212 protein-coding genes, 1 pseudogene and 1 riboswitch (2 of these 214 cut by a window edge) are annotated in these 230,686 nt (G+C 60.3%); of the genes and pseudogenes, 110 read left to right on the forward strand and 103 right to left on the reverse strand.

Annotated features, from left to right (window positions below; translation table 11 throughout):
• Both AX768_RS20955 and AX768_RS20960 read right to left on the reverse strand, forming a co-directional pair.
• A protein-coding gene (locus AX768_RS20955; protein ID WP_062001939.1) for a sensor domain-containing diguanylate cyclase crosses the window boundary here: on the reverse strand, positions 1-1,085 show its 5' portion. Its footprint begins 196 nt before the window's first position; only the first 1,085 of its 1,281 coding nucleotides appear in the window; it begins with the start codon at positions 1,083-1,085; the stop codon falls past the left edge of the window.
• Positions 1,082-1,474 (reverse strand): hypothetical protein, encoded by a 393-nt coding sequence (locus AX768_RS20960; protein WP_062001940.1) that lies wholly within the window; start codon positions 1,472-1,474, stop codon positions 1,082-1,084. Before AX768_RS20960 ends, AX768_RS20955 begins: the two co-directional genes overlap by 4 nt.
• 175 nt (positions 1,475-1,649) lie before the next feature.
• Between AX768_RS20960 and AX768_RS20965 the strand changes: the two genes are divergently transcribed.
• Complete coding sequence (locus tag AX768_RS20965; protein WP_062001941.1) at positions 1,650-3,527, forward strand: feruloyl-CoA synthase; 1,878 nt, start codon at positions 1,650-1,652, stop codon at positions 3,525-3,527.
• A 9-nt stretch (positions 3,528-3,536) separates the two neighbouring features.
• Here the strand turns inward: AX768_RS20965 and AX768_RS20970 are convergent, their stop codons facing one another.
• Positions 3,537-4,328, reverse strand: a complete 792-nt coding sequence (locus AX768_RS20970; protein ID WP_062001942.1) for an EAL domain-containing protein — start codon at positions 4,326-4,328, stop codon at positions 3,537-3,539.
• Between the two features lie 242 nt (positions 4,329-4,570).
• Here AX768_RS20970 and AX768_RS20975 point away from each other — a divergent pair, with 242 nt between their 5' ends.
• The 4 genes from AX768_RS20975 (at position 4,571) to AX768_RS20990 (ending at position 6,794) form a co-directional block, all read left to right on the forward strand.
• Positions 4,571-5,119 (forward strand): hemerythrin domain-containing protein, encoded by a 549-nt coding sequence (locus AX768_RS20975; protein WP_231941444.1) that lies wholly within the window; start codon positions 4,571-4,573, stop codon positions 5,117-5,119.
• Positions 5,116-5,787 (forward strand): HAD family hydrolase, encoded by a 672-nt coding sequence (locus AX768_RS20980; RefSeq protein ID WP_062001944.1) that lies wholly within the window; start codon positions 5,116-5,118, stop codon positions 5,785-5,787. The genes AX768_RS20975 and AX768_RS20980 overlap by 4 nt, the downstream gene beginning before the upstream one ends.
• A gap of 377 nt (positions 5,788-6,164) precedes the next feature.
• On the forward strand, positions 6,165-6,368 hold the full coding sequence (locus tag AX768_RS20985) for a CsbD family protein (RefSeq protein WP_062002382.1): 204 nt from the start codon (positions 6,165-6,167) through the stop codon (positions 6,366-6,368).
• A 69-nt stretch (positions 6,369-6,437) separates the two neighbouring features.
• The gene (locus AX768_RS20990; protein WP_306299730.1) at positions 6,438-6,794 is read left to right on the forward strand and encodes a DUF6723 family protein; all 357 of its coding nucleotides are present in this window, start codon (positions 6,438-6,440) and stop codon (positions 6,792-6,794) included.
• A 47-nt stretch (positions 6,795-6,841) separates the two neighbouring features.
• On the opposite strand, the gene AX768_RS20995 is transcribed toward AX768_RS20990, so the two are convergent.
• The 3 genes from AX768_RS20995 to AX768_RS33830 all read right to left on the reverse strand — a co-directional run bounded on the left by AX768_RS20995 (position 6,842) and on the right by AX768_RS33830 (position 9,158).
• Complete coding sequence (locus AX768_RS20995) at positions 6,842-7,879, reverse strand: GlxA family transcriptional regulator (protein WP_062002384.1); 1,038 nt, start codon at positions 7,877-7,879, stop codon at positions 6,842-6,844.
• Between the two features lie 96 nt (positions 7,880-7,975).
• Positions 7,976-8,539 carry a cysteine hydrolase family protein gene (locus AX768_RS21000; protein ID WP_062001945.1) on the reverse strand — a complete coding sequence of 188 codons (564 nt, stop codon included), beginning with the start codon at positions 8,537-8,539 and terminating at the stop codon, positions 7,976-7,978.
• Positions 8,540-8,765: 226 nt separating this feature from the next.
• On the reverse strand, positions 8,766-9,158 hold the full coding sequence (locus AX768_RS33830) for a hypothetical protein (RefSeq protein WP_062002385.1): 393 nt from the start codon (positions 9,156-9,158) through the stop codon (positions 8,766-8,768).
• 171 nt (positions 9,159-9,329) lie between these two features.
• Between AX768_RS33830 and AX768_RS21010 the strand changes: the two genes are divergently transcribed.
• Positions 9,330-10,394, forward strand: coding sequence for a sensor domain-containing diguanylate cyclase (locus tag AX768_RS21010; RefSeq protein ID WP_082778973.1), 1,065 nt, complete (start codon positions 9,330-9,332; stop codon positions 10,392-10,394).
• 34 nt (positions 10,395-10,428) lie between these two features.
• Here AX768_RS21010 and AX768_RS21015 read toward each other — a convergent pair whose 3' ends face one another.
• The 10 genes from AX768_RS21015 to AX768_RS21060 all read right to left on the reverse strand — a co-directional run bounded on the left by AX768_RS21015 (position 10,429) and on the right by AX768_RS21060 (position 20,191).
• The gene (locus AX768_RS21015) at positions 10,429-11,676 is read right to left on the reverse strand and encodes an MFS transporter (protein WP_062001946.1); all 1,248 of its coding nucleotides are present in this window, start codon (positions 11,674-11,676) and stop codon (positions 10,429-10,431) included.
• 381 nt (positions 11,677-12,057) lie between these two features.
• The gene (locus AX768_RS21020; protein WP_062002387.1) at positions 12,058-12,561 is read right to left on the reverse strand and encodes an Mpo1 family 2-hydroxy fatty acid dioxygenase; all 504 of its coding nucleotides are present in this window, start codon (positions 12,559-12,561) and stop codon (positions 12,058-12,060) included.
• 40 nt (positions 12,562-12,601) lie between these two features.
• On the reverse strand, positions 12,602-13,717 hold the full coding sequence (locus tag AX768_RS21025; protein ID WP_082778974.1) for a GntR family transcriptional regulator: 1,116 nt from the start codon (positions 13,715-13,717) through the stop codon (positions 12,602-12,604).
• A gap of 33 nt (positions 13,718-13,750) precedes the next feature.
• Positions 13,751-14,902, reverse strand: coding sequence for an ABC transporter substrate-binding protein (locus tag AX768_RS21030; RefSeq protein ID WP_082779036.1), 1,152 nt, complete (start codon positions 14,900-14,902; stop codon positions 13,751-13,753).
• A gap of 74 nt (positions 14,903-14,976) precedes the next feature.
• Positions 14,977-16,044, reverse strand: a complete 1,068-nt coding sequence (locus AX768_RS21035) for a CobW family GTP-binding protein (protein ID WP_062001947.1) — start codon at positions 16,042-16,044, stop codon at positions 14,977-14,979.
• Positions 16,041-16,349: a hypothetical protein gene (locus tag AX768_RS21040; protein WP_062001948.1), complete on the reverse strand. Its 309-nt coding sequence runs from the start codon at positions 16,347-16,349 to the stop codon at positions 16,041-16,043. Before AX768_RS21040 ends, AX768_RS21035 begins: the two co-directional genes overlap by 4 nt.
• 29 nt (positions 16,350-16,378) lie before the next feature.
• A complete protein-coding gene (locus AX768_RS21045) occupies positions 16,379-17,137 on the reverse strand; it encodes an SDR family NAD(P)-dependent oxidoreductase (protein ID WP_062001949.1) in 759 nt (252 codons plus the stop codon).
• 11 nt (positions 17,138-17,148) lie between these two features.
• Positions 17,149-17,940 (reverse strand): SDR family NAD(P)-dependent oxidoreductase, encoded by a 792-nt coding sequence (locus AX768_RS21050; RefSeq protein WP_062001950.1) that lies wholly within the window; start codon positions 17,938-17,940, stop codon positions 17,149-17,151.
• On the reverse strand, positions 17,937-19,277 hold the full coding sequence (locus AX768_RS21055; protein WP_062001951.1) for an MFS transporter: 1,341 nt from the start codon (positions 19,275-19,277) through the stop codon (positions 17,937-17,939). Before AX768_RS21055 ends, AX768_RS21050 begins: the two co-directional genes overlap by 4 nt.
• Positions 19,278-19,306: 29 nt before the next feature.
• A complete protein-coding gene (locus AX768_RS21060) occupies positions 19,307-20,191 on the reverse strand; it encodes a polysaccharide deacetylase family protein (RefSeq protein WP_062001952.1) in 885 nt (294 codons plus the stop codon).
• 320 nt (positions 20,192-20,511) lie between these two features.
• Here AX768_RS21060 and AX768_RS21065 point away from each other — a divergent pair, with 320 nt between their 5' ends.
• The 4 genes from AX768_RS21065 to AX768_RS21080 all read left to right on the forward strand — a co-directional run bounded on the left by AX768_RS21065 (position 20,512) and on the right by AX768_RS21080 (position 23,749).
• Positions 20,512-21,552, forward strand: coding sequence for a helix-turn-helix domain-containing protein (locus AX768_RS21065; protein WP_062001953.1), 1,041 nt, complete (start codon positions 20,512-20,514; stop codon positions 21,550-21,552).
• 148 nt (positions 21,553-21,700) lie between these two features.
• Entirely contained in the window at positions 21,701-22,291 is a 591-nt protein-coding gene (locus tag AX768_RS21070; RefSeq protein WP_062001954.1) for a tetratricopeptide repeat protein, read from the forward strand.
• Positions 22,292-22,457: 166 nt separating this feature from the next.
• Positions 22,458-23,204, forward strand: a complete 747-nt coding sequence (locus tag AX768_RS21075; protein WP_372237037.1) for a hypothetical protein — start codon at positions 22,458-22,460, stop codon at positions 23,202-23,204.
• 56 nt (positions 23,205-23,260) lie between these two features.
• The gene (locus tag AX768_RS21080) at positions 23,261-23,749 is read left to right on the forward strand and encodes a hypothetical protein (RefSeq protein ID WP_086382654.1); all 489 of its coding nucleotides are present in this window, start codon (positions 23,261-23,263) and stop codon (positions 23,747-23,749) included.
• Positions 23,750-23,807: 58 nt separating this feature from the next.
• Here the strand turns inward: AX768_RS21080 and AX768_RS21085 are convergent, their stop codons facing one another.
• Positions 23,808-24,125, reverse strand: a complete 318-nt coding sequence (locus AX768_RS21085) for an ArsR/SmtB family transcription factor (RefSeq protein ID WP_062001957.1) — start codon at positions 24,123-24,125, stop codon at positions 23,808-23,810.
• Between the two features lie 87 nt (positions 24,126-24,212).
• Between AX768_RS21085 and AX768_RS21090 the strand changes: the two genes are divergently transcribed.
• Positions 24,213-25,310, forward strand: coding sequence for an NADH:flavin oxidoreductase/NADH oxidase (locus AX768_RS21090; RefSeq protein ID WP_062001958.1), 1,098 nt, complete (start codon positions 24,213-24,215; stop codon positions 25,308-25,310).
• A gap of 46 nt (positions 25,311-25,356) precedes the next feature.
• Here the strand turns inward: AX768_RS21090 and AX768_RS21095 are convergent, their stop codons facing one another.
• From AX768_RS21095 to AX768_RS21105, 3 genes are all read right to left on the reverse strand, one after another.
• Entirely contained in the window at positions 25,357-25,719 is a 363-nt protein-coding gene (locus AX768_RS21095) for a hypothetical protein (protein ID WP_062001959.1), read from the reverse strand.
• 198 nt (positions 25,720-25,917) lie between these two features.
• Positions 25,918-26,253, reverse strand: coding sequence for an FCD domain-containing protein (locus tag AX768_RS21100; protein ID WP_082778975.1), 336 nt, complete (start codon positions 26,251-26,253; stop codon positions 25,918-25,920).
• A 143-nt stretch (positions 26,254-26,396) separates the two neighbouring features.
• Positions 26,397-27,287 carry a LysR family transcriptional regulator gene (locus AX768_RS21105; protein ID WP_062001960.1) on the reverse strand — a complete coding sequence of 297 codons (891 nt, stop codon included), beginning with the start codon at positions 27,285-27,287 and terminating at the stop codon, positions 26,397-26,399.
• A gap of 108 nt (positions 27,288-27,395) precedes the next feature.
• Between AX768_RS21105 and AX768_RS21110 the strand changes: the two genes are divergently transcribed.
• Positions 27,396-27,851 (forward strand): cupin domain-containing protein, encoded by a 456-nt coding sequence (locus AX768_RS21110; protein ID WP_062001961.1) that lies wholly within the window; start codon positions 27,396-27,398, stop codon positions 27,849-27,851.
• Between the two features lie 33 nt (positions 27,852-27,884).
• Here the strand turns inward: AX768_RS21110 and lhpI are convergent, their stop codons facing one another.
• The 3 genes from lhpI to AX768_RS21125 are packed head-to-tail and all read right to left on the reverse strand — an operon-like array spanning position 27,885 to position 30,911.
• A complete protein-coding gene (gene lhpI, locus AX768_RS21115; protein ID WP_231941446.1) occupies positions 27,885-28,787 on the reverse strand; it encodes a bifunctional Delta(1)-pyrroline-2-carboxylate/Delta(1)-piperideine-2-carboxylate reductase in 903 nt (300 codons plus the stop codon).
• 2 nt (positions 28,788-28,789) lie between these two features.
• Complete coding sequence (gene lhpH, locus AX768_RS21120; RefSeq protein WP_062001963.1) at positions 28,790-29,797, reverse strand: trans-3-hydroxy-L-proline dehydratase; 1,008 nt, start codon at positions 29,795-29,797, stop codon at positions 28,790-28,792.
• 16 nt (positions 29,798-29,813) lie between these two features.
• The gene (locus tag AX768_RS21125) at positions 29,814-30,911 is read right to left on the reverse strand and encodes a branched-chain amino acid ABC transporter substrate-binding protein (protein ID WP_372237038.1); all 1,098 of its coding nucleotides are present in this window, start codon (positions 30,909-30,911) and stop codon (positions 29,814-29,816) included.
• A 178-nt stretch (positions 30,912-31,089) separates the two neighbouring features.
• On the opposite strand from AX768_RS21125, the gene AX768_RS21130 reads away from it, so the two are divergent.
• Positions 31,090-31,821: a FadR/GntR family transcriptional regulator gene (locus AX768_RS21130; RefSeq protein WP_062001965.1), complete on the forward strand. Its 732-nt coding sequence runs from the start codon at positions 31,090-31,092 to the stop codon at positions 31,819-31,821.
• Between the two features lie 75 nt (positions 31,822-31,896).
• Here the strand turns inward: AX768_RS21130 and AX768_RS21135 are convergent, their stop codons facing one another.
• Genes AX768_RS21135 through AX768_RS21145 form a run of 3 tightly spaced genes read right to left on the reverse strand, consistent with a single transcriptional unit; the run spans position 31,897 to position 37,724 of the window.
• Positions 31,897-33,366: an efflux transporter outer membrane subunit gene (locus AX768_RS21135; RefSeq protein WP_062001966.1), complete on the reverse strand. Its 1,470-nt coding sequence runs from the start codon at positions 33,364-33,366 to the stop codon at positions 31,897-31,899.
• Positions 33,359-34,543 carry an efflux RND transporter periplasmic adaptor subunit gene (locus AX768_RS21140; RefSeq protein ID WP_062001967.1) on the reverse strand — a complete coding sequence of 395 codons (1,185 nt, stop codon included), beginning with the start codon at positions 34,541-34,543 and terminating at the stop codon, positions 33,359-33,361. The genes AX768_RS21135 and AX768_RS21140 overlap by 8 nt, the downstream gene beginning before the upstream one ends.
• A complete protein-coding gene (locus AX768_RS21145; protein WP_062001968.1) occupies positions 34,533-37,724 on the reverse strand; it encodes an efflux RND transporter permease subunit in 3,192 nt (1,063 codons plus the stop codon). Before AX768_RS21145 ends, AX768_RS21140 begins: the two co-directional genes overlap by 11 nt.
• Positions 37,725-38,914: 1,190 nt before the next feature.
• Here AX768_RS21145 and AX768_RS21150 point away from each other — a divergent pair.
• A complete protein-coding gene (locus tag AX768_RS21150; RefSeq protein WP_062001969.1) occupies positions 38,915-40,183 on the forward strand; it encodes a PQQ-dependent sugar dehydrogenase in 1,269 nt (422 codons plus the stop codon).
• Positions 40,180-40,497 (forward strand): c-type cytochrome, encoded by a 318-nt coding sequence (locus AX768_RS21155; protein WP_062001970.1) that lies wholly within the window; start codon positions 40,180-40,182, stop codon positions 40,495-40,497. The genes AX768_RS21150 and AX768_RS21155 overlap by 4 nt, the downstream gene beginning before the upstream one ends.
• 53 nt (positions 40,498-40,550) lie before the next feature.
• Here the strand turns inward: AX768_RS21155 and AX768_RS21160 are convergent, their stop codons facing one another.
• Together AX768_RS21160 and AX768_RS21165 are read right to left on the reverse strand one after the other, a co-directional pair.
• Complete coding sequence (locus AX768_RS21160) at positions 40,551-41,249, reverse strand: haloacid dehalogenase type II (RefSeq protein ID WP_062001971.1); 699 nt, start codon at positions 41,247-41,249, stop codon at positions 40,551-40,553.
• A 50-nt stretch (positions 41,250-41,299) separates the two neighbouring features.
• Positions 41,300-41,938: a CGNR zinc finger domain-containing protein gene (locus AX768_RS21165; protein WP_062001972.1), complete on the reverse strand. Its 639-nt coding sequence runs from the start codon at positions 41,936-41,938 to the stop codon at positions 41,300-41,302.
• Positions 41,939-42,114: 176 nt separating this feature from the next.
• Between AX768_RS21165 and AX768_RS21170 the strand changes: the two genes are divergently transcribed.
• From AX768_RS21170 to AX768_RS21185, 4 genes are all read left to right on the forward strand, one after another.
• On the forward strand, positions 42,115-42,810 hold the full coding sequence (locus AX768_RS21170) for an alpha/beta fold hydrolase (protein WP_062001973.1): 696 nt from the start codon (positions 42,115-42,117) through the stop codon (positions 42,808-42,810).
• Positions 42,811-42,828: 18 nt separating this feature from the next.
• On the forward strand, positions 42,829-43,689 hold the full coding sequence (locus tag AX768_RS21175; RefSeq protein WP_062001974.1) for an alpha/beta fold hydrolase: 861 nt from the start codon (positions 42,829-42,831) through the stop codon (positions 43,687-43,689).
• An 11-nt stretch (positions 43,690-43,700) separates the two neighbouring features.
• Complete coding sequence (locus AX768_RS21180; protein WP_062001975.1) at positions 43,701-44,471, forward strand: SDR family oxidoreductase; 771 nt, start codon at positions 43,701-43,703, stop codon at positions 44,469-44,471.
• A 95-nt stretch (positions 44,472-44,566) separates the two neighbouring features.
• Positions 44,567-44,797 carry an RBBP9/YdeN family alpha/beta hydrolase gene (locus AX768_RS21185; protein ID WP_062001976.1) on the forward strand — a complete coding sequence of 77 codons (231 nt, stop codon included), beginning with the start codon at positions 44,567-44,569 and terminating at the stop codon, positions 44,795-44,797.
• Between the two features lie 12 nt (positions 44,798-44,809).
• Here AX768_RS21185 and AX768_RS21190 read toward each other — a convergent pair whose 3' ends face one another.
• Positions 44,810-45,430, reverse strand: a complete 621-nt coding sequence (locus tag AX768_RS21190) for a nucleoside/nucleotide kinase family protein (RefSeq protein ID WP_062002390.1) — start codon at positions 45,428-45,430, stop codon at positions 44,810-44,812.
• Positions 45,431-45,480: 50 nt separating this feature from the next.
• A complete protein-coding gene (locus tag AX768_RS21195) occupies positions 45,481-46,356 on the reverse strand; it encodes a sugar phosphate isomerase/epimerase family protein (protein ID WP_062002391.1) in 876 nt (291 codons plus the stop codon).
• A gap of 221 nt (positions 46,357-46,577) precedes the next feature.
• On the opposite strand from AX768_RS21195, the gene AX768_RS21200 reads away from it, so the two are divergent.
• From AX768_RS21200 to AX768_RS21220, 5 genes are all read left to right on the forward strand, one after another.
• Positions 46,578-47,621: a LacI family DNA-binding transcriptional regulator gene (locus tag AX768_RS21200; RefSeq protein ID WP_062001977.1), complete on the forward strand. Its 1,044-nt coding sequence runs from the start codon at positions 46,578-46,580 to the stop codon at positions 47,619-47,621.
• A gap of 151 nt (positions 47,622-47,772) precedes the next feature.
• Positions 47,773-48,300 carry a 2,4'-dihydroxyacetophenone dioxygenase family protein gene (locus tag AX768_RS21205; RefSeq protein ID WP_062001978.1) on the forward strand — a complete coding sequence of 176 codons (528 nt, stop codon included), beginning with the start codon at positions 47,773-47,775 and terminating at the stop codon, positions 48,298-48,300.
• Positions 48,297-49,046 (forward strand): SDR family NAD(P)-dependent oxidoreductase, encoded by a 750-nt coding sequence (locus AX768_RS21210; RefSeq protein ID WP_062001979.1) that lies wholly within the window; start codon positions 48,297-48,299, stop codon positions 49,044-49,046. Before AX768_RS21205 ends, AX768_RS21210 begins: the two co-directional genes overlap by 4 nt.
• Positions 49,047-49,133: 87 nt before the next feature.
• Positions 49,134-50,435, forward strand: coding sequence for an MFS transporter (locus AX768_RS21215; RefSeq protein ID WP_062001980.1), 1,302 nt, complete (start codon positions 49,134-49,136; stop codon positions 50,433-50,435).
• Positions 50,436-50,457: 22 nt separating this feature from the next.
• Positions 50,458-51,186, forward strand: a complete 729-nt coding sequence (locus tag AX768_RS21220) for an SDR family NAD(P)-dependent oxidoreductase (protein WP_062001981.1) — start codon at positions 50,458-50,460, stop codon at positions 51,184-51,186.
• Here the strand turns inward: AX768_RS21220 and AX768_RS21225 are convergent.
• A complete protein-coding gene (locus AX768_RS21225) occupies positions 51,183-51,584 on the reverse strand; it encodes an ester cyclase (protein ID WP_062001982.1) in 402 nt (133 codons plus the stop codon). The genes AX768_RS21220 and AX768_RS21225 overlap by 4 nt on opposite strands.
• Before the next feature lie 254 nt (positions 51,585-51,838).
• Between AX768_RS21225 and AX768_RS21235 the strand changes: the two genes are divergently transcribed.
• On the forward strand, positions 51,839-53,014 hold the full coding sequence (locus AX768_RS21235) for an MFS transporter (protein ID WP_062001984.1): 1,176 nt from the start codon (positions 51,839-51,841) through the stop codon (positions 53,012-53,014).
• Here AX768_RS21235 and AX768_RS21240 read toward each other — a convergent pair whose 3' ends face one another.
• The gene (locus AX768_RS21240) at positions 53,015-53,680 is read right to left on the reverse strand and encodes a TetR/AcrR family transcriptional regulator (protein ID WP_062001985.1); all 666 of its coding nucleotides are present in this window, start codon (positions 53,678-53,680) and stop codon (positions 53,015-53,017) included.
• A gap of 113 nt (positions 53,681-53,793) precedes the next feature.
• Here AX768_RS21240 and AX768_RS21245 point away from each other — a divergent pair, with 113 nt between their 5' ends.
• Positions 53,794-55,026 carry an MFS transporter gene (locus AX768_RS21245; RefSeq protein WP_062002392.1) on the forward strand — a complete coding sequence of 411 codons (1,233 nt, stop codon included), beginning with the start codon at positions 53,794-53,796 and terminating at the stop codon, positions 55,024-55,026.
• A gap of 13 nt (positions 55,027-55,039) precedes the next feature.
• Here the strand turns inward: AX768_RS21245 and AX768_RS21250 are convergent, their stop codons facing one another.
• Complete coding sequence (locus AX768_RS21250; RefSeq protein ID WP_062001986.1) at positions 55,040-55,303, reverse strand: hypothetical protein; 264 nt, start codon at positions 55,301-55,303, stop codon at positions 55,040-55,042.
• A 136-nt stretch (positions 55,304-55,439) separates the two neighbouring features.
• Complete coding sequence (locus tag AX768_RS21255) at positions 55,440-57,455, reverse strand: hypothetical protein (RefSeq protein ID WP_155524295.1); 2,016 nt, start codon at positions 57,453-57,455, stop codon at positions 55,440-55,442.
• On the opposite strand from AX768_RS21255, the gene AX768_RS32890 reads away from it, so the two are divergent.
• The 4 genes from AX768_RS32890 (at position 57,415) to AX768_RS21270 (ending at position 60,269) form a co-directional block, all read left to right on the forward strand.
• The gene (locus AX768_RS32890; protein ID WP_155524296.1) at positions 57,415-58,023 is read left to right on the forward strand and encodes a hypothetical protein; all 609 of its coding nucleotides are present in this window, start codon (positions 57,415-57,417) and stop codon (positions 58,021-58,023) included. The genes AX768_RS21255 and AX768_RS32890 overlap by 41 nt on opposite strands.
• 697 nt (positions 58,024-58,720) lie before the next feature.
• Complete coding sequence (locus tag AX768_RS21260; protein ID WP_144022098.1) at positions 58,721-58,981, forward strand: hypothetical protein; 261 nt, start codon at positions 58,721-58,723, stop codon at positions 58,979-58,981.
• A gap of 135 nt (positions 58,982-59,116) precedes the next feature.
• Complete coding sequence (locus AX768_RS21265) at positions 59,117-59,611, forward strand: DUF2753 family protein (RefSeq protein WP_155524297.1); 495 nt, start codon at positions 59,117-59,119, stop codon at positions 59,609-59,611.
• 34 nt (positions 59,612-59,645) lie between these two features.
• Entirely contained in the window at positions 59,646-60,269 is a 624-nt protein-coding gene (locus tag AX768_RS21270) for a superoxide dismutase (RefSeq protein ID WP_062001990.1), read from the forward strand.
• 101 nt (positions 60,270-60,370) lie between these two features.
• On the opposite strand, the gene AX768_RS21275 is transcribed toward AX768_RS21270, so the two are convergent.
• Entirely contained in the window at positions 60,371-62,977 is a 2,607-nt protein-coding gene (locus AX768_RS21275; RefSeq protein ID WP_062001991.1) for a sulfite reductase flavoprotein subunit alpha, read from the reverse strand.
• A 369-nt stretch (positions 62,978-63,346) separates the two neighbouring features.
• On the opposite strand from AX768_RS21275, the gene AX768_RS21280 reads away from it, so the two are divergent.
• The 5 genes from AX768_RS21280 to AX768_RS21300 all read left to right on the forward strand — a co-directional run bounded on the left by AX768_RS21280 (position 63,347) and on the right by AX768_RS21300 (position 69,287).
• Complete coding sequence (locus AX768_RS21280; RefSeq protein WP_062001992.1) at positions 63,347-64,249, forward strand: YihY/virulence factor BrkB family protein; 903 nt, start codon at positions 63,347-63,349, stop codon at positions 64,247-64,249.
• 68 nt (positions 64,250-64,317) lie between these two features.
• On the forward strand, positions 64,318-65,253 hold the full coding sequence (locus AX768_RS21285) for a LysR family transcriptional regulator (protein WP_062001993.1): 936 nt from the start codon (positions 64,318-64,320) through the stop codon (positions 65,251-65,253).
• A 75-nt stretch (positions 65,254-65,328) separates the two neighbouring features.
• Entirely contained in the window at positions 65,329-66,735 is a 1,407-nt protein-coding gene (tcuA, locus tag AX768_RS21290) for an FAD-dependent tricarballylate dehydrogenase TcuA (RefSeq protein ID WP_062001994.1), read from the forward strand.
• Positions 66,722-67,897, forward strand: a complete 1,176-nt coding sequence (tcuB, locus tag AX768_RS21295) for a tricarballylate utilization 4Fe-4S protein TcuB (RefSeq protein WP_062001995.1) — start codon at positions 66,722-66,724, stop codon at positions 67,895-67,897. The genes tcuA and tcuB overlap by 14 nt, the downstream gene beginning before the upstream one ends.
• A 64-nt stretch (positions 67,898-67,961) precedes the next feature.
• The gene (locus AX768_RS21300; RefSeq protein WP_062001996.1) at positions 67,962-69,287 is read left to right on the forward strand and encodes an MFS transporter; all 1,326 of its coding nucleotides are present in this window, start codon (positions 67,962-67,964) and stop codon (positions 69,285-69,287) included.
• A 121-nt stretch (positions 69,288-69,408) separates the two neighbouring features.
• Here AX768_RS21300 and AX768_RS21305 read toward each other — a convergent pair whose 3' ends face one another.
• Positions 69,409-69,990 (reverse strand): DJ-1/PfpI family protein, encoded by a 582-nt coding sequence (locus AX768_RS21305; protein ID WP_062001997.1) that lies wholly within the window; start codon positions 69,988-69,990, stop codon positions 69,409-69,411.
• 98 nt (positions 69,991-70,088) lie between these two features.
• Positions 70,089-71,279 carry an amidohydrolase family protein gene (locus AX768_RS21310; protein WP_439823416.1) on the reverse strand — a complete coding sequence of 397 codons (1,191 nt, stop codon included), beginning with the start codon at positions 71,277-71,279 and terminating at the stop codon, positions 70,089-70,091.
• A 151-nt stretch (positions 71,280-71,430) separates the two neighbouring features.
• On the opposite strand from AX768_RS21310, the gene AX768_RS21315 reads away from it, so the two are divergent.
• A complete protein-coding gene (locus tag AX768_RS21315) occupies positions 71,431-72,558 on the forward strand; it encodes an aminotransferase (RefSeq protein WP_062001998.1) in 1,128 nt (375 codons plus the stop codon).
• Positions 72,559-72,560: 2 nt separating this feature from the next.
• Here the strand turns inward: AX768_RS21315 and AX768_RS21320 are convergent, their stop codons facing one another.
• Both AX768_RS21320 and AX768_RS21325 read right to left on the reverse strand, forming a co-directional pair.
• The gene (locus tag AX768_RS21320) at positions 72,561-73,451 is read right to left on the reverse strand and encodes an amidohydrolase family protein (RefSeq protein ID WP_082778977.1); all 891 of its coding nucleotides are present in this window, start codon (positions 73,449-73,451) and stop codon (positions 72,561-72,563) included.
• Positions 73,452-73,461: 10 nt separating this feature from the next.
• Positions 73,462-74,703 carry an MFS transporter gene (locus AX768_RS21325; protein ID WP_062002394.1) on the reverse strand — a complete coding sequence of 414 codons (1,242 nt, stop codon included), beginning with the start codon at positions 74,701-74,703 and terminating at the stop codon, positions 73,462-73,464.
• Positions 74,704-74,818: 115 nt separating this feature from the next.
• Between AX768_RS21325 and AX768_RS21330 the strand changes: the two genes are divergently transcribed.
• The 5 genes and pseudogenes from AX768_RS21330 to AX768_RS21350 all read left to right on the forward strand — a co-directional run bounded on the left by AX768_RS21330 (position 74,819) and on the right by AX768_RS21350 (position 80,348).
• Positions 74,819-75,739 carry a LysR family transcriptional regulator gene (locus AX768_RS21330; protein WP_062001999.1) on the forward strand — a complete coding sequence of 307 codons (921 nt, stop codon included), beginning with the start codon at positions 74,819-74,821 and terminating at the stop codon, positions 75,737-75,739.
• Between the two features lie 93 nt (positions 75,740-75,832).
• Positions 75,833-77,230, forward strand: a complete 1,398-nt coding sequence (locus AX768_RS21335; RefSeq protein ID WP_062002000.1) for an LLM class flavin-dependent oxidoreductase — start codon at positions 75,833-75,835, stop codon at positions 77,228-77,230.
• A 272-nt stretch (positions 77,231-77,502) separates the two neighbouring features.
• Positions 77,503-78,909: a sigma-54 dependent transcriptional regulator gene (locus tag AX768_RS21340; RefSeq protein WP_062002001.1), complete on the forward strand. Its 1,407-nt coding sequence runs from the start codon at positions 77,503-77,505 to the stop codon at positions 78,907-78,909.
• A 336-nt stretch (positions 78,910-79,245) separates the two neighbouring features.
• Positions 79,246-79,547: pseudogene (locus AX768_RS32135) on the forward strand (polysaccharide deacetylase family protein); the annotation flags it as partial.
• Positions 79,548-79,622: 75 nt separating this feature from the next.
• The gene (locus tag AX768_RS21350) at positions 79,623-80,348 is read left to right on the forward strand and encodes an SDR family oxidoreductase (RefSeq protein WP_062002003.1); all 726 of its coding nucleotides are present in this window, start codon (positions 79,623-79,625) and stop codon (positions 80,346-80,348) included.
• A gap of 26 nt (positions 80,349-80,374) precedes the next feature.
• Here AX768_RS21350 and AX768_RS21355 read toward each other — a convergent pair whose 3' ends face one another.
• The gene (locus tag AX768_RS21355; protein WP_062002004.1) at positions 80,375-81,505 is read right to left on the reverse strand and encodes a glycosyltransferase; all 1,131 of its coding nucleotides are present in this window, start codon (positions 81,503-81,505) and stop codon (positions 80,375-80,377) included.
• A gap of 444 nt (positions 81,506-81,949) precedes the next feature.
• Here AX768_RS21355 and AX768_RS34500 point away from each other — a divergent pair, with 444 nt between their 5' ends.
• Both AX768_RS34500 and AX768_RS21365 read left to right on the forward strand, forming a co-directional pair.
• Positions 81,950-85,135 (forward strand): autotransporter family protein, encoded by a 3,186-nt coding sequence (locus AX768_RS34500; RefSeq protein ID WP_062002005.1) that lies wholly within the window; start codon positions 81,950-81,952, stop codon positions 85,133-85,135.
• A 227-nt stretch (positions 85,136-85,362) separates the two neighbouring features.
• Positions 85,363-86,130, forward strand: coding sequence for an SDR family oxidoreductase (locus AX768_RS21365; RefSeq protein ID WP_062002006.1), 768 nt, complete (start codon positions 85,363-85,365; stop codon positions 86,128-86,130).
• Between the two features lie 52 nt (positions 86,131-86,182).
• Here AX768_RS21365 and AX768_RS21370 read toward each other — a convergent pair whose 3' ends face one another.
• The 7 genes from AX768_RS21370 to AX768_RS21400 all read right to left on the reverse strand — a co-directional run bounded on the left by AX768_RS21370 (position 86,183) and on the right by AX768_RS21400 (position 96,842).
• Positions 86,183-88,327, reverse strand: a complete 2,145-nt coding sequence (locus tag AX768_RS21370; RefSeq protein ID WP_062002007.1) for a TonB-dependent receptor — start codon at positions 88,325-88,327, stop codon at positions 86,183-86,185.
• A gap of 513 nt (positions 88,328-88,840) precedes the next feature.
• Positions 88,841-89,050, reverse strand: a complete 210-nt coding sequence (locus AX768_RS21375; protein ID WP_062002008.1) for a hypothetical protein — start codon at positions 89,048-89,050, stop codon at positions 88,841-88,843.
• Between the two features lie 199 nt (positions 89,051-89,249).
• Positions 89,250-89,882, reverse strand: a complete 633-nt coding sequence (locus tag AX768_RS21380; RefSeq protein ID WP_062002009.1) for a response regulator — start codon at positions 89,880-89,882, stop codon at positions 89,250-89,252.
• Complete coding sequence (locus AX768_RS21385; RefSeq protein WP_062002010.1) at positions 89,879-91,915, reverse strand: hybrid sensor histidine kinase/response regulator; 2,037 nt, start codon at positions 91,913-91,915, stop codon at positions 89,879-89,881. Before AX768_RS21385 ends, AX768_RS21380 begins: the two co-directional genes overlap by 4 nt.
• Positions 91,912-94,077: a hybrid sensor histidine kinase/response regulator gene (locus AX768_RS21390; RefSeq protein WP_062002011.1), complete on the reverse strand. Its 2,166-nt coding sequence runs from the start codon at positions 94,075-94,077 to the stop codon at positions 91,912-91,914. The genes AX768_RS21385 and AX768_RS21390 overlap by 4 nt, the downstream gene beginning before the upstream one ends.
• Positions 94,078-94,336: 259 nt before the next feature.
• On the reverse strand, positions 94,337-96,028 hold the full coding sequence (locus AX768_RS21395) for a VRR-NUC domain-containing protein (RefSeq protein WP_062002396.1): 1,692 nt from the start codon (positions 96,026-96,028) through the stop codon (positions 94,337-94,339).
• 64 nt (positions 96,029-96,092) lie between these two features.
• Positions 96,093-96,842 carry an SDR family NAD(P)-dependent oxidoreductase gene (locus AX768_RS21400; RefSeq protein WP_062002012.1) on the reverse strand — a complete coding sequence of 250 codons (750 nt, stop codon included), beginning with the start codon at positions 96,840-96,842 and terminating at the stop codon, positions 96,093-96,095.
• A gap of 92 nt (positions 96,843-96,934) precedes the next feature.
• Between AX768_RS21400 and AX768_RS21405 the strand changes: the two genes are divergently transcribed.
• The 4 genes from AX768_RS21405 to AX768_RS21420 all read left to right on the forward strand — a co-directional run bounded on the left by AX768_RS21405 (position 96,935) and on the right by AX768_RS21420 (position 103,099).
• On the forward strand, positions 96,935-97,291 hold the full coding sequence (locus tag AX768_RS21405) for a winged helix-turn-helix transcriptional regulator (protein ID WP_062002013.1): 357 nt from the start codon (positions 96,935-96,937) through the stop codon (positions 97,289-97,291).
• A 147-nt stretch (positions 97,292-97,438) separates the two neighbouring features.
• Entirely contained in the window at positions 97,439-98,740 is a 1,302-nt protein-coding gene (locus AX768_RS21410; RefSeq protein ID WP_062002397.1) for a UDP-N-acetylglucosamine 1-carboxyvinyltransferase, read from the forward strand.
• A gap of 364 nt (positions 98,741-99,104) precedes the next feature.
• Positions 99,105-99,923 (forward strand): substrate-binding periplasmic protein, encoded by an 819-nt coding sequence (locus AX768_RS21415; RefSeq protein WP_062002014.1) that lies wholly within the window; start codon positions 99,105-99,107, stop codon positions 99,921-99,923.
• 44 nt (positions 99,924-99,967) lie between these two features.
• The gene (locus AX768_RS21420) at positions 99,968-103,099 is read left to right on the forward strand and encodes a bifunctional diguanylate cyclase/phosphodiesterase (protein WP_062002398.1); all 3,132 of its coding nucleotides are present in this window, start codon (positions 99,968-99,970) and stop codon (positions 103,097-103,099) included.
• Between the two features lie 33 nt (positions 103,100-103,132).
• On the opposite strand, the gene AX768_RS21425 is transcribed toward AX768_RS21420, so the two are convergent.
• Complete coding sequence (locus tag AX768_RS21425; protein WP_062002015.1) at positions 103,133-104,053, reverse strand: LysR substrate-binding domain-containing protein; 921 nt, start codon at positions 104,051-104,053, stop codon at positions 103,133-103,135.
• Positions 104,054-104,167: 114 nt separating this feature from the next.
• On the opposite strand from AX768_RS21425, the gene AX768_RS21430 reads away from it, so the two are divergent.
• The 3 genes from AX768_RS21430 to AX768_RS21440 all read left to right on the forward strand — a co-directional run bounded on the left by AX768_RS21430 (position 104,168) and on the right by AX768_RS21440 (position 106,098).
• Positions 104,168-105,250, forward strand: coding sequence for a tartrate dehydrogenase (locus AX768_RS21430; protein WP_062002016.1), 1,083 nt, complete (start codon positions 104,168-104,170; stop codon positions 105,248-105,250).
• 84 nt (positions 105,251-105,334) lie between these two features.
• Positions 105,335-105,547 (forward strand): DUF2934 domain-containing protein, encoded by a 213-nt coding sequence (locus tag AX768_RS21435; RefSeq protein WP_062002017.1) that lies wholly within the window; start codon positions 105,335-105,337, stop codon positions 105,545-105,547.
• A gap of 353 nt (positions 105,548-105,900) precedes the next feature.
• Complete coding sequence (locus AX768_RS21440) at positions 105,901-106,098, forward strand: hypothetical protein (protein WP_062002018.1); 198 nt, start codon at positions 105,901-105,903, stop codon at positions 106,096-106,098.
• 8 nt (positions 106,099-106,106) lie between these two features.
• On the opposite strand, the gene argE is transcribed toward AX768_RS21440, so the two are convergent.
• Genes argE through AX768_RS21465 form a run of 5 tightly spaced genes read right to left on the reverse strand, consistent with a single transcriptional unit; the run spans position 106,107 to position 110,477 of the window.
• A complete protein-coding gene (gene argE, locus AX768_RS21445; RefSeq protein WP_062002019.1) occupies positions 106,107-107,294 on the reverse strand; it encodes an acetylornithine deacetylase in 1,188 nt (395 codons plus the stop codon).
• Positions 107,295-107,297: 3 nt separating this feature from the next.
• Positions 107,298-107,969 (reverse strand): DUF1028 domain-containing protein, encoded by a 672-nt coding sequence (locus tag AX768_RS21450; RefSeq protein ID WP_062002020.1) that lies wholly within the window; start codon positions 107,967-107,969, stop codon positions 107,298-107,300.
• 12 nt (positions 107,970-107,981) lie between these two features.
• Entirely contained in the window at positions 107,982-108,395 is a 414-nt protein-coding gene (locus tag AX768_RS21455; protein ID WP_062002399.1) for a RidA family protein, read from the reverse strand.
• A 7-nt stretch (positions 108,396-108,402) separates the two neighbouring features.
• Complete coding sequence (locus AX768_RS21460) at positions 108,403-109,887, reverse strand: 4-hydroxyphenylacetate 3-hydroxylase family protein (RefSeq protein WP_062002021.1); 1,485 nt, start codon at positions 109,885-109,887, stop codon at positions 108,403-108,405.
• Positions 109,888-109,931: 44 nt separating this feature from the next.
• On the reverse strand, positions 109,932-110,477 hold the full coding sequence (locus tag AX768_RS21465) for a flavin reductase family protein (RefSeq protein ID WP_178391847.1): 546 nt from the start codon (positions 110,475-110,477) through the stop codon (positions 109,932-109,934).
• Positions 110,478-110,632: 155 nt separating this feature from the next.
• Between AX768_RS21465 and AX768_RS21470 the strand changes: the two genes are divergently transcribed.
• From AX768_RS21470 to AX768_RS21500, 7 genes are all read left to right on the forward strand, one after another.
• A complete protein-coding gene (locus AX768_RS21470; RefSeq protein WP_062002023.1) occupies positions 110,633-111,556 on the forward strand; it encodes a LysR family transcriptional regulator in 924 nt (307 codons plus the stop codon).
• A 162-nt stretch (positions 111,557-111,718) separates the two neighbouring features.
• A complete protein-coding gene (locus AX768_RS21475; RefSeq protein ID WP_062002024.1) occupies positions 111,719-112,864 on the forward strand; it encodes an SRPBCC family protein in 1,146 nt (381 codons plus the stop codon).
• Positions 112,865-112,890: 26 nt separating this feature from the next.
• The gene (locus AX768_RS21480; protein ID WP_062002025.1) at positions 112,891-114,048 is read left to right on the forward strand and encodes an ABC transporter ATP-binding protein; all 1,158 of its coding nucleotides are present in this window, start codon (positions 112,891-112,893) and stop codon (positions 114,046-114,048) included.
• A gap of 28 nt (positions 114,049-114,076) precedes the next feature.
• The gene (locus AX768_RS21485; protein WP_086381026.1) at positions 114,077-115,114 is read left to right on the forward strand and encodes an ABC transporter substrate-binding protein; all 1,038 of its coding nucleotides are present in this window, start codon (positions 114,077-114,079) and stop codon (positions 115,112-115,114) included.
• A 68-nt stretch (positions 115,115-115,182) separates the two neighbouring features.
• Entirely contained in the window at positions 115,183-116,406 is a 1,224-nt protein-coding gene (locus AX768_RS21490; RefSeq protein ID WP_442857271.1) for an ABC transporter permease, read from the forward strand.
• A gap of 22 nt (positions 116,407-116,428) precedes the next feature.
• Positions 116,429-117,256, forward strand: coding sequence for an ABC transporter permease (locus AX768_RS21495; protein WP_062002027.1), 828 nt, complete (start codon positions 116,429-116,431; stop codon positions 117,254-117,256).
• Positions 117,257-117,305: 49 nt separating this feature from the next.
• Positions 117,306-118,097, forward strand: a complete 792-nt coding sequence (locus AX768_RS21500; protein WP_062002028.1) for a phytanoyl-CoA dioxygenase family protein — start codon at positions 117,306-117,308, stop codon at positions 118,095-118,097.
• 90 nt (positions 118,098-118,187) lie between these two features.
• On the opposite strand, the gene AX768_RS21505 is transcribed toward AX768_RS21500, so the two are convergent.
• The gene (locus AX768_RS21505) at positions 118,188-118,751 is read right to left on the reverse strand and encodes an acyltransferase (RefSeq protein ID WP_062002029.1); all 564 of its coding nucleotides are present in this window, start codon (positions 118,749-118,751) and stop codon (positions 118,188-118,190) included.
• A 600-nt stretch (positions 118,752-119,351) separates the two neighbouring features.
• Here AX768_RS21505 and AX768_RS21510 point away from each other — a divergent pair.
• The 3 genes from AX768_RS21510 to AX768_RS21520 all read left to right on the forward strand — a co-directional run bounded on the left by AX768_RS21510 (position 119,352) and on the right by AX768_RS21520 (position 122,881).
• Positions 119,352-120,647: an MFS transporter gene (locus AX768_RS21510; protein WP_062002030.1), complete on the forward strand. Its 1,296-nt coding sequence runs from the start codon at positions 119,352-119,354 to the stop codon at positions 120,645-120,647.
• A gap of 10 nt (positions 120,648-120,657) precedes the next feature.
• A complete protein-coding gene (locus tag AX768_RS21515; protein WP_062002401.1) occupies positions 120,658-121,560 on the forward strand; it encodes an SMP-30/gluconolactonase/LRE family protein in 903 nt (300 codons plus the stop codon).
• A 112-nt stretch (positions 121,561-121,672) separates the two neighbouring features.
• The gene (locus AX768_RS21520) at positions 121,673-122,881 is read left to right on the forward strand and encodes a porin (RefSeq protein ID WP_062002031.1); all 1,209 of its coding nucleotides are present in this window, start codon (positions 121,673-121,675) and stop codon (positions 122,879-122,881) included.
• A gap of 47 nt (positions 122,882-122,928) precedes the next feature.
• Here AX768_RS21520 and AX768_RS21525 read toward each other — a convergent pair whose 3' ends face one another.
• A complete protein-coding gene (locus tag AX768_RS21525) occupies positions 122,929-123,369 on the reverse strand; it encodes a universal stress protein (protein ID WP_062002032.1) in 441 nt (146 codons plus the stop codon).
• A gap of 170 nt (positions 123,370-123,539) precedes the next feature.
• Entirely contained in the window at positions 123,540-124,319 is a 780-nt protein-coding gene (locus AX768_RS21530) for an alpha/beta fold hydrolase (protein ID WP_062002033.1), read from the reverse strand.
• Positions 124,320-124,463: 144 nt separating this feature from the next.
• Here AX768_RS21530 and AX768_RS21535 point away from each other — a divergent pair, with 144 nt between their 5' ends.
• Positions 124,464-125,951 carry an HD domain-containing phosphohydrolase gene (locus AX768_RS21535; RefSeq protein WP_062002034.1) on the forward strand — a complete coding sequence of 496 codons (1,488 nt, stop codon included), beginning with the start codon at positions 124,464-124,466 and terminating at the stop codon, positions 125,949-125,951.
• On the opposite strand, the gene AX768_RS21540 is transcribed toward AX768_RS21535, so the two are convergent.
• Entirely contained in the window at positions 125,946-126,821 is an 876-nt protein-coding gene (locus AX768_RS21540; RefSeq protein WP_062002035.1) for a LysR family transcriptional regulator, read from the reverse strand. The genes AX768_RS21535 and AX768_RS21540 overlap by 6 nt on opposite strands.
• Before the next feature lie 113 nt (positions 126,822-126,934).
• Between AX768_RS21540 and bla the strand changes: the two genes are divergently transcribed.
• The 5 genes from bla to AX768_RS21565 all read left to right on the forward strand — a co-directional run bounded on the left by bla (position 126,935) and on the right by AX768_RS21565 (position 132,504).
• Positions 126,935-127,840, forward strand: a complete 906-nt coding sequence (bla, locus tag AX768_RS21545) for a class A beta-lactamase (RefSeq protein ID WP_062002402.1) — start codon at positions 126,935-126,937, stop codon at positions 127,838-127,840.
• A 24-nt stretch (positions 127,841-127,864) separates the two neighbouring features.
• Positions 127,865-128,365, forward strand: coding sequence for a lysozyme inhibitor LprI family protein (locus AX768_RS21550; RefSeq protein ID WP_172811997.1), 501 nt, complete (start codon positions 127,865-127,867; stop codon positions 128,363-128,365).
• A gap of 203 nt (positions 128,366-128,568) precedes the next feature.
• Complete coding sequence (locus AX768_RS21555) at positions 128,569-130,476, forward strand: putative bifunctional diguanylate cyclase/phosphodiesterase (protein WP_062002037.1); 1,908 nt, start codon at positions 128,569-128,571, stop codon at positions 130,474-130,476.
• Between the two features lie 100 nt (positions 130,477-130,576).
• Positions 130,577-131,368, forward strand: a complete 792-nt coding sequence (locus tag AX768_RS21560) for a DeoR/GlpR family DNA-binding transcription regulator (protein ID WP_062002038.1) — start codon at positions 130,577-130,579, stop codon at positions 131,366-131,368.
• Positions 131,365-132,504 carry an MFS transporter gene (locus tag AX768_RS21565; protein WP_062002039.1) on the forward strand — a complete coding sequence of 380 codons (1,140 nt, stop codon included), beginning with the start codon at positions 131,365-131,367 and terminating at the stop codon, positions 132,502-132,504. The genes AX768_RS21560 and AX768_RS21565 overlap by 4 nt, the downstream gene beginning before the upstream one ends.
• Before the next feature lie 32 nt (positions 132,505-132,536).
• Here AX768_RS21565 and AX768_RS21570 read toward each other — a convergent pair whose 3' ends face one another.
• Positions 132,537-133,409, reverse strand: coding sequence for a LysR family transcriptional regulator (locus tag AX768_RS21570; protein WP_062002040.1), 873 nt, complete (start codon positions 133,407-133,409; stop codon positions 132,537-132,539).
• A 258-nt stretch (positions 133,410-133,667) separates the two neighbouring features.
• Here AX768_RS21570 and AX768_RS21575 point away from each other — a divergent pair, with 258 nt between their 5' ends.
• The 5 genes from AX768_RS21575 to AX768_RS21595 all read left to right on the forward strand — a co-directional run bounded on the left by AX768_RS21575 (position 133,668) and on the right by AX768_RS21595 (position 139,695).
• On the forward strand, positions 133,668-134,642 hold the full coding sequence (locus AX768_RS21575; protein WP_062002041.1) for a sugar ABC transporter substrate-binding protein: 975 nt from the start codon (positions 133,668-133,670) through the stop codon (positions 134,640-134,642).
• Between the two features lie 138 nt (positions 134,643-134,780).
• Positions 134,781-136,403: a sugar ABC transporter ATP-binding protein gene (locus tag AX768_RS21580; protein WP_062002042.1), complete on the forward strand. Its 1,623-nt coding sequence runs from the start codon at positions 134,781-134,783 to the stop codon at positions 136,401-136,403.
• Between the two features lies 1 nt (position 136,404).
• Positions 136,405-137,406 carry an ABC transporter permease gene (locus AX768_RS21585; protein WP_062002043.1) on the forward strand — a complete coding sequence of 334 codons (1,002 nt, stop codon included), beginning with the start codon at positions 136,405-136,407 and terminating at the stop codon, positions 137,404-137,406.
• Positions 137,407-137,530: 124 nt separating this feature from the next.
• Entirely contained in the window at positions 137,531-138,463 is a 933-nt protein-coding gene (gene rbsK, locus AX768_RS21590; RefSeq protein ID WP_062002403.1) for a ribokinase, read from the forward strand.
• 152 nt (positions 138,464-138,615) lie between these two features.
• Positions 138,616-139,695, forward strand: a complete 1,080-nt coding sequence (locus tag AX768_RS21595) for a nucleoside hydrolase (RefSeq protein WP_231941448.1) — start codon at positions 138,616-138,618, stop codon at positions 139,693-139,695.
• Between the two features lie 31 nt (positions 139,696-139,726).
• On the opposite strand, the gene AX768_RS21600 is transcribed toward AX768_RS21595, so the two are convergent.
• Both AX768_RS21600 and AX768_RS21605 read right to left on the reverse strand, forming a co-directional pair.
• Complete coding sequence (locus AX768_RS21600; protein WP_082778982.1) at positions 139,727-140,860, reverse strand: acyltransferase family protein; 1,134 nt, start codon at positions 140,858-140,860, stop codon at positions 139,727-139,729.
• 126 nt (positions 140,861-140,986) lie between these two features.
• Positions 140,987-141,412: a VOC family protein gene (locus tag AX768_RS21605; RefSeq protein WP_062002046.1), complete on the reverse strand. Its 426-nt coding sequence runs from the start codon at positions 141,410-141,412 to the stop codon at positions 140,987-140,989.
• A 112-nt stretch (positions 141,413-141,524) separates the two neighbouring features.
• On the opposite strand from AX768_RS21605, the gene AX768_RS21610 reads away from it, so the two are divergent.
• Both AX768_RS21610 and AX768_RS21615 read left to right on the forward strand, forming a co-directional pair.
• A complete protein-coding gene (locus AX768_RS21610; RefSeq protein WP_082778983.1) occupies positions 141,525-142,478 on the forward strand; it encodes a LysR family transcriptional regulator in 954 nt (317 codons plus the stop codon).
• 144 nt (positions 142,479-142,622) lie between these two features.
• Positions 142,623-143,822: a cytochrome P450 gene (locus AX768_RS21615; RefSeq protein ID WP_062002047.1), complete on the forward strand. Its 1,200-nt coding sequence runs from the start codon at positions 142,623-142,625 to the stop codon at positions 143,820-143,822.
• Positions 143,823-143,888: 66 nt separating this feature from the next.
• On the opposite strand, the gene AX768_RS21620 is transcribed toward AX768_RS21615, so the two are convergent.
• From AX768_RS21620 to AX768_RS34075, 5 genes are all read right to left on the reverse strand, one after another.
• Positions 143,889-144,353, reverse strand: coding sequence for a hypothetical protein (locus AX768_RS21620; RefSeq protein ID WP_231941449.1), 465 nt, complete (start codon positions 144,351-144,353; stop codon positions 143,889-143,891).
• A 147-nt stretch (positions 144,354-144,500) separates the two neighbouring features.
• A complete protein-coding gene (locus tag AX768_RS21625; RefSeq protein WP_062002049.1) occupies positions 144,501-145,853 on the reverse strand; it encodes a class-II fumarase/aspartase family protein in 1,353 nt (450 codons plus the stop codon).
• 11 nt (positions 145,854-145,864) lie between these two features.
• Positions 145,865-147,040, reverse strand: coding sequence for an enolase C-terminal domain-like protein (locus tag AX768_RS21630; RefSeq protein ID WP_062002050.1), 1,176 nt, complete (start codon positions 147,038-147,040; stop codon positions 145,865-145,867).
• A gap of 21 nt (positions 147,041-147,061) precedes the next feature.
• Positions 147,062-147,967, reverse strand: a complete 906-nt coding sequence (locus AX768_RS21635) for a cation:dicarboxylate symporter family transporter (RefSeq protein WP_197672664.1) — start codon at positions 147,965-147,967, stop codon at positions 147,062-147,064.
• Positions 147,943-148,401, reverse strand: a complete 459-nt coding sequence (locus AX768_RS34075; RefSeq protein WP_197672665.1) for a cation:dicarboxylate symporter family transporter — start codon at positions 148,399-148,401, stop codon at positions 147,943-147,945. Before AX768_RS34075 ends, AX768_RS21635 begins: the two co-directional genes overlap by 25 nt.
• A gap of 259 nt (positions 148,402-148,660) precedes the next feature.
• Between AX768_RS34075 and AX768_RS21640 the strand changes: the two genes are divergently transcribed.
• The 5 genes from AX768_RS21640 (at position 148,661) to AX768_RS21660 (ending at position 154,497) form a co-directional block, all read left to right on the forward strand.
• Positions 148,661-149,386 (forward strand): GntR family transcriptional regulator, encoded by a 726-nt coding sequence (locus AX768_RS21640; protein WP_062002051.1) that lies wholly within the window; start codon positions 148,661-148,663, stop codon positions 149,384-149,386.
• 385 nt (positions 149,387-149,771) lie between these two features.
• On the forward strand, positions 149,772-150,230 hold the full coding sequence (locus tag AX768_RS21645) for a hypothetical protein (protein WP_062002404.1): 459 nt from the start codon (positions 149,772-149,774) through the stop codon (positions 150,228-150,230).
• A gap of 213 nt (positions 150,231-150,443) precedes the next feature.
• Positions 150,444-151,760 carry a chloride channel protein gene (locus AX768_RS21650; protein ID WP_062002052.1) on the forward strand — a complete coding sequence of 439 codons (1,317 nt, stop codon included), beginning with the start codon at positions 150,444-150,446 and terminating at the stop codon, positions 151,758-151,760.
• 297 nt (positions 151,761-152,057) lie between these two features.
• Positions 152,058-153,557: a glycerol kinase GlpK gene (gene glpK, locus AX768_RS21655; protein WP_062002053.1), complete on the forward strand. Its 1,500-nt coding sequence runs from the start codon at positions 152,058-152,060 to the stop codon at positions 153,555-153,557.
• Positions 153,558-153,630: 73 nt separating this feature from the next.
• Entirely contained in the window at positions 153,631-154,497 is an 867-nt protein-coding gene (locus tag AX768_RS21660) for an MIP/aquaporin family protein (RefSeq protein ID WP_197672666.1), read from the forward strand.
• 71 nt (positions 154,498-154,568) lie between these two features.
• Here the strand turns inward: AX768_RS21660 and AX768_RS21665 are convergent, their stop codons facing one another.
• From AX768_RS21665 to AX768_RS21675, 3 genes are all read right to left on the reverse strand, one after another.
• The gene (locus tag AX768_RS21665; protein ID WP_062002054.1) at positions 154,569-154,850 is read right to left on the reverse strand and encodes a DUF4148 domain-containing protein; all 282 of its coding nucleotides are present in this window, start codon (positions 154,848-154,850) and stop codon (positions 154,569-154,571) included.
• 461 nt (positions 154,851-155,311) lie between these two features.
• Positions 155,312-156,016, reverse strand: a complete 705-nt coding sequence (locus tag AX768_RS21670) for an MgtC/SapB family protein (RefSeq protein ID WP_062002055.1) — start codon at positions 156,014-156,016, stop codon at positions 155,312-155,314.
• A gap of 419 nt (positions 156,017-156,435) precedes the next feature.
• Positions 156,436-157,911 carry an aminotransferase-like domain-containing protein gene (locus AX768_RS21675; protein WP_231941451.1) on the reverse strand — a complete coding sequence of 492 codons (1,476 nt, stop codon included), beginning with the start codon at positions 157,909-157,911 and terminating at the stop codon, positions 156,436-156,438.
• Between the two features lie 177 nt (positions 157,912-158,088).
• Here AX768_RS21675 and AX768_RS21680 point away from each other — a divergent pair, with 177 nt between their 5' ends.
• Positions 158,089-158,415, forward strand: a complete 327-nt coding sequence (locus AX768_RS21680) for a hypothetical protein (protein ID WP_062002056.1) — start codon at positions 158,089-158,091, stop codon at positions 158,413-158,415.
• A gap of 248 nt (positions 158,416-158,663) precedes the next feature.
• Here the strand turns inward: AX768_RS21680 and AX768_RS21685 are convergent, their stop codons facing one another.
• The gene (locus AX768_RS21685) at positions 158,664-159,125 is read right to left on the reverse strand and encodes an MEKHLA domain-containing protein (protein WP_062002057.1); all 462 of its coding nucleotides are present in this window, start codon (positions 159,123-159,125) and stop codon (positions 158,664-158,666) included.
• Between the two features lie 222 nt (positions 159,126-159,347).
• On the opposite strand from AX768_RS21685, the gene AX768_RS21690 reads away from it, so the two are divergent.
• Positions 159,348-160,262, forward strand: coding sequence for a glycerophosphodiester phosphodiesterase family protein (locus AX768_RS21690; RefSeq protein ID WP_231941452.1), 915 nt, complete (start codon positions 159,348-159,350; stop codon positions 160,260-160,262).
• A gap of 36 nt (positions 160,263-160,298) precedes the next feature.
• Here AX768_RS21690 and AX768_RS34120 read toward each other — a convergent pair whose 3' ends face one another.
• On the reverse strand, positions 160,299-160,433 hold the full coding sequence (locus AX768_RS34120; RefSeq protein ID WP_256927607.1) for a hypothetical protein: 135 nt from the start codon (positions 160,431-160,433) through the stop codon (positions 160,299-160,301).
• Positions 160,434-161,324 carry an NmrA family NAD(P)-binding protein gene (locus AX768_RS21695; protein WP_062002058.1) on the reverse strand — a complete coding sequence of 297 codons (891 nt, stop codon included), beginning with the start codon at positions 161,322-161,324 and terminating at the stop codon, positions 160,434-160,436.
• A gap of 187 nt (positions 161,325-161,511) precedes the next feature.
• Between AX768_RS21695 and AX768_RS21700 the strand changes: the two genes are divergently transcribed.
• The gene (locus AX768_RS21700) at positions 161,512-162,384 is read left to right on the forward strand and encodes an AraC family transcriptional regulator (RefSeq protein ID WP_062002408.1); all 873 of its coding nucleotides are present in this window, start codon (positions 161,512-161,514) and stop codon (positions 162,382-162,384) included.
• A 10-nt stretch (positions 162,385-162,394) separates the two neighbouring features.
• Positions 162,395-163,666, forward strand: a complete 1,272-nt coding sequence (locus AX768_RS21705) for an MFS transporter (protein ID WP_062002059.1) — start codon at positions 162,395-162,397, stop codon at positions 163,664-163,666.
• On the opposite strand, the gene AX768_RS21710 is transcribed toward AX768_RS21705, so the two are convergent.
• The gene (locus AX768_RS21710) at positions 163,663-164,883 is read right to left on the reverse strand and encodes an MFS transporter (RefSeq protein WP_082778984.1); all 1,221 of its coding nucleotides are present in this window, start codon (positions 164,881-164,883) and stop codon (positions 163,663-163,665) included. The genes AX768_RS21705 and AX768_RS21710 overlap by 4 nt on opposite strands.
• Before the next feature lie 112 nt (positions 164,884-164,995).
• On the opposite strand from AX768_RS21710, the gene AX768_RS21715 reads away from it, so the two are divergent.
• Positions 164,996-165,571 carry a TetR/AcrR family transcriptional regulator gene (locus tag AX768_RS21715; RefSeq protein WP_062002060.1) on the forward strand — a complete coding sequence of 192 codons (576 nt, stop codon included), beginning with the start codon at positions 164,996-164,998 and terminating at the stop codon, positions 165,569-165,571.
• 15 nt (positions 165,572-165,586) lie between these two features.
• On the opposite strand, the gene AX768_RS21720 is transcribed toward AX768_RS21715, so the two are convergent.
• Complete coding sequence (locus AX768_RS21720) at positions 165,587-166,024, reverse strand: carboxymuconolactone decarboxylase family protein (protein WP_062002061.1); 438 nt, start codon at positions 166,022-166,024, stop codon at positions 165,587-165,589.
• Between the two features lie 135 nt (positions 166,025-166,159).
• On the opposite strand from AX768_RS21720, the gene pdxR reads away from it, so the two are divergent.
• Both pdxR and AX768_RS21730 read left to right on the forward strand, forming a co-directional pair.
• Positions 166,160-167,596 carry a MocR-like pyridoxine biosynthesis transcription factor PdxR gene (gene pdxR / locus AX768_RS21725; RefSeq protein ID WP_062002062.1) on the forward strand — a complete coding sequence of 479 codons (1,437 nt, stop codon included), beginning with the start codon at positions 166,160-166,162 and terminating at the stop codon, positions 167,594-167,596.
• Between the two features lie 63 nt (positions 167,597-167,659).
• Entirely contained in the window at positions 167,660-167,953 is a 294-nt protein-coding gene (locus AX768_RS21730) for a hypothetical protein (RefSeq protein WP_062002063.1), read from the forward strand.
• A gap of 63 nt (positions 167,954-168,016) precedes the next feature.
• On the opposite strand, the gene AX768_RS21735 is transcribed toward AX768_RS21730, so the two are convergent.
• Complete coding sequence (locus tag AX768_RS21735; protein WP_062002064.1) at positions 168,017-169,360, reverse strand: TAXI family TRAP transporter solute-binding subunit; 1,344 nt, start codon at positions 169,358-169,360, stop codon at positions 168,017-168,019.
• A 322-nt stretch (positions 169,361-169,682) separates the two neighbouring features.
• Between AX768_RS21735 and AX768_RS21740 the strand changes: the two genes are divergently transcribed.
• The gene (locus tag AX768_RS21740; protein ID WP_062002065.1) at positions 169,683-170,141 is read left to right on the forward strand and encodes a GNAT family N-acetyltransferase; all 459 of its coding nucleotides are present in this window, start codon (positions 169,683-169,685) and stop codon (positions 170,139-170,141) included.
• Positions 170,142-170,144: 3 nt separating this feature from the next.
• On the opposite strand, the gene AX768_RS21745 is transcribed toward AX768_RS21740, so the two are convergent.
• The 3 genes from AX768_RS21745 to AX768_RS21755 are packed head-to-tail and all read right to left on the reverse strand — an operon-like array spanning position 170,145 to position 173,172.
• Complete coding sequence (locus AX768_RS21745) at positions 170,145-171,200, reverse strand: ABC transporter substrate-binding protein (RefSeq protein ID WP_062002066.1); 1,056 nt, start codon at positions 171,198-171,200, stop codon at positions 170,145-170,147.
• 56 nt (positions 171,201-171,256) lie between these two features.
• Positions 171,257-172,090 (reverse strand): ABC transporter ATP-binding protein, encoded by an 834-nt coding sequence (locus AX768_RS21750; protein WP_062002067.1) that lies wholly within the window; start codon positions 172,088-172,090, stop codon positions 171,257-171,259.
• Positions 172,084-173,172 carry an ABC transporter permease gene (locus AX768_RS21755; protein WP_082778985.1) on the reverse strand — a complete coding sequence of 363 codons (1,089 nt, stop codon included), beginning with the start codon at positions 173,170-173,172 and terminating at the stop codon, positions 172,084-172,086. The genes AX768_RS21750 and AX768_RS21755 overlap by 7 nt, the downstream gene beginning before the upstream one ends.
• Before the next feature lie 297 nt (positions 173,173-173,469).
• Between AX768_RS21755 and AX768_RS21760 the strand changes: the two genes are divergently transcribed.
• Positions 173,470-174,660 carry a porin gene (locus AX768_RS21760; protein ID WP_062002068.1) on the forward strand — a complete coding sequence of 397 codons (1,191 nt, stop codon included), beginning with the start codon at positions 173,470-173,472 and terminating at the stop codon, positions 174,658-174,660.
• A gap of 45 nt (positions 174,661-174,705) precedes the next feature.
• On the opposite strand, the gene AX768_RS21765 is transcribed toward AX768_RS21760, so the two are convergent.
• The 5 genes from AX768_RS21765 to AX768_RS21785 are packed head-to-tail and all read right to left on the reverse strand — an operon-like array spanning position 174,706 to position 179,876.
• Positions 174,706-175,527 (reverse strand): transporter substrate-binding domain-containing protein, encoded by an 822-nt coding sequence (locus AX768_RS21765; protein WP_082778986.1) that lies wholly within the window; start codon positions 175,525-175,527, stop codon positions 174,706-174,708.
• Positions 175,524-177,137 (reverse strand): rhodanese-like domain-containing protein, encoded by a 1,614-nt coding sequence (locus tag AX768_RS21770; RefSeq protein WP_062002069.1) that lies wholly within the window; start codon positions 177,135-177,137, stop codon positions 175,524-175,526. Before AX768_RS21770 ends, AX768_RS21765 begins: the two co-directional genes overlap by 4 nt.
• Before the next feature lie 30 nt (positions 177,138-177,167).
• Positions 177,168-178,355 carry a trans-sulfuration enzyme family protein gene (locus AX768_RS21775; protein WP_062002070.1) on the reverse strand — a complete coding sequence of 396 codons (1,188 nt, stop codon included), beginning with the start codon at positions 178,353-178,355 and terminating at the stop codon, positions 177,168-177,170.
• Positions 178,355-178,981 carry a cysteine dioxygenase family protein gene (locus AX768_RS21780; protein WP_062002071.1) on the reverse strand — a complete coding sequence of 209 codons (627 nt, stop codon included), beginning with the start codon at positions 178,979-178,981 and terminating at the stop codon, positions 178,355-178,357. Before AX768_RS21780 ends, AX768_RS21775 begins: the two co-directional genes overlap by 1 nt.
• Before the next feature lie 13 nt (positions 178,982-178,994).
• Positions 178,995-179,876, reverse strand: coding sequence for an amino acid ABC transporter ATP-binding protein (locus AX768_RS21785; RefSeq protein WP_082778987.1), 882 nt, complete (start codon positions 179,874-179,876; stop codon positions 178,995-178,997).
• Between the two features lie 279 nt (positions 179,877-180,155).
• Between AX768_RS21785 and AX768_RS21790 the strand changes: the two genes are divergently transcribed.
• The 7 genes from AX768_RS21790 (at position 180,156) to AX768_RS21820 (ending at position 184,787) form a co-directional block, all read left to right on the forward strand.
• Positions 180,156-180,992: a transporter substrate-binding domain-containing protein gene (locus tag AX768_RS21790; protein ID WP_197672667.1), complete on the forward strand. Its 837-nt coding sequence runs from the start codon at positions 180,156-180,158 to the stop codon at positions 180,990-180,992.
• A gap of 1 nt (position 180,993) precedes the next feature.
• Positions 180,994-181,737 carry an ABC transporter permease subunit gene (locus AX768_RS21795; RefSeq protein ID WP_062002072.1) on the forward strand — a complete coding sequence of 248 codons (744 nt, stop codon included), beginning with the start codon at positions 180,994-180,996 and terminating at the stop codon, positions 181,735-181,737.
• Positions 181,727-182,536, forward strand: coding sequence for an amino acid ABC transporter permease (locus AX768_RS21800; RefSeq protein ID WP_062002073.1), 810 nt, complete (start codon positions 181,727-181,729; stop codon positions 182,534-182,536). The genes AX768_RS21795 and AX768_RS21800 overlap by 11 nt, the downstream gene beginning before the upstream one ends.
• A gap of 73 nt (positions 182,537-182,609) precedes the next feature.
• A riboswitch (FMN riboswitch) is annotated at positions 182,610-182,789 on the forward strand.
• Between the two features lie 89 nt (positions 182,790-182,878).
• Positions 182,879-183,391: a 6,7-dimethyl-8-ribityllumazine synthase gene (locus AX768_RS21805; protein WP_062002074.1), complete on the forward strand. Its 513-nt coding sequence runs from the start codon at positions 182,879-182,881 to the stop codon at positions 183,389-183,391.
• Positions 183,392-183,500: 109 nt separating this feature from the next.
• A complete protein-coding gene (locus AX768_RS21810; protein ID WP_062002075.1) occupies positions 183,501-183,776 on the forward strand; it encodes a YlcI/YnfO family protein in 276 nt (91 codons plus the stop codon).
• A complete protein-coding gene (locus tag AX768_RS21815; protein WP_062002076.1) occupies positions 183,776-184,084 on the forward strand; it encodes a type II toxin-antitoxin system RelE/ParE family toxin in 309 nt (102 codons plus the stop codon). The genes AX768_RS21810 and AX768_RS21815 overlap by 1 nt, the downstream gene beginning before the upstream one ends.
• Before the next feature lie 220 nt (positions 184,085-184,304).
• The gene (locus AX768_RS21820; RefSeq protein ID WP_062002077.1) at positions 184,305-184,787 is read left to right on the forward strand and encodes a low affinity iron permease family protein; all 483 of its coding nucleotides are present in this window, start codon (positions 184,305-184,307) and stop codon (positions 184,785-184,787) included.
• Positions 184,788-184,811: 24 nt separating this feature from the next.
• Here the strand turns inward: AX768_RS21820 and AX768_RS21825 are convergent, their stop codons facing one another.
• Together AX768_RS21825 and AX768_RS21830 are read right to left on the reverse strand one after the other, a co-directional pair.
• The gene (locus AX768_RS21825) at positions 184,812-185,732 is read right to left on the reverse strand and encodes a hypothetical protein (RefSeq protein ID WP_155524298.1); all 921 of its coding nucleotides are present in this window, start codon (positions 185,730-185,732) and stop codon (positions 184,812-184,814) included.
• Between the two features lie 232 nt (positions 185,733-185,964).
• Positions 185,965-189,228, reverse strand: coding sequence for a hybrid sensor histidine kinase/response regulator (locus AX768_RS21830; protein ID WP_062002079.1), 3,264 nt, complete (start codon positions 189,226-189,228; stop codon positions 185,965-185,967).
• Positions 189,229-189,700: 472 nt separating this feature from the next.
• Here AX768_RS21830 and AX768_RS21840 point away from each other — a divergent pair, with 472 nt between their 5' ends.
• A complete protein-coding gene (locus AX768_RS21840) occupies positions 189,701-189,988 on the forward strand; it encodes a DUF6723 family protein (protein WP_082778988.1) in 288 nt (95 codons plus the stop codon).
• A gap of 47 nt (positions 189,989-190,035) precedes the next feature.
• Here the strand turns inward: AX768_RS21840 and AX768_RS21845 are convergent, their stop codons facing one another.
• Positions 190,036-191,421: an aspartate aminotransferase family protein gene (locus AX768_RS21845; protein ID WP_062002081.1), complete on the reverse strand. Its 1,386-nt coding sequence runs from the start codon at positions 191,419-191,421 to the stop codon at positions 190,036-190,038.
• Positions 191,422-191,902: 481 nt separating this feature from the next.
• Between AX768_RS21845 and AX768_RS21850 the strand changes: the two genes are divergently transcribed.
• A complete protein-coding gene (locus AX768_RS21850) occupies positions 191,903-193,417 on the forward strand; it encodes an MFS transporter (RefSeq protein ID WP_062002082.1) in 1,515 nt (504 codons plus the stop codon).
• 9 nt (positions 193,418-193,426) lie between these two features.
• Here the strand turns inward: AX768_RS21850 and AX768_RS21855 are convergent, their stop codons facing one another.
• Positions 193,427-194,200 carry a YkgJ family cysteine cluster protein gene (locus AX768_RS21855; RefSeq protein ID WP_062002083.1) on the reverse strand — a complete coding sequence of 258 codons (774 nt, stop codon included), beginning with the start codon at positions 194,198-194,200 and terminating at the stop codon, positions 193,427-193,429.
• A 299-nt stretch (positions 194,201-194,499) separates the two neighbouring features.
• Here AX768_RS21855 and AX768_RS21860 point away from each other — a divergent pair, with 299 nt between their 5' ends.
• Together AX768_RS21860 and AX768_RS33845 are read left to right on the forward strand one after the other, a co-directional pair.
• On the forward strand, positions 194,500-195,387 hold the full coding sequence (locus AX768_RS21860) for a beta-propeller fold lactonase family protein (protein WP_231941454.1): 888 nt from the start codon (positions 194,500-194,502) through the stop codon (positions 195,385-195,387).
• 27 nt (positions 195,388-195,414) lie between these two features.
• On the forward strand, positions 195,415-195,675 hold the full coding sequence (locus AX768_RS33845; protein ID WP_231941456.1) for a beta-propeller fold lactonase family protein: 261 nt from the start codon (positions 195,415-195,417) through the stop codon (positions 195,673-195,675).
• Between the two features lie 49 nt (positions 195,676-195,724).
• On the opposite strand, the gene AX768_RS21865 is transcribed toward AX768_RS33845, so the two are convergent.
• The 4 genes from AX768_RS21865 to AX768_RS21880 are packed head-to-tail and all read right to left on the reverse strand — an operon-like array spanning position 195,725 to position 202,480.
• Positions 195,725-197,206 carry an efflux transporter outer membrane subunit gene (locus AX768_RS21865; RefSeq protein WP_062002084.1) on the reverse strand — a complete coding sequence of 494 codons (1,482 nt, stop codon included), beginning with the start codon at positions 197,204-197,206 and terminating at the stop codon, positions 195,725-195,727.
• A 3-nt stretch (positions 197,207-197,209) separates the two neighbouring features.
• Entirely contained in the window at positions 197,210-200,404 is a 3,195-nt protein-coding gene (locus AX768_RS21870; protein ID WP_062002085.1) for an efflux RND transporter permease subunit, read from the reverse strand.
• A 32-nt stretch (positions 200,405-200,436) separates the two neighbouring features.
• A complete protein-coding gene (locus AX768_RS21875) occupies positions 200,437-201,621 on the reverse strand; it encodes an efflux RND transporter periplasmic adaptor subunit (protein ID WP_062002415.1) in 1,185 nt (394 codons plus the stop codon).
• Positions 201,622-201,664: 43 nt separating this feature from the next.
• Positions 201,665-202,480, reverse strand: coding sequence for an alpha/beta hydrolase (locus AX768_RS21880; RefSeq protein ID WP_062002086.1), 816 nt, complete (start codon positions 202,478-202,480; stop codon positions 201,665-201,667).
• A 181-nt stretch (positions 202,481-202,661) separates the two neighbouring features.
• Between AX768_RS21880 and AX768_RS21885 the strand changes: the two genes are divergently transcribed.
• A complete protein-coding gene (locus AX768_RS21885; RefSeq protein WP_062002087.1) occupies positions 202,662-203,672 on the forward strand; it encodes a LysR family transcriptional regulator in 1,011 nt (336 codons plus the stop codon).
• A gap of 367 nt (positions 203,673-204,039) precedes the next feature.
• Here AX768_RS21885 and AX768_RS21890 read toward each other — a convergent pair whose 3' ends face one another.
• From AX768_RS21890 to AX768_RS21900, 3 genes are all read right to left on the reverse strand, one after another.
• On the reverse strand, positions 204,040-206,316 hold the full coding sequence (locus tag AX768_RS21890) for a hypothetical protein (RefSeq protein ID WP_062002088.1): 2,277 nt from the start codon (positions 206,314-206,316) through the stop codon (positions 204,040-204,042).
• Positions 206,317-207,303: 987 nt separating this feature from the next.
• Positions 207,304-207,903, reverse strand: coding sequence for a GNAT family N-acetyltransferase (locus AX768_RS21895; protein ID WP_062002089.1), 600 nt, complete (start codon positions 207,901-207,903; stop codon positions 207,304-207,306).
• Positions 207,904-207,983: 80 nt separating this feature from the next.
• A complete protein-coding gene (locus AX768_RS21900; RefSeq protein ID WP_231941458.1) occupies positions 207,984-208,646 on the reverse strand; it encodes an alpha/beta hydrolase in 663 nt (220 codons plus the stop codon).
• Positions 208,647-209,364: 718 nt separating this feature from the next.
• On the opposite strand from AX768_RS21900, the gene AX768_RS21905 reads away from it, so the two are divergent.
• Both AX768_RS21905 and AX768_RS21910 read left to right on the forward strand, forming a co-directional pair.
• The gene (locus AX768_RS21905) at positions 209,365-210,459 is read left to right on the forward strand and encodes a glycosyltransferase family 4 protein (protein ID WP_062002417.1); all 1,095 of its coding nucleotides are present in this window, start codon (positions 209,365-209,367) and stop codon (positions 210,457-210,459) included.
• Positions 210,460-210,488: 29 nt separating this feature from the next.
• Complete coding sequence (locus AX768_RS21910) at positions 210,489-211,283, forward strand: polysaccharide deacetylase family protein (RefSeq protein WP_062002418.1); 795 nt, start codon at positions 210,489-210,491, stop codon at positions 211,281-211,283.
• Positions 211,284-211,320: 37 nt separating this feature from the next.
• Here AX768_RS21910 and AX768_RS21915 read toward each other — a convergent pair whose 3' ends face one another.
• The 3 genes from AX768_RS21915 to AX768_RS21925 form a co-directional block, all read right to left on the reverse strand.
• Complete coding sequence (locus tag AX768_RS21915) at positions 211,321-213,408, reverse strand: DUF6600 domain-containing protein (protein ID WP_155524299.1); 2,088 nt, start codon at positions 213,406-213,408, stop codon at positions 211,321-211,323.
• A 320-nt stretch (positions 213,409-213,728) separates the two neighbouring features.
• Positions 213,729-214,169 carry a TIGR02594 family protein gene (locus AX768_RS21920; RefSeq protein WP_062002091.1) on the reverse strand — a complete coding sequence of 147 codons (441 nt, stop codon included), beginning with the start codon at positions 214,167-214,169 and terminating at the stop codon, positions 213,729-213,731.
• Between the two features lie 13 nt (positions 214,170-214,182).
• Positions 214,183-215,637, reverse strand: a complete 1,455-nt coding sequence (locus AX768_RS21925; RefSeq protein WP_062002419.1) for an MFS transporter — start codon at positions 215,635-215,637, stop codon at positions 214,183-214,185.
• 250 nt (positions 215,638-215,887) lie between these two features.
• Between AX768_RS21925 and AX768_RS21930 the strand changes: the two genes are divergently transcribed.
• A complete protein-coding gene (locus AX768_RS21930) occupies positions 215,888-216,715 on the forward strand; it encodes an IclR family transcriptional regulator (protein WP_062002092.1) in 828 nt (275 codons plus the stop codon).
• A 54-nt stretch (positions 216,716-216,769) separates the two neighbouring features.
• Here AX768_RS21930 and AX768_RS21935 read toward each other — a convergent pair whose 3' ends face one another.
• The gene (locus tag AX768_RS21935; RefSeq protein ID WP_062002093.1) at positions 216,770-217,906 is read right to left on the reverse strand and encodes a porin; all 1,137 of its coding nucleotides are present in this window, start codon (positions 217,904-217,906) and stop codon (positions 216,770-216,772) included.
• A gap of 362 nt (positions 217,907-218,268) precedes the next feature.
• Complete coding sequence (locus tag AX768_RS21940; RefSeq protein ID WP_082778989.1) at positions 218,269-219,129, reverse strand: porin; 861 nt, start codon at positions 219,127-219,129, stop codon at positions 218,269-218,271.
• Here AX768_RS21940 and AX768_RS34295 point away from each other — a divergent pair.
• Both AX768_RS34295 and AX768_RS21945 read left to right on the forward strand, forming a co-directional pair.
• Positions 219,064-219,249 (forward strand): sensor histidine kinase, encoded by a 186-nt coding sequence (locus tag AX768_RS34295; RefSeq protein WP_335340473.1) that lies wholly within the window; start codon positions 219,064-219,066, stop codon positions 219,247-219,249. The genes AX768_RS21940 and AX768_RS34295 overlap by 66 nt on opposite strands.
• A gap of 82 nt (positions 219,250-219,331) precedes the next feature.
• Positions 219,332-220,114 (forward strand): class I SAM-dependent methyltransferase, encoded by a 783-nt coding sequence (locus AX768_RS21945; protein ID WP_062002094.1) that lies wholly within the window; start codon positions 219,332-219,334, stop codon positions 220,112-220,114.
• A gap of 9 nt (positions 220,115-220,123) precedes the next feature.
• Here AX768_RS21945 and AX768_RS21950 read toward each other — a convergent pair whose 3' ends face one another.
• Complete coding sequence (locus AX768_RS21950) at positions 220,124-220,399, reverse strand: DUF3253 domain-containing protein (RefSeq protein ID WP_062002095.1); 276 nt, start codon at positions 220,397-220,399, stop codon at positions 220,124-220,126.
• Between the two features lie 95 nt (positions 220,400-220,494).
• On the opposite strand from AX768_RS21950, the gene AX768_RS21955 reads away from it, so the two are divergent.
• The 3 genes from AX768_RS21955 to AX768_RS21965 are packed head-to-tail and all read left to right on the forward strand — an operon-like array spanning position 220,495 to position 224,877.
• Complete coding sequence (locus AX768_RS21955; RefSeq protein WP_062002096.1) at positions 220,495-221,208, forward strand: ABC transporter ATP-binding protein; 714 nt, start codon at positions 220,495-220,497, stop codon at positions 221,206-221,208.
• On the forward strand, positions 221,201-223,771 hold the full coding sequence (locus tag AX768_RS21960) for an FtsX-like permease family protein (RefSeq protein ID WP_062002097.1): 2,571 nt from the start codon (positions 221,201-221,203) through the stop codon (positions 223,769-223,771). The genes AX768_RS21955 and AX768_RS21960 overlap by 8 nt, the downstream gene beginning before the upstream one ends.
• Entirely contained in the window at positions 223,771-224,877 is a 1,107-nt protein-coding gene (locus AX768_RS21965; protein ID WP_442857259.1) for a lipocalin-like domain-containing protein, read from the forward strand. The genes AX768_RS21960 and AX768_RS21965 overlap by 1 nt, the downstream gene beginning before the upstream one ends.
• A gap of 53 nt (positions 224,878-224,930) precedes the next feature.
• Here AX768_RS21965 and AX768_RS21970 read toward each other — a convergent pair whose 3' ends face one another.
• Complete coding sequence (locus AX768_RS21970; protein ID WP_062002098.1) at positions 224,931-225,326, reverse strand: DUF3597 domain-containing protein; 396 nt, start codon at positions 225,324-225,326, stop codon at positions 224,931-224,933.
• A 380-nt stretch (positions 225,327-225,706) separates the two neighbouring features.
• Here AX768_RS21970 and AX768_RS21975 point away from each other — a divergent pair, with 380 nt between their 5' ends.
• From AX768_RS21975 to maiA, 3 genes are all read left to right on the forward strand, one after another.
• Positions 225,707-227,107: an MATE family efflux transporter gene (locus tag AX768_RS21975; protein ID WP_231941460.1), complete on the forward strand. Its 1,401-nt coding sequence runs from the start codon at positions 225,707-225,709 to the stop codon at positions 227,105-227,107.
• Positions 227,108-227,289: 182 nt separating this feature from the next.
• Entirely contained in the window at positions 227,290-227,565 is a 276-nt protein-coding gene (locus AX768_RS21980) for a hypothetical protein (RefSeq protein ID WP_062002099.1), read from the forward strand.
• 162 nt (positions 227,566-227,727) lie between these two features.
• Positions 227,728-228,390, forward strand: coding sequence for a maleylacetoacetate isomerase (gene maiA / locus AX768_RS21985; protein ID WP_062002100.1), 663 nt, complete (start codon positions 227,728-227,730; stop codon positions 228,388-228,390).
• Between the two features lie 14 nt (positions 228,391-228,404).
• Here the strand turns inward: maiA and AX768_RS21990 are convergent, their stop codons facing one another.
• The 3 genes in view from AX768_RS21990 to AX768_RS22000 are tightly spaced (at most 51 nt apart) and all read right to left on the reverse strand, a layout consistent with a single transcriptional unit that may run on beyond the window.
• Positions 228,405-229,160 (reverse strand): IclR family transcriptional regulator, encoded by a 756-nt coding sequence (locus tag AX768_RS21990; protein WP_062002421.1) that lies wholly within the window; start codon positions 229,158-229,160, stop codon positions 228,405-228,407.
• A gap of 51 nt (positions 229,161-229,211) precedes the next feature.
• A complete protein-coding gene (locus AX768_RS21995; RefSeq protein ID WP_062002101.1) occupies positions 229,212-230,378 on the reverse strand; it encodes an acyl-CoA dehydrogenase family protein in 1,167 nt (388 codons plus the stop codon).
• 15 nt (positions 230,379-230,393) lie between these two features.
• Positions 230,394-230,686, reverse strand: partial view of a CitMHS family transporter gene (locus AX768_RS22000; RefSeq protein WP_062002102.1) — the final stretch only. The gene runs 1,006 nt beyond the window's last position; the window shows 293 of its 1,299 coding nt (coding positions 1,007-1,299); the start codon falls outside the window, past its right edge — the gene reads right to left on this strand; its stop codon occupies positions 230,394-230,396.

Genomic DNA, 230,686 nt, shown 5'->3' on the forward strand with positions numbered 1-230,686 from the left:
ATCAGCGCCGCAGCATCCGCCGGCGTACCGCGCAGCATCAGGCAAAATTCCTCGCCTCCGAGTCGCGCAATCACATCGATAGAGCGAAGCGAACGCCTCGCCTCCGCGACAATCCTTTCCAGCACCTTATCGCCTGCCTGGTGCCCTGCGGTGTCGTTGATTTTCTTGAAGTGATCCGCATCGATCATCACGAACGAAAGCGGTTTGCCCAAGCGCTTCGACCGCGCAACTTCCTTCTCTGCGACCTTGAAAAAATGGGCGCGATTCATCGCTCCGGTCAGATGATCGGTCGTCAAAAGACGCGTGAGTTCGTCGCTGCTTATTTTCCTTTCCGATACGTCGCGCAGGACAACCGAATAACCGGCGAATTCGCCGTCGTCCTCGCGAAGTACCGCAACGAGGATCTGAGCCGCGTAACGCCGGCCATCCTTGCCTTGGCACCAGCACTCCTGCACGTGCCAGCCTTCCTCGCGCGTGAGAGCAATGTGCTCCGGACTACGATAGGCGTCGATGTCGTCAGACGCGTAAAAGCGATCTAGTGAATGGCCGACAACGTCGGTCTCGGCATAGCCCGTCATTTGCTCGATGGACGGGTTCCAGGAGTCCACGTGTCCGTTGGCGTCGAGGGTAAAAAACGCGAAGTCGTTCACGCTCGTAAAGATACCCGCAAGCCACGACTCATTCTGCCTTGCCCGGCGCTCCGCTTCGACCTGACGCGAGATATCGGTCAGCGTCGTCATCAAGGTGCTTTCGTTTATCTTCAGGATGTTGCAGGACAGGACGGTCGATCGCTCGCGATCGGGCGTCACCACGATCCGATGCCCCTCGCACACCGGGCCACGCTCCCCATTGAAGCTCGACACCAGATTACGAAGCTCTGGCGCCACGTGGCTCAGGCTTTCAAATATGTTTGTGACGCCGAGCAGCCCCGCGAGCGGCATCAGCAATTGGACCGATAAGGGGTTGAGCATGTCGACTTCACCAGTCAGCGAGCTGCGAATGATGCCGATTGGCGACAAGTACATGAACGACAGCAACGCTTCGTGTTCTTCCTCGAGCGAGCCGGCCGCTGCAGCCGGCGTCATGTTGCTGCCTTGCGCTCGACCAGCAGGAAGCGAGTCGAGCCGTGAGCGGATTGAAGCAGCCTCAGGCGAACAGGCGTGGGTCTCATGCGCAATGTGAGGACGTAGGGAACGATCACGTCGAGCTCAGGCTCGTCCTGAAACCGCTGGGCGATCATGAAGTTGTTCATACAAGGCGCGACTTCCTCGAAGACATGCTTGCCGATGACCCGCGCCGGGCTCAGGCCCGCGCTCGCGGCTTCCACGGCGTTGTATGAACTGACGACGTAATCCGCGCCAAACCCAATGAGGCCAAAGGAATACCCGTCCAGCTTTTGACTGTCAGCGGTGCTCAAGTCTTCGAATAGAACGGTATCGAATTGCTTGTCTACCTTGTCGTTGTCGCTGATCATTTGTTGCGTTCTCCGTCCATGGCAATCAGAATCTTCAAGGCGTATTTACGGCAGCAGCGGCCGTACCTTTAGCGGGGGAATGCCATGGACCAGTGCAATAATCCCTGTCTGCGGTCGCCAGAACGCATGCGCGGTGAATGCTTCACGGTGTCAGGCGCAAAACCAACGTACGAATATGAAAAACCGAGCGGACAGATCAATGCTGCGTGAGGAGACAGCGGGGTCCGGATTCCGGCCCGTCGCCGTGCATGTCGGCGCGCCAGGCATCGAGCAAATCGGTGATGCCTGGTATTTGGAGCCACTCGACCCGCTGCGTCCGTACCCCGAACGACTGACCGACTGCCTGGTCGGCGGCGCGCTGCGGCATCCTGAGCGATGGCTTGCTGCCAGTCGCAACATCACCGGATCGTGGACGGGCATTTCATATGCGTTGATGCTCGAGCGTGCTCGTTCGATCGGTCAAGGTCTGCTGGACCTGAAACTGCCCTCCGGCCGCCCCATTGTGATCCTGTCGGGCAACAGCCTCGAACATTTGCAACTCATGCTCGGTGCAATGTTCGCGGGCATCCCGGTTGCGCCGCTTTCACCCGCCTGGGCGCTGCCGCTCAATGGGTTCGTCAGATTGCAGAACGCGATCGGCTTCCTCGATCCTGCCATGGTGTTTGCGGACGAATACTCACTGTACGCCGAAGCGATCAAGGCGGTCGTGCATCCGGATGTACTTGTTGTCAGCCGCGAACAGACCGGCCGGTCTTTGTCCTTCGACACGTTGTGCGAGGTGGATCCGACCATAATCGATACGGTTCATGGCAGTATCGGCCCGGACACCATTGCGAAGACCCTCTTTACCTCCGGCTCGACGAACTTGCCGAAGCCCGTGCCGACCACGCATCGCATGCTTTGCAGTAACCAGCAGATGCTGCTGCAGACCTTTCCTCAATTCGCAATCGAGCCGCCCGTGCTGGTGGACTGGCTGCCGTGGCACCATACCTATGGCGGAAGTCACAACGTGGGCATCGCGCTGTATAACGGCGGAACGCTTTACATCGACGAAGGAAAGCCGATAGCGGAGCGTTTCGGGCAGACGCTGCGCAACCTTCGCGACATCGCGCCAACTGCCTATTTCAATGTGCCCAAGGGATGGGAAGACCTGGTCGCGGCGCTCGAGGTGGATGCAGGCTTGGGCCATCACTTTTTCTCGCGGCTCAAGCTGATGTTCTTCGCGGGCGCTGGACTATCCAGGACAGTCCGCGATCGCATGGAAGAGGTGAGCAAGCGGTACTGCGGCGAACGTGTGCGCGTGGTATCGGGACTCGGGATGACCGAAACCTCGCCGGCATGCCTGTTTACCATTGGCGACGTACAGCAGGAGCGGTATATCGGCCTGCCTGCGCCGGGATGCAAGGTAAAGCTCGCACCTGTCCACGGAAGGCTGGAGCTTCGGTATCGCGGCCCGCACGTCATGCATCAGTACATGACGGCCCCCGCGAATTCGCTGACAGGCGCTTTCGATGAAGAAGGCTTCTTCTGCAGCGGCGACGCGGCCGTTTTTTACGACCCGGTTCGTCCCGAACTCGGACTGCTGTTCGACGGACGCTTAGCCGACGATTTCAAGCTGAATACCGGGGTCTTCATCAATGCAACAGCGCTACGTGAGAGGGCGGTGGCTCTCGGTGCGCCCTATGTCCGTGACGCGATACCCGCCGGCATGGGCCATAGCGAGGTGGGTCTGCTCGTTTTTCCGGACGTCGTCGCCTGCGCAACACTTGGGGAAACTTTCGAATCGGGCATTCATTCGTCGTCGCAGGTGCGCGCCTACTTCGCGGACCTGCTGCAAACGCTGAACAAAGGGTCCACCGGCAGCGCCAGCCGCATCGCTTGGCTTCACTTGCTGGAAACCGCTCCCTGCGCGGAAGCAGGAGAGTTGACCGACAAAGGAACCATCAGCATGCGCGCCGTCTTGGCGCATCGTTCTGCTTTGGTGGAGACGCTCTTTGCGGAAGCACTCGACGGCGTGCGCACGCTAAAGGCAGATCAGACGCACATGAAGTGAGCGCACGTGCTAATGCGTGAACGAATTTTCGCTGAGTTCCGGAATCGTTTTGAACGCAGGCTTGGCAAAGAGATATCCCTGCATCAGCGTGACGCCATGCGCTTCGAAAAAATCGCGCTCGCCATGGGACTCGATGCCCTCCGCGATAACCTTGACGCCCAGATCGCGGCAAATGGCCACTACCCCGCGAACAATATGTTGCCGCACAACGTCGACGTCGATGCCGCGAACCAGTTCCATATCCAGCTTGATGAGGTCGGGCTGGAAATCTGCCAGAAGCGTCAGTCCGGAGTATCCGGCGCCGAAGTCATCGATCGCCGTTTGAAAACCGAAGCGCTTGTAGGCTTTGAAGATGTCGACCAGATGAGGCCGGCTGACGATATTCTCGCCTTCCACGGTCTCGAAGATGATCCGGTCTAGGGGAAAGCCGTACTTCTCCGCTGCCGCGAGCGTGCTTTGAATACACGCTTCGGGGCGGTAGACCGCGTTGGGCATGAAATTTATCGATAAAAACGAGTCGAGGCTTAGCGCGGCAGCCTGGGCGATAGCCGTGGTTCGGCATAATTGATCGAATGCGTACCTGTTGCCTTCGTCAATTTTGGAAAGCACGGAGTGCGCGCCCTCACCGTTGGGACCCCGCACGAGCGCCTCACATGCGTAGGTCGTTTCGGACGCGGTATCGACAATCGGTTGAAACGCAAAAGCCAACTCAATGCCTGCACTTGCGTCGGATCGGCATCCGGTACAACTGACCTTTTCACTGTGGATAGGAAACGAACCAGCACCTGGAGTCGGGGGCATGACATGAACCTTTTACTTCGAAATTTCTGAAATCCGAACGAGTGGAAGAAGCTCGAATCATTTCTAACGGCCGCATCGGTGCGAAACTTTAAGGGGTTCCAGCGAAATATGTGTATCGGTGGCTAGCAGACTCATTCGATGGCATAGCGTTTGCAAGAGATGCCGATACACAGAAATCGTGCTCACCGGCGAGAATCACCATGAATTTGCAATCCTTCAGGCTGTCACCCCGTATTACCACAATGATAAAGCTGGACCACACCCACGTCCTGGCGGCTTTTCACCGATACCGCACCGATGCGCCTCACTGGCGCAAAACAGCGATCGTCAACACCATCTGCGCAGCGCTCGAAATTCACGCGCAACTCGAAGAAGAAATCTTCTACCCCGCGCTTCGCGCTGCAAAACCGACCGCTATTGCAATCGATAAAAGCGTTCCCGAGCACAACGCGATGCGCGAACACATCGCCAAGTTGCGCACGATGGACCCAATGACGCCCGAGTACGACGACACGGTCATGGAGTTGATGCGGGAAGTGATTCATCACGTAGCCGACGAGGAAACCATCCTGCTTCCCATGGCAGAGGACATTCTTGCCTCCGAGCTTCGCCGTCTCGGCGCACGAATGAACACGCGCCGGCTGCAACTGGTGGCAGGCCGCCCCGCCGAGATTGCGGTCAACAGCGCGGGCGCTTTCCCAATCCTCGCGCTATCCCTGGCGAGCCTGACTCTGCTCGCGGTGCTGGCAGGTTCCCGTAATATCGCGCAAGCGCCAGGAGGCGTTCGATGAAAACGGCATTTGTTTTCGATCTCGATGGAACGCTGATTGACAGCGTTTATCAACACGTCATCGCATGGAGCGAAGCGTTGACCGGCGAAGGCTTCAATCTGCCAATCTCGCGGATTCATCGGAAGATTGGCATGAGCAGCGAATTGTTTGCAAAGCAAATATTCAAGGAGCTGGGAGGCGACGTCACGGCCGAGAGTATCGCACGCGTGAAAGAACGCCAAGCCGAGGTATTTGGCAAACAGGAGTCGCAAATCCAGCCCTTGCCAGGCGCCCGCGCGCTTTTAGATGCGTTGAGCCAGGCAAACATTCCTTGGGCGATCGCCACTAGTGGCAGCCCCGATGCGACAGCATCCAACCTCAAGAAGCTAGGCATCGACCCCGAAAAAGCGACGGTTCTGACCGGCGACGAAGTCAGCCAGGGAAAGCCTGAGCCGGACGTCTTCTTGGCCGCGGCCGAGCGTTTGGGCGTGCCTATCGAGCGCGTCTATGTAGTCGGCGACAGCACATGGGACCTGCTTGGCGCGCGGCGTTGTCACGCACTGGGCCTTGGCTTGAAATCGGGCGGAGTGGGAGAGGAAGAATTGCAACGAGCAGGCGCGATCCGCGTATATGAAGACCCTGCCGATTTGCTGGACCATCTGGACGAGCTGGCGACGCATCCGGAATAACGTCACGCGATCAACCAGAGAGGTCCCGTTTGAATCGCTAGACATTTCGCGGCAGATCATATTGGGCTTAGGGCGCTCTCAGGGCGGCCTCTTTTTTCCGTTTGCGAGCTTATCGAGTGCGCTGAACGGGAAAAACTTGCCGATCGCGAGATGCGGACCTTCGTGGCACGCCGAATGCAAGGCGGCAGTTGCAGTTATATAAAACGGCAATTTCTCGCCACGATGGCGGCAATGGCCTCGCGACTGTCGGCGAGGATAAGGCCGACGTCGCGGTCTTGCTGGCACTGATTTCGGCTTGGGATAGGCAGCAATTTAACAACGCAACCAGGTATCAAGCGGTTCGATACGCGGTTTGCAATTGACCATCGGAGATGGAAATGGACAAAGATAAGGTCGAGGGTGTAAAGGAGCAGCTCAAAGGGGTTGCTGATTTCACGGTAGGCAAGCTCACTGGCAAAGAAGATCTCGAACTCAAGGGACAAGTCGAGATTACGAACGGCTCGAATAAAAAAGATCTGGCGGACTTCAAAGACAACATAAACAAAGGCGCTGTCGATCCGGACAATCCGTCAAATGACTAAAGCAAAACGCGTTGCGACCTGCAGCGACTTTTTGCGATCGAGTCGGAATGCCCCCGTCAAGCTTGAAGCATGACGGGCATTTCATCACATCAACAACGCTGCACCTTTCAGTTCGATCGCCGGAGGAATCCCATGCGACAAGCTGGAATCAAACCCAAGTTATTGTTTTCCCGCAACGATGCCATCGTTACCGCACGTGAAGCCAGGAGCCATGACGACTTTGCAATCTATGCCACTTATCGATTGATGCATGGCCGCTTCGTGGGTTCGCTCAAGGTTGTCAGGAAGACCGATAGCCGCCTCCTTTTTCCTTTTGAAGGCGCCCCCGCAATTGGTCCCTTCGACGACAAGGAGCAAGCGCTTCGCGCAGCGACGGCGCTCGGCATGCAGATCGTTGAAGCTGACATCGCAAATCCGGAGACGTAAGTTCCGCTGCACCGCGATCTGACTGCCATCTGCCATGTCTCGCCCGATCATGAAACCTCTGCGCTTGCACGACGGCTGTTCGACGGCGTTGCTTCGTCGTACTTGCGCCAGATACGTCGCATGTGCCGTGCAGACCCGAAACCAGCACGCTCGGCCACCGCCTCCATGTCGAGCGAAGATTGGGCGATCAATTCGCGTGCGAGCGCTACACGCAGGCCGTGAATGTAGTCTATCGGGCTCATTCCGGCATATTCATGGAATAGACGCGCCAAGTGCCGCGTGCTACTGCAAGCAATGCTCGCCATCTGCGCTAAATTCCAGTCGCGCGCCGGGTCGACCGCAATTGCATCTTGTACCCGATGCAGCGCAGGATGCAGATGGTTGCGGCCGGTGATCCATGGCGACAACTGAGGATCGGTGCCGGTACGGCGCATGTAGACCACCATGTCACGCGCGACTGCGCACGCTGCGCGCGGGCCTGCGAGTTCAGCGAGCATTTGGAGCATCAGGTCGATTCCGGCCGTGATGCCGGCACTGGTGCTGATCAAACCGTCCGACACATAAAGCCTGTTCTCCAGTACTTTCGCAGTGGGTGCAATGGCTTGCAACGCGTCACACAACGCATGATGAGTGGTGCACCGCCGCCCATTCAGCAGTCCCGCACGCGCCGCAATCAAAGCCCCCGAACACACGCACATCACGCGGTTCTTGATGGGCGCGACTACGTGGGTCAGCCAGTCCGTGACCGCGTTGGACGCCGCATCGAATGTTCGCCGCCTGATGGTATCGATGGACGAACTCACTCCGACGATCACAACGATCGCGTCTGCGGGAAGCGATTCGGGCAACGGCTTGATACCCTCAAGCGTCAAGCCGATCGAAGTCTGCACGCAAGCAACCGGGCCGACGTAGCTCAGTTGGAAGCGGCGGATGGGGCCACCCGCTTCCTCTGCATTGAGTTGCGATGCGAGCCTCAACACTTCCGCAGGACCCGCGAGATCGAGCATCAGCACGTTGGGCAGCAGCACGAACAACACCGGAATCGCACGGTCCTTCGCGTGACCGGTACGAGTTCTCAGCTTCATTGGACCGCTTTCCTTTCGTTGCGACAACTTCTGCATCGGTCGTACCGGTTTCAGTGATTCACATCGTGTATGCAATGAGCGCTCGCGTCTTCGAAACTACGCGACCAAGGGTCGAGGCAACGCCTCGAGTGCTTCTCCAACAGTCGCAATACGAGCGAAGCGTCCCTCGAGCACGAGTTCAGTGCGCTCGCGGATGTCTTGTGGAGTGTACGTCCGCCCGCTACGAGGATGGGTCATTGCGAAGGTCAGCGTCGCTTCGCTAACGAAGTCGACTTCAAAGCCGCTATCGGATGCGTGGCGCGAGGTCGTTTCGCAGCATTGCTCCGTTCTGATCCCGCTGACGATCAATCGTCCGATTCCCTGTGCGATCAGCCAGGACGCGAGCGCAGTGCCCGCAAGCGCGCTGTGGCGATGCTTGTGGAATGTCACAGCCGGTGCGATCGACAGTTCGTCCAGCGTCCTGACATGGCCGGACGCGAGTGAAAACGCCCCCTGCTCTTCAACATGGAATATACGGACCACCGTTACGCCGTGCGCAACGCAGCCGTCAATCAACGCCTGCTGCCGGTCGATATATGAGGACAGGTCTGTTTCGGACCAATAGGAAGTGCGCCGGAATGATTCCTGTGCGTCGATTACGATGAGTGCAGTGTTGGTCATGGGGTTTCGTTGTACGTCTCTTTTCGTTGCAGGATGGCCCTCATGCTAAAGCGAGGGCGACCTTCACGCGAGGCCTGATGCGGACGAGTACAGGACGTTTTCGGACATTCCTGACGCTGTCAGCCGAACCTCGGGTCTGCCACTGCGGAAGGCTCTCGCGAGCGGCGCGAAGCGTGCCGTGGACACTAGCGAATCTTCTGCCGGACAATACCCCGAACTGGACCGCCTAAAGGGGAACGTCCTGAATGAGAGCGGAACGCACCGCACGGATCCGGCGGTCGACAAAATAACCGCCGCCTTCCGTGTATCGAAGATAGAGCCGGGTGCATTGCGTGCACTGCCATACGGTGCAGCGGTTGTATGGAAAGTATCGCGGTGCGATAGGTGCTTCTGATGACCAGTAATCGACGCCTTGGGGCAGGTATTCCTGATAGCTCGGCTCAGGGTCGCTGGCTACGCAAAGCGTGCCCACTTCCTGAAGCCGCTCCTCGTCGAGGGAAACTGGCTGCGAGTTCCAGCCGTCAAGCGGCGTTCGCGTGCAATTGCATGGCGCCGCGGCGTGCGATTGCGCGGCTAATGCGATCGTTAGAAGAGCTGGAGCGTCGAGATAGTCTGACATGTGCGTTTGGCGTGCGTGCATGAAGAAGGTCTCACGATGATACAAGAACGCCTGTGCGCATCGCTTGTGGAACGCTCCAAAACAAAATCTTTACTGACAGGCGTCCGCTGCCGTTAACATCATCAGGCACTCCCGCAACCGCAAAGCCACAAAATCAAAAACCGCCGCCAAATGACCGACCAAGACAGTCCCGACAGCAAGCAAGACAATCCAGGCAACCTGAAGGCCGCCTTCCTGTCGCACGGCGCGTCCCTGGCTGCGCCCACCCGTGTTCTCGGAGACGACGACAGCGCCATTTACCGGACCTTGCTCGAATCCACCAAAGCGATCCCGTGGAAAATCGACTGGGCCACCATGGAATTTGCCTACATCGGCCCGCAGATCGAAGGACTGTTAGGCTGGCCACCGTCGAGCTGGAAAAGCGTCAACGACTGGGCGGAACGCATGCATCCAGACGACCGCGAATCGGTCGTGGACTTCTGCGTCGCGCAATCGAAGGCCGGCTCCGATCATGAAGCTGATTACCGGGCGCTCACACGCGACGGCGGTTATGTCTGGCTGCGCGACGTCGTGCACGTGGTGCGCAATGCGAATGGCGAAGTCGATTCCCTGGTCGGCTTCATGTTCGATATCAGCGAACGCAAACGCAACGAAGAAAAGCTCGCGCAATTGCAAAAAGAACTGGAAAGACTGTCATTCCACGACAGCCTCACCGACGCGGGCAATCGCCGCATGTTCGACGGCGTCATGGAGCGCGAATGGGCTGCGGCGAAGGCTTCGGGCACGCCACTTTCGCTGATCATGGCCGATATCGATTTCTTCAAGTCATACAACGACTACTACGGGCATCTGCAAGGCGACGAGTGCCTCAAGCACGTCGCCCGTGTGCTGGGCGAAGCGGCCGGCCAGGACGCTTTCCTTGCGCGATTCGGCGGCGAGGAATTCATCCTGGTCCTAGCCAATACGCCCGCCGAAAACGCCGTGAGGATCGCCGAACGCTGCCGCGCGCTGATCTCGGACGAGGCGATTGCGCACGTGCGCTCACCCCATAACCAGCGTGTGACAGCGAGCTTTGGTGTGGGCACGATCGTCCCGACTGACCGAATGGATGCAACGGCGTTCATCAATCTCGTCGATGCCCAGTTGTACCAGGCGAAAGACAATGGCCGTAATCGAATTGCGGCGGTGGATCACGCGGGTATCGGCGGCGAAGCGTTCAAGTCGCACTCGCGATAACGCTCGATAACCCGCGACAACGCCAGTCTCTGCTTCACTCCGGCGTCGCGTTGCACGGAACCGGCACCGCCGACGCGGTCTCCTTGCGCGCGCCAATGCTCAACAGCGCCACGAGCCCCAGCAGCGAAAGCGAGCCGCCGAGCAAGAAGTCGGCGGGAATGCCGGCGCGATCGACCACCGTTCCGCCGACCAGCGACCCCGCCGCAATCGCGAGCTGAATGATGCTGACGAAGAGCGCCGAACCTGCTTCCGGTTGATCCGGCGTCGCGCGCTGGATCCAGACGCTGAAGCAAAGCGGAAGCGCGCCGAACGCGATACCCCATGCCAGCACGATCGCGCTTACGCCCAGTTGCCAATGCTGAAACACGGGCATCAGCAACAACGCGGCCGCCAGGATGAAGATCATGGTCGCCGTCGTCATCTTGAGGTTCTTGACCACGGTCGCCGATGCCGCAAAGTTCGACACGAATCCGATCACACCGAAGCCGAGCAATAACCAGGTGATCGTCGATATGTCGAGATGCGCATCGCCAAGCAAAAATGGTGTGACGTATGTAAAGGACGCAAAGTGGCCGGCGAAAACAAGGGCCACCATCAGCAGGCTCTTCCTCGAATGCGATTGCTTAAGCAATCTCGTGAGATCGCTGAAGCGCAGTGCTGTCGATGACGGCAGCGACGGCACCATCAGCAACTGCGCAATGAGGGCCACGGCGACGAGGCCACCGGTTGCCATGAACGATACCCGCCACGACGCAAGCCCCGCAATGAACGTCCCCAGCGGCACGCCAATGACGGTCGCGCAGGTGACGCCGGTGAGTATCGTTGCCATTGCCCTGGCTGCGTCCCGGGGTTCGACGAGCCGCCTTGCAGCGGATGTCGCCAGCGTCCAGAAACCGCCCAGCGCGGCGCCGAGCAACGCGCGCCCTACCAGCATCACGCCAAAGTTGGGAGCGAATGCGGATAACAGGTTCGATGCCAGCAACATCGCCGTCAGCAGTAGAAAAACATGCCGTCGATCCATGCGCCCGGCTCCCAGCATCAGCCCGGGCGCCGATATCGCTGCGATGATGCCGGGCGTCGTCACCATCAGGCCCGCGGTACCGGGCAAGACGCCCAGTTCGCGCGATACATAAGGCAGAAGTCCCACCGGCAGGAACTCGGTCGTGACAAATGCAAATGCGCCGAGCGTCACCGCCGCCACCGATAACCACTGGCGCAGCGAGGAAGGGGTGTCGCTTTCGGGCAGGACGTCGCCGATAGAGGATGTGTTTTCCGTCAACATGATTTGGCTTGAAGAGCGTACAGAAGATGGGTTCGTTAAGCGGTATGCGCATCGCCAACGAAAGCTTGCTGCAACATAACATCGCATTAAACGGCTCGCTGAAACCATCCCCTGCTGACCGTGTGGGTAAGACTTTGCCTGCTTGCGAATGGCGGCGAGACACCTGTTCAAAGGCGTACTTCAGAGCAAAAAGAAAACCGGAGTCGGCCAGTTTGTCTCCCGAGGATCGAGGACAAGGACGGCACAAGCCTGGATGGCGGCACGAGTTTTGGCTCTACGTTCCGGCAAACACGAACGGGTGACGAGATTCGAGAATGACTGCGCAATGCGCGCATTGAAGGGACGTTGTAGTGCTCTTGCGTCTATACGACCCGGTAGCGCTCAATCACGCTCATCCGCCCTGATCGCGCGATGCAAGGCGGGACGCCAGCCAAACCGGAACAGCGCTTCGGCCAGCACGAACAAAGGCCCGATCATCAGGCCGATGACATCGTCCACGAAAGCCGGCTTGCGATGCTCATACGCCATATGTCCCACGAACTGCAGCGCCCATCCAGTCAGGAAGAGCCCTGCCCCCGTGACCAGCCAGACAACCGTGGACTGTGCGGCGAGCCATTGCCCGGCGGCCAGGCACAGCACGGAAACGATCGCCATGATCACGCCAAGCTGGATATCGAGGACAAGATAGTAGAGCGTCGCCGCGAGGAACAAGGCGCACGCCGGCGAAAGCGCAAACGGCAGCACGGCGGTCATCCACACGGGCCGGCTGAGAAGCACCGCGAGCGCAAGGACGATCATGGGAATGCCTACGAAATGCGTGGCGACGTTACGACGGTCGCGATGATAGGCCGCGTATTGAGTGAGTTGCTCCGTCAGCGTTTTCAAGGGCGTCTCCCGGTTGAACGGCATTTCATGGCCACGCGCGCTAAACGATCCGCTGCATATACAAAGGCAGGTCGGGTTCGGGCAGCACCGCTAGCACCTTGAGCCGCTGCAAGGTCCGCTTCTGCGCCGCATGCAGGTGCAGCAGGAGCGCCCGCGCGGCGGTATCGATATCTGCGTCTCGCAGCGCGAATAAAACCGCGCGATGCTCGATCAGCGTAGCAAGTTCCGGATGCAGATTGAACGCGTTGAAAAACGCATGATTCACCGTGAGCGGCATCAGCGCCCGGTCGATAGTGACCAGCAGCTTCTTGTTGGGTGCATGCTGCAAAAAGTCCACGTGCAAGGTGGTTTCGAGTTGCTGAAGGCCATCGGCATCAATCGAATCAGGATCGAGGATCGCCCGTTCAATTTCATCACACGCAGCGTCGATCGTCTCGCGTGAAAGCTTCGCATAGCCGGCGCGCAACGCCGCGGGTTCGAGCAATACACGCAGCTCGTAATCCTGAGCCACCGCCCGCGCGGTCAGCGGGCCGGCAAGCCAGTGAGAGTACGCGGATTTTTCAACGAGACCAAAATCGCGCAGCCGGCTCAGTGCTTCGCGTACGGCGCCACGGCTGACGCCGAACACCTCGGCAGCAAGGCTTTCATCGATCCGATAATGCCCGAATGCAACCGCAATCGAAACGGCCGCTTCCAGCGCGTGATAGATCCGCTCGCTGTTGGACGGCAGTTCGAGCGGCGCCTGTGCCTCCTCGAAACCGAGCGCGGCTTCCGAAAGCGGTGCCCGGACGGGATCGGGGATGCGGCCATCGGGATGGACAACGAGGTAACCGCGCCCTTCGAAGGTATGCAGCAAACCTCCGGCGTGCAGCATCTCGAACGCCTTGCGCACAGGCACGCGGCTCGTGCCGAAAATACGCGCGACAGGTCCTTCGAGGAGCACGAGCCCGGGCGCGATACGGCCAAGCGCAATCGCGCTTTTCAACTGGTCGTGGATCAGCCGGTAGCGCAGCCGCGTGTCGGTGTCGCCCGATGTTTCCTGCGCAGGATCGGACACAGACCCAGACGCAGACCCTGCCATCGAGTGTGGCGCGCGGATGTCGGATTTTTCAGTGCGGCCCGGCTGCTTGAGCGCGCCGCGTGCGCTTCTTGTCATCGTTGGATCATGGTTGCTGCCGGCGTTGTTCCATCAGGCGCGCATGAAATCGTTCCAGCGTCGCACCAGGTAATTATGCTCGTCCATCACGGAATCCCACACGGCGATACGGCCCATGCGCGCCATGTAGTTGCCGCCGTCGCGCTGCTGGCCGGCGGCCACCAGATGCCGGCTGACCGGTCCGGGAAGTTCGGCGGCCGCGGGCTTGCCATCGTACCAGTAAGCCCATTCTGCGTCGTCAAGATGCTCGCGTGAACGTTCGGGGTTCGAGATGTAGAAACCTTGCCGCGCCATGGTCGCGCCGGCCCAGCCGTCGAGCCACCAGTTGAGGTACTCATAAGCGGCGTCCAGCACCCGGCCGCGCGCGAGACGCGAAAGCGCCATGCCGCCGAACCACGCGCGATACCCCTCCTGCGGACTCGCCAGCCGGAAGCGCAGCCCCGCGCGCTCGAGTTCCACGGTCGCCGGCGACCAGATACTCTGGATCGCGACCTTGTTCGCAATCATCAGTTGCGCGGCCTCGGCGAAGGTGGACCAGAAGCCCGCGAAATGCCCGCGCTGCTTGAAACCGATCAGCGTATCGATCAACGCGTCGATCTCCTCGATGCTCAGGTTGCCGATATCGGCGAACTTCATCAGCCCGGCGGCTTCGACGGCAAGGGCGGCATCGATGGCGCCAATCGCCGCGTCCGCCTGCAGCGCGACCCGGCCGCTCAGTTCGGGCGCGAGCAGCCACGCCCAGCTTTCCGGCGTGCCTTGCAGCGCGGGCGGCAATGCGTCTTCCAGATAAACGAAACTGTCGGCGTTATGCGTGAGCGGCAACATGCTGATGCGCTCCGTGGGCGTGCGCGCGAGCGAGTTATCGGGCTGCACGTAAAGCCGGTCGACGGGCACGCTGCCCGCGTTGGTACACGCGTGATTGGCGAGCTGGCCAGTTCGCGGCAGGGAATTGATCTCGTCCCAGCGGCGGATACGCGAGACATCAATGGGCTGCAGCGCACGCGCCGGCCACAGGCAGTCGATGCTGTGAAACCACTGGTCGTAGACTTCGTAGCGATCGGGATGCATGACGCCCGCGCGCTGGACCGCAAAACCATCGTCGACGATAAACCGCAACTTGATGCCAAGCTCCTGCTCGGCCTGCTTGCGGATATGTTCCTGCAACGTGACGGTAGTGCCGAGCACGCGCAATTCGACTTTCGCCGGATGAATCGCGGCCGAGGCGGGAGAACTGGACTTGGGCGACGCTGGCTTCGCTTTCAATGAACGGCTTCTTCCAGATGGTGTTGGAACCGCGCATACGACGCTTCTATTGCGTCGCGGCCGAGACCTTCGGTGATGAACACGAGTCGGGAACAGCGCCGCGGACCCTCGCCCGCCGGCGGCCATGCATCCAGATGCAGCACGGGATGAACGAGATGCTGCACCGCATGCAGCACGGCCGGACGGTCCGAGTCTGCAATGCAGAGCAGCCCCTTCACACGCAAAATCTTATCACCGTGACGGTTGAGAAGCATCGTGAACCAGAGGGTGAAGACCTGCCAGTCGAGAGGTATATCGACCTGCATGCAGAAGGATTGAATGGTCGATGCCTGCTCGCCGCGATGCGCAAGCGCGCCTTTCACAGCAGCGCGACGCTGGGCGCCGCCAATCCGCCCGATCAGATCGATGGAACTCGCCGATGCAAACAGCATGTCGAGGAGCGCCCGCCCGTGATGGCCATCCACGCCCTGTGCGGTCGCTGCATCGCCGCGGATCAGCACGTCCGCAGCCGGGTTGAGCGCCGTGAGCATGCGGGCCAGTTCCGTGAGCCGGAGTTCATCGACGAGATCCGGTTTGCTGATCAGCAAGCGGTCGGCCGCCGTTACTTGCGCGAGCCATTCCGGATACCGTGCGTGCTGCTCGTGCGCGTTCACTGCATCGACCACGGTAATCGTCGCGTTGAGCGCATAGTGGCTGCGGATCACCGGATCGGCGAGCAAGGTTGCGATGATCGGCGCAGGCGTCGCCAGTCCCGTTGTCTCCAGCACCACGCGAGAGAACGGCGGCACGTCGCCACGCGCGCGCTGTGAAAAAAGCGTGGCGAGCGCGTCTTTCAACTCCCCGCGAATGGAGCAGCAGACGCAACCGTTATCGAGCAGGACGGTGCGTGCATCGACTTCACCTATCAGCAGATGGTCCAGGCCGACATCGCCGAACTCGTTGACGAGGACCGCCGTGTCACGCGCGGCGTCGCCTTGCAGGACATCGGCGAGCAAGGTCGATTTTCCGCTGCCGAGAAAGCCCGTCACGAGTGTGAGCGGCAGGATGTCGTAAGCGAGGCTCATGGGGCGGCCTTGTCGTTACCGATGTCGGTGAAGAGCGTCAGTGGATCGAGCGGCCGCCCGAGCATGCGCTCGGCGACTCGCCACACTTGAGAGAAATCACTGACCAGTTCGCTCGCGCCCGTGGGCGACGACAACAGGAACGACTGCCCGTGAAAGTCATCGAGTTTCAGCCGCAACGGCACCAGCACGCGATTGGCGAGCGCGGCCTGGATAAGGCGCTGGCGCCGCGGGTTCGCGCCTGCCACCGGCGCGGTCGTGTTCGACCAATGGTTACCGCCGCCAAGCAGTCCGCACATGCCGCACATGCTTGTTCCTCCTGAAGATCAGTGATGCATCACGGCATGACATCGCCGGAATTCGGTCCAAGCGTCTGGCCCACGAAAATATTGCCGCCGGGATCGGACGCCAGCAGCAAAGCCGTCGGCGCAACCTCATCAGCAAGACCGAAACGGCGCAACGGCAATTCTGCGGACTTGGCTTTTTTCCACGCTTCGCTGATGCCATCCACGAGCGGCGTCTCGATCGGTCCCGGCGCGATTGCGTTGACGAGCACGTTGTCGGGCGCCACTTCCAGCGCGAGCGATTTCGTAAAGCCGATCACGCCCGCCTTCGCCGCCGAGTAATGGCACAGCTCCGCGCCGCCCTTGATGCCGAGCTGCGACGCAATGTTGATCACGCGGCCCCAGCGTTGCGCGGTCATGAACGGCAGCGCGCGCCGCGTACACAAGAATACGCTGCGCAAGTCGACGCGCATCATGTCGTCCCACATCTCGGTCGTGAGGTCCGTGCAGCGCGCCTGGGTGAGCATGCCGGCGTTGTTCACGAGGATATCGATGCCGCCGAACGCTTCAATACATGTATCGATAATGCGGTTCGCCTCCGCTTCAACGCCCACGTCGGCCTGCACCGTTTCCACGGTTGCACCGGCCGCGCGACATAGATCGGCCTGAATCGCAAGGCGCGCCGCGTCGCGATCGGCAAGCAGCAAGCGCGCCCCCGCCGATGCATACAGCTTTGCAATCGCCGCGCCAATGCCGCTCGCCGCGCCCGTGACGACCGCGCGGCGGCTATCGAGTGAAAACAAAGTGGTCATTCGAATTCTCCCTAGCCCGGCCAGCGCACGGTAAGGCCGCCGTCGGCGATGATCGACTGGCCCGTGATGTAGGACGCGTCATCGCTTGTCAGGAAGCGGATCAGCGCCGCGATCTCGGAGGGCCGCCCGACTCGTTTTAACGGAATCGTGCGCGCCGCCTCGCGCAGGCCATCGGGACCGAGCGAGTTGACGGCATCGAGCGATTGGGGTGTTTCAATCAGCCCGGGAATCACGGCGTTGCAGCGCACACCGCGCGGAGCCAGCTCCATTGCGACCGCCCGGCACAGACCCGGCACGCCTGCTTTCGCAGCAGAATAATGCGCATGGTGTTCCCAACCGTACACACCCCCGGCAATGGATGAAACCGCGACCATCGAACCATGATCCTCGATATGACGCGCCGCCGCGCGGAAGGTCCGCATCACGCCGCTCAGGTCGACGTCGAGCATCTCGAACCACTGGTTGTCGCTCATCTCGGTGAGCGCCGCCTGGCGCAGCAAGCCCGCGTTGGCGACCGCGTAGTCAAGCCTGCCGAAACGCTCCACGGCGAGCGTGGCGAAGGCCTCGACTTCGTCAGCCGACGTCACGTTGACCGGCTGCATCACGCACTCGCCGCCCGCCTCGCGCACCGCTTGTTCCGTCTGCGAAGGATCGTGCGGATCGCCGGGAAAATAACCGCCGACCACCGCCACGCCCGCCTTTGCGTAAGCGACGGCAAGCGCCTGGCCAATCCCGCTTGCCGCACCGGTCACGATCGCGACGCGCCGCACTCCTTCTTTCTGTACCCGTTGTTCCGCGCTCATCTGATTTCCTCGGGATTGACGTGTTTTGCAAAGAAGATCAGCACGCCGGACAGGAAGCACGGCACCGCGCCGAACCAGATCGCAGCGTGCATCCAGTCGCCGCCGTGGTTGAGCATCGCGGTGACGCCGACGCCCGCGAGAATCGCGCCGATTGGACCCATCGCGTGGACGATCGAGCTGCCCGTGCCGCGAATGGACGTCGGATAACTTTCTCCGATAAAAAACAGCGCCGCCGAATACGGCCCGATCAGGAAGAAGAGCCCGAGGCTGTACAACGCGACCACCACGCCCGTGCTGCTCGGCCCGAGCAGCATGCCGGCGAATGCGAGCCCGCCGAGCATCCAGCCGATTGCAAGCGTATTGCGGCGGCCGATCTTGTCGCCAATCCAGCCGTGGCTCAGATACCCGCAGTAGCCGATCACGTTCGACAGCACGAGGATCAAGAGCGAGTTCTCGAACGACACGTTGTGCACGCGCGTGAGCACGGTGGTGCCGAGCACGCTGAAGACCTGGATGGCGGACCAATTCAGCAGGATCCCGCCGCCCAGCACGAGCGTCGCGCGCAGCGACGTACCGCGAAACGCTTCACGCAGCCCGGCGCGGCTGTGCTGCTCGTAATCCACGCTATGCTCGCCGGCGAGCGCTCGTGCACCGCGATCATCGCCTGATTCGCGCAAAGTCTTGATGCGCTTGTGCAGCAGGAATTGCGGGCTCTCCTTGAGGCGGCGCGTCATGAAGAAGATCACGATGGCAGGAAACGTCGCGAAGATGAAGCAGCCCTGCCAGCCGATGCGCGGCAACAGCACGGCCGTCAGTCCCGACGCAATCAGTGCACCGATCGGCCAGCCGCCTTGCACGAGGCTATAAATAAAGCCCTTGTTGCGGTTCAGGCGCGGATCGTTGGCGGCCGAATACAGCTCGTTGAGGTAGGTTGCATTCACGGTTTCCTCGGCGTAGCCCAGGCCCGAAAGCGAGCGGATCAGCACGAGCGGCCATTGTCCGAGCGCTCCGCCGACAACCGTCAGGCCAGAACACAGGGCCGCGCCCGCCACCGTCCAGAGCAGTCCCGCCTTGCGCCCGGCACGGTCGAGCACCGGTCCAATCGCAAACGCGATCACTGCCGTGCCGATGGCAACCAGCGTCGCGATCTCGGCTTGCATCGCGGCATCCCAGCCATAGTGCTTGCCGATCTCCGGCAACAGCGTGCCAAACAAGATGAAGTCGTAGACAGCGAACACCCAGGCGAAAAACGCGACGATGGTGGCGCGTTTGACATCGACCGGCAGGATCTTTTCCAGCTTGAATCCGGACGCAGCGAGCGGATTTTCTTTCATCATGGCTCTCTTCGAAGAGTGGGTGCAGCGGATTATTTGCCGCGCGGGAAGCGGGCCAGGAAGTCGTCGGCGATTTCGTCGCAGGTGCAGAACCGCACCCCTTCGTGACCACGGAAGTACTCGATCAGCCGCTCGAGCATCAGGAGCACTTGCGGGCGGCCGGAAACGTCGGGGTGAATGGTGATCGGGAACACGGCGTAGTCGTCATGCTCGCGATACACCCAGTCGAACTGATCACGCCACATCTGCTCGATATCACGCGGGTTCACGAAGCCGTGGCTGTTGGGCGACTTCTTGATGAACATCATTGGCGGCAGGTCATCGAGATACCAGTTCGCCGGAATCTCGACCAGATCGGTTTCCTGACCGCGTACGAGCGGCTTCATCCACGCGCTCGGATGCTTGCTGTAGTCGATCTTGGTCCACGTATCGCCCACGCGCACGTAGTACGGGTGGAAGTCGTTGTGCATCAGGCTGTGGTCGTACTTGATGCCCTTCTTGACCAGCAACTCGTTCGATACCGGGCTGAACTCCCACCACGGCGCCACGTATCCGGTCGGGCGACGGCCGGACAACTGCGTCACCAGTTCAATGCTGCGATCGAGCACGGCCTCTTCCTGTTCCGGTGTCATCGCGATCGGGTTCTCGTGGCTGTAGCCGTGAATGCCGATCTCGTGTCCGGCGTCCGCGACGGCTTTCATCTGCTCCGGGAATGTTTCGATGGAATGACCTGGAATGAACCACGTTGTCCTGATCTTTTCGCGCTCGAAGAGCTTGAGCAGGCGCATCGATCCGACTTCGCCCGCGAACAGGCCCCGGGAAATATCGTCGGGTGAATCCTCGCCGCTGTATGAACCGAGCCATCCGGCAACAGCGTCCACGTCAATACCAAATGCCACCAGGATTTCCTTGGCCATCGTTTTGCTCCTTCGTTTGAATGGGGTGCGGTGTAATGCAAGTGCTATGGCGGTGACGACGGGCGACAGCGCATCGCTCAGGATAAATGTACGTCGTCAACAACATTCATTTTTATTAGATGAGCACAAAAACACGCCGGATAGAGGGGGTTTACCCTTGTCTGTTTTTGATCTCGCCAACGTTCCGCGCTCAACGAAAGCCGCGCGGTCTGCACAAATACTGTAAGAAACGGATAATGCGTTTCGTAATGGCTTATTCAGATTCGTTCACATGGTATTCATCACTTCCCTTCGTGCAGGCATGACTTCGGAGTTCAAATTTGAATCCTTATCTTTTCCATTTCTCGACAGACGCCTATTCCGAGGACCAGCGGTTCGACGTATGGCGGGACGAAGTCAATGCGATATTCGACGTGGGCATCGAAAAACCGGCTTCCCAGCGTTTTAACTACAATTTGTCGACCGGTTACATCGGTTCGCTGTTAATGGGATGCGGCACGTGGGCAGGTGAGGATGATCCGGTTGCCTATAGCGTCAAACGTCCGTCGCAAATGATTCGACGGGATGGACTGGATCACTTCTACCTTTGTCTCGGCATTACACATTCATTGTCGGGATATGCCGCCCGGGCGACGATCAATGCAGAGCCGTCGAAGATTTATATCCTCGATCTCGCGCGGGAACTCGATTCGGAGATCATTGCCGGCGACACGATCATATTGACGATCGCACGTGATCTTCTCGATCCGCGCATCAAGTCGGCGAACCTGCACGGAACCGTACTGGAAGGCGCGCTCAGCACGCTGCTCGGCGATCACATGCATGCGCTGCGCAGGCAGTTGCCCAACCTGGCGCCAGCGGAAATGCCTTATGTGGAACAAGCGACGCTCGCCATGGTTTCGGCCGCCCTCGCGCCATGTATCGCAACATTGGCGGACGCGGAAAACGAGATCAATCAAACTGTCTTTAACCGGGTGCGCCGGATTATCGATGCAAACCTAAAATCGGCCGATCTCACACCCTCATTGATTTGCCGCGATGTCGGCATTTCCCGCGCACAGCTTTACCGGTTGTTTAGTCGTGAATCGGGCGTTGTTTCGTACATTCAACAACGTCGGCTCGACAAAATCCGCCAGATACTCGAAAGCCCGGCTGGTGCGGGTTATCGGATTTCCACCCTTGCTTTCGGATACGGCTTTAAAAGTGATTCGCACTTCAGCCGGACATTTCGCCAGGCATTCGGCTATTCGCCCCGTGAGGCGCGCGACCGGGGATCTTCGTTTGAGAAATCCGCTTCTAGTCCCACCGATACAGCCCAATACGCTGGCTCATTAAAAGAGGTACTCGGAAAGCTTGATTGATTCGCCGCTTTTGAGACGCTCAGGCAGGTTTTGGAGACTGTGAGGCAAATTGGATCGCCGCCTCGCTGTTACCATTTTCTCGCCTTATGCGTCAGGCTTATTCGTCAGGCTAAAGTGTTTCAATAAACAAAGCGCATCGGGGATCAAGATGAAGTCTCGCTGGCTGGCGCTGTGCGCCGCCCTGGCGCTGGAAGCCTGTGCCCAAAATCCGTCACACAGCGATCAAGTCCGGATTTGCGACGACCAGGGTTGCAGCAACCGCTCAAAAAGTCAGGTGTCGTTCGGGGCATCAGGAAACGGCAATGACGCGGACACCGATGGCCGCATCACCGCGCTTGAGTCGGCGGCGCAAAAAGAGCCTCGCGCGGCCTACGACCTGGGGCTCCGGTATTTCCGCGGCGACGGTGTGCGTCAGGATAGTTATCAAGCGCTTGTGTGGATGCGAAAGGCCGCTGAAGGCGGCGATCTCGAAGCGCAGAAAGCGCTGGGAAATTTCTATTTGTTCGGGCCCGAAGAGATGGGATCAGATCCCCGCGAGGCCGAGAAATGGCTGCTGATTGCATCGGGGCGAGGCGATGCTGAGTCGCGCAAACTTCTTGAGCAAGCGAGAGCTGCAAAGAAGTCAGAGGAGACCTACTACAAATGGCAAACCGAATGGCGAGCAGTCTATTACGGCTATTGGTCTTCGGGCTACCCGTACTACGGTCGCTGGCAGCAGCGTAGCTGGTACGGATACTAAGCATTCCTTTTTTTAGACGGCTGGTTGCGGCTTCTCGCGAAGCCGGGCGAGTCGCATGCCGATCACTCACAACGCAGCTAATAACATGACTCTCAGTTCAGAATTTCCCGGCGTGAAAAAAGTACTTGCGGTCCTCCTGACGGTATCGCTAAGCGCTTGCGGCGGCATGGTATCCACGGGCGGTCAGAGCGCGGGTGTCTCGGGCGCAGCGGGTGGCGCGACGAGCGCCGGCGCCGATGAAACGCTTGAACGTTGCACTGCGCCCCTCGGGACGATCGCGGTCGATGACGGCCGCAACGCCGACTGGTTCGGCGCGTTCGGCAGCGCCACGCAAGTGACGTCGATCGACCCGTTGCTGCGGCTCGCGGTACAGCAGTCGAACTGCTTTGTGATCACGTCCATCGGCAACCAGAAATCCGATGCGCGCATTTCGCGCATCACGTCGCTGCAGCGCAATTCGGGGGAATATCGGGCGGGATCGAAACAGCAGAAAGGACAGCGCGTCGCGGCCGATTACTACATGGAACCACAGATCGTCATCAACGACTCGGCCATTGGCGGCGTCACCGGCGTGCTCGGTGGCCTGGTCGGCAATGCTGCGATTGCCAGGCTGGCGGGCGGCATGCAGAGCCGGGCGTCCGTCGTGACCCTGACGCTGTTCGACGTACGCTCGGCGGTCCAGATTTCAGCCGCCGAAGGTAACGCGACGGCGACCAACTATGGCGCGGCGTTGTCGGGACTGGGCGGCGGCGCTGCGGGCGGTCTGGGCGGCTTTTCGAAGACGCCGGAAGGCAAGGCGACGGTGGCGGCGTTTATCGATGCCTACAACAAGATGGTCGTCGCCCTGCGCAGCTACAAGGCGCAGGACGTTCAAGGTGGACTGGGCCGCGGTGGTCAATTGAAGGTCAACTGAAGATCAACTGAATTGCCGGAGACGGCCGTGCCGGCATGCCTGAGAGGAGCGTTGTGATGAAAAGCCGTATCAAACGGTTGTTGAAGCTTGCGAGCGTCATTGTGTTCCCTGCAGTGGCGCTCGCAACCTCCCTTCCCGCCCGCGCACTCACGCCCGCGGATCAGAAAGAGGTTCAAAACTTCACGCTCACTGACGACTTCCTCAAGCGCTTCGAAGCAGCCGCCGCTGAAGGCGGCGCGCGGGCCGAAGAAAATGATCCGAAAAAGGCCGCGGCGATGCTGTCATCGATCGATGCAATGAGCGCGTCGATTGCAAAGACGCCCGCGAGCAAGGCCGCGCTCGACAGACACGGCCTGACTCCGCGTCAGGCCGCGCTCGGCGCGATCGTCCTGATGCGCGTGCAGATGACAGACGAAATGCTCGCCGATCCAAAGCAGGCGAAATACGTCGATAAAGCCAAGATCCCCAGCGCCGAGAACATGGCGTTCTACCACGCGCACAAGGCTGAAATCGTAAAGGCATTCCAGCGTGGTAAGGATGACTGATCATATTTTCCGATACTGCGCTCCCTCGCGCAGCATGATCTGAATCTGCGCGACGCCCTTAGGCCATCTCCTCTACCAGCAAGTGTTCCAGAATGGCCTTCATCAGGCCAGGGAACCGGCTTTCCAGTTCATCGAGCCGCAACGTATTTTGGTGAACCGTGCCGGCCACCCGCGTCTGCACGAGACCCGCGTCGCGCAAGATCCTGAAGTGATGCGACATGCTCGACTTCGGGCGGCCGCCGTCCAGTTCGCCGCACGTGGCCTCGGTGACGCGCGCCAGATGCCGCACGATGTCCAGACGCACCGGGTCACTAAGAGCATTGAAAATCCGCTCGAGGGCGAAGTCCTTGGGGGCAGGATGGTTATAGTTGCGCATAAAGCAAATGGTAAAGGATTCTGCGATACTCCGGTTATTCGATTTTTATCGAACTATCAAAACAGCGCATTTTTTGGAGCCTCGCAGATGCCGACATTGTTTGAGCCGTTCAAGCTGAAAGACGTTTCCCTTCGCAACCGCATCGCCGTTCCGCCAATGTGCCAGTACATGGCCGACGACGGGCTGATCAACGACTGGCATCGCGTGCATCTGGCTGCGCTTGCGCGTGGGGGCGCCGGACTCGTGATCGTGGAAGCGACGGCGGTGTCGCCGGAAGGCCGCATTACGCCGGGCTGCACGGGACTTTGGAACGACGAACAGGCGCAAGCCTTCGTGCCGGTGGTGGCGTCCATCAAGGCGGCAGGCGCCGTGCCCGGCATCCAGATCGGTCACGCGGGCCGCAAGGCGAGCGCCAACCGTCCGTGGGAAGGCGACGACCATATCGCGGAAAGCGATCCACGCGGCTGGACGACCATCGCGCCGTCGGCGGTTGCGTTTGGCGGCGGCTTGTCCAAGGTGCCGAAAGCCATGACGCTCGACGATATCGCGCGCGTGCGCCAGGATTTCGTGGCCGCTGCAAAGCGCGCTCGTGATGCAGGCTTTGAGTGGCTGGAACTGCACTTCGCGCACGGCTATCTGGGCCAGAGTTTCTTCTCGACGCATTCGAACCAGCGCGATGACGCTTACGGCGGCAGCCTTGAAAACCGCAGCCGCTTCCTGCTGGAAACGCTTGCCGCGGTGCGCGAAGTGTGGCCCGAGCATCTGCCGCTGACGGCGCGTTTCGGCGTGATCGAATACGACGGACGTGATGAGGAGACGCTTGCAGAGTCCATCGAACTGGCCCGCAATTTCAAGCGTGGTGGTCTGGATTTGCTCAGCGTCAGCGTCGGGTTCTCGACGCCGACCGCGAACATTCCGTGGGCGCCGGCGTTCCTTGCGCCTGTCGCCGAGCGCGTACGTCGTGAAGCGCAGCTTCCGGTTGCATCGGCGTGGGGAATCGATACCCCCGAACTCGCCGATGGCACCGTTCGCGACAACCAGCTCGACCTCGTGATGGTAGGCCGCGCGCATCTGGCCAATCCGCACTGGCCGTACTACGCGGCGAAGAAGCTGGGGATCGAACGTGCGGCCTGGACGCTGCCGGCGCCCTACGCGCACTGGCTGGAGCGTTACGCGGTCAGCTAATAGTTCGATGCCCTCGCTGGGCCGGCGCATGACGGCCGGTCCGCGTTCAGGCAAACCGATGATCCTCCAGCGCATGGCGGCACACCTGCAACATCCGCTGAACAACGGTACTTGCCGGGTTCAGTTTCATGTCGCCGGTGAAAAGGCCCTGCACATCGGCGCGTTTCAACGCAATGCCGACGCCGATCAGATCGCGTTGTGCAATTTGCAACGCGAGCTGCCCAAGGCGAACACGGTCGAGCCACGGTAAATGGAGGTGGTTGCTCGAAAGCCATGACCGGCATGCGATCACGACATGATCCACGCGCCAGTCACTCGTGAGCGCGTACGTCGCCGCTGCCGTGGCGACGACATAACACAGTAATTCAGCGTGCGCCTCGGGAAGGAGGCTCATATCACCTGTTTCCATACTTGCACTTTTTACAATGAACGCCGGATGGTCGTAGCAACGACCCCGCTATCCTGCCACGACAAATCGCTGCCGGAACAGTTTATCGGCTGGCGTAGGTGTTGAAATTTGGGGCGCGGTCATTGCGCACGCGACATCGCAAGAGCTTACCCATATGAGGCCGAATTTGCAGAAACAACAGCGCGGTCCGTACCAGCTTCACGAAACGATCGCGCTCAGATAAGACGGCAGTTCCGGCTGTTCAAGGCGGCTGACGAGATCGAAACGCAGCATCCAGCGGGTATCGGCTTCGTCCAGATGCTTTTGCAGTTCCTTTGCAGCGCGCGCCGGCTTGTTTCCAAGGAGCGCATCGATTATGCGCAGGTGCTCGGCAAACGCGTTGTCGATAAGCTCGCCCGGTATGCTCAAGTAAGGGTCCGCAAGATAACGCGTCGGCACGAACAGCACATGCGTGCGCGCGAGCGCCTGGACGATCTCGCGATTCGGACAATGCGAAAGCAGATCGATATGCAGATCCGTTTCCGCCGTGTCCATATCCGAGCCGCTCCCGCTCGACGGCCGCGTACATTCGCTCCCATTGCGGCGTGCTGGTCAGTTTGAGTGTGTCGAGCGTGGCGGAGCGGCCATCAGGACAGCTCTCGAAATCTTGAAGCGGGTTTACCCGCTTTCAAGCAGTTTCATGGATTGAACGCGGACACCACCGCATCGATAAACACACGCACTCGCGTCGGCATCATCCGCGCGCCGGGCGTCACGACGTTGACCGCGAGCGGCGCAGGGCGGAATTCGGGCAATAACTCAACAAGCGTGTCCTCCCTGATGTGACGCTCGACCATGTGCTCGGGCACTTGAGCGATCGCCGCACCGTCAAGCAGCGCTTCGACCATGGCGTCGCCGTGACTTAGCGAAAACCTTGAGCGGGGGCGCAGTTGGATGTTCTTCCCATCGACGATGAATTCAAGCGGGCGATCTCGCCCATTGGTAGGCATCCTGAACACTATGACAGGACGCTCGTCTACCTCTGCGACTGACCGCGGTGCGCCATTCGCGGTCACATACGCGGGGCTTGCGCATAGCACCAGATGCTGACGATCGATCGTGCGTGCAACCAGGCCCGAGTCGTCCAGCGTGCCGAGTCGCACCACGGCGTCCAGCCCTTCGTTCACCGGGTTCACACGCTCGTCGGTCAGGCGCATGTCGACGTTGAGCAGCGGATGCGCTGCGAGCAAACGATTGAGAACGGGCACGATCTTGCGGGTTCCATAGCCTATTGGCGCACCAATACGCAGGGTTCCTGAAGGCGCTTCGGGCGATTGCGTGGCCGATAATTCCAGCGATTCGATCTCTTCCAGCACGCGTGCGCAGCGCGCGAACAGCGCATCGCCTTCCTCTGTGAGACGAACCGCTCGCGTTGTCCGGTGGAACAGGCGCACGCGGAGATCGCTTTCCAGACGCGCCACGCTTTTCGCGACCGACGACGGCGCGAGACCCAGTTCACGCGCGGCTGCCGCGAAACTGCCGTTCCTGGCAACCGCTGCAAAACTCATGAATTGTCTGAGGTTTTTCATCGGAAATTCACGGTATGTTGCCGTGAATGTTACGGCAGCGGCGGCTATATTTCTTGAACGACGCGCGGCCTATAGTGAAGGTCGTGTGATCAATTCAAGAGGAACATCATGTTCGTGCTGAACACTCAAGCGCCCGAGTACAACTTTGCCGGCACGCGCGTACGCCTGCTGATTTCCGGAAAAGACACCGCCGGCGTCTTCTGCATGATGGAGATCTTCGGACCTCCTCACCGGGCAACGCCGTTGCATGTCCATGACCGCGAGGAAGAGACCATCACGGTGCTGGAAGGTGTGGTCGATGTCACCATCGACGGACAGCAGGTCAGCGTGCATGCCGGCGAGACTGCGCTCCTGCCGCGAAACGTGCCGCATCGGCTGGCGAACAACACGGACCTGCCCTCGCGATACATGCTGGTCTGTACGCCCGCCGGCTTCGACGATTTCGTCGATTCATGCGCCCATGCGCAAACGGGTCCTGTCACACCTACCCCGCCGCAACCCGAAGACATCAAGCGGATGATCGATGCCGCACCGCGTTTCGGGATTACGTTGCTGCCGGGATGAACAGTCCTGCTAAAGCGCGCCCGATGCGCCTTGTCACTCCTGCGACAGCCGCTCACGCGCCAACCGCGCCGCGGCCAGATCCCAAGCGGCGCATCCGACGCTCTTGAACACCACGGGCCGATCAGCAGACCTGCTCCATGATCCACCAATAACTGCAGCCAGCGCCCCAACCGCGGTCCAGTCGATGCCTGCCTGGATCAGATCTCCCGCTTCGTGTTTCGCCCCGGCGGGATCGTCCACAATCACATCGCTGCCATGCACGATGGACGCCGCAATCTCCGCCCCGTCCGGCGTGAATGCACCGACACCAACGACCAGCCGTGCCACACGCGCGGCATCGTGATAAACCGGCTTCCTGCTTGTCGTGAGCGTGACGACTACATCGATATCATCCGGCACGGCGTCGTTATCGAGCGCCACCATTGCGTTGCGGGCCGCCGCAAAACGCTGGGCCGATTCCAGCGATGAACCTTTCACGTAAAGCGTGGCATCAGGAAACAGCGCGGCAAACGCTTCGGCATGATTGCTTGCCTGCTTGCCGGTGCCGATCAGCAGGATCGCTTTCACGCTGCGTGCAAGACTCCGGATACCAAGCGCCGAGATTGCGGCGGTCCGCCTGCCTGTGACCGTCGGGCCATCGAGCGTGAAAAGCGCCTGTCCGGTGATCGAATCGTATGCCGTAACCTGCCCGTGAATGGTCGGCAATCCCATTGCGCCGTTTCCCGGACATACGTTCACGAGCTTGTGAATGGCGAGATCCGAGGCGCTTGCGGGCATCGACAACATCACGGCCTTCGCCTGCAACGGAACGACTTGTCTTTCCGGGCTCACGATCTTTCCTGCGCCATATTCCGTTACCGCAATGCTCAAGGCAGCCACGAGTTCGGGATAAGGAAGCAGCGCCGCGGTCTCTTGTTCATCGAAAAATCGGATCATGTTCATCGCACCAGGAAGCCGTAGGTGAGCGGATCGCGATCGTCTATGATCCAGTTCGCGAACCCGCAGATATATGCGTTGCCTTCGATTTCGGGAATGACGGCGTCGAAGGGACCGAGCTTCGTTTCGCTCAGCACGCGGCCTTTGAACACGGTGCCGATCACCGACTCGTTGACGAGCGTTTCATCGCGTCCCAGCAAACCGCGCGAGTACAGTTGCGCGACGCGGCCGGCCGTGCCCGATCCCGTAGGCGACCGGTCCACTTCGCGGTCGGCGAACACACAGCAATTCGCCTGCGACGAACCCGCGTGCCGCGCCTCGTTCGCGATGATCGTGCCGTAGATATGGTTCAGCTCGGGAATCTCCGGATGCACGACCTTCACCGCCTTGTTGGCCGCAGCCTTCACCTCAGCGCCGAACTGGATCAGTTTGTCGACCGCAGATTCGCGGATCGGCAAGTCGAAAGGCGCGCCGTCGGTATAGAAATAAAAGGCGCCCCCAAAAGCGATGTCGCCCGTCACGCTGCCAAAGGACGGCGTATGCACCGTCACGTCGCGTTGCCAGATGAAGGACGGCACGTTGACGAACCGCACGTTGCCTGCGTGGTTGCCGTCCCACTGCACGAACGCCTCGATGAACCCGCACGGCGCGTCGATACCCACGCGGGTCTCGGGCTCCTTGCGCTCGATCCACCCAAGCTCGACGGCCGCCGTTGCAAGCCCGATCACGCCATGGCCGCAATGATCGCTGTAGCCTTCGTTGTGAACGAAGATGATGCCGAAATCAGCGCCTTCACTCACGGGCTCAGTGAGATAACCGCCGTACATGTCGGCGTGACCGCGCGGTTCGAACATCAGCGCGCGGCGGATGTGGTCAGCGTGTTCCTTGAGCCATGCGCGACGCGCGACGATCGTCTTGCCTTGCATCTTCGGCAAGCCGCTCGTCACGATGCGAAACGCCTCCCCGCCGGTATGGACTTCGACCGTGCTGATTGCATTCGTGATTTTCATTTCGCGTCCAGTCCGCTCACTGCCCGTAAGCGACCGGCAAGCCGTCCTTGATTGCGTACACGGTGGTGGGCGCGCCTTTCAGGTCGCCCTTGGCGTCAAACGAATAGGTTCCCGCGATGCCCTTGTAGTTCGTCTTCGAGAGCTGTTCGATCAGCTTGGCCTTGTCCGTGGTGGTACCGGCTTTGACCATGGCATCGGCGAGCAGCATCATGCCGTCGTAATAGCTGACGGCGTAGACCTGCGTGTCCGTGTGATACGTGTCCTTGTAGCGCTTCACGAAGTCACGCCCCGCAGCAGTCTTCTCGAGGGACGTGCCGCCTTGCGCGCAATACACGATCGATGCCGCGTCGCCCGCGATCTTGCCCATGTCGGCGGAACAGATGCCGTCGCCGCCGAGCAGCTTCGCGCGCAATCCGCGCTGGCGCATTTGCTTGGCCATCGGCGCGCCTTGCGCTGCATATCCGCCGAAGAAAATGACGTCGGGGTTCTTCGCCTTGATGCTCGTCAGGATGCCGAGGAAATCGGTTGCGCTGGAGTTGGTGTACTGGCTGTCGACAATCTGGATGCCTTGCGCCTTCGCCACGTTCACGAACTGCTCGGCGACGCCCTGGCCGTAAGCGGTGCGATCGTCGATAACCGCTGCCGTCTTTGCCTTCAGCGTCTTCTTCGCAAACACGGCCATGGCGCCGCCGAGTTGTTCGTCGCTTGCGCCAATGCGGAAGATGTTCTTGAAGCCCTGTGTGGTCAGCGCGGGATTCGATGCAACCGGCAGCATGGGGATGCCGGCGGTGTTGAAGACGCGCGACGCGGGAATTGCGACGCCGGAATTGTACGGCCCGAGCACGGCGACCACGCCACCATCGGCAAGTTTTTGGGCTATCTGAACGCCAATCTTCGGGTCAGCCTGGTCATCTTCCGAATCCAGTTTGAACGTTACCTTCTTTCCCGCCACCGTCACGCCCTTCTTGTTCAGATCCTCGAGCGCAAGGCGCGCGCCGTTTTCGTTGTCCTTGCCGTTGACCGCTTGCGGGCCGGTCAGCGGCGCCGAATGACCGATCGTCACCACCTCTTGCGAGTGGGCGCCCATGCTTGCCAGGGTCGCTGCGGCGACCATAAAACCTGCGACAGCCTTATTCATTTATTTCACTCCGTGTGGGACTATACTGGTCTTTATTGCAGACCAGTTAATGTATGCCACAACTGGTCATGCCCGCAACCATTTCAAAATAAGCAGAGCTATTCTGGTTTGGCTTTTGACCACGTAGTTTGATTTGGATAAGCGAGATCGACGAATGTCAGCGGTGCACGCCGAACTGGACGGCTCGTTCCGGCCCAGACAAATCTATGAACAGGTATCGCAGAAAATTCGCGATGAGATCGCGGCCGGCCGCTTCATGCCCGAGTCGCGGCTGCCCTCGGAACGCGACCTCGCCGCGTTGTTCGGTGTAGGGCGTCCCGCCGTGCGCGAGGCGATCGGCGCGTTGCAGAACGAAGGGCTGGTCGTCACCAAACGGAACTCGGGCACGTTCGTGTGCGGTGACGCGTTCGCCCGCCTGTCGAACGGAAGCGCGAACGGCACGGAAACCGCCGACTTCAGCCCGAGCTCCACGCTCGACGTACGGATGGTTCTGGAGCCGGCCATCGCGCGCCGTGCCGCCGTTCGTGGCCAGCGCGACAGCCTCGCCGAACATTATCTCGATCAGATGGAGAGCGTCTACGACATCGACGATCCCGCGCAGCGCGCGTTATGGAACAGCAGCGACCGGTTGTTCCACCGGCAGCTTGCCGTGATGACGGGCGACGCGTTGATGGTCAAGATCGCCGATGAAGTCGCGAGTTCGATGGACCAGCCGTTGTGGAAACGCCTGAAGGACGAAGGCATCTACGACGCAGGCCGCATTCGGCTGTATGTGGCCGAACATCGGCTGATCTATGAGGCGGTGATCCAGGGCGACGCCGATGCCGCCGCGTTCTATGTCGAGCAGCATATCAAGCGTGTGGAGCGTGACATCGCGCCGAAGTGAGTGTGTGGGATCACCCTGGATTCTTCAGCACCAGCCGCGCCTCCAGGCCGCCATCTGGTGCGCCTCGTAGCGTGCTCATCCCTTGGGACCGGCGGCTGCGAGCGCCGGAGCCTGCGCCGTGCTCGCCAGTTCGTCGCTCGACCATCCGCCCCCCAGCGCCTTGACAAGTTGTACGTTCGCGCTCAACTGCCGCGTCTGAATGTCGAGCACCCCGCGCTGGGCGTCGAGCGCGGCGGTCTGCGCCTGCACGACATCGAGATAGCCCACCGCGCCCTGCCGGTACCGGTTCAGCGCCAGATCGACGGAATGCTGCGCCGAGTTGCCGGCATCGCGTTGCTGCTCGAGCGCGGTACCAAGATCCTGAAGCAGCGAGAGATTGTCTTCGATCTGCTGGAACGCCGACAACACCACGCTGCGATAGCGCGCGCCGGCCTCGTCGGTGGCGGCTTTGGCCGTGTCGAGCTGCGCGCGTCGCAGGCCGCCATCGAAGACGTATTGCACGAGTTGCGGACCGATTGCCCAGAACAAGTTAGGCGCACTGATCAAACCGGCATACGCCGTGCTTTGGAAGCCGCCTTGCACGCTCAGCGTGATCGACGGGAAATACGCCGCCCGCGCCACGCCAATCTTTGCATTCGCCTCCGCCACGCGGCGCTCGGCTGCGGCGATATCCGGACGACGCTGCAACAATGTGGACGGCAAACCGGCGGGGATCACCGGCAACGTGATCGATACGGTTTGCTGCGGCAAACTGAACTCGGACGCCGATGCGCCAATCAGTTCCGCAATTGCATGTTCAATCAACGCGCGTTGCGCGAGATTCTGCGACAACTGCGACTTCGCCGAGGACAACTGCGTCTGCGCACGCGACACGTCGAGCCCGGAAACGATCCCGCCGCCATGCAGTGTTTGCGTAAGCTGCAGCGCGCGCGCGTACGCCTTGACGGTGTCGTTCAGCAGTTGCGTCTGCTGGTCGAGACCGCGCAGCCGAATGTAGCTGTCGGCGAGCTGGATCTGCAGGCTCAGTTGCACAGAGGCCAGATCGGCCTTCGATGCCTGCGCTTCATCCTTGCCGGCCTGCACCGAGTCGCGAACGCGGCCCCATAAGTCGAGGTCGTAATCGATCTCTCCGCTCAATGTGGCTGAGTTGTAGTCGTTGGGACCGCCAACGCGCAATGGCCGCCGGTATGACTGGCGGTCGCGGTCCGGGACCGCGCTCGCCGTGACCTTCGGGAACAGACCGGCCGAAACCTGGTCCACGAACGCCTGCGCCTGCCTGTAATGCGCGAGCGCCGCAGCAAGATCCGTATTGTTCGCGAGCAGGCGTTGTTCGAGGTCGTCCAGTCCGGCGTCGTTGTAGCTTTTCCACCAGCCGCTTCGGTCCAGTTGATCGGCCGGTTGCGCGCTGATCCAGGGCCCGGTCGTCTTGTATTGCGCGACGACCGGCGTAGGCGGCACGTGATAGTCGGGCGCCAGCGAGCAAGCGGCAAGGATGCTAGCGGCGGCAGCCAGTGCCGGAACGCGTAACGCAAGCGTCCTAGCCATTTGCGGACACCTTCTTGGCGGTGCTGGCGACTTGCACACGATCGCCATCCACGAGACCGTCAGGCGGTGTATCGATCACGCGATCCGTTGCAACGAGTCCCGAACCGATCTCCACTGAATCGCCGAAATCGCGGTTGATGGTCACCTTCTTGAATACGACCTCCCCGTTCGCGCCGAGCGTGGCGACCATCAGGCCGCGGGCGTCGAAGACGAGCGAACTGGCGGGCACACGTACCGCGTTTTGTTGCACGGGCAGCTTGAATTGCAGGCTTGCGAAGCCGCCGGGCAGGAGCTTGCCGTCGGTGTTATCGACGAGCAGTTGAACCAGCGTCGTGCCGGAAGCCACGTTGACCGAATCCGCCGATGCAATCACGCGGGCCGTGAAATGCTGGCCCGGATACTCCGGCACGGTGAGCGTTGCGGCCGTGCCACTGCGGACGTCGGGCGCGTAGCTCTGCGGCACCTGCACATACACCCGCAGTTTCTTGACGTCGGACACTACGAACAGCTCCTGCCCGATACCGCCGCTGCCCGCGTTGATCAGCGCGCCCACGTCCGTATCGCGGGCGGTGACGACGCCGTCGAACGGCGCGACGATCCGCTCGAAACCCTTGGTCGCGAGCAAGCGGTCCACGTTGGCCTGCGCAGCCGCAACCGTGGCTTTCTTCGCGGTGTAGTCGCCGGTGCGTTCATCGACTTCCTGTTGCGCGACCGAGTCCGAACCAAGCAGCGCCTGCCAGCGTTTCGCGGTCGTTCCGGCAAGCGCCGAATTCGCCTGGGCGCTTGCAAGGTCGGCACGCGCCTGAAGCAACTGCTGATCGAGCTCGGGCGACTCGATGACCGCAAGCAGTTGCCCGGCCTTGACCGGCGCGCCGATATCCACGCTCCAAGACTTCAGATAACCGCTCACGCGCGCAAACAGCGGTGCACGGGAATACGCCTCGAGATGCGAAGGCAGATCGAGCGTCGGCCCGTTCGAGGCACTGACCGGATGAATCACCGTCACGGTCGGGACCGTTTGCGCGGCGGTCCAGGTCTTGAGGTTACGGGCATCGACGGCACGCAGCGTGACGCCGGCGGCGACAACGATCAACGCGATCGCAACCCCCACTACGGCGATCACGACAAGTCGTCGGCGCGGCACGGGCGGAGTATTGATAACAGGTTCAGACGACATGAGCAGGACCTCCCGTGACGGGTGTCGGGGCAATCGCGCGGCCAGGGCGCGAGTGAATGATGCAGAAGATCACCGGGACGAGAAGCAGCGACGCGGTGGTGGCGAAAATCAGGCCGCCGATCACGGCGCGGCCAAGCGGTGCATTCTGTTCGCCGCCCTCGCCCAGCGCAAGCGCCATCGGCGCCATGCCGATGATCATGGAGAGTGCGGTCATCAGCACCGGCCGGAAGCGGGTGAACCCTGCTTCGAGCGCCGCCTTGAACGGGTCGCCGTGCTCGGCAAGACGCTCGCGGCAGAAGCTGATGACAAGAATGGAGTTCGCGGTCGCCACGCCCATGCACATGATCGCGCCGGTCAGCGCCGGCACGGACAGCGTGGTGTGCGTTGCGAACAGCATCCAGACGATGCCCGCGAGCGCGGCAGGCAACGCGGTGACGATCACGAACGGATCGGCCCACGACTGGAAGTTGACCACGACAATCAGATAGATCAGCACGACCGCGCCCAGCAGCCCGAACAGCATGCCGGCAAACGCGCTGTTCATGGTCTGCACCTGGCCGAGCAAGGCCACCGATGAACCCTTAGGCAGCGTACCCGCATTGTCCTGCACGACGCGTTGAATATCCGCTGCAACCGCGCCGAGATCGCGGTCCTGCGTGGTCGCGAAGATCTCGACCATCGGCTGGATGTTGTACTGGCTCACGACCGCGTTGGTGTTCGTGCGCTGCACGGTGGCCAAGCCGCCCAGGATCTGGCCGCTGCTTTGCAGGCTCGATGTGATCGGCAGGTTCTGCAGCGACGCAAGCGAATCAAGACTGTATTGCGGTGTCTGCATCACGATCGGGTACGACACACCGTTCGCGTTATTCAGCCAGAACGTCGGCGCAACCTGGCTCGATCCCGCGAGATTCACCACCAGGCTGTTCGTCACATCGCGTTCGTTGATGCCGAGAAGTTGCGCACGCGTGCGGTCCACGTCAACGTTGAAGGTCGGCGAATTTTGTGCTTGCTGGATGCGCGCATCGACGACGCCTGGAATCCGGCGGATCTCGCGCAGCAGGCGGTTCGCGTAGGCGAAGTTGGCAGGCAGATTGTTGCCGCGAACCTGCAAGTCGACCGGCGCGGGCGAGCCGAAGTTCAGGATCTGGCTGATGATGTCCGCGGGCGGAAACGAGAACGTCACACCGGGATAAAGCCGCGGCAGTTTCTCGCGCATCTGCCTCACGTAGTCATCGGTTGGATGATGGTTTTCGTTCAGCGCGATCTGGATGTCGCCATCTTGCGAGCCGATGGTCCCCGTATTGTTGTACGCGAGGTTGATACCGCTCACCGGCAAGCCGATGTTATCGACGACCGTGCTGAGTTCGTTCGGCGGAATGATCTGCCGGATCGATGCTTCCACATCCGAGAAGATCTGCGCGGTCTTCTCGACACGCACGCCGACTGGCGCACGCACGTGCAACAGGATCTGCCCCGCGTCCACCGCCGGGAAAAAGTTGCGGCCCAGCAAAGGCACGAGCGCGAACGAAACCAGCACGAAGCCGAGAAAGCAACTCACGAACGGCGCGCGATGGTTCAGCGCCAGTTCGAGCAGGCTGTGATACCCCGCGCGCACCTTCTCGAAGCGGCGCTCGAAACCTTGCTGGAAGCGTCCCAAAGGTCCCGGCCGCTTCTTCTCATGCGCGTCTTCGCTGAGATCGTGCGGATGCAGCAAATACTTCGCCATCGTGGGAACGAGCGTGCGCGACAAGATGAACGACGAGATCATCGCGAAGATCACGGCCTCGGCCATGGGCACGAAGAGAAAGCGCGCAACGCCGTTCAGGAAGAACATCGGCACGAACACAATGCAGATGCACAAGAGCGCAACGAATGCCGGCGTGACGATTTGCGCGGCGCCATCGAGAATGGCCTCTTCAACCTGCTTGCCCTGCTCCAGGTGCCAGTTGATATTTTCGATGGTCACCGTCGCGTCGTCGACCAGAATCCCCACCGCGAGCGCAAGTCCGCCGAGCGTCATGATGTTGAGCGTCTCGCCGAGCGCCGACAAGGTCGCGATGGAACCGAGAATCGCAAGCGGGATCGAGGTCGCGATGATCACCGTCGAACGCCAGCTTCCGAGGAACAGCAGGATCATCAGGCTGGTAAGCGCCGCCGCGATCACGCCTTCGCGCGCCACACCGCTGATGGCCGCACGCACGAACAACGACTGGTCGCCGATCGGCGCGATTTGCAGCGCATCGGGCAAGGAAGGTTTTGCATCGATCACATGCTGCTTGATCCCGTCGATGATCCCGAGTGTGGAAACGGAGCCGTTCTTCAGGATCGACATCAGCACCGAGCGCTTGCCGTCCACGTGCACGATGTTCGTCTGCGGCGGGCTGCCGTCCCGGACGTTGGCGACGTCGTGAATATAAACAGTCGTGCCGTTCACCGCCTTGATCGGCAGGTCGCCAAGCGCCTTGATTGCGGACGGTGCATTGTTGAGTTGCAGCGTGTATTCATGATCGCCGATCTTTTCCGTGCCGATAGGCGTCAGCAGGTTCTGGCTTGCAAGCGCATTCGCGACGTCCTGCGCGGACAGACCGCGTGCTTGCAGGGCCGCCGGATTGATGTCGATCTGCACCTGACGGGTCTTGCCGCCGAACGGGTACGGTATCGAAGCGCCCGCAACGGTGACCAGCGCGGGACGCAATTGATTCAGCCCGAGGTCGCCCAGGTTTTGTTCGGAGAGTCCCTTGCCCGACAGCGCAAGCTGGATGATCGGTACCGTCGATGCGTTGTAGTTCAGGATCAAAGGCGGCGTGGTGCCCGGCGGCAGTTGGCGCAACTGCGTCTGCGAAACGGCGGTCACCTGCGCATTCGCATTGCTGATGTTGACACCCGGCTGGAAGAAGATCTTGATGATCCCGAAGCCATTCACCGACTCTGCTTCAATGTGCTGGATGTCGTTCACGGTCGTGGTCAGCGAGCGCTCGAACGGCGACGTGATTCGTCCAACCATTTGATCGGGCGGCAGACCCGTGTATTGCCACACGACGCTGATGACGGGAATGCGGATATCGGGAAAGATATCGGTTGGTGTGCGCAACGCCGAAAGCGGTCCGATGATCAGGATAAGGATCGCCAGGACGACAAACGTATAGGGCCGCCGCAGAGCGATACGTACTAGGGCAAGCATGAGAATTCCAGGACTTGGGGTTGCACCGGGCGCCGTGATGCCGCCTCGCGCGGCAATCGGCGCAGAGCGGCCGCATTCATTCGCGTGGCCCGGAAAGTACGCCGGGTAGGATCGTTTTCATCATGACGGCAGACGGTACGGCTACAAGCGAACCCTATTGATCGGGGTTCCAACTTGCCAAAAGTCTCGAGCACCATAAATGTCAGTCGAGCGGAGATTGTAGTTTTCGTCTGCCTTTCAAAATTCCTCCCCGAAAAGGCAAACTGAAATCAAGGCATCGTTCAAACCATTGGATTCACCAACGCCAGGACGATGCGCGAATGTACACAAACGAAAACAACTCTGCAGCGGCCAAACGCACTCACTAAAAAACTTCGTGTGTGCGCTACTTCGTTTCGGACTGAACCATATGAATCTCTCATCGATAGAAACCTCGACTGGCGGAGTGTACATAGTCAGAACAATGCGAAGCTGGCAGTTTTGCCATTTTCGAATCGGGCCGATCAGGGATCGCCTTTCGCCGGGAACCGCTTCTAATGGCGCTTGGCAGCAATCAACCTTAGACGGAAATTGATGGATATTTCGGTATCCAAATTACATGGATCTGCAGCGAACTCCGAACGTTCGACTCAATACGTTGAAGGCCCGAACAATAACGATGCGCCTACTCGATCGTGTGATTGGGAGTCCACATAACGCAGCGGATGACGTTGTTCGTCGACATCCAAGCCCGAAAAGCGGCGCGCACAAAGAGCATTTAGAATAATTGCCCAATGAATTACATTAACATTACGATAAAAGAGAAAAGCGCTTGACCCGTGAATTGCTTGCCGGAATACCGGATCTTGACCTGCATTCACGGACGGTCTATACCAGACACTCATGCTTTTCCTTTGAAGCTACGCGGCTGCCATTCACACCTTTAGTGATGCCTCAGGGAACGCTGTCAGGAATTGATGCACTGCGAGGAAGCAATGAACAAGACCTCCCGTTCATGCAGCGCTTCTCCCCGGCCACCGCCAAAGCTCGCGGACGCTCCCTCGCACAAAGCACACCGATCATGCTTGCGTCTCTATGACATCGTTTAGCGCGAGCATCGCACGCGGGCACGGCATGTTTCGTATCGCACATCACTTTTTGTCCGTAGTTGCAGTCAGTAAAAACGAAGCAACATCCCAGGAGACAAACAGATGAACGCAGCGCTCAAGCTTATGCCTGTTGCCGTTGGCGCGATGCTCGCCGCCCTGCCATGCGCCCAGGCGGCGCAGGACAACGTCAATACGCTTTCTAACTTCCAGCAAACGGGTAACACCACGCCCGCCGAAACCGTGCCGCAGGCCGGCCAGCGCGCCGACGCGCTGCGTGAAAATCTCAAGTCGATCAAACTGCCGCCGGGCTTCAAGATCGAGTTGTATGCGGTCGTGCCGGACGCGCGCCACATGGCGATCGAACCATCGACGGGCGTTGTCTTCGTCGGCACGCGCAAGGCGCGCGTATGGCAAGTGACCGACCGCACCAAGCGCCGGGTTGCGGACGATGTCGTCGCCTTTGCAAGTTCAGTGACGTTCAAGGTTCCCAACGGCGTATGTTTTTCGCCTGACGGTGTTCTTTACGTCATCGAGCAGAATCGTGTGCTTGCGTTTCCTGCAGCGCAATTCTTCGGAGAAGGCGGCAGCGATGTTGCGGCGGCCGTCGTCGTGCCTCAAGGCAAGCTGATTCCGACGCAGTTCGAAAGCTTCAATCATGGCGCGCGCGTGTGCCGCATCGGACCGGACAAGAAGTTGTATATCGCGCTGGGGCAGCCATGGAACGTGCCGCCAAAGGACAAGCTCGCCGAGCTCGACAAGAACGGTCTCGCGGGCATTATCCGCATGGATCAGGATGGCAAGAACCGCGAGATCTATGCACATGGCATACGCAATTCCGTGGGTCTCGACTTCAATCCGAAGGACAAGACGCTGTGGTTCACCGACAACCAGGTCGATGGCATGGGCGACGACATTCCGCCCGGCGAACTCAATCGCGCGACGAAAGCGGGCGAGAACTTCGGCTTCCCTTGGTATGGCGGCGGCAAGGTCCGCACAGTCGAATACAAGGACGCAACGCCACCTGCCGGCGTGGTGTTCCCGCAAGTCGAAATGGTGGCGCACGCGGCCGACCTCGGCATGTCGTTCTACACCGGCAAGATGTTCCCGGCGAAGTATCAGGGTGGGATATTCGATGCCCAGCACGGCTCGTGGAATCGCACGACGCCGATCGGCGCGCGCATCATGTTCACGCCGGTCAAGGATGACGGCACGGCTGGCGAGGCAGAGGTATTTGCTGAAGGCTGGCTCACGCCAACGGGCGAGTATATGGGCCGTCCGGTTGACGTGCAGCAGTTGCAGGACGGCTCGCTGCTCGTCTCCGATGACTTCGCCGGCGCAATCTATCGCATCTCTTACACGGGCGGAAAATGAAGAAATCATCGACGATGATGACGGCGGCGCTAGTCGCGGCCGCCGTGTGGTCCGCACATGCGGCGCTCGCCGCCGACGTGCAGGCTGGACGCGCCAAAGCCCTGCAATGCCAGGCATGTCACGGCATTGACGGCCTCGCGAAGATTCCGGACGCACCCAATCTCGCCGGACAAACCGAGGAGTATCTGGTCAAGGCGCTGAACGATTTCAAATCCGGCGCGCGCCAGAACGAGATGATGACAATGATGGCCAAGCCGCTATCCGATACCGATATCGCGAATCTTGCCGCGTACTATCACAGTCTTCGGCCGTGATGGAAACGGGCGGCTTATGCTTCTGCATCTAGCCGAAGCCGCCCCGTTTTTTCTCAGGCCAAAGGCGCATTCCGTTCAGCGCCATCGAACAGCCGCGCCACTTCATCGAGCCCGCGCAACTCCCAGTCCGGCGCCTGCCCCATCTCATCAAAGGTCCCGCCGCCGCGATTGATCCAGCACGTCAAGAAACCGAAATATCGCGCACCGGTTGCATCCCACGCGTTCGACGACACAAACAGAATCGATCCGCGCGCAAGTCCAAAAACCCGCTCGGCCAATGCGTACGCTTGATCATGCGGTTTAAATATCCGAACCGGATCGACGCTGATCAGATGATCGAATTCATCGCGAAGACCGCCGTTACCCACCACCGCGCCGATGGAATGCGGCGAACCATTTGACAGCACCGCCAGTTTCAGCCCGCGCGCCCGTAATTCGCGCAGCGCCGCAGGCACTTCCGGAAACGATTGCAATCGCAGATAGGCATCACATAGCGTGCTGCAAGCCGGTTCATCGAGATCGAGCCGTAGATGTTTGCACGTATAGCGCAGTGCATCTTCCGTTGCCTGTTCGAAGGTCACGTAGCGGTTCATCAGGCTGCGCAACCACGTGTATTCGAGTTGTTTTTGCCTCCACACCGTACTGACTTCGCGTCCCCGTCCCGGAAAGCGTTTTTCGCACTGGTCGATGACCGAATGAACATCGAACAGGGTTCCATAAAGATCGAATGCGATCGCCTTGATATGGTTCATCTCACGCTCCTCAATACATGGTCGCAACACGCCGATACAAGCTCAAGACTCTAAAGTCCGCCGCTCTCCTGATCCTTGAGACGCTTGCGGTGTGCGGCAACCTTCGCGCGGTTGCCGCAGGCAGCCATGCTGCACCATCGGCGAGCGTGACCGCGGGTGTGATCTGCGAACATCAGCGTGCACGTCGGACCCTCGCACGCTTTTACGTACGTGAAGTCCTCCTCGCAGACGAGCTTCGCGAGCGCTTCGGCTATTGGCATAAGCAGTGATTCTGGTGAATCCCAACGTCGAACCGCCTGAAGTTCGAGACGCGCGACGCCATCCAGTGAATGTTTGACGATTTGCCGATGCTGCTGGTCACGCTCGAGTAGCTGATTCAAGGGTCCAAGTTCACGAAGGTCCTTTGGCGCCAACGGCCGTCCCTTCCTCTTCCGCGTAAATCCCCTGAACCATTCCCGCAGTTCGCGTGCTTTCGCCGCCAAGTCGTCAAGTTCGGCCGCGGTGGAACGGCTTCTGATCGCTTCGATTGCAGCGGATGGCGCAAGCCCCGCCTGCGTCAGCCACGACAACAGGCCCTCGCCATTGGGTATCCAGTCAACTTGTTCATCTACGGGCGTTGCGACCGAGTTCAGGAAATCAAGGCCGGGCGCGTCGGCCACGAACATCGCGGGTATTTGGCGGTAATCCATCTTTTACGGCGATCCGAAATAACGATAATGGAATCGTAACCACTAAAACGCCACTTGACAAGTTACATCGTCCGTGTAACCTTTCAATAGGCAATGAGACGGTTACATATAAGCACCTCGTTAATCAGAGCCGTAGGCGCGTATCTACGTCACGTTTATCTTTGGAGGATCAAGACATGCCGGCTGGAAATGTAAGTGCGGTGCTCGTACACGGCGCGTGGGCAGACGGATCGAGTTGGAGCAAGGTCATCGAAAGGCTGGAGGCGCAAGGTATCAATGCGATCGCCGCGCCCCTGCCGCTCAGTTCGTTGCCAGACGACGTGGCAGCGCTTGAAAGAACACTGGAACGCGTGGATGGTCCCGTGGTTCTCGCAGGACATGCCTATGCCGGTGCGGTGATCGGATCGGCGCGCGCCGAGAAAGTCAGGGCCTTGGTCTACGTGGCCGCGTTGGCGCCCGATGAGGGCGAAACCGTCGGCGACGTATTCAATCGCGGCAAACCGCATCCGCTTGCGCCCACACTATCGCCGGACAAGCATGGCCTGATCTGGTTGCCAAAGAAAGCCTTTGCGGACGCGTTCGCGCAGCATGCGAGTTCGCAAGAGCTGACCGTGCTGGAAGCGGTTCAGCGCCCTGTTTCCGTTTCGTGTATCGGGGTGGCAGTGGGGCGTCCTCTCTGGAAGGACCGGCCAAGCTGGTTCCTGATTGCCAATGAAGACCGGATGATCATTCGCGACAACCAGCAATTCATGGCACAGCGCATGAACGCGCTCGTGCATTCATATCCCGTCGATCACACGCCGATGATTACGTCGCCGGATGCCGTGACCAGTGTGATCATCGAAGCGGCTCGCGCAGTTGCCGCTCAATAACTTCGGAAGGAAGAACTCATGTCCGCCACTACCTATCGCTCTGCTGACGTTGACGGCTTCAAGGTGTTTTATCGTGAAGCGGGTCAACCCGGCGCGCCAAAGTTATTGCTCCTGCACGGCTTTCCAAGCTCGGGCCACATGTTTCGCGACCTGATTCCGAGGCTCGCCGACCGCTTCCATATCATCGCGCCGGATCTGCCTGGCTTCGGGCAATCGGACATGCCAGGCCGCGAAGCGTTTACGTACACGTTCGAGAACATCGCCAAGGTCATTGGACGGTTGACCGAAGTTGTCGGTTTCGATCGCTTTGCAATCTATGTTTTCGACTACGGCGCGCCAACGGGATTTCGTCTGGCGCTCAGTCATCCTGAACGAATTACCGCGATCATCTCGCAGAACGGCAACGCGTACGAAGAAGGTTTGAGCGATGGCTGGAATCCCATTCGCGCCTATTGGGAGGATGCGTCGAGTGCGAATCGCGAAGCGCTGCGTGCAATGCTCACGCACGACACGACCTTCTGGCAATACACGCACGGTGTCCCGGACACCACGCTCGTGTCGCCCGACGGCTATTCGCTCGACGACTTCTATTTGAGCCGTCCCGGCGCGGATGAAATTCAGCTCGACCTGTTCGGCGACTATAAAAGCAATGTCGCGTTGTACCCGTCGTTCCAGGAATATTTCCGGACCCATCGTCCACCCTTTCTCGCGGTGTGGGGAAAGAACGATCCGTTCTTCCTGCCACCGGGCGCCGAGGCGTTCAAGCGCGACATTCCCGATGCGGTCGTACGTTTCTTCGATACCGGGCATTTCGCGCTTGAAACGCATGCCTCGGAAATCGCTTCGGCCATCACCGAATTTCTGATTCATAAATCCTGAGGAGACGCGAAATGTCCACGAAGGTAGCTATCGTCACGGGAGCGAGTCAGGGCATCGGCCGCTCGACCGCCATCCGGTTGGCGCGTGATTTTTCGTCGATCGTGCTTGTCGCGCGCAATCGCGAGAAGCTCGACCAGACAGCAGACGACGTGAAGAAAGCTGGCGCACGAGCGCTGGTCATCGATGCCGATTTATCTCACCCGGAAGTGGCGCAGGACGTCGTCGACAAGACGCTGTCAGCGTTCGGGCAGATCGACGCGCTGCTCAATATTGCGGGCGCCGTACCGCAAATCGATCTTTTCGATATGACCGATGACCAATGGGAACGCGGCCTTGCACTGAAGCTGCACGGCGCCCGGCGATTGACGATCGCAGCATGGCCAGCGCTCAAGAAGACATCGGGGTCCGTGGTGCTGATGTCGGGCAACTCCGCGCTCTTCCCCAAGGCCCCGTATGCGGCGGTCGGCACGATCAACGCGGCGATCGTGGCGCTGGCAAAGGCGTTTTCGGACCGTGGCATTGCCGACGGCGTACAGGTCAACAGCGTGCTGCCTGGCCCGGTCATGACCGGCCGCCGCCAATCCTACCTCGAGCACTGGGCGCCGCTTCACGACATGACGGTTGAAGAAGCAACGGCGAGATTTCCTGCGGAAGCGCAGATCGCGCGGTTTGGCACGCCCGAGGAGATAGCGGAGCTGATGGCATTCATTGTGTCGCCGGCGGCGCACTGGATGACAGGATCGACGCTGAGGATGGACGGCGGAGAGGTCAAGTCGATTTGATTTCTCTTGAGAGAGATGCGTACGCGGGTGGTTTGTTCAGTAACATTCGAGGGGACGCATCACCTTCCCGAGTAGATGTTCAAAGCACCTGTACGATGACACGCCTGCTACACCGGCAGCCCAGTTCAGGAGAAGATCCGTTTCCTTCCATTGTCGTTTCGAGCGGCGACGATCCTTATGGCAGAGAGAATCATGCGCGGTCGTGCGCGGCTGCGTGGGGCAGCGAATGGATCGATGCCGGCGCACGCGGACATCTCAACGCCCAGAGCGGTCTGGGCGATTGGGCCGACGGATTGAAGCTCGTGGAAAAGCTTAAGGCTCGCTGACAGCAAGCGAAGTTACGCAGGCCATTCAAAAACCAGGTCAGCGCGCGCACGCGTCAACTCGATGAGCGCCGCGTTGACCTCGTCAGTTTGCTGCACCCATGTCTTTGCAGCGTCTTCATCGCGGCCGAATCGTATGTGGCGTGCAACGAGCCGCTGCACACGCAGTTTCCGGTCGACATCGACGTACCAGGCTTCGTCGAGCAACGATCTAACCGCGTTCCAATGTCCGCGCTGCAGCAGCAGGTAATTGCCTTCCGTGATCACGAGCGGAATGTCGGCCATCACCGGAATTGCGCTCGCAATCGGCTCCTCGATCTCGCGGCGAAACGTCGGGGCGTAGATGATCTCCCCTTCACGCTGCGCGCGAATCCGGCTTAGCAACGCAACGAAACCGGCGCTGTCGAAGGTATCTTCCGCACCCTTTCGTGAAGCGCGTCCAAGACGTTCGAGCTCCACATTCGCAAGGTGAAAGCCGTCCATTGGCACGACTACGGCGCGGCCCGGGAATGCATCGAGAATGGCCTGCGCAAGCGTCGATTTACCCGCGCCGGGTGCACCCGCCAGCCCGAGAATGCTGCGCTGACCGCTTGCAACAAGCTGCTGCAAGCGGTCCATATAACGGTCTTCGATCATCGACTCCATCCAAGAGTAGTGCAATAAAAGTAGTGCGATACACGCTTTCGTTAATGGTGCGCCTTCGCCTTGGCGGCCGCGTTGATGCCGCCGGCCATGAACGCCCGCGCGTGCGTTGCGAGGTCCATGCTGTCCTCCCACAGGTTGCGCCAGATCGCCAGCGCGTTCGATAACTGCTCGTTCACGACCGTTGATGAAAAGCTCTCGAAGGTCACGACGCCCTTGTAATCGATCATGGCGAGCGCGTGGAAAAACTGCGCGAAGTCGATAGTACCCGAGCCCAGGTAACCACGATTGCTTTCGCCGATATGAACATAGCCCAGGCGCTTGCCGCATGCCAGCACCGGCTGCATGAAGTCCGATTCCTCGATGTTCATGTGATAGGTATCGAGGTGCACGACCACGTTGGGGGCATCGACTTCGTCGAGCATGTCGAGCGCTTGCGACGCCGTGTTCAGCAGGTTGCTTTCATAGCGGTTCACGACCTCCAGGCCGAGCGTCACGCCTTTCTTCAACGCGAAATCCGCAATACGCTTGAGCGAATCGACCGCGTGACGCCGGCCTTGCGGCGTGATCGGCGCGGAGTACTTCGCCATCGCGCCATACAGGATGCCGCCGAAATAGTTGCCGCCGAGTTCGGCGGTGATGCTCACGCCCTCTTCCAGCAACGCGAGACCGCGCGAGACCGCTGCGGGATCGTCGCTTGAGACATCGGCGTCGAAAGTGAGGCCGCGGGAGCAGCCGATCTCCAGGCCATGCTCCTGGAGCAGGTCACGCGTAAGCGACAGGTCCATGACCTTGGGACCATGAAGCGATAGTTCGACAAGGTCGAACCCCGCCGCCTTGGTCTGGCTGATGACCTTGCGAGTGGATTCCGGCGTGAGATCGCCCGCCCAGACCAATGCGTGAACGCCTAATTTGTTCATTTCATGACTCCTTGCATATTGACCGCGCATTGGCGGATCGAAAGTCGATAAGCGCGATTCGCGCTCTGTCATGATTTTGCTAAATCCATTTAGCAAACCGTCTAAAAAGATGCTGAATCCATTCAGCAAATAGATCAACTATCGGATACCCTGATAGGGCGGCCGCGCAAACCGCGTCAGCCTCTTGCTGCGAACGGAATGAACTGAAAATGGAACCTGAGATGGCCCGCACCGGCACCACACGCAAATCCACGATCTACGACATCTCCAGGGCGACCGGCACATCGGTGGCGGCGGTGAGCATGGTCCTCAACGGGACGTGGGCGCGCTATCGGATCAAGGAAGAGACGGCGAACCGCATTCTCGAAAGCGCCCAGCAACTCGGCTACAACGTGAACATGGCCGCACGCGGGCTGCGGCTGTCGCGCTCAGGTCTGGCCGGCATGATCCTCCCTCATTACCGGAACCGCTTCTTCGCGGGACTCGCCGAAACGTTCGAAGATCAGGCAAGAAGGCGCGGCTTGTGCCCGATCGTCGTGAGCACGCAGCGCGATCCGGCGGTGGAAACCAGCGTCACCGAAACACTGCTTTCGCAGCGCGTCGAAGTGCTGTTCATCACGGGCGTGCGCGATCCTTCCCCGCTCAACGCGCTGTGCGCGGCGGCAGGCGTTCCGTGCGTGAACGTGGACTTGCCGGGCGCGGACGCGCCGTCCGTTGTCTCCGATAACCACGGCGGCGCCCGCGCGCTCACCGACGTGCTCATCGACAAGATGCAGGCCCGCGGAGACCTGGCCGAGGAGCTAGTGTTTCTTGGGGGTATCGAGAACGAGTACGCGACGGACAAGCGTATCGATGGTTTTCGCGAGGCATTCGCGGCACGCAATCTGGCGCCTGCAATCGATGCCGTGGAATGTTGCGGCTATAACGCATCCGACACCCGCCGCGCACTCGCCCGACGTGTCGAGCAGCTCGGCCGCCTTCCCGCGGGTTTGCTGATGAACTCGATTACGGCGTTCGAAGGACTGGTTCAGTTTGCATCGGCGTTACCTCGGGAAGCCTGGCAGTCGTCCGTGTTCGGATGCTTCGACTGGGACCCTTTCGCGGCCCACCTTCCTTTCGATGTCACCATGATGCGCCAGGACGTCGAGGCCATCATTTCAGAGGCCTTCGCGCTGGCCGATGGCCACGACCCTGCAGCGCACCCGCTTGTTATCGTGCCGACGGGCTTTGGCCGCATGCTCGACGAGCAGGATCAGGCTATCTAATCGCGTTCAAAACACGCGAACATCTTGACCCGATTTAGGTATCGCTGTTGCCTCGGTAAATACCCGAGGATTGACTCGACATTGCAAAACTTTAATAATTAATCACATTGTGGACGCACGTCCATATTGTGGACAAATAAAAGGTTGCCCCATGCCAGATACCGTCAATACCTACCCCGCCACCATGCCTTACCAGCTTCCTTTCCCCAAGGAAGCACAGAAGGAAGTCGTGGTGCCGTTCGCGATTCCGACCGATGAACGCGTATGGGTGCCGCAAGCCGAAAATGTATCGTTCCGTCCGCTGTGCCTCAACGCATCGCAAGGTTACTGGATGAACCTGCTGCGCGTGCGCAAGTCAGGCGTTCTGAGCCGGCATCGTCATCCGCAAGGCGTTCATGGATTCGTTTTGAAGGGACGGTGGAAGTACCTCGAACACGAATGGACTGCGACCGAAGGCAGCTACGTCTATGAGCCGCCCGGCGAGACCCATACCTTGTATGTGCCTGAAGACGTCGAAGAGATGATCACGTATTTCCAGGTCAACGGCGTGATGTTCTACTGTGATCCGTACGGTAACTACACCGGCTACGAGGACGTGTTCACCAAGATCGAGATGTGCCGCAAACACTATGCATCGGTGGGACTGGGCGAGGATTACGTGGACCAGTTCATTCGATGAACCCGCATTCTTCCTGCGCACGCTACGACTTCACCGGCCGGGTAGCGGTCGTGACGGGCGCGGCCGGAGGCATCGGCCGCGCGATCTGCGATGCATTCATCGACAACGGTGCGTCGGCGGTGAACTGGGATCGGATCGCGGGCAACGTCGATACACCAAACGCACCCGCGCATTTTCATGTCGACATCACGGACCCCGCGTCCATTGAAGCGGCGTTGGCCGCGACCATCGACCGGTTTGGCCGCATCGATTACCTGGTGAACAATGCGGGCTTCGCCGGTTCCACACAGCCGCTCGATGAATGCGACCCCGACGAATGGCAACGCGTGATCGAAGTCAACCTTCTCGGCACTTATCACGTGAGCCGCATCGTGCTGCCGGGCATGCGTAAAGCGCAGAGTGGGCGTATCGTCAACGTGGCGTCGCTTGCAGGCAAGGAAGGCACGGCGAACGCATCGGCTTATAGCGCGGCAAAAGCGGGAGTCATCGCAATGACCAAGTCGCTGGGCAAGGAACTGGCGCTGACCGGGATCCTGGTGAACGGCATCGCGCCCGCAGCAGTTGACACACCTTTGCTCAGGCAGATGGCCGCGTCTCACGTGCAGACCATGATCGATAAAAGTCCGATGGGCCGGCTTGGTACAACACAAGAAGTGGCCGCCCTCGCACTATGGTTATGCTCGGATTCCTGCACCTTCAATACAGGCGCAACCTTTGATCTCTCCGGAGGCCGCGCGACCTACTGACCATAGGGCGAACAGGCATCACGCACCAATACGCACCAATAAGAAAGCAGTCATTGCTCACGACAATTCCACGCAGGAGACAAGCACATGCTACAAAAATCCCCGCGCCTCAAGCGCACGCAGGTCGTTGCGGTCACGTTCCTGACCATTGCGGGTATCGTCAATTATCTGGACCGTTCAACGCTTTCCATCGCAAACCATTCAGTGAGCCAGGAGTTGCATCTCTCGGCTTCGCAAATGGGCTTGCTGTTGTCCGCATTTTCGCTTGCCTATGCGTTCGCACAGCTTCCTGTAGGCGCACTACTGGATCGATTCGGTTCGCGGGCAATGCTCGGGCTCGGCATGCTGGTATGGTCGGTCGCGCAACTCGCGGGCGGCTTCATCCAGACGCTCAATCATTTTCTTCTGGCGCGGATCGTCCTCGGGGTCTCGGAAGCGCCCTTGTTCCCGGCTGGGGCGAAGGTCGTCAACGAGTGGTTCGCCGTACATGAGCGAGGACGCCCAACCGGCACCTTTGTTGCGTCATCGACCATTGCGCCGATGATCGCCCCACCGCTCCTGACGGTGTTGATGCTTTCGTTCGGATGGCGAACGATGTTCATCATCATGGGCGCTCTCGGCATACTGGTTTCGATCGGCTGGTATGTGCAGTATCGAAATCGCGATGAAGTCGCCCTGGACGAATCGGAGATCGCTTATCTGGAATCGGACCACAAGGTCGAACCGCGGGCAAAGGGCGTGAGCCTGGCCGAATGGGGGAACCTGTTCAAGCTGCGCAATACGTGGGGCATGGTCTTCGGTTTCATGGGCGTGATCTACATGGTGTGGCTGTATCTCACCTGGCTGCCGGGGTACCTCGAAAACGAACGTCACCTGAGCATTGCGCATACCGGCTGGCTGGTATCCATACCTTATGTTTTCGGGACCATCGGCATGGTGTCGAGCGGCTATATTGCCGACCATCTGCTCAAGCGCGGCATGGCGCCTATTCGCAGCCGCAAGTGGCCGCTTTGCATCGGGCTGGTGGGCGCCGCTGCTTTCACGGTCCCCGCTGCTTATACGCCGAGCACCACGCTTGCCATCGTCTATATCTCGTTCGCCATGTTCTTCGTGAATATGTCGAGTGGTACCGCATGGGCGCTGGTCAGCGTCGCGGCGCCGCGTCACCTGGTGGCGTCGCTTGGCAGCATGCAGAACTTCGGCGGATACCTTGGCGGATCATTCGCGCCGATCATCACCGGCATCGTGGTCGACCAGACGCATTCATTTGTCAACGCGCTCCTGATCAGCGCAGCAGTCGCCTTCGCCGCCGCGCTCGTGTATCTGTTCGTGGTGAAAGAGGTGGCGCCTGAAACGTTGCCCGCCGCAGTCGAGACACAGCCGACGTAAATTTTCATTCCCAGGATCGAACATGACTTTCAAGGACAACCTGCTCGAAGGCCAGGTGGCGCTCGTCACCGGCGGCCTGACCGGCATTGGCGCGGCCATCGCGAATCGTCTTTCGCAGTTGGGCGCGCGTGTGGTGGCGGCCGGCTTGCCGCCTGGACCGGAAACACCCGACGTATTGGATGCAGCGGTGCGCAAGGTCACGCTGGACGTGCGGTCGACCGCCGACGTCAATGCCGTGCTGAAGGAGTTCGATCAGCTCGATATCGTAGTTAACTGCGCGGGCGTGATTCGGCGCGGCGCCGAGCATGAAGTCGATGTGTTCGAGGATGTCGTCGATATCAACCTGCACGGCACCATGCGCGTCTGCTCCGGCGCGCGAGAGTTGCTCAAGGCGTCGTCGGGATGCATCGTGAATACGGCTTCTATGTTGAGCTTCTTCGGTGGCGGACTGGTTCCGGCCTATAGCGCGAGCAAGGGTGCGATTTCGCAACTGACGAAGTCGCTCGCCATTGCCTATGCTGCGGACGGCATTCGCGTGAACGCTGTCGCTCCAGGCTGGATTGCCACCCCTTTGACGCAGGCCTTGCAGGAAGACAGCGGACGCTCGCAGGCCATCCTCGAGCGCACGCCCATGAAACGCTGGGGCGGCCCCGAAGAAGTCGCGCAGGTCGTGGCGTTTTTATGCTCGCCGGCGGCGTCGTTCATGACTGCGGCGATCGTGCCAGTGGACGGGGGTTATCTCGCCGCTTAGGAACCTGCGCCATGTAGCTGGGCTTCGATAGCGGCCTTGTCGATCACTGACCACACCTCTGCGATCTTCCCTTCCCGGAACTGATAGAAGACATTCTCGGCAAACGAAACCGTCCTGCCGTTTACGGGAAGACCAAGGAACGTTCCCTTTGGCGTACACGCGAAAGCAAGGCGGCTCGCTATGAATGGCGGGTCAGCGACCAATAACTGGATGTTGAAGTGCAGGTCGGGGATTTCATCGAAGTCTCTTTCCAGCATCCCGCGATACCCGGCGAGCCCGAAACGCTTGCCGTTATGAGACGCGTCCTCATGAACGAACAGTCCGAGTTGCGGCCAGTCCTGCTTGTTCAGGCACGCAATGTAGGCCCGATAGATGTCGGCGAGGTCAGTTTTTTCCAATTGCGATTCTCCTGATTGATGGGGAGGTTCCGGCCGCAAGCGCCAGGCATTCGCGGACAATCTTATATAAGTTCGGCACGCGCGGCTCAAGCCGCCGCACAAGCTCGATCGTGCAAAAATCCAGCCTCTGTCCTTGCGCCTTCGCAAAACGGCTGCTTGCAATGACGGGTCGAAGCGAAAGTGCGTACATGCCTGTTTGGTAAAATGCGCGATACACACTGACCATCAACTTTGGAACCGCTGCACGACGGTCAATGAAAATAATCCTCTCGCGCAATTTTCTCGGCCTCATATTGAGCGTCGCCGTGGTCGGGCTTGGCCTCGGCGCCACCTTGCCTCTTACGGCGCTTGCGCTGACCAACGCCGGCTATGGCACGGACATCGTCGGATTGATGACGGCCATGCAAGCGGGCGGTGGCTTGCTCGTCATACCCTTGGTCGGCCGCATCACGGGACGGTTCAGTGCACGCCAGATCATCATGGGCGCGGCGTTGAGTGTTTCAGCAGCCACCATCCTCATGCAGTTCACCACGCACCTGTGGCTATGGGCGGTGTTTCGCGTGGTGAGCGGCGCGGCGCTGATGTTGCTCTTTACCATCGGCGAAGCATGGGTAAACGAACTCGCCGACGATACCAATCGCGGCCGTCTTGTCGCTGTCTATGCCACCAATTTCACGGCGTTCCAGATGGCCAGCCCTGTGATGGTGAGCATCATTGGGGAGTGGCATGCAACGCGATTCATCGTATGCGGCGCGGTATTTATGTTCGCGCTGCCAGCCCTCGCGCTGGTGCGTGCAGGACCGCCTGCGCATGGATCGGGCGGCGGATCTGATGTGACCGGAAACAGCCACGGTACATGGCGCCATGTCATGCCGCTGATGCCCGCCATCCTGATCGGCACGGCGTTCTTCGCGCTCTTCGATACCCTTGCCCTTTCTCTCATGCCCCTGTTCGCGATGTCGAAGGGTGTTCCCGAAAATCTGGCACTGCTGTTCGGATCCGCGGTGCTGCTGGGAGATACGCTGATGCAGTTCCCCATCGGCTGGCTGGCGGATCGTGTCGGACGCGTGCGCGTGCATATGGGCGCTGCGCTGGTCGTGATCGGGCTGTTGCCGTTGCTGCCTTGGGCGGTATCGAATCCGTGGCTGTGCTGGCCGCTTTTGTATGTCATTGGGGCCGCCGCCGGGAGCATCTATACCCTGTCGCTCGTGGCTTGCGGCGAACGCTTTCGTGGTGCGGCGCTCGTGTCGGCGAGCTCGCTTGTGGGCGCGTCGTGGAGTGTTGCGAGCTTCGGTGGTCCGATCATCACCGGCGCGCTGATGCACGCCATTGCGCCCGCGGCGTTGATTGTCGTGCTGCTCGTGTGTGCGATCGCATTCCTCCTTGCGATCCTTTGGGAACAGCGTGCAGGCAATGCATTGACATTGTGATCAGGAGAAAACGGCGGCTTGCCGGTCACGCCCTGCTTTCGCCGCTTTTTTCTTTGTTGATACTCCAGCCAGCGCATCCCACAGGCCCATCATCTGATCGATGGCCCGGTCGAGTTCGTCGAAGGTCGCGCCATCGCGCGCCTTGATGGTCATGCCCAGATAGAAAGAATCGAGCATGGCCGCTAGTGCAACTGCGTCCGTGGCCTTGGGAAGTTCCTTGTTGCGAATGGCGCGTTGCACGCAACCAAGCATGGCGCTCGAATTGAGCCTGCGTTCATCCGCCAGCGCGTCATGCAAGTCCTGACTCTCTTCCGTGCACGTTGCTGTAGCCAGTACAAGCAGGCAACCCGATGGATGAGACGCGTCCGTCTGCATTTTCGCCGAGCGCCGCAACGTCAGCTCGATAGCTTTCCTGGGCGCCAAAGAAGCATCCCGCAGACTTGCGGAAACCTGCCCGAATGACGCCAGGTAACGCGCCAATACCTCACGGAACAACAGTTCTTTTGACCCGAACGCCGCATAAAAGCTGGGTGCGGAAATGTCGCCCATGGCCGACTTGAGGCTCGACAGCGAAGTGGCCTCGTAGCCATGCGTCCAGAAAAGCGTCATTGCCTGCTGAATCGCAGTGTCCTTGTCAAACGTACGCGGCCGCCCGGTTCTAGCCATTCATCCCTCCTTCAATGATTTTTATACTAATCGATACATTAGTCGTTGACAAGGGCAGTCGAAGACGGATAACTTATATATCGATCGATACATAACTTATGAACCAGGGTCCCATGAGCAATGACACAGCAACACGAGCGGCCGAATACGACGCGGGCCTGTCGAAGCCTTTTCCGTTGAGCGGCCTGCTCGCGCTGGCAATGACCGGCTTCATCTGCATCAATACGGAGACGTTGCCGGCCGGCCTGCTGCCCCAGATCGGCGAGGGCATGGGCATATCGCAATCGCTCGCGGGACAGATGGTGACGGCCTATGCGGTAGGTTCGCTGCTCGCAGCGATACCGCTGACCATTGCCACGCGCGCATGGCGTCGCCGTACCGTCCTGTTGATGACGATCGCAGGTTTTTTCATCTTCAACTCGATCACCGCGCTGTCGTCGAATTACGCGCTGACCTTGGTCGCGCGCTTTTTTGCGGGTGCCTCCGCCGGACTCGCATGGAGCCTGCTGGCCGGTTACGCGCGGCGCATGGTACCGGCCGCACAGCAAGGACGCGCGCTCGCAGTGGCAATGGTCGGTACACCCATCGCACTGTCGCTCGGTGTGCCGCTCGGTACCTGGCTCGGAACGCTGGTCGGATGGCGCGCGGCGTTCGGCGTCATGTCGTTTCTGACATTGATCCTGGTCGCGTGGGTATGCTCCAGCGTGCCCGACTTTCAAGGTCAATCCGGCACGCGACAAAAACCGTTGCGCGAGGTACTCACCACGCCGGGCGTGCGCCCTGTATTGGGTGTTGTGCTGGCGTGGATGTTGGCGCACAACATCCTGTACACCTATGTCGCGCCCTTCGTGGCGGTCGCGGGTCTGGGCAAACAGGTCGACATCGTCTTGCTGCTGTTCGGCGCGGCGGCGCTCGCGGGAATCTGGATCACGGGACGTCTGGTCGATGGAAAACTTCGCGCCGCCGTCCTTGCAAGCCTCGGCGCGTTCGCGCTGACCACTGTTGCCTTCGGCCTGGCGGGCACGTCGGCGGGCGTGGTGTGCGCCGGCATGGTGGCGTGGGGTTTGACATTCGGAGGCGCCGCCACGCTGCTTCAAACCGCGCTTGCGGACTCGGCGGGCGACGGCGCGGACGTTGCGCTTTCAATGAACGTGGTGGTCTGGAACAGCGCCATTGCGGGAGGCGGCATGCTGGGTGGCGTGCTTCTCACAGCGTGGGGGGTCAGGGCGTTTCCGTGGGCAATGCTCGCCCTGATCATGATCGGCCTGTGGACCGCCTGGGCGGCGCGCTCACATGGCTTCCCGGCGGGACACCGCTCATCGAACGCACGGGTCGGCGGTCACTGACGAATGCGGGCTGCTACGCCACATAGAATGCAGCGGCCACGCCTTCCATTTTCAGCGCTTGCTCCTTCAGCGATGCGCTCGCAGCAGCCGCTTCCTCCACCAGCGCCGCGTTCTGTTGTGTCACACGATCGAGTTGCGCGATCGCCACGTTGATTTGTTCGATGCCATCGCGCCGTTGTGCCGAAGCGCCCGCGAGTTCGTTGATGATGACATCCATGCCGCGGATGGAAGCAATGTCGCTCTGGATCGCGGCATCGGCTTCATGAAAGAGCGGCACGCACTTGGTGCATTGAAGATTGAGCAATCGAGGGGCGGATGCTGTGCTGGATGCATTTCCGCTATCCATGGAAAACGCGAGGCCCGAGATGTCGGAAGCCTCACGTCCTCTCATGCACTTGATTACTACTTGCCGCTTACTTGATCAGGCTCAGATAGTTGCCGCTCGGGTAAGCAGTGTTCAACCACGTCGACAAACGATTCACCTGGGTCTTGTCGATCCCGTCAGCCTGCATCTGCGGAATCTGGTTCCACGTCCACGTCGGGAAGTTCTCGACGGTTCCGCCCGACACCGTCCCGTGAACATAGTCGATCGCGCACAGGCTTCGCATGCTCCAGAAGCAGGTGGTCTCGCCGGATACCGCATTGGCCTGACCTTCACGCTGCCACGAATTGATGTTGAAGCTGGTCGTGGTGTCCATCCAGTTCGACAGGAACGCGTTCACGACCGCCTGCTCCGTCGCAGGACTCGTGCCTTTCCAGACGCCGGTCTGCCCGCCGTTCCAGACGTCCAGCGGACTGCTGTCGCGAATGGTCCAGCCGCGTTGGACATCGGCCACGCCCACACCGTTATCCATTTCCTGCGCGCCCTTCAGCACGTAGAGGAAGTTGCGGATCGGCTCCGGTCTGCCACTGGCCTGATACAGGTTGTTGAGCAGTCCGTATGCATATTGCCAGTCGGTCGGCATGTGGACGTTATGCGCGCCCGAGCCCGGGTTCAACAGAATCTGCAGGTAATACCACTGGTTGGCCTTCACGTAATGCGCGACGGGGCTGCCGAACATGCTGTTGTCGGCTGGGAAACCCTGTATATGCGGCGACACGTTGAAGACGAAGCGCCAGTATCCGCACCAGCCGCGCGTCTCGGCCTTGGGCGCGTTCTGTGTGTTGACCCATGCCGCCGGACAGTTGGTTTCCAGCGAAAAGTCCTGGGCAAGTTCCCACGACTTCATCAGTTGCCACTGCGCCGTACCGTACAGGTTCTTCTGCTGCGCAATCGTGTAGCTGCCGTTCACGCCTTCGTTGGGCGGCGTAAACCGTTCGCCAAATTCCACGCCCCAGTAATAAAGGTTGCCAAAGATATCGCCGGTCTTGCCCTGCGCGTAGCTAGTGCCGCCATTGGCAAGCTGGGCTCGCATATTGTAGGTCGCCGTGCCCGCGCCTTCGCCCGCGTATTCCTTGTTCAGATTGCTGTTCGTGAAGTAGTCACCCCACGCGTCCTTCGGATGAATGCGGGGCACCCAGTGATTCCAGTCGGGCAGTTGGAAGCCGATTGGGATTTCGCGGATGTTGATATGCCCCTTCGTCGATATCGCTGCTTTATTGACGCCGCTCGGGAAAATCGCGGCAAGCGTATCCAGATCATTTTCCGATACAGCATCAATACCGGCGCCGCATGTCCAGTCGCTTACCGGCGCGCTATCCAGACCGGGACCCGGCTGATACGGCGGATTCCACGGGCGGCACTTCGGACCCGGCGTGGGATATTGGCTGGCGAGGCTTCTGATGTAGCTGGCGATCTGCAAGCCCTGGTTTGCGCTCAGGCCGTGATACTGGCTTCGAATGACAATCGAGTTATTCGAGTAGTTGAACTTGAACAGGTCGCTTCCGCTCGCGCTGTGGCAGTCCATGCAATGCGCCTTGATCTGCTGCCTGGCATTGATGGGTGAATCGGTCAAGGCAGCGTTTTTCCACAGGGCCGCGCCCGCGCTGATATCTGCAATGCCTGGAAGCGGTGCGGTCCACTGGGTTGGATCGTCCTGTGCGAAGTTGCTGTCGGCTATCAGCGCATTGCCTGACCCATCGAGCAAATTGAACGACAGCACCCGATATCCCGAGCTCACGCCATCGGTGGTATTGAACCGGAAATTGATGACGTTACTGCCGTTGATCGCACCCGTTATGGGGACGTTCAGGCTGATCGTGTCGTAACCGCCGCCAATACCGCCGTACGATTTTGCGTTCCCGAGTACGGTAACGTTTGCGTTCGTGAGGTCGATCCAGTTGCCGCTATTGACTTGAACTGAACCCTTGGCATCGTACGAAAGATTGTTTACGCGCATGGTCAGCATCTTCGCCGACGCCCCGGCGGGAATGGACAAGGTGGCCGCGATGATCTTTCCGCTGCCCGCGCTCATGACTTCCAGCGGCATGATCACGGCGCCGGACAAGGTGGTGCCGGCATTGGAAGGCGGCTCTGCCGGAACTATTGGCGGCGGCGAACTGCTGACGATGGTCGAGCTACTCGCGGGAGAAGATGCACCAGCCGATGTGCTCGGCGGCACCACTGAACCACCGCCAGCCGACGCAGACGCCGAAGCGGCCGACGCTCCTGCAGCACTGCTGCCAGACCCCGAAGAATTGCTGAGGCCCGCGCCGGCCGTTGAATCGGAACCGCCGCCACCGCCACATGCGCTGACACTAAAAATCACACCACTGACAATGGAAACTAGCAGTACCCTGTCGATTTTTATCATTATTAATATGTTGCGGAACGATGAAAATCCTCCGCAAAAATGTAGCGGAGCCCGGTGTTTTCAAATCAAACTTTTTCCGCGAATATTCAGCATTTGCAGGCAACGCTACCTTCAACAACAAACGAATCTCGACGCGCAATTCTTCATACCAATAAGTAATTCGATGTCCGATGTTTTTTCGTGTCCAAAACCAAGTCGGCCACGCTTTGACGCTTTAACGGGCCCTGCTCTCTGTCTTATATAAACTAAAACTCTGACTGAGCCTTCAATCCATGACGGGAAAGGCAAGTGCCCGACTTTGCGTGGCGCGGCCGGCCGGCTAGTTGATATCGCACAAGATGCAATATCGTTAATCGAGTCGTTGTAATCTTCTCAAACCATGCAAACACCGAACCGCAAATCTAAGGGTGAGCACTTTCAACGCGATTACATACGCGCAAGATCCGGAGCAATCAAGAACGTGCAGTCCTTCATTGTCCTTCTGGAAACTTTAATGCTGGTTTGAGACGAGCTAAGTGATTTCGATTACTTGTTATCGGCAGTCGCTGCAGGAAGTTTAATAGTAAAAAAAATCTTCATGTCAATCTGCGATAGCGGCGACGCGACCAAGCTCCCCGGAACGCCGGTATATTGGTGCGCAGATCATTGCGTGCATCGATAACCGGTCATGACGCAATGATCAAGAACTGGCTCCCGGCGCCGACGCCGCCATGCCGCCGCCGGGAGCAGGCGTCGCAACACCTGAATCGCCGCTCTTTGAACATGCCACGCAGGCAATCGCCACCATTGCGGCCCCAACCCGTCTGATCCATTTAGCCGCCATGATTTATCTCCGGTTAGTGTAAGCCTTTGTACTACAGCCGAAAGGCAGCAATGGGCAATCCGGGTTCGATCTTTGCGAAGCCTGTATTGAACACGGACCGAAAAACTGGAGACATATCTTGGGACACTTTCGCAAAACGGCTTGCATGCTGACGCTCGCCGTCTGCTTCGCAGACGGCGCATTCGCGCAAGGAACGAGCACCGGCGGCGCGCCGCCTGCCACACATTCCAGCAGCAGCGATTCTGGCGGCGGCCAGTCTGCGAGCATCAAAGGCGGCGCGGGCACTGCGGGGGAATACGGCACGGACCCCGCAACGTTGAAAAAGGAAGAAACGGCGCGGCAGCAGAAGTCGAAGGATAAAGCGTCGGCATCGAAGTAAATGAGATCCAGGCGACGCCACGCACCGTTGGAAGAGGCCTTCGCTGGACAGGGTTATCGAGAATGATTATTATTAACCATCCCGAGTACGCAGGCGTCCGGTCAACGAAAAGGGTGCAGAACAGGAGCCCCTTTCATGCACCAGCCACACGTTGCCTCCACCGCCTACGAAGTCACAATATCCCGTGACGCCAGCCTCCCTGCGTGGGAATACGCGATGCGGGCCGCCGTCGCCGCGTCACATGCCGCGCAACCGCTTGCGGCGTTAGACGGTTACGAACGGGCGCTCCAGATCGCGCGTCGCCTGATCGAACGGCTCCCCGAGGGACGCGCAAGCGACTGCGTCGCCGCGCTCGTGGTCTCCCATCACAATCTGGCCGACCTCGAACTCGAACGCGGTGGCACCGATCGCGCCATCGCGCATCTTTGCGACGCGCACGAAGCGCTGCTTGAACTTTTCCTCGATACCACCCGCGACCCGTCATTACAGCAAGCCGCATTGCGTCATAGCGGCGAGACGCATGTGGCGTTGCTGAGCTACATCGCTACACATGGTCCTCATCCGCTCATCGCGCGAACGCTCGAACTGGGCGAACGCGCGCTGAGCGCCGGCGACCCTCTTCCGCATTGATGCCTTGATGCACTGACTCCAAAAGGAACCCACGATGCCCTATACCCTTCCCGCGTTGCCCTATGCGTTCGATGCACTCGAACCACATATCGATGCCCGCACGATGGAAGTCCATCACACGAAGCATCACCAGACCTACGTGAACAATCTGAACGCCGCGCTGAAGGACACGGAGTACGCGGATCTGCCAATCGAAAAGCTCGTCGCGCAAGTTGCGTCACTACCCGAGGCGTTGCAGGCGCCCGTGCGCAACAACGGCGGCGGCCACGCCAATCACAGCTTGTTCTGGACGGTCATGTCGCCCGAAGGAGGCGGCATGCCTGGCGGCGAACTGGATCAGGCGATCACCGCAGACCTGGGTGGTTTCGATGCCTTCAAGGAAGCCTTCACGAAGGCAGCCCTGACGCGTTTCGGCAGCGGCTGGGCGTGGCTCTCCGTCAATAAACAAGGCAAGCTCGTAGTCGAAAGTTCAGCGAACCAGGACAACCCGTTGATGACGACATTGCTGTCAGGCAACACGCCGATCCTCGGTCTGGACGTATGGGAACATGCCTACTACCTAAAGTATGAGAACCGTCGACCGGAATACATCGCCGCGTTCTACAACGTGATCAACTGGCCGGAAGTTGCGCGCCGTTACGCCGACGCGCGCGCGTGACATCACCGACGCAAGTACTTCGAAGGCCCGTTCAGAAGCGTTCCGGACGGGCCTTTTGATCAAACGTCAATCACACGTCCACACGTCCACACGTCAATACGTCAATACACATCCCGCCGATACAACCCGTTCGCGACCATCATGCTCACGCGTTCGTCGCCGAGCGCGGCCCGCAGTTCCATATCGACAGCCGGCGCCATTCCGGCAAGACTGCCGCAGACCATGACCGCGGCGCCGCCCCCCACCCACGTGAAGATATCGCCTGAATGCCGCACGAGATCCTGTACGTAGCGTCCGCAATCGTCGTCGCGTGAATACGCCAGGTCGATGCGCGCGAGCGTGCCATCCGCGCGCCATGCCTCGAGTTCCTGCTTGAAGAACGCGTCGTATCGGGCGTTGCGCTCGCCGAACAGCAGCCAATGCCCTTTCGATCCCGCCGCGCTCCTTTCACGCAAATGTGCGCGCAATCCCGCGATACCGGTGCCGTTCCCAATCAGGATCAGCGCACGTTCCCCATCAGGCCGATAAAACCCCGCGTTCGCCCGGACGCGCGCCTGCACCAGACTGCCTTCGGCGGCATGAGCCGTCAGCCAGCCCGAGCCCACGCCCAGTTCGCCCGATGACCTGACCCGTTGCCTGACTACGAGGTCGAGGTAACCATCGGAGGGAATCGAGGCGATCGAGTAGTCGCGATGCGGCAAAGGCTTGAGGGTATCGACGAGTGCTGCAGCGCTCATGTTGCGCACGGATTCAGCCGATGGAAGCACGGCGCCGGACAGATGCGCATCGAGACGCCGGCCGTGTACCAGCGCACCGGCATCCAGCCCAGCCGCCGATAAAACCCGCGCCACCGCCGCCGGATCATTGTGCGGATAGATCTCGACGATATCGCCCGCCGTCCAGCCCGGCGACGTTGCCGCGTTCACTTTCAGCCGCACATGATGCACGCCGCCGCCCTGGCTGCCGGGATTCAGAAGCTTGCGTTGCGCCAGCGTCCACGACTGAACCGGCGCCTCTTCCCACCCTGCCACGGTGGCCGCGCCAAGCGCCGACAACTGCCGGCGCCAGCGCTGTTCGCTTTCGTCATCGCGGCCGTTCATCTCGATGCGTTCGAACAATCTGCGCGCGCCGGCCTTCGTCAACCATTCATCGACCTGACGGCCAAAGTGGCAAAAGTCCGGGTATTCGCGGTCACCGAGCGCGAGCACCGCGTAGCCGAAGCCGCCGCTCGGCGCGGGGCGCGCCATCATCTGGCGGACGAATGAACGGGCGCGGTCGGGCGCCTGGCCATCACCATAGGTGCTCACCACAAAAAGCACGCAGCGGGCTGCGGCCAGCGACACGGAATCGAGTGCAGAGATAGGCAGGCAGCGGGCAGCTCTTCCCGCCGATGCAAACGCCGCCGCGCTCAGGCTCGCGATACGCTCGGCGGTGCCGGTCTGGCTGGCGTGAACGATCAGCAGATCGCTGTTGGCGTGACTCGTGGCGAATGACGGCAAGGGCGCAATGGCGTCGGCTTCACGACGCTTGCGGCGCCGGCCGAGATAAAGCAGCCAGCCAGTAATGGCGAAAAGCGGCATCGTCAGGCTGCACAGCATGACGATGACCCGCCCTGGAACGCCGAACACCGCCCCGCTGTGCAACGTCAACATGCTCGTGCCGATGACCTTGTTGATCGGACGATTTGCGTAGAGGTCGGTGGCCTCGAGCGAACCGGTCGCGGCGTCGAATGTGTACCGGTCCATGAGGCCGCCTCGCAACGGCCCGTCGAACCGTTCTATGGATACCGCTCGGCCATCGCGGGAAACCGTCAGCGACGCGCGTCCGAAATCCCGACCGACGCGCTGGACGAAGGTTTGCCAGGCGGGGTCAAAGGAAATCGCACGGCTCGAATCCATCGCTTTAGGCGCGCCTTCCACGCCCCGTTTTTTACGCGATCCCGCTGCACGCGGTGCATCGCTCTTCGCGTCCGCGAGCGCTTCCTTCGGCTTGCGATCCGCCGCGGGCGCACGACGTGTCTCCTCGATACCCAGCGCCTTGCTCGCCAGATCGTGATACCAGCCGTATGACCACCACAAGCCGGTCAGCGCGCTCATGAGGTAACACAAGACCATCCATCCACCGATCACCGCATGCAGCGACCGATAGAGATTGCGCCCCGTGCGCTTCAGGTCGAGCACGAACCACGCGCGCCAGTCGAGCGGCTTGCGCGGCCAACGGAGGTACAGTCCGGACAACGCGAAGAAGATGAGCGAAAACGCAGCAACGCCGGTGATCTGCTTGCCGATCTCGCTGTCGCGCCGCCCTTCGGTGATAGGCAGCGCAAGGAACCGGTGCAAGTCTTCAACCAACGAGAAAAAGTCGCTGCCGGCCGCTTTGCCGAGCACAAGTCCACTGTAGGGATTCGCGTAGAACGTCGCCGCGCCGGATGGCTGGCGCACTCGGAACTGGGCGGCTCTTTCCGGATCAGCCGATAACACCAGCGGCCTGATTTCCTCACCCGGCAATTGCGCGCGGATACTCGCGAGCAACGCATCGGGCGTCATGAGTTCCACGCCTTTCGCGACACTGATGGTGCTGCTGTTCAGCAGTCCGGTGATCTCGTCCTCGAAGCTCATGGTGGCGCCCGTCAGCCCCGTGAGCGCCAGCACCAGTCCCACTGTGACGCCTAGCAGCCAGTGCACTTGAAACAGAATTCGACGCGTCATTGAAATACCTGCAGTCCCTGTCCGGTTCCGGCGGTCATAAATAGTCTTACGGTTGGCATCAAACCTGTTTTTTTGATCCAGGCTTACAGTTTTTATAAGCATCGGTCGGCGCCAGGCGCGACACACTATGGCGCTCGACGATGTCAGCGTGACGATGCACAGCGTGGAACACCGGCCGGCAACGGCCAGAGCGCAAAAGCTTTTCGATTGCAGAATGGGAATGATTCTTGTTTATTCTAACGACCTGTGGTCCCCATGCGCAACAGATTTAAGCTGATCCCGTGCGAACTTGTCCAAGCAAGGCCCAGGACTTGCGGAATCGTGCTCGGGCCATATACCGGGCAGACGGCCGGGGCATCTGGAGGGCATATGCAACTCATTCGCTACCGCACGCTCAGGACGATCGCCGATCACCCAGGCGCGTTCGCCTTGCAGGTTCTAAAAGCCTTTCGCGCGAATCAGGGCATGTTGCTCGCGGGCGCGGTCGCGTATTACGCGCTGCTTTCCATCGTGCCGCTGCTGATCCTGGTCGTGATTGCGCTTTCACATGTGATCGACCGGCATGTGCTTCTCGACACGCTTTCTCATCTGCTCGAATGGCTCGTGCCGGGGCAGGCAAAAGCTATCGTCAAGGAGCTTGCAAACTTCCTCGCGCATCGGGCGGTGATCGGCTGGGTGCTGCTTTGCACGATGATCTTCTTCAGTTCGCTCGCCTTCACCGTGCTTGAAAACGCCATGTCGGTGATCTTCGTGCATCGGGTGGCAATACGTCGGCGGCATTTCCTGATATCCGCGTTGCTGCCTTATTGCTACAGCCTGTCGCTTGGCGCAGGCGTGTTGCTTGTCACGCTCGTATCGACAGGATTACAGGCGGTGGGCGCACATAGCGTCGATATCTTCGGCGTCGAAATCTCGCTTGGCGGCGCATCGCGCGTGCTGCTTTACCTGTTCGGATTCGCGGGCGAGGTGTTCGTACTGACATCGATCTATATGGTGATTCCGGTCGGGCGTCCGCGTTTCAGGCACGCGTTGTTCGGCGCGGTTGCCGCTGCCTTGCTGTGGGAAGTCACGCGTCACGTACTGGTCTGGTATTTCGCCACGCTCTCGCAGGTGAGCGTGGTGTATGGATCGCTGACGACCTCGATTGTCGTCCTGTTCAGCCTCGAAGCCCTCGCGACATTGCTGCTCTTCGGCGCCCAGATGATTGCGGAATACGAACGGCTGCACGCAGGCACAACGGAGCTTCGGCCCAGATCGTTCCGAACGAGCTAACAACGGCCCGGACCAGCTCATCCCGGCGATAATGCGCAAACATCAGAACGGATCTGCAAGGAGACCCTTTGGAACTGCGCCAGCTTCGCTATTTCGTCCGTGTGATCGAACATGGCAGCATGGGCCGTGCGGCGATGGAGCTTGGCGTAGTGACGTCGACCCTCAGCCAGCAGATCAGCCGGCTTGAAAGCGAGCTGTCCACGCGGCTCCTGCAGCGCACCGCCAACGGCGTGGTGCCCACCGACGCGGGCCTCGCGTTCTGGCGTCAGGCGCAACTGGCGCTGCGTCATGTCGATGACGCCGCCCACGCCGCACAGCACGCGCGCCTTTCCGGTCATGTCAGTGTCGGCATGGCGCCGAGCACAACGGGCGTGCTCGGTCTCGCGTTCATGCGCGCGATGCGCGAGCGTTATCCCGATGTACGCCTGCGCATGGTTGAAAGTCTGTCGGGCCATTTGTCCGTCATGCTGAACGCGCGCCAGATCGACCTCGCGATCCTGTTCCAGAGCGACAACGTCAAGCGCTTCAGCGCGACGCCTTTGCTCGACGAACGTCTGTTCGTGATCGCAGCCGCGAGTTTCGAGCCGATGCCAAAGACCAGGACCACGAAGCTCGCGCACATCGCGAAGTTGCCGATGATCCTCCCAAGCGGCCCGCACGGCCTGCGTTCGCTGCTCGACACAGCGTTTGCGCGTGCCAGTATCGAGCCGAATATCGTGGCGGAAATCGATGGCCTTGCCATGCTCATGGACGCGGTCGGAGGCGGTCTGGGCCTGACGATCCAGCCAGGCGCCGCGCTGGCCCGCCGCGACCTGGCCTCGTTCCGCGCGCTCCCAATCAACGAGCGTTACATGGTGCGTCCAAACCAGCTCGTCAGTCTTTCCGACGACGAACTCTCGCCCGCCGGCCTCGCGGCGCGCGTGGTTCTCGCCGATGTCGCGCGAACGCTCGTCACCGGCGGACAATGGACAGGCGCCACATTGCCGCCTCTTCACGATTCGTGAAGAGGCGTTGCCTGCAGCCTGCTGGCGGCCGAACACCGCACGTCCTACACTCCGGAGATTGGAGGAGACATCACAATGGTGGACGTATTGGTGATAGGCGGCGGCAACGCGGCTTTGTGCGCGGCTTTGATGGCCCGCGAGGCGGGCGCGTCCGTGATGCTGCTCGAATCTGCGCCGCGTGAGTGGCGCGGCGGCAATTCGCAGCACACGCGCAACTTGCGCTGCATGCACGACGCGCCGCAGGACGTGCTGATCGATGCGTATCCGGAAGAGGAATACTGGCAGGACCTGCTCAAGGTCACGGGCGGCATCACCAACGAACCGCTCGCCCGCCTCGCAATCCGCGAATCGTCGACATGCCGCGACTGGATGCGCAAACACGGCGTGCATTTCCAGCCGCCGTTGTCGGGCGCGCTGCATGTCGCGCGGACCAACGCGTTTTTCATGGGCGGCGGCAAGGCGCTCGTCAACGCGTATTTCCGCAGCGCGCAAGCGCTGGGCGTCCAGGTTCGATACAACGCGCCGGTGGATGCAATCGAACTGGATGGCGACCGTTTTGTTGCTGCGCGGATTGGCGATGAGCGTATTGAAGCGCGCTCGTGCGTGCTGGCCGCGGGCGGCTTCGAATCGAATCGCGAGTGGCTGCGCGAAGCATGGGGCCAAATCAACGGCGAATGGGTCGCCGACAATTTCCTGATTCGCGGCACGCGCTTCAACATGGGCGTGCTGCTCAAATACATGATCGACGCCGGCGCGGATTCCATCGGCGATCCGTCGCAATCGCATTGTGTCGCGATCGACGCCCGTGCCCCTCAATACGACGGCGGCATCTGCACACGGGTGGATTGTGTGTCGCTCGGCGTGATGCTGAACCGCAACGCCGAGCGTTTCTACGATGAAGGCGAGGACTTCTGGCCCAAGCGTTATGCCATCTGGGGACGGCTCGTTGCACATCAGCCGGGACAGATCGGTTATTCGATCATCGATTCGAAAGCGATCGGCCGCTTCATGCCGCCCGTCTTTCCCGGCACGAAAGCGAACACGCTCGGCGAACTCGCGCGTGCCATGGATCTTGACGAAGCGAAGTTCATCGATACGATCCAGACCTATAACGCCGCCTGTCGCGTCGGCAAATTCGATCACGCCGTCCTCGATGATTGCCATACCGAAGGCCTCACGCCCGCGAAGACACACTGGGCGCAGCCCATCGACAAGCCGCCCTTCTACGCCTTCGCGCTTCGCCCCGGCATCACGTTCACGTACCTCGGTCTCAAGGTGAACGAGAACTCCGCCGTGCATTTCGGCGGCAAGCCGAGCCCCAACCTGTACGTTGCGGGCGAGATGATGGCGGGCAACGTGCTCGGCAAGGGTTATACGGCCGGCGTCGGCATGGCGATCGGCACGGCATTCGGCCGGATTGCAGGAACCCAGGCCGCGCAGGCGGCTTTGAAATTGAAGGAAGCCAGTCATGCAGTCGCTTGAAAACCTGACGCGCGAGGCGAGCGCGCTTGCACTGAACGAAGTTCCCATCACGTTTGCAAAACCGATGTCCGCGGCCGAAGGCGAAGTCAGCCGCATCATGCAGATCTGCAATGCGTGCCGCTATTGCGAGGGCTTTTGCGCCGTCTTCCCCGCGATGACCCGCCGCCTCGAGTTCGGCCGCGCCGACGTGCACTTCCTTTCGAATCTCTGCCACAACTGCGGCGCGTGTCTGCACGCGTGCCAGTACGCGCCGCCCCACGAATTTGGCGTCAATGTGCCCAAGGCGATGGCCGAAGTGCGTTTGCAGACTTACGTCGACTACGCATGGCCGGCAGGTTTCGGCGCGTTATACAAGCGCAACGGCCTGACCCTGGCACTGGCGCTCGCTGGTGGTCTGGCACTTTTCCTGATCATGACGATGGCGCTCAAAGGCTCGCTGCTCTTGCCGCCGCTCGCCGGAAATTTCTATGCGGTGTTCCCGCACAACACGCTCGCGCTGCTCTTCGGCATCGTATTCGTGTTCGCGATGATCGCGCTCGGCGTCGGTGTCCGGAAGTTCTGGCGCAATGAGGATCCGGGCGCGATGTCGGCCGAAGCCATCGGTGAAGCGACGCACGACGTGCTGAGCCTGCGTTATCTCGGCGGCGGGCATGGCGAAGGCTGCAACAACGCCGACGATGCATTTTCCCTCGCCCGGCGCCGCTTTCATCACCTCACGTTCTACGGTTTCATGCTGTGTTTTGCATCGACGTGCGTGGCTACGCTCTATCACTATCTTCTCAAGCTCGAAGCGCCTTATGCGATCAGCAGCGTACCCGTCGTGCTCGGTTCACTGGGTGGTCTCGGCTTGCTGGCGGGACCTGCCGGTTTGTTGTGGCTGAACCTGAAGCGTCATCCGCAGCACGGCGACGTCGCGCAAAAGCCGATGGACCGCGGTTTTATCGCGTTGCTGTGGTTGACCAGCGCGAGCGGTCTCGCACTGTTGACTCTCCGCGATACATCCATGATGGCGTTATTGCTGGCCGTCCACCTTGGCATTGTGATGGCGCTGTTCCTGACGCTGCCGTACGGGAAATTCGCGCACGGGATTTATCGCAGTGCAGCACTTTTGAAATGGGCCGTGGAAAAACGCCAACCGAGTAAACTGCTGGTCGATGACTAATGCAACATGGGGTCCGTCGAGCCTATGATGGCCGGCGTGGCAATAAAAAAATCCAGGAGACGACATGGCAACCGGAAACGAATTTCAACCGCAGGCGCTGGGCGCGAGCGCGCCGAGTGTCTCGAAGCTGGGCGCGGTTTTGCGCGTCACCAGCGGCAACTTCCTCGAACAATTCGATTTCTTTCTGTTCGGGTTCTACGCGACTTATATTGCCAGGACGTTCTTCCCGGCTGCCAGCGAATTTGCGTCGCTGATGCAGACGTTCGCTGTATTCGGCGCCGGATTCCTGATGCGTCCGTTGGGCGCGATCGTGCTGGGCGCGTACATCGATAAAGTCGGACGCCGGCGCGGCCTGATCGTCACGCTTTCCATCATGGCAAGCGGCACCATTCTCATTGCCTGCGTTCCGGGGTTTGCGACCCTTGGCTTGCTGGCTCCGGCGCTGGTGCTCCTCGGACGTTTGCTGCAAGGGTTTTCGGCGGGCGCCGAACTCGGCGGCGTGTCGGTCTATCTCGCGGAAATGGCGACGCCTGGAAAGAAGGGGTTCTACACGTCGTGGCAATCTGCCAGCCAGCAGGTCGCAATCGTCGTCGCCGCAGCCCTGGGTTATGCGCTGAACAGCATGCTTTCGCCGCCGCAGATTGCCGGCTGGGGATGGCGCGTGCCGTTTTTCATCGGCTGCATGATCGTGCCGTTTCTCTACATTCTGCGCCGCTCGCTGCAGGAGACCGCCGAATTCAAGGCGCGCCGTCATCACCCGGCAACCGGTGAAGTCTTCCGTTCGATGCTCACGAACTGGAAGACCGTCATTGCCGGCATGTTGATGGTCGCGATGACCACCACCACCTTCTATCTGATCACCGTCTACACGCCGACCTTCGGCCGCGCCGTGCTGCACCTGAGCACGTCTGACAGTCTGATCGTGACGCTGTTCGTGGGGGTATCGAACTTTATCTGGCTGCCGATCGGCGGCGCGATTTCGGACCGGATCGGACGCAAGCCGGTGCTGCTGTTTGTATCGGCACTGGCGATCATCACGGCTTACCCGGCGCTTTCATGGCTTGCGCACGATCCGAGTTTCCTGCGCATGCTTGGCGTGCTGCTGTACTTCTCGTTCTTCTTCGGCGCTTACAACGGCGCGATGGTCGCGGCACTGACTGAAGTGATGCCGGTCGATGTTCGCGTGGCGGGTTTCTCGCTGGCGTTCAGCCTGGCAACGGCGATCTTCGGTGGCTTCACGCCGGCGGTATCGACGTATCTGATCCAGACGACCGGCGATAAAGCCGCACCAGCTTACTGGCTGATTTTTGCTGCGGTGTGCGGGTTTTTCGCTACGCTGGCACTGTATAAGCGCGGTGGAGCAGCGGAGTTGCAGGCGAAGCTGGGATAAGGAGTTGATGACGCGCGGCCGATGTTTATTCGGGCCGCGCGAATGGTGCGATTGCAGTGCGGGCCCGACTGCCCGCAACGCCGACGCGCCTGCCGCCCGCCAGCGCTTTCCAACATCGCGCCTAAAGCTTGATTTCCGTCCCAAGCCGCGCCAGGAACTGCGCAAGCCATTGCGGATGCGCAGGCCACGCGGGCGCGGTAATGAAATTGCCGTCAGTCACCGCGCTGTCCACGGGAACGTCCGCATACTCCCCTCCCGCAAGACGCACTTCCGGCGCGCAAGCGGGATACGCCGAAATGCGCTTGCCGCGAATCACATCCGCCGCGGCGAGTAATTGCGCCCCATGACAAACAGCGGCAATGGGTTTTTCAGCATCGGCGAAATGCCGGACGATTTCGATCACACGACTGTTCAGGCGCAAGTATTCGGGCGCGCGTCCGCCGGCAATCATCAACGCGTCATAACTGGCTGGATCGGTATCGTCGAAACTCGCGTTCAACGCAAACAGATGTCCGGGTTTCTCCGTATAAGTCTGGTCCCCCTCGAAGTCATGAATCGCGGTCTTGATCTTGTCACCGCTCTTCTTGCCGGGGCAGACTGCATGCACGGTGTGACCGACCATCTGCAGCGCCTGGAACGGCACCATCGTTTCATAGTCTTCCGCAAAATCGCCGGTCAGAAACAGAATCTTCTTGGCTGCCATCTTGTTCTCCCATCGAAGAAATCACGCAGGAAACCGGTCCGCGTGAACCGGCGCTCGCTGATATTTTAGCTTGTACGGGATGCATCAGGCCCGATGTTTCAGGCCAGCATTGCGCCATTGCGTGCCACGACTTTTCCATTCGATACAACCAGCTTGCGCACCGGCCGCGCCACGACCGCATGAGCGACAGTGGCGGCATCGACGAGAACCAGATCCGCACGCGCGCCGACGTGCAATCCATAGTCCGCAAAGCCGCACGCGTGTGCGCCGAGCGTGCTGACGCAATCGAATGCGAGTGCGAGGTCGACGTCCCGACGCAGATCGTGCCGCATGGCCACGAACATGGCGCGTTCGAGCATGTCGGGCGAGCCGAACGGCGTCCATGTATCGCGTATGCCGTCGTTGCCCGCGAAGAGCGTCACGCCCCCTTCAATGCAAGCCCGCAGCGACGGCACCGGCACCGAGGGCGGCGCGGTCGTCAGGAGCGCGACGCTCAGTTGCGCGATTCTTGCGAGCAGCACATCACGCTCGCGATCGGGCAACATGCCAAGGCAAAACGCATGACTGATCACCACGCGACCCTGCATGCCCAGCGCCTCGACGCGATCGAGCAACAGCTTGATCGTGAATGCGCCAACTTCACCTGGTTCGTGAAGATGGATATCGACGGGCTTCTGGTAACGATCCGCGATCGCAAACGTGGTGTCGAGCGACTTGACCGGGTCCTGGTCGATCAGCGCGGGATCGAGCGCGCCCAGTATGTCGGCGCCTGACTTCAGCGCGTCGCCGAGCAATGCATCGGTTCCCGGGCGGCGCAGCATGCCCGATTGCGGGAACGCAACGATCTGGATGTCCGCAACGCCCACGAGCGTTTCACGCGTTTCAAGCACGCCTTCGAGATGCTCGAGGCCGGCGTCGGTGTCTATGTCCACGTGCGTCCTGATGCGCGTTGTTCCAGCGGCAACGAACGCACGGGCGAGCGCGAGGGATTGCTTGCCTGCATCATGTCCCGAGCTTGCACGCCACGAGCGTTCATTCTCGATTCTGTCGACAAGCCTCGGACCGACTTCGTTCCGATACCACGGCAGCCCCCAGTTCGTCTTGTCGAGATGCGTGTGGCCTTCCACGAATCCCGGAAGCACAAGTGCGCTCCCGCCGTCTTCCACCACCACGTCTGCATCGCGCGGAAGATTGGCTCCAATCGCTTCGATACGCCCGGCGCTGATTGCGACATCGACGGACGCGCCACCAGACAAGCGAACGTTACTGATCAAGAAGCTCGGGTTCACGGAATCTCCTGACATGACGTTGAGCGTAAGCAAACCGTGAGTGTGTCATAAGAGTCAGTGCGTCGAAGGTAATGCGCGTTCCAGATCTTCAGCCTGCATGGAATTTGAAATACACTCGGTCAACCGAACGCGTTGATTTGCGGAGAAACGAATGAAGATCAAGGACTTTCTGGTCGAGCGCTGGATGGACCGGTACGAGCATGAGGCGCGCTATAACCTTGCTGAAACCTGCGTCGAATCGCTGACCGTCGATCAGTTGCTGACGCTGACCAGCAAGCAGGACAGCATCATGGACGAACTGCGCCCCATGAAGCTGACCTATGGCGCGATCGAGGGTTCGGACCGGTTGCGCGCGAATATCGCTGCGCTCTACGACCATCAAACGCCGAAGAACATTTTGGTCACACATGGCGCGATCGGCGCAAACGCATTGGTGTATGAAACGCTGATCGAGCCTGGTGACCGCGTGATCGCCGTGCTGCCCACATACCAGCAGCACTATTCGATACCCGAAAGTCACGGCGCCGATGTACACACCCTGGCGCTGCGGGAAGAGAACGGCTTTCTTCCCGATCTCGACGAATTGCGCACACTCGCGAGCCCCGCAACGAAGCTGATCGCCATCAACAACCCGAACAATCCAACGGGTTCGCTGATGGACGAAGCGTTTCTCAAAGAGGTGGTCGCCATCGCGCGATCGTGCGGCGCGTACTTGCTGTGCGACGAGGTTTATCGCGGAACGGATCAGGAAGGTTCGGGATTCACCGCGTCCGTCGCAGATCTCTACGAACGCGGCATCAGCACGGGCAGCATGTCGAAGACGTGGTCGCTAGCCGGGCTGCGCCTGGGATGGATCGCCGGTCCGGTCGATCTCATCCGGGCCGTGTGCATTCATCGCGACTACAACACCATCAGCGTGGGGATGATCGACGATCATCTTGCATCAGTAGCGCTGGAAGCGAAAGACAGGATCCTCGCGCGCAATCACGCAATCACACGGACCAATCTCGCAACACTCGATGCATGGATCCAGCAGGAACCGCTCGTCTCGTATGTCAAGCCGAAAGCCGCGACTGTGTGCCTGCTCAAGTTCGATGTGGACATGTCATCGACTGAATTTTGTACATCGCTGATCGACGCGACGGGCGTCATGCTCACGCCGGGCAGCGCGTTCGAAATGGAAGGTTATGTGCGGATCGGCTTCGCCAATCCACTGGATGTGCTGGAACAGGGACTCGAACGTGTATCGGATTTTCTCAAGGACATCGTGCGCAAGTAGCGCTATCCGAACCGGTACAACTCGCCGGCCGAACCTGTGAGAATGATCTCGCGCTGCGCCGCGTCCGGCACCCATCGGTCGAGCGCGCGGCGAGTTGCATCGTAGTCGGTGAATTGCTGGTGTTGCGTATGCGGCCAGTCGCTGCCCCAGACAAGCCGCCCGGGCGTGTATGCATCGATCAATGCGCTTGCCAGCCGCGCGCCGGCCGCAACGCCTGAATCATTCACCGCGCTCCTGTAAGCCGCCGATAACTTCACCCACACGCGTCCCGTTCCCCCGATCGAGAGCAAATAGCGAAAGCCCGGGTCGCGCTCGACGGTTTGCGGAGCGGGCCGCCCGAAATGATCGACTACGACCGTGCAGCCCTGCTCCAATAGCGGCTCCACGACATCACGCAGATCCGCTGCCTGACGATGCACCTCGACATGCCACCCAAGCGCATTGACGCGGGCGAACAATCGCTGCCAGTCAGGCGCGCGAAGGTCGGGGATCGGCAAGCCGATCAGGTTCAGCCGCATTCCGACCACACCCGACCGATCGAGCGATCCCAGCCCGGCGTCGCTCACGCTGCAATCCACCACGGCCACGCCGCGAAAACGCAACAGATAGCGCCGCATCACATCGATAAAAAAGCGGTTGTCCGTGCCGAGGAAACTCGGCTGGACCAGCACCGCGTGCGACACGCCGTTCGCTAGCAAATGACCGGCGTAGGCGTCGAGCGTGGCATCGTAATCTGGCGCATGGCGGCGCTGCGGCGCGAGCGGCAAACCGCGCACGAACACATGGGCGTGGCTGTCGATGGCCGTGATCTGCTCCGCGCCCGTCTCGTACCAGCGCTCGGCCATGCAGGTCTCTTGCGTTTGCATAAGTGGAATCCGTTGATCGGCGTTCATCCGACATTAATCACGCATTGACCGCGACCGTCGCGATCCGCCGGTTCTTCGTCTCGGGCAGCATCAGCGCGGCGACCACGACAAGGCCGTAAGCAACTCCGGCATCGATACCGAGCGCCGAACCAAGCGGCATGGAGTTGCCCATGTGACCGACCAGCACCGGAAAACCCGCAGAAACGATCCGCCCGAAGTTGTAGCAAAAACCCACGCCTGTGCCGCGAATGCCCTGCGGATAAAGTTCGTTGAAAAGCGCGCCGAGCGTTGCCGGGATACCTGCCGAGAAGAGCCCGAGCGGGAAGCTGAGCAGCAGCATGGCGGTGTCTCCCATTGGCAGGAAGACGTAGAGGTTGACCGTCGCCACGCAGCACACGGCAAACAGGATCACGTTGAGCTTGCGGCCAATGCGGTCCTGCAACCACGCGCTGACAAAACATCCGCAGATGAACGCGGCGATCACCACCGCGAGATACCCGCCGGTTCCGAGCACGGACAGATGCCGCTCGGTCTTGAGATAAGTGGGCAGCCACGTGGTGATCGCGTGATATCCGCCGTGCGCGCCCACGCCGATCAACGCGCCCACGATGGTCGAGCGGATCACGGATTTATCGAAGATATGGGTGGCCGGAGGAAGCGCCCCGCCGGATGCCTTTGCGGCGACCGGAACACGCGGAGGCTCGACCACGTTACGGCGTAAATAGAGCACGAGCCCGGCCGGAATCACGCCTATGGCAAACAGCAGCCGCCACGCCCATTCCGGGGATACGAACGAGAACACGACGGTATAAAGCAGCACCGCGCCCGCCCAGCCGAAACCCCAGGCGCTTTGCACGATGCCCATCGCCTTGCCGCGATGTTCGGCGCGCATGGTCTCGCTCAGCAGCACGGCGCCCGCGGTCCATTCGCCGCCGAAGCCGATGCCTTGCAGCGCCTTCAAGGCCAGCAACTGCTCGAAGTTCTGCGCGAATGCGCAGAGGAAAGTGAAAAGCGAGAACCAGATCACCGTGATCTGCAGCGCGCGCACGCGCCCGTAGCGATCCGACAGCATGCCCGCAAGCAATCCGCCGAGCGCGCCGGCCACCAGCGTCGCGCCGCCGATCAACCCCGCCTGCCCCTTGCCGATACCCCACGTCACCAGCAGGGTCGGAATCACGAGGCTGAACAGTTGCGTGTCGATGCCGTCCAGCGCCCATCCCGCGAAGCAGCTCCAGAGCGTGCGCTTTTCCGTGTGCGATATTTCGCGGTACCAGTTCATTGTCGTCTCCTGACCGTATTTTCCGGGCTTCTTGCAACGGCCCATGAAACCCATTCTAGGGATCGGAGGGATAAAGAACTATGATGCAAGTGATCAACTTTCATATCGTTTTAATATGGACACGCGCAACTTGAAATATTTCCTGGCCGTCGCCGACGCGGGCAGCGTCACCCGCGCCGCCGATCACCTGAACATCGCCCAGCCTGCGCTGAGCCAGGCGCTCACGCGCATGGAAAAGGATCTGGGCGTCAAGCTCTTCAGCCGCACACGGCGCGGCGCCGACCTGACTGCGGCGGGACTGGCGATCGTCGAGGACGTGCGCATGAGCGTCGCGAGAATCGATGCCGCCTCGCATCGGGCGCGCGAAATCGGCGCGCAGCGGGCGGGACGGCTGACGGTGGGTTTTGCATCGGCGGCGCTTTTTGCAGTGCTGCCCCGCGCGATTGCGGCGCTGCGCGCATCCGTTCCCGACGTCGATCTCGTGCTGCGCGAGATGAGCAACGCCGAGCAGACAAGCGCGCTTGAAAAAGGAGAAATCGATATCGGCCTGTTGCACACGCCGGCGCCTGTTGCCGGGAAAATGCACGAGAAGCTGATCGCGCGCGAACAGTTGATCGCGGTGTTACCCGAAAATTTTCCGCTGGGCGCAAACGGCGCGGTGTCGCTGGGCGAACTCGCGCCGCATGGCCTGGTATGGTTTCCTCACGGACAATTGCCGGGCGTTCGTGCAGGAATCTTGAGCGCGTTCCGGCAAGCCGGTTGCGCGGTAGAAATCGTGCAGGACGCCAACCGTTCGCTGACGGTCCTCGCGTGCGTGGCCGCCGGATGTGGCGTGTCCCTGTTGCCGCGTTCGGTGCGCGCGCTGCAATTCAGCGGCGTGCGGCTTTGCGAAATTTCGGACGGCGCCGCGCTGCCACCCTTCGAGTTGAGCGCCGTCTGGCCTGCGCGCGCCCGTACCACGCTTGCCGACCGATTTGCGGGCCTTATCGAAGCGTACCCGGGCGAAAAGAAACGCAGCGTCCGCAGTCATGGATAATAAATATCAAATTGATGGTTCGCCGGTGTGCCTGACCGTGCGATGCTATCGGCCCTTTGCGCCCTTCATCCGTCGTTTTCCGCGAGGACTCCCGTGAGCAAGAAAAAGATCCTTTTGAACGCATTCGATATGAATTGCGTGGGCCATATCAATCATGGCCTCTGGACGCATCCACGTGACCGCTCGACCGATTACCGCAAGCTTTCATACTGGACCGACCTTGCAAAGCTGCTCGAAAAAGGACTGTTCGATGGCCTCTTCATTGCGGACATAGTCGGCGTCTACGATGTCTATCAGCAATCGGCCGATCTGACCTTGAAAGAGTCGGTCCAGCTTCCCGTCAACGATCCCATGATGCTGGTCTCGGCCATGGCCGCGGTCACGCGCAACCTTGGCTTCGGCATTACGGTGAACCTCACGTACGAAGCGCCCTACCTGCTCGCACGACGTTTCTCCACGCTCGATCATCTGAGCGACGGGAGGATTGGCTGGAACATCGTGACCGGGTACCTGGACAGCGCGGCGCGCGCGATGGGCCTGACCGGGCAGATTGCACACGATGAACGCTATGACCGCGCCGACGAATATCTCGACGTGCTCTACAAGCTCTGGGAAGGAAGCTGGGAAAACGACGCCGTGGTCCGCGATCGTGAAACGCGCGTCTTCGCCGATCCCGCGAAAGTGCACAAGGTGGATCACCACGGACGCTATTACGACGTCGAGGGTTACCACCTTTGCGAACCCTCGCCGCAACGCACGCCGGTGCTCTTCCAGGCGGGATCATCGGGCCGAGGACAGGCATTCGCCACGCGTCATGCGGAGTGCGTGTTTGTATCGAGCCAAAGCAAGCCCGGCACGAAAAAACTCGTCGATGCACTGCGCCAGCAAGCCGCCGATGCCGGCCGCAACCCTGCCGACCTGAAGATCTTCATGGGCATTACCGTCGTGGTCGGCCGCACGCATGCCGAAGCCGAAGCAAAATTTGCCGAATATGCGCACTACGCAAGTCCCGAAGCCGGACTGGCGCATTTCGCGGCGGGAACGGGTACTGACTATTCGATCTTCGATCCCGACGACGAAATCCAGCCGCCGGGCGCTCCGAAGAGCCGCGGCATCGAATCATCCGTGCAGCGCGTAACCGATGGCCAGGCCGGCTGGACCGTGCGGCGTCTGCTCGATCAGTTGAAGCTTGGCGGACGTTATACGACCATCGTGGGCGACCCGGTCGAAGTAGCCGATGCGCTCGAATCCTGGGTGAACGAAGCGGGCGTGGACGGTTTCAACCTGACCCGTACGGTGACGCCGGAGAGCTACGAAGATTTCATCGACCTGGTGATTCCTGAACTTCAGGCCAGGGGCATTTACAAAACCACCTACGCAGACGGCACGTTTCGCGAAAAACTCTTTGGGGGCGCCGCGCATTTACCGCAGGAACACGCGGGTGCATCGTTTCGCAATCTGTCGAAGAAATCCGCCGCATCAGCGGAATAATTCTGTCTCGACGCATCCAGATCCCGGAACCTGCCGTATTCTTTAGACAAGTTCAATTCCACGGGTTTATGGAGGTTTTGGGAAGGGTTTCCCCTGCGACGCGCCTCTAGCCGGAGGCGCGCTTCTTCTTTCAAGTTTCCAAGCAAACAGTCGTTATAAGCAGGAGCACGCGTTTCAACACCGCGTCAACACGCCAATTCGCGAGCGACACAACGCGTGCCACCCATGGTTTTGGTGGCATTATTCGTTGTAACCAACCGGTGTAATTTTTCATGGCAGCGTTTCCGTCGAGTCCCAGGCATCTTTATTACGTAGGCGATCCCTTGACGCTCGAGGTTCGCTCTCTGATGGACGCGCGCGGGTGGACGGTCAGAAATTCCGAATTGGGTCGTGACCTGGAGAGTTTTTCATCGAATGCGAGTGGCGGCCTGCTCGATTTTTCGTCCCGCAACGTCCAGTTGAACTTGCGCCTGGCCGAAACAATGTTGTCGATCAAGACCATCGGCTGGGTTGCGTTGCTTACGCCCATCCAGCTCGATAACGAAACAATCCGCCGCCTCGTGCGCGACTTCTGCTTCGATTACGTCACGCTCCCCGCTTCCGGCGAACGCATCCTGAATGCGCTCGGACATGCTTACGGCATCGCTGCCTTGCACGATGCAGGCTCGCGCAGCGGTGTGGTGGGCGGCACGCACGGCAATGTGAACGCCATGGGCAGCAGCGACGCCGAAGGCGAAATGATCGGCTCGTGCGACGCCATGCTGGCGTTGTTCCGAGCAATCCGCAAGGTCGCCATCACCGACGCGCCGGTTTTCATTTCCGGTGAATCCGGCACTGGCAAGGAACTTACGGCCGCGGCCATTCACCGGCATTCCACGCGGCGCGACCAGCCTTTCGTCGCGATCAATTGCGGCGCGATCCCCACGCATCTGCTGCAGTCCGAGTTGTTCGGCTACGAACGCGGCGCGTTCACGGGCGCGAACCAGCGCAAGATCGGCCGTGTGGAAGCGGCGAATGGCGGTACGCTTTTCCTCGATGAAATTGGCGACCTGCCGCTCGAAAGCCAGGCAAGCCTGCTGCGCTTCCTGCAGGAGCGCAAGGTCGAACGACTGGGCGGGCACGGCTCGACCTCTGTCGATGTCCGCATCATTTCCGCCACGCACGTCGAGATGCAGACGGCCATGGTCGAAGGCCGGTTTCGCGCCGACTTGTACCATCGTCTATGCGTGCTTCAAATCGATGAACCGCCGCTACGGGCTCGCGGCAAGGACATCGAATTGCTCGCGAAACACATGCTCGAGCGCTACAAGAAAGACGCGCATCGGCCGCTGCGCGGTTTCGCACCTGATGCCATTGCCGCGCTGCATAACTATTCGTGGCCGGGCAATGTGCGCGAGTTGATCAACCGGGTAAGGCGCGCGATCGTCATGGCCGAGGGACGCCTGATCGGCGCGCATGATCTGGAGCTTGGCGAATTCGCCGAACCGGCCCCTACGTCGCTTGCGCAAGCACGCGAAGCCGGAGAACGGCAGGCGATCGAAATGGCGTTGCTCAGGAATCGCGGACGTCTAGGCGAAGCCGCCAAGGAACTCGGCGTCTCACGCGTGACCCTGTACCGGATCCTGTCGGCGTACAGCATGCGCGATGCGACGACATCGCCGGGCGTGGATGTTGATTAGAAACCCGCTGGTCGTCAGTCCGGCCAGCGTGTCCTGACGTTCATCGCGGACGACCATTGGAGAGAACAAAAGTCTCTGCATTGCGCGATCGCCTGATAGGCCCACCCAATCACCAGAACGAGTAACAGCCCGCCCAGCTTTTCGTCGTTGTGCATTTCATCCCCCGGTTGTTTTCAACGGCCTGTCCTCGCAGGCATAACCATAAGCATACTTACTAATTCTTATCGCTCTGTTCGCTAGCGCTCAAGAAAACGTCCATCTTTTGCACAGCGTCGTTCAAGCCTTTCCCCAGCGCCATGCGTCACGCAACCGTTCCCGCAAATAGTCGATGAATCCCCGCACCCGCTGCGCAATGACGACATCCTGCTGGTCGAGGGACGTACTATTCGCCCGATAAATTCCTTGAACAGATCAAGCTCGACTTCGATCAGCTTTACGACGAAGCCGGTACGCGTCGCCGCATGATGTCCGTGAGCGCGCACGACCGGATCAGCGGTTCGCCGCAAATGGTCCGGGTGTGGGATGAGTTCCTGCGTTATGCGAAGAGCCGGCCCGATGTCGCGTTCATGCGCAAGGACGACATTGCGCGGTACGTGCTGCAAAGTCCCCTCACGCTGCGTGAGACGGAAACCATCTGATCGAACCTGGCCGCAGCCTTCCGGCGTTTTAATTCCGGGGCTGCAGTTCAGGGGCTGCAATAAAGGAGTCTGAGAATGAATACATTTGCATCGAAGAACGTATTGATCGTCGGCGGAAGTTCGGGCATTGGCGCCGCCACCGCGAAAGCCTTCGCCGAACTCGGGGCGCACGTGACGATTGCCTCGCGTAACCAGGAAAAGCTGGACGCAAGCGCGGCGGAGATCAAATCGAGTATGGGATCAACCGTGGACACGGCTGTATTGGATACCGGCGACGAAACCGCCGTTGAACGTTTCTTTGCGGAGACGGGACCGTTCGATCACGTGGTGGTATCGGCGGCTCAAACGCCGGGCGGTCCTGCACGCACGCTCGCACTTGCCGATGCCTACGCTGCCATGGACAGCAAGTTCTGGGGCGCATATCGCGTCGCACGTGCCGCGAAAATCACCGACGGCGGTTCGCTCACGCTTATCTCTGGCTTCCTGAGCGTGCGGCCAAGCAAGAGTTCGGTGCTGCAAGGCGCGATCAACGCCGCGCTGGAGGCGCTGGCGCGCGGCCTTGCGCTGGAGTTGTCGCCGGTGCGGGTGAACGCGGTATCGCCGGGGATGATCGCCACGCCATTGTGGTCGAAGCTCAGCGACGAAGCACGCCAGAGCATGTTCGATAACGCCGCCGCCCGCTTGCCCGCACGCCGTGTGGGGCAACCGGAGGACATCGCCAATGCCGTAATCTACCTTGCGAGCACAGCGTATGCGACCGGATCGACCGTGCTCGTGGATGGCGGCGGAGCGATTGCGTAGGATTTCGAATCAATCATATGTTCCGGCTATGCCCGGGCCATTGGCGTGACGCTTTCACGCATTGCGGCGTCGCGCAGCATCTGATGCGTGAGCGTGACATGCTGACGCGCGTATCCACGCGTGGTCAGTTCCTTCGATGTCAACTCCTGCTGCGCGCGGCGGATGCGTTCTGTCGTGCCTTCGGGATCGGCGCCTAAAGCGGCAACGGTTTCGCGAAGACTGCGCGGATCGTGGACCGGGACATATGAAACGGCATCGTGCGAGAAGTAGTCGGTGAGCCCGCCGATGTCCGTGGCAACCACCACCTTCCCGGCCATCACGCCTTCCAGCACCACCGTGATCCCCGATGCATGATGATTTGGATGCAACGGCACCACGATCACATCGGCCCATTCATAAAGCTTGCGCTGTTCTTCGATACCCGATACCGGCGCCACCACGACGTTATCCGCCGCGCTTGGACGCGAGACCTTGCGCTGCGTTGCAAGCCGTGCCGAGAAACGCGCGTCGTTCTCGAAGGCTTCCATGAACGTCTGCCAGTCGCGATCCCGGTCATTGCCTATCGCGGCAACGCGCAAGGGTTCGTGCGGACGCCACTGCGACACCGGTTGCATGGGGAAGTCGTCCGTGCTGATGCCGTAGAGCACGACCGTTGCTTCGCGGTTCCAGAATTGCTTGACGAGCGCGGCGTTATCCGTGGTGAGCGTCGTGAGCAGATCAGCACGGTTGAGCAGCTTCTTGTAGATGGCGCGCTTGAATCCGCTTAGAGACTTCCATACGTCGAGCAACCAGACGCTTTGGGCAAGCAGCAGGGGCTTGGGTCCACGCTTGAGCATCAGCAACAGCGCAGCGGACAGATACTCGCGTTCCGTATGCGTCCAGACAACATCGGACTCGAGCAACGCTGCACGATTGCGAAACGTATGAATCAGGTCACAGCCAAACAGCGCCTTCAGGCCGCGGCGGATGGAGCGCATCGCGCGACCTTCGGGATGATCCTGCGAATACGAAACGGCCACGGATTCAGACTCGGCGTAGTGATAACCGTACAGGCAACCGACGTTGTCATCCTTGCGATAACGGCTCGGATCGACACCGTAATACAAATGAACGTGGACCTTCGTCGGCACGCTCGCCACAGTGCTCTTCGATCCCATCTATCCCCCGAATAAAAACGCCTGGCCTGAACGTCGAAACGCTGGCTACGCTGAAAAACGCATCGTACAGGGACCATGTGCATCGTCCAGCACGACGTGCGATGCAACGTAGGATAGACCACACATCACAACGCCAGCCTCGTCTTGTGTTCGGCAACGCGCAAACAAGACGATGAGATTCTGCTAATGGCAATGCGCGCATTGCATCGACACTGACGTGTAAGGCGCAGACCGTCTCGCTCGTTCCCGAGCCCGTACCCGTCACTCGATTTGACACTGCCTGACACTTATCACGCGCCTATTTGTTTCGCTATAAGCGGCACGGCACACAGCATCCATCGTTGGTTTACTTTTGAAGCACAACTGTTCGCCTTACAACATTCACTGCATGACCCCCGTTGATAAATTCCGCTCGCATTCAAATAACAAACACCGGGGCGTACCATGTCAAATCCTGTTCGTACGCGAGCGATCTCGCTTGCACCGTCGTTGCTGCTCATTCCGTTTCTTCTCAACCCGATTGCTGCGGCAGCCGCGTGCGCAGTGAATGGTCAATACACTGTTTGCAGTGCCGGCTCGCCAGAGACAACGACGATCGGTACGGGCAATGCGCCGGGTAACGACGACCGCACAGTCGTCGTCAGGAAGGGTGCGCTCATCAATACACAAGACGCATCGGCAATCAGTCTCGCCGACCGCGCCAACATCACCGTGAAGTCCGGCGGCACCGTCAGCAACCATGCAGTCGAGTTGCACGGTTTCTACGGCACGGGCACCAACACCATCGAGTTCCAGAACAACGGCACACTGACGGTCGAAGCCGGCGGCAAGGTGCTGTCCAAAGGCACTGAAGACATTGCGGAAGCCGTGAACCTGCAGGGTACGGGCAACGTCATCACGAACAGCGGCCTGATTCAGGCAAAGAACGCCGCGGCCATCTGGTTTCAGAACACGTCGGGCAGCAACACGGTCATCAACACGCAGACGGGCGTGATCGAAGCGCCTGTGAACGCGATCGGATCGAGCGGCGACGGCGCTGTCGATTTCACGAACAAAGGCAAGGTGATCGGCAACCTCCTGTTCTCGGGCGGCGATGACACCATGCGCATCTACACCGGCTCGACGGTGCAAGGCAGCGTCGACGGCGGCACGGGCAACAACCAGTTGATCCTGAGCGGCGCCGGCACCGGAACGCTCGACACATCGGTGAGCGGGTACATTGCCGGCTTCCAGACGCTCATCAAGGACGATACCGGCACATGGACGCTCAACGGCATCCTGCCCGACGTGCAGACGGCGGAAGTCGCGAACGGCAAGCTGATCCTGACCGGCGACAACAGCGCTTACGCAGGACAGTTCACCGTCGACGCCCCCGGCACGCTCGAAGCGCGCGCGCAAAGCCTGCCGTCGGCGATCACGGACAACGGGCTCGTGCGTTTCGCACAGACCGACGATGGCACGTATGCGGGCTTGCTGAGCGGCACGGGTTCCATCGAGAAAACCGGCGCCGGTACATTGACGCTGGCGCCGACGGCGCCCGGCGGCAACACGTATTCAGGCGGCACGTTGATCACGCAAGGCACGGTTAACATCAGTGCCGATAACGCATTGGGTGCTCCCGCCGGCGGCGTGACATTCAACGGCGGCACGCTGCAGCTCGGCAACAATCTCGACCTCGCGGCCACCCGTGCAATCACGATCGGCACGAACGGCGGGACCATCGACACGCAGCAGTTTTCGTCGACCCTTTCGCAGGCTGTAACCGGCTCAGGCGCATTGACGAAGCTGGGCAGCGGCATGCTCACGATGAACGGCGCAAGCACCTATGGCGACACGAACGTGCTTGGCGGCACCCTTGCAGTCGGCGACGCGCAACACGCGAGCGCGACGATCGGCTCAGGCACGACGACCGTTGCCGACGGCGCGACACTCGGCGGCTTCGGCACGGTCCTGGGCTCGGTGAACAACTCGGGCACGATCGCGGTCGCAAATGCGTTGCCGGCTTTCTCGGCAAGCTCGACGGGCTCGTTCCTGATCCAGGGCAACCTCACGAACAACGCAACGATCAACCTCGCGGCTGCATCCGGCACGACAGGCAATGTGCTGAACGTCAGCGGCAATTACGTGGGCAACAACGCGAAGTTGATCGTCAACACGGTGATGAACGAAGGCGGCGCAGCATCGAACCAGTTCACGGACAAGCTCGTGATTGGCGGCAACGCAAGCGGCGATACAACCGTGATCGTGAAGCCGACCGGCCTTGGCGCGCTGACCGTTGGCGACGGTATCAAGGTTGTGCAGGTGAATGGCACGGCGGCATCCGGAACGTTCCACATGACCGCGCCGGTTCAGGCGGGCGCGTATGAGTACCTGCTGTACCAAGGCGGATCGGGACGGCCGAGCGACTTCTACCTGCGTTCATCGCTGGAGAATCCGCCGGTCACGCCGCCTGTCACACCTCCGGTGACGCCGCCTGTAACGCCGCCCGTGACGCCTCCGGTTACAACGCCGCCCGTTACGACGCCCCCGGTTACAACAACGCCTCCGGCAACAACGCCGCCGGCGACGACACCGCCGGTTACGACCACGCCCGCTTCCCCTAACGACGTCGCAGTGATCGGCGGCACGGGCACGACGCCCACGCCGTCCGCTCCGATTGCGTATCGTCCGGCCGTCATCGGATATGCGCTGACACCGTCGCTGAACATCGACTACGGCTTCGCGATCCTGAGCCGTCTGCATGAGCGCGTGGGTGACATCGCCAATCTCGAGAAAGCACAAGGCACGCACGACAACGGCGTGTGGGGACGCATCGGTGGCCAGAACCTCGATGCCAATTCGGGCGACCGTTTCTCCGCCGATGAACGCACGTTCTTCGCGCAGTTCGGCAAGGACTGGACGTTGGCTTCGAACCCGGCAGGCGGCAGCACGCACGCCGGCGTGACGCTGACGATCGGCTCGACCTCGGCCACGTTCGAAGACAGCGCGCGCAGCCTGAACCCGACGCTCGGTACGGGGACCGGTTCAGTGGAAACGCAAGCACAATCGCTCGGCGGCTACTGGACGAAGTACCTGAAGGACGGCAGCTATTTCGACGCCGTCGCGCAACTGACCCACTATCGCAACAAGTACGGCGATGTCTACGGCGGCGGCGCTTCGCAGAACGGCTACGGCACGGGTCTTTCTGGCGAAGTTGGCAAGCCGTTCCTGATCGGCTCGACGACGATTGCGATCGAACCGCAGGCGCAGTTGATGTATCAGTACCTGCATTTGAATGGTTTCAACGATGGCATCTCGCCGGTAGGCAGCACATCGAGCAACGCGCTGCGCGGCCGCGCCGGGTTCCGCATCTTCAAGGCGAACCTGACCAACGACACGAAGACGGGTGCATTGACGCCTTACTTCACGGCCGACGTGCTGCGCGATTTCCTGACTCCGGGCAACACGACGGTCGACGGATCGACCTTCAACGGTGCGTTCTCGAAGACGTGGTACGAACTCGGCGTGGGACTGACCACGAGCATGGGCAAGTCGTCGGAGATGTATGCCAACGTGAAGTACTCGCGCAACATTGGCGGGGATTATCGCCGGGGTGTGTTTGGTCAGGTCGGGTACAAGTTCAGCTGGTAAGAACAACTGCAGGACCTGAGCTTTGAGCGGGGGAATGACGAACACCAGGTTCGTCATTCCCTCATTTTTTTGGCGGTCGTTTGTGGCGCTTGATGATTCCACGAAACCGATTCTTGCCCAAGCCCTGCAGCAATGTGAAAATAAAGCGATCATCTGCCTGTGTGCGACACCTTACGTTTTCCCTTTCGCCAATCAATAAACAGAGACCCACTCAGGAGAACATCGCCGTGAACTCAGAACCCGACCGTCGCGCCCGCATCGCCATTGTCACCGGCGCCGGAGCCGGCATTGGCCGCGCTGCATCGCTTGCTTTGCTACAGGACGGCTGGACCGTGGTGGCCGCGGGACGCCGTATCGAACCGCTCGAACAACTTGCCAGCGACGCGCCTGAAGGCAGCCGCGTGCTGCCCTGCCCCTGCGACGTGGCGGATCCAGAAGCCGTGAAGAAACTGTTCGCCACGGCGGTCGACACCTATGGCCGCGTCGATTTGCTCTTCAACAACGCGGGCGTATCGAACCCGCCGGGACCGTTCGAGGACTGGACCGTCGAGCAATGGAAATCGGTCATCGATATCAATCTCAACGGCATGTTCTATTGCATCCAGCAAGCGTTTCGCGTGATGCGCGCGCAAACGCCAATGGGCGGCCGGATCATCAACAACGGTTCGATATCCGCGACATCGCCGCGGCCGAATTCCATTGCATACACCGCGACCAAACACGCCGTTGAAGGCATGACGAAGTCCGCCTCGCTCGATGGCCGGAAGTACGACATTGCAGTGGGCCAGATTGATATTGGCAATGCGCAGACCGATCTCGCCGCGCGCATGGCGAAGGGTGTGCCGCAGGCAAATGGAGAAATTGCCGCTGAGCCGATGCTCGATGTGAACATTGTCGGGCAATCCGTGCGTTATATGGCGAGCTTGCCGCTGGAAGCAAACATTCTGTTTCACACGGTCATGCCGGCGAAGATGCCCTTCGTGGGCCGAGGATAAACAAGCGCGCAAAAAGCGGCGGCGCGATGCATCGCGCTGCCGCTTCGAACGATTACATCCGCCAGCGCGCCGACACCGTGAAGGTGCGCGGATCGCCTGGCATGTTGCTCATGTCCGCGTTGCCGTGCGCGGAGATGAAGTAGTTGCGGTTGAAGAGGTTATCGAGCGTCAACGTGACGTCGACCTTCTTGCCGTGATAACCGGCGCCAAGGTCGAAGGTCACGAAGGACGGTAACGTGACCAGGTCGCTTGCCGACGTGAAGCGCGCCGACTGGAACTGGCTGCCGCCCGCTACGTAAAAGCCGTAAGGCAGATCGCGCTTGATCCAGATGCTCGCGCTATGCCGCGGGGAGAGACCGGGCGTGCTGTCGTGCAACGAGATGCCTGCAGCGGTTGCCTGCGGCGAACCCTGCACGTTCCCGTTCAAATAGGTATAGCCGCCGAACACGGACCACTTCGGCGCGACCTCCCCCGCAAACGACAACTCCACACCGCGCGAATGCTGCGTGCCGATAGGCAGCGAGAACGACGGATTCGTCGGATCGGCGATCTGCTGGTTGGTCTGCTTCATGTCGAACAACGCGACGCTCGCGCTCGCGTGTCCGCCGAGGTCTAACTTCGAACCCACTTCGAAGCTCGTGGTCTTTTGCGGCTCGAGCGTGGACGCATTAGCGACCACGCCGTTGCTGATGAGCGTATCCGCCAGCGGCGAGAACGACTGGCTATATGTGCCATACAACGTCACCCACTCCAGCGGCTCGTACATCAAGCCCACCCGCGGGCTCCACGCACGATCCGTACGCGCGAGGTTCACGCCCGCTGCCGTATAGTCGCGGCGCGTCTGGTCGATGTAGTCAAAGCGCAGTCCGGCAAGCACTTTCCAGTGCTCGGTGAGTGAGATCAGGTCTTGCGCATACAGCCCGGCAAGGCCAATTACCGTCGAGCCATTGGTGCTCGCAAGGGTACCGGGCTTGATGCCGGGAAGATCGATTTGTTGCGGGTTGAAGAGGTTGTAAGTCGCGACGTTCTTGTTCGTATAGATGGTGTCGAACTTTTGCTGTTGCGATAATTCCAGGCCATACAAGACCTCGTTTTTCATGCCGAACAGCGTGGCTTTCTGCGTGAGTTCGAACATGCCGTCAACGCCATGATCGTTGCGAAAACGCGTCGACTCGTCGAGCGTCACGACCGGATTCGCGGCTGTCTTGATCGGTTCGTAGTTGACGTAGTTCTTGCGCTCGAGCGAGAAGTCATACGTGCGTACGGCTGCATGGAATGACAGCGAGTCGTTGAAGCGGTGGTCCAGCGACGCCGTCGCGCTTTCCACCGTGATGTCGTTATACGACGTGTTCGCAGCATTCGCCGAGCCATAGTACGTGTTGTGCGGCACGTCGACCGGCCGCCCGAGATAAGCGGGCAGGCCCTGGTCCGAGGTTCGGCGGTCATGCAGGTAATCGGCTTCGAGATTGAGCGTGGTGTTGGCATCGAGCTTGAATTGAGCCGACGGCGCTATCGCCTGGCGGTTTAACTGGAACTGATCGCGAAAGCTGTTGGAGTTCTCGCCAGCGCCCGTTATGCGGAAACGTGCTGCGTCGTTGGCATTCAGTCCAATATCGAATTCGCCACGACGTTCGCCCTCGGTTCCAAGCGACACACCGACTTCCTGCTGCGGATCGGCTTCGGGTTTCTTCAGCGTCCGGTTGATCAGCCCGCCTGCCGAACCGCGCCCGTACAGCACCGCAGCGGGTCCCTTCAAGACCTCCACGCTCTGCACGTTGGAGAGGTCGCGGTAGTACAGCGAGTCGTCGCGAATGCCATCGACGTATTGGTCCGTGATGCTGCTGAACCCGCGAATCGTGACTTGATCACGCTGCCCGTCGCCGACCGAGAAGCCCACGCCGGGTACGTTGCGCAACGCCTGCTGAATCGAGGTGGCGTTCTGTTCTTCGATGAGCACGCGCGGCACCACGGTGACAGTTTGCGGCACATCCATGAGCGAGGTGCTGGTTTTGGTCGCGGTCTTCGAGCGGCTCGTATCGTAGGTCGTGCGGTCCGTCTGCGCGTTGATATTGATCGCCGGCAACGTGGACGCTGGCGCGGGCGCGGCGGCCGGCGTCTCTTGCGCCAGCACAGGGCGCGCGCCGGCAAGCGAGGTGGCAATGACGAGTGCGCGACAAGCTTTCTTCTTGATAGACATGGAAAGGTTCGTAGGGTTGAAGACGATAAAGCGACAGGAACGCAAGTACAAAACGAGCCGCAGTTACCACGAACCACCATGCGTTTCGAGAAGACACGACATCGGCTGCCGTGGAACGGCATTCGATGTGGGGAGGAGGAGGTGCTTTGGCGGCGCGGGAGTCGCAGAGCGCCCGCACGCCGATCAAGCCGATATGTTTCGGCCTGTCATTTTTCGAAAGAAAGAATAATAACCGCGATGAATAGAATGCCGCGCATACCCTAAGTTGGCTTAGGGCTTTTAATGAAATTTTGCGAGGCAACGAAGCATCGGGCTATTTTTATTACCGCTTTGTAATTTAAAGATATACAAACGAAAGTTTATCGATCCTGTTTTTGAACGATTTGGCGCTTTAACAGAACCGCAGAACCGAGGCGAAAAAAAAGCGCCATGCGGACATGGCGCTCTAAAATTCTAGCTTCCGAGGGATGGGCTAGAACTGAGAGACGGTCAGGGATTGGACTACACGCACACTCAGTGCATGACGCCGAAAAACGCCAGTACGGCATCGTCCGGGCTCAAGCCCACTTCAAAATAACCTTGCAAACGCTCGGCGGTCGGATCATCCAGCCGGAATGGCGGCCGGATGAATTTCGCGGCGACGGAGCGGTCGTACCAAAGACTTATCCACTCCTTCAAATCGACCAGCATCAACTCTTCAGCCACTCCGGATCGATCGGCCATAGGATCTCCGCAACTCAACCAGGCGAACATCGGGAATGAAACGGAAATACAGCGCTGGAACGCGTTTCAGATGGACGCATCGTTTCATACAGCTTCATATTAATTATTCGGCCTCGATTTGCCAGTCGGCGGAAGCGGATTTTCCCCTAGGCGGTTCCTGATTCTCCTATCAGGATTTCCTGACACGGCGAATCAATCGCTATTCGGTCACCAAACCGTGCCTCACAGCATATCGGATCATTTCCGAGTTGTTGTTGAGGCCGAGCTTCTGCATGAGCCGCATCTTGTGTGTGCTGATGGTCTTGGCGCTGAGCGAGAGGGCGTCGGCAATATCGTTGATGCTGCTGCCCGCAGCCAGCATCCGTAACACCTGGAATTCGCGGTCCGACAGGATCTCGTGCGGTGGCCCGTCGTTCGATGGGGCATCGAAAACGATTGCATCCACGAGTTTCGGATCAATGAAACGTCCGCCCGCAGCGAGCTTGCGAATGGCCGCAAGCAGCACTTCGAGATCGCTGTCCTTCGTGACATAACCCGTTGCGCCCGCACGCAACGCGCGCGAAACGACCTGCCCTTCGTTGTGAATGCTCAGCACGAGAATGGGAAGCGCCGGCTGCTCGGCCCGCACACGCCGGATCAGGTCCACGCCGCTGATGCCGGGCATGGTCATGTCGAGCATCAGCAGATCGACGTGGCAGGCACGCAGCTTGTCCACTACATCGGCGCCGTGCGCTGCTTCGCCCACCACCTGGATGTCGGTCGTGGTCGCAACGATCTGCTTGAGTCCGCTGCGTACGATTGCGTGGTCATCGGCTATGAAAATACTGATCATTGTTCCCGTCCGCCGTCGAGCGGTAAGTGAATCGACACCATGGTTCCCGCGCCCGGCGCGCTGTCTATCTGCAATGTCCCGCCGATCAGTCTCGCGCGTTCGCTCATGCCGAGCAGGCCATACGAGTAACCGCCTTGCGCGGAATCAGCGTCGAAGCCCTTGCCGTCATCGCTTACGCGCAGATCGAGCGCGACATCGCTGCTCACCAGCGTTACGGTCACGCGAGACGCCTCCGCATGCCGCGATACGTTCGTCAGCGACTCCTGTACGATGCGAAATACGGCGGTGGAAAACGCATCGGCAAGCACGGGTTCGCCACCGCGCACGACGAGCTGGCATGGCATGCCGTTACGCCGTGCGAAGTCCTCGGCGAGCCATTCGAGCGCCGAGACTACGCCGAAATTGAGCGCAGCAGGCCGCAAATGACTCGCGACATTGCGCACCATCCAGATCGTCTTTTCGACCAGTTCGCGGATGTCGTCGATCTTGCGCGTGGCTTCAGGATCGGTGTTTGCCTTGACGTTCGCATCACCCACAAGGCGCATCTTCAGCAGCGCAACATCCATCTTCAGCGCGGTCAGGACCTGTCCGAGTTCGTCGTGGATTTCCATGGCGATGCGCCGTCTTTCCTCTTCGCGGATCGCTTCGAGATAGGCCGACAATTCGCGCAACCGCTCCCGTGACGCAAGCAGTTCTTCCTCGGTCCGCTTGTGCTCGGTGATGTCCTGAACGGTCCCCACGATACCCCACGGGCTTCCCTCATCGGCCTGCATATGTTCCGCTTGCAGCCGCACGATCCGCGTGGCGCCATCGGGTCCGACGATACGATGATCGATACCAAACGGCTTCCCCGTGCACATCAGCACGCGCACCGCCCGCCTGAAAGCGGCATGGTCGTCGGGATGAACCGCTGCAAGATAAGCGCTGTAGCACGGTTTGACCTGTGAGCAGACAACACCGAGAATCCGGTAAATTTCCGACGACCAGTGCGTGACCCCTTGCGCGCTGTCCCACGCCCAGTCGCCCAGGCGCGCAAGGCGCTGCGCGTTCGCGAGACTCGCCTCGCTTGCGCGCAGTTTTTCGTCGGCTGCTTTGCGCGCGGTGATGTCGTAGAGGCCTACATAGATGGCGGGAACGTCGTCGTAGGTTGCAACGCGGGCATTCGCCACGGCCCAGAACGATGTGCCATCAGGGCGCCTGAAGCGCAGTTCAGTGTTATGCAGGTTGCCCTCGCTGCGCAATTTGCGAACAACCGGATCGCGCTCACCCGGCGCTCCATAAAAGTCGACGATATTGCCCGTTGCCTGCGCCTCATCGAATGAAAAGAGCCTTCGAAAAGGCTGGTTCATGTAAAGAATTTCGCCTTGCGGCATGGACGTGATGCACAACGGCACCGGACTCGTTTCAACGATCGCACGAAAGCGCGCTTCGCTTTGTTTGAGCCGTGCCTCGACGCCTCTACGTTCGATGATCTCGAGATTCAGGCTCAGGTTGGCCCGCGCAAGTTCCTCGGTTCGCTGTGCGACGCGGGCCTCCAGCTCATCGCGTGCTTCGCATAGCTTGCGCTCGGTTTCCTGACGCACCGCTATCTCATGCTGCAATTGCAGGTTGCGCGTGACGAGTTGTCGCTGCAACGTGCGCAATGACAGATGCGTGCCAATGCGCGCAACCACTTCATCGACGCGAATGGGTTTCGTGACGTAATCCACGCCGCCCGCCGCGAGCCCTTCCACGACATCGGCGGCTGCCGACATGGACGTCATGAAGATCACGGGAATCTCGTTCGTATCGCTGTCCGCTTTCAGGCGCCGGCAAGTTTCATAGCCATCGATGCCGGGCATCTTCACATCGAGCAGGATCAGGTCCGGTTGCGAGAACGCCGCGCGTTCCAGCGCCTCCAGTCCGTCTAGTGCAACCAGCACGCGATACCCCTGGTCTTCCAGACTCTCGACCATGATGCTCAGGTTCGCCGGCATGTCGTCCACGATCAGGACCGCGGGCGCCTCGACCGCAACTGTTGCCGTATCGCTCATGACGCGTGTCTCCCTTCAAGATGCTGTTCCACGAACTGCACGATTGCCTTTGTCCGATACCCCTTCGCCAGCGCGCGCAGCTCTGCTGCAAACGCGCCGTAACGGGCGTCCAGATGCGTGATGCGTTCGGCCCATAGCACGATTTCACGCATGTTCCCTTGCCGCGCCAGGCGATGCAACACTTCGAGTTCATCAAGCGGCAAAGGAATATATGGCATTGGCGCGCTAAAGGTCTCAGACGGCTCGATAATCGCCGTTGGCGCATGGATCCATTCAATCGACGTCACCGACGCGATCTTGTGCAGCAGCGTGTCCAGATGAAGCGGCTTGACGATAAACGCATTCGCGCCCGCAGCGAGGCTGCGTGGTTCGTCGCCGCCGGAAGGACTTGCGGACATCGCGATTACCGGGACCTCGCTCATTCCCGGCATGAGACGCAGGCGATGAATGGTCTGCAGCCCGTCCAGGCCGCCCATGATCACGTCGGTGAGAACCAGGTCCGGGGTGGTCCGCCGGGCGATCTCGACCGCCTCCGCGCCGCTTTCCGCTTCGAGCACCGCGAAACCGATGTGCCCCAGCATGACGGCGGCCACCGCGCGATTCGTGGGCGCATCATCGATCACGAGCACCGTTCTGCGCGCGCCCGCGTAGCCCGTGATCACCCGCGCGGGCACCGTCGGCGATTGCACGACAAGCCAAGCCGGCGTGGCCGCATCGAGTTCAAACCAGAACGTGCTGCCCTCTCCCTTGCGGCTCTCGACGATGATTTCGCTGCCCATCGCGCGCATGAGTTGCCGGCTGATGCCAAGACCAAGCCCCGCGCCGCCACGCTGCCGTTGTTCGTCGCCGCTTTGCTCGAAGGGCTCGAAGATCAGCTCGCGTTGCGCTTCATCGATACCCATGCCCGTATCCTCCACCGTGAATCGAACACGGCCATCCACGAGCGTTGCCACGCGCAAACTCACGCTGCCGTGGTCGGTGAACTTCACCGCGTTGGCGAGCAAATTAAGCAAGACCTGGCGCAGCCGCCGTTCATCGGCACGTACAGCCTCGGGCACACCCCGCGCGGCATTGCAGACGAATACCAGGTCTTTCTGCTCCGCCTTCACGCCGATGATCTCGCGAATATCGTTGAGCAAACCCGCAAGCGGCACGGCGACGATATCGAAGGGCACCTTCCCCGCCTCGATCCTCGCGATGTCCAGGACGTCGTTGATCAGCGCCAGCAGATGTTCGCCGCTGCGCTGGATCACGCCGAGTCCATCGCGCTGGCGCTCATTCAAGGCCGGATCGCGGCTCAGCACCTGCGCGTAACCAAGAATGCCGTTGAGCGGCGTGCGCAATTCGTGACTCATGTTGGCGATGAACTCGGACTTCGCACGATTCGCCGCTTCCGCTGCATGCCGCGCTTCGCGGCCTTCGGCGGCTTCGCGTTCATCGATATACGCACGATAAAGCCGTGCCGACATCGCATCGAACGATGCCACCACGCGCTCGAGTTCGTCCGGATGACGCGGCGGTTTGCGTTGCAACGCAAAGGCTTGCGGCGCCTGCCGGAAGTCGTAGCTCTCCACGCGCCGCGCCACCGCCGCGAGATGCCGCGTCACGAGACGCGAAAAAATATAGAACGTGAAGAGCGTGACGATGAACGTGTTCGCCGCCTGGCTCAGCAAGATGACCAGCGCGGTTTTATACAGCTCGCGGTACAGGTTAGTGAGCGTCGCCTCCACTTTCAACGTGCCGATCATTTCCTCGTGACCTTGAATCCGATACACGACAGGGAAGCTCCGCACGATCACCGGCCCGAGTGTACGTTCGCCGGCGGCGACGACCATGGAGGTATCGCTCGCGATGATCTCGGTGACTTCGGCAATCCGGATATCGGGCAGACGGAGAATGCCGTCGAGCTGCAGCTCGAGTTGCGGGCGATCGAGACGCCAGAGCGCTTCGCCCAGGCTGCCGCGATAACTCTCGTTGATCTGCGCGAGCCTGCTTTCGATCAGCGCCATGCCCCGGTCATAGTCGCGATAAAGCTGCAGCGCCGTGAGCATCAACGTCACCATGCAGCTAAACAGAAAAACCGTTGCGAGCAGGCGCAGGACAACACTGCTGCGGTGGCGCTCGACTGAATCCCACAGTCCGCCAAACGTGTTAAGCGCCATATTTTTCCGGACCCGGCTAAGTTCTCGACTTGCGTATTTTGCGCTCTCCAATAGCGCGGGTCTAACGAGAGAAGTGCAGGGCGAAAACCACTTTGAATGCGGTTCAGGCCGGCGCAAAATGTTTAGAGTGCTTAATTATTAAAATGCCCGCCAGCGCTTTAGTTCAACCGGCATGGATTCTCGACCTTCGAGTTTGCTTCAAAGGTGCGGTTACGTCATCCGGCAAAGGCCACTTCAACTCCCTGGTCCATTGACACCGTCAAACAACTGCTTTTCTGAGCGTCTCCGCCCATCTCACATGAACGACGCGCACCGGCATATCGTGCGCCGCGCAGTACGCGAGCCAGCGCGTCTGGTTATCCTGCAGACGGTCCCCCGGCCCCTTCACCTCGATCATTTCGTAGCGCCTCTGTTGCGGCCAGAAGCGGATCAGGTCCGGAAACCCCGTCCGGTTAGCGCCAATATCCTGCAAAAGCCTGCGAAACCACAACTTCATATGTGCGGCGGGCAAGCAAAGCAGCGCCTGCTCCAGCAGTTCGGCTGTCAGCATTCCCCAATGAACGAAAGGAGATTGAACGCCCGCCTTCAATTCAAACGCCGACCGGATCACGTGCTCGTGCTGAGCGGTATCGAGTAAAGCAAGGCATTGGTCGAACGCGTCGCGCCGTGCCGCATGAAAGCCCGGCGAATGGAGATCCGCGGGACCACGCTGGAACGGATGGAAAAATGCGCCCGGCAGCGGCATGAAGATCGCGTCCCAGCAAAGCAGCCCGAAGAGCGAATTGATCAATGTGTTCTCGACGTAATGCACGCCCGCGCCCGGTTCGCTGAGTGCATCGCGAACGATCATTTCTACCGAAGCAGGCTGGGCCGGCATGGGCAGGACAACATCGATACGTTCAACGGTTCGCGCCATGCCCGCGGGCTCGATGGGAAGCCCAAGCCTGCGCCGAAGCCGTGGAAGCATGCGCCCGACGCGCTGCGCTTCCTCCTCGCTTTCGGGCTCGCTGCACGCCTGAAGCGCCAGGACGTATGCATCGGTGTGAAAACCCGCCTGTTCCAGCGCACGCATGCGCCGGTGCCGCGCACCCGGAAACGCGCACGACCTGTAAGCGGCCAATGCCGTATCCCAGTGACGAAGCCGCTCGCAGTACTGCCCCACGCGATACAACAATTTTTGCCGGCGCTGGTCCAGCCAGCCGTGATCGCAAGCCAGTGCTTCGATCTCGGGAATCATGGCTTCGATGGACGGCACGTCATCGATGGTATCGAGCATGTCGCGGTATGCATGCACGGCCAGGAACACATCGATATCCGCGCGGGTTTGGAAAGCGCGCGACGACCGTTCGAGCAAGACCCGCTCGTAGCGCACGATCCCGAGGTCCGCGAGTACGAACTCGGCCCAGCTTTGGCGCAAATTGCCGAAGAACATGAGCCTCAGGCGCTCGCATAACGCGGTCACATTCAAACGCATGACGACGTCGCATGCACCCGGATGCCAGTCGCGATAAACCCGCTCGCCGGGATGCAGGAACGAAAGCGATTCCTGTAGCTCGGACTTGCGCGCGCTCGCGGCGGCCGGATTTAGCGAGAAGATCTTCGTCAGCTCGGGCTTCGTGTGAAGACCGAAGACCTGGTCGAGCGTAAGCGGCGGATTTGCGTCCACCCAACCGAGCGCATTGAGCGGCGCGAGCGCTTCGAGCGGGCATCCGATTTCATCGTAGAGCAGTTTGCTTGCGCGGAAATGCGGTCCCACGCGCATCAGCATGCGAACCAGCAACGCCCGCGACCCGAGCGGCAACGCCGGAAATTCGCGCAGGAAAACCCGCTCCTCTTCAGCCCAGAGGTCGTCGTAACGATCCGCAAGCCATTGGAGCGCGCGCTCGAAATTCAGGAGGTAATAAAACCGGCGCTGAAAATTCGCAGGTTGCGGGGAAGTCGGATCGCTCATGATCACTGTATGCATATACAGCAGTCATGATACCGCTACTGAAGCGCCCTGGGGTCGCTCCGTGTCAAATTTGCGCCGAGCCGCCATCGACGAAAAGTTCGCTGCCCGTTACGAAACTGCTTTCATCGGAGGCGAGGAAAAGTGCTGCATTTGCAGTCTCTTCGGGCTTGGCGAGACGTCCGAGCGGCGTGACCGATTGCACGTACTTGATCATCTCGTCGCTGGCTTCCTGCGTGGTCGCGAGGCCATGCCAGCCAGGCGTCGATGTCGCGCCGGGAACCAACACGTTGACGCGGATCTTGCGCGGCGCGAGGTCGACAATCCAGCTTCGGGCGAAATTGCGGATCGCGGCCTTGGTCGCGCTATAAACGCTGAACGATGCCCCTCCTGTTACTTCCGTGGTCGATCCGGTCAAGATGATCGAGCTGCCGTCCCTCAACAGCGGCAACGCCTTCTGCACGGTGAAGAGCGTGCCCTTGACGTTGGTGTCGAAGGTCTTGTCGAAGTGCTCTTCCGTGATCTGGCCGAGCGCTGCAAATTCGCCGCCGCCTGCGTTGGCGAAGAGGATATCGATACTGCCCGCCTCGCTTTTGACGACCTCGAACAACCGGTCTATATCAGCAAGTTTCGATACGTCGCCCTGGATGCCGCGCGCGTTCGAGCCCACTTCCGCGACCGCTGCGTCGAGTTCCTGCTGGCGCCGTCCGCTCATGAACACGCGCGCGCCCTCCTCGGCGAAACGCTTGGCCGTGGCGAGACCAATACCGCTGTTCGCGCCCGTGATCACCGCGACTTTTCCTGTGAGCTTGCCCATGTGAGTTCTCCTTTAATGAGTTGGAGAATTCATTATGGGCGGGTACATTCTGTTATGCTAGTACCTACCTAAAGGTATGTGCCAAGGACATCATGGAAACCCGTTCTTTCAGTTGTGGGCTCGAGGTCGCGTTATCGGTAATCGGCGGAAAGTGGAAACCGATCGTCCTGTTTCATCTGAATGGCGGCCCGCGGCGTTTCGGCGAGCTCAAGCGGCTCGTCGCCGGCATCAGCGAGAAAGTGCTGATCCAGCAAGTGCGCGAACTCGCAGAAGATGGCGTCATCATGCGCCGTGACTACGGCGAGATTCCACCGAGAGTCGACTATCAGATGACCGAATTCGGGTTGACGCTCGCCCGTGCGCTGATGCCGCTATGCGCTTGGGGCGATGCAAACCGCGAACGCATCGACGCTTTGCTTAACAATAAAGCGCTGGCTGCAAGCGACTGAAAATAGGGGCCGGGTACGGATTCTGAAAAGCACCTCAAGATGTCGTGCCATGCACACATCGACATCGAAATTGACTGGCCCATGACGGCAAACGTTGCACGCGGTGGCATCATATGCGCCTTGCTCTCAAACGCCTGGCACCCATACATGTCCAACCTGATCGTCCACGGCGGCATTGCGCTGCGCGGTGAAATCACCCCGTCCGCCAACAAGAACGCCGTCCTGCCCATTCTCTGCGCCACCCTTCTGACCGACCAGCCATTGCGGCTTATAGGCGTTCCGGACATCACCGACGTCAAGAAGATCCTCGACATTTTCCGCATGCTCGGCAGCAGCGTTTCAATGGACTTCACGACCGGCGTCCTGCAGCTTCACCATCACGCCACGCGGTTCGATCCGGTCGAACACCGGCTGCCGGAAGAGATGCGTTCGTCGATCATGCTGGTGCCGCCGCTGCTCGCACGCTTTGGCGTCGCGCGTCTGGAAAATGACGTAAAAGGCTGCACGTTGGGTGTGCGCGAGATCGACCCGCACGTCGAGGTATTCGAGCGTTTCGGCGCGCGCATCGAGCGCACGACGGACTCGCTGATCGTTCGCGTCGAATCGCAGATGACCGCAAATGATCACTGGTTCGACTATGCATCCGTGACGACGACCGAGAACTTCGTGCTTTGCGCGGCATCCGCGAATGGCACGTCGTCGCTGGTCAACGCGGCATCGGAGCCTCACGTGCAGGAGTTCTGCCGTTTTCTCGCGATGCTCGGGGTGGCGATCGACGGCATCGGAACATCACGCATCACCGTGACCGGCGGCAAGAAACTGGGCGGCGGCGAATTTCGTTTCAGCGAAGACTTTCATGAAATCGCCACGTTCCTCGCGCTCGGCGCTATCACGGGCGGTGACATTGCGGTGAAGAACACGGCGCCGGAACAGTTTCCGCTGATCGACCGGACCTTCGCGAAATTCGGTGTACACGTGGAGCACAGCAACGGCTGGTCGCGCACCGTTCGCGATGGCCCCTTGCGCGTGCGCCGGCCATTCACGCAGAACATCCTGACCAAGGTCGAAGCGGCGCCGTGGCCGTATCTCCCGGTCGACCTGCTGCCGATTTTCATCGCCCTTGGCGTGAAGGCGGAAGGCAGCGCCATGTTCTGGAACAAGGTCTACGACGGCGCCATGGGCTGGTCCGGCGAACTGTCGAAGTTCGGCGCGCACGTGTTCCTGTCGGACCCGCATCGGCTGATCACGTTTGGCGGCCTCACGCTTACGCCGGCCAAGGTGGAGAGCCCGTACATCATTCGCGTGGCGATTGCGCTGCTGATGGTTGCCGCAAGTATTGAAGGCCGCTCGGAAATCACCAACGCGCTGCCTATCCGGCGCGCGCATCCGCGATTCGTCGAAAACCTGCGCTCAGTGGGTGCGAACGTGGAATGGACCAGCAGCGAATAACCCTCACTGCACTTCCAAGTAGTACGAGAAGCGCGGGCGCTCAAGCCCGCGCCTTTTACGCAGTTCATCATTTGACCGCAGTTCATCATTTGACGGCGAATCAAAAGCGCCAGATCAGCCAATCCTGGACCGCATCCCGCACGCGAGTCCAGATCACCAAGCCTGCTTAAATAATTAATTAATCAAACTGCGTGGCGTCAAACGTAAGTGCCTTCGATTTGCGAATAAACTCTCGCCTGCCCGATGTGTCATCCTGTCGGCAAATCTGCTAAACGAACACGTCAATCACTTAGCTAAACAAAGAAGCGTCCGGGCCTCATTGAGCCGATGCGCTCTTGGTCAACTCATTCACCATGGAGACACAGTGATCAGAAATGGTCTTGGCGGCATGCTGCTCAAGCTCTTCTGCCTGGTGGCGACAGTGAGCGCGACTACGAGCAACGCAGTCGCGGCGGGTCCCGATTGCTCCCGGCCCTTTACGCTCGCATTGCACGATCACGGTCTGCTTTATTCCGCCGATACCGACACCGGTATCGACAAGGACTTTGCAGATGAACTGATTCGCCGCAGCGGCTGCAGGGTCAACGTGAGCCTGATGTCGCGTGCGCGCATCTGGCAATTGATTGAATCCGGCGCGCTCGACTTCAGCTTGTCCGGCATTGCGAATGCAGAGCGCGATCGCTTTGCAACGTTTGCGTGGTATTTCACCGATAAATATTATCTCCTCGTCCGAAAAGATTCCGGCATGCACCGTCTGGCGGATTTCGAACGCAGCGACCAGTTTCAGCTCGGCGTCATCCGGAGTTTCCGCTATAGCGATTCCGCCAACAAACTCGTCGATACACTCGCCGCCAAAAATCGCGTCAGTCAGGCGGGCGGCCTCGAACCTCTCTATGAAGCGCTGATCAACCGCCGCATTCAGGGCATGATCATGGAGCCCTTCGATTACCCCGCGCTCGAAGAAAAGCGTATTCGCGATGTCACCACGGTCATCGAATTCAATGATCCTGCCGTGCCGCACGGTTTGATCATGTCGAAAAAAGCGCTTTCGCCCGATGAGCAGGCGAAGTGGCGCGCGCTGGTGAACCAGATGCGCGCGGATGGCACAGTGCTGCGGATCTTCCGCAAGTATTTCAAACCCGATCTGGCGCAGGCCATGGTCGATTTCAAGGCGCCGCAGTGACCCGGGCGCGCCGCTGGGTTCGTGCCGGCCTCTCGCCGCAGTCGCTGCATCGGCTGGTCCCGCTGTTGATTCCTCTGCTGGTCCTCTTTGCCGCGCTGAGCGTCACGTGGGCCGTGTGGGATCACGAACAGCAAGCGTCGCGGCGCGAATTGCTGTCCCAGTTCGACTTCTCGCTCGGCGACGCGGTGAGCCGTGTAGAACAGCGCATGGCCGCCTACGAGCAGATGCTGCACGGCGTGCAGGGCTTGTTTGCCGCCGGCGGCAATGTCGGCCGCGACAACGTGCGCGACTATGTCAGCGCGCTCAATCTCGACGCGAACTTCTCCGGCATCCAGGCAATAGGCGTCGTGAAGTGGGTATCGGCGGCGCAGAAGGACGCGCATATCCAGGCCATGGTCATGGAAGGCTTCGGCCACTACGGCATTGAGCCGCAAGGGTCGCGCGATCACTACGCACCGATCGTCCAGCGCGAACCCAACATAGGCGGCAACCGCCGCACGCCGCTCGGCTTCGACACCTGGACCGATCCGGTGCGCCGTCTGGCCATGGAAAAGGCGCGCGACTCGGGCATGGCCGCGATATCGGGCAAGGTCAGGCTCGCAGTCGACGACGGCCCCGACGCGCAGCCCGGTTTCATCATGTACGTGCCGGTTTATACGCGCGGCCAGTCACAGGAAAACGTTGCGCAGCGCCGGGCGCATCTGGCGGGCTGGGTATATGCATCGTTTCGAATGAGCGATGTGATTGCAAGCCTCTACGGCGAGCAGCCGCGCGGCCTGTCGCTCGCCATCTACGACGGCGTCGAGCCGTCGGCTGCAGCGTTGCTTTATCGATCACCCGATTCCGGCAGGAAACCTCCGGCAGAGACGATCTCCGCCAGCGAATATCTCGTGGTCGCGGGCCATAACTGGACGCTGTCGCTCGCCACGCAAGACGGGTTCAAGACCGGGTTCGGGCGCAACGCGCAATGGATCATCGCGATCACGGGCACGGGGCTGAGCATCACGCTGGCCTTGCTCGCGTGGTTGCTCGTGACCGGCCACGGACGCGCGATGCGCCTTGCTTCCACCATGACGCGCGAATTGCGCGAAAGCGAAGAGAAGTTTCGCGCCATCGCCGATTGCACGGTCAACTGGGAAGTCTGGTGGGGACCGGACGGCAAGCCGCGCTGGATCAATCCGTCGGTCAGGCAATACACGGGCTATACCGTCGAAGAATGCATGGCCATGTCCGACTTCGCCGCCACGCTGATCCATCCGGAAGACATGCCGCGGGTCGCGCCGGAATTCAAGAAGGGGCTGCAGGGGCATCGTGGTCATGACCTCGAATTCCGCTGCGTGCGCAAGGACGGGTCGATTGTGTGGCTGTCGGTTTCGTGGGTGCCGATCACCGACGCCAAAGGTGTCTTCACGGGCTTTCGCACGAGCGGGCGCGATATCACCGAGCGCAAGCACGCCGAGTCGGAGTTGCGTATTGCGGCGGTTGCATTCGATTCGCTGGAAGGCATGATGGTCACCGACGCCAATACCAGGATCCTGCGCGTCAATTCGGCGTTTATCGAATGCACGGGTTACAGCGCGGAGGAACTCGTCGGCAAGACGCCGCGCATGCTTCAGTCCGGCCGGCACGACGCCGCCTTCTTCCGAGAGATGTGGGAATCGATCAACCGCGTGGGCGGCTGGCAAGGCGAAATCTGGGATCGCCGCAAGAATGGCGAGGTGTATCCGAAATGGCTGAGCATCTCGGCCGTGACGGGCGCGGACGGCGTGGTCAGCCATTACGTGGGCGCGCATCACGACATCACCGAGCGCAAGATCGCGGAGGAAAGGATTCGCGAGCTCGCCTTCTTCGACGCCCTCACCCGCCTGCCGAACCGCACACTGCTGATCGATCGCCTCACGCAAGCCATCGCACTCAGCGCGCAGAAGAAGACATGCGGCGCGCTGCTGTTCATCGACCTGGATCACTTCAAGACGCTCAACGATACCCTTGGCCACGACAAGGGCGACGCGCTGCTGCAACAAGCGGCGGGAAGGCTTGCGGCGAGCGTCGGCCGCAGCGATACGGTGGCGCGCGTGGGCGGCGACGAGTTCGTCGTGGTGCTCGGTAGCCTGCATGAAAACCCGCAGGAAGCGGCGAACGAGACGGAGATCATCGGCGAGCGCATTCTCGCTGTTCTCGGCAACCCGTACCATCTCGACGACGTCGAATATCGCAGCACGGCGAGCATCGGGGCGACGCTGTTCTCGGGACATCACACGGTCATCGACGAACTGCTGAAGCAGGCCGACCTCGCCATGTACAAGTCGAAGGAACGCGGCCGCAACGCAATGTGTTTCTTCGATCCCGCCATGCAGACGGCCGTGATCGAACGCGCGACGCTCGAAGCGGGATTGCGCCGCGCGATCGAAGGTGATCAGTTCGTCCTGCACTACCAGGCGCAAGTGACCGACGGCGTGATCGACAACACGACGGACAGCTACCGTGTCATAGGCGCCGAAGCGCTGGTGCGCTGGCAGCATCCGGAAAAGGGACTTGTGCCGCCGGCCGAGTTCATTCCGCTCGCGGAGGAAACCGGCCTGATCCTGGCGCTCGGGGACTGGGTGCTGGAAAGCGCGTGCACACGATTGGCGCAATGGATGGAGCAACCCGAAATGGCGCATCTGACCATGGCCGTGAACGTCAGCGCCCAGCAGTTCCGCCAGCCGGACTTCGTGGACAAGGTGCTGACGATCATCCGCAAGACCGGCGCGCATCCGGATCGCCTGAAGCTCGAACTCACCGAGAGCCTGCTGGTGGACAACATGCAGGACATCGTGCAGAAGATGTGGACGCTCAAGGCGAAGGGCGTGGTGTTTTCGCTCGATGATTTCGGCGTCGGGTATTCCTCGCTGTCATACCTGAAGCGCTTGCCGCTCGATCAGTTGAAGATCGATGAATCGTTCGTGCGCGATGTTCTCGTCGATCCCAACGACGCCGCCATCGCACGCACGATCGTGGCGCTTGCACAAAGCCTCGGACTCGGCGTGATTGCCGAAGGCGTGGAGACACCGGCGCAGCGTGATTTTCTTGCAAGCGTGGGATGCCACGCGTATCAGGGCTTCTATTTTTCACGCCCGATGCGCGTGGAAAGTTTCGAAGCGTTCGTGCGCAAGGACGATGCGGTGGCAGCTTGACGAAAGCCTTTTTCTTCGCAACAGGGCAGTCCATCATTCAGGTGGTTGCGTGCTCCACTGAGCGAATTCATCGGCGAGAAAATCCACGCATACCCGCACCTTCGCCGATGCCGCCAGCCGCGCCGGATACACCGCCCAGACATTCGCCGGCTGCGTGACATCCGGCAGGACCTGCACGAGCTCCCCGCTTTCGAGCAGCGGCCGCACATCCCACAACGAACGCAACACGATCCCCCGCCCGGCCAGCGCCCATTGCACCGCCACCTCGCCGTGATTGGTCGAAAGCGGCCCTGTCACCTTGATCGACACCGGCTCGCCGCGCGCATGCAGACGCCACAAACCAAAAGGATGATCGCGTTCCTTGATCGCGAGGCACGCGTGGCTCGCCAGGTCTGCAAGCTGCCTGGGCGCGCCGTGCTGCTTCAGGTACTCCGGGGAAGCACATAACACGCGATGATTCGATGCCAGCCGCTTTGCAATCAAGTGCGCTGCGATCTCGTCGCCGATACGGATGTCCAGGTCGAAGCCTTCGCCGGCGACATCGACGAGACGGTCGAACAGATCGAGCCTCACGCTCAGTTGCGGGTGTTTGTCGGAGAGACGCGCGAGCGCCGGCGCCACGATATGCCGCCCAAAACCAAAGCTGCTCGATACTCGCAGCGTGCCGCGCGGAACACGCCGCGTGGTGGAGACGTCTTCTACGAGCTGATCGACGTCATCGAGGATTTTTTCAGCCCATGCGTAGACGCGCTCACCCGCTTCCGTGATCGCAACCCGGCGCGTGGACCGATGCAACAAACGCGTACCCAGGTCGGCTTCCAGCACGCCGACGCGTTTGCTCACATACGCCGCCGATACCGACAGCGCCTCCGCCGCCCCGCTGAAACTGGACTTGCGGGCGACCGTGCAAAACACGCGAAGGTCATCGAGATTCGGGGAAAGCGGTGTTTTCATTGTTCACGCTTCGTGCATGGTGGCTTAACCGAAAACCCGATTCTAAGCGGTTCGCCACGGAATAGAATAGGTGTATCGAATAGACTGTTCCTCTCAACCCGGAGACATCACCTCATGACCAAAACCTACAAGATCGCAGTCATACCCGGCGACGGCATTGGCACCGAAGTGATGCCCGAAGCCTTGCGCGTACTCGACGCGGCCACCAGGCGCTTTGGCATCGCAATCGAATATCAGCATATTGAATGGGCGAGCTGTGCGTACTACCAGGAGCACGGCCAGATGATGCCCGACGACTGGAAGTCCCAACTGCAGCACGCCGACGCCATTCTTTTTGGCGCGGTCGGCTGGCCGGATACCGTGCCCGATCACATTTCGCTCTGGGGATCACTGCTGAAATTCCGCCGCGAATTCGATCAATACATCAATTTGCGCCCGGCGCGCCTGTTCGAAGGCGTGCCCTCGCCGCTCGCGAACCGCAAGGCTGGCGACATTGATTTCTGGATCGTGCGTGAGAATACGGAGGGCGAGTATTCATCGGTTGGCGGCGTGATGTTCGAAGGCACGGATCGCGAATTCGTCCTGCAGGAATCGGTCTTTACGCGTCATGGCAGCGAGCGCGTGCTGAAGTTCGCGTTCGATCTGGCCCAGCGCCGCGAGAAGAAAAAGATCACAGTCGCGACCAAAAGCAATGGCATCGCGATCAGCATGCCGTGGTGGGACAAACGGGCCGCAGAAGTGGCTGCGCTCTATCCGGACGTCAAATGGGACAAGCAGCACATCGACATTTTGTGCGCGCGTTTCGTGCTGAACCCGGACCGGTTCGATGTGGTGGTCGCCACCAATCTATTCGGAGACATCCTCTCGGACCTCGGTCCGGCCTGTACCGGCACGATCGGCCTCGCGCCTTCGGGAAATCTTAATCCGGACCGCAAGTTTCCGTCGCTGTTCGAGCCGGTGCATGGGTCGGCGCCGGATATTGCGGGGAAGAACATCGCCAATCCGGTTGCGATGATCTGGTCGGCCGCGATGATGCTCGAATTCCTGGGCGACGCCAAAGGCCCCGAACGCGATGCACACGACGCGATCCTTGCGGCTATTGAAGCGACGCTGAAAGAAGGTCCGCGTACAGGCGACCTCGGCGGCAAGGCAAGCACGACCGAGGTCGGCGAAGCTATCGCGGCGCGGCTGGCTTGAGTATTGCTGCCTCGTTGAGCAGGCTCAAACGAGCCCGAAACGGTCGCGCCTTGCGACCGATTTTCAACCTCGACGGGGCAAATCATGGATGTCCAATTGTCAGAAGAGCAAATTCGCACGCTTGCGTTCTATCTGTGGGAACAAGACGGCAGTCCGGAAGGACGCTCGGACGAGTACTGGGAAAAAGCTCGCCAGCAATTGTCTTCGGGAAGCGATTCCGAAAGCAGCGCTGACGACAAAACCACCGGGTTTGGCGAGGAACCGGATGCGGCCCTTGATCGTCCGTTAGCGGAATAATATATACAGCCGCATCGATTTTGAATTCCTGAACCACGTACGCATCGCGCGCTTTGACGCATCGCCTTATACGTGGACAGAGTCGCTAGATTGCCATTCAATACCTGAGCTCATGAATGGGGATTAGCGGCAGTAAGCGAAATAACTTGAATAGTGTTGCCGCAAACACACGGTCATTAATACAGCCCCGCGCCAGGCAAGGCTTTGAGCCGTCGCATTGGTGACAGTACCTATGTCATCAACCCTTCAGTTGGCGCTTACTGGAACTACATCGCCAATACGTTTGGCCGGTGAGTGTCCAGTGAGTGAATCAGAAATTGTTTTTGCCAATAACTACTGAAGTGGTGTTTAACATGAATACGTCCAATCATCTCAACGCTGCATTTTCGACAATCACCGGAAGCCGCAACAAGGCCACGAAAGCGAGCGCCAAGGTGGAGAAACAAAGTTCCTCGTATATGTCGATGCTCCAGGCGCCCATGACCGTTCTGGCGTGCAACGTCTCGGACCGCTCGGACATCACGGCCTGCGCCATCCTCGGCTATAACTGACAACGTCACTACCGGTTTGCGGAAACCGTCCCCGGCAGACTCGTCGAGAGGTTGCCGAGGAAAGTCAGGCATTTGGATAACTGTTCCAGTTCGACGTACTCATCGGCCTTGTGCCCTTGTTCGATGGAACCCGGTCCGCATACGACCGTAGGAATGCCTATCGACTGAAACAGACCGCCTTCGGTTCCGAACGCGAGCGTGCGCACGTCGTCCCGTCCGGCAGCCGCGCATGCCAGATCGCGCAACCAGGCAGCCGCAGCCCGATCCGACAGTGCCGGATAATCCACCAGTTGTTCCCAGTCGATATCGCTTTCGGCGAACGTTTCGCGCATGGCGCCGACGAGTTCCGTTTCCGCATAGTGCGCGATGGTTTGCACGATGGCGTCCGCGTTATCGGCGGGCAGATTGCGGATTTCGAACTCCACTTGCGCGTGGTCCGGGATCACGTTCAACGCAATACCGCCATTGAAGCGGCCGGTATGGATGGTCGTGTACGGCGGATCAAAGTCGTGGTCGAGCGTTGCCTTTGTGCGCAAGTCGCGCTGCGTTCGCCGCAGGAACGTCACGAGTTCCGCCGCGAAATCCACCGCATTCACGCCGAGATGTGTCAGCGCGGAATGCCCGGCGAGACCTTTCACGCAGCATCTGTACGCCTTCTTGCCCTTGTGCGCCACCGCGACCTGCATGCTCGTCGGCTCGCCAATAATGCATGCAAGCGGCTTAACCGGCGCTGCCGCCAGTTCACGCAACAAACCGCGCACGCCACGGCAACCGACTTCTTCGTCATAACTGAATGCAAGATGAACAGGCACGTCTTTGCAGGTCGCAACGAAGTGCGGCACGCTTGCAAGCACCGCCGCGATGAAACCCTTCATGTCGGCAGTGCCACGCCCGAAGACACGGTCGCTCCCGCGCGTCATCTCGAAGGGCGGCACGGTCCACGGCTGACCCGCGGCGGGTACGACATCGGTGTGACCCGAAAAGCACAGACCCGCCACGTCCTTCGGGCCGATGGTTGCATACAGGTTCGCCTTGCGGCCGGTTTCATCGAAGACGAGTGAGGACTCCACGCCGTGCCGATTTAGATACCGCTGGACATACTCGATCAGCTTGAGGTTCGATTCGGAGCTGCGGGTATCGAACGCGACCAGATCGTTCAGCAGATCGAGCGTGGTGTCGAGCAAGGCGTGCTTCATTGGCTAGAGATCTCCGGGTACTCCATACGACGGTGCCTGCTCGGGACGTATTGCGCGCATTGCGTAGTCGTTCATCTGCGGTTCGTAGCGCTGCCAGAGCGCCCGCAAATCAGCAATGGGTTGATCCGACCAGTCCACGCGCAACTCCGCGAGCGGCCAGACCTCTCTTCCATACACGCAAAATCCCGCCGAATGCACGGGACCCGCTTCGCCGCCTGCCGCCGCACCCGCTTCCAGTGCCGCGATCAGGCGCTCCGCCAGCGAGCTTGCGGGCGATGCTTCGAAGGCTTCGACCATGGCGGCCGGAATGCCATCGTGGGCGAGCAGGTTGCCCGCTGCAACGCAGTTGCGCCCCGGTTTCGTCGCGATTATACCCAGCCCTTTTTGGCCCGTCGCAGCGTCGCGCGAACCGTCGGCATCGAGTACGGCTAGCTGCCGCCACTCCGCGTAAGGACGTGCGTGCTGCAATTGTTGCAAGGTGCTTTCAGCACCAAAACCGGCGCCAAGCAACTGCAATCCGAGCACGCCCAGGCGCGGATCGGTCACGTTCTGACTCAGCACCACGCCATGCGGACTTGCCCATAGACATCGGCTGGGAACCGCGATGCTCGAACTGCACACAATGCCGCCGACCATGCCCGTACGTTCGCATCGGCCAGCCAGGGAAAACGTCATGCGATCCTCCGCTCAGCTATTTGGAATGACGGCGATCACGTCGATTTCGACGAGCCACTCGGGACGCGCAAGCGCTGAAATCACAATACCCGTCGATACCGGGTACACACCCTTCAGCCACTTCCCGACCACGGTGTACACCGCTTCGCGATAGCGTACATCGACAAGATAGATCGTGATCTTGCAGATATCCTCCAGCTTGCTGCCGGCTTCGCCCAGCAACATTGCGATGTTGGCCATCGCCTTTTCGGCCTGCGCGCCAACGTCGCCTATGCCCACCGATTCGCGCGTATCCAGGTCCTGCCCGATCTGGCCGCGCAGATAAACCGTCCCGTTCGCCACGACCGCCTGGCACAGATCGTTATCGAGTTTCTGCTCGGGGTACGTCTCGCGCGTGTTGAACTTGCGGATGCGGGTATGACTCATGGACACCTCACACAACGCGCTTGAGCCGCGGCCCTGCGCTGGATTGAACGACACGGTCCGACAGGTTCGCGGCCTTCTTGACGTAGCCGAGCGTGCTGTCGAAATCGAAGTTACGGAACACGGCACCCAGGTGAGCGAACGGCGGTGATTGCGCGAACAACTGGAACGTGAGGCGATGCCCCGCATAGTCCGAGTTCAGCAAGTCGCGGGCGAACGCGAGCAACTTGCGGCGGTCATCGGAGACCCAGTTTTCGTTGACGGTGTAGAACTTGGCGAGCCAGCCGCTGATCTCCGGATTGGCAAACGACGCCGCGTCCGGCGTCACGCAAATCTGTCCACCGCAGAGTTCACGCGCGAGATGCATCATCTCGTGAAGGCGCGAACATGCCTGCACGCGGCCTGTATAGAGCAAGGATTGATTGGGCATCATCAGGCCGGCGGGACTGCGTTCGCCGCATGCAATCGACGCCGTCAGATGCGCGTTGATGGTCTCGCGATACACGGCGAGCGTCGACAGTTTCTCCTGCACGGCCTGCTGCTTTTCAAGGCCGGTTTGGCGTGCGTTGAACAACGCCGCGCCGATCATCAGGTCGGCAAGACGCAGGTTGCGCTGGACGAACGCGAACGCGCTGTATCGATGCAAGGTCGAGCGAATGAAGGTGGCCGCCTTCGTATGCTGGTAGAACAGCACGTCTTCCCAGGGAATCAGGACGTTGTCGAAGATCAGCAGGGTATCGACTTCATCGCAGCGGTTCGACAGCGGGTAATCTTCCGGATTCGCGCGCCCGGCGAAGCCCGTACGGCAAATGAACTTGAGTCCCGGCGCGGACATGTTGACGACAAAACCCACCGCATAGTCCGAGAGTTTTGCGTCGCCCCAGTTCGCGATGGTCGGCTTCACGAACGCCTGATTCGCATACGCTGCGGCCGTCTCGTACTTGGCGCCACGCACCACGATGCCCGCATCGGTTTCCTTCACCACATGCAAAAGCATGTCCGGGTCCTGCTCCTGAGGCGGTTTCGAGCGGTCGCCCTTGGGGTCGGTGTTGGCGGAGACATGGAACGGGTCTTCATGCAACGCACGATTGATATGCCGCTCGATGTTCGCGGCAAAACGCGGATCGACTTCGTTGAGCACATCCTTGCCGTCGTAGAGCGACCACATCTCGCCGATGGTTTCATCGCCCACGCGGGTGGCGATTCCGCCGATGTCATCGAGCACAGTGTCTACTGCCAGGCGCTTGTCGTGCCAGTCCTGCTGCGTGTACGGCAGCTTCAGGCCGACCGCGTTGCGCTCGCCGGTCTTTTCATCCACGTAGCTCATCACATCCTGCGTCGCCTTCTCATGCGCCATGTCGTAGATGCGCGCGCGGATGTCCACGATCGGCTTGAACATGGGATGCGTGGTCACGTCCTTCACGCGTTCGCCATTGATCCAGACCTGTCGTCCGTCTCGAATGGAGTCGCGATACTGCTCGCCTGTTCTGATCATTGCTGTGCCTCGATCCGTGGGGAAATATCGTCGTTCAGATTCGCCTAGAAAGCCAGGAACTGGCCGTAATCGCGCTTGCAATAAAGCAATGGCATGTGCGCGGCGGGCGCGCGTTTGATCGCCGCGACCTCGCCGAAAAACACCGTGTGCGTGCCTATGGTTTGCTGGGCGACGAGACGGCATTCGATTGCAGCAACTGCCCCGTCGATAAGCGGCACGTCCAGCGCCCCCGCCGTCACCGTGCAGCATGAGAAGTCGAAAGGCCTGGCGCTCGCCGAGCGTCCGGCAAAGGTATCGGCAATGCCGCGCTGCGCCACGTTCAGCAGGTTCACCGCGAACACGCCGTTCGCCGCGACCGCTGCATTGGCCGGGCTGCGTGTATTGATGCAGACGAGCAATGTGGGCGGGTCAGCGCAAACCGAGCTGCAAGCGCTGACGGTGACGCCAAAACGTTCGTTGCCTGCGCCTGTCGTCACGACATGAACCGATGTTGAATTGGACGCCATCGAATCGAGGAATGCGGCCCGCAGATCGTGATTCATTCCGGGCGCCGCTTCCATCAAAGCGCTGTCTGGTTGAGTTGTTTGCATGCCGCCCCCTCGCGTTTGCACTGACCGTGCACAAAATCTACGCTTTGGCATCGCATCCGAAAAACATATTTCAAAAATGCAAATCATCGGATTTGCCTATGCAAGCGTATTTATGTCCACGCACAATAGGATCGATAAAAGACCGGGGGCGGACCATGGAACCTGCGCAATTACGCTATTCATTGAGGCAGTTGAGATACTTCGTGGTGACCGCCGAAGTGCTGTCGTTCACGGCGGCGGCGAAGCTGCTGCATATCTCGCAGCCGTCCATCTCCACAGCGCTCGCGGATCTCGAAGTGTCGTTCGGCGTGCAGCTTTTCATCCGGCATCACGCGAGCGGGTTATCCCTGACACAGGCCGGACGCGAGATGCTCGGACGCGCGCGCGACTTGCTGAAAAACGCGGAAGACCTTCAGACCGCAGCGAAGGAACTGGACGGCGGCATGTCAGGCGCAATCACGCTCGGGTGCCTGGTTTCACTCGCGCCGCCGCTCATGCCCGCGATGATGAGCCGCTTCATAGCGGGTCATGCAGGGATCGCGTTCCGCACGCTCGAAGCGCATCAGGACGATTTGCTGCGCGGCCTGCACGATGGTTCGCTGGATATCGCGCTGACCTACAACCTCGATCTGACCGATGACATCGCGTTCACGCCGCTGCTCTCGTTACCGCCGTATGTGATCTTGCCGAAGAATCACCGGCTGGCGAAACAGCGCACGGTGGCGCTCGCCGACCTGCGCGACGAACCCTACGTGATGCTCGATCTTCCGCACAGCCGCGAATATTTCGCAGGTCTCTTCGACGCCGTCGGCGACCGTCCGATTGCCGCGTTCCGTTCGTCTCAACCTGAAGTGGTTCGCGGCATGGTTGCCAATGGCCTTGGATACAGCATCCTTAATTTTCCGCTGAAATCGAGCCGCACGGTTGACGGCGAGGATTTCTTGATCAGGCAGTTCAAGGACGAAGTCAACGCCACCACGCTCGGGATTGCGCAGTCGCGAAGCATGAAACCACGGCAAGTCGTGCAGCGCTTCGCGGCCTTTTGCGAAGCGGAAATCACCCGCGAGCGAGCACGTTGAGGCGTTGCGTCTGGCTTCGCGTCTGGATAGGAAAAAACTTGGTTCTACATGTAAAAACAATATTTTGGCTGGTAATTTGACTTGATAGATTGATGTCCATGCAGCGAGCGGCCCGGCTGGAGAGCCGGTTGCAGCATCCACTGAATACGACAGGGAGGCGCGATGGGATCTTCAACGGCAGCGTCCGGCACTGGACTCGAGATCGTCCGGCAGTTGAAGGTCAGTTGCGAGCGTCCCTTCAGCGACGCGCATTCCATGCCGCCTGCCGTCTATACTTCGCCCGATTTTCTCGCGCTGGAACAAGCGAACATCTTCCGCAGCGAATGGCTTTGCGTTGGCCGGGCAAGTTCGATTACAGATGCCGGCGACTATCTCACTGCAGACATCGATGGCCAGCCGATCGTGGTCTTGCGCGACGAAAAACTGGAATTGAAGGCGTTTTCAAACGTCTGCCTGCATCGCATGTCGGTGCTGCTCGAAGGGCGCGGCAACACGCGACGGATCGTCTGCCCCTATCACGCGTGGAACTACACGCTCGACGGTGCGCTGAGCGGTGCGCCAATGATGGATCGTCAAAGCGGATTCTGCAAAGAGAACTACCGTTTGCCGTCCGTTCGATGCGAGGTCTGGCAAGGCTGGATCTACGTCACGCTCAATGCCGACGCGCCGCCTGTTGCCGGCAAGTTGGCAGGTCTCACCGAACTGATTGCCAGCTACGGCATGGCTGATTACAAGGAAACGTTCTACGAAGAACACGTGTGGGATACCAACTGGAAGATCCTCGCTGAAAACTTCATGGAGAGTTATCACCTGCCCATGCTGCATCGGGCAACCGTAGGTCCGCATTCGCGTCTCGAAGAAATGGAATGCCCGCCAGGCAGCGACGCGTTCAACTATCACTGGATCACGAAGGAAGCATCGTTGCCCATTGGTCAGGCGCATCCCGACAATCAGCGGCTGCAAGGTCACTGGCGCAAGACCACCGCGCTGCTCGCGATCTATCCGACGCATCTCGTCACGCTCACGCCGGGTTACTTCTGGTACCTCGTGCTGCAGCCGGTTGGAACCAGCCGTGTCCACATCCGCTTCGGCGGCGGGCTCGCGCCTGATTTCATCGCGGATCCGAAGGCGGCCGACTACATGGCAACGCTCAAGACATTGCTCGATGCGGTCAATGAAGAAGACCGGCGCGGCGTGCAGGCGGTGTTCCGTGGTGTGAGTGCGCCGCTGGCAAAGCCTGGGCATCTGAGTCATCTGGAAAGGCCCAATTACGACTTCGCCCGCTACCTTGCCCAGCAGCTTGCCTGATCTCAACACTCATCCAACACGACACGATGTCAACGCACTCCTTCATCTCCTTCGCGGGCGTGAGCAAGACATACGACGGCGTTCATTACGTCGTGGAAGGGCTCGACCTCGATGTCGCGAAAGGCGAGTTCGTCTCGTTGCTTGGTCCTTCAGGATCAGGCAAGACGACCACGCTGATGATGCTCGCCGGTTTTGAATCGGCGACTCAGGGCGAGATCCGCCTCAACGGAAAACGCCTCGACGACAAACCGCCGCATCAGCGTGACATTGGCATGGTGTTCCAGAACTACGCGCTGTTCCCGCACTTGACGATCGAGCAAAACGTTGCGTTTCCGTTGTCGGTGAGACGCATGAGCAAGACCGAGCAACAGGCGCGTGTCAAGCGTGCACTGGACATGGTCGAGTTGCCGCATCTCGCGGCGCGTCGGCCCGCGCAGCTATCGGGCGGACAGCAGCAGCGTGTGGCCCTTGCGCGCGCCCTCGTGTTCGAGCCGAGCGTGGTGCTGATGGACGAACCACTCGGCGCGCTCGACAAGCGCCTGCGCGAAACCATGCAGTACGAAATCATGCGGCTGCATCGCGAGCTGGGATTGACGGTGGTGTACGTGACGCACGATCAGGCGGAAGCGCTGACCATGTCGGACCGCGTGGCCGTTTTCTCCGATGGCCGCATTCAGCAAGCAGCGACTCCAACGGAACTCTATGAAAACGCGCACAACGCATTCGTCGCGAATTTCGTCGGTGAGAACAACGGTTTGATGGGCCGCGTGCTCGAACAGGATCCGGACTGGGCGACGCTCGTGTTGCCAGAAGGTGCGGTCATTCGCGGACGTTGCGGCCGGGGCTTGCGTAACGGCGAGGAAGCCATGCTGGCGCTGCGCCCGGAGCGCGCGCACATTGCATCGGCAGAAGGAATCCTAAGCGCCGCCGACACCAACCTGGTGACGGCGCGCGTGGAAGAACTCGTGTATTGCGGCGACCATCACCGCGTTCACTTGAAACTTGGCGCACAAGGCTCGGGCGACAGCCTCATTGTCAAGGTACCCAACACGCAGCATCACGACCTTCCGTCACTCGGCAGTGCAACCGCCGTGGCATGGCGCCACGACGACTGCAAGATCCTCGCAACGGCCGTAACTGCAAGCCACGGCCATGCTCCGTCCCTCACCGCAGGAGTCCATTGACATGAAAACCAAACTGATCCAAACCGGTATGACGGGCATCGCCGGACTCGTTCTTTCGACTGTCGCATTGTTTTCGGCGAGCACGCATGCGGCGGAAACCATCTCGGTGGTCACCTTCGGCGGCGCATACGAAGCCGCGGCGAAGAAGGCGTTTTTCGAGCCGTTCACCGCGGCAACGGGTATCGGCTTCTCGACGGAATCTTACGACGGCGGCCTCGCCAAATTATCGGCAATGGAGCAGGCGAAGAATCCCACGTGGGACCTGATCGACCTCGAATCGAACGATGCGATCACCGGTTGTGACGAAGGCTTGCTCAAGAAGATCGATAAGAAGTCGCTCGGCAACACGAGCGCATTCATTCCCGGTTCGATCATGGATTGCGCGGTCGCCGCCATGGTCTGGTCCACCGTTTATGCCTACGACACGACCAAGCTGAAGAGCGCGCCGACCTCCATCAACGACTTCTTCGACCTGAAGAAATATCCCGGCAAGCGTGGCCTGCGCAAGTCGCCGAAGGTGACGCTCGAATGGGCGCTACTCGCCGATGGCGTCAAACCCGCCGACGTCTACAAGGTCCTCGGCACACCGGCCGGCGTGGATCGCGCGTTCAAGAAGCTCGACACCATCAAGTCGAGCATCGTCTGGTGGGAAGCCGGCGCACAACCGCCGCAACTGCTTTCGGATGGCGCGGTGGTGATGACGCAAGCGTACAACGGCCGGATCGATGACGCCGTCCACAAGGATCACAAGCCGTTCGAATCGGTATGGGACGGTCAGGTCTACGACTTCGAATGGTGGGGCATTCCGATGGGCGCAAAGAACGCCGACGCGGCGGCCAAATTCATTGCATCGGCATCGACGGCAAAAAGCTATGCTGACCTGACCAAGTACATTGCCTACGCGCCGCCGCGCAAGGACTCGATTCCGCTCATCGATAAAGCGCGCCTGAACGACCTGCCGACCGCGCCCGGCAACTTCAAGCGCGCCGTGCAGATCAACGCGAGTTTCTGGGCCGACAACGCCGACCAGATCAACAAGCGCTTCCAGGTGTGGCTGACGCAGTAACCAAACCCGTAAGGTGAATCGTGACTGTGACAGTGACCAGCGATCTGCAGGAGCCGGCCGGAGCGAGCATTGCGGAAGCCCAAACCGCCGGCCGCGAAGCGTATGCAAAGACGCGCCGGCGTGCATCCACGCAAGCGCTGTTGCTCGCCCTGCCGCTGCTGCTGTTCCTGCTCGCCACTTTCATTGCGCCCATTGCGATCCTGCTTTCAAGAAGCGTCGTGAACCGCGAAGTGCCGGTGAACTTGCCGGTGCTGTCGCAATCGCTCAAGTCATGGAACGGCGAAGGCATACCCGACGAACGCACCTTCGCCCTGCTCGCCGCCGACATGCGGCGCGCTTCGCAAGAAGGCCAACTCGGCACCGTTGCGCGACGGATGAACTTCTACCTGCCCGAGTTTCGCAGCTTGCTGATGAAAACGGCGCGCCAGTTGCCCGAGACCGCGCCGCCTGCCTGGAAACCCGCTTTGATCGAGCTCGATCCGCGTTGGGGCACGCATGACATCTGGCGTTACCTGAAGCGCTCGGCGGTGTCTCCGACGCCCGATTACTTGCTCACTGCCGTCGATTCCGAAGTCACGGCCGACGGCGCCATCAAATCCCTCCCGGCAGACAGTTCTGTCTACGTCAACGCGTTTGCGCGCACGGTATGGATCAGCGCTTCAGTCATGGTGCTGTGCCTGCTGCTTGGATATCCGGTTGCGTATCTGCTCGCCACTCTCCCGCCTGCAAAGAGCAATCGCCTGATGCTGCTCGTGATCGTGCCGTTCTGGACCTCGCTGCTGGTTCGAACGACCGCGTGGTATGTGCTGCTGCAACCGAGCGGCGTGATCAACAGCCTGCTTGTGAGTTCGGGAATCGTCAGCCATCCGCTGCCGCTGCTCTTCAACCGCACGGGCGTCCTGATCGGCATGACGCATATCCTGCTGCCCTACATGATCCTCGCGATCTATTCGGTCATGAAGGGCGTGTCACCGGTCTTTATGCGCGCGGCGCAATCGCTCGGCGCGCATCCCGTGAACGCGTTCGTTCGCATCTACATGCCGCAGACGCTTCCCGGCGTGGGCGCAGGGTGCTTCCTCGTGTTCGTGCTTGCGCTCGGTTACTACATCACGCCCGCGCTGCTCGGCGGCGCGGGCGATGAAATGATCAGCCAGCTCATCGCTGCGCAGACTAACGAGCAACTCAACTGGGGGCTGGCGGGTGCATTGTCGGCATATCTCGTGATCTTCACGGCCGTGTTCTATTTCGTGTTCAACCGGCTTGTGGGTATCGACCGGTTGCGGTTCGGCTAGGCGCCAGGGCAAGGACGACATCATGCAAAGCCAAAGGCATCTCGTGTTATCGGAACGCATCGCATCGAAGTGGTTGCGCGTGCATTCCGCACTGATCCTGTTCTTCCTGATAGCGCCGATTCTCGCCATCGTGCCGCTGTCGTTCAACTCTGGCGCGTACTTCTCCTATCCGATGCAAGGCTTCTCGCTGCACTGGTATTCCAAGGCGCTCGGCAGCAGCGACTGGCAGCGCGCGTTCGCGAACAGCATCGGCATTGGCGCCGCATCCACGGTGCTCGCCACGGGCCTGGGCACGCTCGCGGCGCTCGGACTCAGCCGCTCCAATTTTCCGTTTCGCGCCGTCATCATGCCGCTGCTCATCTCGCCGATGATCATCCCCATCGTCGTCGTGGCCGCCGGGTTCTATCTCGTGTTCGCGCCACTGGGGCTGGTGAATTCGTATATCGGCGTGGTGCTCGCGCATGCCGCGCTCGGCACGCCATTCGTGGTGATCACCGTCACGGCGTCGCTGCTGTCGTTCGATCAAAGCCTGATTCGAGCGGCTTCCGGACTCGGCGCCGCGCCGTGGACCGCATTTCGCCGCGTGACCTTGCCGCTGATCCTGCCGGCCGTGGCGACGGGCAGCGTATTCGCGTTCGCGACTTCCTTCGACGAAGTCATCGTGATCCTGTTCATTGGCGGCCCGGATCAGCGAACCGTGCCGCGGCAGATGTGGAGCGGGATTCGTGATTCCATCGATCCATCCATTCTCGCGGTCGCGACCATGCTGATCTTGTTCGCGGTTGCTTTATTCAGCAGCATCAACTGGCTGCGCGGACGCAGCGCCGCTGCAACGCTGCCGGGCGCGTGATCCGCGTGATCCATGAGAAAAGCCCGGTCAATCGATAAAGGAGAACACCATGCTGGCAGCAGAACGGGAAGCCTTCGAGCGCGACGGTGCGGTCGTGTTGCGCGGGATGTTCAAGGACTGGATGGAAACATTGCGCGAAGGCGTGGAGTACAACGCGACGCATCCGGGGCCGTCGTTCAGGAATTACACGCCCGAAAAAACGTCAGGCCGGTTTTTCGGCGATTACTGCAACTGGCAGCGCATCGCGCCGTTCAAGGATTTTGTCGAACACAGCGCGGCCGCCTCCGTCGCGCAGGCGCTGATGGATTCGCAGCGTGCCCGCATCTTCCATGAACATGTGCTCGTGAAGGAAGCCGGCGCGGCAAAGCTCACACCCTGGCATCACGATGAACCCTATTACTGCGTCAGCGCAGATCAAGCCGTGAGTCTATGGATTCCACTTGACCCGGTGCCGCGCGAGACATGTGTGGAGTTCGTCGCGGGATCGCACAAGTGGGGCAAGCTGTTCCGGCCGCGCAAGTTCAGCGGCGTGGCTTACGACCACAAGTCCGACAGGCTGGAGGAGTTGCCCGATATCGATGCACACCGCAGCGATTATCAGATCCTCGGTTGGGACCTGGAGCCGGGCGATGCTATTGCATTCAACTTTCATACAGTGCATGGCGCACCTGGCAATACGGCGGGGCAGCAATCACGGCGGGTTGTATCGTTCAGATGGCTCGGCGATGGCGCGCACTTCGTGGATCGCGGCGGTGAAACGTCGCCTCCCTACCCGGAACTCATGAACAGGTTCAAGCATGGAGACGCACTGCCTGAAGCGGAATTTCCGTTTATTGTTTGAAACGCGCGTGCCAAATCGGAATTCGGCGGCATTCGGCGATATTCAGCGATATTCAGCGGCATTGACTGCCCTAATCCAACTCCCGCTGATTTAATCGCGAACCCAGTCATCCGGAACATCCAGCGTTCTTATCACGCGTGCCGGAGAGCCCCCTGCCAAGCTCTTCGCGGGGATTTCTCCGGTAACAGTCGAACCCGCGGCAATAACGGAATGATCGCCAATATCCGCGCCGGCTAATATGGTGGAACGAGCGCCAATCCAGACATTATTGCCAATGGATATAGGTGCGCGTTTGGTCGGATGTTGCGGAGACACCTGATGAAAGTCGGTATCGTAAATATAGGTCATATCACCGATCTTGCAATTCTTGCCAATCTTCACGGAAAGCGTCGCGCACAGGTTGGCACCGTCGTTCATAAACGTGTTTCGCCCGATCTCCAATATGGCGTCCTTTGTCACGGTAATGTGCTGACGCGTGCGGAATGATCGAAACGAGCAATTCTCCGCGATGTAAATGCGCCCCTTATTCGTGATTTTCGGCCATCTGCCTGAGAAGATCGGCGCACTTTCATAACCTACGTTATCCACCTTTAATGACAGGCGAACAAGCACGCTCTTCAGTTGAGACAATCCTCTGACAAATACATTTTTCATTTAGTGTCCATTTGGCCGCAATCTTCGCCCTCAAACGGAGCGATTCAAGTCATATCTTGATCGAACATGCTATATGCGTCGGCAATCGATACTTCCTGTAACAAAATATCGCTGAAACTCAAATAAGGAAGTGGCGCGTGGCCAGTTGATTATCGATACGCCGTGCCCGTGGTTTCAGGCATTTTCGGGTAACTCGCGTCGAATATTACCATCCCTTAAAAGGGGCCGAATGATGCATCAATGAAACATCAATCTTGCGCCATGTCACGCCATGGACCGCGAGCGCCATCGCTTACCCTAAGTCGTACGACGTCTTTTCACCGCGTGCGGTGGCCAAATATAGCCCAAAAACCGTCCGCAAGGCCTCTAGGTACCGGATTGCCAACAATTCCGCCATCCTCATGCCCAGATTGAAGGAATTATTACTGGTGTAAACGCTAAGGCGCCTCTTGTTGCGTCGAGTAAGTCATCTGACATACGATGCGTTCACATTACGTAACGTACCTTACGTGCGCAATGCCCGGCCGATAAAGCAATGCGCGCGCAGCACATAAAACCGCATGCCATCGCCGGCAAGACAACGGCTTCGGAGACACCGACATGGCAATGAAACTACGCGGCCTGCGCTGGTGGATGATCGGCCTGCTCACGCTCGGCACCGTCATGAATTACCTCGCGCGCAGCTCCCTGAGCGTCGCCGCGCCGACGGTCATGACCGACCTGCATATCTCCACCCAGCAATACGGCTGGATCACCGGAGCCTTCCTCGTGATGTACCCGATCGGCGCGCCGGCCACCGGTTACCTCATGGATCGCATTGGCCTGCGCTTCGGCTTTTTGCTATGCGGCCTGATGTGGTCGATCGTGTGTATCGGCCATGGTTTCGCGAGCGGCTGGGTCGGCCTGTTCGTGTTGCGCGGCCTGCTCGGTCTTGCTGAAGCGTCGTTTATTCCGGCCGGCATGCGCATGGCCGCGTTCTGGTTCCCCGCACGCGAACGCGCGCTCGCAGCCGGTATCTTCAACATCGGTACATCCGTAGGCGCCATTGCCGCCCCGCCGCTCATTGCGTGGTCGATCCTCAAGTACAACTGGGAAATGGCATTCGTGATTGCGGGTTGCCTGGGCCTTGTATGGGCGGCGCTGTGGATCGTGTTCTATCGTCATCCCAGCGAACACAAGTCGCTTACTTCGAAGGAAGCGGCTTATATAGTGGAAGGCGAACACGCCGAACTCTCCGATAACGGCGCAAAACCCAACCTGCGCAAGATCTTCAGTCAACGCAATTTCTGGGGCATCGCGCTGCCGCGCTTCTTTGCCGATCCGGTCTGGGGCACGCTCGTATTCTGGATGCCCCTCTATCTGCATCAGGCGCGCGGCTTCGACTTGAAGGCCATCGCCATGACGGCGTGGCTGCCGTTCGTCGCGGCGGATATCGGATGCCTGATGGGTGGCACGATTTCGATGTACCTCAACAAGCATTTCAACATCTCGGTGATCAACGGCAAGCGCATGGTCTTCACGTTCGGCGCGCTGATCATGACCGCGATGGCCGGCGTCGGTTATGTGAAGGATCCCTCCACAGCGATCTTCCTGCTGTGCCTTGGCGGCTTCGCGCACCAGACGCTCTCGGTCACTGTCATTTCGATGTCGGCCGACCTGTTCCCGCGCCGCGAAGTTGCGACGGTGACGGGGTTCGCGGGGTTATCGGCGGGGATCGGCAACCTGGGCTTCACGCTCGTGATCGGTGCACTGGTATCGACCATTGGATATGCGCCGTTCTTCGTGGCGCTCGGCTTCGGCGATCTGATCGGCGTAGTGCTGCTGTGGACGCTGGTGCGCCCTTCGCTCGTCAACCGGCGCGCCGACGCCACCGTCGCGCAGCCGGTCAATGCATAGCGATGCATCGATGAAAACAGCACACGTGGAACGCGTCGAAGCATCCGGTCGGATCCCGGCGCAAGTGGGCGAAAGTCCGGTATGGCGCGAAGCCGAACAGGCGTTGTACTGGGTCGATATCCCCGCGCGCACGATCGCCCGCGTGCAGGTGGAAACAGGTACGCGCACCGACTGGGTATTGCCGGAAAAGGTTGCGTGCATCGCGTTCGATCGCAACGGCACCGTGCTGGCGGGCTGTGAGACCGGGCTATTTGCAGTGACACTATCGGACGCGAATGACGTGACTGTGAGGCGAGTCGCCGCGCCCGAGCTCCCCTTCCCCGACATGCGCTTCAACGACGGCCGATGCGACCGGCAAGGCCGCTTCTGGGCCGGCACGATGGTGCAGGACATGGCGGCGGCGAACCCGGCTGGCGTGTTGTACCGATACGACGCACAAGGCCTGCTTTCGGCGCCCGTGGTGTGCGATCTGATCACGCAGAACGGCCTGGCATGGTCGCCCGACGGCACGACGATGTACCTCTCGGACTCGCATCCGTCGCGCCGCCTCGTGTGGGCGTTCGACTTCGACATCGACTCCGGCGAGCCCCGCAACCGCCGTGTCTTCGCCGATCTGAACCGCTTCAAGGGACGCCCGGACGGCGCTGCAATCGATACCGACGGCTGCTACTGGACCTGCGCGAACGACGCCGGCGTGCTGCTGCGCTTCACGCCCGGCGGCGCACTGGACCGCACACTGGAACTGCCAGTCAGCAAGCCCTCCATGTGCACGTTCGGCGGCCGCGATCTCGACACGCTCTTCATCACATCCATACAACCAGCAACCGGCGCCAACGAACTCGACGGGCATCTGCTCGCAGTCCGGCCAGGTGTTCGCGGCGTGCACGAATGCGATTACGCGGGTTTGCTATGAGGGCAAACACTGCATGCAAATCGACAGGAATTGCCAGGCACTTTGTAGTAAAACATTGTCCGCGACGCTGCTGGCCGCATCGCAATCATTGATACAAAAAAGAGGAGATCTCATGCAGTCACGCCACGCCAAAAAGGCCGTCCTTCTCGGCCTTGCCACCCTCGCTTCGCCGGTCTTTGCCCAGAACAGCGTGACGCTGTACGGCATTATCGATGACTCGATCACGTATCAAAGCAGCCAGACGTCGCTGGGTTCGAACAAGGGCGGACGCTCGAACGTCAAGATGCTGCCGGGCGTCTGGGCAGGCAGCCGTTTTGGCCTCAAGGGCGCTGAAGACCTCGGCGGCGGCAACAAGGCGATCTTCCAGCTCGAGTCGGGTTTCAACTCGGCAACGGGCGGCCAGCAATTCACCAACGCAATGTTCGGCCGCCAGGCATGGGTTGGCTTGACGAATCCCGCCTACGGTACGTTCACCGCAGGCCGCCAGTACACGTCGTACTACACGCTGCTCGCGCCGTACAGCCCGACCACCTGGCTGACCGGCGCGTTCGGCGCGCATCCGGGCGACCTGGATGAACTCGATACGATTTATCGTGCGAACAATTCGCTGGTCTATACATCGCCGAAATTTTATGGCGTCACGATCAGCGGCTCATATTCGTTCGCAGGCGTTCCCGGCAGCGTGAATCAAGGCTCGACGTGGAGCGGCGCGGTCCAGTACGCGAATGGTCCGTTCGGCCTTGCGGCAGGCATCACGCGCATCAACAACTCGACGCCGGGCGGCGGCGCGTTCGGCGCGGATTCCACCACGAACTCGGCGGGGCAATCGGGTGTATCGGCGGTGACCAATGGCTATCAGACCGCGCAGGCGCAGCAGCGCATTGCGGTCGCCGGCGGTTATACGTTCACGCAAGCGCTCGACATCACGTTCACGTATTCGAACGTGCAGTACATCCCGGGCATCAACTCGAGCTTCAAGACGACCGAGATCTTCAACACGGGCGGCGCCGTGCTGCACTGGAAACCGGTTACGCTGATCGACCTTGCTGCGGGCTACAGCTATACGCGTGCAACGAAGGCCAACGGCATCACCAGTTCCGCGCAGTACCAGCAGTTCAACTTGTCCGAGTACTACTCGTTGTCCAAGCGCACGGGCCTTTACGCTCTGCAGGCTTATCAGCGCGCGAACGGCAAGACGCTCGGCACGAACGGCGTAAACATCATCAACGCAACGTCGGCAATCGGCGATGGCTTCCAGTCGGCGCCGTCTTCGTCGCCGAGCCAGTTTGCGGCGGGCGTGGGTATCATTCACCGGTTCTGATCTGACGTACAAAGACGGCGTGCCGGACCGACTGGCACGCCGTTTTTTTAAACCGTCACCGTAATCACAGCACTCTCCCCGCATCGTCCGATCAGCGTCTGATGCGGCGCCGGCCCATGCCACAGGCGTGCAAATCCGGACCGTCGCCTGTGCCCCACCACCACGAAATCAGCGCGCAACGCCTCGGCGTAGTGCCGCACGTTATCGACGATATTGCCCACCGCAACGTGCCCGTGCGCGCTCACGCCACGTTCCTGTGCAAGATCGAGCCCGCGCTTCAACGTCTCCCGCGCCGTATGCTCGATGCTCATATAAGCGCCATCGGACGGCAGGCCGAGTGTGGACGACACCATTGCGGCTGTATCGATGACAACCAGCACGTGCAACTCCGCCCGCAAGGATTTTCCAAGCGATGTTGCGTGATGCAACGCCGCCTTCATCTCCGCCGTGTCGTCGTAACACGTGAGGATGCGCCGATAGTCGAACATTCCAGGCTCCGATGGTTCCCGCTCCGCTGCGGTTCGTTCGGATAACGCCTCGAATCAAGGGAAAATTCCACACAGCGCGCCGAAAAATCTGCTGGACTGCAAACTTGCAGCCGATGCAAGGACGACCAGCATCGCAAATCAAATCGTGCAACCCTGCCTATCCCGATTCATCAATGCACCTTGGTTGCCGCCGCGATGATCGCTGCCGCCACTGCGTTCGGCTGGCTCACCATCGCCACGTGGCTCGAATTGACATGCGTGGTGGTCGCGCCGATTTGCGCGGCCATGGCCGTCTGCAGACGCGGATCGATCATGTGATCCTTGTCGGCGATGACGAACCACGACGGCTTCGAGTGCCATGCAGCGGTCGACACCTTGTCGTCAGTCGCGCTGGCCGCCCATGGACCTTGCGTCGCGGCGATCAGCCGGGCCTGCGGCACCGGCAGATCCTGCGCGAACTGATGGATGATTGCATCGGTGGAAAGCGTCAGGTAATTGCCTGAATCCTTTTGCAATTCACTTGCCCAGGCAGGCGCTGGCTTGCCCTTGAGCATGTCGTTGATCGACGTGTTGTTGTCCGGCGCGAACGCGGCGACGTAGACGAGCGCCTTCACCTTGTCGTCGTTGCCGGCCTCGGTGATCACCACGCCGCCCCACGAATGGCCGACGAGCACGACCGGCCCGTTTTGCGCATCGATCGCGCGTTTGGCTGCGGCGGCGTCATCGGCGAGCGAGCTCAGCGGATTCTGGACCGCGACTACATGCAGGCCGCGCGCTTCGAGCAGCGGGATGACTTTGTTCCAGCTCGAGCCATCGGCGAAGGCGCCGTGCACGAGCACTACGTTCGTACCTTTCAGGTCCTGGACCGGCGCGGCGTGCACTGCGGGAACCGCGAAAAGGCTGCCGAGCAGCATGGCGGATGCTAAAACTTTCCTGAGAAGGGTGTTCATGATCTGGTGTCCTCATGCGGGTTGGTTTGAGCCCCTACTTTCGCAGACGAGCCCTGGCGGCGGTATCGGTCGAATGACCGACCCTTGAAGCCGGTCGCGTATAGTGATGCCCTTGCCAGCAGAGCCTCCGGAGGCATCGAACCCATGCAGCGCGACCGTTCCGCCCGCTCCGACATCCGCGCATTCGACGCCGTCAGGGCGCTCGCCTTCATCGGCGATCTCAGCATGGGACAGCCAACCGATCATTCGCCGCGCACCGCGTGGCTCGCGCTCCAACTCGCGCAAGCGGCGGGTGCGGACGCCGTCGCTTGCGACACCGTGCGCGAAGCATCCTTGCTCCGATGGTCGGGCTGCACAGCCAACGCGGCCGGTTTCGCCGATGCCCTCGGCGACGACATTGCCGGCCGCGAAGCCATGCTTGCGATGCGTCCCGACTGGGACGAACCGATGCGGCGAATGCAGGGCGGCTTCGGCGCTACCATCCAGCCGCTCGCGCAGATTCATTGCGAAGTCTCCGGCGAAGTGGCGCGCACGCTGGGCCTCGCGCACGCAACCGAAAACACGCTGCGGCATATCTTCGAAGCGTGGGATGGCAACGGTTTGCCGGCGCGCATGGCGGGGCCGCAGGTTCCGGAAACGGTCTTCATGGTGGCGCTGGCAGGCGATATCGAGATTTTCAGCCGCGTGTACGGGCTCGAACGCGCGCTCGTGCTGGTGTCACATCGCACCGATGTCCGCTATCCGGCGCGGCTCGTCGCGCTCGCCTGCGCACACGCTCAGGCGTGGCTGAATACGCTCGATACCTTGCAGCCCCGCGAAATCGATGACGCCTTGCTGACGCAGCACATGCAGCAGCTGACGTCCCTGGAACTGATCGCCGATGTGATCGACCTCAAGCTGCCCTGGATGACCGGCTATTCGCGCGAAGTCGCTGCAACGGCCGCCGCGTGCTGCGCGCGTCTTTCGCTCGATCGAACCGCGCAAGAGCGGGTTTATCAGGCAGGGCTGATTCATGGCATCGGGCGCGCGGCCGTGTCGAATGCGCTCTGGAACATGCCGGGGCGGCTGTCGGCATCGGCGTGGGAAAAAGTGCGGCTCGTGCCTTACTGGACTTCACGCGCCGGCAAGCAGACCGGCACGCTCGAACAGGCCGCCGAGCTGGCGTCGTTCGCATATGAACGACTCGACGGGACCGGCTACTTTCGCAGCGCGGGCAACGCGGCGCTGCCGGCCGAGGCGCGCGTGCTGGCCGCGTCCGCCGCATGGGTGGCGTTGCGCTCGCCGCGCCCGTGGCGCGAAGCCATGAGCCCACACGCCGCAGCCGAATTGCTTCGGGCCGAAACAGCGCAAGGACGCTTCGATACCACCGTCATGGATGCGCTGCTCGCCTCAGGTCCTGCGCCAACCCCTAGCGAACGATACAGCGCAAGGCCGCCCGCGGTGCGCTTGTCGGCGCGTGAAATCGACGTCCTGCGATCCATCAGCCGTGGCGCGAGCAACAAGGAAGCCGCGCGCGAACTCGAACTGAGCCCGAGCACCGTACGCACGCATGTGGAGAGCGTATTCCGCAAGCTCGAGTGTTCGACGCGCGCCGCCGCCACGCTCAAGGCATCGGGCATGGGTTTCTTATGAGTGTCCCGTCGAGACTTCGCCGGCAATCCAGTTGCTGAAGGAAAGCATGGCGGGTGTCATGCTTTTTCCTCTCACTGATGTCAGCCAGTAGCTGCCCGCGTTCACCTCGACGCTGAACGGACGAACGAGACTGCCCATGTTCAGTTCGCGCTCGAACATCACGGCGGGCGCGAGCGCCACGCCCGCGCCCTGCATGGCTGCTTCCACCATCAATCGCGACGAATCGAATACGGGACCGCGCAGCGTTCGCGGCGCGATGCCGGCGGTGGCGAACCAGCGCGTCCAGTCATCGACACGATACGAGCGCAACAACGTCTCGTTGGCAAGCGCCTCGGGCTGATCGAGCCGCTGCCCGATCTCCGGCGAACACAAGATGGCAAGCGGCGCGTCGAAGAGCTTGGTCGCGACCGAACCCGGCCATGTGCCGTCGCCGAAACGAATCGCGAAGTCCAGCCCTTCGGTTGCCAGATCGACCAGGTTGTTATGCGTGAGCAAACGCAGTTCGATAAACGGATGCGCCGCGCGGAACGACTTGAGGCGCGGCATCAGCCAGCCGACCGCGAAGGTGCCGACGGCGCCGACCGTCAGCACCTCGTGGAAATGGCCGCCATCGAATTGCTTGAGGACGGCTTCGATCCGATCGAACGCATCGGTCAGGACCGGGCGCAGCGCGAGGCCTTCGTCGGTCATCCCAAGGCCGCGCGGCAAGCGCTTGAAGAGCGTCGTGCCAAGCCGTTCTTCAAGCGATCTCACTTGCTGGCTGACCGCCGCCTGCGTGACATTCAGTTCGAGCGCGGCGCGCGTGAAGCTCAGATGCCGCGCGGACGATTCGAACGCCCGCAAGGCGTTCAGAGGGAGATAAGGCCGCATGATTTAGCCGATCCATTAGATTTTCTTGGGTGCGCGTCAATTTATCATCGTTTGTCAATGCGATCCAAACCGTCGATATTGAGCGCTCAATTCAGGTCACGAATGGAGGATCAATGATTACACGGCGGATGTTCACGGGCGCTCTTGCGGGCGCGTCCCTAGCTGGTGTTGTGGCGGCATCGTTTGGAGAATGGGCGATGGCCGCAGACAGCAATGGCGCCGGTCTAGCGGACAAGATAAGCAAACGGCTCGCGCGGATCGAAGCGAGCACGAGCGGCCGGCTCGGTGTCTCGGTCCTGGACACGGGTTCAGGCGCCCACGCCGGACTGCGCGCCGACGAAGCGTTTCCCATGTGCAGCACCTTCAAGTTCCTCGCCGCCGGTTTCGTACTGGCGCGCGTGGACAAGGGCGAGGAAGACCTGAAGCGGAAGATCGTCTATTCGAAGAGCGATCTGGTCGATTACTCGCCAGTCACGCAACACCACGCCGACAGCGCGGGCTTGAGCGTTGCCGCGCTATGCGACGCTGCGATCACACTCAGCGACAACACCGCCGCCAACCTGCTGCTCGCGAGCTTCGGCGGACCGGCCGCGCTGACTGCGTTTGTGCGGACGTTGGGCGACACGCAAACGCGCCTCGACCGCAACGAACCGACGCTCAACGAAAGCACGCCCGGCGATCCGCGCGATACCACCACGCCCAACGCCATGCTCGCCAATATGCGCACGCTGCTGCTGACGGACCGGTTATCGGTGAGTTCATGCGCCCAGTTGCGGGACTGGCTGATCGCGAACAAGACCGGCGCGAAGCGCATTCGCGAGAAGCTGCCAAAGGACTGGCGCGTCGGCGATAAAACCGGCACAGGGTCGCACGGCTCGACCAATGACATCGCGATCATCTGGCCGCCCAAACGCGCGCCGCTGCTCGTCACGGCTTATCTGACACAAACGAGCGCGCAAACCGCTCGCAGGGAAGCGGCGATTGCGGATATTGGCGGACTGGTTGTGTCGTCGTTTTAAGACCGACATGAAATGCACGGCACAATGGCGATCCTTCCTGTCAACAGACCCGCTTCGATGATCAACAAGCTCTCTCATGAACCCGGCCGATGGATCGCCCCGCTGCTTCTGGTTTCGTGCCTCTGCGCGGCAACAGCAACATCGGCTTTCGCCGCGTCCGCAGAACCCAGGGACAAGACATCCGACGCGCTGGACGCGTGCCTGAACAATCCGAAGACCATCTCGACCGCGGACATGTCGGATTGTTATTCGGTCGCCTACAAGGCGTTTGATCATCGATTGAACGTTGCGTATCAGCGCTTGCTGAAGACGCTTCCGACCGTGCCCGCACAAAAGCTGAAGGCTTCGCAGCGGTCCTGGCTGACTTTCCGCGATGCCGAACTGGCGACGCAATCGGCAATTTTCGCAACGCGCCAGGGCACGATGTACGTCTCGATGCAGGAAGACGAAGGCATGTCCCTCACGCGCGACCGCGCATTGAGACTGGAGTCCTATCTGGGCGTGATGTCGGTCGGAGAGCCGTGACGTACCCGCAAGACGGCCGTTCATCAACGGCCGTTTTGCCGTTTGCACGCCGCCATGATCTGTTTCTTCTTCGCAGCAAACCACGCCTTGCATATTCGTCAGGATAGATTTATCTCAGCGAAACGCGCAATTCACGTGATAATTCGCAACAGAAAAAGCCAGCCGCGCCGATAACCATATAACCACCATACATTGCGCACTCCATGGCGTTCAGCGAACCGCAGTCGCCATTTTTCAAATGGCTCGTAGGATCCGCTCAAGACCTGAGCGCCGACAACCGGCAAGTCCTGCTCTCGAATCTTTTCACCAGGACAACGTCGATTGTCATGGCATCGATTTGCGAGCTCAGCGTTTGTCTGACGGCGTTATATCTCTACCCGGGCGCGGGCTACCTGGCCTGGACGCTGGCCGTACTCGTGGTTCTCGCGGCGCGGCTGTTGCTGATCGCCGTATGCTGCAGGCGCAGCGAGCGTAACGAACCCACGCCCACGTCGCTTTTCCTTGTCGCCAGCATTGTGTGGAGCGCGGTCCTCGGACTCGGCGCGCTGCTTTGCAACATCAGCGGCAACCAGACGCTCTTTCTTTTGGGCAACGTCTGCGCGGTCGGCGTGGTCGGCGGACTGGCCGGGCGCAATGCCGGCACACCGCGGCTCGTGATGATCCAGATATCCTTCATCTTTGCGCTGCTCGGCCTGGGCGCGGCAATGTCGCCCGGATCGGGAAAGATCGTGCTGCTGTTCCAGGCGCCGTTCTGTGCCGCAGGATTTTTCACGGTCGCACTGCGCAGCAACAAGGACACGGTCGCCATGCTGCGGGCGCAGGAAACCAGCAACCGCCTTGCGCGCCACGACAGCCTGACGGGTCTTCCCAACCGTGCGCGCATCAGCGAGTTGCTGCTCAATCGCACCGATGCCGAACCCGCGCTGCGCCCCGGATCGTTTGCCGTATTGCTTATCGATCTGGACGGTTTCAAGGCGATCAACGACAGCCTCGGCCACGCCGCCGGCGATCTCGTGCTACAGGAATCGGCCAGACGTTTGCGGGCGGTGCTACGCCAGGGCGACATTGTCGGGCGTCTGGCGGGAGACGAGTTCGTCGCCATATCGAACGATGCGTCTCTCAGCGAAGAGGTCCGCCTGCTCGCCGACCAGATTGTAAAGACGCTCGCCCGGCCGTTCGTGCTCAATGACGCGCTCGTGCGCATTGGCGCCAGCGTCGGCATTTCCCAGTACCCCGAGCATGGCGACACCGGACCGCAGTTGCTGATCTGCGCGGACCGCGCGCTTTATGCCGTCAAGCGCAGCGGCAAAAGTGCGTTTGCAGTTTTCGATGCCCAGGCGCACGCCTCCGATGACAGCCTGAGCCTGTTGCGCAGCGATCTCGAAGGCGCGCTTCAGGCTTTCGGCAGTGGCTTGCGCATGGAATATCAGGCGATCGTGAATCTCGCGAGCGGTGTCACGACTGGCCGCGAAGCCCTCGTCCGATGGACCCATCCCACGCGCGGCGAGTTGCCGCCCACCACGTTCGTGCCTATTGCCGAACGCACGGGGCTGATCCTGCCGCTCGGCGAATGGGTGCTGCGGCGCTCATGCGAGGAAGCGGCCGGATGGCGCGAACCGGTGGTCGTCGCGGTGAACGTGTCGCCGGTCCAGTTGCGCGAGGAGACATTCGCGGACCTGGTGGCGTCGGTGCTTCGCGAATACGATATGGCGCCCTCGCGTTTGAATATTGAGGTGACGGAAACCGTGCTGATGAGCGACGACGGCCCGACGCGCCGCAACGTGGAACGGCTTCGTGCAATGGGTATCGGCCTGGCGCTCGATGATTTCGGCACGGGGTTTTCGACGCTATCGAACTTGTGCCGCTTTTCCTTCGATACGCTCAAGATCGATAGCTCGTTCGTGCGGGAATCGGTGCATCGGAGGGAATCGGCGGCGGTCGTGCGCGGGATCGTGGCGCTCGCGAGGGAACTCGGGATTCCGACGACGGCGGAAGGGATCGAGACCGATGAGCAGCTTGCGTTCGTGCGGGGTTGCGGATGCACGAGTGCGCAGGGGTTTTTCCTGGGGCGGCCGGAACGGGGGGAAAGGATTGCAGGAGTAACCGTTTAATTCCGCGCCCGTTTTCAAGGCCGTCAAAAAATTTGCCCCCTCTTGCTCGTTTACGCTACATTACGCTCATTCGTGATCGATCCGAGACAACGAGCAACCAATGCAAAGAACCCGCCGCGACGCCACCGACGCCCTTCTCCCCGACGAACGTGCCGAGCTGATACTCGAACGCCTGCGCTCACGCGGCCGCGTCCTGGCCGCAGACCTCGCAGCAGAATTCAGCACATCCGAGCACACCATCCGCCGCCACCTGCGCGACCTTGCCGATGCCGGCCACTGCAAGCGCGTCTATGGCGGCGCACTGCTGCTATCGCCGGCATCGACTGCCGGTTCAACGCGTTTGCGCGAAGCCGGCGATCGCAAGGCAGTGCTCGCGGCATTGGCGGCGAGCATCGTCCGGCCGGGGCAGATCATCTTGCTCGACGCCGGCTCGACCAACGTCGCGATTGCCGCTGCGTTGCCCGATAACGCGGATCTCACAGTCGTGACGAACTCCCCCGATGCCTGTTCGCGGCTGATGGACCGTCCCGGTATCGATGTGATCCTGGTTGGCGGGCGCATGAGTCCGCGCGGCGCCGGGGCGGTCGGTGCCACCGCGTTGCTGCAGATCCAGCAAATCAGGGCCGACCTATGCTTTCTGGGCGCGTGCGCGATCGATACCACTGAAGGCGTCGCCGCATTCGATGCTGAGGATGCCGAACTGAAACGTGCAATGGTAAAAGCGAGTGGGCAAGTCGCCATAGCAATGACATCGGAGAAATTGATGACTGCAGCACCTTATTTTGTAGCGCCTGCGTCGGGCATCGACCACCTGATCCTGGAAGCGGATGTCCCCGCCGAACGCCTTGGTGCATTTGAAAACCTTTGCGGCAACGTGATGGTGGCGCGATGAAACCCGTCTCCGAACGTATCGCCACAACCGCCATATTTCTCGCCAACGGACTTGGGATCGGCGCGTGGGCCGTCGAGGTTCCGCGCATCAAGGAGGCCTTGTCCCTGAGCGACACCGCGCTGGGACTGGCACTATTCGCGTTCGCCCTGGGCGCGATCGTCGCCATGCCGCTCGCCGGCCGCCTCGCTCCGCGTTTTGGCAGCGGACGCGTCACGGCCTTCCTCGGCATTGCGTTCGTGATCGCACTGCCCTTGCCGGCATTTGTACCCGACTTCGCGGTCCTCTGCGCGGTGCTTTTTGTCCTGGGCGCGGCAAACGGCGCACTCGATGTATCGATGAACGGACACGCCAGCGCCATTGAAGGCGAATGGCACGCGCCGATCATGTCGTCGTTTCACGCGGCGTGGAGCGTGGGCGGTTTGCTCGGTGCGGCATCGGGCGCCGCGCTCCAGGTGAACGGCATCGGCACGATGGGCGGCCTTCTGATTCCCGATGCAGTCATCGCCATGCTTGTCCTTGCCGCCGCCGTTTTCGCGCTAAGGGATATTGGACCGCGGGTGCAGAAAGCGGCGAGCGGATTCGTGCTGCCTAGCGGCGCGGTGATGAAACTCGCCGGCCTCGCGTTTCTCTGCATGCTGGTCGAAGGAGCGGTTGCCGACTGGAGCGCGGTGTTCCTGCGCTCCGCACTCGATACACAAGCGAGCGCCGCGGCGTTGGGTTATTCATCGTTTGCTTTTGCGATGGCGGCGTGCCGCGTTGTCGGTGATGTCTCCGTGCGCCGGCTCGGGTCGAGTGCCGTGGTTGCAATCGGTGGCCTGATCGCAGCGCTTGGGCTTGCCCTGGTGCTTGGATACCCGAACGTGGTCACCGCTTGCGTGGGCTTTGCGCTGGTGGGTATTGGACTGGCGAACATCGTCCCGGTCATTTTCAGCGCAGCCGGACGATCGACATCGACGCCCGCAGTCGGGGTCTCGATGGCGGCAACCGCGGGTTACGCCGGGTTCCTGGTCGGTCCGCCGATGATTGGATTTGCAGCGGGGTTCCTTGGCCTTCGGCTTGCGCTGTTTGCGCTCGTTATAGCCACGCTCGTTGTTTGCCTGCTAGGCGGTAAAGCAGTCAGGAGCGCAGCCGCCTAGCCCTTGACGACTAGTGCGTCAGGCCGAGGAATTCAGCGAAAAATATCCGCGACAAGATTCGATACCGCACGTATGCGCTCGCTTCCTCGAAGCGCCGGATGCAGCACCATCCATACGTCCTGATCAAGCTCGCGAATATGCGGTTCGACGCAAACGAGGTCACTGGTGGTGTCGCCCGCGAGTTGCGCGAGCACACCCAGGCCCGAGCCTCCAAGCACGCCGTCGAAGACGCCGAGGACATAGCTGCATCGAAGGCTCGGTTCCGGCGCGCCCGGCAAGGTCTTCAGCCATCGCGCCGCCGGATGATCGCCACGCCGCTCGTCGTATCCCACGAACGAAAGCTTGTTCCACTCGCGTCGTTTGATCGCTACCTTGTGACGTAGATAATAATCACGCGATGCGTACAAACCAAAGCGCACCTTGCCGATGCGCCGGACATACAGGTCGCCTTCCTCCGGACATTCCGACCAGATGGCAATGTCCGCCTCACGACGCGCAAGGTTATAAGGGCGCTGCGACGTCAGCACTTCGATAGCCAGCCCCGGGAATCTTTCCTGGAAGGAGCCGAGCAGCTTCATCAGGATGTAGGACATCCATTCGACGGCGTTGATCCTGACCGTCCCCTCAAGCCCATGAGAACCGGTGACGTCGCCGGCGCGCTCGATCTGATGCGCGAGGATTTCCATTTGCTCGGCCCATGTCAGGACCTGTTGCCCGAACACCGTCACCGTACAGCCGGAAGGCACGCGGTCAATCAGGGGTTCACCTAGTCTTCTTTCGAGTTCGGTCAGCCGGCGCGAGAGCGTCGCGGCGCTCAGATCGCACGCCAAAGCCGCAGCCCGCATGGTGCCTTCACGCGCGATGGCCAGCAAAATGCGCAGATCGTCCCAGTCGACGTGTTCCATATTCGAAACGCCCGCTTTCAATTTTAGAGGTAGCATATCGCTATTCGCGAGGATAGCATTAGACCTCGATAGACCACCCTCGCTTGAACCAGACAAGCACCGGGAGCGGTCTTTCAGATACTCCGCGCCAGAGGAAACGTCATCAGGACTTTCCTTTCAGATTGATTAATTCGTCAATCTCGCGCGTTTCAACTACGCAATGACCAAACGACTCGCGGCTGCCACCCGGTAGACCGAAGAGCGGACTCCGGAGACTTTATGACCCGCAAGCACAATCAGGCTCGACGCCGCGTACTCGCCGCAACCGCGGTGTTTGCCGCCGCCTCGCTCTTGCCCGTTTCATCGGCATTCGCTCAAGCAGCGAAAAAACCCACCGTCGCACTCGTGATGAAGTCGCTCGCGAACGAGTTTTTCCTGACGATGGAAACCGGTGCCAAGGACTATCAAGCCCACAACACCGACAAGTTCACGCTGATCACGAACGGCATCAAGGACGAAACCGATACCGCCAATCAGATCCGCATTGTCGAGCAGATGATCGTGTCGAAAGTCGATGCCCTCGTGATCGCGCCGGCGGATTCGAAAGCGCTGGTTCCGGTGATCAAGAAAGCGGTCGACGCCGGGATCATCGTGGTGAACATCGACAACAAGCTTGACACCGACGTGCTCAAGTCAAAGAATCTGAACGTGCCGTTCGTGGGTCCGGACAACGCCAAGGGCGCGCGTCAGGTGGGTGAATACCTGGCCAAGCAGAAGCTCAAGTCGGGCGATGAAGTCGGCATAATCGAAGGCGTTTCGACCACCACGAATGCGCAGCAGCGCACGGCAGGTTTCAAGCAAGCCATGCAAGCTGCGGGCGTGAAGGTCGTTGCATTGCAATCGGGCGACTGGGAAATCGATAAAGGCAATGCGGTTGCATCGCAAATCCTGAACGCGAACCCGAATGTGAAAGCGCTGCTGTGCGGCAACGACAACATGGCGATCGGCGCGGTATCGGCCGTGCGCGCAGCGGGCAAGGCAGGCAAGGTGCAGGTCGTGGGTTACGACAACATCAACGCCATCAAGCCGATGCTCGCCGATGGCCGCGTGCTCGCCACAGCCGACCAATACGCTGCAAAACAAGCGGTATTCGGTATCGATACCGCGCTGAAGGCGCTGTCGACGCATCAGAAGCAGTCGGACTTGTCGAGCGTTGTCGAGACGCCTGTCGACCTGGTCACAGGCAAGAAGTAACGCTCGCTTCACGAGTCATCGCCATCATGGCGAGCCGCAGGACAAACGTGTGTCCTGCGGCACGACTCCACGCTTTAACTGTCCCGACGCACCGCGCTCCGGATTCACCATCAAGCACCTTCCAGTCTTTCTAAAACGATGCCAAGTCCAATCGTCCCTTCCGCCGATGCGCCTCCGGTGTTGACCATACACGGCATTGGCAAGACTTATGTCGAGCCGGTGCTCATGGATGTGTCGCTGCATCTGCGTCCCGGCGAAGCGCTCGCGCTGACCGGCGAGAACGGCGCGGGCAAAAGCACGTTGTCGAAGATCATCAGCGGTCTCGTCACGCCGACCACCGGCTCCATGCAGCTTGCGGGCGCTGCGTACGCACCGGCAAGCCGTAGTGACGCCGAAGCGCTCGGCGTGCGCATGGTCATGCAGGAGCTGAACCTGCTGCCCACGCTGTCGGTCGCAGAAAACCTGTTCCTGAACCGCTTGCCTCAACGTGGCCTCGGCTGGATCGATCGCGCGAAGCTGCGTGAGGACGCACATCACGCCATGGCGCAGGTCGGTCTCGATGCAATCGATCCGGACACGCTAGTGGGCGAGCTGGGTATCGGTCATCAGCAGATGGTCGAGATCGCGCGCAACCTGATTGGCGATTGCCGCGTCCTGATCCTCGATGAACCCACCGCCATGCTGACAGCGCGTGAAGTCGACCTGTTGTTCGAGCAAGTCGACCGCCTGAAAGCGCGCGGTGTAGCGCTCGTGTATATCTCGCATCGGCTGGAAGAACTTGCCCGGGTGGCCGAACGTGCAGCGATCTTGCGCGATGGCCGACTCGTGCATGTTGACGCAATGCACAATCTGAGCAGTGACAAGATCGTCACGCTGATGGTCGGACGCGATATTGGCGAGCGCATCGATCTCGGCGAACGCCGTATCGGTACGACCGCGTTCAAGGTACAAGGCATGACGCGCGGCCACGCAGTGCGCGACGTATCGTTTGAAGTGAAGGCCGGCGAGATTTTTGGCATCAGCGGGCTGATCGGCGCGGGACGCACCGAACTCATGCGCCTGATCTATGGCGCGGATCGGGCGGATAGCGGCGAGGTTTTCGTTGCACGCCACGGCGGCACGCTCGCGAAAGTCAACGTCAAGTCGCCGTCCGATGCCGTCAACCAGGGTATCGCACTGATCACCGAAGACCGCAAGGGCGAAGGCCTGTTGCTGCCCCAACCTATCGCCGCGAATATCTCGCTTGGCAATATCGGCGCGGTATCCAGGCACGGGGTGGTCGACGCAAAACGCGAAAACGCACTGGCGCAAAAACAGATCACCGCGATGCGCATCCGTACATCGAGTGCGGCGCAGCCCGTGTCGGAACTCTCGGGCGGCAATCAGCAGAAGGTTGTGATCGGGCGCTGGCTCGCACGCGACTGCACGGTGCTGCTCTTCGACGAACCCACACGCGGTATCGACGTCGGGGCCAAATTCGACATTTATGCATTGATGGGCGCGCAAGCCCGCGAAGGCCGCGCGCTGGTCGTGGTATCGAGCGATTTGCGGGAATTAATGCTCATTTGCGACCGCATCGGTGTAATGTCGGCGGGACGCATGACGGGCGTCTTCGAACGCGATAACTGGTCGCAGGATGCGCTGCTCGCCGCAGCGTTCGCGGGCTATGCCGGCCGCGATAAGATTCTCAGCGAACCTGCCGAGCCGGACACGCACGTACCAGACACAAGAAAGCCAGACGCACATATCACGGAGCACTAGGATGACAACTCAAACCACTACCCCGAAGACGCAGACGGAGCCGCCAAAAAGCGCAAAGCCGATCGGCACGCGGCTCGGGTTCTCGAATTACCTGGGCCTGCTCGGCGCGTTGATCGCGATGATCGCGCTCTTCTCCGTGCTGAGCTCGCACTTCCTCACCTACGATACCTTCAGCACGATCGCGAACCAGATCCCCGATCTCGTGGTGATGTCGGTGGGCATGACCTTCGTGCTGATCATTGCGGGCATCGACCTGTCGGTGGGATCGGTGCTTGCGCTCGGCGCTGCGCTGACCAGCGTCGCCGCGCTGCAATGGCACTGGCCTGCGCTGCCCGCAGCCCTGCTCGGCATGGCAGGCGCAACGCTGACCGGCTGCGTGACCGGCGCGGTGACGGTGGGCTGGCGCATTCCGTCGTTCATCGTGTCGCTCGGCGTGCTCGAAGCGGCGCGCGGTCTTGCCTACCAATTGACGAACTCGCGTACGGCCTACATTGGCGATGCGTTCGACTTCCTGTCCAATCCGATCGCTTTCGGCATTTCGCCGTCGTTCCTGATCGCGATCGCCGTGATGATCGTCGCGCAACTCGTGTTGACGCGCACCGTGTTCGGCCGATATCTGGTCGGGATCGGTACGAACGAAGAAGCGGTGCGGCTCGCAGGTGTCAATCCGCGGCCCTACAAGGTCATCGTGTTTGGGTTGATGGGACTGCTGTCCGGCCTGGCCGCCCTGTTCCAGATCTCGCGCCTCGAAGCCGCCGATCCTAACGCGGGATCGGGTATCGAACTGCAAGTGATCGCGGCGGTGGTTATCGGCGGAACGAGCTTGATGGGTGGCCGCGGTTCGGTCATCAGCACGTTCTTTGGCGTCCTGATCATTTCCGTGCTTGCCGCGGGTCTGGCGCAGATCGGCGCGAACGAACCGACCAAGCGGATCATCACCGGCGCGGTGATTGTCGTCGCTGTGGTGCTGGATACGTACCGCAGCAAGCGCCGCGTCATCTGAGCCCGGCTTGGTTAAAAAAACGCTTCGGTGAGCAAGCGCTGAACGCTTCATTATTACGGGCGTATGCGTGCAAATGTCAGGCGTCTCAAAGACGCCGCCACGCATACACCAGCAGGAGAAAGACATGTCCAAAGATACGAAACAAGGCCTGGTCCTGATTGTCGGCAGCATCAATACCGATCTGGTCGCGCGCTCCCCTCACCTGCCACGTCCGGGCGAAACCATCGGCGGACACGAGTTCTCCGAGCACTCCGGCGGCAAAGGCGGCAACCAGGCGGTCGCGGCCGCTCGCATCGGCGGACGCGTTGCGATGGCCGGTTGCGTTGGCGCCGATGGCAACGGCAAAGTCCGGCTTGCTGGGCTCGAAGTGGAAGGCATCGCTTGCGGTGCGATCGAGATCGACCCGTCGCTGCCGACCGGTGTAGCCATGGTGACGGTAGCCGACGATGGCCAGAACACCATCGTGGTCGTGGCCGGCAGCAACGGGCAGGTGACGCCCGAGATGGTCAAGCGGCACGAAGCAGTCATCAAGTCAGCCGACGTCGTGGTCTGCCAGCTCGAGATCCCCTGGGACTCGGTGTACGCAACGCTGGTGACAGCCAAGCGCTTCGGCAAGCTGACGGTGTTGAATCCGGCGCCCGCAACCGGCCCGCTGCCCGCCGACTGGCTGCCGCTCGTCGATTATCTGGTTCCGAACGAGGTCGAAGCCGCGATCCTTGCCGGTCTGCCGGTCGAATCGCAAAGCGGCGCACGGCGCGCGGCCAAGGAATTGCAGCGCGCGGGTGCTCGCAACGTGATCGTGACGCTGGGTTCGCAAGGCGCGTACTTGTTGCCCGAAGGCGGCGAAGGTACGCACTTCTCCGCGCCCAAGGTCGACGCAGTCGACACGACCGCCGCAGGCGACACCTTTATTGGCGTGTTCGCCGCGCAGCTTGCAGCGCGTCAGCCGCTGGAAGCTGCGATCGATCTTGCCCAGCGCGCCGCTGCCATTTCGGTAACGCGCGCAGGCGCGCAACCGTCGATCCCCACGCGCCAGGAAGTCGACAGCGCGGCCTGATTTTTCCGGCTGTGGTCACAGCCGGAAGCGTCCCGCCTGCTTTTGCGGGCGGCCCACGCAAAGCTGCCGCATGGCGCCATGTTGCAGTCGTTGTTCGTTATCCACCAACTCGAATGGGAACAGCAATGCACTCAAGATCTATAGCAATCCTCATGAGCTCCATGGTCCTCGCCGCGTGCGGCGGCAGCGACAGCAATTCCAACTCGTCAGCCTTGGCCAATGCGCCCAAGGTCATCATGGATTCGGATTTCAACACCATGGGCGACGACGGCCAGCTTTTCGCCATGACCACGCAATTGATGGCGCAAGGCAAGGTCAACCTGCTGGGCCTGACGGTCGTCACGGGCAACGACTGGCTGCTTCAGGAACAGGCCGATGCACTCAAGGCAGTCGAACGCATGGGCGTGCAAAACACCGTAGGCGTATACGCAGGCGCGGACTATCCGCTGCAGTACAACGTAGCGAGCATTCGCGCCCAACAGGCGGCAAATCCGAATGGTTACTTCGGCGCGTGGATGCGAGCGGAGCCCACTCAGGCTTCGCAGTTGGTCGCGCCACCGGACGGCTTCGCAACGAGCACGAAGCTGCAAGCGGAAAACGCGTCCGACTTCATGATCGATACGATCAAGAAGTATCCGAATCAAGTCACCATTCTCGAAGTGGGACCGCCGACCAATCTTGCGCTTGCATTGCAGAAGGCGCCGGAGATCGCGCCGTTGATCAAGCAGATCGTCTATATGGGTGGCGCGATGGCCGTAGCGGGCAACGCCAACGCGGTAGGCGAACTGAACTGGTGGTTCGATCCGCTCGCGGTGCGCACGGTATTGCAGACAACGATTCCGCAAACGGTGATTCCGCTGGATGTCACCAATACCGTTCCGCTCACGGAAAGCGTCTACGACCAGATCGCCAACAATCCGAGCAAGCAGACCGCCGTGACGAAGGCCTATGCAATCGCCAATGCAAACGCGTTCAGCACGAACACGGATATCTTCGATACCCTGACGATCGCTTATTTCACGGACCCGACTTACGCGACGCAGACGAAGAGCGCCTACCTCGACATCGATACAAGCAACGGCGAGACGCAAGGTCAGGTCAAGGTCTACCAGACCCCGACCACAGGCGCATCTCCGCAAAAGATCGCATACGTGACGCAGTTCGACAACAACCGGTTCTTTAGCATTTACGTCGACCTGCTGACGCGTCCTGTTCCGGTGACGCTGCCCTGATCGACTGGAACCGAGTGGCCGCCTGACACCGCTATGCGTGTTCAGGCTGGCCTATCGCACACGGCGAACGAGCGCGCTTATACGTGTTACGCAAATAAGCGCACAGCGGCTTTTCTATGGTCAGGAAACAAACAACCGATACAGCAGCCAGGCCAGCCAGAAACGCCGCGAATTCTGCAGGCGAAGTCGCGATGTTGGGGAATACCATCTTCGCGTATCTGAACATCGGTACGTGCAGTATGTAGAACGCGAAGCTCGCTTCGCCCAGCAAGACCATGGGCTTGCTGCCCAGCAGCCCGCTGAGCGGTCCCTTGGCGCATGCCAGGCAATAGAGCAGCAGCATGAAGGTGGGGAAAAGCAACACCTTCGCATTCAGATGATTCGCCACGATGATCACGGTAATCGCCGCAGCCAAGGCGCCGAGCGCGCCCAGATCGAAGCGCAGCGATTTCTCCTTCGTGCTGCTCAGGAAAAGTCGAGCAAGACAAATCCCCGCGATAAATTCTCCTATCCGCAGTATCGGCAAAAAGTTGACCAGCTCTCGTGGCCAGAATTCGTTTTTCAGCGACAGCGGCAAAACCGAAAGCGCCAGCGTCGGAATCACCGAACCTGCCCAGCAAACGCCGATCATTGCCGAAAGCGCTGCAAGACGCCGGTTCTTTAGATAGGTGAAGAGGAACGGAAAAGCCGCGTAAAACACGGCCTCCGCGGATAGCGACCATCCCGGCGTATTCCATGCATTGGCTGTGTTGGTGGTCCACGCTTGCAGGAGCGTAAGCGACATGAAGCCGTAAAACGCCAGCCGGACATAAGTGCCCGCACCGTGTCCATGCAGCGCGACGAGATTCGAATAGATCAGCGGCGCGAACACGATCCAGCCCAGCAAGTAGATCGGATAAATTTTCGCGAACCGGGAAAAATAGAATTGCCGGATGGCAGGTCGTTCCGCACCGTTTACTTCAGGGTGCGTGTAGGTCAGGATGAATCCCGAAAGGATAAAGAACAGCTCCACGGGATCGCCCGCATTTTCATAAAAATGCAGGGTCGGGATTCCCGAGGTCGCGGCTACCCTATCCGACAAGTGGTACAGCGCAACACTCAATGCCGCGAGAAAGCGAACGCCGGTCAACGCGGGAATCAATGGCCTTCTTGCGACTGTTGTCATCGTTCCATAGGGTGCGCCGCGTGCCCCAGCCCGCTTGGCGACCCTATGGTGCCCGCTAAATAAATCGAAAATTAATGCGAAAACGCGGGTTTTGGCGAAAATAAAACGCGCTTGATACGCGAATGCCTACTTTGCGAACACTTGGCCCTGATCTTCAAACGCCTTGAATTCCAGCGCGTTTCCCCCGCATGGATCGAGGAAAAACATGGTGGCCTGTTCGCCGGGCAAACCCTGGAAACGGATCTGCGGTTCAATGATGAACTTGACGTCCTGCGCGCGAAGCCGCTCAGCCAGCGCCTTCCATTCGCGCATTGGCAAGATGGCGCCGAAATGGCGGACGGGCACGTCGTGGCCATCGACTTCGCTCGTTGACTTGTGGCCGGTCTCTTCCGGCGAAAGATGCGCGACGATCTGATGCCCGTAGAAATCGAAGTCAACCCAGCTCTCCGAGCTCCGCCCTTCGGGGCAACCCAGCAATTCGCCGTAGAACTCCCGGGCCTTCGAGATACTGTTGACGGGGAATGCGAGGTGGAACAACGCGGTTGTGGTCATTGAACGCCTTGGGGGTGGTTATTCAGAACTTGAGCAATGTCGATAATGCTAAGATAAAAAATATCGAATGAGAAACGCATATTTTAAGGTCTAAGCATCAATTATTTTCATCATGCTCCGCTACCTCGCCACCTTCCTCACCGCCGCCGAAACAGGCTCGTTTTCCAGTGCCGGCGAACGGCTGGGCCTGACGCAATCGGCGGTCAGCATGCAGATCAAGCGGCTGGAATCAGATCTCGGGTGCCTGCTGTTCGAGCGCAGCGGGAAAGCGGTGCAATTGAGTGAACGTGGGCGGGCGCTCATCAGTCACGCACGCGATCTGGTTGCGCGCTATGACGACATGAAGGCGGGCGCGGCGCCACAAGTGTCGACAATCAATCTCGGCGCCATTTCCACCGTTAAATCCGGCCTGCTTCCCAAGGCCTTGGGAGGCTTTTTTGAGAGTTGCCCGGCGACGCAGATTCAGATCACGCCGGGCACGTCCATTCAATTGCTGGCGCAAGTCGACGCGGGCGAACTCGACATCGCGGCCATGATCAAGCCGAATTTCGGCATTCCCGCCAACCTTGTCTGGATTCCATTACTGGACGATGTCTACGTTGCCGTAGCGCCAAAGGCGGCCATGGGATCGCTAAGAGAGTGGGCGCTCGATCTGCCGTTTATTCGCTACGACCGACGCTCCTATGGCGGCGGCCTCGTCAATACGTTTTTGCGGCGACAAAAACTGATGGTGCGAGAGGGAATCGAACTCGATGAACCCGCGGTGATTGCGCAGATGGTCGCGGAAGGTTTGGGCTGGTCCGTCGTGCCGGGTGATTTGCTGATGCTCCGAGGTATGTCTTCAGTGCAGCGCCTGACGCTCCCGGGCCAGCCGGTAAGCCGCAAGCTCGGCCTGCTGGTGAGGAAAGCCGTGATTGAGCGGGCGACGACGCGAGCGCTTGTCGAGAACCTTCAGAACGAAGCGCGGATGCGCCGGTCCGATGCAGCAAAAATGGACGATGCACCTGTCGCGTCTCGTCAGGGCGTCACAGCGCGTCGGCCCAGAATAAAACGGGCTGACGCGTAGTTACAGCGGGTCCACGACAACGCTTGCTCAAGCATCTCGCCACGTTGGGCGGCGCGCGGTCTTCGCTTGCGTTGAAGGAATAAGTCCGTGTCACGGGTGTTATCAAGGGGGTACGCCTTCCCAACACTCTGACGAACGCCCCACATGAAATTTAGCGACCTGTCCTCCCCCGCTTTCTTCGAGAATCCTTACCCGTTCTACGAGCAGCTTCGCGCCGAAGGCGCGCTCGTTCCGCTTGCGCCCAACGTGGTGCTGACGGGCCGCTTCGCGATCATCGAAGCGCTGCTTCACGACCGGCGCATGGGCAAGACCTACATGCAGAGCGTTGCTGCACGATACGGCGAAAGTGGACGCGACCAGCCTGTGTTCCAGGCGCTCAGCCGCATGTTCCTGATGATGAATCCGCCCATGCACACGCGCCTGCGCAGCCTGTTGATGAAAGCTTTCAACGCACGCCAGATCGACTTGCTACGAGAGATCGCGCAAAGCACGGCGGATAATCTGGTCGCCTTGCTCAAGCCCGGTGTGGAATTCGATCTGGTCAGCGATTATCTGTTGCCGCTGCCCGTGAATATCATTTGCCGCCTGCTCGACGTACCCGTGGAAGACGGCGTGAGGCTGGGCTCAGCGGCGAGTCACCTGGGCAATGCGCTAGACAGCGCGCCCATGGACGCCGAGCGCCTCACAGCGGCAAACGAAGCGACCCTCACCCTGCAGCGCTATTTCGCGGGCGTGGTCGAACAAAGGCGCTTGAAACCGGGCGGCGACCTCATCTCCGCACTGGTCCGTGCAGAGGAAGCAGGTGAATCCCTCAACGACGATGAAATCATATCGAACGTGTTGCTGCTTTTTGTGGCCGGGCACGAGACGACATCGAACATGCTGGGAAATGCGTTGATTGCGCTGCATCGTCAGCCGCAGCAGCTTGAGTTGCTGCAACGCGATCCATCGCTGGTTTCCAGGGCTGTCAGCGAATGCCTGCGCTTCGACAGTTCGGTGCAGATGATCGTGCGTACTGCGCTTGAAGACGTGGAAGTGGAAGGGGTAGCGCTTGCACGCGGCACCATCGTGTTCATGATGGTGGGTTCCGCCAATCGTGATCCTGGGCAATATAGCCAACCTGATCAACTGGATATTGAACGTCCGCTTCAAGGCAAGTTGCTGTCGTTCGCCGCGGGTATTCATCACTGTCTCGGCGCAAGACTCGCTACGCTCGAACTGGAAATTGGGCTGGGCACGCTTGTCTCTCGGCTGCCGGGTTTGCGCATCCCCAATCTCGACGCGCTGCAATGGCGGCAACGCAATACCCTTCGCGGCGTGGAATCATTAAAGGCTATTTACTAAAGAGAATGCGCTATTCCGCAATACAGGAAAATAGCGCATCGCAAGCGCCAAGAACACGACGCGTGCTCAACGATGTCCCGTTCCTCCATGTCCATACATATGACCGCCGCCGTGAAAACCACCGGCGTAACCACCGCGTACGTGATAGTGGTTCATCTGGTTGAAATGGCTGTATCGATGGAAATGGTGGAAACGGTCAACAAAAATAAAGCCGACGCCCACACCGATAAACAAGGGTGGCCCCAAATACCACGGGTCCGCGTAAGGATAATCAGCTATCGGGTAGGTCAGCACGCTTCCGTCATCGCTCTGGACGATGCGCCACGTGCCATCGCTTTGCAGACATGCCCTTCCGACGATTTGCTGCATCGTGCCGTCTATCTCCGCCTGCCCGGCGATGGCGCGGCAGTTGGATTGCGCATCGGACGAAATCGAGTCGTCGTAACCTTGCGCAAAGAGCGCCGCCGACGCCGCAAAACCCGTGCACATGAATACAGCATGAACCATCCTGCGGCAAAACGCTTTACGCATGATCGTTGTCTCCAGCAATGATCCCGGCGGGTAACGCGCAGCTCCGCAAGCGCCTCGATGACGCTTTGGCGAATGCTGCTCGTGCCGGGCTTACATGGATTAAACGGGCGACCGCGCTTTATTATTCCGGACCTATCTCACGCAACATTACACGCTTGTGGCATTGGCCACCGAACGGGCCATGATCGCCGCAGCGCCAAGGTAATTCGCCGGGTCCGTGAGTTCACGCAGGCGCGCTTCGCCGAATGCATCGCGTATCCCGGAGTCCTCCATCAGCACATCAAAAAGCGTGCGGTTGTTTTCAATCGCGATGCGGCACGCGTCGTACACCACGTCGTGCGCATGCTGCCGGCCAATGCTTGGCGCGAGGCCCATCATCACCGCTTCCGCCACGATCAAACCGCCCGTCAGGTCCAGGTTCTTTCGCATCTTCGCGGCATCGACCACCAGTCCACGCAACATGAAGTTCGCCTGATGCAACGCGCTGGCGCAAAGCAGGAAACTTTCGGGTACCGCGCTCCATTCGAGATGCCACGGACCGGTTGCGCGTTCGAAGTCGTGCATCATGCCGTCGAGCATCAAGGCGGCGCGTTCACGCAGCATCTTTGCGGCCGCGAACATCAACTCGCTGGATATGGGGTTGCGCTTTTGCGGCATGGTTGAACTTGCACCGCGTCCCGGCACGAAGGGCTCGGCCACTTCGCCGAATTCGGACGCGGCCATCATCATCACGTCGAGCGCGATCTTTCCGAGCGATCCACCAATGCTCGCGAGCAGCGATACCAGTTCGCACAAGCCATCGCGTGCGACATGCCAGGTGATCTCCGGATCGCAAAGATTCAATTCAGCCGCAAACAAGCGGCGCGTTTCGAGCGCCCGTTCGGGATCGTTAAGCGATGCCAGCGTGCCCGCCGCGCCGCCGAACTGCACCATCAGCGCCCGCGGTTTTGCTTGCGCAAGACGCTCGGCGTGACGGTTCAGTGCCGACAGCCATACCGCTGCGCGAAAGCCGAAGGTGACAGGCAGCGCATGTTGCAGATGCGTGCGGCCGGCCGTCACCGTGTCGGCATGCTTGTTCGCGAGATCGCGCAATGCGCCGCGCACTTCGTCGAGCTGACGCTCAATGATGGCCACGCCTTGCGCGCATTGCAGCATGGTCGCGGTGTCCATGATGTCCTGCGTGGTCGCGCCCCAATGCAGATAACCGCCCGCGTCACCGCACATTTCACTGACTTGCTTGACGAGCGGCAGGATCGGGTATCCGACGATCTCCGTTTCGTGGCGCAACGCTTCCAGATCGAGCCGTGAAAAGTCGGCGCGCGCAGTAATGTCTCGCGCGGCTTCTGCGGGAATCAGACCGGCTTTGGCCTGCGCACGAGCAAGCGCCGTTTCAGCATCGATACAACGCGCGAGGTACGCGGTATCCGAAAACACGTCGCGCATTTCCGGCGTGCCGAACATGTCGCGAAAGAGAGCGGAGTCGAATACGGTGGTAGACATCAGGGTTCCTTTTAATGATCCAGGCGCGCGAGCCACGGTCGCAGCGCTTCTTTTTCTTCGAGTCCGAAGCCGGCTGCGTCAGTCGGGCGCACGAGTCCGCCGCCCACGCCGCAACCCGCCGGATATCCGCCAAACGGCTGGAATACGCCGGGGTACGCTTCGCATCCGCCGAGCTCGAGCCCCACTGCAATGTGCAAGTTGATCAGGTGACCGCCATGCGGGAACGCTTCAGCGCGGTCAAATCCATGGCTTTCCATCACTTCGATCATGCGTGCGTATTCAGTCAGTCCATAAGCAAGCCCGGGATCCATCTGAAAGATGTCCTTGCCCTTTCGCATGCCGCCAAAACGCAGCAGGTTCCGCACGTCCGGCACGGAAAACAGATTCTCGCCAGTCGCGATACGTCCTTCATAGACCTGCGCAACTTGACTGTTCAATTCGTAGTCGAGCGGATCGCCGATCTCTTCGTACCAGCGCAAATCGTACGGCGCGATGGCCTTTGCATATGCGAGCGCCGTGTCGAGATCGAAGCGTCCGTTGGCATCGACTGCAAGACGTTGTCCCTCCCCCGCGACCGTCAATGCGGCCTCTATGCGAACCATGTCCTGAGCAAGCGTCGCACCGCCTATCTTCATCTTGAATGCATCGAAACCGAGTTCGCGATAACCGCGGAATTCATCGGCGAGACGCTGCGTGCTTTCTTCCGGGTAGTAGTAACCGCCCGCCGCGTACACATTCACGCCTTCACGCTTGCCTTGCCGCCCGAAATGCCGCGCGATGGTGACATACGCGGGTTCATCGGCGAGCTTGGCGTTCAAGTCCCACACCGCCAGTTCGATCGCACCGGCGGCCGCCGCGCGGTCACCGTGTCCTCCGGGCTTCTCGTTGCGGAGGATGGTTTGCAGGACCCTGGCGGCATCGAAGTGCTCGCCTGTGGCGTCGAGCAGGGACTCGGGCGCCGCAGCCGCTGCTGTCTTCAGGCGCGGGATCATCCGGTCGCGCAGGATGCCGCCTTGCGCGTATCGGCCGATGGAATCGAATGCGTAGCCGGTGACCGGCCGGCCATTACGGATCACATCCGTTTCCAGCGCGACCAGCGACACGTCGTGCTCGGCGAAGCTGACGAGCGCGTTCGCTACGTTTCCTTCCAGCGGGACGGAGATTTCCCTTATCGCGGTAATGCGCATGAATGTTTCCTCGATTTAGCTTCAGATAACCTTGCCGGCGCTCGATCCAAACACGCGCGTGTACTCGCTGCGCGCAGCGCTTTCATCGAATTCGCCCGTGGACTTTGCAATGACGAGCGTCGCCACGCTGTTGCCCATTGAGTTGCAGATCGAAACCGCTTGCGATGTGAACCGGTTGATCCCGAACAGGATGGGCAATCCTTCTATAGGCAAGAGGCCCGATGCGGTGACCGTCGCTGCAAACACGATGAACGTGCCGCCCGAAACGGTCGCCGCCCCCTTGGATGTCAGCAACATCAGCAACAGCAACCCGAACTGCTGGTGCAGGTCGAGCGGCACGCCATACGCATTCGCGAGGAACATCACGCATAGCGACATGTACACGGCCGTACCGTCGAGATTGAACGCGTATCCTGTCGGCAAGACCAGTCCGACCGACTGGCGCGAACAACCGAGTTTCTCGAGTTTTTCGAAGAGCCGCGGCAATGCGCTTTCTGAAGAAGCCGTGGCGAACAACAAAAAGATCTCTTCCTTGAAGTAACGCAGGAAACGGAACACGTTGAAGCCGTAGAGCCGCAACACGAGGCCGAGCACGACGACCACGAAAAACGCGAGCGACAGGTACATCACGATCAGCAAATAGCCGAGCGAGATCACCGCGCTCATGCCGCTGCTGCCGATCGCAAACGCGATCGAACCGAATGCGCCGAGCGGGGCGAACTTCATGAGCACATCGACGAACTTGAAAAAGCAGTCGGACATCCGCGATAACGCATGCTCAACGCTTGCGCGCTGCTCGGTGTTCAGCATGAGCACGGCGGCCCCAAAGCCAATGGAGATCACCAGGACTTGCAGCAGCGAACCGTTGGCAAACGCGCCGACGAAGTTGTCGGGGAAGAGCGTCAACAGGAAATGCTCGAACGACACGTGTGCAGCCTTGCCATACGTCCGTGCGCGGCCGCTGCAGCTTCCGGGCTCTGCACGAGATGCATGCCCGCGCCGACACCGGAGAGATTCGCAATCACCATGCTGATGATGAGCGCGATGGTCGAGACGATCTCGAAGTAGATCAGTGCACGCAAACCGATCCGTCCGACGTTCTTCAGGTCGCCGGCCGCCGCAATGCCGAGCACGACGTTCAGAAACACGAGCGGCGCAACGATCATCTTGATGAGCCGCAGGAAGATATCGCCGAGGATTTTCATCTGCACGGCGAGATGCGGCGCGATAAAACCCAGCGCGAGACCAAGCCCGATCCCCACGACGATCTGAAATCCCAGCCGCGCATAGAACGGCTGACGAGGTTTCGCGCTCGCCGCCTCACTGTCCGTGGGGTGCGACACATTCGTTTGAACAGCCATTTCGGTCTCCGTTTTTTCGTGCGGATCGTGGCGCTAGAACATATCCGGACGATCCGCTTATAAGTCCGTACATTTTCAATATGTACGGACTATATTGGTGTAACTGGAAACACGTCAATTTCGGGTTTACGCGAATGACCGTACGGATCTGTGCGTTCTCAACTGCGCTGCCTTGGCAACCCGCCGCGCACCAAGATACGATGTCGCGCTCGGCTTCCCCAGGCCATGCTTTAAACAATAGTAATTACAGGAAAGGTTTATGAAACCGCGCTATGTCGAACTTGCAGATCAATTGATCGAAGCGATCGGCAATGGGACGTTCGCGGTCGGCGCGGCGTTACCGAGTGAAATGGACCTCTCCGCACAGTACGGCGTCAGCCGCGCGACCGTGCGCTCGGCGCTGCGGAAGGTACAGGATCTCGGTCTCATCTCGCGACGCAAGCGCGCGGGTATTCGCGTCGAAGCTTCGAAGCCGCGCGTGGCGTTCGAACAGTCGATGTCGAATGTCGAAGACCTGATGCAGTTTGCGGTGCTCACTGAGCGGCACGTCCAGTCTATCGGCGAGATCTCGGCAAGTCCTTCGCTTGCCGCGCATATCGGTGTGGAAGTGGGCTCGCGATGGTTGCGCATCGAAATGTTGCGGGTCGACCCCGCCAAACCGGAGCAGCCGATCTGCTGGACCGAGGTCTATCTGGATCCGGTCGCCGGTGCTGCGATCAGGCGCGAGTTACGCAAGAACACCGGGTTGATCTGCGAGATGGTCGAGGAGCGCTGTGGACGCGCGGTCCGCGAAGTGCGCCAGGAGATTCGTGCGGTCGGCGTGCCCGAAAGGGTTGCCGGGACGCTTGCTGTCGCGGCGGATTCGCACGCGCTCGAGATCGTGCGTCATTACGTCGATCAGCGCGAGTTGGTGTTCGAAGCGACCATCAGCGTATTTCCCGCCGACCGGTTCACCTACGCATTACGGCTGACGCGTCACGACTGAACAGGTCGACGCGACAACCCCGCGCCGGATCATAAGGTCTGATACTTCCGCCGTTATATCCCATCACCAGCATCGGCGCGGGAGGTCTTTGCCCGACCCTCTTCTCACCAAAGGCATGCGACGCAATCCATCCGCGGCATAGCGTTTGCTCAAACACTGGACGCACCTGCATTGCAAGCACGGGAAATCTGATCGCTTCGGCGTCTGCTCTTGTCTCAAACGGTGTGCAAGCCGATGAGATCCAGACGCCGCGGTACAGGAAGAACCGGAAGTGGGCGTGAGGATGACCGGGAGCGATCTTGCAGATGTCCTTCGGGCCGTTCTGTTTGAGCCTTTTGACAACAGAACCAATCTGCGGACAGGACACGTCCGCCAACAGGAAACCATGAACATCTTTTCAATTGTCCGCCGGGCATTCTGGTCGGGTTCAATGGCCGCGGCCACGTCTGCTGCCGTCGTGTCGCGCGAGGCCGTCAATAATGGGTCGAGTGCGATCGCACCCATCAACGCGGTTGCGCATTGCATATGGCCCGGTGAAGCAATGCTCGACGAGCGGCCAAGTTTTCGCCTCACCGGCGCAGGCGTTTTTATCCACTGGGGAAGCGGCGTATTCTGGGGCCTGGCATTCGAGGCATTGCTCGGACGCAAGGCTTCGCCGGCACGCATCGTCGGGACCGCTGCAGCGACGGCTGCGCTTGCGTACGTAGTCGACTATCACGTCGTGCCGGAGCGCGTGACGCCCGGCTTTGAAGCGCATGTCCCGCAGCGCTCGTTCTTGCCGATCTATGCCGCGCTAGGCGCCGGCCTGGCGCTCGCCGCGTTTGTCGGACGATCGCGAGCCTGACTTGATGTGCCTTTCGCGCTGGCGCCCGGCCATGATTGCGGCCCACGGACATCATGCGTCTGACACATCAATCGATACAACAAATGAATTTGACGACTTACTTCTGAGCCGGTAGATTCGGGTTCACGCTAATTGTTATTTTTCGATTAGTGCGGATACAGCCGGCTTTGCAACTTTGCGGCGGCCGCATGTCTTGAATTCACGGCTCTTTCGATGCACGCTCCATCCTCCCGCCCTGCCCCGGCAATCCCACTCTTCCGGCTTGCAACGGTCACCGTGCTCACCGGCATCGGCGCCGGACTGGGCGGCATGGCACTCGCCCTTCTGCTCCACCTCATCCAGCATCTGGCGTACGGATACAGCATCGCGCATCTGGTCGGACACGAAAGCTTCTACGAAGGCGTGGCCGCGGCATCAGCCGAGCGGCGCATTGCCGTGTTGCTTGCATGCGGCGCGATCGCGGGATTCGGCTGGCTCGTGGTGTACCGATACGGCCGGCCGCTCGTCAGCATCAAGAAGGCGATCACGTCCGGCGATCCGCTCATGCCGCCCGTGACCACCACCGCGCATGCGCTTTTGCAGATCGTCACCGTGGCGCTTGGCTCGCCGCTCGGACGTGAAGTCGCCCCGCGCGAGATCGGTTCGCTGATAGCAGGCTGGCTGTCGCATTACGCCGGCCTGAGCGTGGAACAAACACGCCTGATGGTGGCTTGCGGCGCAGGCGCCGGGCTTGCTGCGGTCTATAACGTGCCGCTTGGCGGCGCGATCTTCGTGCTCGAAGTCCTGCTCCGTTCGTTCGAGTTGCGCGTGGTCATTCCCGCGCTGGCCTCGTCCGTCATTGCCGCCGTTGTCGCGTGGCTGGGACTGGGCGACGAGTCGCAATACATCGTCCCGCATTTCGCGCTGAGCGCGAACTTGGTCATATGGTCCATCGTGATGGGACCGGTGTTCGGCGTCGCTGCGTTCGCCTTCGTCCAGTTGACCGGTCGTGCACGCGCGGCCGCGCCGAAGGGATGGACGTTGCCCGTTTTATCGATAGCCAACTTTCTTGTCGTCGGCCTGCTGGCAGTCTTGTTTCCGCAGATTCTCGGCAACGGCAAGACGCCCGCGCAACTGGGGTTCAGCAATGAGCTGACCATCGGACTCGCTGCGACGCTGCTGTTGATCAAGGTGGCCATCACCACGAGCAGCCTGCGGGCAGGCGCTCAAGGCGGTTTGCTGACGCCGGGCATGTCCAATGGGGCGTTGCTCGCCATCGTGCTGGGTGGTGCATGGACGCTCATGTGGCCCGGCATCCCCATGGGCGCATTTGCGTTGGTGGGTGCGACGGCCTTCCTGGCTTCATCGATGAACATGCCGATCACCGCCCTCGTCCTCATGGTCGAATTCACGCGCATCGATCACGATTTCATCGTGCCGATGCTATGCGCCGTCGCCGGTTCGATCGCAGTCAACCGGCTGCTCGAAACGAAAATGAAAACGCGCGTGCACGCAGCGTCGACAGTCGAGGTCGAAGCCGAACGTGCCTGAATAGCGTTTAACCCGACGGTACTCGCCGCATACGCCGGCCCGCATGCTCATGTGGCCGGCGTTCTGTTTTTTGGCGTCTGTGCTTGAGCGATGTCACCAAATGTGCCTTTACATTTTCGAATCTGTTCATTAGCATTCGAATTCGAACATTATCGGTTCGATAAGTTTTCTTTTATTGACAGATACTGGGAAACCACGGTGTCGGAACGCGGTCCGCCCCGAACCGATGGTTAAAACAAGAGGCCGTTGATATCGTCGGGAAAACTAGGCGATTCGTCCAGGAAAGTGGAGAAGACAATGCAGGAGCAATACATCCTCGCGCTTGATCAGGGCACGACAAGCTCACGCGCCATGGTGTTCGATCGCCAGGGAAGCGTGGTTTCAGTCGCGCAAAAGGAATTCGCGCAGATCTATCCCCAGCCGGGCTGGGTCGAACACGATCCGCAGGAAATCTGGTCCACGCAGGCAGGCGTTGCCGCGGAGGCCGTGACGCGTGCAGGGCTCAACGGGGCGTCGATTGCGTCTATCGGCATCACCAATCAGCGCGAGACGACCATTGTCTGGGACCGCGAAACGGGTCATCCGATCTATAACGCGATCGTATGGCAGGATCGCCGCACCGCCGATCTCTGCGATCAGCTCAAGGCGCAGGGTCTCGAAGAAAAGGTTCGTGCAAAGACCGGACTGCCGATCGATTCATATTTCTCGGCGACCAAGATCCGCTGGATCCTCGACAACGTGGAAGGCGCGCGCGAGAAAGCCCGGAACGGACGTCTGGCGTTTGGCACGGTGGATAGCTGGCTCGTCTGGAACTTCACCAAACACGCGCTGCATATCACCGATGTGACGAACGCATCGCGCACCATGCTGTTCAACATCCATACGCTCAAGTGGGACGACGAGCTGCTCGATGCACTCGATATTCCGCGCAGCATGTTGCCGGAGGTGCGGTCATCGTCGGAAGTCTATGGGCCGACGAAGACAACCGTGTTTGCCTCGAAGATTCCGCTGGCCGGCATTGCCGGGGACCAGCACGCTGCCCTCTTCGGCCAGATGTGCACGCAGTCCGGCATGGTGAAGAACACTTACGGCACAGGCTGTTTCCTCGTGATGAACACGGGCGACAAACCCATCGAATCGAGCAACAACCTCGTCACGACCATTGCGTGGCAGATCGGCGACAAGGTCGACTACGCGCTGGAAGGCAGCATTTTCATCGGTGGCGCGGTGGTGCAGTGGCTGCGCGACGGCCTGGGCATCATCAAGACTGCGAAGGAAATCGAAACGCTCGCGCGCAGCGTCCCGCACAGCGACGGCGTGTATCTCGTGCCCGCATTCGCCGGCCTTGGCGCGCCGCACTGGAACGCCCACGCACGCGGCACGTTGTTCGGCGTGACGCGCGGCACGACCTCTGCACACCTTGCGCGCGCGGCGCTGGAGAGCATCGCGTATCAGTCAATCGATGTATTGAAGGCCATGGAAGCCGACTCCGGCATGCGCATCGGGGAATTGCGCGTGGACGGGGGAGCCGTGGCCAATGACCTGCTGATGCAATTCCAGGCCGACATCCTCGGTGTCGATGTGGTGCGCCCGCAAATCAGCGAGACGACCGCACTCGGCGCGGCCTATCTTGCCGGGCTCGCCGTGGGGTACTGGAAAGATGTGGATGAGTTGCAGAGCCAGTGGAAGCTCGACCGGCGTTTCTCGGCGGCCCTTCCTGCCGAAGACGTCAGGCGTCACATGCAGGGGTGGCATCGCGCGGTGGACGCCGCCAAGGTCTGGGCTGACGCGTCCTGACCCTGCCTTCATCCGGGTGAGCGAATCGCCCGGATGACAGCCACTGCATTCATCTTTCCCGGAGCAATCTCTAGTGTCCTCTACCGCAATACCCTTCACGAAAAAACAATGCATCGGAGAACTAATTTCCGAAGCGGTCGCGGTTTTCATCGTTATCGCGTTTGGTGATTCCGTCGCGTGCATGTACACCCTCTATGACCCGAGCCCTTACGCGAACGCATATTGGGGCGTCTGCATCTCGTGGGGACTGGCGGTCACGCTTGCCATCTATGTCACGGGGTCGATATCCGGCACGCATGCAAACCCGGCAGTCACGCTTGCGCTTGCCTTGTTCCGCGGCTTTTCGTGGAAGAAGGTCGTGCCTTACTGGGCGGCGCAACTGCTCGGCGGCATTCTTGGCGCGGTGATCGTGTATGCATTGTTCGGACCGGTCATCGACCATTACAACCTGACGCATCATCTGACGAGAGCGGAAGGCGGCGCCGCCGGGGTGTTCTTTACGCATCCGGGCCTGGCGGTCACGCCCATGCACGCGTTCTCCAACGAGGTCATTCTCACTGCGCTGCTGCTCTTCGGCATCTTCGCGATTACCGAGCAGTTCAACGAAATGGCGCCGCAAGCCAATTCGGGCGCGCTCATGATCGGCCTGCTGGTAGCGATCCTGGGTTCATCGATGGGATATCTCGAAGCATGGGCCATGAACCCCGCACGCGATCTCGGTCCGCGACTGTTCGCCTACTTTGCAGGCTGGGGATCGTCGGCGCTGCCGTCGCCCGACAACTACTGGTGGATTCCGGTGGCTGCGCCCTTGCTTGGCGGTGTGATTGGCGGCGGGGCTTATCAGTTGCTGATCTATCCCTTCCTGCCGGCCAGAACAAAGGCGAAAGCGATGCCCCTGGAAAAACGCGACAATGCTGCCGCTCAAGGACAACGCACTTGAGCGTGTCCTTGGCGGTCTGAGGATCTGGCGCCGAACGTCGATCCGTTTGGCGCCAATTCAATCAATGCCGGTCACTGATTGCCGGCGGGGCTGCTGACCGGAGACACGGATGTTCCCGTGTCCGATACACCGCCATAGGCGCTTGAGCCATTACCGGCGTGTACACGCGCTTCAGCGGCCTGGATATCCGACGGGTAAGTAGCGTCCTGCGAAACCGGCCGATACCCCGCGCTTTCAAGCTGGACCAGATCTGCGCGTACTTCCGCACGGGTAACCGGCTCGGCCGTTTGCGCAAACGACACAACAGGCGTAGCCAATGCGACGGCCAGCGTTGCGTAGATAAGTGTTTTCATGATGGTCTGCCTCTATGCGAATGAAACGTGCGGCTTCGCTCGGCGTGAAAGAAGCCCACGGTCATGCGCTATTCAACCCGCGATGACCATGACTCGATTCTGAGGGACTCACGCTGACCTGATGCTGACGCCAAAATGACAAGGACGCCATGTTGCGGCAGATGAAGGCTTGAAACAAGGGATCTGTAATCGCGGTGCAGCGCTCAGCGCGTCAGCGCTTATCGTCTGCCGATTCACGCCGCGAGTGCTTGCGCGCGTCGAAGATGCCCCAGATTGCTATCGACAGTCCGATTCCAAACCCGCAAGCCAACAACACGTAAGTGCTCATCCGCAACCTTGAAGAATGTGAGGCGGCGCTCGAAAAAGTCTGCGCCCGGATGTCACGCACCAATGGTGACATCGTCGGACTGATACTACCGATTCATTCTTTCAAAACGCATGCCGTGGTCTATCCGCTGGAGTCAGTCGGTCACCGGAACCGTATCGAGCCCTGCCCAGCTCACACTCGAGACCCCTTTGTCCATGCTGAGCCGGCTCGCAACCGCTTCGACTTTCGATTGAAACTTGGGGTGCGTTTCAAGCGTGGCAATGACCTCGACGCGTCTGGATTCATCGTCTATATCGTGGCTGCTCAGCCCCTGAAACGACAACGGTGCAGACACCATGGAATTGGTGATGAGCGCGCGGACATTCACCTCGTCCTGCTCACGGCAGACGACGGTCAGCACGTACTTGCGCAAAAGATCGGCGGACGCGACCGGCGCGGTATTGATGGCACGCCCCACTTCTCGCAGCACGGTGTTGATGAAAAGGATCACCGCCGTTCCCGCAAGCGCCGGACCATAGTGTCCCGCGCCGCATAGCACGCCCACCGCAGCGGAACACCATAACGTAGCCGCCGTATTGATGCCCTGGATAGCACCCTGCTCGCGCATGATGACGCCGCCACCAAGGAAGCCGACACCGGACACCACGTACGCCGCGATCTGCGTAAGGCTGGTCGTGCCGTTACCGGTCATCGCGCCGAGCAGCACGAACAGGCACGCACCGCACGTGACGAGCGTGATGGTGCGAAGTCCGGCGGTGCGCTGGCGCATTTGTCTTTCAAGACCAATGCCGATGCCACAGGCCAATGCCGCGAGGAGAGGGAGAAGATAGTCCAACATGAGCGATTCTTTAATTTGTATTTTCGCGCGGGTGTTCCCGGTCCGCGACAACGCGGACCCAGCGCCACCGTATTGACTGCGTATGACAGTCAAATGACAGCGGGCAAACCAATGCCCGGAACGTGGCTGATCACTGCGCCAAATAAACGCGCAGATAGAAAGTACACGGGCGAGGTATGAAGACGCGCATCGTCTGCCTGCTGGCAGGACGGCGGCTCGAGATAAAAGCGTGGGTCCTGCCGGTCAGGCAGCGAGATACTTCGAAGGTCGATTACTGCAAGTGTCCAAGGCGTCAGCCCCAATTTTTACGATGCCCGGATTTTAGGCAGCCGCGAAGCGGCACGTCAACCTTGATTGTGAGGCCCCAAGGAAATTCCAGGCCTGCGATCGAATGGCGAAACACGCGAGAAGCGCGACAGCTAATGCGCTTCCAGGGCCAGTCGTCCGAGACGCTGGAACGCGTCGTCCAGGGTCTGATCGAAGGGTTGCGGGCAACTCAAGCGAATGAAGGAGGCAAAGCGCCGCGAGTTCGAGAATATCGTCCCTGGCGCGATGCGAATCCCTTCCGCGAGCGCAGCTTCGAAAAGACGTTCCGAGTCCGTACCCGAAGGCAATTCCACCCATAGCAGAACGCCGCCCGCCGGCGCGCTCAGCCGTGTACCGGATGGAAAATACCGCGCAATGGCTTCCGCGGTCGCAATCCGTTGAGTCACGAGGCGCTCACGCAGTTGAAACAGATGCCGGTCATAGGCCCCTGAACCCATGAACTCGGCAGCGACCAACTGGGACAAGGCTTCATTGTTCCGGCTTTGCGAAAACTTAAGCATCTTCACGCGTTCGTGCCATCGGCCGGCAGACATCCATCCCAGCCGCATGCCGGGCGCCAGCACCTTGTTCAGCGACACGCAATGAATCACCCCGCCGCTTTTGTCCCACGCTTTAAGGGGTTTGTGCTGATCGGGTTCATCGAGCAGTTCGCGGTAGGGATCGTCCTCGATCAGCGCGACCTTGTGCTGAGCGCAGAGTCGCACAAGCTCGACCTTGCGGTCATCGGGCATATTGCAGCCAAGCGGATTTTGCAAATGCGGCACGACGACCAGCGCCTTGATATTTCCATAAGCACGAAATGCCATTTCCAGCGCTTCGATGGATATCCCCGTGGACGGGCTGGTGGATATTTCAAGCGCCCGCAGCCCAAGACTCTCGATAATCTGCAAGACACCGAAGAACGCCGGTGATTCGATGGCAACCGTATCGCCGGCCTGCGTGACCGCGCGCAGCGCGAGATTCACCGCTTCCACACCGCCGTTGGTGACGACCACCTCTTCCGGCGACACCACCACCCCGGAAGAAAGCGCTCTCCTGGCAACGGCTTGCCTGAATGACGCGCCGCCGGAATCACGCCCGGACTCGGTGAGCAGCGTCGGTTCCTGGCGCAGGAGTCTGATGGTGAGTGCTTGCAGGCGCGCTGTGGGATAAAGCGCGGCCGCGGCAGTCGCCCCACCCAGATTCAACGCGTCAGGATATTGCTGCGCCAACGCAATGACCTTCGATATGGATTCATGCAACCCGACAAAGTGCGCCTCGCCGGGTGATGCGGTATTAGCCGGTTCATCCACGCAGGGTAAGGACGGACTCGTGCGCCTTCGCACGAAATAGCCTGAACGCGGTTTCGCTTGCAGCCAGCCCGCGTCCTCGAGCCGGCGGAACACTTGAAGCGCCGTGGAGAGACTGACCTGATGCCGTGTCATCAGCACCCGCACCGAAGGCATGCGATCGCCCGGCGCCAGCGTTCCGGACGTGATCACCCGGCGATAGTGCTCGGCAAGGCGCTCGTAGAGCGGCTCGCCTGCCATTGGGAGGTCGCGCGGCAGAATGTCTGAAGACGTGGTCATGTGCTCATGCTGCCGGTGCGCGAGTGCGTGCGCCAGATACAGACGCGCCAATTATTAACGGATACAGATCAACGAATCATGATCTGTTGCGCAACAGATTCTACCGCGCTGAGTCTGTCGCATAAGCATTGCGGCCAATAAGCTTGGGGGTGTTCAAGCCTTCAGCGAGCTTATGTCATGAAGACCGTCCGTTTGCATCCGGGTCAGATCCACGCCAGTCGTCAACACGCGGGAACGCAGTTCATCGCAGTGCATGGCGCAGTGCGTTTGATGTATCGCGACTCTTCGCTCGACTGGCTCATGGATTTGTCGCCTCGCGTGTGCGTCGATCTTGAAGAGGGCGCTGCCCATGTCATTTCCTGCAACGCCTGGGTCGAAGTCGATCCGGTCGAGGACACTGCGGTCGTGGGCTTGCTTGAGAAACCCGACGGCATCGGCATATCCCTTGAAAAGTTTCGCGCGTGGCTCAAGGAAAAAACCCGCTCGTCGTGTGCCAAGGCTTAGCGCCCAGCCAATGCCCGGAATACTTTGATGCGCGCGAGATGCGGCCGGTGCGACATCGATATGCGACGCGTCCTTACGGCACTCGGCGACCAACCATCTTGCGAACCGATCGCGCTTTGCCGAAGCGGTCGGTTGGCGGAACTAGCAGGTAATATCCGCCGCTTGTGCTCGTCGGCTGTTGCTGGCGAGTGCAAGACTGCCATTGCCAATTTCAGATCAACGCCTGGCAAGTTGGCCTCGCCGCCCAGTCAAACGTCCTTCCATTGACGATAGGTCGCCGCCTGCCCGCGATACACACCGTCATCATCGATCAGGTTCCAGACCGTCACGTTCTCGATCCAGAACCGCCTGCCCGACTTTGCAATGCGGAGGCCGCGGTAACCGCTTGCGTAGCCCTTGGTGCGTACCGATTCCAGCAAGGCGTCGCGCTCGTTGCGATTAGGATGTTCAGCCGACAAACGCGAACGCAACGCTGTAAATTCGCTCCATGAGTACTCGAAGCACTTTTGTGCCGCGCGATTTGCGTACACGAAGCGCGGGTCCGCGTCGGTGTCATGTGCGACGACGCAAAACGGCGCGTCTTCGTATAGCCATCGAGCGGCATCTTCCTGCAATGCATTCTGATCGATCAAAGGTGTACCGACAACGCGAAGATGGCTGCTGACGAGCAACTTGCAGAAATCGGGATCGAGGGCTAACGACGTTGTCATGGGTCAAGTCCGCCAAGAGGTTTTTCCGCCTACATTATTGCGCACCCTTGGAAAAATGCTCAGGCAGCCAGAAGTTGCGGATCGAAAACCGCATTGTCCATCTCAATATAAAGTCTTGACAATCAGCCCTTGCTTCACAGTGAAAGGACTATAGTGTCCTTGGCTCATCTGAAATATTTGTTCTGGATAACAAATCAATTTATTTGTTCGGACGACAAAATAATGAAACCAGTCACTTTCAAACTCATGAACGCAGCCGCACTTTTTGTATTGACCGCCCTGCCGGCAACGGTGGCGCTCGCGGCCCCTTTGATCGTCGCGCATCGGGGCGGTGCTGGCGACATGCCTGAGAATACGCTTCAGGCATTTCACGCAGCGCTCGATAACGGCGCAGATGTATTGTGGATGACCGTGCAGGTGACGAGAGACGGCATTCCAGTGCTGTACCGCCCCGGCGATCTTCGCGAACTGACGGATGGGCGTGGGCATATTGACGACATCACACTAGGCAAGATAAGAAAACTCAACGCGGGTTATTCGTTCGAGTCGAAAGACGCGTCGGGCAAGATCACTTACCCGTATCGTCACACGCCGCTGCGTATCCCCACTCTGCAAGAAGCGTTGAAAGCTGTTCCTGCGTCCGTGCCGATCATGCTCGACATGAAACAAACGCCGGTCGCCCCCCTCGTGATCGCCGTCGCACGAATTCTTGAGGAGTCCAACGCGTGGTCGCGCGTGCGCCTTTATTCCACCGACGCAGAAGCCATCCAGAAAATCAGGTCTTACCCGAACGCGCAAGTGTTCGAAACGCGCGATGCGACGCGAGACCGTCTGCTCAACCTCTCGCTGGGCGGTACCTGCGACAACCCGCCGCCCGCCGGAAGCTGGGTGGGTATCGAGTTGCGCAGACAGGTCGAAATAGTCGAGCGCTTTGCGCTTGGGACCGGCGTGTCAAGGGTCTACGCCAAATGGTGGACGCCCGCCGCCGTGAAATGCTTCAGGACGAACGGGGATGTGAAGATCGTGGTGTTCGGCGTGGACTCGGCCGAAGCATACGCAACGGCGACGAATCTGGGAATCGATGCGGTCATGACAAATTCACCGCGCGCGATGCGTGTGGAAAAGACGCCGCGCTAAAACCCGTGGTTCGCCTTTCATCGGGACGCGGCCGCATCAAAAGAAGATGAAGTCATCGTTGCTATCAGGAATGGCGTCGATCACGCGTTGCAACCCGCGGCCGCCAAGCCATCCGGCAAGCACGATCACAACGGCGAGGCACATGCGTGCAGGCATGGATTGCTTGCGCATTCAACGCGCTGCCGTTGCGTTCGAAGGCAGGATCGAAGCCAGCACTTCGGATAATTCCGTCGTGCCGAAACGCAGTTCGCTGCGCGCCTCGACGTCGATATGGCCCGCGTTGTGCGTGTCGTACAGCTCCGTTATGAGCGTTGCGTGGTCCGCGCTCAAGCCAGCGCGATGCAGCGTTGGCGTCCATTGTTCCCGCGGCAGCTCGTGCGCTTTGATCTCCCGGCCGATGACTTCGCTCAGCGTGCGGGCGACATCGAGTGCGCTGACGCGTTGGGGACCTTCCACGCTCACCGTGCGCAGCCCGTCGGCGTAGCCGTGATCGAGCAGCAGTTGCGCCGCAAGCCGCCCGACGTCCTGAGCGGCGACCGTCGGAAAGCGTTTGCTCAGCGGATGATGCAATGAAGGCAAGATCCCCGTCGATAAAACCACCGGCAGCACCCGCGCCCAGTTCTGCATGTGCTCGGCGGCACGCAACAGCGTCAGGTTTTGCATCACCGGCTTCAACTGGTTTTCCAGCGCGTGAAAAAGCATGGTGATGCCCGTGCCGCTTTCCAGCTCCGCGCCGTAGTCGGACAACGCAAGGACCCGCGAAGGTGGATTGGCGCGCAAGGCCTCGACGGTCATGTCGATCATGCGATGCATGGAAGCGGCCGGATGCGGGTCGCCGACTGGCACCGGGCAAAGGATCTGCACCGCGTCGGCGCCGCGAAGCACGTTCGAAACCGACGCTCGGTCCAGCAAGTCTGCGAGTGCAATTTCACATCCGAGTTGCGCCAGATCCGCGCCCTGTTGCTCGTTCCTGACCACCGCCCGGACCGCGTGCCCCGCACCGCGCAATGCAGCCGCCGTCGCCTTTCCCACGTTTCCCGATGCTCCAAAAATCACGATCATGCGGCGCTCCGTTTGTTTGCCTGAATGCTGGCATCGTAGGAAAGACCGGCATTCATGGCGCGCACGCATGGATGACAATGCGCAGATCCGGATGATTGTTTTATGCCTTGCATCATGGTTTCAACTATCAAGCAAACCCGCGGAAAACCACGCACAATGCAGCCTGCCTCTCGCTGAAGGAGTCGTCATGAACACAGCAACGCCGCAACCCAATAGTTCGCGGGTCAATCTGCGCTCCAGCAAGGACCACGGCTGGACTGGTTTTGGCGCGGCGCTGCTCGGTGTATCGGCAGGTGTGCATCGGATTCCCGCGATGCCGCATCACAGGGTCGGCGTCCATGTCGGGCCACCGGTCGTGGCGCGTTGCGTCACGAGCGAATACCGGCTTTCGCGCGTGCAGGCGCACGGCGATGCCGACGTGATCCCGGCAGGACTCGAAGGTCAATGGACGGACGAATCCGACTGTACGATCCTGAGCATCTGGATAAGCGAGCAGTTTGCCGGCAGAACGCTGGAACAACTCGACCTGCGCCCGAGCCGTGCGCAGATTCGTCCGCAGCTTCAGATGCGCGATCCACGTTTCCAGCATCTCGCCTGGGCGTTGCGCGCCGAACTCGAAGCCGACGATTGCTCCGACCCGTTGTATGCCGAAAGCCTCTGCACCGCGATGGTCGTGCGTCTTGTCGATGGCGGCGTGACGAGCGTAGCGCTCGAGAACAAGCGCCGCACACTGGCGCCGAAAACGACGGCGAGGATCGTCGAGTTCATTGAAGACAATCTGGATCAGCGCCTGACGCTGGGTGACCTCGCCGCGCTCGCGCAGCTCAGCGTTCCGCATTTCAAGGTCTTGTTTCGCGAAACGCTCGGGTTGCCCGTGCATCGATATGTCATTGAACGGCGCGTGGAACGAGCAAAGGCGCTGCTGATGCAAGGCAAACTCAGCACCAGCCAGATCGCGTTCGATACGGGGTTCGCGCATCAAAGCCATATGGCGCACTGGATGAACCGTCTGCTTGGACTCACGCCGCGCGAAATCGCGAAGGCTCGCGGGGAAGCGTGACCATTTGCGAATGAGCGATATCGAGAATACATCCCGCGCATCGACATCCGCGTACAACGCCGATTTCGGCCTGTGGGCGCTCACCTTCAGTTACGTGCTCAGCCAGTTTTTCCGCAGCTATGTGGCGGTGATCTCGACGCAGCTCATCGGTGATTTTCACTTCACGCCGCAAATGTTCGGCTGGTTCTCGGGCGCGTTTTTTCTCGTCTTCGCGGCGGCGCAGATGCCCGTCGGCATACTCTTCGACCGCTTCGGAGTGCGTTATCCGACGGCCGTGCTGATGAGCATCGGTACGGTGAGCGTCGCTTTGTTATCCGTGACCGAGGATCCCGTTCTCGCGATCGTCGCACAGGCGGGAATCGGGCTCGGATGCGCCCCGGTCTTCATGGGTTTGCTGAACCACGTGCTGCGCAATAGCGAAGGCGGCAGTCCGCGCAGCGTTCGCGCGGTTACCGCGGTTACTACAGCGAGTGCAATCGGCACGATCGGCGGCTTGCTGGCGGCGTTTCCGCTGAGCCGCGCGACATCGGTTTATGGATGGCGGCCGGTGATGGGGTTATCGGCGATGTTCATGCTGATCGCGACGCTCGGCATCATGTGTTTCGTGCGTCGTCGTGAACATAGCGCTTCCTACGCGGTTCGCGCGGCCGGAGCAGCGGCAGCATCGGGCAACAAGAAAGGCATGTGGACCTTGATGCCCGTATGTCTTGCCATGTCGGTGGGCGCAACGTTTCGTACGTCATGGGGCGGCCCCTATCTCGCCGATGTATTCGGCTTCGACGTCATCGCCCGGGGCAATGCCATGACCATCACGAGTGTTGCGGGGATCGCAGCGTCCTTCTCCATTCCGCTGCTCGTGCGGCGAATGGCGCCGAAAACGCTGACGCTCGGATGGCTTGCGGCCGGCGTTTGTGCCGCGCTCGTGCTGGCATCGGCACCTGCGCAAAGCCCGGTCATCAGTGTCGGCGCGATCTGCCTGCTGCTGTCAGTAGGCGCGATTCATCCGCTCGTGATGTCGCAAGCGCGCGGCATCATCGCGCCCGCGAAACTCGGGCTTGGCCTCGGGTTGCTGAACAGCCTCGTGTTCCTGGGCGTGGCGCTGGCAAGCAGCATCTTCGAAATGATCGCGGAGCATGCGCGTCATGCGGGGTTATCGAGCGCGGACTTGTTTTCGCGCTTGTTTCTGGTCACGGCCGTGCCGCTCGTGATCGGCGCGATTGCTTACTGGTTCAGCCCGACGGGGCCCGGCCCGGCGGGGCCTGCGGCGCGTAAGAGCGGTTAGCTCCCCTCACGCGCCATCCTCGCGCCCTTGTTTAGGCCGCTCGCAACCACAGTCATTGCGGCGAGCACGACGAGCGCGGTGCCGTACACGTCGGTCGTCAGCCGCAAGCCGACCACATGGGCCATCGTACCTGCGAGGATAGCCGGCACACTGAAGGCCAGATAACTCAGCACGTACAGCGCCGCCATCAGCCCTGCGCGTTCATGCGCATCTGCGAGCGGTAATACCGAGCGCAACGCGCCCTGGAACGCCGCGCCAAAACCCATCCCCGCAATGATCGTCCCGACAAAGAAGATTCCCGCGTTGCCCGTGTGCACGCCGGTCAGGGTGATAAGCAAGCCAGCCGCCAGCACGATTGCGCCGGTCAGCAGCAAGCGCAACGTGCTCATGGAGCGCAAGAGCATGACGGCGGCGAGACCGCCGGTGGTCAGCGCGAACACGACCCAGCCGCCTGTGGTGGCATCGTCGGCGCCGGTGACAGCGCGCGCAAGCGATGGTCCGAGCGACAAATAGAAACCACCGAGCGCCCACACCGCAACGTTGACCGGCGCAATGCGCAGCAACGCCCCGCGCGCCGCCAGTGGAACCCGCACACGCGGAACCAGTGACGCGAGCGTGCCCGGAAGCCTGCTCACGGTTTCGGGCAGCACCAGCACCCAGGCCGCCTGCAACACGAACAATGCAACCAACACCAGATAGACCAGCCGCATGGGAGCCGGCGCATATTCCACCAGCATGCTCGATCCGAGCGCACCCACGCCCATGCCGAAGAGCGGCGACAAGGTATTGACCAGGGAGCCGCGCGTAGGGCTTGCATCGAGGATCGCGGCGCCCAGCGCGCTTGTCGCCGCGCCGGTCGCGAAGCCCTGCAGCACGCGCGCGAGGATCAGGACGCCAACGCTGTGGGCATCGGTGAAAACGAGCATCGCCACGACTTCCAGCGCGATCCCGCCGATGATCACCGGACGCCGGCCAATGTGATCCGACAGCGCGCCCGTTGTCAGCAACGCGGCCAGCAAACTGAACGCATAACTGGCGAACACGAGCGTGACCATGGCGGACGAAAATCCCCACGCCTCCTGGTACACCCTGTAAAGCGGCGTAGGGGCGCTGGATGCCGCGAAAAAGGTGGCCGAGGCGAACGCATAGAGCCCCAGCGCCTGGGACGACGAACGGGACGGCGGGCGGGACGAGCTTAGGGTGGCATCAATAGCCATTGCACACTCCGGCAAATAAACGCAAAATAATTGCTTTAGCGGATTGTGCGCGTTGTCCGGCGTTAACGCAACTTTTTAGCTTTAACACTGGTTCGCAGCAGGAGTGGAGCACATGGCAGCACGAGAAGGTTTGCGGCCCGGCGGCAGAAGCGCGCGGGTTCAGGAGTCGGTCCACCGGGCGGTCAACGGGTTGCTGGCGGAAATGCCGCGCGACGCGATCACCGTGCCGCAGGTTGCGGTGCGGGCGGGCGTGACGCCGTCGACCATTTACCGGCGTTGGGGCGACCTGCAAACCCTTCTCGCCGATGTCGCCGTGCAGCGTTTCTACCCCGACAACGGTCCCGCCGATACCGGTTCGCTGCAAAGCGATCTCGCAACGTGGGCGCAGGGATACCAGGACGAGATGTCATCGGCGCCGGGCCGTGCGATGACCCGCGACGTGCTCGCGGGAATGAACGCCGACGGCAGCGGCCCCGCGTGCCAGTGTGCGGCTATTACGCGCTCGCAGGTTCAGATGATCCTGGAGCGCGCGGTCGAGCGCGGCGAAGTGCCGCCGGCGTTGCAAGATGTAATGGACAGCGTGGTCGCGCCGATCATGTACCGGCTGCTTTTCGACGACGAACCCATCGACCCCGCCTTCGCCCGCACGCGCGTGGCCATGTTGCTGGAAGCACGCGCGGAAGCTTAAAACCCTGACACGACGTTATTCAGGCATCTTGCGAAACGCGATCGCAAAGCGGTTCCAACTGTTGATCGACGTGATCAGCAACGTCAGGTCGGTCAATTCCTTGTCGTCGAAATGCGGGCGGACGGCTTCCCAGACAGAATCCGGCACGTGATTTTGCGCGACCAGCGTCAGCGCTTCGGTCCACTCCAGCGCAGCGCGTTCGCGCTCGGTGAAGAACGGCGTTTCGCGCCATGCCGAGACCGTCGCCAGACGGCGTTCGGATTCTCCAGCCTTGCGTGCGTCGGCCACGTGCATATCCAGGCAAAAAGCACAGCCATTGATCTGCGATGCACGCAAGCGCACCAGTTCCTTCAGGATCTGTTCGAGCGGGCTCTTGTTGATCTGTTCTTCAACGCCCATCAGGGCTTTGATGTCGGCGGGATTGGATTTGTAGAAATCAAGACGGGAAGTCATGAAACGCTCCTGGGAAAAGTCAGTCATTCGTGATTGGTTTTGCTGGCGCGGGTATCGCTGTATAGGGCCACAGAAGTAGTATGCGAAAATCATGGCCTGCCTAGAAGAGCCAAGAATCATCACAATGACTAGTCCATGAAGCCCGCATCACCAAAGCTTGAGCTGGATATCGATCGTGCGCTTTCCGTGCCGGTTTATCTGCAGATTTGCACGCGTTTCAAGAACGCGATTGCGCAAGGACATCTGCGCTCCGGTGATCGCGTGCCTGCGGTGCGCGGCCTCGCGATGGAACTGAACGTGGCGCGCGGAACGGTGGAGATGGCCTATCGGATCCTCGCCGATGAAGGGTATCTGCAGGTTCGCGGCGCGGCAGGAACCATCGTTTCGCCAGCGCTGCCAGTTTCGGCAAGCGGCACCCGGCGTGCAGCGGGCAAACCTTTGCCGGCAGCGGCGCCTGCGTTGTCGCCCTATGGCAGCGGCGCGCCCCGACCGCATCAACTGGGCTTGCCCGCAATCGATGCATTCCCGCGCAAGGTCTGGAACCGGCTGGTCGCGCACCGGCTGCGCAGCGGCGACGCAACCGCGTTTGCGTACCCCGACCCCGCCGGCTTCTGGCCCTTGCGCGAACGGATCGCCACTTACCTGGGGTTGTCGCGCGGAGTCGAATGCGTGCCCGAGCAGGTCTTCGTCACGACGGGTTATCGTGCGACGCTCGAACTCGTTTTGCGCAGTCTCGCCTCGCCCGACGATGCCCTCTGGTTCGAGGACCCCGGCTACATTCTCGCCCGCCGTTTCCTGCTCGAAGTGAATGCGCGGCTCGTACCCGTTCCCGTCGATGCACACGGCATCTCGGTCGAACGCGGCCTCGCCCTCAACGCGAATGCGCGCTTCGCGGTAGTCACGCCATCGCATCAAAGTCCGACGGGCGTGACGTTATCGCTGGAACGCAGGATGGCATTGCTCGACTGGGCGAAAGCCAACGGAAGCTGGGTGATAGAAGACGATTACGACAGCGAGTTCCGCTACGCAGGCCGCCCCCTCCCCGCGCTGAAAAGCCTGGATCAGCACGACCGTGTGATTTATAGCGGCACGTTCAGCAAGGTGATGTTCCCTGGATTGCGGCTCGCGTATGTGGTCGCGCCGGTCAGCGCAACGCAGCGTTTTCACGAAGTCTGCGCAAGCATGAACGCGGGGTCCCCCTATCTCCTGCAAGCAAGCGTGACCGACTTCATGGCGGAAGGCCACTTTGCGCGGCACCTGAAGAAGATGCGTTTGCTATACGCGCATCGCCGGGAAATCACCGCGCGCGCCCTTGCCGAAGTGTTCGGCGAGCGCCTCGCCATCGATCTCCCGCCGGGGGGCTTGCAGATGGCGGCGCATTTCGTCGACGGCACGGACGACGTAGCGGTGGCCGGCCGCGCCAATCCCAAGGGCTTTGGCGAACAGGCGTTATCGCGCTGGTATATGGGCGTGCCGTCGCAAAGCGGTTTGGTGCTGGGGTTTGCCAACATCGCCGACGAAGATCAGGCGATGCGCCGCGCGCACGAACTGAAGCGTGCAGCCGACGCGTAGATCTATGCGGAAACCGACGCGATCCGGACCAATCGTGCAGCTACGGCCGGTGCGCTGCTGGTCGTGCTGAAAGGCGTCTACGATGCCGGCGTTTTCATGCCGCTCGTACGGCTGGTGCTGAGTCTCGCCGGCTGGTGGGGTCTTTCTCTTGCCATCGTCACCATTCTCACGAAGGTGCTGGGCGGCGCGGCTACGGCCGGTGCAACGCTGGCAGCCGAGCTGATCGCGAGCTTCGCAATCTGGGCGTACCAGACGACCATGGACGTGCTCGCCTACGTCAACTCGTCGGGCGGCAGCAAGGCGGCCGGTGAAGCGGAAGTACTGCGAGAGCCGGAGCCGGCCTGCCTGCCGGCCTGAACCTGTTACTGCTGACCTCGCAAATGCACACCGTACCCCTGCGATCGCGGGGGTATTCTTTTGTCAGACGTGCGCAGTTTCACGCTGCCCTGGAGCCAGATGCATCCGCACGAATCCGACATGCTCGCGCAGCACATAAAAGGCATCGGCGTAAGCGAGCGGCATGCGCAGCGTGTTGAGCGACGCCTCGATTTCATCGAGCTCCGCAAGCAGCGCCATGCGCTGCTCCTCCGTCGACGTGCTCAGAGCACCGCGTTCGATCGCGATCAGCGCACCGTAGTATCGATAAATCCGCGAACGCACGCGCCATCCGTAAAGCGCGGGAATCAGCCGCAATGCCGGAAACAGCAGCACGGCCACGGGCAACAAAAGCACCAGGATCCGGTCCGTGATGCTCGCAACCCAGAACGGCAACACGCGATACAAAAAACTTTTGCCCGACTTGTAATAGCGCGTCGCGTCTTCGCTGATCCGGTATTCGTGCGCAGTCGTGCTCGGAAAATCGCCCGCGCGCTGCAGCAGACCGGCCGCGCCGTGGATCTCCTGCGCCGCCTCGATCAGCAGATCCGATATGGCCGGATGCAGATTCGGCCGCGCCACGATTTCAACGGTCGGACCAATCAGGTGGAGCGTATCGGGCGGCCATTTTCTGCGAAGATCGAGAACGCCGGCGGGTAGATCGATTTGATTGAGATAGGGAAAGAGCCGCGTATAGGCGCTCGCCTCCGCAAAATCCATGACGGAGATGCCCGGGATTCCAAGCAGCCGCAGCATCAGCGTGCGCGTGGTCGAATCGCCGCTGAGCATGGCGGCGTCGACCTTGCCTGCCACCAGTTGCTCGGCCGCCTGCATGCCGTCGATCGGCACGAGTTGCGTGTCACCGTGGGAGGAGATGCCGTTCGCCTCCAGCAGCTTGAGCGACAACATCCTCGTGCCGCTGCCCTCGCGCCCGATTGCGATGCGCTTGCCATCGAGTTGCGAGAGTTGCGTCAGGCCTTTGCCGCGGTAAAACACCACGATGGGAATATAAAAGATGCTTCCCAGCGACATCAGCGAAGCCCTCGCGGCTTCATCGGAGACGCCGCCTTGCACGAGCGCGATATCGACGTGCTGCTTGGGATCCATCAGCCGCTGCAGGTTCTGTACGGAACCATCGGATTGAAGCACGTTGAGGGTGATGCCATTGCGCGCCAGGATCTTTTTATACGTGTTCGCGGTGTTCAGCAGCGAGCTGTCGAGCGGACCTGCGCTGATGGTGATGGTTTTCGGCGGTGCGGGATCGGCAACCCAGACAGCCAGCCCGACCAGCGCGACGAACACCAGCGCGATCGGCAACGATGTCAGTGAAAGCTCCCGCCATGCCACGTGCGAATGGTCTTGCGGAAGACGCGGGCGATATTTTTTCATGAGAACCCGTCAGAGATGCTTCTGCTTCACCGCGAACGCCCGGGACTATCTGTTCCTGGCCGCCTCATAGTACTCAACAATCAGCCCCGTCACCGCGACATCCGTTCCTGTCTCGTCGATCCGGAGGCGCCATTTCGCACGATTCTCCCTGAATTCGTCCGTAGAATGCAATGGTGCTTTCCAGTGCGTCCGGCCCGACGGATACTCGGCATGATCGGGAAGAGGCGGACTATCGAAGGTCTCGCTAGCGCGGTCGGCAAATCGACGGCCGCATTCGACGCGAGCCAGGCTTTATCGCTCGGCAAGTATTGAAGGAAGCTCAATGGAACACATCGAATTCAGGTCGGCGCGCTTGGCCGACATCTCCGCGATCGTTGCAATGCTCGCCGATGACCCGCTCGGCAGCCAGCGCGAGATAGTCCGCACGCCGCTCGACGGGCGGTACGTCGCTGCATTCGAAGCCATAGACGCCGACGCCAATCAGCACCTCATGGTCGTCACGGATAACGACGAAGTGATCGGCACGTTGCAACTTACGTTTATTACAGGCATTGCGCGCATGGGCGCATGGCGGGGACAGATAGAGGCGGTGTGCATAGCCGCGCACCGCCGCGATTCAGGCCTGGGGCAGAAGATGTTCGAATGGGCGATCGCGCAATGCAGGGCGCGTGGCTGCAATCTCGTGCAGCTCACGACAGACAAGACTCGTGCCGATGCCCACCGGTTCTACGACAAACTCGGTTTTATCGCCAGCCATGAGGGTTACAAGCTGGCGTTGTAGACGTCAAGCCAGAACGTCGGAAAACACCTTGTTGGCGAAACGGGTCGAGTCCGTACCGCTGTTCAACACGCCAACTGTCTTGAGGTCATCGGCGTAAAGAGAAATCTCTTTCTTGAACGCATCGCCAACCGGATGATGATGGTCCGTGTGGCTCTTCAGCATGGCCGTAAGCTGTGCGACGTCCGCTTGCGGTGCGTGAACGGAGAAGATTGCCGCGGCCTCTGCAGGATTGTTCGCCGTCCATTCCGTCGCTTCCAGCAAGGCCTGCGTGAGCGCTTGCGCGGTCGCACGATCCTTTCTTATCAAACTGCCGCGCACGCCGAGCACGCAGCAGACACGGGTCTGGTATTCGCCGCACAAGTTGTTCGACACCTCGTACAAGTGGTCGGATTCGCGCAGCGTCCAGATGGTCGGATCGCCGTCCGCAATGGCGTGAACCTCGCCCTTCTTCAATGCTTCGCCAAGCAGGTTGGCGGGATACTGGCGCCAGCGAACATCGTTATCCGGATCGATGCCAATCTTCTTCAACGTGATCGCGAAGAAGTTCTTCGCGGGACTCGCCATGTCGCTGACACCCACGGTCTTGCCCTTGAGCCCCGGCAAATCAACGATGCCTGATGTTCGCGTTGCAAGTAAGCGCATGCAGCCGCCGTGAATGCCGGCGGTGAGCTTGACATCGAAGCCCTGCTCGAGCGGCTTGATCCAGCGCAGCGCCATGCCAACGCCCGCATCCGACTTTCCCGTGGCGATTGCTTCGAGCAACTGGTCAGTCGACCCCGCGAAGTTGATGAGTTCGACATCCAGTCCATGCTTGGCGAAGAACCCCTGCTTGATGCCGACCGGTACCGGGGCCGTGCAAATCGCACTTGCATTCCACGACAACTTGAGCGGCTTCAGCCTGGTGTCGTCGGCGCGAGCGGGCAAGCCGGCCAGACCAAAGGCCGCGCCGCCCAACGCAGCGGCGCCGGCTGACCATGCAGTCTTGCGCAACCATGCCCGGCGTGAAATGCTCTCCGGCGTCGAGGCGCTTTCGCCGGCGCCGGAATCTGAACGGTTCATCGGTAATTCTCCACAGGTCGTTGGTTATAGGTGTTGCTGGCGTTTTCTATTTTTACTTACGCGACCAGGCCGAGCAGCGCGAGCACTTCACGGCGCAGTTCGACCAGCTTTGGATCGTCACGATGCCGCGGATAAGGTGCATCGTTGCGCACTTCTGCCGTGATTCGCGCGGGCCGTTCGCTGAATACGATGACGCGGTTTGCAAGGAACAAGGCTTCTTCGACATCGTGGGTCACGAGCAGCACCGAGAAGCGCGCGTCACGCCATAATTTAACGAGCTCGCTTTGCATCCGCAGGCGTGTGAGTGAATCGAGCTTGCCGAAGGGTTCATCGAGTACGAGCAACTCCGGGTCGTTCACAAGGGCGCGCGCCAACGCGACGCGCTGCGCCATGCCGCCCGACAGTTGATGCGGATAAGCCGCGGCGAATTCGGTCAGGCCAACGAGTTGCAACGCGGCATCGATACGCTGTTCAGCCGAGCGAGCGCCTTCGGGCAACGAACGCGCCGCCTTGCGCTTGCTCCACGGAAACCGCAGACCGTCTCGCTGCGCTTCCGGTCCGAGCCCCACGTTTGCGCGCACCGTGCGCCACGGATACAAGGTCGGGTCCTGGAACACGACAACGCGCGACGGGTCCGGACCGCCGATGCTTACGCCATTGGAGGACACCGAGCCCTGCGCCGGCGAATCGAGGCCGGCCACGAGCCTGAGCAACGTCGATTTGCCGCAACCGCTTGGCCCAAGCAACGCGACAAACTCGCCCGGCTCCACGGAGAAACTGACGTCGTCGAGCACGGGCAACGCTGCGCCATCCAAAGAAAACCGGTGACTGACTTCGTTTACATCGATACGTGCGCCCGGCGTGGACTGACTGAGTTGCGTGCTTACCATTTCAACAATCCTTTTTGCCAGGCCAACAAACGATCGCGGAAGCGGAACAGCAACGTGATGAGACCCGAGCACATCAGCGCCATGACGAGCAGCGCGGCGTACATGTTCGCGTACGCCGCCCATCCCTGCGCCCATTGCAGATACCAGCCGAGGCCCGCTTTCACGCCCATCATCTCAGCCACGATAAGTACGGAAAACGATGCCCCCAGTCCCATGAAAAGCCCGACGAACACCGACGGCAACGCGGCCGGGACAGCGACCTTGAGAATCAGGAAACCGGGTCTTGCGCCGAGCGTGCGCGCCACGTCGTAGAACGTGCTGTTCACACTGGCTACGCCCGACCATGTCAGCACCGCGACCGGAAAACCCGTGGCAAGCGCAATGAGGAACACGCTTGCGCTGAAGCTCGACGGGAAGAAAAAGAACGCAAGCGGCAGCCAAGCCGTAGCGGGCAAGGGTCCGATCAGCCTCAGAACCGGATGCAGCCAGTACACAACGGCCTTCGACCAGCCGATACCCACGCCCGTCACGAAGCCCGCGATAGCACCGATCACATAACCGTACGCAAGCAAGCCGAACGAGTGCACGACGCTGGAACCGAGGCGCGGGAAGTCGTCGAAGAAGACTGCGATCAACGCCTGCGGCGGCGCAAAGAACGGGCGCGGCAGCACTTCGAGTTTCGCGGTGAGCACGTCCCAGACGGTGAAGGCTATGGCAAGCGCGACCAACCAGGGCATGACCGCAAGCCAGCGTTCTGCGCGGCTCGGCGGGGCATCGGCTTGGCGATTCGAGACGCTTGCATACGCGCTCACACCGATCAACAGAGCCACTACAGCAAGCGCCAGTTTTATAACCAGCAAATGGCGCGTATAAGGCCACTCATCAGCATCGGGCCACCATTGCGTGAGCGCCGCGCTTGCGACCCATGCCAATGCAGCAAGCGCCGCAGGCACGACATGTCGCGTTGCGCTGCGACCTTGCGCCGAAGTAACCCGCACAGTCTTCGCGCGAACCTTGAGCGCAGGCGTGAACACGGTGCCGGAACGCTCCGAAGCGGGTTCGTAGTTTGGAGTACCGGACATGATCTGCAAGACTCCCGTGTCGTTGGAATAACAAATAGCGCGAAAAGCAAAAGACTAACGACGCACTGCGCGCTTAACAATTATTCGTTTGCCATATGTTTATCAGACGGCGCACTTTATGGATTGCATGAGATCCCGTGCAGCCCGGTTTCATTTTCAAATTACTTTGTCCCATCTTTACAAATTACGATCATCTGTATTACGAAGCTAAATTTCATCGTTCTGTCAGTTGGTCAAGAACCCTAAGATCGGGGTCCCGAATTTGATCGACACAACTACTTTGACAAGAGGACACCGATGAAACGAGTCGTACTGGCCGGCGCAACCGGCATGATGGTTATCGCCCCTGCACTAGCGCAGGCGCAAAGCTCGGTCACGCTGTACGGGATAGTCGATGCAGGGCTTACCTACACGAACAATCAGAAGGGCGCGAAGAACTTCCAGCAGACGAGCGGCAAGCTGAGCGGCAGCCGCTGGGGTCTCAAGGGCGCAGAGGACCTGGGCGGCGGTCTCAGCGCTGTCTTCACGTTGGAGAACGGCTTTCGTCCCAACGATGGCACGCTTGGACAAGGCGGCCGTGAGTTTGGACGGCAGGCATTCGTGGGCATCGCCAAGAAAGGCATTGGTACGGTCACGCTCGGCCGTCAATACGAACCGCTCTCCGATCTGGTCGCGCAATACGCGGGCTCGGGATTCTGGTCACCGGCCACGCACGTTGGCGACAACGACAACCTGAACCAGACGTTCCGTATCAACAACGCAATCAAGTTTCGCAGCGACACCATTTCAGGCTTCACGCTAGACACGCTGTACGCATTCAGCAACCAGGCGAACAACGGCACGGGCCAGGGCTTCAGCAACAACCGCGCTTGGGGTGTCTCGGCGAACTACACCGCGGGTCCGTTGTCAGCCGGCGGCGGGTATGTGGTGCTCAATCATCCCGATACGACGACCAACACCGCCGGCGCGGTGGGTGGCGCCACGACCACGAGCGGCGACGACTACAGCGGCGCCCTCTTCTATGGCCTTAACAGCGGTGTGCTGCGCCAGCAGATCGCGGTCGCGGGCGCAAACTATGTGCTCGGCAAAGCCACGGCAGGCTTCGCGTTCAGCCATACGCAACTCGACTACAACGACGGTTCGTCGCGCAAGTTCAATAACTACGATGCCAACCTGCGCTACCTCGTGACGAGCGCCGTCACGGTACTGGGCGTCTACACCTTCACCGATGGCCGCGCGAACAACTTGCCGGGAACCGGAGGCGCGTCGCTCAAGCCGCGCTGGCATCAGTTCACGCTGGGTCTCGACTACGCGCTGTCGAAGCGTACGGAGCTGTATCTATCGGGCGTGTATCAGCTTGCTTCCGGCGACGCCTCCACGCGGGTCGGCAGCGGCTACAGCAAGATTGCCGCGATTGCAGATGCGGGCACGGCGTCATCCACGAATCGCCAGGTTGCGGTGTTCAGCGGAATCCGCGCGAAGTTCTAAGCGTGGTCGAGTGTCCGGCTTTGAACAAGCCGGGCACTGTCCGATTCACTTCGACGAATACTGCTGGTGCCACTTCAGCAATTGCTGCGAAGGCGGCATGTGCCATTTGTTACCTTCATCGATAAGAAAGCCCGTCTTGTGCCAGTCTTTCACGATGTCATCCAACGCGGCCTGCGTGTCCGTCTCGCCCTTGCGCACCCAGATGACCGACGGCGATGGAATCAACTGATCGGGCATCGGTGACTCATAGTCCTTCCACTCGCCCGACGTGTTTGCGAGCCGCGCCTGAATGCCCGGTGTCACATGAACCGATGCCACGCACGAGCCGCCGCGCAACGCGAGCAGCGCTTCCGGCATGCCCTTGAAACCCTTGACCTGTGCGCCGTATTGTTCAATCAACGGCCGCGTGTAGTTGCTGCCCTGGGATACGCAAACGGGCTTGCCTCGCAGGTCGCTCCAGTTGTGGATGCCCGAGTCTTTCCGAACCATCGCCGAGCCGCCGATCTCCTCGAACGGCGTTGGCACGTAGCTCAGGATCTCATCGCGTTCCTTGGTGTATTGCATGCTTGCAATGAGCGCATCGACCTTGCCCTGCTGCAGGAACTGCACGCGGTTCGGTGGCGTCACTTCCACCGCTTCGAACTTCACGCCAAGACGGCGCGCGAGATCTTCGGCAAGCTCCACGTTGTAGCCAACGGGCTTGCGCGTTTGCGGATCGAGTGAACCATATGTGCCGTCGAGCACCACACCCACGATCAGCGTGCCGCGCGACTTGATGCGGTCCAGCGTGGCGTCGGCATGAGCGGATAACGATAACGCGAGCGCACTCAGTGCAATTCCAAAAGTTGCGGAGAAGCGAATTTTCATGAGAGAGCCGGTGCGTCGATACGAAAAGCGGCGAGTTCATCCGGCGCGCATTGCGCGATCAGGCCGGTTTCCCATTCGAGGTATTGGCGCGCGGCATCAAGGTTGCCGTCGTGACGATCGTGCACGAAAAACAGGTAGTCTATGCGCGCGGTATCGGCGGGAAGATCGGGCGTGGAAGCGACGGAAAGGCCCGCGTCCTTCCATGTCTGCACGCCATTGCCGGCAAGATAGATCGATGTGAAACCTTGTTCGCGCAGATCGATTGCCGCAATGTTGGCGATGGCGGGATCGTCGGCGAAGACAAGCAAAGTTTCATCGGGCGACGCGTTGACTGCTTCTAGCGTGCGTCCAAGCTGCGGACGAATCGACCAGTGAGCGTTCGCTGCGTGCTCACGGCGATACGCCGCGCTCGGACGCAAATCGATCAGGTGTGCGTGGCTCGCTGCGGCTTCGCGCAGCGCTGACGTATCGAGTTTCGGCAGAGGCGGTTGAGCGGAGCGCGCAGAGTTCCCTGTGCGCAACCGTGATGCATCCGCGCTTGAAACGAGCGCCGTTTCGTAGCCGAGTTGCACGAGCCATGAAGCGGTCACGGGCGCACGCACACCATCGTGATCGATCAGCAGCACGCGCGCGTGCCGCACACCGATAGTCTGGTCGGTCGCCTGCACGAGCTGCCCGCCCGGTGCGTGCGTGGCGAACGGCAGGCCGTCGTGCGCATATTCTTCTTGCGTTCGGACATCGAGCAGAAACGTCGTTCGGCGCGGGTCGGCAAGCCAGGCCTGTGTCTTGGCTGTATCGATGGTCGCGATGCCGAAGCGCGCGGCGAGCGTTGCGGCGCGCGCGCGGGCTTCGGCAATGGCGGTTTCACTGAGCACATCCGGATACCGCCGCTCGCTGCCATGCTCGAGCGTCAAACCTGCAAGCGCCCAGCCCTGCGTGCCGTTTTCCAGCGCGGTCACAGGATTCGGCACACCGAGATTGCGCAGCGTCTGCGCGCCGATAATGCTGCGCGTGCGCCCCGCGCAATGAATGAAGATGGGCGTTTCGGTATCGCCGACGAGCGTCCCGATCCTGTACGCAAGCTCGCCGTTCGGCACGGGGATCGCGCCGGGGATCGTCATCTTGCGATGTTCGTCGAGCGTGCGGCCATCGATTAGTGCCGGGGTTTGTCCGCGGGCTAACTGCGCGGCGAGTTCCGACGGCGAGATATGCGGCGTGCCGTGCGCGTGTTCGATCAGTTCGCCAAATGTCTTCGACGGAAGGTTGACCCCTTTGAACAAGGTGTATCCAGCCGATGCCCAGCCGCGGGTTCCGTCACGCAATATGGCGACGTTGGTATAACCAAGACCCGTCAAGCGCTGTGCAGCGCGCGCTGAAACGGATGCGGCGCCATCGTCGAGCAGGACGATTCGCGTACCGAGGCGTGGCACGAGACGCGGGGCATCGATCTCAAGGCGGCTATACGGCAAGGGGATAGCAAAGAACGGATGTCCTTCGCCAAACTGGCCGGCTTCACGCAAATCGAGCAGCGCGATTTCAGCGCCGTCGTTGAGCCACGCACGCGTGGTAGTGGCGTCGACGACAGGCACGTCTTTCCGGTTCAAGGCCATGGGATGAGTTCCGCGAAGAAAGTGGAAAGTTCAGGAGGCGACGCTGCGAAACGCCTGGGCGAGATCGAGGATCAAGTCGTCGGCATCTTCAAGACCAATGTGAAGGCGAATGACCGCTTCCGTGCCCGCCCAATAGCGCTGGCCGCGCAAACGCTGCGGCGGCGCGACAAGCGCGAGACTTTCATAACCGCCCCACGAGGCGCCGATGCTAAACAACTTCAGTGCATCGACAAACGCAGCGGCCTGCGCTGCATCGGCGTCGCGCAACGCGAACGACACGAGGCCGTTCGCGCCGTGGAAGTCGCGCGACCAAAGGGCGTGGCCTGGGTCACTGGCAAGCGCGGGATGGAATGTGCGCGTCACCGCGCGCACGCGTTGCAGATAGGATGCCACGGCAAACGCGCCGCGCGCGTGTTGCGCGAGCCGTATCGGCAAGGTGCGAATGCCGCGCAGGGCGAGATACGCATCGTCGGCGCTGATGCTCAAGCCGAGTGCGTGATGCGTTTCCTGTAATCTCTGTCCGAGTTCGGCATCGACCGTCGATACCGCGCCCTGCATCAAGTCTGAATGTCCGCCGAGGTATTTGGTGACGGCTTGAATCGATATATCGGCGCCCAGCGCGAGCGGCTGATAAAGCAGACCGGCGCCCCAGGTGTTGTCGGCGGCAAGCAGGACACCGCGCTCATGAGCAAAGTCGGCGAGCGCGGGAAGATCGAGGATTTCGTAAAGAAACGAACTCGGTGACTCCGCATAGATCAGCTTTGTGTTCGGTTGAATATGCTTGTGCGGCAGACCATCGGCGGCGCTGAAGTAGCTGAACGCAACGCCCAGCCGCGTCAGCAACGGCTCCACGCGCTCCCGTACCGGACCGTACACGCCGTCTTGAACCAGCACATGATCGCCCGGCGACAACAAGCCAATGAATACCAGCGATATTGCCGACAAACCCGACGGCGCAAGCAGCACATCACGCGCACTTTCGAGCTCGCCGATACCCGCTTCCAGCGCACGATGCGTCTGCCTGCCGTCGCGCCCATACGTGCTGACCGGTTCGCCCGCTTCGCGGCGCTTTTGCAGCGCGGCACGGCTCGACGTATTCTCGAAACGCACCGTACTCGTTCGCTCGACCGGCACGTTGACCGGCGCCGTTCCGTCTATGAATGCGGGCGCACCCGCATGCATCAGCCGCGTCGTCTTGTGTAACACCGGTGGACTCATCAGCCGACCGCCTGCGTACCGCGCTGCATATGCGTTGCGTTGTAGCGCACCACGCGCCCTGTATCGAGTTCGTAACCAAGGCGCCCTGTAAGCGTTTCGAGCGGACGGCCGTAGAGATGAAAATGCAACGTCGGCGAATCGCCCGTGACGTGAATGCTATGGATATCCTCGGGAAGGAACGCGATCGGCGTCCCGGGCTGGACCACCACTTCACGTACCAGTTCGAGCGACGCCTGATCCGGGTCCGAGCGGTCATCGGCACGCCGATATACGCGGTTCAATTCCTCGCCCTTCAGCGCCGCGATTACCGCCCACGTGTCATGGTTGTGCGGAACGGTCGTCTTGCCCGGCAGCAAGGAGTTCAGGTAGAGGGCCACACCCTCCTCCCCAGGGTTCAGCCTGTAACGCGTCGAGGTATCGCCGCTGCCCGGTTGCGGCGGCGGGAAGTCATCGGCGGAAAATAACGCAGCATCCTTCGATGCAAGCGCGAGCAGTCGCAGGCTGATTGCATCGAGCGCAGTGCGCGTCATGCCTTCGGTCGCGAGAATGGCGCGGACGTCGTCGATCAATGCGGTCACGGCGGTCTGGCGTTCGCTGAAGAGGTGCGGTGCGGAGAGGGTTGTCATGGTGTGATTTCGTTCAAAGAGTGGCGAGAGCAAGTGCCGCGTTGCTGCGTGAGCGTTTGCGCAATGCGCGGCGGTCTTCGCCGCGCGCGCGTTGCAGGAAGAGCCGCGTGCGGTCGTTGTCGGGTGCGCCAAAGATCTGCGATGGCTCGCCATGCTCGACGATCACACCGCCTTCGGTGAAGAACACTTCGTCGCTGACGTCCTCCGCGAAGCGCATCTCGTGCGTGACGAGCACGCAGGTCTGGCCATCATCGACGAGTTCGCCGATCACGTTGAGCACTTCGCCCACGGTCTCCGGATCGAGCGCGGACGTGACTTCATCGAAGAGAATCAGGTCCGGACGCATGGCGAGCGTGCGTGCAATCGCGACACGCTGCTGCTGTCCGCCCGATAACTCTCCGGGGTAAGCGTGGGCTTTATCGGCGAGACGCACTTTCTTGAGCAGTGCATGCGCGTCGTGTTCTGCTTCAGCGCGGCTACGGCCGAGCACGCTCACGGGCGCAATGGTCAGGTTCGCCAGCACGCTCAGGTGCGGGAACAGGTTGTACTGCTGGAACACAAAGCCAATGCGCTTGCGCAGCGCGATCTTCTGCGCATCGGTATGCTGCGCGCGAACATCGATCCCATCCACGCGGATTTCTCCGTGCTGTGGCGCGATAAGTCCGTTGATGCAACGCAGGATGGTCGATTTTCCCGATCCCGACGGCCCGATGATCGATACCGCTTCGCCGCGCCGCACCGACAGATTTATTCCGTTGAGCACCGGCGCAGCACCAAAGGAGAGATGGACGTCGCTTAAAGAAACCAATACCGGGTCGGCACTTTTCTTGACCTCCCGGTCAACTGAAGGCGGCGTACGTTCAAGCGGATCGACCGCGAGCGCAAGGCGATTCATGCGGCCTCCTCAGGCGTTGTTGCGGTTTCGCGTGTCACGTGCCGGGTTCCGTCAGCGCACGAAAACATGCGGGAACGGAGATTCTAAGAAGAGCCTCCCTTTTCCATAACCAAGCATTCGTAGAATCGATAGCATCCCGCTTGCTAAAGCTTGCCTAAGTCGTGCGCCTGACTCCATTCCACGCAATGCATCATTTGCTTAGCAGATTCGCTTCCTTGGCGGCGTGCGAACGCTTGTCTATTCTTTGAGGCTCCCGATTTCCGGCGTGGCCTCCTTGCTATGACAATAACGAACATCCGCCGCGCGATGACAGCGGCTACGATTGCGTGGGGACTCTGCGCATCCCTCCTCGCTCATGCCGATGCAACCCTCGACAAGATCAACTCCCGCCATGAAATTGCGGTAGGCGTCTTGATCGGCGGCAGTCCGTTCGGCTCGCTCGATCCCGCCACGCAGCAGCCGCGCGGCTTTAATGTGGATCTCGCGAACGAACTCGGCAAGCGGCTCGGCGCCAAAGTGCAACTCGTCTCCGTGCTGCCGTCTACCCGTGTGCAATTTCTCCAGCAAGGCAAGGTGGACATATTGATTGCCAACATGGAGTACAACGCGCAGCGCGGCGAGATTCTCGATCACGTCGCAACGCCGTATTACCGCGTTGGCGGCACGGCAATAACCCTTAAGACAAGCGGTATTTCGCGCTGGGAAGATTTGCGCGGCAAGCCCGTGTGCATTTCGCAAGGCAGCAGCTATATCCGTCCCATCGTCGAGCGTTACGGCGCGATTCCGCGCGCGTTCCCGGGCTCCTCGCAGTCCCTGCTCGCGTTGCGCGGCGGAAGCTGTGTTGCGGCTGTGCATGATGCTGCGCCGCTGCTTTATCCGTTATTGCAGAGCGATCCGGAATGGAAGGACTACAAGACGCTGCAACCGGAGATCGAACCGGCGCCATCGGTGATCTGGGTGCGCCAGGGAGAACACGACACCGCTGCGAAGCTCGACGGCTTCGTCCGCAATCTGCATCGCGACGGCTGGTTCATTTCGACCGAGGCCAGGAACGGTCTTGTGCCGCCCTCGCCTGCGCTCGCCGAGTGGCATCGTCAATTGCCTGCCGAGCAATAGCATGGACTCCTTGCTGCGTGGCTTTATCGCGGCGACGGCGCGAATTGGGCTCGACTACCGGTTCCTGCTCGACGACTACGAACGCGTGCCGTTCGTGCACGGTCTTGGCGTGAGCTTGCAGATCATCGCGTGCACGATCATTGGGAGCGCCATCGGCGGGCTTGCGCTGGTGTTTGCGTTACGCGGATGCAACCGAGGCATCGCAGGGCTTGCACGCGGCTTCATTGAAGTCACGCGCAACACGCCTACGCTCGTCCAGCTTTACTGTGCGTTCCTCGTGCTCAACATGCTGATCACGCAATGGCTGCAGGTTCATCACATCGAGAATCCGTTCAAGCCGTTCTTCTGGGTCGTGCTCGTGCTGTCGCTTCACAAGGCAGCGTTTCATGCAGAAGCGCTGCGCGCCGGCTTCGATGCATTGCCTTCGCAAACGCTCGAAGGCGCAGCGTCGCTCGGGTTCAGCCGTGCCGCGCGATTCTGGCGCATCGAGTTGCCGCTCGCGTTACGCGCAGCGCTTCCCGCGCTGGTCAACAACATGGTGGAGCTCGTGAAGGCGTCGGCGGTGGCGTCCGCAATCGCAGTAGGCGACATAACTTACCAGTCCATCATGATCTGGACGCAGCGTGACAACGTGCTCGCGCTGATGCTGCTGATCCTGTCGTTCTTCGGCGTCGTGACGTGGATGGTCACGCTCGCGGGGCGCTGGCTCGAACAACGCTTCAAGGTGCCCGGTTATGGCTACTGATACGCGCGCCTCGTTTGGCACTCACCGGAAGTTTGATATCACCCGCGTACCGCCGGGCGTGTATGGCATGCTCGGGGTTCTTGTCGTAGGCGCGGTGCTCTGGTCGCTTGCGCCTGAAAGCGGATCACGCGGCGAGACGTTTGCACGCCTCGCTGAATGGGCACCCGCGTTGGCGCACGGCTTTGCAATGAATGTACTCATCAGCATCGGCGCGATTTTTATCGGCACGGTGATCGGTCTGATTGCAGGCGCCGTCGCGTTATCCCGATCGTTCGCCGGACGGCTCGCACGCATTTGGATCACCGCGTTTCGCAATGCACCTTGGCTGGTGCTCGTCTACTTCACGACCTACGTGTTCCCGTTCGAACTCCATGTATTCGGCACTACCGTGCCGTTTTCCGACTGGTTGAAGGTGACGCTGGGGCTCGCGCTGCCTGCGAGCGCGAACATAGCGGAAGTCTTTCGCGGCGCCGTTGCTTCGATACCGTCGGCGCAATGGGAAACGGCGGCATCCATGGGGTTTTCGCGCACGCAGATCCTGCTGAAGATCGTGGCGCCGCAATGCATGCGCCGCATGTTGCCGCCGTGGATGAATGTGTACGCGATCATCACCATGGGTACGGCCTTGTCGTCGCTGGTCGGCATTCACGACTTGCTCGATACCGCGCAAATTGCGAGCAGCACCGTTGCGCGCAGCAGCTTTACCGTGCTGACGTATGTCGCGACGCTCGTGATTTTCTTCGCTTACTGCTATCCGATCTCGTGGTTCACCCGCTGGTTCGAAAGGCGCTTGCGATAGATATCGCTATCAGTCAAGCGGGGTCTGTGCACTGCAACAGGAATCGTGATAATTTACGTTCCGTTCGATACGAACAAGTTCTCGGGGCGGGGTGCAACTCCCCACCGGCGGTAATCGCGCAGTTTGATTGAGCGCGTAGCCCGCGAGCGCTTTGTGATTCGGGTCTGGCTTCGTGCCGCCTGAAACGCGAAGGTCAGCAGACCCGGTTTGATTCCGGGGCCGACGGTCATAGTCCGGATGAAAGAGAACGGGACGGCGTGTGTGGATGCGTGCGGGATTTCCCGCACGCGTTCGTTCATGCCGTCCTTCGCCCTGTTCACACAAACAGGCAGGATTTGAATCATGACACTCTCCACTACGCTCGAAAATACGCCGGTCGCTCAGGCCGCGGGCAAACCCCGTCCACGTATTGCGTTTATCCAGTCATGCTGGCATCGCGATATCGTCGACCAGTGCAAGGCTTCGTTCCTCGATGCAATCCAGGCGCAAGGCTTCGCACGCGATGACATCGACCTCTATGAAGTCGCCGGCGCATTTGAGATCCCGTTGCACGCAAAGCTGCTTGCTCAGCGCGGTGGCTATGCGGCGATTGTCGCAGCGGGGCTGGTCGTGGATGGCGGAATTTATCGTCACGAATTCGTGGCGCAAGCGGTCATCAACGGGTTGATGCAGGTGCAACTGGAAAGCGGTACGCCGGTTTTGTCGGCGGTGCTGACGCCGCATCATTTTCATTCGGGTGAAGAACATATCAAGTTCTTCCGCGAGCATTTCGTGGTCAAGGGCGTGGAAGCGGCGACGGCGTGCGCCGATACGATTCGCAAGGTTGCCGCGCTTGGTGTGACCAGCGGGAAGTAAAGTGGTGCGCTGCTGAAGCAATTCGCAACGCCAGGCGCAATCTGCGCCCTTGCACCGAGATGGAAATTCGCGCACAATGCATTGCAATTGCGATGCATGGAGAAAGGTAATGAAAACAGCGACGTTTCCGTCTGTGCGAGTTGAACCGGAACTGCGTGAGGCGGCAGAGAGCGTCTTGCAGGAAGGCGAAAGCCTGTCCGGATTTGTCGAGCAGGCGATCCGCGAAAACATCCTTCGTCGCCAGAACCATAGCGAGTTCGTGGCCCGAGGACTAGCCTCGCGCGACGAAGCTAAGCGAAGCGGCGACTATGTCCCGGCTGAAGAGGTGTTCGCGCGTTTGAGCAAGCGGCTCGATGCTGCTAAAGCGCGGGGTAAGACGCGTTGATGACGTTCGAAATACGATTCACAGGTAGTGCAGCAGACGATCTCGAACGGCTCTATGAGTTCTTTCTTACCCGCGATCCGCAAGATTTGCCTTTAGCCCAGCGTGCGCTAAGCGCTGTCCACGCCGGGATCATGACGCTGCGCAGCTCGCCGTTCACCTGTCGTAAAGCGCACTCGCAGTTGCCATTCTTGCGTGAGTTGATTATTCCTTTTGGCGGCGCCGGGTACGTCGCACTTTTTGAAATAGACGATAGCGATACCGTGACGATCCTGGCCGTGCGTCATCAGTTGGAAGACGACTATCACTGAGCACTTGTACGGTCTTGAAGAAATGTGACGTGCCTTGTCAAGTCACACAGCTTACCCATCTGCGCTCTCGCCACAGCGTCAAATTCCCCTCCGCCGCACGCCCGACCAACCTCCACACTGAAACTATCCGCGCCTCTGATTCCTGTCCAGAAATCGTCGACCTCGGAACGTTAATTGCTGACTGTGCGTCGGAGCAACATCGGATCATAAGGAGAAAGCGATGCGTAAGGAAACGCTCCCCTCGTCGACGGACACACTCGACACCGTACCTGATACATCGAGTCCCGCTTACGCGGCAAGGCATCCGCTCACCCGCGCGTTCGACACGTTCGCAAGCGCGGTCACACGATGGGCAGGATCGCCTGTGGCGTTTGGTATGGCGGTTATCAGCATCGTTGTCTGGGCCGTGACCGGGCCCGTGTTCCACTACTCAGAAGACTGGCAACTCGTGATCAACACGGGCACGACCATCGTGACATTCGTGATGGTCTTTCTTATTCAGCAAAGCCAGAACAAGGACAGCGTAGCGCTGCATCTGAAGCTCAATGAATTGCTCGCCTCTCACCGGCAAGCGGACAACCATCTGATCGGCATCGAGGATGCATCTGAAGAGGAACTCAGGCGGCTGGCCGCAGCCTACCTGAAAATGACGACGAAAGAAGACAGCGAGGCGATCACGGGTACATCGTCCGGGACGGCTTGACGATTTCGGCTCAACGGTCACGGCTCAACGCATGCCACCGCGATCACGCCAGCGCTGAGATTGCAAAGCACCGCCTTCATCTTGGTGTCCAGATGAGGGCGCCTGTCGAGTACCGCTCGAGACGAGCGGTGCGCCACTCGCCGTCTGCACGGACCTCGAGGTGCCTCCCTGCGTCGATGCTGGCGTCTCGGACCGGATCTCCTTGACCTGCGCCTCACGCACCAGCACCGGCGGCTTGTGCACGGCCGAAGGTTTCGGCGTGGTCGCTTTGGCCATTACCACTTTATGCGTCGCGACTTTCTTGTTTGCCACTACCGGCGCCTTTTTCGACGTGCGCGTTGCATGTTCGTGTGTGGCCGCCCTGCTCCTGGGCTGACGGGAAGTCGCCGCAACGACGGCCGACGTATGCCGTGTATCGGCTAGTCTTGGAGGAGGCATGCTCGTACGCGCGACAGGCGCAGCCGGCTTGTCCTGATTCTGGCCAGCCATCACTTCATTGCGCAATTCAAGCGCGTCGGGATTGTCCCGATGCATCGCAAGGATGGCCGCGAGCAACACCTTCGCCGACTCCATGTCGTGACGCTGGAGGCTCTCGCGCACCGCATCGAGCGCAGCGGACATGCTTGCATCGTGACGGCTATCGAGTGCCGGTTCGCGCACCCGGTTGCCCTCCACCTCGGAGGTGCGAGCGACGTCGCTGGCGGTGGTATCGACGGGAGCGGTGTGCATCGAGCCGGGCATCAACGTGTATGCCGCCAGGCCAAGCACGCAGACAAACGCGGTGGCGATCAGTCCCTTGGTTCTGCCGGACATCGTTGAATATGCGGACGCGCGAACTGCCGTGGGCGAAGCGATCGCCCCGCAAGACGGGCAGATTTCCGCATCGAGATCGACTGGATCGCCGCAACGGCGGCACATCGGGCTGACATTCAAGCTTGCATTCATGGCGCATTCCCGAACGGAGTTCAGAGAGGCTACGTGCAGAACGAGCGCGCGGACGCGATAAAGTATCGCCGTCATCCGCCAATGTTTGGCGGGTTTGGCAGGGCCCGATCACAAACGGTAAGTATCCCCGGAACTGGATGTATCAGGATTGAAAGCGTGGTGCTGGCGCTGCATTAATTGCCGACGCCGGCACTATGGTACCGGCGTCCGATCAACAGAGCCGAACCCTGAATCAAGCGTCCTCGAGCCGCCGCAGGATCGCTTCAATGCTGACCGTATCGTAGGGCTTGGTGAGGAACGTCGCCCCCGGCACCTTCGATACATGATTGTGATCGCCCGTTGCGAAGACCACATCCAGGTTGCTGCGCAACGCACGCACGCGAAGCGCCAGCTCTTCACCCGACATACCGGGAAGCCCCACATCCGTGATCAGTACATCGATGTGCTCGCTCTGCAGCAGCGCAAGCGCAGCGGGCCCGTCGGCAGCCTGATGAACGACATGCCCGAGCGCTTCGAACAGCTCGCCGGTAATCGAGCGGACGAGGTCATCGTCTTCAACGAACAGGATATGACGCACACGTACGGGAGGCGAGCTTGCAGCACCTGCCGCCACGGCAGATAACGCCCTCGCCGATCCGGCCACGTCCGCGGAAGCGCTCACCAAACGCTGCCGCTGATTCGACAGCACGTGCCTCAACTTCCTCGCGAGCGCCTCGCGCGTATAGGGCTTGCTCAGTAATTCGACGCCGGCATCCAGGCGGCCGCCATGCACGATCGCGTTCTCCGTATAACCCGACGTGAACAGCACAGCAATCCCGGGCACCCGTTCGCGCGCCTTGCGGGCAAGCTCGGGGCTGCGCAGCGGACCGGGCATGACCACGTCGGTGAACAACACGTCGATAGGCATGCCGCTGTCGATGATGGCAAGCGCGCTGCTCGCGTCGTTGGCCTTGAGCACTCGATACCCAAGCTCCGAGAGCATCTCAACGACTGTCGCGCGAACTTGTTCGTCGTCCTCCGCAACCAGGATGGTCTCTTCGCCGCCGAGCACCGGCGCCATCTCGGCAGCCACGCCGAGGTCTTCCTTGTCGTGTGTGCGCGGCAAATAGAGCTTCACCGTCGTACCATGACCCGGTTCGCTATAGATCTTCACATGGCCGCCGGACTGCTTGACGAAGCCGTAGACCATAGAAAGCCCAAGTCCCGAACCCTTGCCTTCCGGCTTCGTGGAGAAGAACGGTTCATAGGCTTGTGCAAGGACCTCGGGCGTCATGCCGCAACCGGTGTCGGTGACGGCGAGCATCACGTACTGGCCCGGCGTGACTTCTGTGTGGTCGCGGGCGTAGGTGTCGTCGAGCAGTGCGTTGCCGACTTCCAGCGTCAGCTTGCCCGAGTTGTCCATGGCATCTCGTGCGTTGATCGCAAGATTGAGAATGGCGTTCTCGACCTGCGTTGGATCGACGAATGTATTCCACAGCCCCGCCGACGCAACCGTCTCGATCTCGATCGCTTCACCGAGGCTGCGTCGCAGCATGTCCTCCATGCCCGCGATAAGGCGCCCGATCTTGACGGTTTTAGGTTCAAGCGCCTGCCGCCGGCCGAATGCCAGCAACTGGCTGGCGAGCTTCGCGCCGCGGTTGACCCCGGCTATCGCGTTACCCAGGCGCCGCTCGGCGCGCTCGCTGCCGGTGACATCCGCTGCGAGCAGTTGCAGATTGCCGGAGATGACCTGCAGCAAGTTGTTGAAGTCGTGCGCCACGCCGCCCGTCAGTTTGCCGATGGTTTCCATTTTCTGCGCTTGCTGGAGCGCCAGTTCGGTGCGTTTCAGCGCTTCTGCTGCTTCGCGATCCGCGGTGATATCGCGACCGACTGCATGAATGAAATGCTCGTCCGGCACCGCCGTCCACGAAAGTGTGACGTATGAACCATCGCGCCGCTGGTATCGATTGATGAACTTGAATGTGCGCACGCCCTCGGCGAGCTCGCCCACTTCGCTGAGCGTGCGGGCGCGGTCTTCCGGATGCACGAAGTCGAGAAACGAGCGGCCGAGCAAGGCCTTTTCGTCCCAGCCGAGAAGCTGCTTCCACGCGGGATTCACCGACACGATGTTCGCCTCGAAATCCGCAACCAGCATGATGTCCGTTGAAAGGCGCCACATCCGGTCGCGATCCGCGATGCTCTCGGCGACCTGCTGCTCGAGCGATTTGTTCAGACGCTCGAGTGCGCGCGATGCCGATTTCTGGTCTTCGATATCCGTGTTGGTTCCGACCCAGCGCGCGATGTAGCCGGCGTTGTCGTGAATGGGAAGCGCGCGGGCCAGATGCCAGCGGTACACACCATCGGCCTGGCGAATCCGGAACTCGCGCTCGTAGGTCGTGCCCGACGCCACCGCCGCGCGCCAGTACGCAACAGCCGACTCGACGTCATCCGGATGCACGATCCTGCCCCACGCCCCGCCGTCCAGATCGCCGTGCTTCTCGCCGCTGTACTCATAGACACGGTCGTTGAACCACTCGAGTTCGCCGTCGCTGCGAGCGGCCCAGACCTGATTCGGCATGGCCTGCGCGAAAGTACGGAATTTCTCTTCGCTTTCATGAACCGCGCGTTCCGCGATCAGCCGGTCAGTGACATCGGTTCCCTGAATGAAGATACCGATCACCTCGCCCGCTTCGTTGCGAACCGGCTGATAGACGAAGTCGACATAGCGCTGTTCGGCAGGCGCCCCGGGCAGCCGGTTCAGCACGATGGCTTGCGCGCTGCCGGATACCGGCGTGCCGGAGGCGTACACGCGGTCCATGATCTGCACAAAGCCCTGCTTCTCGAGTTCCGGCAACCCTTCCTGCACCGTCTTGCCGATGACGATGCGGTCGCCGACCAACTGGGTGAAAGCCGCGTTCGTCAACTCGAAGACGTGCTCGGGACCGGTCAGCATCGCCATGAAGCCGGGCGCCTGTTCGAACATCCGGCGCAGGCGTTCGCGCTCGCCGCTCAGCCAGCGCTCCGCACGCACCTTCGCGGTCGTCTCCACCACGATCGCAATGACGCCGACAGGGACGCCGTTTTCACCGAGGATGGGCGAGTAGTCGAGGTTCATCCACACCTGTTCGCCACGACCATGCCGGTGCAGCGTGAGTTCCTGGTCCTCGTAACGCAGCGTCCGGCCGGACAGTCCGACCTTCATGACGTTGTCGTTGAAATCGGCGATCTCCGACCAGCCTTCGCGCACGTTCGATCCCAGCAACTGCGGGTGCCGGCCGCCGGCGAACACGGAGTAAGCGTCGTTATAGAGCATGACGCCTTCCTCGCCCCACAACGTCACGATGGGGACGGGCGACTGCAGGATCAGCGAGATCGTGTTCGTGAGCGTCGTCGACCAGCCGTCGATCGGACCCAGTGGCGTGCCCGACCAGTCCTTCGAAGCGATGATTTTTGCGACCTCCCCGCCTCCGGCGAGAAAGGCGTGACTGGGGCTGGCGGTCGGTTGTCTGTCGTTCATTAGGCAACGTATTTAATAACGGACGCGGAAAAACTCGCGGTTCGGATGACCAAGAATCGAAAGATCTGAAAGCTCTGTTTATTCGACGTTATTTTACCTTTGTCATCGCGGCAAAATCGAAATTCCGGTAGCAGTAAAAATGCCCGGTTACTTGTCTGCGCTGGCTGTCTGTCACTCGATAGGGGTCTGCGTGTGCGTCTTACGCGGTTGTTTAACGCGATCCGCGCATGTTCGCGCGGCTAATAAGGAGCGTCTGAATAGCAGCAGGCGTCCATAAACCCCGGATTTTGAACGTCGCGTCCATATCCGCCCCATACAGGGTATGCCTTGCGCGCCTCACCGCGATGTAACCGCTGGAAAGCATCACCAGCATGAAAGCTTTCGGACTGACTATTGCTGCGTTCCACCTGTTAGCAGATCCCGACGCGAACGCCGTCAAGCCACAATCCCGTTTGAAATCAGAGCCCACGCAATGAAGAAGCCGAAACTCGTTTTATCGATGAACCAGCTCAAGAGCAGGTCACCGGGCGGCGCCATGAGCGCCGCGGATTTTGCGATCTATGCGTCATATCAGATCAATGCGGGTGGTTTGTTCGTTGGAACACTGAAGGTCGTCCGGAAAACCGATGGCCGCATGCTGTTTCCGTTCCAGGGCGCGCCGGTCCTTGGGCCCTATCCGTCCCGCCAGGAGGCCAAGGAAGCGGCCGCGGACCATGGTGAGTTGATCGTCAAGAGCGATATCGCCAACCCGGAATCCTGAAACCGTCGGCGAAAAAAACGCCGGGCGAACCCGGCGAATTTCATTCACTAGGCGATCGTCTGCGTCGCGACCTCGTCGACGGCCTGCTTCACGATACCCACGATCTCATCGACATCCGCCTGCGTAGTGATCAACGGCGGCGCAAACCCGAGGATGTCACCGTGCGGCATCGCGCGTGCGATCACCCCGCGCTTCAAGGCCGCCGCCGACACTTTCGGGCCGACTTTCAGTGCGGCTTCGAAAGGCGTACGGCCATCTTTATCGGCCATGAATTCGAGCGCCGCCAGCATGCCGGTATTGCGCACCTCGCCCACCAGCGGATGCTGGTCGAACGCCGCGTGTAATTGAGCGCCGAGATAAGCACCGACGTCTGCAGCATTTTTCGTGAGATTTTCGCGCTCCAGGATGTTCAGGTTGGCGATGGCCGCCGCGGCGCAGATGGGATGGCCGGAATAGGTCCAGCCGTGACCCATTGGACCGTGTTCTTGGGAGCCCTTCTCGATGACATCCCACACACGTTCACCCACGATCACACCCGAGAGCGGCGCATATGCGCTCGTCAGGCCCTTCGCGATGGTAATCAAATCCGGTTGCATGCCGTAGTGCTGCGCGCCCATCTTTGAGCCGATCCGGCCGAAGCCGCATACCACTTCGTCGGAGATCAGCAGGATGTCGTGTTTCTTCAGCACTTGCTGGATCGCGGCCCAATAGCCTTCCGGCGGTGCAATGATGCCCCCCGTCCCCATGACCGGCTCGCCGATGAACGCCGCGATGGTATCGGCGCCTTCACGCGCGATCAGCCTCTCGAGTTCGTCGACACAATATGAAACGAACTGTGCTTCGCTCATGCCGGCAGGCGCCTTGCGATACCAGTGCGGGCACACGGTATGTTTCACACGATCGACCGGTAGGTCGAAGTGCTGATGAAAGCTTGGCAAACCGGTGAGGCTTCCGGTGACGATGCCCGATCCGTGGTACCCGCGTTCGCGCGAGATGATCTTCTTTTTGTTCGGATACCCAAGTATGTTGTTGTAGTACCAGACAATCTTGATCTGTGTCTCGTTCGCGTCCGAACCGGACATGCCGTAATAGACCTTTTTCATGCCTGGCGGCGACCAGTCGATGATGCGCGACGACAGCTCGATGATCGTGTCGCTCGAGTGGCCTACGTATGTGTGATAGTAGGCGAGTTTTTTTGCTTGTTCGTAGATGGCGTCGGCGATCTCTGTGCGGCCGTAGCCTACGTTGACGCAGTACAGGCCTGCGAAAGCGTCGATGTAGCTCTTTCCTTCGTGGTCCTCAATGCGGATACCGCTCGCGCTTTTGATGATCTTGCCCGGGAGCGCGCCTGTGGCGTGATCGTGGGCGTGGGTGGAGGGGTGCATGAAGTGTGCACGGTCTTCGGCGAATTGTTGTTCCAATTGTTGCGGCATTAGATGATCCTCTTTCTGTTGATTGGGTTGTGAGTTAGGAATTTGAGTCTGGTTGTTTCGGTTGTTTCGGTTGTTGCGGGGTTGCTGCTTTCTGGGCCCTCGCGCCCTAAAGAGCAACAACCCGGCGCACCCATAACCTAGAACCCATTGACCGAGACCCTCGCAAAGTCAGCCCTCTGCGACGCTCCTGAATGCAATGAACTGCAATCATTGTCACCGCCTCCGCAATATGACTTTTTTGACTGCGTGACTTACGCCTGGTGTTTTTTCTGTTCTTCAGCAAGTTGCGGCGAGTTTTTCCTGAACATCGAACAGGCGTCTTTGCTGCAAGGCAAAACAAACGAACCCAGCAGTTCCTGCGCGCAGTCAGAGCCGACATGACGGCCGCAGCGCGCCGACGCAAATAAAAATATAATCGCCACGACCGGTATGGCTTCCTCGTGGGCGCCGACGCGTTCAACCTTGAACCCGAGGCAAGCCGATGGCCACCGCAAACGCTCCACCCGCCGCCGGCAACATGGCCGTGCTCATCGTCGCGATCCTGGGGTCGAGCATGGCGTTCATCGATGGAACGATCGTGAACGTCGCGCTGCCCGCGTTACAGAGCGGCCTGCATGCAAGCTCGAGCAATCTCCAATGGGTTGTCGAGGCGTATGCGCTGTCCTTGTCGTCCCTGCTGCTCGTCGGCGGCTCCATGGGCGATATTTACGGCCGAAGAAAAATCTTCCTGCTGGGCGTGTTGTTGTTCGCCGCCGGCTCCGCATGGTGTGGATTCGTCTCGACTGTCAATGCGTTGATACTCGCGCGGGGCGTACAGGGCATAGGCGCCGCGTTCCTCGTTCCCGGCAGTCTCTCGCTTATCAGCGCCGCCTATCCCGCTGAGCAACGCGGGCGTGCGATCGGAACGTGGTCGGGCTTCACGGCCATTACAGCATCCATAGGTCCCGTTCTCGGCGGCTGGCTCGTCGAACATATCTCCTGGCGCGCGGTATTTTTCATCAACGTGCCGCTCGCGGCGCTCGTCATATGGATGACGATCCGGCACGTACGCGAAAGCCGCAACATGCTCATTTCCAGCGCGCTCGACTGGCCCGGCGCACTGCTCGCATGCGCAGGTCTGGGCGGCGTCACCTATGCGTTGATCGAAGGCGTGAACGGCGGAAAGAGCGTGGCTTTCGCCGCCCTGGCGGGCGTTGCTGCATTGGCGGGATTTATTCTGGTCGAAGCGCGTTCCTCATCGCCGATGGTGCCGCTGACGCTGTTCAAGTCACGAACATTCAGCGGCGCGAACCTGATCACGCTTTTCCTGTATGCGGGCCTGGGCGGCGTTCTCTATTTTCTTCCGCTCAATCTGATCCAGGTACAGCATTACTCGGCAACACAAGCCGGAGCGGCGCTATTGCCGCTGATCCTCATCATCTTCCTGCTTTCGCGTTGGTCAGGCGGATTGATTGCACGGTACGGATCTAAAGGCCCCCTGACGATTGGGTCGCTTATCGTGGCACTCGGATTCGGGTCGCTTGCATGGCCTGGAATAGGTGGGTCGTATTGGGCTACATTTTTTGCGCCCCTCGTCATTCTCGGATTAGGGATGGCTATTTGCGTTGCGCCGCTGACCACGTCGGTCATGAACGCGGCGCCGGAAAATCAATCCGGCGTGGCATCCGGCGTGAACAATGCGGTATCGCGTGTTGCCGGTTTGATCGCGGTTGCGCTGTTTGGTTTGATCCTCTCAGCGACCTTCAACCATTCCCTGGATTCACGCCTTGGACCATTAGGGCTTTCGCAAGCAGAGCGTCATCAAGTCGATGAACAACGTCCCTTGCTTGCCGCGGCGACCAGTTCGAACGCCCGGATCATACGGGCAGTCGATAAGTCGTTCGTGGCGGGATATCGGGTGGTCGTGAGTCTTGCAGCCATTCTTGCCTTAGCAAGCGCCGTCAGCGCCGTGTTATTCCTCGAGGCGCCACTTACGGGGAAACGCGCCAAGGCTTGATAATCTGGCTTAAGCCGATTCCGCAAAGAAACCCAGATATTGAAACGACTCGCCATTTTGCATGGTGCAAAACACGCTTGACGCTCCAATAGACGTCAGCGTCTCCACCGTCTCCCGACGGTTCGATGCCACTTTCCAATCGGGCACGAAGACAGTTGCATCACCCGTCTTCCGCGCAAGCTTCAACGCAGCAATCGACTGCTCGCGCGGCGGCGAATAGATCGTCAATCCTTCGTTGGCTAGTGCTGCGGTATCGATTCCCAGATGTGCGCAGGCAAGCGCCTTGGTGCCGGTATCGCCGGCATCGGCCGTGCGCGATTTGTCGATCAGATCTGCAGTCCGCACATCCACTATCCTGTGTGCGCGCATCAGAAGGGGCTTGTCTGGCGCCCACGCTTCGGGCGGACACGCCTTCTGTTGCGGGTTCAGTTCGATAAACGGATTCACCTCGGCGGGATAAATACGGCAGACGTTCGGCCGTTCTTCGTACACGCCGCAACTCAGATTCGGCAGCAAATGCGGGCATGCGCCTTCGAATGCGGCCGCGATGACGACCACAATGCGAACCGGCATCGCGCCGCTCGATGCCGCAAACGACCTGCGGCGTTTGTGTTGCGCGAGCAAATTGTCCTCGGCCGGTTCGTCGGGCCAAGGAACTGCTTCGCACAGGAACTGGACGTCGTCACCACGTTCAAGCCAGACCAGTGCTTCGTTGACACTTAGCGGCAGCTTGAGGTCATGACAGCATTTGCCGCACATGGTGCATTCGAAGTTTAGATCCATGTTTGCGCTCTGCTTTCGGAAGGCATCTGTAAAAGGATTGTCAGGCTGCCCCGTGTCCGGTTCTACGGGCGCACTCGCTAGTTCGACCAAGTGCGCTCAACGGTTACACCAACGCGAAAATTTTCGTGCGAGCCGATTCTATTCTTTTCAAGGAGCTTTGCACGGACAGCAATTGCGCGGCGCATCAGCGCGATGCCAGATAAATATGCCGCCGCTGTAACCAGCTTCACGGACACGACGAACTAAGGTCAGATCCACCACAGATGCAAATCCAACTGACCAGATAAGGAGGGGTACACGTGTTCAAGAAACTCACAATGGCGACCGGTGTTGTGACACTCGTCGCTGCCTGCGGCGGCGGCAATGATTCCGCGCCTGCCGTGTCGCAGCTTTTCGCACAGACGAACGATTCCACGAATGCGGTCGTGCATTTCATCCGCAACGCCGATGGCACATTGACGAAACAACCCGCCGTGCTCACCGGAGGCAAAGGAACGAACGGCGTCAACTATTTCATGGGGAACATCGTGGCGCCCGATGCGTTGACGAGTAACCATAGCGTTATTGTCGGCACCGACGGCTCGCAGCTCTTCGTTGCCAACGCCGGCGACAATACCGTAAGCACATTCTCTATCGACAAGACGTCGGGCACGCTCACGCTTCTCGCAGTGTCGCCGACAGGCGGCACCCGACCGACGTCCCTCGCCTTTGCAAACAATGTGCTTTACGTCACGCATCAGCAAGGCGTGAATGAGCTGGGCGCATATCGCGTTGGGTCGGATGGCAAACTGACATCCATTGGAACCTACCCCGTCGTCCAGCAAGACGCCCTTCCAACCGAAGTCAGCGTCAGCCCCGACGGCAAGTTTGTTATTGTGAACGGCTTTCTGAAAACACTGACGCCAGTACAGCCCGCCAATGCGTTGCTGGCTTACCCCATCAACGCCGACGGAACACTGGGACAAGTGGTGAGTTCAACCTCGGTAGGTGTAGGGCCGTTCGGAGGGGTCTTTGGTCGAGGCGCTCAGGCAGGCGTGTACGCCACGAGCGACGCCGCGGGCGGCACGGCCAGTTCGTATTCATTCGCGAACAGCGGCAGCTTTACACCGTTAAGCGGGCCTGTCGCGGTGACAGGGCAGGCAGCGCCTTGCTGGATTGCAATAACGCCTGACAACAAGTTCGTCTAAGTAAGCAGTGGCAGCGGAGCGATCTCGTTGTTCTCGCTCGACGGCAATGGCAAGCTCTCATTGGCCAATGCATCGGCTGCGAGCGAACCGCCGGTGTTATCGACTACATCCGGCTTCGCGAACGATTCGTGGGTCAGTCCGGACGGCAAGTTCCTTTATCAGGACTACGCCGGCGACGACAAGATCGTTGCGTATTCGATCGGCGTGAACGGGACGCTCACCAAGCTTGGTGAGCAACCGGCGAACACCCAATCGAAGATAAGTTTGCAGGGCCTGACTGGCACCTGAGTCATCCCTTGGCATGGCGGCACGATTCAGGCCGCCATGCAATTGACGATCAACGCTGCGCAATGCTTGCGTCTGCGGCGGGAGCGTCACCCCAGCCACCGCCCAACGCCCGTATCAGGTTTACCGTCGCTACCGCCTGCACGCCGGAGAGCTGCACCGCAGCACGTTGAGATTGCAACGCAGTACGTTCGGCATCGATCACATCGAGGTAATTCACTGCGCCCTCCTTGTATTGCGTCCTCGATAAACTCGCAGCCCGGTTCGACGCACTCACCGCCTCCGCTTCCGTTCGCGTCTGATCTTCCAGAATCCGCAAGTCGGAGAGGTTGTCTTCGACTTCCTGGAACGCAACCAGTACGTGCTGCCGATAATTCGCCGCGTCTTCCTCGAATACGGCGCGCGCATTCGCGAGGTTGCCCTTGCGGCGGCCACCATCGAAGAGCGGTACAGTAAGCGCCGTTCCGACCAGCGGCCCTAAAAGAAACGCTCGGCTCGACCACTTGAAGAGATCGCCCAGCGTGGCCGACTCCACGCCTGCCGCGCCAGTCAGTGTCAGCGATGGGAAATATGCCGACTTCGCCACGCCTATCCGCGCATTCGCTGCTGCCATCGCGCGTTCCGCCGCTGCGATGTCAGGCCTGCGTTCCAGCAATGAGGACGGCAAGCCAGGAGGCACACGAATCTGCACCGGCACGAGCGGATTCGCCGCCATCGAGAACTGCGCCGGCGCTTTGCCGAGCAGGACCGCCAGGCTATGCTCCGACGACGCACGCAAGCGCTGGGCAGTCATAGCATCGGAACGGGCTGTTGCAAGTTCGGACTTCGCGCGGGCCACATCGAGTTCGCTGATATCGCCCTCATTGAAGCGATGTTGCACCAACGCCAGCGTCTGTTCGCGCAGCGAAACTGTGCGCGTGTAGACATCGAGTTCCGAATCCAACTCGCGCAAGTTGAAGTAGTTCTGAGCCACGTCTGCTTGCAGAGCAAGTTGCACGGATCTCAGCAACGCCTCGCTTTGCTGCGAGTCCGCACTTGCAGCCTTGACCGAATCCGATACACGCCCGAAGAGATCCACTTCATAAGACGCGGTCGCTTGCGCGCGCCACAAGGTCTGGGACGGCACGTCGATACCATCAGGTTGCAGCAACGACGCCGGCGTGACTTTCTCGCGCGTCGGACCGAAGCCTGCATCTATGGTCGGGAACAAGCCGGCACGCGCCGTTTGCTGGATGGCGCGCGACTCCCTGACTCGCGCCACCGCCGCCTTGAGGTTCTGGTTGGCATCGAATGCCTGCTGCTCCAGGTCGTCCAGCGTGGCGTCATCGAAGATGCTCCACCATTGGCCGCGTGCAACCTGATCGGACGGCTGCGCCGTCTTCCATGTTCCAGACTGGGCGGGACTCAAGGGCGTTTCCTTGAATGCCTCCGGCGCATTCACCTCCGGCTTTTCATAAACGGGGGCAAGCGAGCAGCCGGCGAAAATCATCAGGGACGCCAGCAAGCCCGAGAGCGTCATGGTTCCAGTCGTCATTTCTCAGGCCTCCACTGAAGCGTCGATACCGCGCATATGCGGATGCTTGCCATGCTTGTCCACCACGTGCTCGTTGCCCGCGAGCTTGCGCAGCACGACGTAGAACACGGGCGTGAGCAAGAGCCCGAACAGCGTGACGCCAAGCATGCCGAAGAACACCGCGATACCCATCGCGCGGCGCATCTCGGAGCCTGCGCCTGAAGAAGTCACCAGCGGCACCACGCCCATGATGAAAGCAATCGATGTCATCAGGATTGGCCTGAGCCGCAAACGGCTCGCCTCGATGGCCGCTTCAACGATGGTTCGCCCCTGCATTTCGAGCTCCCTTGCGAACTCCACGATCAGAATCGCATTTTTCGCCGACAAGCCCACCAGCACCATCAGGCCGATCTGCGTAAAGATGTTGTTGTCGCCATGCGTCAGCCAGACCCCGAGCAACGCGGAGAAAATGCTCATCGGTACGATCAGGATCACCGCGAGCGGCAAGGTCAGGCTCTCATACAGCGCGGCGAGCACGAGGTACACGAGCAGCACGCTGATCGGGAACACCACCAGCGCCGCGTTGCCGGCCAGCTCCTGCTGATACGTCAGGTCAGTCCATTCGAACTTGAAACCGCGCGGCAAGGTTTCGGCGGCGATACGCGCCACGGCCGCCTGGGCCTGACCCGATGAATAACCTGGTGCAGGACCACCGTTGATATCGGCCGCGGTGTAGCCGTTGTAGCGCACGACCATGTCCGGACCGAATGTCGGCGTCACCTTCACAAGCGATGACAGCGGCACCATCTCGCCGTTTGCGTTGCGCGTCTTGAGCAAGCCGATATCTTCAGCGCTGGAACGGAACGGCGCGTCTGCTTGCACCCGCACCTGGTAAACGCGGCCGAACTTGTTGAAGTCGTTCACGTAGAACGAACCGAGGTAGACCTGCATCGTGCTGAATACATCGGTAACCGATACACCCAGTTGCTTTGCCTTCACGCGATCCAGATCCACATTGAGTTGCGGCACGTTGATCTGATAGCTCGAGAACGAAGGCCCGAGTTCAGGCGTTTGCGCCGCACGTTTGATGAACGCCTGAGTTGCGTCGTTCAAGGCGGAATAGCCCAATGCCTGATGATCCTCGATCTGCAACTTGAAGCCGCCCAAGGTGCCGAGCCCGAGCACGGGAGGCGGTGGAAACACCGCAATGAACGCACCCTTGATGGTCGAGAAGCGCTTGTTGAGTTCGGCAGCAACATTGGCGGCCGTGATCGAACTGGACTTGCGTTCGTCGAACGGCGTCAGGCCAAAGAAAATAACGGCCGCGCTCGACGAGTTGGTGAAGCCGTTGATGGACAAGCCGGGGAATTGCACGGCCGAGATTGCACCCGGCACGTTCTTGCTGATCTCACCCATCTCACGCACGACCTCTTCCGTGCGATCGAGCGATGCCCCGTTAGGCAACTGGACGATACCCACCAGATATTGCTTGTCCTGCGCGGGTACGAACCCTCCGGGGACGATCTTGCCCATGAGCACCGCGCCGCCGAGCAACACCACATAGATGCCGAGAATCAGCGCCTTGCGATTGACAATGGTGGACACGCCCTTGCTATAGCTTTCCGAACCGCGATGAAACACCTTGTTGAAGAGGCGGAAGAAACCGCCGAACACACGGTCCATGCCGCGCGTGAGCCAATCCTTTGGTTGGTCGTGGCCTTTGAGCAAGAGTGCCGCGAGCGCCGGTGATAACGTCAGCGAGTTGAACGCCGAGATCACCGTGGAGATGGCGATGGTCATCGCGAACTGTTTGTAGAACTGACCCGTCAGGCCCGACATGAAAGCCAACGGCACAAACACCGCGACGAGCGTCAACGCAATCGCGATAATCGGCCCGCTCACCTCCTGCATTGCCTGATACGTGGCGTCACGCGCTGATAACCCGGAAGAGATGTTGCGCTCGACGTTTTCGACGACCACGATCGCATCGTCCACCACAATGCCGATGGCGAGCACCATTCCGAACAGCGATAACGCGTTGATGGAGAACCCGAACGCAAGCAGCAAGGAGAAAGTCCCGACAATCGAAACCGGAACCGCAAGCAAAGGAATGATCGACGCACGCCATGTCTGCAGGAACACGATCACGACCAATACAACCAGTGAGATGGCTTCCAGAAGCGTATGAATTACAGCATCGATACTGGACCGCACGAACTGCGTCGGGTCATAGACGATGTCGTACTTCACGCCCGGCGGCATGTCGACCTGCAGTTCCTTCATCGTCTTGCGGACCTCGTCAGAAATCTGCAGCGAATTCGCCCCCGGTTGCTGGAAGATCGTCAACGCGACCGCGGACTTGTTGTTGAGCAGCGAACGGCGCGCATAGTCCGATGCTGCGAGCTCCACGCGCGCAACATCGTGCAGGTGCGTGACAGCGCCATCGGGCGATGTCTTCAGCACGATGTCGCGGAACTCCGCTTCGGTCTGCAAGCGCCCTTGCGTATTGACGTTCAATTGCAGCGGAACACCGGGCAAAGTCGGCGACGAGCCGATCACGCCTGCTGCCACCTGCACGTTCTGCTCACGGATTGCGTTGACCACGTCGGTAGCGGTCATGTTGCGTTGCGCGACCTTCAACGGGTCGAGCCATACGCGCATAGAATAGTCGCCGGCGCCCCACAGGTCGACCTGTCCCACGCCCTGGATCCGCTCGAGCCGGTCCTTGACGTTGATCAGCGCATAGTTGCGAAGATAGGTTCCTTCATAACGATCGTTCGGCGAGATCAAATGCACGACCATGGTGAGGGTGGGCGACGACTTGATCGTCGTCACGCCGAGACGGGTCACGTCTTCAGGCAACCGCGGCAGCGCTTGCGATACCCGGTTCTGCACGAGTTGCTGCGCCTTGTCCGGGTCCACGCCGAGCTTGAACGTGACCGTCAGCGTCAGCTTGCCGTCGCTGTTCGCCTGCGACTGCATGTACAGCATGTCCTCGACGCCATTGATCTGCTCCTCTAGCGGAGACGCAACCGTCTCCGCGATCACTTTCGGATTGGCGCCCGGATATTGCGCATTCACGATCACCGACGGGGGCACGACCTCCGGATATTCCGAGATCGGCAAGTTGAACATGGCGATCACCCCGGCAAGCAGGATGATCATCGACAACACGCCCGCAAAGATCGGACGGTCGATAAAAAACTTGGAGATGTTCATGACGGTATCTTTATTTGCGTTGGAAACACGTCCTAAGAAGCGTTCCGGAGCGTGGGCGACGCGCTCGACATGGCTACGGCGTTTGGCTTGATCACGTCATTGGGACGTACGCGCTGCAAGCCGTTGACCACGATCCGATCACCCGGCTGAAGACCCTTGACGATCACGCGCAGCCCTTCGCTCTGCGTGCCAAGCGTGACCTCGCGGTATTGCGCGCGGTTGTCGTGATCGACGATCATCACGAACTTCTTGTCCTGATCCGTTCCGATGGCCGCGTCGTCGACCAGCACTGCCGCGTGCGGTGCGCCGCCGCCCACCTTCACACGCGCGTAGAGTCCGGGAAGCAAGGCGCCATCGGCATTGTCGAATCGTGCGCGCACGCGGATCGTTCCCGAGCCTGTATCCAGGCGGTTATCGACCGAATCCACCTTGCCGTCGCGCGAGTAGCCGTCTTCGTTGGCAAGGCCAAGGGACACCGGGACGCTCCCGCGCGAGTCGTGGCTGAGATAACGCAGATACGTTTGCTCGTCGACGTCGAAGGATGCATAGATCGGCGAAACCGAGACCAGCGTCGTCAGCAAAGGTGCACTCGATCCAGTCGAAACGATGTTGCCCACCGTCATCTCGGCACGCGATACCCGACCCGAGACAGGCGCCACGATGTTCGTGTATCCGAGATTGATCCGCGCCGTTTCAAGCGCCGCTTGTGCACCCTTCAGATTTGCCTGCGCCTCGCGTGCGGCGTTTTGCGCCTGATCGTAATCGCGCTTGGCGATGGCGTTATCGGCGAGCAAGCGATCTGCGCGGGCCGCATCCGTGGAGGTGTAGCCGTTGCGAGCCTGGGCCGCAGCCAGTTGCGCCGACGCACGATCCACTTCCGCCACATAAGGACGCGGATCGATCGTGAACAGCGGATCGCCCTTCCTGACTAAAGCGCCGTCCTTGAAATGCACCGCGACAATGGTTCCGGGAACGAGGGGTCGGATCTCGACCTTATCGATAGCCTCGAGGCGTCCGGAATAGCTTTGGTAATCCGTTATGGATTTGGCGACTACCGCGGCGACATCGACTTCCGTGGGCGGCGCTGCGCTTGCTGCGGCAACCGCAGCGTTGACAGGCGAATCGCCGTGACCATGGAATGCGGCCAGCGCGCCGGCGCCAACAAGGACTACGGTTGCGCCAAGCAATGCATATTTGCGCTTTCGCGGTTGGGACATTTGCGTGAACATTTTTTGCTCCGAATTGAATCGCTAAGAAGGCTTAGCGTCTCTGCGCTTTTGCAGGCAGCCGCTTTTTAAAGAAGCTCACGACATCAGCGAGCGCCGCTGGATGCGTTCCCAGTTCGTGGTGAGACGCATTGCCGTGCCGCATGACCTCGGTAGGCACCCCTGCCGCGATGAGTTCGCTTGCATATTTTTCGGCTTCAACATGCAACAGGTCGTGCTGAGCGCTCGCAATCAGCGCGGGCGGCAAGCCTGCAAGCCTGCGCGATTCAATCGGCGCTGCATACGGATGCAACCATTGCGATGCATTGGGCAAGTACGCGCGATAACACTGAGCGCATTCACTCGCACCCAGATCGGGATCGACGATTTCTTTTTCGTCGGCCATGCGTGTCATGCTTGGATCGAGCAAAGGCGCAAGCAGCGCTTGAGCGGCGAAAACGAATTCACCGCGATCGCGGGCGACAGCCGCAAGACATGTCGCCAGATTGCCGCCGGCATCATGGCCCGCAACACCAATGCGCTTTGCATCCGCTCCTTGCGCACGAGCATTTGCGACCACCCATTGCGTGGCGCGATAACCATCTTCGAGAGCCGCAGGAAATGGAAAGGCGGGCGACAACGAATAACCGACCGAGACCACCCACGCCGGCGTCTCGCGTGCAATAGCGCTAGCAGCAGCGTCCGCCATGTCCAGCGACCCGCGCACAAAACCGCCTCCGTGAAAATAGATGACGATTGGCAAGAGCGCGCCTTTTGACGCGGGGTGATAGCTGCGCAAGCGAATGAGCTGCGCGTGACCGGTAATGGAAACCTCTTCGATGCTAAGCGTCGAATCCCTCGTCGATTGCATGTTTCGTGTGACGTGTAAGCGTCATTCCGCCAAAGTTGCGATGTGGCGGATTGTGGACTTCAGCGCAATTCTGATAAATGGTTATAATCCAGAACACAATTCGCTCGCTTGGAACAATCGGGACTCCATCAAGTCCGGCGCGATCGAACCTGCCCATTTCTGCTTGAAAAAGTGAGACAACATGGACCGGCTACAGGCAATGCAGGTGTTCACGAAGATCGTGGAGATGAACAGTTTTTCGCGCGCCGCAGACTCGCTAAATCTCCCCCACGCGTCCACCACGACCATCATCAAGAATCTCGAAGCGCATTTGCGGGTGCGCCTGATGCAACGCACGACACGGCGCCTGAACCTCACGCCCGAAGGCGCGGAATACTACGAACGCTGCATACGCATCCTCGCCGAGATAGACGAGACGGAAGACGCGTTATCGAATACGGGAAAAGGGCCACGCGGCAAGCTGCGTATCGACATGCCCGGCTCCGTCGGGCGGCTGGTCGTGATGCCGCGGCTGCCCGAATTTCGCGAGCGTTATCCGGACATCGAATTGATGGTCGGTTTCGGCGATAAACCCGTGGACCTCGTGCAGGAAGGTGTTGACTGTGCGATTCGAGTCGGAGAGCTGGAGGATTCGAGCCTTGTGGCGAGACGTCTTGGTGTGCTTCAGACATTGACAGCAGCAAGTCCCGCCTACATAGAACAATATGGCGAACCCACGAGTCTGGACAATCTGCGTCAGCATCACGCCGTGCAATATTTTTCGAACGGCACGGGCCGCATGAACGAAATGAGCTTTGTGATCGACAAGGAGACGACATCGGTCAAGATGCGCGGCACGCTTGCGGTCAACGATGGCGACGCCTATGTGATGTGCGGCGTTCAGGGAGCCGGGATCATCCAGTCACCTCGGTTCATGTTGTTGCCGCACTTGCGCTCGGGTGCGCTAGTGGAAGTATTACCGCAATGGAAACCCGCGCCCATGCCGATTGCCGCGGTTTATCCGCATAACCGGCATCTCGCACCGAAGGTTCGCGTTTTCGTGGAGTGGATTGCTATGTTGTTCGAGAGCTGCCCGCTGATGTCGAGTGTCGTCGATCAGGAAGGCCGTTGCGTCATTGCTGACGCGCAGTACGGTCTGGCGCCATACACCAATGCGCATGCTGTCGATGCAACTGTCGAAGCATTCGCCTGAACTGAACCGCGGTCTCGCCAAGACTCAAATCTCCGATTGTTCGTGACATCGGAAGAATCAATTCGCTGCAAGCGTATTTATCCCTGATCGTGTTTTGTTTAAGGTGCTGGCTGATGCACCGGCGCTTGACGGCGCCTGCACAACACCTTTTACCGTGGAGATCACTCCTCTCCTTGTCTCTTCACGGTCGGCCCCGGATCTGCCCAAGAGATCCGGGGCTTTTTTCTTTGGTGTATAGCCGGTTCATTCGCGTGGACAAAAAAATGCCTCGTGGTTTTATCCACGAGGCATTCAAGGCTTTCTTCACGCACCGCCAGTCCTGCTCACGGCGCGTCGAAAGTCTGCTGCGCGAAAACTGCCTTGCTTCTTATTGCCCCGTATATCCGACCGGCACCGTCGAGTTGGCCTTCGCAACCGTCGCGTTGTTCGACACGATGTACTGCGGGACTTCGGTGAGGGTTAGCGTCGCCTTGCCGTTGGTATAGGGAACCGTGCTTACGTTTCCATAGCCATCGATCTTGGTGACGTTGCCCGACGTGCCGGCATTGTCGACTTGCAGCGAATAAGTGCTCGTGTACGTCTGGCTATACTGGCCGCCGGTTGCCGGCCATTGCGCATTGCTGTGTGTCCATGCAGCGGTCACGACCTTGCCGTTGCCGAGTTGCTGGAACGCATAAGCGAAGGTCCCCGACGGCGTGCCGTTGACGCGGCCCAGCGTGTTCGTGCCGTCCAGTGCACGCGTCATCGTGGCGAATGCCATGGCTTCAGGCTTCGGCGACAAGTTCGTCGCACCAAAAGAGCCTTGTGCGTTGTTCAGGTCGAAGAATGATCCATAGCCCACTTCGCCCGGATAGTCGGGGCCGAAGAACAGCGTGGTGACCTGTGCGCCGCCGCCCAATGTGATGATGTGTGCACGCGCACCAACTGCCGCATGAGCAAACAACTGGTTCGCCGACGGTACCGTGGGCCCGTAGTTGAGACCCGGGTCGTAGCTCACGCCTGCTTCCGTGAAGAACAGCTTCATGTTCGGCTTGCCTGCCTGCATGACAGCGCGCAACTGCGTCATCTGGTTGTCGAGCGCGTTGGCCTGGTTCGCCGGATCCGGATCGGAGTCCTGCAACTCAGGCGGATGCGCCGGAAAGGTGCCTGCGTTCCAGTAACCATGCGTCGAGACTGCATCGATGTAATTCCACAGTCCGAGCGCGCCGAATTTCTTCAGATAGCCCGTCGTGCACGTATCGCAATTCGCGGCGAACGGATTACCCGTGCCCATTACGACTGCGTTCGGATCGGTCGAGTGAATGCCTTCGTAAGCAGCCTTGTACATGGCCACGAAGTTCGCGTCACTGTCTGCCCAGCCGAGGCTCGGCTCCCACGTCACCTGGTAATAGTTCTTCTGCTGGTTCGGGTAATTCGCGGCGCGGATCAGGCTGGTGTCGGTGCCGACCTTCGCCATGAATCGCTGGAATTCCGGCATATTCGACGGCGCGTAGTAGCTGTCGTTGAACTGGCCCGTCTTCGAATCCCATGCAGGCAGTCCATCGAGACGCACAATGCGCATCTGATCAGGGTTGGTCTTGTAGAACGGGTCGAGATCGTTGACGCTTGGCGTGTACGTATCCGGGCCGTTGGGTTCCATTGCCGACACCTGACGATCGTCGATGGTCCACGAAATGCCCAATGCGCGCAACGCGGCGATGTTGCCGTTGAAACCCTGCATGCCGAAGCGATGCTGGTCCTGATGCGCATATGTCACCGTACCGAGCACCGAGCTCAGGTTCGGCAATACGCCGAATGTCGCGATGCCCATTGGACGCGTGCCGCTGCTTGGCAACGTGCCGCCGTGTGACTGCAGGGTCGCGGTAAGCGCGCCGTAGCCAGACCACGTCGATGTACACGAAATGCTGTTCGTCTGCGCGCCGGACTTGACCGGGAAACTGCCCTGCGTCTTGATGGAACCGTTCGAGTCCGCAACGGACCACACAACGGTGTCCGCCGCCGGCGAGTTCGTCGTGATCGCGAGCTTGAACGGTACGTTGTTCTGGAATATACGCAGACCGTCAGTGGTCGGCGTGTCGGCGCTGATCAATCCGCTACCCGAGCCGCCCGCCGTCTGCGTCGGAGAACCGCACGTGATGGCCGATGTGGTCGGGGTCGGTGTCGAAGTCGAAGGCGTGGTCGTCGGGGTCGTCGCCGGGGTGGACGGAGTCGTGGTCGCGGGCGCTGTGGGCGTCGGGGTCGACGTCACCGGTGTAGTGGTCGCGGGCGCCGTAGGTGTAGTCGCGGGTTTGCTCGGTGCCGGCGTCGAGGTGGCGGGAGGCGTGCTCGCCGCTGCCAGGCTGACCCAGCACGACTTGCCGTAACCGTAGGCGGGATCGGACTGCGAAACCGCGCCGACATAGCATCCCACTCCATTGCTGAAGGTACGCGGGCTTGTCAGCATGCTCGACGGCGCGTTGGGCGGAACCGCGCCAAACACGACCGATCCGGTTCCCGAGAACGTGCAGTTGTCATTCTCCTGACCGCACAACTTGTATTGCGTGCCGGAGATCGTGATGCTTGATTGCGCTTGCGCGTTCTGCACACCAAATGTCGCCAGCATTGTCGCGGCTGCAACCGGAAGTAGTCTTAAGTATTTCATCATAGTCCGTATGTATCGCTAAAAGCAGGTTTCCCCGGGGAGTCAGCAAGATCGATCGAAGCCGTCCAGCGTATGCGTTGTTGAGGTACTGAAAGAGGTAAAGCTGAAAACGCGGTGATCGCGTCCGTTGCTGATGAATCTGAAGCTTTCTTGCGTTTTGCCATTAAACCGGCGTGTTCAGGCCTGCCCTCAAAGTGGCATCGAAAATGCGTTATTCCTATGCGATCCTAAATAATTCCAGAGCTCGCGTGCATCTAGCGGTGTGTTGCTTGCAGCCATGGCCGGATGCGCTGCGTGGAGCAGCAAGAACCGGACGAACCACTTCTTAGCCGCTTGATTCACGCCAAACCAAAGTCGAACTCCGCCTACCCTATCAACAAATTTAGAAGCCCTTACTATTCAGCCAACGCTGAATTATTCCCAACGATCAAGCGGCAGAACTAATCGCTTGGGCTGCAACATCCAGCACATTTACGCGTCATCCGATACTCCACGCGGGAGGCCTCACACCCGCATTACCGGATTTCGCCCGTACCTCCAAACACGTAATTCCTGCCATGTTCAACCGCGCTGCAGTTCTGTACAGGTATTACTTACGGGGTGGTCGAGGCAGACGAATTATATTCGCAAAAAAACGTTTCATCCGTGTAACGTGGTGGAAAGACTTTGAAATAAGTAATAGTTCCTCAGTGACCGATTGATGCACTGCGTCTCTCCCCAAAATCGCAAGCAGTGAGAATTTCATCCTCACGTGAAACAAAATCCACGAAGCTTTCAGTATTTAAGGCTTTCCTATAGTATGAAGTTACCTTTTGTTAATATTTAAAGTAAATAATACTGATTACCATATTTCGTATGATTAATTGAATTTTTTTTGCGAACCCGATCAATAGACGGCGAGGTAACAAAATGGCCCGTTTGCGCGAATGGAGTCGCAAAAACGGGCCATTTAAAAGCAAGTCCAACGGCGCTGAAAATGCGCCAATTTGTCTATCGCACCATCATTTGCTCCAGAGACTCTTTGACCGCCGGCCATTCGGTATCGATGATGCTGAAGCGCACCGAATTGCGTTTGCGGCCATCCGGCATGATGCGTTCGTGCCGAACAATGCCTTCCTGCTTGGCGCCGATTCGCAAAATGGCTGCTCGCGATGTTTCATTGAGTTCGTCGGTTGTGAACTGGACACGCACTGCGCTCATGACATTGAATGCATGAGCGAGCAGCAAATATTTTGCTTCAGTATTGACACCTGTGCGCTGGGCAGATGCACGCAACCATGTATGCCCTATCTCGAGTTTCCTGTTGATGCGATCGATCTTCCAGAAGCGGGTACTGCCAAGTACCTCGCCGCTCTCGCGCCTGACAATGACGAATGGCATGACCGCCCCTGTCTCGCGCCCGGCCAACGCAGTGGCAATGTACCCATCCACTGTGTCCGGTCCGGGGACGACCGTCACCTTCATGTTCCACAGCTCGCCATCCGCGGAGGCTTCGAGAAGCGCGTCCTGGTGCGTTCCCTCAAGCGGACGAAGTTCGATGAAATGACCTGTCAACGTGGGCCGGTTGGTATCAAGAGCGTCTGTGGTCATCGTCTTCCAGCCGTTTTCATGGAGGCATCAATCTTAATTCAACCGGCACACGATGCCTTACGTAGCGGTTTGAGCGAACACTAAGGTCGCGTCTTTTGCATCCAGTCGACAATGTCGTCTACGACCTTGTCTTCTATACCGTAGTAGCCATGCGGCGTCAAAGAGCCGCAGTTGTCCTGCGAATGCTGAACGCCACCGCTCACGTTCAACACGGTAACCCGTGCGTTGTGAATGGCTTGCGCGATCGCGTTCGCCATAGATGGCGGCGCGACCTTGCATTGGTCATCGCGGTTCGCAACGACCAGCGAAGGAACACGAACGTTCTCGGGGTGTGAATCGAAGACGGTCTCGTGCGAACCACCAAGAATGGACACCGACTCGGTCAGGATCAAACCCGCCATCCCGTTTTGTCCCGCGTGCGATGCTGCATTCATCGCAGCGATAGACCCTTGACTCGTGCCCAGCACCCACAGCGGCGCGCGGGTCGTCTCGCGCGCGAAAGCAACTATCCTTGCGATAACCCCGGCATACGCTGCAGTGCTGCGCTGGCCTCGCAACGATCGATGATCGAGTGCATCGACCAGCAACACGCCATAGCCGCGCTCGCGCCAGAGGTCGCTCGACCGCACCACGAAGTTCTTTGCGTTCTTGATGCGTCCGTGCTTGTCGATATCCAGTTCGCCCGTGCCTCCCGCAAACATGATCATCAGGCCTTTGGCTTCGCGCGCCGGGGGTAAATACAAGACTCGTTGGAAGTTACTGCCCTCCAACGGCAGATCGCTTACCGTACCGCCACCGGACTGAAGCGGTTCGTCGGCCTCGGAGCTTATCGTTTGAGCGTGATGAGGAATGTCGCGAGCCAATGCGTGAGTTCCAAGAAGACAGCAAATCGTTGTCAGGCAAATGCGTCCATACCGGGGTTGAAGCATTGACCCCTCCTTCGGGGTTGAACAAGAGTTGATTTTCGCTGCCTGGACGATGCATGAAGGCGCCCGGCAAACCGCAGGCCGGCGATAGGATACAAACCCCCGGCCCGGATGTAAAATATATTCGATACCACCCTTCCATACTCAAAACATATGTGAACACGGTTCGTACGATAGCCGCCCGTCAGCGCTCGGCATCGCGCAATTTTAGTTTCTAGTCCAAACGAACCGCGATTTTCCGGTACTTTCAGAGCTCGCAATTTATATTCGTGACTGCCACAAGAAGATTTGAGATCGCCAATTCTTTTTCTGCAAACGTTTGCTAATTCTCTGCCTATTCCCCGCCCCACACGGCCCATCCAGCCTGACGTAACGGGATTTGCGCCTTAGATAACCTGAACTCCCCGGCAGATTTTTCCTCAGGTGATGGAACTCAGGATTTTTTCTTCATTAACCGCTAATCTTCTCGATTATTACGATATATTACGGACCGATACGATCCAGTTACATGTCGCCCAAAGCGGGAAAACGGACCATGAAGTCATTGCGCGTACTACACAGCGAATCATCCACCGGATGGGGCGGTCAGGAACATCGGACGCTCAAGGAAATGATCATATTGCGCACACGCGGACACACGGTCGAGGTGGTCTGCCCGAAAGAAGCTCGCCTGGGCGTGCGCGCGAAAGAGGAAGGCTTTATTGTTCATCACGCCCGCATGAAGGGCGGCGCCGACGTGAAGTCGATGCTGACGATCAAGTCATTGCTCTCGCGCCGCAGATTCGATGTGCTCAACACGCATAGCGGGCATGACAGCATCGTGGCCGGAACCGCCGGCCGCCTGGCGAGTACGCCGCTGGTCGTACGTACGCGCCACCTCGCGTTGCCTATCAGTTCGCTTGCGACCTACACGTGGATTCCGCATCGCGTGATCGCGGTGAGCCGGCATGTACGCGAGTACCTGATCTCCGCCGGGGTATCGAAGGGTCGTGTAGAAACGATCTATGACGGTATTGTGAAACCCGAGCCGCTTTTACATTCAACGTTGCGTACGGAACTCGGGCTCGACGGCGACGCAGTCATCGCGGGCATGGTCGCGATCGTGCGCGACAAAAAAGGCCATGAGGACCTGATCGACGCAGTCCAGCCGATGCTCGCGGAGCGTCCCAATCTGCATGTCGTGATGGCCGGCGATGGCCCGTGGTTCGAAAAGATAAAGAATATCGTCGATGGTATGGGCCTTTCTGATCGTATCCATCTTCTGGGCTTTCGCACGGACATTCCGAACGTGCTGCGGGGCTGCGATCTCTTCGTGCTGCCGACGCATCAGGAAGCGCTGGGGCAATCCTATATAGAGGCCATGGCTGCGGGCTTGCCGGTGATCGGAACCGACGTGGATGGCGTGCCCGAACTGATCACGCATGGCATCAATGGCCTGCTCGTGCCACCGCACGATATTCCCGCGTTGCGCGCGGCCATGGCGCGGCTGATCGATAACCCCCGGCTGCGTGTGCAACTCGGGGTGGCCGGCCGCCTTCTGACGGATGCCAGCTTCACGGTGGACGGCATGGCCGACGAAACCATCGACTTCTACCGGCGCGGCATCCGCGAACGCCGGTCCAACGCGTGACGCAGCGGGCGCGAGCGGTGCCGGTGCTGATGTATCACCATGTCAGCACGTCGCCTGGAATGATCACGGTTTCGCCTGTTCATTTTGCAGCGCAAATGGCATACCTCGCAGAAGCGGGCTACAGGACAGCGGGCGCGGCGCAACTGAGCGCGTTCCTCGCAGGCGAGCCGCTGCCGCCGAAATCCGTGGTTCTGACTTTCGACGACGGATATCTCGACAACTGGGTCCACGCGCACCCAGTCCTCGAGAAGCACGGTTTCACTGCCCTGTGCTTTCTCGTGACAAGCTGGCCCGGCGAAGGCGCGCCGCGCCCGAACGCGCAGACCGGTGGTGCGCTGCCCGAGTTGCTGGGGCATCGTGAAGGGGATCTCGCAATACAAGGCGGAGAACCCGATCGCACGATCTTGCGATGGTCCGAGATAGATGCGATGCGTCGTGCAGGCACCTTCGAATTCCACAGCCACACGCATAGCCATCTGCGCTGGGACAAAGTGGCTTCGAATCGCGCAGAGAAATGCGCCGGCCTCAAGCGTGATCTGATCGATGCTCGCGAAGCGTTCAGCGCCCGCATGGGCGAAGTGTCGGATCACTTGTGCTGGCCGCAAGGTTTCTTCGACGATGACTACCTGCGTGTTGCTCGCGAAGCCGGCTTCCGCCATTTCTACACGTGCGAGATGGCGCCGAACGTCAGCAACGAGCACGCCGGCGAGCACTCCATATACAGGCTCGAAGTGCGTGACAAGCCGGCGTCGTGGCTTGCATCGAGATTATGGGTGCATAGCCGGCCCATCCTGAGCCGCGCTTATCTGAAGCTCAAGCGGTAAATTGCATTGTACGGGCGGCGGGATGGCCGCCCTCTTCTCACTTTGCGTGTTCGTCGTGATGCTCCTGGTGCTCTTGATGCTCCTGGTGTTGCTCATGCTCGGGTGGCCGCGCCGGCTGCGGATGTGACTCCGCGTGTTGTACAGGTGGCGTGGCATGCGGCGCTTCGTGCTCGGGTCTTGCCTCTGGACGCGGTTCGGGCCGCGGTTCCGATTGTGGTCCTTTAAGCGCATGCAGTGCCGGCTCATTCAGCGCATGCGGTTGAGATTGCGCTTGCGGCTGTGCTTGCCGCGCCCCTTGCGCCTCGTTCTGCTGTTCGGGCCTCGGCGCATGGTCCGCGGGATCATGAGCGGCGTTATTGACGAAAGGCCTCGGGGCGCCCCCTTGCGCTCCCAACGGCGCATGCGGCTGTGCAGCCTGCGGATTGTGCCCTTCCTCTCGCGGCACATTTTGTCCCACGTTTCGAGTCGGCGCGCCTTGCGACGTAACCGGGCGACTTGCCGTCCGGCTCACAAGACGATACCCCTCAGGCGCTGCGGGCGCGTTCCGGTTGATTGGGCGCGAGAATGCAGCAGGAACAGTCGTGCGCACGATCGGCTCGCCCGCACCCTCGACGTGTCCGCCGCCGCTTGCAAACCGTTGTGCAAGCGTGTCGCGATAGGCAGCAGGAACCGCCGGCGCTCGCGTTGCGACCACCTGCCGCTGTGCCACCTGAGGCGGCGCGCCAGCCGATGCCGTGCGCATGCCGCCCGTGAAACTGCCACGTACCGGCGCAATACCGGGCGTCCCCGCGCCGATCTGTGCACGGCCGATCTGCTCCGGCGTCAGGCCACGCGCGGCTTGCGCCACGGGCTGCCCATGCACGAACGTGTTCGCCGGCACCGCGACAATCGCACCTGGCACGCGCTGATTGATGTACGTGTTGTGAACGTTCGTGATGTTGTTGACGATCGTCGTGTTGTGCACGTTCACATTATTGTTCACGCGGTTGTAATAGCTCGGGCTGTATCCCGAACCCGGATGCCAAGGCTCGTGCGGCCCGAGCGCAAACCAGGCAACACCCGCACCCACCGCGCCGCCTATCGCAAGATCGACACCCCAATGGGAACCACCGCCACCGCCCACAAACGCGACCAGCGCGGGCGCATACACGGGACGCGCGGCAACCACCGGCCCCGGCACCCATGCCCACGCATTGCCGAGATACGCCCAGCGTCCATAGTGGAACGGTGCAAATCCCCACGGGGCGTCATCGACCCAGGTCCAACCCCACGGCGCAATCCATGTCCAGTGGCCCTCGCGATAAGGCGCCCAGTTCGCCGATACCCCCACCGTCGGCACCCACACCTCGCCATAGGATGGATCAGTGCGCCATGTGCCATTTGCGTCGAGGTCTTCATAGCCCGGGATTTCACGCGATACATATCGTGCGGATACCGAAGCATCTTCCAGCCTGTCGCGGCTTATGATCCACTGATCGAATGCGTCGAGGCCCGGCGCCGGTCCGGCCGCTTGTTGCTGCAGGTTCACGCCGGTGAATCTGACTTGCTGGCCGGCGGTCATCTGCAACGAGCCGCCATCGCCGTACAGCATGGCACTGCCGCTTCGCAGCGTCACCGTGGTCGAGTTGCCATCGGGCGCGACATCGACACGAAATTCGGCCGCGCTCGATGCCTGCAAGGCAACGTTCGGCGTATCGATCTCGATGTTCTGCCCGGGAGGCAACGCGCGCACATGCGCGGACAGTGACCCTTGCGTGACCTTGAGCTGCAGGGTGGCATCGTCGATATCAACCATGCTCAACGCCGTTTGCTGGTTGAGCCGTAACGCCGTCGATCCGATATGAAGCTCCGCCCGCGCGCCGTTGTCCGTCCAGACCTGATCGCCCGTGGTCAGCGGCCGGTTGAGTTGCGCGTAGGACCATTCGGTTTCGCCCGCAGGTTCCATTGTCACGTTGCCGTTGAAGTAGTTCAGGCGTGCAACGCGGCCGGGTGGATCGCTTGCCGCGGCACCGGGCGCGGTAGGAGACGGTACGGCTTGTTGCGCCCAGGCGGGTGTCGATAAAACCGCGACCAATGCGGTGACGGTCAATACGGCGGCATGAGTTCGGCGCAGGCGTGGGGTCATTGGTGCATCTCCGGATTATGATTTTGCGTACATATATAACGTCGACGCACGAAGCATGGATGACCTGCTTCACAATTCATACATTCGGTTGCAATCGATGACGTGACATTTGCCATGGCCGCTTGCGTCGGGGGGCCAACCTTACGCCGTCAGGCATGTCTCATTTCAAACTGCTGACATGTTGCGGGTTGATCATAGGGTGTTGCAATGCTTTCACATGTCTACGTTGGCGTTACGGATCATGGTCGCGTTTATTTTCGTGATCCGGACGGCAACGTGCTTTGCCTCTGCTGCCATGATCCAGCGCCTGCCAGGCGCGATCAAACCGGGTCTGGCCACCTGTAGCCGAGTACATCGGCAAGCGGGTAGGCGAGCTCGCGCACTTCGTCCAGTTGATTGCCGCCGAGCAGATATACGGCGTCGTCATCATGGCGCAGATAAAAGCCGACGTGCCCCTTCCAGCTAGCCGGATCGTCGCGCGAGAGCACGGCAATGCATCCATACTCGGGCTGATCGAGCACGCGTCCCCACTCAAGCCACGAACGTGCAAGCGCGGACCCTGTGCCGCTATAACCCGCATTCGCCATGCACCAGTTCACGAACGAAGCGCACCACGAGACCTTGTCGTCATAGCCGGCAAGATTCGTATGCGCGTTATATGCCACGATGCGTGGATTCGTCTCTCCCGGCCCGAAGCGCCGCACACCGCGCTCGGCGAGCGCCAATGACATCCATGTGTGCGGATCGGGGTCGCGGATCATGGGCTTGTTCGCGTCAACTGCTTTTCTGCGATGCATCCTGACGCATCGATCCGCCACCTACGCTCTGCCCTGCATCGCGCGCGACCTTGAAGTATCCATAGACGGAAACCAGAGTCAGCACGCCCGCGAAGAGAAACGCGAGCCTGAAGTCATCGAGTGAAAAATGAAGACTTTCGGTGCCGGTCGTTTCACCGTTGATCGCAGCGGCCGCGCGCAACGCTACCGCGCCATAAGCAATGCCCAGGCCGATTGTCATTTGCGCAGCCGCGCTCCATAACGTGCTCGCGGCGCTCATTTGCGGCTGGCCGACGTCGGCATAAGCCAGCGTGGCGAGCAGCGAGAACTGCATTGAACGTGCAACGCCATACACAAACACCACGAGCAGGACCCACGCAAGCGGCGAGTCGGGCGTGAGAATGCCGCACGCGATAGTAAAGATTCCGGCCGTGGCTACCGCTACGATAGATACGTTCCTGAACCCGTAGCGCCGCAGGATGCGAGTGGTCAATGCCTTCATGCCGAGATTGCCCAGCGCGCTCGCAAGGAGCAACAGGCCCGACTTGAAGGCGGAAAGCCCGAAGCCGATCTGAAACAGCAATGGCATGAGGTACGGTACCGCGCCAATGCCGATGCGTGTCAACGACCCCGTCAAGACCGTGACCGAATAGGTTGGAATCTTCAGCGTCGAGAAATCAATCAATGGATGCGGATGCCCCGCCGCATGCCGGACCGCGATATAGCCGATCAGGAATCCGGCAAGCACGATCCCGCCCGCAAGCCACGGATTGCTGGCGGGCTGACTGGCGAGCTCCGCGCCATAGAGCACGGCCGTCAGCGACGCGCCGCTGAGCACGAGGCCCGTCACGTCCAGCGGCTTGCGTTCCGCGCCTTTCAGGTTCGGGACCAGCATGGCGACGGCAACGAGGGCGCACAGGCCGAAGGGCACGTTCAGCAAGAAGATCCATCGCCATGAAGCATAGGTCGTAATGAACCCGCCGACCGGCGGCCCGATGACCGGCGCTGCAATGGCAGGCCACGTGATGGTCGAGATGGCCTGCATGAGGCGGCTTTTCTCGGTGCTTCGCACCACGATCAGGCGGCCGACCGGGACCATCATCGCGCCGCCGGCGCCTTGAAGCACTCGCGCCGCCGTGAACTCGGCGACGGAATTCGACATGCCGCACAACACCGACGCCACGATGAACACAACGATCGCCCCGAAGAACACCGTGCGCGAACCGAAGCGATCCGCGACCCAGCCGCTCACCGGAATGAAGATTGCGAGCGCGAGCATGTACGCGGTCATGCCGAGGCTGAGCGCGTTGGGGCCGACGCCAAACGACTTCGCCATTTGCGGCAATGCGGTTGCAATGACCGTCGTGTCGAGGTATTCCATGAAGAACGTTCCCGCCACGATGTAGGGCAGCCAGCGGGCAGCGGATGGTGCAGGCGACGCGTTGTTGCTCATCGATAACCCCGGGTTGTGCGGCGCAATGCTGGCCGCCGCGCCGCAATCGGCGACACGTACTGGTTGATGGTCCGAGGGCTTGCGCAGGTGTTCGCGGGCCCGCTTCGCATTATTACGTATCCCCAAGCCGCGTGCCATCCGGTCTGCGCGCAACACGCTGGGCCGTCAGCGAAAACCGCTCCGTTATAATCGTTCGCGTCACCGCTCGCGCTCCTTGCTGTCTTGCGGGCCGTCCAGTTCTTTCAACGCCATGCCCAAACCATCCTCGAACGCCATCGACAAGCCGGCTACGCCTGACGTCCCCGAAGACGCCAAGCCGACCGGGACCGCCGCATTCTCGAAGTTCCTGGCCGTCCTGCAGTGCATTGCCGACGCACAGACACCTCCCGGCATTGCGCAACTCACCGCGCTGGCGGGTTATCCGCGGCCGACGGTGTACCGGATTGTCGGTGCGCTGATTGCCGAGGGGCTGGTCGTCGAGAGTCCGCACGGCGGCGCTTATTCGCTCGGGCCACGCCTGTTGTCGTTGGCAAGCCGTAGCTGGGAGCGCTCGGACTTGCGCGTTGCGGCGAGCGAACCGCTTCAGGTGTTGCGCGATGCAACCCAGGAAACCGTGCACCTCGCGGTGCGCAGCGGTTCTGAAATGGTCTACATAGAAAAGCTCGAAAGCCCTCAGGCCGTACGCATGGCTTCGCGAATCGGTACGCGTGTCACGCTCTATTCAAGCTCGGTGGGCAAGGCTTATCTGGCATCGCTCAAACGCGCCGAACGCGACGCCTTGCTGGCGCCGCTGCATTTCGAGCGCTTTACGTCCAATACCATCGTGGAGCGTTCAGCACTCGATGCCGAACTGGACGAAACGCATGCCCGCGGTTATTCAGAAGACCGCGAAGAAAACGAAGAGCAGATCTTCTGCTACGGAAGCGCGATCCTGGGCTCGAATGGCGAGCCGCTTGCATGTGTCAGCATCAGCATTCCGCTTTATAGAAAGAGCGGTTCACCACTCGACACCTACATTGCGCCGCTCAAGGACGCATGCCGTGCGATCGCCGAAGGCATGGGCCCGGGATCGCGCTGAGCTCAAGCAAGAAGAGCCGGGCTTGTCGTCCCGGCTCCATGCACACTTTCGTAGTTAGAACCGATGACGCAAGCCAATCGTTCCCGCGACCTGGCTATTGGTCGATGACGCGCTGAGCCCGTTGATATCCGCCGTCAGGCCCGAATCACCCGTACCGCTCAAGTGCTGATACACGCCCTGCAAATAGACGTCCGTGCGCTTGGAGAGCGCATACGCCGTCTGCAGCGTCACCTGGTTGTATTTCGGGCTGACGCCATCGAGCTTTGCATCGGTGAATGTATAGGCGCCTGAGAGCGTCCACGCGGGCGACAGGTTGTAGTGACCGTTCACCTCGTAGTTGGTAAAGCGCGCGCTGCCGTCTGACAGCGTCAAGCCGTTCGTCGTACCCGATGCCGATCCGCCGATGCCCGTCGCGCCGTCCAGATGCGTTTGCGAAAACACAAAGCCCACATTTGCGGCGCCGAACGCGTAGCTCACGCCTGCGCCGTAAGTGCGCTGACGCGCTGCTGCGAACGTGGCGTCACTCGTCACAGCGCCCGACGCGTTGAGCGTCGAGCCTGCGTTGTTCAATTGCATATAGCTTGCGGCAACATTCAAGGGCCCGTAGTTATATGACGTGCCGAAGCTGTATGCGCGGTTATCGGAGAAGCCGTCCGCTGCGTTCGAGAAACCATAGAGGCCGCCGAACTTCAGGCCTCCGTAATTGACGCTTTGGTATTTGACCGAGTTGTTGATTCGGAACGAGTTGTCGAGGTTGTCGTTATCGAACGGATGCGCGGCCTGGGTGCCGCCGAATGACGTACCGGTCAATGCAAGCGGTCCAAGATAGTCGACCACTGAATCGTATTGACGTCCCAGCGTCACGGCGCCCGCCTGATCGCTCGACAAACCAACGTAGGCCTGGCGGCCGAACTCCGCGCCGTTCTGGCCGAACTTGCCGCTATCGATGCTGAAGCCGTTTTCCAGCACGAAGATGGCTTTCAACCCGCTACCCAGATCTTCCGCGCCGCGCAGTCCCCAGCGGCTGCCATTCACCTGGCCACTCGTTGCCTGGACATTCTTGCTGCCGCCCTGGTTGTTGGTGTACGTGAGCCCTGCATCGATCAGGCCGTATAGCGTCACGCTACTCTGTGCATTAGCTGCTCCGGCGAAGGTACCAAACACACCAAGAGCCATAAGGGATTTATTCATTTCTGTTTCTCCGAAAAAACGATGCCTAGTCAGTTGCCAATCGATGTCGCCGTGCGTCGAATGGACGGAGGTCATTAAACCGCAGCGTTTGGCGCGCGCCGTTGGTCAGCGGCCACGCGGTTCGTTACCAAGCGTTGCCATCGGGAAAAATGGTTACGCGTGAGAGCGTGTCTGTTTGATGCGCCTTGATCGCGCAACAGAATGGCAAAGCGTTACCCATCAACGGTCCATTCGAGCTTCGTTGGCGCGTCGATATCGTTTTCGGTGGTCGGCGATTATTGAAGCCGTGTTGAACCGACACGGTGTGGAACACTTTGGAATATCTTGAACAGGAGGCGCGACGCATTGTTGCGGTCAACGCATCAGAACCGGTGCCTCAATCCCACCGCGGCCACGACCTGCTCGATTTTCGTCGATGGAGATTGCCCGCTGACGTCGGCAGTCAGTCCCGAGGCATCGCTGCTTAGGTGCTGATAGGTAGCCTGAACGTACACATCGGTGCGCTTGGAGAGGGGGTAATCCGCCTGCACTGACACATCCTGCCACGCCGGTTCATGTTCGCCCGTCGCGTTCGACATCACGCCTTTCGTATCGGTGTATGCGCCATTAAGCGCCACCGACGGCGTCACAAGATAGCTGGCATTGAACTCGAAGTTATTGAAGCTCGCGCCCTGCCCGTTCTGCTTGAGGCCAAGATTGTTCGCTCCGTTGATGGTTGCAACGCCACCGAGCTGAGTGCGCGTCCAGACGAAGCCGACCCGGCCCGCGCCGAGCGCATAGTTGAGAGCGGCGCCGTAGGTCCGCTGCAATGAAGCGATGAACGTACGGTCGGTCAGCGTGATCGCACCATCGGTGTTGCTCACGCCGGGATTGTTCGCCTGCAGGTAACCCGCGGCGATCGTGAACGGCCCGGTTTCATACGATGCGCCGGCGCTGTAGAGGCGGTTGTCATCGAAGCCGCCTGCCTCGTTGGAGAATCCGTAAAGCGCGCCGAACTTCAGGCCGGCATAGGGGACGCTGGTGAATTTCACGGCGTTATCGACACGAAACGAGTTGTTCAGATTGTCGTTGTCGTACGGATGCGGCGACAGGTTGTTGCCGCCTGGATGACGGCCGGTCAAGCTGAGCGGCGCGACATAATCGACGACCGAATCGTACTGACGGCCAAGCGTCACCGTACCGAAGCGGAACCTTATTTCAGGGCACAACCGGGAAAGACACATGGCTCGGGACTGGGGCTGACCATCGCAAAAGCCATTGCGATGGCACACGGTGGAACACTCGTCTTACGCAACCGGCCGACGCGCGGACTGGGCGCCGTGTTGACCTTGCCGCGCGCTTAACGACGTTCTCGTTGGCAAATCACGGCAAGATTATTATGCTGTCCGCAGTCGAACCACTGAATCACATAAGCGGGAGCAAACAATGAGCACAGGAACTGACGGCGTACACCACGCTGCGGCGGAAGGCTATGCAAGCCTGGCGAACACATACACACGGGGGCGGCCGGACTATCCACCCGAAGTTGCGGGCTGGTTGCGCGACCAGCTTGGACTCGAAGCCGGCAAGACAGTGGTCGATCTGGGCGCGGGCACAGGCAAATTCACGCCGCGCCTGATCGAGACCGGCGCGCATGTCATCGCGGTCGAACCAGTCGCGGGCATGCTCGAAAAGCTGGCTGCAAGCTTCCCCCAGGTCGATGCCCGCCCGGGCACGGCCGATGCAATCCCGTTACCCGATGCATCCGTCGACGCCATCGTCTGCGCGCAGTCGTTTCACTGGTTCGCGACGCACACGGCGCTGGCTGAGATTCATCGTGTGTTGAAGCCGGGCGGCACACTCGGCTTGATCTGGAATCTGCGCGATGCGCGCGTTCCCTGGGTCGCAAGACTCGATGCGATTGTCAATCGCGTGGAAGGCGACACGCCGCGCTACTACACCGGCGCGTGGCGCGCGGCGTTTCCGTTCGAAGGACTCGGTCCCATCGATGAACATCATTTCAAGCAAGGCCATACCGGTTCGCTTGAGGACGTGATCATCAACCGTGTGCGCTCGACGAGTTTTATTGCCGCGTTGGGAGCGGATGAACGGACGGCAATCGACCGCGAGGTCAGTGCATTGATTGCATCGGAACCTGAGCTTGCCGGCAAGGACATGGTCACGGTTCCTTATGAAACGGCTGCGTTTTCGGTGCAGAAACTCGGCTGATGCGAACGCTCAATCCGCTACGAACCCGGGCCCGCGACGCAGCCTGATCGGACCGTGATCGATCTCATCCGGTGAAAGCGTGGTCTCGCCCCGCGTGATGCGCACAACGCCCGCTTCGGCGAGCCGTGCCGCAACTTTGCGCACAGCAGGCATCAACGCGCGCCAGACGGTTTCATCGGAGGCGAGAGCACGCGCGACGTCCGAGGGGCAAATGGACGACCCGGCGCTGCGCTCGGATAGCAGCTTCATCATGCAGCGTTCGATGGTCGTATCGTCGATATTCATAAGCCGCCGGGTAAGTGATGGCCATACGCGCACGGCCGTTCTCTGTCACAGTATTGAACCGAAGCACAGTTCATACCGGCGACCACCAGTTCTCTATGACCATCAGCAATAATGACGCGCCGCCCGCACTCGAATGCCGCGGTTTGAGCAAGGCTTACGGCACGGGCAGGATCGTGCTGGCCAATCTGGATTTTTCGCTTGATCCCGGCGAGTTCGTGGCCGTCATGGGCGACTCGGGCGTGGGCAAATCGACATTGCTCAACCTGATCGCCGGCCTCGACTCGGCCGACAGCGGCGAAGTGCTGATCGACGGCACACCGATCTCCCAACTCGACGACGATGCCGCCACGCGCCTGCGTCGACAAAAACTCGGCTTCGTCTTCCAGGCGTTTCACGTACTGCCGCACCTCACGCTGGCGCAAAATGTCGCACTCCCGCTGCTCCTGAACAATACGCCGCCCAAGCGCGCGCTGGACATGCTGGCCGCGGTCGGGCTCGTCGGCCGTGGCAGCGACTTTCCTCGGCAACTCTCCGGCGGTGAACTGCAGCGTGTTGCAATAGCGCGGGCGCTCGTGCATCGTCCAAGCCTGATCCTCGCCGATGAACCCACCGGCAACCTCGACCCCGACACCGCGCACGAAGTCCTCGACTTGTTGCGCGCCGAAATCAAGTCGACCGGCGCGGCCGCGATCATGGTGACGCATTCAACGGCAGCGGCGGCCAGCGCCGACCGAATACTCATTCTGAGCGATGGCGGCCTGCATGGCGCGAAACAGGCAGAACGCTTCGCGCGCACGGCCAATGAATGACCGCGCAGCGCCGCCCGTCGAGCGCATCGCGGGAAGCCGGCTGCTTGCGCGCTGGCTGCTGGGTGCCGAATGGCGCAGTCATCCTGCACGCGTAATTGTAGCCATCGCGACCATTGCGCTTGGCGTGGCGCTCGGTTACGCGGTCCAGTTGATCAATAGCGCGGCGTTCAACGAATTCTCGGCGGCCGCTAAAAGCCTCTCGGGCGAAGCGGATCTGCAAGTGCGCGGCGCGCAACCTACCTTCGACGAAACCTGGTACCCGCGTCTTGCACGCGAACCCGGCGTGGCGCTGGCGAGTCCGGTGCTCGACATCGATGTCACGGTGCCCGGCGAAACGGCTGCGCTGAAAGTGCTTGGCATCGACGTGTTCCGGGCAAGCCACATCGCACCTGAGCTGATCGGTGTGCCGTCGGCGCAGACCCCGCTCGACTCTCTTTCCGCCGATGCCATCTTCCTCTCGCCCTCGGCGCAAACGTGGCTCAAGGCGCCGCCGGGCGCCGATGTCGCGCTGCGTAGCGGCACATCGACGGTTGAGTTTCGCGTGGCGGGCGGTATCGTCAGGACGAGGCCGGGGCAGCGCATCGCGGTCATGGATATCGCCGCCGTACAGTGGCGCTTTGGTCTGCAAGGAAGATTGTCGCGCGTCGATCTTCAGCTCGAACGCGGCATGGATCGCGAAACCTTCAAACGGCAGCTTCAGGCGCAGCTTGGCAATCAGCTCGTCGTGGCCGAAACCCGTGACGATGAAAACCGTACGGATCGGCTTTCGCGTGCTTATCGGATCAACATGAATGTGCTTGCGCTGGTCGCGCTTTTCACCGGCGCGTTCCTGGTGTTTTCGACGCAGGCGCTGGCCGTCGTGCGCCGACGGTCGCAATTCGCGATGCTGCGTGTATTGGGCGTAACACGCGCGCAGTTGCTGCGGCAGATCCTGATGGAAGGCGCGTTGCTCGGGGTCATCGGATCGCTGCTTGGGCTTGTGTTGGGGTACGCGTTATCGAGCGTTGCGCTAAGGTTTTTTGGCAGCGATCTGGGCGGCGGCTATTTCCCGGGTGTGCAGCCGCATGTCGGTTTCGAACCGGTTGCGACGACCATTTTCCTGGCGTTGGGCATTGCAGTATCGGTGCTGGGCAGCCTCGTGCCGGCGCTCGAAGCAGCGCGCGCACGTCCTGCCGCAGCGCTCAAGGCCGGCAGCGAGGAAGGCGCGCTCGCAAGACTTGCAACGCCCTGGCCTGCCGTCGGATGTCTGGTGGTCGCGCTGATCCTCACGCTGTTGCCGCCATTCTTCGACGTCCCCATTCTCGGTTATCTCGCCGTCGCGCTGCTGCTGATCGGCGGCATTGCGCTGATGCCGCGATGCACGGCAATCGTCTTCACCGCCCTCAGCCAATGGCGCGCCAGACGGCGCACGAACGCCGCCACGACGCTCGCACTCGCCCGGCTCGCCAATGCGCCGGGACAGGCATCCATTGCGATGGGAGGCGTCTTGTCCAGTTTCGCTCTGATCGTCGCCATGGCGATCATGGTGGCGAGTTTCCGCGTGTCCGTGGATGAATGGCTCACCCATCTTTTATCTGCCGATCTCTACGTGCGCGTCACGCCGAACGGCGACACGGGAAGTCTCGCGCCCGCCGAACAGGCGACGCTTGCCGCCGTGCCGGGCATCAAAACCGCCGCGTTCACACGCACCTCGCATCTCACGCTCGATCCGGCGCGCCCGGCCATTGCGTTGCTGGCGCGCGAGATCGATGCCAACGATCCCGGCGCCACGCTGCAGATGACCGGACCCGTGCTGCCACTTTCATCCGTGCATCAAGGCGAGACGCCTATATGGGTATCGGAGGCGATGGTCGATCTCTATGGGTATCGAACGGGCGAGCGCGTGCGGTTGTCGGTCGGTGCGCATGAGTCGAGCTTCGTGGTTGCCGGCGTGTGGCGCGACTATGTCCGGCAGACTGGCGCAATCCAGTTGCGGCTCGCGGACTACCGCAGGCTTACGGGCGACACGGGCGCAACCGACGTCGCGGTCAGCGTACAACGTGGAACAAATGTGGACGACGTGATCGCAAGACTGCGCAGACTCCCCTTCGGCCCCGCGATGGAGTTCGCCCAGCCCGGCGAGATCCGCGCGAAGACACTGACAATTTTCGACCGCAGTTTTGCGGTCACTTACCTGCTCGAGGCGGTGGCGATTGTGATTGGCCTGTTTGGCGTCGCCGCGACCTTTTCGGCGCAGACGCTCGCACGTGCGCGCGAATTTGGCATGTTGAGACACGTCGGCGTCACGCGCCGCCAGGTCCTTGCAATACTCGCCGCCGAAGGTGGCATGCTGACTGCGCTCGGCATTGCCGTGGGGTTCATCCTCGGCTGGGCGATCAGTCTGATCCTCGTATTTGTCGTCAATCCGCAGTCGTTTCACTGGAGCATGTCGATGCACATTCCCTGGTCCGTGCTCGGCACGGTCGCGGCGGTGATGCTGGTTTCATCGTGCGCGACGGCCGTGGTTGCGGGCCGCAAGGCGATCTCGCTCGATGCCGTCCGCGCCGTCAAGGAGGACTGGTAATGCGTCTCTTCAAGCACCTCCAGTCCTTGACGTTATGCCTATGCGCTATTGGAACCACGCCTTCGATGGCCGCCGAGTTCGCAACTGTCACGCCGGGTCATCAGCTAACGTTTCCGCAAGACACGGGCGCGCATCCGGCCTTTCGCACCGAGTGGTGGTACGCAACCGGCTGGCTGAATCAACCTGACGGCAAGCCGCTCGGCTTCCAGATCACGTTCTTTCGCTCGGCGACCGGACATGATCCCGCCGATCCCAGTGCTTTCGCGCCATCGCAATTGATCATCGCGCACGCGGCGCTCAGCGATCCATCCCTCGGACGGCTCGCGCACGATCAGAAGATCGCCCGGCAAGGCTTCGGTCTCGCCTATGCGAAGACTGGCAACACCGAAGTCAAGCTCGATGCATGGCAACTCGATCGTGCCGCCGATGGCCATTACGCGGTGACGGTCAAGGCCAGCGATTTCACGCTGGACCTCACGCTGACGCCAACGGCCGGGCCACTATTGCAAGGCGACAACGGCTACTCGCGCAAAGGCCCTTTACCCGCACAAGCGAGCTACTACTACAGCGAGCCACAACTACGCGTAAGCGGCAAGGTCACGCGGACTTCAGCGCAGAGCGGCAAACCTGCCCTCGATACATCGGTCAGCGGTTCGGCATGGCTCGATCACGAATGGTCCAGTACCGTACTCAGCGCCGACGCAGTCGGCTGGGACTGGCTCGGCGCAAACCTGACCGACGGGTCGGCGTTGATGGCGTTCAAGGTTCGCGGCCACGACGGCAGCGCCGTCTGGACACACGCGACGCTGCGCGACCCCAAAGGCCAAGTGAAATCGTTTGATGGCAATCAGGTCGACTTCACGCCGCTGCGCACATGGCGTTCGCCGCGGACGGGGACGTCGTATCCGGTGTCGGAGAGCGTAACAACCGGCGATGCGACATGGCGGCTCGACCCGCTGATGGACGATCAGGAACTCGATTCCAGCCAGTCCACGGGGGCGGTGTATTGGGAAGGCGCGGTGGCGGTAAGCCGTGACAACAAGAACGTCGGGCACGGGTATCTAGAACTTACCGGCTATAACAAAGCGCTGAAGATGGAGAAGTAGCCGCACGGTGATCCGTGCGGCTACTTTCGAAGCACGCACTAAGAAACCAATGCTCAGTTCTTCAAACTATCCGGCACTTTCCCGCCGTTGGCAGCGAGTTGCGCCATGACGGCCTTGTGCAGCCAGATATTCATGGATGCCGAATCATTCGTATCGCCTGAATAATGCAGTTCGCCCGCAAGTTCCTTGCGCGCGGCAAGGCTGCTATCCAGACCCAGCAGTTTCATCAGATCGACAATCGATGTCTGCCAGTTCAGTTTTTCCGAAGTCTTGGATTGCAGGTCGGTCAATACTGCTTCGACGTCGACCGGCGGCGCTGCAGCGATCTCGGGCGACGGCGCAGGCGCGGCTGCAGCCGGCGTATCAGGTGCTGCGACTGGCGCGGGCGCTGCGACGGCCGGGTGGCTCGAAGGGAAAATCTTGCTCAGGATCGTTCCGAAGATGCTCATGATGGGTATCCCTTATTCGATGGTGGAAGCAACTTGATTGCAGCTTCACGCAACATGCCCGCAAGCTCCATACCTTGAAACGTTTCGCAGGACAGAGAACATTGCGGGCAGCTCAGGCTGCAGGAACATTGTAGGTGAGCGAGGACGCGATTGAACGACATCGGTATGTGAAAAAACGTCTTTGGTGCAATGAGGAACACGTTGATTTATGCGCCTGCAATGAAAATGTCACGCCGGCGTCGTCATGAATCGCTCATCATTCATGCGATGATTCGCGCATTGCAACCGTACGCTTTGCCATGACATCGAGACCACGACCTGACTTCGCACGCTCATCCGCACGCTTCGTAACGGGGTCCACCCTGCGCCATGTGGTCGTCATGGCGAGCACCGGCGCGATCGGGTTGATGGCGGTATTCGCCGTCGATCTCGTCAACCTCTTCTACATCTCCCTTCTCGGCGATACTTCCATTGCCGCCGCAGTCGGATTTGCTGGCACGATCAACTTTTTCATCACAGCCATATCGATCGGCATGACGATCGGCGTCAGCGCCACCGTCGCGCGGCTTCTCGGCGCCGGACAGCGCATGAAGGCGCGGCAGGTCGCGTCCGCCAGTCTTGTATTGATGATCGCCGTGACGATCGCGTTGAGCGCAGCCACCTTGCTGTTTCTCGATCCGATCCTCAGTGCATTGGGCGCTGCGGGCGAGACGCGTACGCTGACTCGCAGCTTCCTGATGATCACGGCGCCCACGTACGTGTTCCTCGCCATCGGCATGTGCACGGCTGCGCTGATGCGCTCCGTTGGCGATGCCCGGCGCGCCATGGCCGTCACGCTCATGGCTGCGGTGGTGACGGCCGTACTCGATCCAATCCTCATCTTCGGTTTTCATCTCGGGTTGACGGGCGCGGCGATATCGAACGACATAGCGCGGCTCGCCCTTGCCGCAGTGGGCTTGCATGGCGCAATGCGCGTCAACGACCTGATCGGTCCCGTGCGATTTTCGCGGCTCTGGTCAAACAGTCAGCCGGTCATGAAAGTGGCGCTTCCCGCTGTCCTGACGAATCTCGCGACGCCCGTTGCAAGCGCCTATGTCACGCACGCAATGGCGCGTTTCGGCGCAGCGGCCGTGGCCGGTCAGGCGACCGTCGACCGGATCACGCCGGTGGCCTTCGCGCTGATCTTCGCACTCACCGGCGCGGTCGGTCCGATCATCGCGCAGAATCTCGGCGCCGGCCGCGCGGACCGGATTCGCGAAACCATCCGCAACAGCCTCGTGTTTGTGCTGCTGACCGTCGCGGTTGCGTGGCTCGTTCTGGCACTGGTCCAGAACGGCCTGATCCGCGCATTTTCCGCACGCGGCGACACCGCCATGATCATCCACGTATTTTGTTCGTGGCTGGTCGCGAGTTACGCGTTTGTCGGCTGCCTGTTCGTGGCGAATGCGACGTTCAACAATCTCGACAGGCCGTTGTTATCGACGGTGTTCAACTGGGGCCGCGCAACGCTTGGCACGTTACCCTTTGTTGCCGTCGGCATGAAGTACGGGCCAGTGGGCGTGTTGATCGGCATCGCAGCGAGCAATGCAGTCTTCGGCACAATGGCGATGTTCGTTGCCTTCCTTGTCGTCAAACGTCTTCCCATGGGCGATTGCGCCGCCATGGCGCGCAAGGACAGCAACCGGCTGGAACAATCATCAGTGAATGTTCCGGGTGCCGCGGTCGGCAATACGGTCGCGCCCGATGTCGAATTGAAAGAGCTTCCCGTGCAGGGGCGCTGATAAGTCCGCCAATAAGTCAAAACGCCGCTCGGATTATTCGTTCACTGTGAATTCAGTTGCCGCCCCTATCGTTACAATGTTTCGATAGTGCGCGCTTATACTTATTTCCATCGACGCAGCGCACTGGGCAACACTCGCTGCGTAATCCTTGGACAAAGTAGTAATACGCATCGGAGCACATCATGAACAAGACCCTTATTGCATCGTTGTTGATCGCCGTTTCGGCTGCCGTCGCAGCACCCGCATTTGCAAGCAGCGGTTATGGCCCGGCACCGTCGTATAACCCGCTGGTCGGCGCGCCGGAATCGCAACGCGGTCAAAGCGCCCAAAGCATCGCTGCAGATAGCGCCCAGCAAAACGCCGATTCACGCGCTTACGGCGGCGTGAAGAGCACGAACACGGAATCCGGAAATCGCGTTCAGGCGAACGACACACGTTCGATTTATTCGCATAATTGATTCGAAGTTTGATGGAGCAAATGCCCGGTGAACTCGGCTTCACCGGGCATTTGTGTTTTCAGCATTCGCCTTTCTCTTTCGTGCATCGTATAAAGTCGAAGAATCAAGCTTGTTGCTTAAGCTTCTCTCCCCCGATGCAATCCACCCGAAAGGAAGCACGCCATGTCAGAGCAAGCGCAATTCGAACTCTTCGCATTCTGGCGCTCGTCCGCCGCGTATCGCGTACGCGTCGCACTCGCCCTGAAAGGCCTGAGCGCGCATGAGCAGAATATCGATCTCGATGCCGGCGAACAACGCAGCGACGCATTCCTGAAGATCAGTCCGCTCGGATCGATTCCCGCGCTGGTGCAAGAGGGGCACGAGCCGCTCACCCAGTCGCTCGCGATCCTCGAGTTCCTCGACGAGCTGCAGCCCACGCCGCCTTTGTTGCCGAGCGATTTGTACGGACGCGCACGTGTGCGTTCCATTGCATCGATGTGCGCCGCCGATACCCATCCCATGGTCGTGCCGCGCGTGAAGAAGTATCTGCAGACAGCCGGTGGTTTCGACGATACCGCGTGGCGCGCGTGGCAGATCAAGTGGCTGAGCACGGGGCTGGCAGCAATCGAAGAACGTCTTGCGGGGTCATCGGAGACGGGCATTTATTGTCATGGCGATCATCCCACCATGGCCGACATCTGCCTCGCAAGCATTGTTGCGGTCACACGCGTGTTCAAGATCACGGTGCCGGATATTCCGACCATCGACAGGATCATCGGTGTGTGCGATCAGCATCCGGCGTTCATGAAGGCGGACCCGAAAAAGCAGGCGGGTGCGCCGGGTTAAGCAACGCACCCGAGCTATACGATTGAATCAACGCCACGCTCCTGTGCATCGATCTCGTCTTTCAGGCGCAGGAGTTCGCTTCCATGCGCGTGCTGCTGCTTTTCGATGCGCTCAGTAGGCCCGACGACGGATATCCCGTACAAGTCACCGCCAACGGAAACTGCGATCGCCACTGCAGATAGCTCTGGTGCGCTTTCCCCAAGGTTCACGCTCCAGCCTCGTTGCCTTGCCGCCGACGTCTGCTCGACCAGTGCAGCAAAATCAGCGGTCGTGCGATCCGTCATACGCTCGAACCCGAGCTTGCCCGCAAGCGTTGATTGCATCTGCGCGGACAACTCACCGAAGATCGCCTTGCCAATCGAATTGGCATGCACCGGGCGCAGCTCGCCTGGCTTCACGATGTAACGGATTGCCTTGAACGATTCGACCACGTCGAGATAAACCACGGCTGCGTCATGAATCTTGCCGAGCACGATGGTCTCGCCGGTGGCATCGCGCAAGGCGACCAGCCGGGCATGCAGCATCTCCACCACAGGGTCTACCGCATCGATCGCCTGGGCAAGCTGCAGCAGTCGCCGCGTCGGATAGTAACCGCCCCGCTTTTTCACTTCGTAGAGATATCCGCGGCTTACGAGCGTACGCGCAAGCGCGAGACAGCTCGATACCGGCACGTCCATCAACCGTGCAAGTTCGGTCAGCGGCAAGGGCCGCTGTTCGGTAGCAAAACGTTCGAACAAGTCGAGCGTACGCGCAACGAGTTTGACATCCATGGCAGTTCCCTTCACCAGGTTCGGCGCGTTCCGGCATTCAGGCAAACGGCATCAATATGACTTGGGCAGTCCCAACACTTTCTCGGCGATAAAACACATGATCATCTGCGGACTGACCGGTGCGAGCCTCGGAATCATACACTCGCGCAGATAACGTTCCACGTGATACTCCTTGGCGTATCCCATCCCGCCAAGCGTCGCTATTGCCGTCTGGCATGATTGAAACGCGGCTTCCGCCGCCAGGTACTTCGCGCTGTTCGCTTCGGCGCCGCATGGCTTGCCGGCATCGTAGAGGAATGCGGCCTTGAACACCATCAGGCTTGCTGCCTCCAGTTGCATCCAGGCCTGCGCAAGCGGATGCTGAATGGACTGGTTTTGTCCTATCGGACGCCCGAACACCACGCGCTCTTTCGCGTATTGCGTGGCGCGTTTCAGCGCAGCCTGTCCCAACCCGATGGCTTCCGCCGCGATCAGGATGCGCTCCGGGTTCAGGCCGTGGAGCAAGTACTTGAAGCCCTCGCCTTCCTCACCAATGAGGTCGCTGGCCGGAACCCTCAAGCCGTCGATGAACAACATGTTCGAGTCGACCGCCTTGCGGCCCATCTTCTCGATCTCGCGCACTTCGACTTTTTCGCGATCGAGATCCGTATAAAAAAGGCTGAGGCCTTGCGTCGGCCTGGCCACCTGATCGATCGGCGTGGTCCGCGCAATGATCAGCATCTTGTTCGCGACCTGCGCGGTCGATATCCAGATCTTGCGTCCGGTCAGTACATAGGTGTCGCCGTCACGAACCGCCTGTGTCTTGAGACGCGTCGTGTCGAGCCCTGAATCAGGTTCGGTGACGGCGAAACAGGCTTTGTCCGTTCCTGCGATCAACGGTGGCAACCAACGCTGTTTCTGCTCCTCACTGCCGAACACCTGTACGGGATTCAAACCGAAGATATTCATGTGCACCGCCGATGCACCCGATAACCCCGCGCCCGACGCACTGATCGTCTGCATCATCAACGCGGCCTCGGTCATGCCGAGACCGGAGCCGCCGTAGTCCGGCGACATTGCAATGCCGAGCCATCCCGCATCCGCCAGTGTCCGATGAAAGTCGTGCGGAAACCCGCCTTCGCGGTCACGTTCGAGCCAGTAGTCGTCATCGTAGCGTTCGCACAGCTTTTCAATGGCGGACTGGATGGACAACTGGTCTTCAGTCAGTTCGAAATTCATGATTGGGTCCTGGAACTAGAGCGGAAACACGCCGATCACCACAGCGGCCGCGACCATCAGCAGCGTCGCTGCGAAGAGAAAAGGGATCGTGAACTTCTGATGCTCGGCAAGCTCGACACCCGTCAGACCGACAATCAGGAACGTTGCCGGCGTGAGCGGACTAACCGGGAAACCCGTTGTCATCTGACCCAACAACGCAGCCTGGGCCATCTGGATGGGCGGCACGCCGAGCAGCTTCGCGCTCTCCGCCATCACGGGCAAGATGCCGAAGTAAAACGAATCAGGATCGAACAGCAGCGACAGCGGCA

Source organism: Burkholderia sp. PAMC 28687, from assembly GCF_001577465.1.
Lineage (GTDB): Bacteria > Pseudomonadota > Gammaproteobacteria > Burkholderiales > Burkholderiaceae > Caballeronia.

Coding starts and splice junctions, on each gene's coding strand:
- AX768_RS21450 (WP_062002020.1), bottom strand. CDS start 107,969: ATGACGTTTTCCCTGGCTGGCCGATGCGAACGTACGGGCATGGTCGGC.
- AX768_RS21565 (WP_062002039.1), top strand. CDS start 131,365: ATGAAACCCGTCTCCGAACGTATCGCCACAACCGCCATATTTCTCGCC.
- AX768_RS21505 (WP_062002029.1), bottom strand. CDS start 118,751: ATGAAAAATGTATTTGTCAGAGGATTGTCTCAACTGAAGAGCGTGCTT.
- AX768_RS21435 (WP_062002017.1), top strand. CDS start 105,335: ATGGATGTCCAATTGTCAGAAGAGCAAATTCGCACGCTTGCGTTCTAT.
- AX768_RS21305 (WP_062001997.1), bottom strand. CDS start 69,990: ATGGCAGCCAAGAAGATTCTGTTTCTGACCGGCGATTTTGCGGAAGAC.
- AX768_RS21600 (WP_082778982.1), bottom strand. CDS start 140,860: ATGACAACAGTCGCAAGAAGGCCATTGATTCCCGCGTTGACCGGCGTT.
- AX768_RS21955 (WP_062002096.1), top strand. CDS start 220,495: ATGACCATCAGCAATAATGACGCGCCGCCCGCACTCGAATGCCGCGGT.
- AX768_RS21800 (WP_062002073.1), top strand. CDS start 181,727: ATGGCTACTGATACGCGCGCCTCGTTTGGCACTCACCGGAAGTTTGAT.
- AX768_RS21645 (WP_062002404.1), top strand. CDS start 149,772: ATGAACATCTTTTCAATTGTCCGCCGGGCATTCTGGTCGGGTTCAATG.
- AX768_RS21050 (WP_062001950.1), bottom strand. CDS start 17,940: ATGAGCGCGGAACAACGGGTACAGAAAGAAGGAGTGCGGCGCGTCGCG.
- AX768_RS21805 (WP_062002074.1), top strand. CDS start 182,879: ATGACACTCTCCACTACGCTCGAAAATACGCCGGTCGCTCAGGCCGCG.
- AX768_RS20965 (WP_062001941.1), top strand. CDS start 1,650: ATGAAAAACCGAGCGGACAGATCAATGCTGCGTGAGGAGACAGCGGGG.
- argE (WP_062002019.1), bottom strand. CDS start 107,294: ATGAAGCACGCCTTGCTCGACACCACGCTCGATCTGCTGAACGATCTG.
- AX768_RS34075 (WP_197672665.1), bottom strand. CDS start 148,401: ATGGCTGTTCAAACGAATGTGTCGCACCCCACGGACAGTGAGGCGGCG.
- AX768_RS21895 (WP_062002089.1), bottom strand. CDS start 207,903: ATGACCACAGACGCTCTTGATACCAACCGGCCCACGTTGACAGGTCAT.
- AX768_RS21100 (WP_082778975.1), bottom strand. CDS start 26,253: ATGGACACGGCGGAAACGGATCTGCATATCGATCTGCTTTCGCATTGT.
- AX768_RS21520 (WP_062002031.1), top strand. CDS start 121,673: ATGCAGTCACGCCACGCCAAAAAGGCCGTCCTTCTCGGCCTTGCCACC.
- AX768_RS21760 (WP_062002068.1), top strand. CDS start 173,470: ATGAAACGAGTCGTACTGGCCGGCGCAACCGGCATGATGGTTATCGCC.
- bla (WP_062002402.1), top strand. CDS start 126,935: ATGATTACACGGCGGATGTTCACGGGCGCTCTTGCGGGCGCGTCCCTA.
- AX768_RS21130 (WP_062001965.1), top strand. CDS start 31,090: ATGTCAGCGGTGCACGCCGAACTGGACGGCTCGTTCCGGCCCAGACAA.
- AX768_RS21455 (WP_062002399.1), bottom strand. CDS start 108,395: ATGAGTCATACCCGCATCCGCAAGTTCAACACGCGCGAGACGTACCCC.
- AX768_RS21875 (WP_062002415.1), bottom strand. CDS start 201,621: ATGTCCCAACCGCGAAAGCGCAAATATGCATTGCTTGGCGCAACCGTA.
- AX768_RS21275 (WP_062001991.1), bottom strand. CDS start 62,977: ATGACGCGTCGAATTCTGTTTCAAGTGCACTGGCTGCTAGGCGTCACA.
- AX768_RS21830 (WP_062002079.1), bottom strand. CDS start 189,228: ATGAACGACAGACAACCGACCGCCAGCCCCAGTCACGCCTTTCTCGCC.
- AX768_RS21685 (WP_062002057.1), bottom strand. CDS start 159,125: ATGACAACGTCGTTAGCCCTCGATCCCGATTTCTGCAAGTTGCTCGTC.
- AX768_RS21125 (WP_372237038.1), bottom strand. CDS start 30,911: ATGGTCGCCGCAGCGACCCTGGCAAGCATGGGCGCCCACTCGCAAGAG.
- AX768_RS21315 (WP_062001998.1), top strand. CDS start 71,431: ATGAAGATCAAGGACTTTCTGGTCGAGCGCTGGATGGACCGGTACGAG.
- AX768_RS21575 (WP_062002041.1), top strand. CDS start 133,668: ATGACCCGCAAGCACAATCAGGCTCGACGCCGCGTACTCGCCGCAACC.
- glpK (WP_062002053.1), top strand. CDS start 152,058: ATGCAGGAGCAATACATCCTCGCGCTTGATCAGGGCACGACAAGCTCA.
- AX768_RS21850 (WP_062002082.1), top strand. CDS start 191,903: ATGGCCACCGCAAACGCTCCACCCGCCGCCGGCAACATGGCCGTGCTC.
- AX768_RS21625 (WP_062002049.1), bottom strand. CDS start 145,853: ATGTCTACCACCGTATTCGACTCCGCTCTCTTTCGCGACATGTTCGGC.
- AX768_RS21975 (WP_231941460.1), top strand. CDS start 225,707: ATGGCGAGCACCGGCGCGATCGGGTTGATGGCGGTATTCGCCGTCGAT.
- AX768_RS21910 (WP_062002418.1), top strand. CDS start 210,489: ATGTATCACCATGTCAGCACGTCGCCTGGAATGATCACGGTTTCGCCT.
- AX768_RS21535 (WP_062002034.1), top strand. CDS start 124,464: ATGCAGCGCGACCGTTCCGCCCGCTCCGACATCCGCGCATTCGACGCC.
- AX768_RS21740 (WP_062002065.1), top strand. CDS start 169,683: ATGGAACACATCGAATTCAGGTCGGCGCGCTTGGCCGACATCTCCGCG.
- AX768_RS21075 (WP_372237037.1), top strand. CDS start 22,458: ATGGTATCCACGGGCGGTCAGAGCGCGGGTGTCTCGGGCGCAGCGGGT.
- AX768_RS21750 (WP_062002067.1), bottom strand. CDS start 172,090: ATGGTAAGCACGCAACTCAGTCAGTCCACGCCGGGCGCACGTATCGAT.
- AX768_RS21160 (WP_062001971.1), bottom strand. CDS start 41,249: ATGAACCATATCAAGGCGATCGCATTCGATCTTTATGGAACCCTGTTC.
- AX768_RS21040 (WP_062001948.1), bottom strand. CDS start 16,349: ATGTGCGGCATGTGCGGACTGCTTGGCGGCGGTAACCATTGGTCGAAC.
- AX768_RS21380 (WP_062002009.1), bottom strand. CDS start 89,882: ATGATCAGTATTTTCATAGCCGATGACCACGCAATCGTACGCAGCGGA.
- AX768_RS21710 (WP_082778984.1), bottom strand. CDS start 164,883: ATGGCTATTGATGCCACCCTAAGCTCGTCCCGCCCGCCGTCCCGTTCG.
- AX768_RS21200 (WP_062001977.1), top strand. CDS start 46,578: ATGGCCCGCACCGGCACCACACGCAAATCCACGATCTACGACATCTCC.
- AX768_RS21665 (WP_062002054.1), bottom strand. CDS start 154,850: ATGAAAACACTTATCTACGCAACGCTGGCCGTCGCATTGGCTACGCCT.
- AX768_RS20975 (WP_231941444.1), top strand. CDS start 4,571: ATGATAAAGCTGGACCACACCCACGTCCTGGCGGCTTTTCACCGATAC.
- tcuA (WP_062001994.1), top strand. CDS start 65,329: ATGGTGGACGTATTGGTGATAGGCGGCGGCAACGCGGCTTTGTGCGCG.
- AX768_RS21515 (WP_062002401.1), top strand. CDS start 120,658: ATGAAAACAGCACACGTGGAACGCGTCGAAGCATCCGGTCGGATCCCG.
- AX768_RS21350 (WP_062002003.1), top strand. CDS start 79,623: ATGAATACATTTGCATCGAAGAACGTATTGATCGTCGGCGGAAGTTCG.
- AX768_RS21815 (WP_062002076.1), top strand. CDS start 183,776: ATGACGTTCGAAATACGATTCACAGGTAGTGCAGCAGACGATCTCGAA.
- AX768_RS21560 (WP_062002038.1), top strand. CDS start 130,577: ATGCAAAGAACCCGCCGCGACGCCACCGACGCCCTTCTCCCCGACGAA.
- AX768_RS21570 (WP_062002040.1), bottom strand. CDS start 133,409: ATGGAACACGTCGACTGGGACGATCTGCGCATTTTGCTGGCCATCGCG.
- AX768_RS21140 (WP_062001967.1), bottom strand. CDS start 34,543: ATGTCGTCTGAACCTGTTATCAATACTCCGCCCGTGCCGCGCCGACGA.
- AX768_RS21620 (WP_231941449.1), bottom strand. CDS start 144,353: ATGCGTAAAGCGTTTTGCCGCAGGATGGTTCATGCTGTATTCATGTGC.
- AX768_RS21210 (WP_062001979.1), top strand. CDS start 48,297: ATGAACCCGCATTCTTCCTGCGCACGCTACGACTTCACCGGCCGGGTA.
- AX768_RS21680 (WP_062002056.1), top strand. CDS start 158,089: ATGAAGACCGTCCGTTTGCATCCGGGTCAGATCCACGCCAGTCGTCAA.
- AX768_RS21150 (WP_062001969.1), top strand. CDS start 38,915: ATGAACGCAGCGCTCAAGCTTATGCCTGTTGCCGTTGGCGCGATGCTC.
- AX768_RS21585 (WP_062002043.1), top strand. CDS start 136,405: ATGACAACTCAAACCACTACCCCGAAGACGCAGACGGAGCCGCCAAAA.
- AX768_RS21705 (WP_062002059.1), top strand. CDS start 162,395: ATGAGCGATATCGAGAATACATCCCGCGCATCGACATCCGCGTACAAC.
- AX768_RS21945 (WP_062002094.1), top strand. CDS start 219,332: ATGAGCACAGGAACTGACGGCGTACACCACGCTGCGGCGGAAGGCTAT.
- AX768_RS21480 (WP_062002025.1), top strand. CDS start 112,891: ATGTCAACGCACTCCTTCATCTCCTTCGCGGGCGTGAGCAAGACATAC.
- AX768_RS21035 (WP_062001947.1), bottom strand. CDS start 16,044: ATGAGCCTCGCTTACGACATCCTGCCGCTCACACTCGTGACGGGCTTT.
- AX768_RS21090 (WP_062001958.1), top strand. CDS start 24,213: ATGCCGACATTGTTTGAGCCGTTCAAGCTGAAAGACGTTTCCCTTCGC.
- AX768_RS21015 (WP_062001946.1), bottom strand. CDS start 11,676: ATGTTGACGGAAAACACATCCTCTATCGGCGACGTCCTGCCCGAAAGC.
- AX768_RS21240 (WP_062001985.1), bottom strand. CDS start 53,680: ATGGCTAGAACCGGGCGGCCGCGTACGTTTGACAAGGACACTGCGATT.
- AX768_RS20970 (WP_062001942.1), bottom strand. CDS start 4,328: ATGCCCCCGACTCCAGGTGCTGGTTCGTTTCCTATCCACAGTGAAAAG.
- AX768_RS21070 (WP_062001954.1), top strand. CDS start 21,701: ATGAAGTCTCGCTGGCTGGCGCTGTGCGCCGCCCTGGCGCTGGAAGCC.
- AX768_RS21165 (WP_062001972.1), bottom strand. CDS start 41,938: ATGGATTACCGCCAAATACCCGCGATGTTCGTGGCCGACGCGCCCGGC.
- AX768_RS21460 (WP_062002021.1), bottom strand. CDS start 109,887: ATGATCAGAACAGGCGAGCAGTATCGCGACTCCATTCGAGACGGACGA.
- AX768_RS21595 (WP_231941448.1), top strand. CDS start 138,616: ATGAGCTCCATGGTCCTCGCCGCGTGCGGCGGCAGCGACAGCAATTCC.
- AX768_RS20985 (WP_062002382.1), top strand. CDS start 6,165: ATGGACAAAGATAAGGTCGAGGGTGTAAAGGAGCAGCTCAAAGGGGTT.
- AX768_RS21630 (WP_062002050.1), bottom strand. CDS start 147,040: ATGCGCATTACCGCGATAAGGGAAATCTCCGTCCCGCTGGAAGGAAAC.
- lhpH (WP_062001963.1), bottom strand. CDS start 29,797: ATGAAAATCACGAATGCAATCAGCACGGTCGAAGTCCATACCGGCGGG.
- AX768_RS21355 (WP_062002004.1), bottom strand. CDS start 81,505: ATGGGATCGAAGAGCACTGTGGCGAGCGTGCCGACGAAGGTCCACGTT.
- AX768_RS21400 (WP_062002012.1), bottom strand. CDS start 96,842: ATGGGCAAGCTCACAGGAAAAGTCGCGGTGATCACGGGCGCGAACAGC.
- AX768_RS21000 (WP_062001945.1), bottom strand. CDS start 8,539: ATGACCAACACTGCACTCATCGTAATCGACGCACAGGAATCATTCCGG.
- AX768_RS21340 (WP_062002001.1), top strand. CDS start 77,503: ATGGCAGCGTTTCCGTCGAGTCCCAGGCATCTTTATTACGTAGGCGAT.
- AX768_RS21925 (WP_062002419.1), bottom strand. CDS start 215,637: ATGAGCAACAACGCGTCGCCTGCACCATCCGCTGCCCGCTGGCTGCCC.
- AX768_RS21500 (WP_062002028.1), top strand. CDS start 117,306: ATGCTGGCAGCAGAACGGGAAGCCTTCGAGCGCGACGGTGCGGTCGTG.
- AX768_RS21735 (WP_062002064.1), bottom strand. CDS start 169,360: ATGAAAAAATATCGCCCGCGTCTTCCGCAAGACCATTCGCACGTGGCA.
- AX768_RS21795 (WP_062002072.1), top strand. CDS start 180,994: ATGGACTCCTTGCTGCGTGGCTTTATCGCGGCGACGGCGCGAATTGGG.
- AX768_RS21110 (WP_062001961.1), top strand. CDS start 27,396: ATGTTCGTGCTGAACACTCAAGCGCCCGAGTACAACTTTGCCGGCACG.
- AX768_RS21610 (WP_082778983.1), top strand. CDS start 141,525: ATGCTCCGCTACCTCGCCACCTTCCTCACCGCCGCCGAAACAGGCTCG.
- AX768_RS21245 (WP_062002392.1), top strand. CDS start 53,794: ATGAGCAATGACACAGCAACACGAGCGGCCGAATACGACGCGGGCCTG.
- AX768_RS21825 (WP_155524298.1), bottom strand. CDS start 185,732: ATGAATGCAAGCTTGAATGTCAGCCCGATGTGCCGCCGTTGCGGCGAT.
- AX768_RS21890 (WP_062002088.1), bottom strand. CDS start 206,316: ATGATGAAATACTTAAGACTACTTCCGGTTGCAGCCGCGACAATGCTG.
- AX768_RS21640 (WP_062002051.1), top strand. CDS start 148,661: ATGAAACCGCGCTATGTCGAACTTGCAGATCAATTGATCGAAGCGATC.
- AX768_RS21330 (WP_062001999.1), top strand. CDS start 74,819: ATGGACACGCGCAACTTGAAATATTTCCTGGCCGTCGCCGACGCGGGC.
- AX768_RS21780 (WP_062002071.1), bottom strand. CDS start 178,981: ATGACAACCCTCTCCGCACCGCACCTCTTCAGCGAACGCCAGACCGCC.
- AX768_RS21605 (WP_062002046.1), bottom strand. CDS start 141,412: ATGACCACAACCGCGTTGTTCCACCTCGCATTCCCCGTCAACAGTATC.
- AX768_RS21715 (WP_062002060.1), top strand. CDS start 164,996: ATGGCAGCACGAGAAGGTTTGCGGCCCGGCGGCAGAAGCGCGCGGGTT.
- AX768_RS21255 (WP_155524295.1), bottom strand. CDS start 57,455: ATGCCGCTGGAAGTCATGAGCGCGGGCAGCGGAAAGATCATCGCGGCC.
- AX768_RS21190 (WP_062002390.1), bottom strand. CDS start 45,430: ATGATCGAAGACCGTTATATGGACCGCTTGCAGCAGCTTGTTGCAAGC.
- AX768_RS21155 (WP_062001970.1), top strand. CDS start 40,180: ATGAAGAAATCATCGACGATGATGACGGCGGCGCTAGTCGCGGCCGCC.
- AX768_RS21840 (WP_082778988.1), top strand. CDS start 189,701: ATGAAGAAGCCGAAACTCGTTTTATCGATGAACCAGCTCAAGAGCAGG.
- AX768_RS21865 (WP_062002084.1), bottom strand. CDS start 197,206: ATGACGACTGGAACCATGACGCTCTCGGGCTTGCTGGCGTCCCTGATG.
- AX768_RS21045 (WP_062001949.1), bottom strand. CDS start 17,137: ATGACCACTTTGTTTTCACTCGATAGCCGCCGCGCGGTCGTCACGGGC.
- AX768_RS21170 (WP_062001973.1), top strand. CDS start 42,115: ATGCCGGCTGGAAATGTAAGTGCGGTGCTCGTACACGGCGCGTGGGCA.
- AX768_RS21670 (WP_062002055.1), bottom strand. CDS start 156,016: ATGTTGGACTATCTTCTCCCTCTCCTCGCGGCATTGGCCTGTGGCATC.
- AX768_RS21390 (WP_062002011.1), bottom strand. CDS start 94,077: ATGGCGCTTAACACGTTTGGCGGACTGTGGGATTCAGTCGAGCGCCAC.
- maiA (WP_062002100.1), top strand. CDS start 227,728: ATGTCAGAGCAAGCGCAATTCGAACTCTTCGCATTCTGGCGCTCGTCC.
- AX768_RS21995 (WP_062002101.1), bottom strand. CDS start 230,378: ATGAATTTCGAACTGACTGAAGACCAGTTGTCCATCCAGTCCGCCATT.
- AX768_RS33830 (WP_062002385.1), bottom strand. CDS start 9,158: ATGTCAGACTATCTCGACGCTCCAGCTCTTCTAACGATCGCATTAGCC.
- AX768_RS20995 (WP_062002384.1), bottom strand. CDS start 7,879: ATGAAGCTGAGAACTCGTACCGGTCACGCGAAGGACCGTGCGATTCCG.
- AX768_RS21085 (WP_062001957.1), bottom strand. CDS start 24,125: ATGCGCAACTATAACCATCCTGCCCCCAAGGACTTCGCCCTCGAGCGG.
- AX768_RS21720 (WP_062002061.1), bottom strand. CDS start 166,024: ATGACTTCCCGTCTTGATTTCTACAAATCCAATCCCGCCGACATCAAA.
- AX768_RS21675 (WP_231941451.1), bottom strand. CDS start 157,911: ATGACCACGTCTTCAGACATTCTGCCGCGCGACCTCCCAATGGCAGGC.
- rbsK (WP_062002403.1), top strand. CDS start 137,531: ATGTCCAAAGATACGAAACAAGGCCTGGTCCTGATTGTCGGCAGCATC.
- AX768_RS21745 (WP_062002066.1), bottom strand. CDS start 171,200: ATGAACCGTTCAGATTCCGGCGCCGGCGAAAGCGCCTCGACGCCGGAG.
- AX768_RS21940 (WP_082778989.1), bottom strand. CDS start 219,129: ATGTGTCTTTCCCGGTTGTGCCCTGAAATAAGGTTCCGCTTCGGTACG.
- AX768_RS21105 (WP_062001960.1), bottom strand. CDS start 27,287: ATGAAAAACCTCAGACAATTCATGAGTTTTGCAGCGGTTGCCAGGAAC.
- AX768_RS21950 (WP_062002095.1), bottom strand. CDS start 220,399: ATGAATATCGACGATACGACCATCGAACGCTGCATGATGAAGCTGCTA.
- AX768_RS21215 (WP_062001980.1), top strand. CDS start 49,134: ATGCTACAAAAATCCCCGCGCCTCAAGCGCACGCAGGTCGTTGCGGTC.
- AX768_RS21205 (WP_062001978.1), top strand. CDS start 47,773: ATGCCAGATACCGTCAATACCTACCCCGCCACCATGCCTTACCAGCTT.
- AX768_RS21790 (WP_197672667.1), top strand. CDS start 180,156: ATGACAATAACGAACATCCGCCGCGCGATGACAGCGGCTACGATTGCG.
- AX768_RS21495 (WP_062002027.1), top strand. CDS start 116,429: ATGCAAAGCCAAAGGCATCTCGTGTTATCGGAACGCATCGCATCGAAG.
- AX768_RS21320 (WP_082778977.1), bottom strand. CDS start 73,451: ATGAACGCCGATCAACGGATTCCACTTATGCAAACGCAAGAGACCTGC.
- AX768_RS21530 (WP_062002033.1), bottom strand. CDS start 124,319: ATGAACACCCTTCTCAGGAAAGTTTTAGCATCCGCCATGCTGCTCGGC.
- AX768_RS21440 (WP_062002018.1), top strand. CDS start 105,901: ATGAATACGTCCAATCATCTCAACGCTGCATTTTCGACAATCACCGGA.
- AX768_RS21095 (WP_062001959.1), bottom strand. CDS start 25,719: ATGGAAACAGGTGATATGAGCCTCCTTCCCGAGGCGCACGCTGAATTA.
- AX768_RS21180 (WP_062001975.1), top strand. CDS start 43,701: ATGTCCACGAAGGTAGCTATCGTCACGGGAGCGAGTCAGGGCATCGGC.
- AX768_RS21510 (WP_062002030.1), top strand. CDS start 119,352: ATGGCAATGAAACTACGCGGCCTGCGCTGGTGGATGATCGGCCTGCTC.
- AX768_RS21375 (WP_062002008.1), bottom strand. CDS start 89,050: ATGGCCGATCGATCCGGAGTGGCTGAAGAGTTGATGCTGGTCGATTTG.
- AX768_RS21765 (WP_082778986.1), bottom strand. CDS start 175,527: ATGAAAATTCGCTTCTCCGCAACTTTTGGAATTGCACTGAGTGCGCTC.
- AX768_RS21695 (WP_062002058.1), bottom strand. CDS start 161,324: ATGATCGTGATTTTTGGAGCATCGGGAAACGTGGGAAAGGCGACGGCG.
- AX768_RS21700 (WP_062002408.1), top strand. CDS start 161,512: ATGAACACAGCAACGCCGCAACCCAATAGTTCGCGGGTCAATCTGCGC.
- AX768_RS21770 (WP_062002069.1), bottom strand. CDS start 177,137: ATGGCCTTGAACCGGAAAGACGTGCCTGTCGTCGACGCCACTACCACG.
- AX768_RS21930 (WP_062002092.1), top strand. CDS start 215,888: ATGCCCAAACCATCCTCGAACGCCATCGACAAGCCGGCTACGCCTGAC.
- AX768_RS21485 (WP_086381026.1), top strand. CDS start 114,077: ATGACGGGCATCGCCGGACTCGTTCTTTCGACTGTCGCATTGTTTTCG.
- tcuB (WP_062001995.1), top strand. CDS start 66,722: ATGCAGTCGCTTGAAAACCTGACGCGCGAGGCGAGCGCGCTTGCACTG.
- lhpI (WP_231941446.1), bottom strand. CDS start 28,787: ATGATCCGATTTTTCGATGAACAAGAGACCGCGGCGCTGCTTCCTTAT.
- AX768_RS20960 (WP_062001940.1), bottom strand. CDS start 1,474: ATGATCAGCGACAACGACAAGGTAGACAAGCAATTCGATACCGTTCTA.
- AX768_RS21175 (WP_062001974.1), top strand. CDS start 42,829: ATGTCCGCCACTACCTATCGCTCTGCTGACGTTGACGGCTTCAAGGTG.
- AX768_RS21775 (WP_062002070.1), bottom strand. CDS start 178,355: ATGAGTCCACCGGTGTTACACAAGACGACGCGGCTGATGCATGCGGGT.
- AX768_RS34120 (WP_256927607.1), bottom strand. CDS start 160,433: ATGCGCAAGCAATCCATGCCTGCACGCATGTGCCTCGCCGTTGTGATC.
- AX768_RS21135 (WP_062001966.1), bottom strand. CDS start 33,366: ATGGCTAGGACGCTTGCGTTACGCGTTCCGGCACTGGCTGCCGCCGCT.
- AX768_RS21405 (WP_062002013.1), top strand. CDS start 96,935: ATGGAAACCCGTTCTTTCAGTTGTGGGCTCGAGGTCGCGTTATCGGTA.
- AX768_RS21755 (WP_082778985.1), bottom strand. CDS start 173,172: ATGTCCGGTACTCCAAACTACGAACCCGCTTCGGAGCGTTCCGGCACC.
- AX768_RS21550 (WP_172811997.1), top strand. CDS start 127,865: ATGGCGATCCTTCCTGTCAACAGACCCGCTTCGATGATCAACAAGCTC.
- AX768_RS21430 (WP_062002016.1), top strand. CDS start 104,168: ATGACCAAAACCTACAAGATCGCAGTCATACCCGGCGACGGCATTGGC.
- AX768_RS21935 (WP_062002093.1), bottom strand. CDS start 217,906: ATGAATAAATCCCTTATGGCTCTTGGTGTGTTTGGTACCTTCGCCGGA.
- AX768_RS21980 (WP_062002099.1), top strand. CDS start 227,290: ATGAACAAGACCCTTATTGCATCGTTGTTGATCGCCGTTTCGGCTGCC.
- AX768_RS21055 (WP_062001951.1), bottom strand. CDS start 19,277: ATGATGAAAGAAAATCCGCTCGCTGCGTCCGGATTCAAGCTGGAAAAG.
- AX768_RS21425 (WP_062002015.1), bottom strand. CDS start 104,053: ATGAAAACACCGCTTTCCCCGAATCTCGATGACCTTCGCGTGTTTTGC.
- AX768_RS21810 (WP_062002075.1), top strand. CDS start 183,501: ATGAAAACAGCGACGTTTCCGTCTGTGCGAGTTGAACCGGAACTGCGT.
- AX768_RS21385 (WP_062002010.1), bottom strand. CDS start 91,915: ATGAGCGATACGGCAACAGTTGCGGTCGAGGCGCCCGCGGTCCTGATC.
- AX768_RS21280 (WP_062001992.1), top strand. CDS start 63,347: ATGCAACTCATTCGCTACCGCACGCTCAGGACGATCGCCGATCACCCA.
- AX768_RS34500 (WP_062002005.1), top strand. CDS start 81,950: ATGTCAAATCCTGTTCGTACGCGAGCGATCTCGCTTGCACCGTCGTTG.
- AX768_RS21990 (WP_062002421.1), bottom strand. CDS start 229,160: ATGGATGTCAAACTCGTTGCGCGTACGCTCGACTTGTTCGAACGTTTT.
- AX768_RS21820 (WP_062002077.1), top strand. CDS start 184,305: ATGCGTAAGGAAACGCTCCCCTCGTCGACGGACACACTCGACACCGTA.
- AX768_RS21265 (WP_155524297.1), top strand. CDS start 59,117: ATGCACCAGCCACACGTTGCCTCCACCGCCTACGAAGTCACAATATCC.
- AX768_RS21855 (WP_062002083.1), bottom strand. CDS start 194,200: ATGGATCTAAACTTCGAATGCACCATGTGCGGCAAATGCTGTCATGAC.
- AX768_RS21580 (WP_062002042.1), top strand. CDS start 134,781: ATGCCAAGTCCAATCGTCCCTTCCGCCGATGCGCCTCCGGTGTTGACC.
- AX768_RS21525 (WP_062002032.1), bottom strand. CDS start 123,369: ATGTTCGACTATCGGCGCATCCTCACGTGTTACGACGACACGGCGGAG.
- AX768_RS21785 (WP_082778987.1), bottom strand. CDS start 179,876: ATGAATCGCCTTGCGCTCGCGGTCGATCCGCTTGAACGTACGCCGCCT.
- AX768_RS21540 (WP_062002035.1), bottom strand. CDS start 126,821: ATGCGGCCTTATCTCCCTCTGAACGCCTTGCGGGCGTTCGAATCGTCC.
- AX768_RS21915 (WP_155524299.1), bottom strand. CDS start 213,408: ATGACCCCACGCCTGCGCCGAACTCATGCCGCCGTATTGACCGTCACC.
- AX768_RS21185 (WP_062001976.1), top strand. CDS start 44,567: ATGACACGCCTGCTACACCGGCAGCCCAGTTCAGGAGAAGATCCGTTT.
- AX768_RS21025 (WP_082778974.1), bottom strand. CDS start 13,717: ATGACAAGAAGCGCACGCGGCGCGCTCAAGCAGCCGGGCCGCACTGAA.
- AX768_RS21920 (WP_062002091.1), bottom strand. CDS start 214,169: ATGATCCGCGACCCCGATCCGCACACATGGATGTCATTGGCGCTCGCC.
- AX768_RS21555 (WP_062002037.1), top strand. CDS start 128,569: ATGGCGTTCAGCGAACCGCAGTCGCCATTTTTCAAATGGCTCGTAGGA.
- AX768_RS21465 (WP_178391847.1), bottom strand. CDS start 110,477: ATGCAAACAACTCAACCAGACAGCGCTTTGATGGAAGCGGCGCCCGGA.
- AX768_RS21965 (WP_442857259.1), top strand. CDS start 223,771: ATGCGTCTCTTCAAGCACCTCCAGTCCTTGACGTTATGCCTATGCGCT.
- AX768_RS21885 (WP_062002087.1), top strand. CDS start 202,662: ATGGACCGGCTACAGGCAATGCAGGTGTTCACGAAGATCGTGGAGATG.
- AX768_RS21300 (WP_062001996.1), top strand. CDS start 67,962: ATGGCAACCGGAAACGAATTTCAACCGCAGGCGCTGGGCGCGAGCGCG.
- AX768_RS32890 (WP_155524296.1), top strand. CDS start 57,415: ATGATCTTTCCGCTGCCCGCGCTCATGACTTCCAGCGGCATGATCACG.
- AX768_RS21475 (WP_062002024.1), top strand. CDS start 111,719: ATGGGATCTTCAACGGCAGCGTCCGGCACTGGACTCGAGATCGTCCGG.
- AX768_RS21080 (WP_086382654.1), top strand. CDS start 23,261: ATGAAAAGCCGTATCAAACGGTTGTTGAAGCTTGCGAGCGTCATTGTG.
- AX768_RS21235 (WP_062001984.1), top strand. CDS start 51,839: ATGAAAATAATCCTCTCGCGCAATTTTCTCGGCCTCATATTGAGCGTC.
- AX768_RS21845 (WP_062002081.1), bottom strand. CDS start 191,421: ATGCCGCAACAATTGGAACAACAATTCGCCGAAGACCGTGCACACTTC.
- AX768_RS20990 (WP_306299730.1), top strand. CDS start 6,438: ATGACGGGCATTTCATCACATCAACAACGCTGCACCTTTCAGTTCGAT.
- AX768_RS21410 (WP_062002397.1), top strand. CDS start 97,439: ATGTCCAACCTGATCGTCCACGGCGGCATTGCGCTGCGCGGTGAAATC.
- AX768_RS21960 (WP_062002097.1), top strand. CDS start 221,201: ATGAATGACCGCGCAGCGCCGCCCGTCGAGCGCATCGCGGGAAGCCGG.
- AX768_RS21905 (WP_062002417.1), top strand. CDS start 209,365: ATGAAGTCATTGCGCGTACTACACAGCGAATCATCCACCGGATGGGGC.
- AX768_RS21970 (WP_062002098.1), bottom strand. CDS start 225,326: ATGAGCATCTTCGGAACGATCCTGAGCAAGATTTTCCCTTCGAGCCAC.
- AX768_RS21470 (WP_062002023.1), top strand. CDS start 110,633: ATGGAACCTGCGCAATTACGCTATTCATTGAGGCAGTTGAGATACTTC.
- AX768_RS21370 (WP_062002007.1), bottom strand. CDS start 88,327: ATGTCTATCAAGAAGAAAGCTTGTCGCGCACTCGTCATTGCCACCTCG.
- pdxR (WP_062002062.1), top strand. CDS start 166,160: ATGAAGCCCGCATCACCAAAGCTTGAGCTGGATATCGATCGTGCGCTT.
- AX768_RS21325 (WP_062002394.1), bottom strand. CDS start 74,703: ATGAACTGGTACCGCGAAATATCGCACACGGAAAAGCGCACGCTCTGG.
- AX768_RS21010 (WP_082778973.1), top strand. CDS start 9,330: ATGACCGACCAAGACAGTCCCGACAGCAAGCAAGACAATCCAGGCAAC.
- AX768_RS21395 (WP_062002396.1), bottom strand. CDS start 96,028: ATGAGCGATCCGACTTCCCCGCAACCTGCGAATTTTCAGCGCCGGTTT.
- AX768_RS21145 (WP_062001968.1), bottom strand. CDS start 37,724: ATGCTTGCCCTAGTACGTATCGCTCTGCGGCGGCCCTATACGTTTGTC.
- AX768_RS20980 (WP_062001944.1), top strand. CDS start 5,116: ATGAAAACGGCATTTGTTTTCGATCTCGATGGAACGCTGATTGACAGC.
- AX768_RS21870 (WP_062002085.1), bottom strand. CDS start 200,404: ATGAACATCTCCAAGTTTTTTATCGACCGTCCGATCTTTGCGGGCGTG.
- AX768_RS21220 (WP_062001981.1), top strand. CDS start 50,458: ATGACTTTCAAGGACAACCTGCTCGAAGGCCAGGTGGCGCTCGTCACC.
- AX768_RS21690 (WP_231941452.1), top strand. CDS start 159,348: ATGAAACCAGTCACTTTCAAACTCATGAACGCAGCCGCACTTTTTGTA.
- AX768_RS21195 (WP_062002391.1), bottom strand. CDS start 46,356: ATGAACAAATTAGGCGTTCACGCATTGGTCTGGGCGGGCGATCTCACG.
- AX768_RS21615 (WP_062002047.1), top strand. CDS start 142,623: ATGAAATTTAGCGACCTGTCCTCCCCCGCTTTCTTCGAGAATCCTTAC.
- AX768_RS21650 (WP_062002052.1), top strand. CDS start 150,444: ATGCACGCTCCATCCTCCCGCCCTGCCCCGGCAATCCCACTCTTCCGG.
- AX768_RS21060 (WP_062001952.1), bottom strand. CDS start 20,191: ATGGCCAAGGAAATCCTGGTGGCATTTGGTATTGACGTGGACGCTGTT.
- AX768_RS21270 (WP_062001990.1), top strand. CDS start 59,646: ATGCCCTATACCCTTCCCGCGTTGCCCTATGCGTTCGATGCACTCGAA.
- AX768_RS21880 (WP_062002086.1), bottom strand. CDS start 202,480: ATGCAATCGACGAGGGATTCGACGCTTAGCATCGAAGAGGTTTCCATT.